The sequence below is a fragment of the Roseateles rivi genome, assembly GCF_043555845.1.
Lineage (GTDB): Bacteria > Pseudomonadota > Gammaproteobacteria > Burkholderiales > Burkholderiaceae_C > Roseateles > Roseateles rivi.
On record NZ_JBIGHZ010000003.1, the window covers coordinates 339,212 to 563,542 of the forward strand.

The following is a 224,331-nucleotide window of genomic DNA, read 5'->3' on the forward strand; positions in this document are numbered from 1 at the left end:
GCAACTCCACCAAACGGGCCAGAGCATCGGCCGGCATTTGGGCACGCGAGCGCAGCTTCAGCCACGCCAGCAACAAGCCCGCCACGACAGCGCCGCTGAGCATGGCGCCCAGCTGCTGTGCCGGGCTGAAGGCCTGCGGGTCCACAACCAGCAGCAACCAGCAACCCAGGGCGGTGCACAGTGCACCAAAGGCCATCAGCAAACTCCACTGCAACAGCTCAGTGCATGAAACAAGCCAACGCCCCAGCGCGCAGACCGAAACCAGCCACAAGAGCAAAGCTGTCTGTGTCACCGCCGTCCCGACCGACATCCCCACCAGCCAGGACCGCCAGCTCGGCACGGCCACCATCACGCCTAGCGTCAGCAAGGCCTGCACCAGTGCAACAGCACGCAACGCAAACCCAATGTGACAAACATCGAAGGCATGGCGCCCGCCCGGATCGCGCAGAACCGGGTGCTGCGACAGTACGGATGGCTCCAGCCCCAACAAAGTGCTGAGCCGAGAATCAGTCCAATCCGTGGGCTGGGAATTCATGCTTGACCGGACACAACAGGTCCTCTGGCAGGGCGCCACTTAGAATCGATCGAGGCCCCCGATTGTTCCGGGTCTCTCAAGCCGCAGGTGTAACGCTGCGTTACCCCCTGCACCAGCCTCACCGCACAACGCCGCAACGCCGCCCACCATGTCCACGCCCGACGCTCCGCACGACAACCCGCTGGCCAACAAAGCAGCCGCCTGGTCGGCTCTGTTCTCAGAACCCATGAGCGAGCTCGTGCAGCGCTACACCGCCAGTGTGGACTTTGACCGGCGGCTGTGGGACGCCGACATCCAAGGCAGCCTGGCGCACGCTGAAATGCTGGCCGCCCAGGGCATTCTGAGCGCCGCCGACCACGCCGACATCCAGCGCGGGTTGGCGCAGATTCGCGGTGAAATCGAGTCCGGCGAGTTCGTCTGGAAACTGGCGTTGGAGGATGTTCACCTCAACATCGAAGCCCGCCTCACCGAGCTGGTGGGCACGGCGGGCAAACGCCTGCACACCGGGCGCAGCCGCAACGACCAAGTCGCCACCGATGTGCGGCTGTGGCTGCGCGGCGAGATTGATCTGCTGGGTGATTTGCTGGTGCAACTGCAGCGCGTGCTGGTGGTGCAGGCCGAGGCCCACGCCAGCGTCGTCATGCCGGGCTTTACCCATTTGCAAGTGGCACAGCCGGTGAGCTTTGGCCACCACCTGCTGGCCTATGTGGAGATGTTTGCCCGCGACGCGCAGCGCCTGCAGCAGGTGCGCCAGCGCGTCAACCAGCTGCCGCTGGGCGCTGCGGCGCTGGCCGGCACCAGCTATGCGCTGGACCGCGAACGCGTGGCCCGCACGCTGAAGATGGAAGGCGTGTGCCAAAACAGCCTGGATGCAGTGAGCGACCGCGACTTCGCCATCGAGTTCAGCGCCGCCGCAGCGCTGGTGATGGTGCACATCTCGCGCCTGTCGGAAGAGCTGGTGCTGTGGATGAGCCAGAACTTCGGCTTCATCACCCTGCCCGACCGCTTCTGCACGGGCTCGTCCATCATGCCGCAGAAGAAAAACCCCGACGTGCCCGAACTGGCACGCGGCAAGTGCGGGCGCGTGGTGGGGCACCTCATGGGCCTCATCACCCTCATGAAGGGCCAGCCCCTGGCCTACAACAAGGACAACCAGGAAGACAAAGAGCCGCTGTTTGACACCGTGGACACGCTGCGCGACACGCTGCGCATCTTCTGCGACATGCTGGCGGGCCTGAGCGTCAATGAAGAAGCCATGGAGCGCGCCGCCCTGCGCGGCCACGCCACCGCCACCGACCTGGCGGACTACCTCGTGAAGAAGGGGCTGGCGTTTCGCGATGCCCATGAAATCGTGGCCCACACCGTGCGCGCAGCCTCCAGCCAAGGCGTGGAACTTGCCGCGCTGAGTTTGACGCAGCTGCAAGCCATTGAGCCGCGCATTGAGGCCGATGTGTTTGAAGTGCTGAGCTTGCAAGGCTCGCTGCAGGCGCGGCAAACTCTGGGCGGCACTGCGCCCACGCAGGTTCTGGCGCAAGTGGCCCGCCATCGCCAGCGTCTCTCCTGAGGCCCCGCCACAAGCACCGCCTGCCCACAAGAGCACCGATCCCGCCCCTCACACCTGCCGATATGACGACCCTGACCTGGAGCGACGCGCTCACCCTGCAACAGCCCCTGCTGGACCAAACCCACCAGGAATTTGTGGAGCTGCTCAATGCCTTCGGCGCGGCACTGGATGCCGAGCAGGACGCCCTGCCCGCCTTCCAAACCCTGCTGGCCCACACCGAAGCGCACTTTGAAATGGAAGAGCGCTGGATGGCGGCCAACGGCTTTGAGGCGCAGAACTGCCACAGCGGCCAGCACGCCATGGTGCTCAACGTCATGCGCGAAGTGGTGCGCCACGCCACGGAGCTCAACGACCGCGAGCCCATGCGCATCGTGCGCGGCGAGCTGGCCCAGTGGTTCCCGGCACACGCCGAAATGATGGACGCCGCGCTGGTCTACACCATGCAGCAGCGCGGCTTTGACCCGGCCACCGGCCAGTGCAGCAGCCCCACGGCTGAAACCAATATCTCCAGCTGCGGCGCCAAGAGCTGCGGGCACTGAGCGATGTGAAGCCGCGGCTCATCGCCCACCTCGACATGGACGCGTTTTATGCGTCCGTTGAGTTGCTGCGCTACCCCGAGCTTCAAGGCCTGCCCGTGGTGGTGGGCGGGCGCCGCGCTCACGCACCCACGCTGGGCGAGGATGGCCAGCGCCGCTTCGCCCTGCTGGGCGACTACAGCGGGCGCGGTGTGGCCACCACCGCCACCTATGCGGCTCGCGCCTTGGGTGTGCATTCGGGCATGGGCTTGATGAAAGCGGCCCTGCTGGCTCCCCAAGCCATCTTGCTGCCGGCGGACTTTGAGGCCTACCGGCACTACTCGCGCCTGTTCAAAGCAGCGGTGCGCGACATCGCGCCGCACATCGAAGACCGCGGCATCGACGAGATCTACATCGACCTCAGCGAGGTGCCCGGCGCGCACGACACGGTGGGCCACGACCCCCTGGGCGGTGTGCGGGCGCTGGCACGCGAGATCAAAAGCGCGGTGTTGCGTGCCACGGGATTGAGCTGCTCCATCGGCGTCACGCCCAACAAGCTGCTGTCAAAAATCGCGTCTGAACTGGACAAGCCCAATGGCCTGACGGTGCTGGCCGCCGAAGACTGGCGGGAGCGCATCTGGCCGCTGCCGCTGCGGCGCATCAACGGCATTGGGCCCAAGGCCGGCGCCAAGCTGCAGGCTCTGGGGCTGCACAGCATTGCCGACCTGGCCGCCGCACCGCCGCTGCTGTTGCGCCAGCACTTTGGCCCCAGCTACAGCGCCTGGCTGCACGAAGCCGCGCACGGCCGGGACGAGCGCCCGGTGGTGACGCACAGCGAGCCCGTGAGCCTGAGCCGCGAGACCACCTTCGAGCGCGACCTGCACGCCCAGCGCGACCGGCCCCAGCTCTCGGCCGTGTTCACCCAGCTGTGCCAACAGCTCGAGGGCGACCTGGCACGCAAGGGCTATGCCGGGCGCACCGTGGGCATCAAGCTGCGCTTTGAGGGCTTTCGCACCGTCACCCGCGACCTCACACTGCGCGAGCCCGTCAGCAGCGCCAGCCAAATTCGCCAGGCCGCCGGGCAGTGCCTCAAGCGTGTGGATTTGAGCGACCGCATCCGCCTCCTGGGCGTGCGCGTGAGCAAGCTCTGCCGCAATGCCGATGGAGCGGCCCAAAACGCCGCGGTGACCGCTGCGGCCGCCCCGAAGGACGCCGCCCAGCCGCAATCACTGCCGCTGTTTTGAGGGCCGCTGGCGGCTCACCGTGCCGTCGGGCCAGCGCGTGGGCAAGCGCCACATCCACAGCGCCACGGCCAGGCAGCACAAGGCCGGCAACCAGCGCAGCCGTGGCAGGCTCAAGGCGGCCGAGAGCGAGCCCACGGCCATCATGAACCAGGCCAGCTGCTTGGCGCGCCAGGGCACGGCGCGATGCTGGCGCCAGTCACCCACCATGGGTCCAAAACGCGGGTGGGTGAGCAGCCAACGCTCGCAGCGCTGGCTGCCGCGCGCAAAGCAAAACGCGGCTAGCAGCACAAACGGTGTGGTGGGCAGCAGGGGCACCACAATGCCCACCACGCCCAGGGCCAGCGCGGCAAAGCCCGCCAGCAGCCAGGGCAGGCGCTGCCACCAGGGGCGGTAGAGGGTCTGAGCGCCAGCGCTGGCGGGCACCTCGCTGGAGGGCCCGTGGGGAAAATCGGCATCAGGCATGCCCGGGATCATCGCATGGCGACTTGCCCCTGGCTGGCCTAAAGTGCGCTCATGACCCTCGACGCCCCTCTGCGCCTTCCCTCGCTGGATGCCTTGCGCGCCTTTGAAGCCGCTGCCCGGCTGGGCAGCCTGGAACACGCCGCCCAGACCCTGCACATCACTCCCAGCGCCGTTGGCAAGCGCATTGCCGCGCTGGAACAGCAGCTGGGCCTGACCCTGCTGGAGCGCCCCGCCAAGCCCCTGCGCCTGAGCGCCAGCGGGCGCGAGTACCTCGAGCAAGTGCGCTCAGCGCTGGCACTGCTGGCTGCGGTACCGCTGCACCGCCCGGCACGGCTGCGCCGCACGCGCGTGACCCTGAGCGCACCGCCCACTCTGGCGCGCCAGGTGCTGGTGGCGGGCCTGCCCGAGCTGGCGCGCCAAGCACCTGAGGTGGAGCTGGAGTTGGTGCTGTCCTCGCCCTACGCGCAGCACAGCGCCCTGCCCTGCGATCTGGAGGTCTGCCAGGCCCCGGACGATCTCAGCCAAGCCCCGGTGTGGCAGCAGCTCTTGCACGGCAGCGTCACCCCCATGGCCTCGCCCGCGCTGCTGCAACGCCACGGCCCGCTGCGTCATGCGGCTGACCTGGCCGGCCTGCCCCTGCTGTGCTCGCCGCTGCAGCCCTGGGCCCCGTGGTTGGCCGCCGCAGGCCTGGACTGGGCCGAGCCCGAGCAAGGCCCGCGCCTGGTGGACCTGGGCTTGGCGCTGGAAGCCGCAGCGCAAGGCCAGGGCGTGGTGCTGGGGCAAACCCTGCTGGCAGCACCGTTGCTGCGCCAGGGCCTGCTGCAGCCGCTGTTTGACTTGAGCGTGCCGGCGCTGCGCGCCTATGGCCTGCGCGCGCACCGCGACACCCCCGCCAGCCGCGCCGTGGTGCAGTGGCTGCAGCGCCACTGCCAGAGCGTGGCGGAAATTTCTTCCGGCTCAGCCAGCCCAAGATTCCCGCCAAGCTCCTGACATGCGCCCTAGCATGGCGCGTTGCTGAACCACACAAAATCTGGAGTGAGCCCATGAGCGTCGTGACCACCATCGGTGATTTGCAAGCCCTGGCCCGCAAGCGCGTGCCGCGCATGTTCTACGACTACGCGGACTCCGGCTCCTGGACCGAAAGCACCTACCGCGCCAACGAAACAGACTTTGCGCGCTGGAAGTTCCGCCAGCGCGTGGCCGTGAACATGGAAAACCGCAGCACCGCCACCACCATGGTGGGCCAGCCTGTGGCCATGCCCGTGGCGCTGGCCCCCACGGGGCTCACCGGCATGCAGCATGCCGACGGCGAAATCCTCGCCGCACAGGCCGCCGAAGCGTTTGGCGTGCCCTTCACGCTGTCGACCATGAGCATTTGCTCCATCGAGGACGTGGCCGCGCACACCAAGTCGCCGTTTTGGTTCCAGCTCTATGTGATGAAAGACCGCGGCTTTATTGCCGACTTGATCGATCGCGCGCGCGCCGCCAAGTGCAGCGCCCTGGTGCTGACGCTGGACCTGCAAATCCTCGGCCAGCGCCACAAGGATTTGAAAAACGGCCTCTCCGCCCCGCCCAAGCCCACGCTGGCCAACATGCTCAACCTCGCCACCAAGCCACGCTGGTGCCTGGGCATGTTGGGCACCAGACGGCACGGCTTTGGCAATATCGTGGGCCATGTCAAAGGCGTCAAAGACATGGGCTCGCTGTCGGAGTGGACGGCCAAGCAGTTCGACCCTGCGCTGTCCTGGGACGATGTGCAGTGGATTCGTGACCGCTGGGAGGGCAAGCTCATCCTCAAGGGCATCATGGATCCGCAAGACGCTGTGCTGGCCGCACGCAGCGGCGCGGACGCGCTGATTGTCAGCAACCACGGCGGGCGCCAGCTCGACGGCACGGAATCCAGCATCGCCGCCCTGCCTCGCATCGTGCAGGCCGTGGGCCAGGACATCGAGGTGCACATGGATGGCGGCATCCGCAGCGGCCAAGACGTGCTCAAGGCCTGGGCGCTGGGCGCGCGCGGCTGCTATATCGGGCGGGCCTTTTTGTACGGCCTGGGGGCCAATGGGCGCGAAGGCGTGAGCCAGGCCCTGCAAATCATTCACAAGGAATTAGATCTGAGCATGGCCTTTTGCGGCCACACCCAGATCCGCACCGTGGATCAGAACATTCTGCTGCCCTGAACCACGGCCGGGCGCTGCCTTTAGCGCACGCCCATTTCTTGCAGCAGGCGCTGGGCTTTGTCCACCACCTTCATCTGCCACAGCATGTAGCGCGCGTCCAGGCAGATGCTGCGGTTGCGCTTGTCGTCGAAGTCCCAGTCAGAGATCACGGTGTCGAGCGTGCCGTCAAACAGCAGGCCCACCAGCTGGCCCTGCGCATTGAGCACGGGGGAGCCGGAGTTGCCGCCGGTGGTGTCCAGCGTGGCCAGGAAGTTCACGGGCACAGTGCCGAGCTTGGCGTCGGCATAGCCATCCCAGTTGCGCGCCTTGATGGCCGCCAGCTGAGCGGCCGGGGCATCGAACTCGCCCTCGCCACGGTGCTTGGCCACAATGCCTTGCACGGTGGTGAAGGCATGCCAGTCGGAGCCATCCACCGCGGGCTTGCGGCCACTGACCTTGCCGAACGCCACGCGCAGGCTGCTGTTGGCGTCAGGGTAAATCTCCTCCCCGGCGGCGGCACGGTAGGCGCGCAAGGCCTCCATCACCCGCACATAACGCTTGCCCAGGCGGCCCTGCAAATCACGCTGCAGCGCTTGCTGCTGCAGCCGGTGCTGGCGCAGCGCCACGGCGGCGCGCACCATGCTGTCGCTGCTGCGCTCGAACTCCGCCACGGGGCGCTCCAGCCAGGCCAGGCGCTGTGCGTCGTCCTGCAGCTGGGTGCCGGCATACAGAGCCGTCAGGGCCTGCTGCAGCGCGGCCTCGTCCATTTGCGCGTTCACGCCCAAGGCACCGAGCAAGGCGGCGTTGGTCTTGTCGCGCTTGAGGTATTGCTGCAGGAAGTGCAGCACCAGGGCCCGGTCGGTGTCGGCGTCGTAGCGCTTGCCCAGGCTGGTCACGGCTTCGCGCCAATCCCCTTCGTCCCGCGCCTGGTAGCCGCTTTCGCGCTGGTCGGCCGGTTTGGTGCGCTCATGCGCCAGGTGCAGCAGCTCGGCGGCATGGCCCAGCAGCGTGGGTTCAATCTGGTCTTGCCAGCGCAAATCGGTTTGCAGGGCCTGGCGCTGGGCCAACAGCTCATCCACCTCTTGCAGCGCAGCCCCCCAACGGGCGCGGCGCGCGGGGTCGGCCTGCACCCAGGCCAGCAGCTTGGCGTGGCTCGCTTCGCGGCGCTGCAGCAGGTCACCACCTTCGTAGCTGGCGAGTTGGCCTTGGGTGTTTTTGTAGTAGTTGGCAACGCCCGCCACCGTGTTGGCCATGCGGATCTCGGCGTCACGGCGCCCTGCCGTGCTGGCCTTGATGATGGCCAATATGTCGCCCATCTGCGCCACATCGCGCGGCTTTTGCTCTTCAAAGGCGTAGGCCACTTCGCGCGGCAGGCGGTAGCGGTCGGTGCTGCCGGGGTAGCCCGCCACCATCACAAAGTCACCTTCACGCAGCGGCGTTGTGGCCATTTGCAGGTGGTGTTTGGGTTGGTAGGGCTGGTTGTTGGCGGCGTAGTCCGCTGGCTTGCCGTCCGGCCCCACATAGGCACGGTAGAAGCTGTAGTCGCCGGTGTGGCGGGGCCACATCCAGTTGTCGGTGTCGCCGCCGAACAGGCCCACGCCCTGTGCGGGCGCGTGCACCACGCGCACGTCGCGAATCTCCAGCTGCTTGATCAGGCGGTAGAGGCTGCCACCGTAGTAGGCCTTGACCGTGCAGCGGTGGCCGCTGTCTTGCTCGCACTCGCGCACCAGTTGCTGCGTGCGCTTTTCCAGCGCTTGCGTGCGGGCCTGGCCGTCGAGCTGCTGCAGCTGCGCGTCCAGCACACGTGCGGTGACATCGGTTTGCGCCACCGTCACCAGCACCCGTGTGCCGGGTGCGGCAGGCAGTTCGTCCTTGAGCTCAGCTGCCAGAAAGCCGTGCTTCAGCAAGTCGCGCTGGGGGCTGCTGTTGTACTGCAAGCTGCCATAGACGCAGTGGTGGTTGGTCACCACCAAGCCCTTGGGCGATACAAAGGAGGCCGAGCAGCCATCCAGGCTCACCACCGCACCCAGCGGGTGGGCCAGCAAATCAGACAGCGGCCCCACCGGCATTTGCAGCCCCGCAGCCTTCATGGGGGCGGCCAGCTTGGGAAGTTGGTCGGGCAGCCACATGCCCTCATGAGCCGCCGCACTGCCCAGCACCGCAGCCAGCGGCAGGCCCACCGAAAGTACACGCCATTTCATCGTCAAACCCTCAATCATTTTTTTACATGCGCCGCCCCGGGCGCGGGGGCGACATCGTCACATGAAAACACGCTGCCCCGACTAGCCATATGCCCCAGTACGGCACCCTGGTTTGCTGTAAACGCCAGGGCATCTGCCGATATCCAGACGACACACTCGCGCCGCGCCATGTGTCTCTGGGGGCTGTCCATGAAGTTGAATCAAGCAGAACAGGTATGCCGCTGGATGGCCCTGCACGGGCGGCGCCACCCAGTCGAGGCAGCGACCTGGAATGGGGTGATCATGCTGGCGCTTTTGGGTTACGCCGTGCTGCCCATGTTGGTGCTCACTCAGGATTGGCTGATGTTGCCTGTGAGCCTGGCGGCTGTGGTCATGCCCGAAGGCTATGCGGGCGCGCGGCGCAGGCTGCACCGGCGTCAGCGGCTGCGCTGCGATTGGCTAGGCGCTTTGCGCTGAGGTCTTGCCTGTCCTGACTCAGTGCAGGAGGCCTATCCACTCACCGCTGCATTGGTAGCGGTCAAACAGCTGGGTGGCCAGTGCGCGCAGGGCTTCATCGCCTTGGGCATGGGCTTGACCCAGACGTTCCAGCGCGTAGAGCCGGTCGTAGACCATGCGCGTGGGCTGCAGGCTGAGCCCGCAGCGCTGCATGGCTTCATGCAACTCCCACAGCTGACCCATGGGCACCGGGGCGGCCAGCACCATGCCCAAATCCATAGTCAGGCCAGAGCTCTGGGCTTGATGGGTGGCTTGGGTGTTCATGGGCGGCCTCCTGGCGGGGTGAGTGCGGTGCTGCAATGGAGTGAATGATGCGCCGCTGCGGCGCCAAACTTGAGCCGAATAAACACCCCAAGCACCGCCCAATTCAAGGCAAGACCAGCGGCCGCACCTGCCCTCGCCCCCAAGAGTGGCGCGCATACACTCAAGCCCTGTGTTTGACGCCTCTGCCCCTATGGACCCGCACGACAACAACCATTCGCTGCTGCCTTGGCACTCCATGTTCATGGGCGTGGCACTGCTGGCAGCCAGCCGCTCCAAAGATGCGCGCAAACGCAACGGTGCTTGCATTGCCAGCGCTGATTTCAAGATTCTGGGCGTGGGCTACAACGGGCTGCCCCGCGGCTGCAACGACACCGACCCCAGCTACTGGATGGACCAGGACGACGACCCCGTGCACTCGCGCCACAGCTATATCGTGCACGCCGAGGTCAACGCCATCCTCAACTGCGTGGTGCTGCCGCTGACGGGCTCCACCATCTACACCACCCAATTCCCCTGCCCGCGCTGCACGCAGTCCATCATCCAGGTGGGCATCCGCGAGGTGGTCTATCTGGACAAAAAAGAGCACCAGCTGGCGCTCAACACGGCATCGCAAAAAATGCTGGACGACGCTGGTGTGGCGGTGCGCGCTCTGCGCGACGCGCAGCCCATGTCAGCCCAGTGGTGCAAATCGCTCGAAGGCTTTATCCAAGCCACGGCCGACCAGCACCGGGCTTAGTGCCCCAGGGCTAGAGACGCCCCACGCACTGCGCTGCGCCGCAGCTACAGCGCAGCCGCCCAGCGTGGTGGCTCTGGCCGTAGTTGCAGGTGATTTCCTCGCCGCTGGCGATGTCGCGCAGCGCAAAAAATTCCGCCCGGCCCTGGCGGATGTGCAGCACCGCATTGGGCGCACAGCTGTGGTTGACGAAGCGCAGCAGCGAATCGCTGTCGCTGGCGTCGATGGCCGTGCGTGCGCTGATCTCCACGATGTGAATGCGCGCCAGCTGCCGCACACGGCGCCGCGCCTCAGACACAGAGATGGTTTGCCCCCGCATCTCGCCAATCTTCTGGCGCACGGCAATGGCCTCGTCGGCAAACACGCCCTGCCCGTCAATGGCACTGGGGCCCACGCGCAAAGCCACACGCTCGGCCGGTTGCGGGCCGCTGGGTTTCGCACTGGGCGCGGCATCAGGCGCAGCAGCGCCAGCAAGGGTGTGGAGTCGAGGCATGGGCGCGCAACAATCTCTAGGCCAGAACAACAGCGCCAAAGCGCAAGGCCCGATTGTCGCTTGACGCGCCCCCACATCGGCAGGCAGACTGAGCCGCATGTCTAGCGCCTTGCACCTACTCACCTGCCCTGCGCCCCTGCGCTTCATGCGTCAGGTAGCAGCGCTATGGATGAGGCTGGCGCGGTAGCCCCATCCCCCTTCTTCCCCTCAGCAGCCCGCGCCACACCAGCGCGGGCTGTTTTGTTTTTGGCCCCACCCACCCCGACGAAAAGGAGCTTGCCCATGGACTTCACACTGCGCCGCGCCACAGCCGACGACGCAAGCGCTATGGCCGACTTGATGGCCCACCCCGAGGTACAGCCGCAGCTGCTGCAACTGCCCCATGCCGCGCCAGCCCACTGGCGCCAGCGCCTGGGCGAGGTGCAGGACCCGCAAAACGGTGATCTGCAATTGCTCGCGGTGCGGGGCTCGGAACTGCTGGGCAGTGCCGGCGTGCACAAGGTGTCGGCCCGTCAGCGGCTGGCCCACGTGCGCACTTTCGGCATGGCAGTGCACCCCAACGCACGGCGCCAAGGTGTGGGCAATGCACTCCTGGGCACGCTGGTGGACTATGCCCAGCAGTGGCTGGGCTGTCGCCGCCTGGAGCTGACCGTGTTTTGCGACAACACGCCGGCCCTGACCCTGTACGAACGCCACGGGTTTGAGATCGAGGGGCGGCTGCGCGCCTACGCCCTGCGCCAAGGCAGGCTGCAAGACGTGTTTGTGATGTCACGCCTCTTCGACGCCCCAGCCCGGGCTTGAACGCGGCCTCAGGCCGAAGGCAACTCGGCCTCGCGGATTTCCCCGGGCACGCTGCGCCGCGCCATGAGCACATAGACCGTGGGCACCACAAAAATGGTCAGCAGCGTGCCCAGGCTCATGCCACCCACAATCACCCAGCCGATGTTCTGCCGGCTCTCAGCCCCCGCACCGCTGGCCAGGGCCAGGGGCAGCGCGCCCAGCACCATGGCGCCCGTGGTCATGAGGATGGGGCGCAGGCGCAGGGCCGAAGCCTCCACCACCGCTTGCACCGTGGCGCGGCCTTGCTGGCGCAGTTGGTTGGAGAACTCCACGATCAGGATGCCGTGCTTGGTGATCAAGCCCACCAGGGTGATGAGGCCGATTTGTGAGTACACATTGAGCGTGCCGCCCGAGAGCTGCAGCGCGGCCAGAGCCCCCACCATGGACAGCGGCACGGAGAGCATGATGACGAAGGGGTCCACAAAGCTCTCGAACTGCGCGGCCAGCACCAGGTAGATGAAGAGCAGCGCCAGCACAAACACCAGAGCCAAGGCGCCGCTGGAGGTTTTGAACTCGCGCGACATGCCGCCCAGCTCGGTGGCATAGCCCGGTGGCAGTTGCTCGCGGGCGATGCGGTCCATTTCCTTGAGCGCATCACCCAGCGCAAAGTTGGGCGTGAGGTTGGCGGTGATGGTCACCGCGCGGCGCTGGTTGAAGTGGTTGAGCTCGCGCGGGCTCACGGCCTCGCGCACGCGCACCAGGCTGGCCAGGGGCACCAGGGTGTCGCCGCGGCCGCGCACAAACAAGCGCTCGATTTGCTGCGGCGTGGTGCGGTTGGCTGCATCGGTTTGCACCATCACGTCGTACTGGTCGGCCTGGCGCTTGTAGCGCGTCACCACCCGGCTGCCCAGCATGGTCTCGACCGTGCGCGCCACCTGGTCCACCTGCACGCCCAGGGCGGCGGCGCGTTCGCGGTCCACCTCTACCAGCAGCTCGGGCTTGTTCAAGCGCAAATCGCTATCTACCTGGATGAAGCCGGGGTTGCGCGCCATGGCGGCCATGACGTCGGCCGCCACTTTGTTCATGTTTTGATAGCTGTCGCTGCTGACGATCACGTAGTAGACCGGCCGCGACGAGAAGCCCTGCCCCAGGCTGGGTGGCGTGGACGGGAAGGCCGTCACGCCGGGCAGCTGGCTGAGCTGCGGTGCCAGCTCGCGCGCCAGCTGCTGCGAGGTTTTGCTGCGGTCGTTCCAGTCAGTGGTGCGCAAAATCGCCAGCCCCGAAGACACCGAACCGCCGTTGAACAAAAAGCGCCGCTCAAACTCAGGCACCTGCCCGGCAATGCGCTCCACCGCGTCCATATAGCGGGCGGTAAAGGCCAGGGTCGCGCCATCGGGGGCTGACAGCGGCACCACCACCACGCCACGGTCTTCCAGGGGCGCCAGCTCGCTCTTGGCGGTTTTGAACAGCCACGCGCTGCCGCCCGCGCAGGCCAGCATCACCAGCACCACCAGCGCTTTGTGCTGCAGCGTCCAGCCCAGCGCCCGCGCGTAGCGTGCGCTCAGGCCCTGCAGCAGCTGCTCCATGCCCGCGTCAAAGCGCGAAGGCTTGGGGTTGTGGCGCAGCAGCTTGGAGCACATCATGGGCGTGAGCGTGAGCGCCACAAAGCCCGACACCAAGACCGCGCCGGCCAGCGTCAGCGCAAACTCGACAAACAAGCGCCCCGTGCGCCCCGGCGTGAACGCCAGCGGCGCAAACACCGCCGCCAACGTCAGCGTCATGGCCACCACGGCAAAGCCAATCTCACGCGCACCGCGAAATGCCGCCTGCAGCGGGCTCAAGCCCTCTTCGATGTGGCGAAAAATGTTCTCCAGCACCACGATGGCGTCGTCCACCACCAGGCCAATGGCCAGCACCAGAGCCAGCAGGGTCAGCGTGTTGACACTGAAACCCGCCGCGGCCATGAGCGCGAAAGAGCCAATCAGGCTCACGGGAATGGTGACCAGCGGGATGATGGAGGCCCGCAGCGTGCGCAGGAACAGGAACACCACCAAGGCCACCAGCACCACCGCCTCGACAATGGTTTTGTAGACCGATTGGATGGAGCGGTCGATGAACACGGCGTTGTCGGCCGCAGGCCGCGCCACGATGCCCTTGGGCAAATCTTCCTGCAACTGCGGCAGCAGCGCGCTCACGGCTTGAGACAGCTCCAGGGGGTTGGCCTGGGCCTGCTTGATGATGCCCACACCCACCGAGGGCACGCCGTTGTAGCGCACGCGCGAGCGCTCGCTGGCGGCGGCTTCTTCAATGCGCGCCACGTCCGCGAGGCGCACCACGCTGCGGCCGCTCTGGCGCAGCACCACCTGCGAGAACTCGGCCACCGTGTTCAAGTCGGTGCGCGCGGTCACGCTGAACTCGCGCTGCTCGCTCTCGATACGCCCTGCGGGCACCTCCAGGTTTTGGCGGCGCAGCGCGTCTTCCACGTCCTGCACGGTCAGGCGGTAAGCGGCCAGCCGCTCGGGGTCCAGCCAGATGCGCATGGCATAGCGCCGGTCGCCCCCCACCTCGACATCGGCCACGCCAGCAATGGTTTGCAGCCGGGGCTTGACGATGCGGTTGACCACATCGGTGATCTCCAGCGGGCTCAAGGTCTCGCTGGTGAAAGCAATACGGATGGTGGGCTGGGCATCGGCCTCGACCTTGGCCACCACGGGCTCGTCCACGGCAGCAGGCAGGCGGCCACGCACGCGCGTGACGCGGTCGCGCACATCGGCCGCGGCGTCGTCGGGATTTTTCTCGAGCTTGAAGCGCACCGAGATCTGGCTCGATTCCGAGCGCGAGATGGAGCTGACGATGTCTACCCCATCAATGCCGGAGATGGAGTCCTCCAGCGGCTTGGTGACCTGGCTTTCGATCACCTCGCTGGAGGCACCCACCAAGCGGGTGTTGACCGTGACCACGGGCTCGTCGATGCGCGGGTACTCGCGCAGCGAGAGCTTGGAATAGGACACCAGCCCCACCAGCACCAGCAGCAAGGACATCACGGTGGCCAGCACCGGACGGCGTATGGAGATTTCCGAGAGTTTCATGCCAGCTCGCTCCCGGGGCTCAGCGCGAAGCCGCGCTAGCGGCCGAAGCAGCCTGGCCCACGCGGTCCACATCGACCACACGGATGAGCGGGGGCTCGCCACGCATGAGCTTGGCCTGGCCTGCCGTCACCACCTCGTCACCGGGGCGCAGGCCTTCGAGCACCTCCACCATGCCCGAGGCACGCTGACCCAAGCGGGCCTCCAGGCGCTGCACGCTGCGGTCTTGCCCGCGAGCCACCACTTTGAAGAGGTATTGCTTGCCACCCTGGGGCACCAGGGCCTCTTCGGGCACCACCACGGCTTGGGCGCGCACGGCCAGCGCCAGGCGCACGCGCGCAAACTGGCCCGAACGCAGGCCACGGTCCGGCGCCTGCAAGCGGGCGCGCACCAGCAGCGCGCGGCCGGTGGCGTCGAGCTGCACATCGCTGGCCTCCACCTTGGCCGCAAAGTGCTGGCCCGGCAGTGCGTCGAGCTGCACCTCCAGCGCCTGCCCCTGGCGCAGCAGCGGCACAAAACGCTCGGGCAGGCTGAAGTCCACCCACATGGTGGAGTTGTCTTCAATGGCCACCAGCTCAGCGCTGTCCTTCACATAGTCACCCGGGTGCACGGCACGCAAGCCCATCACCCCATCAAACGGGGCCAAGACCTGCAGGCGCTGCAACTGTGCACGCGCCAACGCCACCTGGGCCTCGGCCACTTCCAGTGTGGACGCAGCTTGGTCCACCGCACTGGCCGAGACAAAGTTTTGCGCCAGCAAATCGCGGTTGCGCTGCAGCTGCGTGCGCGCCAGTTGGGCCTGCGCTTGAGCTTGGCGCAGCTGCGCCTGCTGCAGAGCGTCGTCCAGCTGCACCAGCAGCTGCCCGGCGCGCACACGCTGGCCGTCCACGAAATTGAGCTTCACCACGCGGCCGCTGGTCTCAGCGCGCAACACCACGGACTGCTTGGCCCGCAGCGTGCCCACGGCCTGTGCCTCCTCAGCCAGGGCCTGGGCTTGCACGGGCCGCACTTCCACCGTCACCGGGCCTGAGGGTGCTGCGGCCGCACCGGCTTGCGCACGCGGGCCTGCCTTGGCCGCCGGACGCTGCCACACATAGGCCAGCGCCAACACCACGATCAAGCCCACCAGTGCCCAAACGGTTTGAGGTTTTTTGAGGTTCATGAAGCAAAGCTCTCCTGCGAGCAACTGTAGTGGCAAGCACACCCGCTGCCGCCCTCGCAGCGCAGGGGCTTGCGCCAGGCGGCGGTCTTGGCGGTGTCAACGGCGGCGGCGCACCGCCGCTAGCGGCGGGAGAGCGACTCCACGCCCTTGTTGGCCAGCGCATCGGCACGCTCGTTGCCGGGGTCGCCCGCATGGCCTTTGACCCAGCGCCACTGCATTTCGTGCAGGGCTTGCAGCGCATGCAGGCGCTGCCAGAGCTCGGCGTTTTTCACTGGCTTGCCATCGGCGGTCTTCCAACCCCGGCGCTGCCAGTTGGTGATCCACTCCGTCATGCCTTTGCGCACGTATTCGCTGTCGGTGTAGATGGTGACCTTGCAGCTGCGCTTGAGCGAGGCCAGCGCCTCGATCACTGCGGTGAGCTCCATGCGGTTGTTGGTGGTGCCGGGTTCGCCACCGAACAGCTCTTTTTCATGGCCATTGCTGCTGAGCCAGGCGCCCCAGCCACCCGGACCAGGGTTGCCTTTGCAAGCACCGTCGGTGTAGACCACCACCTGGGGCTTGGCGATGGCGGGCTTTGGGGCGGCAGGGCTGGCGCCCGTGGGCTGTTCGTTTGACAAGGATGGACTCACTCAGGTTCAGAAGAGGAAAAAGGCTGCGGCCAGGGCGTGGGCGCATGACGCCCGACCGCCACGGCTGGCGCACTGCCACTGGCGGCACGGCGCCGCGCGGGTTTGATCAAACGCATGGCCGGAACGCGCTTGACGGCTTGCACCATGTACACCGCGCCCAGTACCGGCCACCAACGCGCGCCCAGCCGCTCCAGCACGGCCCCGCGCTCCAGCCAGGTTTGCGAGCGCCAGGGCATGCGGTAGGCACCAAACTCGGCTTCAAAAATCTCCAGCCCCAGCAGGCGCAACCAGTCTCTGAGCCGCCAGTAGCCGAGGTATTCGGCCTGGGCGGGCAGTTCTGGCAAAAACAGCTCACGGGGTCGACCGGGCCGCCGCGGGCGCAGCAGGCCCAGATTCTGCCGCAGCACCCATGCCCCTGCGGGGTTCATGCCCAAGACCACCAAGCGCCCTTCGGGGCGCAGCACGCGCTCGACTTCGCGCAGGCAGCGGTGGGGGTCTTGCGTGCGCTCCAGGGTGTGCGGCAGCACCACCAAGTCCAGGCTGGAGGAGGGAAAGGGCAAAGCATCGAACTCGCACAGCAGCGCGGCGCTGGCATGCTCGCTGCCCTCCTGCGCCAGCCAGCGCTGCGGCATGCGGTTGGCGCGCAGGCCCTGCAAGGCGGGCATGCCCAGCTGCAGCGCGTGAAAGCCAAAGCAGTCGGCCACCGCACTGTCAATCCGGGGCTGCGCCCAATCCAGCAAATAACGCCCCGGTGGCGTGTCCAGCCACGCCGCCCACGCGTCGTCCTCAGTCCAGCCTGAGGGCGAAACTACAATGGGGCTATCACCGTTCATCACCATACCTCGCGCTGCATGAACCTGGTCGCACTCCCCGCCTTCCACGACAACTACATCTGGCTGCTGCACGATGCTGAGCAAGCCTTGGTCGTGGACCCGGGTGAGGCCTCGGTGGTGCAGCAAGCCTTGGCGCAGCGCCAACTGCAACTCAGCGGGATTCTAGTGACGCATCACCACGCCGATCATGTCGGCGGTGTGGCGCAACTCGTCGCTGAGCACGGCGCCACGGTGTGGGGCCCGGCCAGCCTGCAATTACCCGGTGTCGACATCCAGCCCTGCCTGGGCGATGAAGTCTTGGACTGGGCGGGGCTCACCATCGAGGTGCTGGCCACGCCTGGCCACACCCTGGACCATCTGGCTTTTGTGCTGCGCGCGCAAGCCGCTCTGGAAGAGCCTCTGCTGTTTTGCGGCGACACCTTGTTTTCAGCGGGCTGCGGGCGCTTGTTTGAAGGCCAGCCGGCCCAGCTCCATGCCTCGCTGCAGCGCTTGGCCAGCCTGCCCCCCCACACACGCGTGTGCTGCGCTCACGAGTACACGCTGGCCAATCTGCGCTTTGCACGTATGCTGCAGCCCGAACTTGCGGCGCTGCAAGCGCATGAGGCCTGGGCCCAGGCGCAGCGGCGCCACAACCTGCCCACCCTGCCCAGCACCCTGGCCAAGGAACGCGAGATCAACCCCTATTTGCGCTGTGATTCGCCAGCCCTGGCGGCTGCCGCACAGCGCTTTGCCCCGCAACTCAACCCGCAGGACCCCATCGCAGTTCTGGCCGCCCTGCGCCAATGGAAAAACGAGTTTCAATGACCCGAGCAAGCCGCCCCAACCTCCCCCTTCGCGCCCTCAGCGCCCTGCTGCCCCTCGTGCTAGCAGCCTGCGCGCAGATGCCTGACAAAACCACAGCCGAGCACCACGACGGCCCCGCAACTACGGCCGAGAACTCCGCACCTGCAGCACCACAGCTCGCCGAGGCCCAGCGCCAAACCCCAACATTGGATGGCCTCAAACTCAGCACCCTGTTGGCTGACGAGCTGGACCCCGAGGCCCGCATCGACCTCAACAGCCCGGCGGCACAAAGCGACTTGTGGGAGCGCATCCGCGCGGGCATGAAGATGCCCGAGCACGACAACGACCTCGTGCGCAAGGCCGAGGCCTGGTATGCCGCGCGGCCCGACTACGTCGAGCGCATGACCGAACGCTCCAGCCGCTATCTCTTTCACATCGTCGAGGAAATCGAGCGCCGCGGCATGCCCATGGAGCTGGCGCTGCTGCCCTTCATCGAAAGCGCGTTTCGCACCGATGCCCAGTCCAGCGCCAAAGCCGTGGGCATGTGGCAGTTCATGCCCGCCACAGGGCGTGACTTCGACCTGGTGCAAAACATCTTCCGCGACGACCGCCGCGATGTGCTGGCCTCCACACGCGCTGCGCTGGACTACCTGCAGCGCCTGAACAAGATGTTCGATGGCGATTGGCAGCTCGCGCTGGCCGCCTACAACTGGGGCCAGGGCAATGTGGCACGCGCCGTGGCGCGCAATCAAAAGGCAGGCTTGCCCACCAATTACGACAGCCTGCGCATGCCCGATGAGACCCGCTACTACCTGCCCAAGCTGCAGGCGGTGAAGAACATCGTGCTCAACCCGCAAGCCTACAAACTGAGCTTGCCGCGCATTGAAAACCACCCCTATTTCCTGAGCGTCAACATCGACCGCGACATCGACGTGGCCCTGGCCGCACGCCTGGCGCAGATGGACGAAGACCAATTCAAGCTCTTCAACCCGCAGATGAACAAGCCGGTGATCCTGGCGGCGAGCTCGGGCCAAATCCTGCTGCCCTACAACAACGCCAGCGCCTTTGTTGAAAACCTGGCGCGCCACCGCGGCCCCACGGCCTCATGGACCGCATGGCAAGCCCCGCGCACGCTCAGCCCGGCTGACGCTGCCAAGCAAGTGGGCATGAGCGAACAGACGCTGCGCGACGTCAACCGCATCCCGCCGCGCATGCTCATCAAGCAAGGCTCCACCCTGCTGGTGGCGCGCCACGGCGCCAACGACCGCGATGTGTCCGAGCACATGGCCGACAACGCCAGCATGGCGCTGGCCCCCGTCACGCCGCCGCTGCGTCGCGTCACGGTCAAGGCACGCAGCGGCGACACGGTGGCACGCCTGGCTAAGCGCTACCGTCTGGATGACGACCAAGTCGCGCAGTGGAACAAGATGGGCAAACGCGCCAGCCTCAAATCCGGCCAGACCGTGGTGCTCTACCTGCCCGGCAAGACAGCACAGCGCACGCTGGCCAAGGCGGGCAAAGGCGGCAAGGCTGTGGCTTCAGCTCGCCAGGCCAAATCGAGCAAGAACGCGCCGCGCTCACGCAATGCACGCGTGGCCACGGCACCGAGCCGCACAGCCGTACGCTAAACAGGCTTGGCCCGGCGCGCTTGCCGCGCTGGGCCCTTCAGTATTCAGGTGGCGCGGCGGTCGACCAAAGCGTGGGCAATGGTGCCCAGGTCCACATACTCCAGCTCACTGCCCACGGGCACACCGCGCGCCAAGCGCGTGCTGCGCAGGCCGCGGTTTTTCAGCAGTTCCGCCAGCACATGGGCCGTGGCCTCGCCCTCGGCGGTGAAGCTGGTGGCCAGAATCACCTCATCCACCACACCGTCGCTCACGCGCTCGAGCAGCTCACGCACGCCGATGTCTTGCGGGCGCACGCCGTCCAGCGGGCTCAGGCGACCTTGCAGCACAAAGTAGTAGCCCGCATAGGAGCCGGTGCGCTCCATGGCGGCCTGGTCAGCGGGTGACTCCACCACGCACAGCAGCCGCGCATCACGCGCCGCGTTGCTGCAAATGGGGCACAGCGCGTGCTCGCTGAAGGTGTGGCAGCGCTGGCAATGGCCCACCACGGCGCTGGCGTGTTGCAGCGCCTGGGCCAGTTGCTGGGCCCCGGCGCGGTCGTGCTGCAGCAGGTGGTAGGCCATGCGCTGGGCCGATTTCTGGCCAATGCCAGGCAGGCGCCGCAGCGCCTCGATCAGCTGCTCCAGCGCACTCATGCCCACCCCCACGCGCCAAAGCGCTCTGAGCTGCAGCGCTGCGGCATCAGAAGGGGAACTTCATGCCGGGGGGCATGGGCATGCCCGCGGTGAGCTTGGACATCTTCTCTTGGCTGACTTCCTCGGCGCGGCGCACGGCGTCGTTGAAGGCCGCAGCCACCAAGTCTTCCAGCATGTCTTTGTCGTCTGCCAGCAGGCTGGGGTCGATGGTGACGCGCTTGACCGCGTGCTTGCACGTCATGACCACCTTGACCAGACCCGCGCCGCTTTGGCCTTCAACTTCAACCAGAGCAAGCTCGTCCTGCGCGCGCTTAAGGTTGTCCTGCATGGCCTGGGCCTGCTTCATCAGACCGGCGAGTTGACCTTTCAACATATTCAGCTCCATCCCGCCGTGTGTGGCGGGCAATATCAAAGGGGAAAGTAAGAGGGTTGGGGTGGTGGGCGCGGCTCAAACCGGCTTGATGGACCCAGGCACGATGCGCGCCGAGCGGTACTGGCTCAGCAGCAGTTGGACCTCGGGGTCTTCGAGAATGATGGCCTCAGCACGCTGCTGCCGTTCACGGTCGGCCATGGTATCGCGCAGCGCAGGCGAATCCTGCGCCACGCCCTGCTCGACCTCCAACTGCACGGGCCGCCCCAAATGTTGAGCCAGCGCGGCCTGCAGCTTGTCCTTGAGCCCGCTTTGGCGCAAAGACTCGCGCTCCACGCGCAGGCGGCATTGCAGCGGCTGCGCGCCTTCATCAAAGGCCACGCACTCGGCCTGCCAGGCCAGCTCCCGCGTCAAAGCGGCCAGTCCCAGCTGAGGCATCAGCTCGGCCCAGCGCTGCCCTAGCTCGGTGAGCTTGAGCGCCACGGCGGCCGCTGCCGTAGAAACATAAATACCGCCGTTGCCGCCATCGGTCTGCACAGACTCCGCCAGCTCCTCCACGCCCTGCACGGGGCCGGAGGGCGCTTCGTCCTCTGCGGGCGGCAGTTCGTCCAGCCAGGGTGGGGGGCCGTCGTCGCTCGGGGCTTCGTCGGCCTGCACAGCCGCCGCGCGGCTGTTCTCGGGCTGGCGCTCAGCCACCGGTGCAGGCTCGGGCGCGACAGCGGGAGCCTCGCTCAGGCGGGGCCGCAGCCGGTCAGAAAAGCGGCTGCCCGCAGCGGGCGCACGCGCGGCCGCGGCGGGCACGGTTGCTGCAGCCTGAGGCGCGGCAGCGGGCGGGGGAGGCTGCGTTGCCGCAGGCGTCACCACAGGTGCGGCCAGGGGCTGCGACTGCACAGCCGCTGCAGGCGCGAGCGCTGGGGCTGCCGCTTCTTGCACGGCCAGGGCCGATGCCGCAGCGACGCCGCCGCTGCCACCACTCTCACCTGAGGACATGCCCGGGTTGCCCGCCGAGGGCGCACCGCCACCGGCGCTACCACCGCCAGCAGGCGTTGGCGTCACTGGGCCTTGAGGGCGGAAGGCCAGCATGCGCAACAGCACCATGGTCAGGCCCGCGTATTCATCGGGCGCCAGCGCCAGTTCGGCGCGGCCGTGCAAGGCCATGGAATACATGAGCTGCACTTCGTCGGCCGGCAAGGCCTGGGCCAGAGGCAGCAGATCTGCCAGCTCAGCATCTTGCGCGTCCAGCGCGCCCGGCGCAGCCTGGGCGATGGCGATGTTTTGAAAAGCCACCGCCAAATCTTCCAAGGTACCCGAAGCCGACAGGCCCAGGTCCCGCAGCTGCTCAACACTGCCCACCACGGCCGGGCCATCGCCCTGCGCCAGCGCTTGCAGGATTCTCAGCACATGGCCACGGTCCACGCTGCCCAGCATCTGGCGCACGGTGGCTTCTTGCAGCTGCCCGCAGCCAAAAGCAATGGCTTGGTCGGTGAGCGACAGCGCGTCGCGCATGGAGCCGCGTGCCGCACGCGCCAGCAGGCGCAAAGCGCCCTGCTCTGCCGGGACGTTTTCCACCGACAGCACATGCGTGAGGTGTTTGAGCACGGTGCTGGGCGCCATGGGCCGCAGATTGAACTGCAGACAGCGCGAGAGCACGGTGACGGGCACTTTTTGCGGATCGGTGGTGGCCAGCACGAATTTGAGGTATTCGGGCGGCTCTTCCAGGGTCTTGAGCATGGCGTTGAACGCCGTGTTCGAGAGCATGTGCACTTCGTCGATCATGTAGACCTTGAAGCGCCCCACCACAGGCTTGTAAACCGCCTGGTCCAGCAGCTGGGAGATTTCCTCCACGCCGCGGTTGGAGGCAGCGTCCAGCTCCACGTAGTCGACAAAGCGGCCCGCGTCGATGTCGCGGCATGCCGGGCACACGCCACAGGGCTGGGCCGTGACGCCACCTTGCCCGTCGGCGCCGGTGCAATTGAGGCTTTTGGCGAGGATGCGCGAAACCGAGGTTTTGCCCACACCGCGCGTGCCTGTGAACAGGTAGGCGTGATGCAGACGCTGCTGCGTCAGGGCATTGGAGAGGGCCTGCACCACATGCTCCTGACCCATCAGCTCCTCAAAGGTTCGGGAGCGGTACTTGCGTGCGAGGACCTGATAACTCATGGGCTGGCATTCTAGGCGTCGGCGTAGATGCCAACTTCGGGCGTTTGTGCACCACGCACCCAGCCGCGATACATGCCCTCGGTATTGAAGGGCAGACACAGCTCGCCGCTGGCCGACACGGCAATCAAACCGCCGCGCCCATCCACGCTGGGCAGGTCTTCCATCACCACCTGCGCGCAAGCCTGGGCCAAGCTCTGCCCGGCATAGCGCAGGCGTGCTGAAACGTCATAGGCCACGCAGCGGCGCATAAAGGCCTCGCCCGTGCCGGTGCAGGACACGGCCACCGTGCCATCGGCATAGCAGCCCGCACCCAAGATGGGCGAATCCCCAACGCGGCCCACGCGTTTGAGCGTCACCCCGCCCGTGCTGGTGGCCGCGGCCAGCGCGCCCTGGGCGTCCAGCGCCACGGCGCCAACTGTGCCGAACTTGTTGCGCTCGTCCAGCGGTGCCACGCCGCCTGCCAGGGATTGGGCATCGTGGTCCAGCAGCACGCCTTGGGCGGCCGCACGCGCGGCCTCCCACTGAGCGCGGCGCTGTGCCGTACCAAACCAAGTGGGCTCCACCTGTTCCAGACCCTGGGCTGCGGCAAAGGCGTCAGCAGCCGGGCCAATCAGCATCACATGGCCGCTGTGCTCCATCACGGCGCGAGCCGCCAGCACCGGGTTGCGGCTGCGCTGCACGCCCGCCACGGCGCCTGCGCGCAGCGTGGGCCCGTCCATCACGCTGGCGTCCAGCTCATGCGTGCCCGCGTCGGTGAGCACGGCACCGCGCCCGGCGTTGAAGAGCTCGCACTCTTCCAGGCGCCGCACGGCCTCCACCACCACCTCCAGCGCGGGCGCCCCCGCCAGCAGCATGTGCTGACCGGCCTGCAAAATAGCATGCAGCGCCTCGCGGTATTGGCGCTCGGCCTGTTCACCGAGCTTGCTGCGCAAAATCGTGCCAGCGCCACCGTGAATGGCCAGCAGGGGCTGCGGGCGGGTGCGTGGAGCGGATGTGTCAGACATCGCAGAAGCCTTTGTTTTGCAAACCAGAGCCTTGATTATGGGCAGCCCCTGCAGCGAACAAGCCCGCACAGCACAGCCCCATGACCGATAATCGCCCCCTATGAGTTCTCAAGCCCCAACCCCCAGCGGCACGCTGAGCTACGAACAAGCCGGCGTCAACTACGACCTGATCGACCCGCTCAAGATCAGCGCCCAGCGCGCTGCCGCGGCCACCGCCGTGCACATGGCCACCCACGGCTTTAGCGAGGTGACGGCCTCGCGCGGCGAGTCGGCCTATGTGCTGGACGTGGGGCCCTTCTACCTGGCCTCCATCGTTGAGTGCCTGGGCACCAAAACCCTGGTGGCCGACGAGATGGCCCAGCTCACCCGCAAGAGCTACTACGACGGCATTGCGCAAGACACCATTGCCATGGCCATCAACGACCTCATCACCGTGGGCGCCACGCCCCTGGTGGTGCAAGCCTATTGGGCGGCGGGCGGCTCGCAGTGGTTTGAAGACCGCCAGCGCGCGCAAGCCCTGGTGGAAGGCTGGAAAAAAGCCTGCGACACCTGCCAAGTGGCTTGGGGCGGCGGCGAAACGCCGGCCCTGGCTGGCATTGTGGAGAGCGGCCGCATCGACCTGGCGGCCAACTGCACCGGGCTGATCAACCCCAAATCGCGCCTCTCCGTGGGCGACCGCCTGGGGCCGGGCGATGCCATCGTGCTGCTCGAATCCAGCGGCATTCACGCCAACGGCCTGTCGCTGGCGCGCAAGCTGGTCGAGCGTCTGCCCCAGGGCTACCTCACGGAAGTGGAGCCGGGCCTGAGCTACGGCGAAGCCCTGCTGGCGCCCACCATGCTGTATTCACCCGTGACCGAGGGGCTGTGGAAGGCGGGCATCACGCCGCACTACTGCGCCAACATCACCGGCCACGGCTGGCGCAAACTGCTGCGCCACCCCGGGCGCTTCACCTACCGCATCCACACCGTACCGCCGGTCACGCCGGTGCTGGCCTTCATCCAGCGCCATGCCCAGCAGGACGACCGCGAGGCCTACTCCACGCTGAACATGGGCGCAGGGTTTGCCATTTTTGTGCCCGCACAAGACGCGCAAAAGGTGGTCGAGGTGGCGCAGTCCTGTGGCATCCGCGCCTGGGTGGCTGGTCAAGTTGAAGAAGGCGACAAGCAGCTGCTGATCGAGCCGCTCAACATCCGCTTCGGCGACGACGACCTGCAGCTGCGCTGAGCGCATTCTTTTCATCGCCCCAGCAAAAAGCCGCCCTCGGGCGGCTTTTTGCATCGGTGCGGCACCGTCGTGAGTTTCAGCCGCGCTGCAAGCGCCAGCCCTTGGCCCACAGCTCAGCCACGGCTTGCTGCAACAGGGCTTTGCGCAGGCCCGCAGCGGGCTCACCAGCGGCACGGCGTAGCGGCAGGCTCAGCCATTGCGGCCCACAGCCCAGACGCGCTTGGCCATGGCGGTCAGCACGAATCAAAGCAAGGCGCCAGGCGCTACGCGCCGTGCGGGTGGCGCTGTCTTCGGCCAAGGCGCCAATCCAGTCGTCGGCTTCAAGCCCATACGCGCAGCGCAGCACAGCCTCATGGCTCAGGGCCTGCGCCGACTGCGCGAGCACCTCGCCCTCGGGGCTGATCAGTTGGTAGGGGGTGTGAGAACCGAGGCTGAGATCAGCGTCGTTCAACTGGCGTTGACGGCGCTGTAGCAGTGCGTCGAATCGAGCCAAAGCGGTCATGAAAAAACTCCGAGTGCCCACAACTTCACCGGCGTTTGCCGGTCCCGGGGCATCTCGGAGCCGCAACGCTTTAGCCGTATTTGCTAGACCGCCCGCAAGTAGTTGGTAAATCGGCGGTGCCAAGTCGTGGGCGCTTGCGCGCGGTTGACTTGGACTGGCTGCAATTCTAGCACCACGCCCAGTGGCAGAAGTCGTGGGCCATGCCAGCGCTCATGCAGCCACTGCGACTTTGCACACACTGCCTGCGTTTGCTTGGTACTTGGCTCGGACCCCTGCTGGGCTGGCATACAATGGCCGCTGACGGGCCTCCTCGCATGGAAGCGCGGCCAACCGGGTCAGGTGGGGAACCAAGCAGCCCTAACCGTTGTGACCAGTGCCGGGGGTAAGGCTCGTCAACCCCCACCCTCTTCATGCCTTGCGCACGTGCTCTGACGCACACCGCCTGCGCACTGCGCACATCTCTCCCCTCTGCATTTTCGACCTGGCTGCATTCGCAGCCAGCGCTTGGCCACGAGCCTATGACTCAGTGGCCGTCCAGAGACAAGGGCGCGGGTTGTGTGGGCGGGCCACCCAGATCACGCAGGCGTGAACGGCGCAGGGGCTGAGCCAGGGCGATGTTGGGCGGAGGCGCCACGGCCTCCTCCAGTGGCGCCCAGTTCGATTCAGGCTGGCTGACTTGCCGCGCAGAGGGTATGCCCTCCCGCACGGGTTCCTGGCAGGCCTGGTGAATGTCTTTGAGCGTCAAACCCAGCGCTCGGGCGTAACGCCGCGCCACTTGCTCGGCAGCAGCAAGGCGCCGGGCTTCGGGCAGGTGCTCCAAGCCAACCAGCTCATTGGCCAGACTGCAGGTGAGGCGCAGCAGCTCGGCATCGGTGTCGGCGTGCCGCACAGGCGCGTCTGGGGCTTGGCTGCGCATCATCTGCAGCACTTCTTCGTCCAGGCCCCAATAGCGCGCGACGGCTTGCGCCAGTGTTTCCAAGTCCACACCCAGCACGGCGTAAGCGGCGGACTGCTCGGTCAACCCCCGCAGCTGTGGTTGACCAGCGCTGGGCTCAGGACTGAGCATGAGTTGACGGATTTGCTGAGCGTCCTCGGCAAAGTGGTACTGCACCAGCAAGCGGCCAAGGTTTTGCAGGAGGTTGATGAGGTAGACGACTTCACCGTCATACCCGGCCGGGCGCAGACGCTGAGCCAAGTAGCCCGCACGCGCCACGCGCCGCATCAGCCCCTCCAGAAACGCGGCCTGAGTCTCACCCAGCACACCGGGCCAGCTGCGCAGATTGCGCGTGGCATCGCGCAAACCGTTCAAACCCAGCATGGCGATGGTGCGCTGCATGTTCAGCACCGAAGGCTCGTCCGCCCCCTGCGTCTGGCGCAGCCGGAAATTGACGCGCCGTATCAGCTCCAAGGTCAGCGCCATGTCTTGCAGAGCCAGCGATGAGAGCTCGGCCGTGTGCCGCGCATCCATGGCCCCCGACAGCAGCTCAGCGAGGTGCGTGCCCGGCTGCGCGGGCAAGTGGCCGTAGCGCTGCAGCTTGTCTTTGAGCAAACCAAAGGCGCCACCGTCGTCAGCCGACACGCTGCACAACCAGCCCTCGAGCGCCCGCAAAAATGTGCGCGCCGTGTGATAGCGCTGACGCGGCTGGCGGTCCACCGCGCGGTTGGCAATGGCACGCAACGGCTCGGGGATCGGGTAAGGCGTCTCCCAGCCCAGGCGAATGAGTTCGGAGCCCAAGGGCGCGAGGCGCCGCCGCACCTGCGTCAGGTCGGGGTCGTCCAGCAGAACGTGGCCGCACAACAGGCGGTGCAGCAGCAAACCCGCATTCACCACATCAGCCAGAGCAGATTCACGCTGCCGCTGCACCACCATGGCGGGGCTGGCGTCAGCGGCGGGCTGCTGGGGATCGAGCACCAACTCCAGGCCCATCAAACGCGCCTGCCCGGTGGCGTCGAGCACCACATAGGCGGGCTGAATGTCCAGGTGCGCCAAATTGGCCTCATGCGCAAAGGCCAGGCCTTCGAGCACTTGCGACAGCCACTGCGCGGACTCCAGCGGCGTGGGCGCGGGCCCGCGCTGCAGGCGTTCGGCCAAAGTCTCCCAACCCTTGCGCTCAAAGGCCACATAGGGCCAGGGGGGCACCACGCCAGACTCCATCACCGGATGCAAGCGTGGATGCTGCACACGCGCCACATGCGCCATGCGCTGCTGCCACTGGCGCAGATGCGCCTCGCCTTCAGGCTTGGCGCGCGGCATGCACAGCATCAGCTCCTGGCCGTAGCGGGGATCAAACGCCAGCCACAGCATGCTCTGCGCCCCTTTGTGCAGCAAAGCGCGCAGCTCAAAGCGGCCAAACATTTTGGCCACAGATGCGCTGGAAGCCGACGCTGTGGATGGTGCAGGCAAGGCGAATAGCCCCAAGGGAGTTGAGTGAGACAAACACCTTGATTGGACCCCAAGCCCCGCTGTTGCAAGGTGCAAACAGCCAGCGGAAAACACGCCAGATGAAAGGCTTTTTCGAGCCATGCAGCGAAAAAACCTCAGTGCTGCAGCTGCAGCCACACTTTTTCCAAGCGCTTGATGCTGACGGGCTGGGGCGTGCGCAGCTCCTGTGCAAACAGGCTCACGCGCAGCTCCTGCAGCTGCCAGCCAAACTCCTGCACCCGGGCGTCTGGCTGGCCTTTGAGCTCGGCCACGCGGCGCGCCCAGCGCTGCTCCAGCGGCTTGATCTCGGCCAGCAGCTTGGCGTCGCGCGCAGCGTCGGCGCGCCATTTGTCGAGCCGCATCACGATGGCCTTCAGGTAGCGCGGCAAGTGCTGCAGCTGCGCCCAAGGCGTTTGCTGCACAAAGCGCTTGCCCACCAGGGCCTGCAGCTGCGCGGCGATGTCATCGGCCACGTCCTTGGGGGCGCGGCTGTCTTTGAGCTTGCGCTGTGCGGCCTGATATTCCAGAAGCACGGTGGCGCTGCAGCGCGCCACTTCCTGGGCGATGAGATTCAGGCGCGCGCGCCCCTGTGTCACACAGGCCTCAAAAGCCTGGGCATGGGTGGGCAGCGGGTCGGCCAAAAAGGCGCGCTCCAGGGCCACGGCAATGATTTGATCCCGCAACTCCTCCGAAGTGCCCAGGCCCATATAGGCCACGGCCATCTTCTGCAGGTCCGGGATGTTTTTCTCCAAATACTTCAGCGGCTCTTTGATTTGCAAAGCCACCAAGCGGCACAGCCCCTGGCGGTGGCGCGCCACGGCCAGGTCGGGTTCGTCAAAGACTTCGATCTCGACATGCGTGGTCTTGTCGATCAGGGCCGGAAATCCAATCAGCACCTGACCGCCGCGCTGGATTTCCATGAGTTCGGGCAGCTCGCCAAAAGTCCAGGCCGTGAAGGCCTGCACTTGCGGCGCGGGCGGCGGAGCAGCCACCTGCGCGCGCAGGGCATGGCCGCCGCTGGGCGTGGTGATGCGCTGAGGAGGGGCCTCGGCGGGCGCTTGGGTCCGCACCTTGAGTGCGGCCAGCGCTTGAAATGCCGTGCGCGCCTGCCCGCCCAGCTCCGCCTTGAGCGTGGGCAAATGGCGCCCCTGCCCGAGCTGGCGACCGTGCTCGTCGACCACCCGCACATTCATGAACAGATGCGGCGGCACTTGCTCGAGCTTGAAGTCGGCTTTTTGCACAGCAATCTGGCTGCGCTCGCGCACGGCTTTGAGCAGCGCGTCCATCAGGCTGCCCTGGCCAAACTCATGCAGCTCGACAAACTCTTCGACAAACTCCGGCAGCGGCGTGAGCCGGGCGCGCGGCTTTTGGTAAAGGCTTTTGAGCAGGCCCAGCACTTTGGCCGAGAGCAGACCTGGCACCAGCCAGTCGCAGCGCTCTTCGCTGACTTGGTTGAGGGCGTAGATGGGCACGGTGACGGTCACGCCGTCGCGGGCATCGCCGGGCTCGTGCAGATAGTCCACCTTGCAGTCCACGCCGCCCAAGCGCAGGGTTTTGGGAAAGGCTTGCGAGGTCACGCCCGCGGCTTCGTGGCGCATCAACTCGTCGCGCGAGAGATGCAGCAGGCGCGGGTTGCCCTTGCTGGCCTCACGCCACCAGCGCTCCAGCGTGGCGCCCGAGCACACATCGGCGGGCAGGTGTTGGTCGTAATAGGCGTAGATCAGCTCGTCATCCACCAACACATCCTGGCGGCGCGACTTGTGCTCCAGCTCCTCCACCTTGGCCACTTGCTTGCGGTTGTGCGCCAAAAAGGGCAGGCGTGTCTCCCAGGCGTCGCCCACCAGGGCTTCGCGAATGAAGATCTCGCGCGCCGCCGCAGCATCAACACGCCCGAAGTTCACACGCCGGTTGTTGTAGATGACGATGCCGTAGAGCGTGGCGCGCTCCAGCGCAATGACTTCGGCCGCCTTCTTCTCCCAATGCGGCTCCAGCAGCTGGGTTTTGAGCAAATGCCCTGCCAGCGGCGCAATCCAGTTCACATCGATATTGGCAATGCCGCGTCCGAACAGGCGCGAGGTGTCCACCAGCTCCGACACCACCACCCAGCGGCCGGGCTTTTTGGAGAGGTGGGCCCCGGGATGACGCCAGAACTTGATGCCGCGCGCACCCAAGTACCAGTCGTCGTCATCGGCCTTGCAGCCGATATTGCCCAAAAACCCCGCCAGCATGGAGAGGTGAATTTGCTCGTAAGTGGCCACGCTGCCGTTGAGCCGCCAGCCCTGCTCGCTGGCCACGGTGTGCAGCTGGCTGTGGATGTCGCGCCACTCGCGCACGCGGCGCGGGTTCACAAAGCTCTCGCGCAGACGCTGCTCTTGCTGGCGGTTGGAGAGCTTGGGCTTGTCCACCTGGCTCGGTGCTTGCTGAGCGTGGCCGTGCACGCCGCGGCCCTCTTCAATCCACTGCCACAGCTTGACGTAGCCCATGAACTCGGAGCGTTCGTCGTCGAACTTTTTGTGCTTTTCGTCGGCGGCTTGCTGCTGCTCCAGCGGGCGGTCGCGCACGTCCTGCACCGACAGCGCGCTGGCGATGATCAGCACCTCATGCAGCGCGTCGCGGCTGCGGGCCTCGAGCATCATGCGACCCACGCGCGGGTCCACCGGCAGGCGGGCCAGCTGCTGGCCGGTGTCGGTGAGTTCGTTGCGCTCATCCACAGCGCCGAGCTCCGCCAGCAGCTGGTAGCCATCAGCAATGGCTTTGCGCGGCGGCGGCTCGATGAAGGGGAAGTCCTCCACGCGGCCCAGATGCAGCGCCTTCATGCGCAGAATCACCCCAGCCAGCGAAGAGCGCAGGATTTCCGGGTCGGTAAAGCGCGGCCGCCCGGCGTAGTCTTTTTCGTCGTAAAGCCGGATGCAAATGCCGTTGGCCACGCGCCCGCAACGGCCCGCGCGCTGGTTGGCGGCGGCCTGGCTCACGGGCTCGATCAAGAGCTGCTCGACCTTGTTGCGGTAGCTGTAGCGCTTGACGCGTGCCGTGCCGGCGTCGATGACGTAGCGAATGCCCGGCACCGTCAGTGAGGTCTCAGCCACATTCGTGGCCAGCACGATGCGCGGCGCAGCGCCGGTCTCAAACACCCGGTCTTGCTCTTGCTGCGAGAGCCGCGCAAACAGCGGCAACACCTGCACGCCAGGCGGGTGGTGCTTGCGCAGGGCCTCGGCGGCCTCGCGGATTTCGCGCTCGCCGGGCAGGAACACGAGGATGTCACCCCGCCCTTCGCGCCACAGCTCGTCGGCGGCGTCGCAAATGGCGTCGTTGAGGTCGTACTCGCGCGATTCCTCAAACGGCCGCCAGCGTTGCTCCACCGGGAAGGTGCGGCCGGACACCATCACCACCGGCGCCGGCCCCTTGGCCGAGGCGAAGTGCTGCGCAAAGCGCTCGGCGTCGATGGTGGCCGAGGTGATCACCACCTTCAGCTCGGGCCGCCGCGGCAGGATCTCGCGCAAATAGCCCAGCAGGAAATCGATGTTGAGGCTGCGCTCGTGGGCCTCGTCGATGATGAGCGTGTCGTAGGCCTTCAGCAGCGGGTCGCTCTGGGTCTCGGCCAGCAAGATGCCGTCGGTCATGAGCTTGACGCTGGCCCCGGGCTGCAGCCGGTCCTGAAAGCGCACCTTGTAGCCCACCACCTCACCCAGCGGGGTGTTGAGCTCCTCAGCAATGCGCTTGGCCACGCTGGAGGCCGCGATGCGCCGCGGCTGGGTGTGACCGATCAGCCCACCACCATTGGCGCGCCCGCGCCCCAGCGTGAGGGCAATCTTGGGCAGCTGGGTGGTCTTGCCCGAGCCGGTCTCACCGCAGACGATGAGCACCTGGTGCTCACGCATGAGGCGAGCAATTTCCTCGCGCCGCGCGCTGACTGGCAGCGCCGCCGGGAACTCAATCGGCGGCAACGGCTTGGGCTGCGGGCGCGGCGTGGGGGCACGGTGCCCTTCGGCACGGCGGCTGCGGGGGTGGGAGGACGGCTGGGTCGAAGCAGCACGCGCGGAGTCGGGAGGCAAGGTCTTGTCATTCACGGCGGCGGGATTATCAGCCCAGGCCTGTGGGTATAGAGGCTGCGGCACAATCGCGGCCCATGAGCATGGTCTTCCCGCACACATTCGTTCCGTGGTTTCGCGCCGTTGCGCCCTACATCCACGCCTACCGAGGTGAGACTTTTGTGATCGGCATGAGCGGTGAGCTCATCGCGGCAGGCCGGCTCAACGCCTTTGTGCAGGACCTGGCGCTGATGCACGCCATGGGCATACGCATCGTGCTCGTGCATGGGTTTCGCCCGCAGCTGGACGAGCAGTTGGCCGCCAAAGGCCACCAGGCGCGCTACAGCCACGGCAGGCGCATCACCGATGCCATCACGCTGGACTGCGCTCAGGAAGCGGCGGGCCAGCTGCGCTTTGAGATTGAGGCTGCCTTTTCGCAAGGCCTGCCCAACACCCCCATGGCCAATGCCACGCTGCGCGTGGTCTCGGGCAATTTCCTGACCGCGCGCCCGGTGGGCATCGTCGACGGCATCGACTTTTTGCACACCGGCGTGGTGCGCCGCGTGGATGCGGTCACCATTCAAAAGGCGCTGGACATCGGCGCGCTGGTGCTGATGTCGCCCTTTGGTTTTTCGCCCACGGGCGAGGCCTTCAATCTGCACATGGAAGACGTGGCCACGGCAGTGGCGGTGGCGCTCAAAGCCGACAAGCTGCTCTTCATGACCGATGTGCCGGGCGTGCGCGAGCAGCCCGACGACCCCAACAGCCCCATCGACACCGAGCTGGCCCTGGTGGACGCCCGCCGCATGCTAGCGGCACGCAAGGAGCCTGCCACCGACCCTGCTGACGTGGACTACTACCTGCAGTACTGCGTGCGCGCTTGTGAAGCGGGTGTGGAGCGCTCTCACATCCTGCCCTTCACCGTGGACGGTGCGCTGCTCCAAGAGGTCTACACCCACGACGGCATTGGCACCATGGTGGTGGACGAAAAACTCGAAAGCCTGCGTGAAGCCACGCCTGACGACATCGGCAGCCTGATCGCCCTGATCGAACCCTTCGAGCGCGACGGCACGCTGGTCAAGCGCGACCGCACCGAGATCGAGCGCGACATCGAAACCTATAGCGTGATCGAGCACGACGGCGTCATCTTCGGCTGCGCCGCGCTGCACCCTTATCTGGATGCACGCACCGGCGAAATGGCCGCCCTCACCGTCTCACCGGCCGTGCAAGGTCAGGGCGATGGCGAGCGCATTCTCAAACGCATTGAGCAGCGCGCCCGCGCCATGGGCTTGTCCAGCATCTTTGTGCTGACCACGCGCACCATGCACTGGTTTGTCAAACGCGGCTTCCAGCAAGTCGACCCCAGCTGGCTGCCCGAAGAACGCAAGCGCCACTACAACTGGGACCGCCGCTCGCAAGTCCTTGTCAAAAAAATCAACTGATCACCCGGCGTGCGCCCCGATGGCGCCCGCCCCTCCCCTCACGAAAGAAAGGACACCCCCATGGCCCGCACCGTTCAATGCGTCTACCTGAAGAAAGAAGCCGAAGGCTTGGACTTCCCCACCTACCCCGGCGATTTGGGCAAGCGCATCTTTGACAACGTCTCCAAAGAAGCCTGGCAGCTGTGGCTGCGCCACCAGACCATGCTGGTCAATGAAAACCGCCTGAATCTGGCGGATTTGCGCGCCCGCCAATACCTGGCCCGCCAAATGGAGCAGTACTTCTTCGGCGAAGGTGCTGACAAACCCGCTGGCTACGTCCCCCCCAGCCCCTGATTCCGTTCAAAGCCGCAACCGCGTTGGGCCATGGGCTGGTGCAAACCAGTCAACCTCACCAGAGAGAAGGCCAAAAAATATCGAACAAGAATGATTCGCATTAGGGATACACTGCCCAGCTGCTAATCACTCACTGTTTGGATTTGGAGGTTTCCCCATGCGTGCACTCGTTCAACGCATTGCCCAAGCGTCGGCAGTACTGTTGGCTGTTGGCAGCCTGATCGGCTCGCCGGCCCTGGCCCAGGAGAAGGTATTGAACCTGTACTCCGCGCGCCACTACCAGACGGATGAAGCGCTGTACGCCAACTTCACCAAGGCCACCGGCATCAAAATCAATCGCGTTGATACCGATGACGCAGGGCTCTTGGCGCGACTCAAGAGCGAAGGCGCGTCCTCGCCCGCTGATGTCGTGCTGCTGGTGGATGCGGCACGCCTGTGGCAAGCCGAAAGCGACGGCCTATTCCTGCCCGTCAAGTCCGCCGCGCTGCAGCAGCGCATCCCCGCGCACCTGCGCGCCAAGCCTCGCAGCGACGGGGCAGAAGCTTGGTTTGGCTTCAGCACCCGCGCCCGCGTCATCGTCTACAACAAGGCCGCAGTGAACAAGGCCGAGGTTCAGAACTATCAGGATCTGGCCTCGCCCTCGCTCAAGGGCAAAGTCTGCACGCGCTCCGGCTCGCACCCCTACAACCTCTCGCTGTTTGGCTCCATGCACGAGCACCTGGGTGCTGCCAAGACCGAGCAGTGGCTCAAAGCCGTGGCTGAAAACATGGCCCGCGCTCCCAAAGGCGGTGATACAGACCAAATCAAAGCTGTCGCAAGTGGGGAGTGTGGCGTGGCGCTGACCAACAGCTACTACCTGGCCCGCCTGATGCGCTCGACCAAACCAGAAGACCGTGAAGTTGTCGAAAAGGTAGGGCTCGTATTTCCCAACCAAAGCAGCACCGGCACCCACATGAACATTGCCGGTGGCGCAGTAGCTCGCCACACCAAGAACCAAGCCTTGGCAGTTCAATTCCTTGAATACTTGGCATCTGCCGAGGCGCAGATCTACTTTGCCAACGGCAATAACGAATGGCCAGCAGTTCCGGGCGTCAAGCTGAACAATCCAGCCTTGGACACCATGGGGGCCTTCAAGGCTGAAACCATTCCTGTCGCCGACGTCGGTGCCAATATCCCCAAGGTGCAGCAGATGCTGGACCGGGTCGGTTACAAATAAACTGGCCAAATTGCTCGGTAAACGCCCCGCTCTGCACGGGGCGTTTGTTTTTTGCCAATACTTGCGCTTGCATTCCCTGCATATCCGGCTTCTATAATCAGGCCATCCCCACTGGGGGGAAGTTGTTGGACTTAGCAAGGAATTCATAAATGGCATCGCTCAAAGACCTCCTGGCCCAACGGGCCGCACTGGACAAAGAAATCTCCGATACTCAAGAGCGCGAGCGCTCTGAAGCTATCGCCAAGGTCCGTTCGCTGATGGCCGATTACGGCCTGACTGCCTCTGACTTGGCTGGCGGCAAAGCCCCCAAGGCAGTTAAAACCTCCAAGGTTGCTGCCAAGTACCGTAACCAAGCCACCGGCGAAACCTGGAGCGGCCGCGGCCTGCAGCCCAAATGGCTGCGTGCAGCCGTGCAAGGCGGCGCCAAGCTGGAAGACTTCGCCGTCTGAGTCCCTGAGAGTTCTTCGAGCTCATGTCACGGCGCCTTCGGGCGCCGTTTTCCTTTCTTGCAAGGAAAACGCTCTGATAGCCCCCGTGCCAGACCCGATGCCCCTGAGCTTGGTTAGACTGTCGAAGTGATCCCCACTGGCTTCATCCAAGATCTGCTCGCGCGCACCGACATCGTCGACGTGATTTCGCGTCACGTCGAACTCAAGAAAGCTGGCATCAACCACAAAGGTCTGTGCCCCTTTCACGGCGAAAAGTCGCCCTCATTTATTGTCAGCCCCACGCGGCAAACCTATCACTGCTTTGGTTGCGGTGTGCATGGCAACGCCGTTGGTTTTTTGATGGAGCATTTAGGCATCGGGTTTATCGATGCCGTTAAGGACTTGGCTCAAAGCGCAGGCATGCAAGTCCCCGAAGAGGAGCGCTCCCCACAGCAACGCGCTCAGGAGCAGGCGCATAAACAGCAGCAGGTGCAGCTCACCGATGTGCTCGAGCAAGCTTGTGCGCATTACCGTAAGCAGCTGAAGTTACACCCCCAAGCCGTCGCCTATTTGAAAAGGCGCGGGCTTACCGGAAAGGTGGCCGCTCATTTTCAACTCGGGTATGCCCCAGAGGGCTGGCGCGCCCTGGCCAGTGCATTTGCCCAGTACGACCAACCCTCTTTGGTCGACGCAGGTTTGGTGATACTGCAAGAAGATGCCGGCAAGTCAGGCCAAGAGCAAAAGCGCTATGACCGGTTTCGCGACCGCATCATGTTCCCCATCCGAAATGTTCAAGGCCAAGTCATCGGCTTTGGCGGTCGGGTACTGGATAAAGGCGAGCCCAAATACCTCAACTCCCCGGAAACGCCGGTTTTCAGCAAAGGTCGTGAGCTTTACGGCCTTTTTGAAGCACGACAAGCCCTGCGCCGCAGCGGCTACGCCCTGGTGGTGGAGGGCTATATGGACGTGGTGGCGCTGGCTCAGCACGGCCTGGGGCATGCCGTGGCCACTCTGGGCACAGCATGCACACCTGAGCATGTGGCCAAGCTATTGCGCTTCACCGACACCGTGGTTTTCAGCTTTGACGGTGATGCCGCGGGTCGGCGCGCTGCGGCTCGAGCCTTGGATGCCGCGCTGGCTCACGCCACCGACACGCGCAGCTTCCGCTTCCTCTTTCTGCCGCCTGAGCATGACCCCGACTCCTATGTTCGTGAGCTAGGGCACGAAGCCTTCTCTGAACAGATGAAACAAGCACTGCCGCTGTCAGAGTACCTGCTAGAGCACGCCGCCGCGGGCTGTGATTTGCAAACCGCGGAGGGTCGCGCGCGCATGCTGGCCCAAGCCCGACCACTCTGGGAACGCTTGCCTGTTGGCGTGCTTCAGCAGCAAATATTGGCAGGCTTGGCGCGCCAGGGGCAGCTGTCTGAGACGGCACTGCGCACACTTTGGGCGCCTACATCGGCCCAACAATCGCCCCAACCCAACACTGCGGCAAAGCCGCGCCGCACCGCGGCAGCCGAAGAGCCCGCTTACGCTGAACCACCGCCGTGGCACGACATTCCCAGCCCCACGTCAACAGAACACAGTAGCGAGCCGCCCAACACCTCTGCCACAAGACCCACCTCCGCCAGTCCTGCACCGGGCACGGCCCGCAAGCCGTGGAGCAAAGACGGCAAGGGCAGCTGGCGTCGTCAACCCACCGACCCCACGCAGGGCTTGCCTAGACAAGCCCCTACGGCACCCGTGCAGCGGCTGGTGCGCATCTTGTTAAGCCAGAGCAGCCTGTGGGCTCAGCTCAGCGAAGAGGACTTGCATTTGCTGCATGCCCTGCCGGGCGATGCCGCGCAAGTGCTGGCTTGGCTGGAGCGCCACATCACAGAGCATGGCCCAGAGGATTGGGCAGCCTTGCGAGATGGACTGGCGCAGGACGACTTGCTCGAAACCGTGCAGCGCCTGGGGGGCTTGCCCATAGAGGTCGCCACGGCCGAGGCCCTGCAAGAAGACCTGGCGCATGTATTGAGGCAGCTACATATCGCCCGCCTGGAGCAGGAGTCCTCAGCCCTGGCCTCAGGCAACCCGGACGTTGACGCTCTGAGGCAAATTCAAGCCCTGAGGCTGCGCATCCAGCAGCTCAAAAGCGCCGGCTGATTCGCATAGCGCACATCTCGCACCGAGACGGTTTGGATCAGAAATATCGCCTTTTGTCCACACAATTTTTGACCAAGCGTGCGGCTTGAACGATAATTGGGGCTTGCGCGTCAAGTGTGACGGCAGTACCACCGGACCCGGCCGCCCACCGACAGTGGGTTGAATAATGCAAAGGCCACCCTTATCCGCATGGGCTGCACTCCCAAACGTTCACCCTGTACTTCACGCGCCATGCCTTGAGATTGCGGGAATCGCCCCGACAACACCTCTAGGCCCGAATCTGAGCCGCTTGGCCGCGCTCAGCCTGTTCCCATTGGACAAGCCCCATCGGCCAAGCGCTTCCCTGCATTGCACCCACCCACCCGAGGATCTGCATGACCGCCAAGAAGACCGCGTCCAAGGCAAGCGCTGCCAAGGCTGAAGAATTGGTCGACGACACCAAACCTGCCAAGGCGGCCAAGACCGCCAAGGCCGCGAAACCTGCCAAAACTGCTGCGGACTCGGGTGAGGACAAGCCCAAGCGTGGCCGCAAGCCCAAGGCCGACACCACCAGCAAGAAGACTGGCAAGGAAAAGGTCGAGGAGGAGGTTGAGGAGTTCGCCGATATCGAAGCCGAATTCGAAGTCGAGGCCGAACCCGAGGTCGAGAGCGAAGTCGCCGCAGGCGAGGACGAGGACAAGCCCAAGGCCAAGCCGCTGCGCATGAAGGTCAGCCGCGCCAAAGAGCGTGCGCTGATGCGTGAGTTCGGGCTGGACGAAACGGCACTGACGGAAGAAGAAGTTGCCAAGCGTCGCCAGGAGCTCAAGACGCTGATCAAGATGGGCAAGACGCGTGGTTTCCTGACGCACCAGGAAATCAACGATCACTTGCCCGAAAAGCTGATCAACGAAGAAATACTCGAAGCCATTGTGTCCATGTTGAACGACATGGGCATTGCGGTGTACGAGCAAGCACCCGACGCCGCGACCTTGCTGATCCAGGGCAGCGCCGCACCCACCGCCACTGAAGAAGAAGCCGAAGAAGCCGCCGAAGCCGCGCTCTCCACGGTGGACTCCGAATTCGGCCGCACCACCGACCCCGTGCGCATGTACATGCGCGAAATGGGCACGGTGGAGCTGCTCACGCGCGAAGGCGAAATCGAAATCGCCAAGCGCATCGAAGGCGGGCTGCAGGCCATGATGTTGGCCATCAGCGCCTCGCCCACGACCATTGCCGAAATCCTGCTCATGGCCGACAAGATTCGCGCAGGCGAATCTCAGATCTCGGAAGTGGTGGACGGCTTTGTGTCTGACGACGAAGCCGACGATTACGTGGCCGAAGAAGACTTCGACGAATTCGACGAAGAAGACGATGACGACGGCAACGGTGGCTCCAAAGCACTGACCAAGAAGCTCGAAGAGCTCAAGAATGCGGCGCTGGTGAAGTTCGACCAGCTGGCCAAGCATTTCGACAAGATGCGCCAGGCCTTTGAGAAGGACGGCTACAAGTCGGCCTCCTACAACAAAGCCCAGTCGGCCATCAGCGGCGACTTGATGACCATCCGCTTCACCGTCAAGACGATTGAGCGGCTGTGCGACATCCTGCGCTCGCAAGTCGATGACGTGCGCCGCTACGAGCGCGAGATCCGCAAGATCGTCGTGGACAAGTGCGGCATGTCGCAAGAGCACTTCATCAAGCAGTTCCCGCCCAATGTGCTCAATCTGGGCTGGGCCGTGAAGGAGTCGGAGTCCGGCAAGCCTTACAGCGCCGTGCTCAGCCGCAACCTGCCCGCCGTGCAGGAACTGCAGCAAAAGCTCATCGACATCCAAGCCAAGGCCGTGGTGCCGCTGGACGATCTCAAAGAGATCAACAAGCGCATGAACGCTGGCGAGCGCGCCAGCCGCGATGCCAAGAAAGAAATGATCGAGGCCAACCTGCGCCTGGTCATCTCCATCGCCAAGAAGTACACCAACCGCGGCCTGCAGTTCCTGGACCTGATCCAGGAAGGCAATATCGGTCTGATGAAGGCGGTGGATAAGTTCGAATACCGCCGCGGCTACAAGTTCTCGACCTACGCGACGTGGTGGATCCGTCAGGCCATTACACGCTCGATCGCCGACCAGGCCCGCACCATCCGTATTCCGGTTCACATGATCGAGACGATCAACAAGATGAACCGCATCTCGCGCCAGCACCTGCAGGAATTCGGATACGAGCCGGACGCGCCGACGCTGGCCGAGAAGATGGAGATGCCCGAGGACAAGATCCGCAAGATCATGAAGATCGCCAAAGAGCCGATCTCCATGGAAACGCCGATCGGTGACGACGATGACAGCCACTTGGGCGATTTCATCGAGGACACGAACAACGTTGCCCCGGTGGATGCCGCCATGCAGGCGGGCCTGCGCGACGTGGTCAAGGACATTCTGGACAGCCTCACGCCGCGTGAAGCCAAGGTGCTGCGCATGCGTTTCGGCATCGAGATGAGCACCGACCACACGCTGGAAGAAGTCGGCAAGCAATTCGACGTGACGCGTGAGCGCATCCGCCAGATTGAGGCCAAGGCCATCCGCAAGCTCAAGCACCCCAGCCGCTCGGACAAGCTTCGCACCTATCTGGACAATCTGTAATTGCCGGTCGTGGCTGCGACTCAGTGCAAACCCCAAAAGCCGGCCCAGCGCCGGCTTTTTTCGTTGTGCTGCGGCTGCACGCCTCCCCTCAATATCGGGGGATTAGCACGATCTGGCACTGGCAGAACCCGTAAATTCCCAGGGTCTGTGCGATTAGCGACACTACACTGAAGCTGTCTCAAACCGCAGCTGGCCATGTCACAAATCAGAGAACGCACTGTCCTGTTTGCTGACCTGCGCGGCAGCACAGGGCTGTTCGAGTCGCTGGGCAATGCCCACGCTTCCGATCTGGTGACAGGTGCGGTGTCCTTGGTGTCCCGAGCCATTCCGTCTTATGGCGGAACCCTGGTAAAAACCCTTGGCGATGGTTTGATGGCCGTCTTCCCTCAGCCCAACGACGGGGTGCGGGCGGCCATTCGCATGCAAGAACTCCTGCGTCAAAGCCAGGCCCTAAGCCCCAATGCCGGCCATGTGCTGCGGCTGCAGGTGGCCCTCTCGCGCGGGGAAGTGGTGGAGATCGGCAGCGACTGCTTTGGTGACGCAGTCAACGTCTCGGCGCGCTTGCTGGACCATGCCGGCGATGGCGAAACCTTGGTCACTGCCGAAGTGCTACAAGGGCTGCCGTCTTCAATGCAAGGGCATTTCCGCAGTCTCGATCGCATCTCGGTGCGAGGACGTATTGAGCCCGTGAGGCTCTACATGCTTGAGTCCAGCCAGCGCGATGCAGCTGTGACGCAATTCGGTGCCGACGCGCGATTGCACAACGAGCCCGATGCCATCCGGTTGAGCTGGCAGGACGTCAACCGCACCTACGACATTGGCCAGATCCCCATCATTCTGGGGCGCAGTTCGCAGGCCACGTATTGCGTGACAGATGTGCGCGTGTCACGTTCGCATGCACGCATTGACTGGCATGGCGGGAATTTCTCGATCACCGACCTCAGCTACAACGGCAGCTTTGTGCGCTTTGGCAGCGGGGAGGTCATCGGCCTGCGACGCAGCTCCTGCACCCTGCACGGTAGCGGCGTGATTGGGTTGGGGCGCCCTCCTAGCGACCCCCAAGCCCCTGTGGTTCACTTTGAAGTCATGCACTTTGCCGAAACAGTGCCTGCGAATTTGGCACACTCCAGGGCTCTGCGATCAGACTGACCCTGGCCCCATGCACCCTCACCCCAAGTCTGACCTTGCCCCGAGCGCGGCAGGCAAGACAGCGATTTTGCTTTGCAATCTCGGCACCCCCGAAGCGCCCACGGCCGCTGCACTGCGGCGCTACTTGTCTCAATTCCTGAGTGACCCGCGCGTGGTGGAACTGCCGCGCTTGCTGTGGTGGCCCATTCTGCACGGCGTGGTGCTGCGTGTACGACCTGCCAAATCCGCGGCCAAATACGCCACTGTCTGGACCTCCGAGGGTTCCCCGTTGGCGGTCTGGACGCAGCGCCAGGCCAAGCTGCTGCAGGGCTATCTGGGCGAGCGCGGCCATGCCGTGGTGGTGCGCCACGCCATGCGCTACGGCCAGCCCAGCATTGGCGCTCAGCTCGACGCCCTCAAAGCCGAGGGCGCACAGCGCATCCTGATTCTGCCGGCCTACCCCCAATATTGCGCCGCCACCACGGCCAGCGTGATGGACGATCTGGCGCACTGGACGCTGCGCACCCGCGCACTGCCCGAACTGCGCGCCGTGCGCGGCTACCACGACGACCCGGCCTACATCCAGGCCCTGGCGGCATCGGTTCGCAAGCATTGGGCGGACAACGGTCGCCCTGAGCTCTTGGTGATGAGTTTTCACGGCATGCCCGCACGCACCCGCGAGCGCGGCGACCCCTACCACGACGAATGCCAGCGCACAGGCGCCCTGCTGGCGCAGGCCCTGGGTCTGAGCGAGCAGGACTATGTGGTGACTTTTCAGAGCCGCTTTGGCAAAGCCCGCTGGCTCGAGCCCTACACCGAACCCACGCTCAAGGCACGCGCGGCGGCGGGGGTCAAAAAGGTCGACGTCATCTGCCCAGGCTTTTCCTCCGACTGTCTGGAAACCCTGGAAGAAATTGCCCAGGAAGCCCGCGAGGCCTTTCTGCATGCGGGCGGCCAGGCGTTTTCATACATCCCCTGCCTGAACGCCGACGATGCGCACATCAAAGCCCTGACCCAGCTGGCCCTGCGCCACCTGCAAGGCTGGCCGACCACGCCGGCGGCCTGACAAGGCAGTCCAGGCTGAAACAACAAGGCCCCTGCATGCAGGGGCCTTTTGCTAGGTGCGCGCGCTCAGCGCCGACGCGCAGCTTTGCGCCAGGCCAACAGCGGTGGCACCAGCAGAATCAGCGCGACCACGCCGAGCAAGGCCAGCGACATGGGCCGCTCCCAAAACACGCTGAAGCTACCGCCACCAATGGCCACGCCGTTGCGCAGATGGGCTTCAGCCAGCGGGCCCAGAATCATGCCCACCACCACGGGAGCGGTCGGGAAGTCAAAGCGGCGCATCACCACACCCAGCAGGCCGATGGCCAGCATGACGTAGAGGTCAAACGCACTTTGGCGCATGCCGTACACACCCACGGTGGCAAAAATCAAAATGCCAGCGTAGAGCTGGGGCTTGGGAATTTTGAGCAATTTGACCCACAAGCCCACCAGCGGCAGGTTGAGCACCAGCAGCATCACGTTGCCGATGTAGAGCGAGGCAATCAAAGCCCACACCAGCGTTGACGAAGTCTGGAACAGCTGCGGGCCCGCCTGGATGCCGTAGTTTTGCAGCGCAGACAGCAAGATGGCCGCCGTCACCGAGGTCGGAATACCCAGCGTGAGCAGCGGCACCAAAGTCGCTGTCACGGCGGAGTTGTTCGCGGCCTCAGGGCCTGCCACGCCTTCGATGGCGCCAGTGGTGCCGAACTCCTCCTTGTGCTTGGAGAGCTTGCGCTCCGTGGCATAGCTCAGAAAGGTGGGAATCTCAGAGCCACCGGCTGGAATAGTGCCGAAGGGAAAACCGATAAAGGTGCCACGCAGCCAAGCGGGCCAGGATCGGCGCCACTCTTGGCTCGTCATGTGAACGCTGCTGAGCTTGTTCATGCTGGAGGTCTCGCGGCCCTCGTAGAACGCGCAGTAAAGCGTCTCACCCACGGCGAACAAGCCCACCGCCACCAGCACCACTTCCAGGCCGTCCATGAATTCAGGAATGGAACCCGTGTAGCGCACTTGGCCGGTGATCTGGTCCAGGCCCACCAAGCCCATGGCCAAGCCGATGAACAGCGCAGTAATGCCGCGCAGGGCACTGCTGCCCAGCACCGCACTGACGGTCGTGAAGGCCAGCAGCATCAGGCAGAAATATTCAGGCGGGCCCAGCAACACCGCGTATTCCGCCACCAGCGGCGCACTGAGCGTAACCAGCACCGTGGCCAATGTACCCGCGACAAAAGAACCGATGGCGGCCGTGGCCAGGGCCGCTCCGGCACGCCCGCTCTTGGCCATCTTGAAGCCCTCCAGGGCCGTCACCATGGTGCCGGTCTCGCCAGGGGTGTTGAGCAGGATGGAGGTGGTTGAGCCCCCGTACATGGCGCCGTAATAGATGCCGGCAAAGAAGATCATCGACGCCGTGGGCTCCACCTGAGCGGTAATAGGCAAGAGCATGGCCACCGTCACCGCCGGGCCCAAGCCCGGCAGCACGCCAATGGCCGTTCCCAGCGCACAGCCCACAAAGGCCCACAGCAGGTTGACCGGCGTGCCCGCCGTGGCAAAGCCCTGCATCAGTTGTTGCCAGAGTTCCATATCCACGCTCCCTCAAATCCAGCCTGTGCCGGTCAAACCCGGCAGCTGGATGCCCAGCAGCTTGGTGAACATCCAAAACACCGGCAAAGCAATGGCCATGCCCACCAGCAGATCGCGCAGCGCCTGCGACCAGCGCCCACCGGGCTTGCCTTGAGCCAAACGCAAGCCACGCACAGCCAAGGCAAAGCACAGCGCACAAGCCAGCACGAAACCCACGCGCTCAATCAGCGTGGCATTGACAACCACGGCTGCCGCCACCCAAGCGCCTGCAGGCAAGTCAGCGCGGTCAGCACCGCCGGGCGTGCCGGTGTAGGTAAAGCCCCCGCGCAGCGCCTGCACCAGCAAGCCCACACCACAGCCCATCAAGACCACGGACACCAGCCACGGCAAGGCATTGGGACCGATGCCGCCGTAGCCCGCATTGGAAGGAATGTCTGCCGCGCCCCAAGCCATCAAGCAGCCCAGTGCAAATGCACCCAGGCCCACCAAGGCTTGCAGCAAGGGAGAACGGGAGGATGAGCTCATACCTGGCCTCTTGCTAAGGCACAAAACGTGCCCACCAATAAAAACGGCACGCCGCACAGGCGTGCCGCCAAACCCTTCTTACACCCTCAGCAGCTGAGCGTGCAAGAAGAGCTACCCGATCAAATCATGCCCGACTTGGCCATGATGGCACGCAGCAGCGCGAACTCACGGTCCACGAAATCAGCAAACTCCGCGCCGGTCAGCAATGCAGGCGTCCAGCTGTTTTTCTCCAGCGATTCCTGCCATGACTTGTGACGGGTGGCTGCCACCACCATGTCGGTCAGCGCCTTTTGCTGCTGCGGCGTGATGCCGGGCGCAGCGTACACACCGCGCCAGTTGCCGATCTCCACATTCAGGCCCAACTCCTTGAGCGTGGGCGCGTTGAGGCCCTTGATGCGGGTGGGCGAGGTCACCGCCACGGCGCGCATCTTGCCGCTCTCGATGTACTGCTGGAACTCGCTATAGCCACTGCCGCCCACCGACACGTTGTTGCCCAAAATGGCCGCGATGGCTTCACCGCCCCCACGGAAGGCAACGTAGTTGACCTTGGTGGCATCCACACCCGACTCACGCGCAATCATGGCCGCCGCGATGTGCTCGGTAGAGCCGCGCGAACCGCCGCCCCACTTCACGCTGCCAGGGTCTTTCTTCAGTGCCGCGATCACGTCTTGCATGGTCTTGAACGGCGAGGCTGCGGGCACCACAAAGACGTTGTACTCGCTGGTGAGGCGCGCAATTGGCGTAGCCTGGGTCACGCTCACCGGAGGCTTGCCGGTGATGATGCCGCCCAGCATGACCGCGCCCATCACCATCAGCGCATTGGGGTCGCCCTTGGAGGCGTTGACAAACTGCGCCAGGCCAATGGCACCGGCCGCACCACCTTTGTTTTCGTACTGCATCGATGCCGCCATGCCCGACTCTTGCAGCGACTTACCCAGCGCGCGGCCGGTCAAGTCCCAACCGCCGCCAGGGTTGGCCGGCAGCATCATTTTCAGATTGGCGCCACGGGCCTGTGCTGCAGGCAGTACAAAGCCCGCTGCAGCCAGGGCCGCCATGGACTTTAGAAAGGTGTCACGACGCATACCATCTCCTTGAATATCGTGTTGGATGTTTGTACGCGCATCCTCGCTGCAAAGGCTGTCAGTAGGCTGTCGAAACGATCCGGGAAAATGCTGACCCAACCATGAAGCTATTGTTGATCGAAGACGACCCCGCCATGCAACTGAGCCTCTCGCGCAGCTTGCGCCGCCAGGGCCTGCAGGTGCATTGCTGCGGCGATGGCGCAGCTGCACTGTCCATGTGGCAGCAACTGGCACCAGACATCGTGCTGCTGGACCTGAGCCTGCCCGGCATGGATGGCCTGGACGTGTTGTCGGCCGCTCGCCGCTCGGGGCTACGCACGCCGGTCATCATCCTCACCGCTCGCGGTGCGATTGGCGACCGCATCCTCGGCCTGAACTGCGGCGCTGACGACTATCTGCCCAAGCCCTTTGACCTGGACGAGCTCAAAGCGCGCATCCAAGCCCTGACGCGACGTTTGAACCAAAGCAGCAGCCAAGACCCTCAGCCCGAGCTGGGCAACAAGCTGGAGTTCTGCGGTCTGCGCGTGGACGCCATCAACGGTGCGGTGTATTTGCATGACCAAGTGCTGGACCTGCCGCCACGTGAGGCCGCCCTGCTGCGCGCCTTGCTGGCCCGGCCCGGCCACGCCATTGCCAAAGAGCGGCTCTTCGAAATGGTCTTCCCTGGCGAATTTGACGTGCAGCTCGAAGCCATCGAAGTGGTGGCCTATCGGCTGCGCAAGCGCCTGGGCACGGGCGGCGCGCAGCTGGTGACGCTGCGCGGCCTAGGCTATTTGCTCAAAGCGCCAACATGAAGCTGCTGCGCTCACTGCGGGCACAACTCATCGTCGGCATTCTGCTGCCGGTCGTGGTGTTGATCGGCTTCAACAGCGCCAGCCTCTACCACCAGGCCCTGCGCGCGGCAGATACAGCCTATGACCGCTCCTTGCTCGCCTCGGCCAAATCTCTGGGCGAACAGCTGGATATCCTCACCATCGGGGGGCGTACGCGCTTGCATGCGGTACTGCCCTACTCTGCGCTGGAGCCCTTTGAGGCCGACAACCGCGGGCGGCTCTTCTACCGCATCTCCGGCTTTGATGGCGAGATGGTCTCGGGCTACCAGGACTTGCCCCGCTGGCAGGGGCGCATACCGGACCACGGCCCCTACGCCGCGCTGGTGGACTTCTACGACGGGCAGTTCCGCGGCGAGCCTGTGCGCATGGCCGTGCTGCTGCAGCCCGTGGCCGACGAGTCTGGCTTTGGTATGGCCACCATCCAGGTGGCCGAAACGCTGGAGCTGCGCCGTGCCATGGCGCGGCAAATCCTGATCGAAACCCTTTGGCGCCAAGCCATGTTGCTGGGCGTCACCGCCCTGGTGGTGGTGCTGGTGGTGCAGCGCGCCATCAAGCCGCTGCAGCGGCTCTCAGAGCAACTGCGCCAGCGCGAGGCAGCTGACCTGAGCTCCATCGGAGCCCCCGACGCCCCGCAGGAGTGGCAGCCCCTGGTGGCGGCCACCAACCACATGGTGCAGCGTCTGCGCCAAGCGGTAGAGCACCAACGGCGCTTTGTGCGCGATGCCTCGCACCAACTCAAAACCCCGCTGGCGGTGCTGCGCGTGCAGCTGCAATCGGCCAGGCAGGGTGATGTGGATGCAGCACAAGCCCTCGAAGAAATTGCCAGCACGGTGGACCGCGCCAGCCAGGTGGTGCACCAAATGCTGGCGCTGGCCAAGGTCGAACAACTGCGCCAGACCGTCACCGCGCTGAACGAGTTGCCGCTGCAACGCTGGGACGAAGTCACGCGCAGCGTGGCCCTGGACTTGGCGCCGCTGATTGCTGAGAAGCAGGCTGACTTTGACATCAGCACCGAACCCTTGTGGGTGCGCAGCCACGTCTGGGCACTGCAAGAGCTGGTGCGCAACTGCCTGCACAACGCCCTGCGCCACACCCCTGCGCATGGGCGGCTGAGCATACGCATGTGGAGCGAAGCGGGCCGTGCCCGGCTGTGCATCAGCGACGCGGGCCCCGGCCTTACCGAGGCTCAGCGCGAGCACCTCTTCCAACCCTTTGCCGCCCCCCACCCCAGCGGCGGCACAGGCCTGGGCCTGACCATTTGCCAAGACATCGTGCTGTCGCTGCAAGGCAGCATCCAGCTGCACAATCGCACCCTCCCCAGCGGCCAAGTTGACGGGCTGGATGCCCACATCCAGCTGCCTTTAGCCGAAGCACCCACCCCCACACCGTTGCCACCGACCACGCCATGAGCAAGCCCGCCGCCGCCGATGCCCCGCCCAGCGTTCGCCTGGACAAATGGCTATGGGCCGCACGCTTTTACAAAACCCGCGCGCTGGCCGTGGAAGAAATTGGCAAAGGCCGCGTGCAAATCAATGGCCAGGCGGCCAAAGCCTCGCGCGAGGTCAAGCTGGGCGACTGCCTGAGCCTGCGCCAGGGCGAGGTGGCACGCGAGGTGTGGGTGCGTGGGCTCAGCAGCATTCGCGGCCCCGCGCCAGTGGCCCAGCTGCTCTACGAAGAAACGCCCGAGAGCCTGCTGCGCCGCGCCCAGCAGGCCCAGGCCCGACGGCTGGCCCCCGAGCCCGCGGCCAGCATCACCCAAGGCCGCCCCACCAAGCTCGACCGGCGCCGCTTGGCGCAGTGGGACCGCTGGAGCGCCGAGCTGCCCGACGCCTGATTACAAATATTTTTCGCCGCCCTCTTGAAATGGGCGGCCACACCCCCAGTTGCACCACGCAGCCCCGACAAAGGCCCTGCGCGCCGCCGCGCTCAGACTTGGCCAAAGCGGAGGCCCAAGATATCTAGGTAGGAGCACCATGAGCGATCAACAGCACCCCGACACGCCTACACCCGAGACCGACGCAGCCGCCCCGGCCGACACAAGCCCCCTGCTGGCCCAGACCGAAGCCCGCTTGGCCGAGATGTCCGACGCCTACCTGCGCGCCAAGGCCGAGGCCGAGAACATTCGCCGCCGTGCCGATGAAGAAGTGAGCAAGGCGCGCAAGTTCGCCGTCGAGAGCTTTGCCGAGGCCATGCTGCCCGTGATCGACAGCATGGACGCCGCCATCGCCCGCCCTGATGCCAGCGTGGAGCAGGTGCTCGAAGGCGTGCACGCCACACGCCGCCAGCTCGTCAGCGCGCTGGAGCGCAACAAGGTGCTGGAGATCAACCCGGCCGTGGGCACCAAGTTCGACCCCCACCAGCATCAGGCCATTTCCATGGTGCCGGCCGAGGGCGAGCCCAACACCGTCGTCACCGTGCTGCAAAAAGGCTATCTGATCTCCGAGCGCGTGCTGCGCCCGGCCCTGGTGACCGTGGCCGCCCCCAAGTAAACACCCAAGGGCAGGCAGCCCTTGAAAAGCCGCCCACCGCCCCCACATCCACCCTATCCCCAAGCATTCAAAGCGAATTCAGGAGTCTGACAACATGGGCAAGATCATCGGTATCGACCTGGGCACCACCAACTCGTGCGTGGCCGTGATGGAAGGCAACACCACGCGTGTGATCGAGAACGCCGAAGGCGCTCGCACCACGCCGTCCATCATTGCCTACCAGGAAGACGGCGAGATCCTGGTCGGCGCCTCGGCCAAGCGCCAGGCGGTGACCAACCCCCGGAACACCTTGTTCGCGGTGAAGCGCCTCATTGGTCGCAAGTTCACTGAAAAAGAAGTGCAAAAGGACATCGACCTGATGCCCTACGCCATCGCGGCGGCCGACAACGGCGACGCCTGGGTGGAAGTGCGCGGCAAGAAGCTGGCGCCACCCCAGGTCTCGGCCGAAATCCTGCGCAAGATGAAGAAAACCGCTGAGGACTACCTCGGCGAAGAAGTGACCGAAGCCGTCATCACCGTGCCGGCCTACTTCAACGACGCTCAGCGCCAAGCCACCAAGGACGCGGGCCGCATTGCCGGTCTGGACGTCAAGCGCATCATCAACGAGCCCACCGCTGCGGCCCTGGCCTTTGGCCTGGACAAGCACGGCAAGGGCGACCGCAAGATCGCCGTGTACGACTTGGGCGGCGGCACCTTCGACATCTCCATCATCGAGATCGCCGACGTGGACGGCGAAATGCAGTTCGAGGTGCTCTCCACCAACGGCGACACCTTCCTGGGTGGTGAAGACTTCGACCAGCGCATCATTGACTACATCGTCACCGAGTTCAAGAAAGAGCAAGGCGTCGATCTGACCAAGGACGTGCTGGCCCTGCAGCGCCTCAAGGAAGCGGCCGAGAAGGCCAAGATCGAGCTCTCCAACAGCTCGCAGACCGACGTCAACCTGCCCTACATCACGGCTGACGCCTCGGGCCCCAAGCACTTGAACATCAAGCTCACGCGCGCCAAGCTCGAAGCTCTGGTGGAAGAGCTGATCGAGCGCACCATCGCGCCTTGCCGCACCGCCATCAAGGACGCTGGCGTGTCGGCAGCCCAGATCGACGACGTGATCTTGGTCGGCGGCATGACCCGCATGCCCAAGGTGCAAGACAAGGTCAAAGAGTTCTTCGGCAAAGAGCCGCGCAAGGACGTCAACCCCGATGAAGCCGTGGCTGTGGGCGCGGCCATTCAAGGCCAGGTGCTGGGCGGCGAGCGCAAAGACGTGCTGCTGCTGGACGTCACCCCGCTGTCGCTGGGCATCGAGACCCTGGGCGGCGTGATGACCAAGATGATCGCCAAGAACACGACCATCCCCACCAAGTTCAGCCAGACCTTCTCCACCGCGGACGACAACCAGCCCGCCGTGACCATCAAGGTCTACCAGGGTGAGCGCGAAATGGCGCAGGCCAACAAGAGCCTGGGCGAGTTCAACCTCGAGGGCATCCCCTCCGCACCGCGCGGCGTGCCGCAAATCGAAGTGACCTTTGACATCGACGCCAACGGCATCCTGCACGTCAGCGCCAAGGACAAGGGCACGGGCAAGGAAAACAAGATCACCATCAAGGCCAACTCCGGCCTGTCTGAGGAAGAAATCCAAAAGATGGTGAAGGACGCCGAGCTCAACGCCGCCGAAGACAAGAAAAAGGTCGAACTGGTGCAGGCCAAGAACCAAGCTGACGGCCTGGTGCACAGCGTGCGCAAGTCCCTCAGCGAGCATGGCGACAAGATCGAGGCCGCCGAGAAGGACGCCATCGAGACCGCCATCAAGGACCTGGAAGAAGCACTCAAGGGCGAGGACAAAGCCGCCATCGAGACCAAGTCCGAGTCCCTGATGAGCGCCAGCCAAAAGCTCGGCGAGAAGGTCTACGCCGAAGCCCAGGCCGCCCAAGCCGCCGCCGGTGCAGCCAGCGGTGCGGAAGCCCAGGCCAACGCCGCCGCCGGTGGCGCCAGCAGCAAGCCTGCCGACGACAACGTGGTGGACGCCGAGTTCAAAGAAGTCAAAGACAACAAATAAAGGCCGCGTTGTACCGGGCCCAATGCCCGGTACACGCCACCGCCGCGCGGGTGCGAGTTGCCTGGCGCGGCGGTTTGGTTTGAAGCCCCTGCGCAAGGATGCCCATGGCAAAGCGTGACTATTACGAAGTTCTCGGCGTGGCCAAAAACGCCAGCGAAGAGGACATCAAGAAGGCCTACCGCAAGCTGGCCATGAAATTCCACCCTGACCGCAACCAGGGTGATGGCGCTGCGGCGGCCGAAGAGAAGTTCAAAGAGGCCAAAGAGGCCTATGAGATGCTCTCCGACGGCCAAAAGCGTGCCGCCTACGATCAATACGGCCACGCCGGCGTGGACCCGAATATGGGTGGGCGCGGCGGCCCTGGTGCTGAGGGCTTTGGCGGTTTTGCCGAAGCCTTTGGCGACATCTTTGGCGACATCTTCGGTGGCGCCGGAGGCGGCGGTCGACGCGGCGGTGGCTCGCAGGTGTACCGCGGCTCGGACCTGTCCTACGCCATGGAAATCACGCTGGAAGAAGCGGCCAACGGCAAAGAGACGCAAATCCGCATTCCCTCCTGGGAAGGCTGCGAAACCTGCAAGGGCACGGGCGCCAAGCCCGGCACCAGCGCCAAGTCCTGCGGCGCCTGCGGTGGCAGCGGCGCGGTGCACATGCGTCAGGGCTTTTTCAGCATCCAGCAAACCTGCCCGCATTGCCACGGCAGCGGCAAGATCATCCCCGACCCCTGCAACACCTGCGCAGGCCAGGGCAAGATCAAAAAGACCAAAACGCTGGAAGTCAAAATCCCTGCGGGCATCAACGAAGGCATGCGCATTCGCTCGGCCGGCAATGGTGAACCCGGCGTCAACGGCGGCCCTCCCGGCGACCTCTATATCGAGATCCGCCTCAAGCAGCACGAGATCTTCGAGCGTGACGGCGACGACCTGCACTGCACCATCCCGATTGCCTTCACCACGGCGGCCTTGGGCGGCAGCATTGAGGTGCCCACCCTGGGCGGCAAGGCTGAGATCGACCTGCCCGAGGGCACACAGCACGGCAAAACCTTCCGCCTGCGCGGCAAGGGCATCAAGGGCGTGCGCTCGAGCTACCCCGGCGATCTGTACTGCCACATCAGCATCGAAACGCCGGTCAAGCTCACCGAGCACCAGCGCAAGATGCTCAAAGACTTGGACAAGTCCTTGCGTGACGGCGGTGAAAAACACTCCCCCAACGCCAAAAGTTGGACCGATCGCGTGAAGGATTTATTCAAATAGTCGCTGAACACCGCGGACCAGCGTACAGATCCTGCTTCTTGCGGCGATATTGAAAAAATGCAATATTCGCCCTCGCCTACCAGCCCGTCACCAAGCGTCACCAGCGCTGGACGGGCTGTTTTCATGGAAGCCGACTATGGTCCTGCTGGATGAAGAGATCAGCACTGCGAGTGCGCTGATCATCGACGGCAATGCCACCTCGCGCAGCATGCTCAGTGCCCAGCTGCGCGACTTGGGCTTGAACCAAGTGCGCCAGTGCACCCGAATCAAGGACGCGCGGCTGCTGCTGGAAGCAGAGCACTTTGACATCGTGCTGTGTGATTACCACTTCGAGCACAGCGAAATCTCTGGCCAAGACCTGCTCGATGAGTTGCGGCGCGAGCAGCTGCTGCCACACAAAACCGTGTTCCTCATGATCACGGGCCAAGCCACCTACGCCACCGTCACCGAAGCCGCCGAATCGGCCCTGGACGGCTACATCGTCAAGCCCTACACCAGCGCGTCGCTGGCCGAAAAGCTCGCCAGCGCGCGCCAGCGCAAACGCGAGCTCGGTGCCATCTTCAACGCCATGGAGCGCAAGAACTACGACCTGGCGGCCAAGCTGTGCATGCTGCGCTTTCAGCAGCGCGAGCTCTATTGGCAATACAGCGCGCGCATCGGCGCGGAGCTGCTCATCCGCCAGGACAAACTCGACGACGCCCGGCGCCTCTACGGCGCCATGATTGAGGCCAAGCCCCTGCCCTGGGCCCGCATCGGGTTGGCGCGGGTGGACGTGGCCAAGGGCGACTATGCGGCGGCCAGGCGCACCATGGAGGCCTTGCTGCAAGATGACGCCGAGCAGGCTGATGCCCACGATGTCATGAGTCGCGTGCAGATGGAGCTCGGTGAGCTGACCCCCGCGCTGCAAGCCGCGCGCCAAGCCTGCAGCCTCACACCCGGTTGCTTGCTGCGCCAACAACACCTTGGCGCGTTGTCCTTCTATTGCCGACAGCACCCACAAGCGCGCGAACAACTCGAACGCGCGCTGGCCCAGGGACTGCGCTCCAAACTCTTCGATTGGTGGACCTTGGGTTTGGTGGCCTTGCTGCGCTATGACGCACGCGACAGCAAGCTGCTGCGTTACGCCCAAGAAGCCCTGACACGTTTGCGCCAAACCCATGGCGATGACGCACGCCTGCTCAGGCTGGACCTGCTCATGTGCGCCCTGCGCGCTTTGCTGGAGCAGCGCAAAGACGTCGCCGCTGATCAGGCCGCGCAGCTTTGCGCCATGACCCAGGGCGACGAGTTGGACCTGGAAGGTGCGTGCATGCTGCTGGCCTTGCAGGTACGCATGCAGCGCCAACAGCTGCCCCTGCAAGGCTTTGAGGCGCATTTGCCCAAGCTGGCCCTGCGCTGCTGCAGTGCCAAATCCTGCACCGAGGTGCTGGTGTGCATGGCCGAAGGCGATGCCACCATCGAACAAGCTCTGCGCGACGCCCATGGGCGAATCTTCAACATCGCCGAGACCGCCATGCGCAGCGTGCTGCAAGGCCAGGCCCGTGCCGGGGTGCAGCTGCTGATTCAGCAGGGAGGGGAAACCCGAAATCCCAAGCTCATTGACATGGCAGCCCTGGTTTTACGTCGCTACAACGATAAGATTGACGATCCTGACCCCCTGGCCCAACAAATTCAGCAGCTTCAGCAGCGGTATGTACGGTCCCAGGGCTTGCGCACGGCACGTGCCACTGGCGGGCTGGTTCTGAGGGCCTGATGCACTGAGGCCATGGTGCCAGCATGTCCGGATGAGCGCAGCGCCGTCGCTCTTTGGGTGGCCCCCCGGGCCACCCACTCCCGCGATCCCATGTCGATGCTGACCCTGCACTACTCTCGCGCGCCTACCCCTGAACGCTCCCCCTTGACCCTGGCCTGGCTGGCCGCACTGTGGATGGGAATCCCCGGCAACTGGCCGCTGTGGCGCCAGTTGATGGAGATGTCGCAGCAAGGGCAGATCTCTGGCGCTGGTTTCACCCTGGTCTTTGGCGCTGTGGTTTGTGCCGCGCTGGGGGCGCTGCTGAGCCTGCTGGCCTGGCGTCCGCTGATCAAGCCGCTGCTGAGCGTTCTGCTGCTGGCGACGGCTGTGCAAGCCCACTTCATGGGCAGCTACGGCATCGTCATCGACCCCAGCATGATCATCAACACGCTGCAGACCGATGCTCGCGAAACCCGCGACTTGATCAATCTGCAGTTCATCGGGCATGTGTTCTTCCTGGCCGTGCTGCCCATGGTGTGGCTGTGGCGTCAGTCACTGCCGCGCGGCCGCTGGTGGCCGCGACTGGGACGCAATCTACTGTCTGCCGCGCTGGGCCTGGCGCTGGCCGTGGGCTTTTTGATGCTGAGCTTTGCCGAAGCCTCCTCCACCATGCGCAACCACAAGTCGCTGCGCTACATGATCAACCCGCTCAACGGGCTGTGGTCCGCCGGGGCGGCCCTGGCCCAAACCCATCAGCAACCCAAAGGCCCACCTCAGGTCGTGGGGCAAGACGCACGCCTGCGGCCGCTGGCCCCGGGCAGCAAGCCGCCGCTGCTGGTCCTGGTGGTGGGCGAGACGGCACGTGCCGCCAACTTCTCGCTCAACGGCTACGCCCGCCCCACCAACCCGGAACTGGCGCGCCTGCCCGTCACCAGCTTCACCCAAGTCACCTCCTGCGGCACCAGCACGGCCGCCTCGCTGCCGTGCATGTTCTCCCACCTGGGCCGCGAAGCCTTCACCTCCGAAAAGCCGCACCAAGAAAACCTCCTGGACGTACTGCAGCGTGCGGGCTTGGCCGTGCTGTGGCTGGACAACCAGTCCGGCTGCAAAGGCGTGTGCGACCGCGTTCCCAGCGCCCAGGCCATCAACCCTGTGCGCAGCGACAAACCCCTGCCCCAGGGCCTGTGCGGCGCCGACGGCGAGTGTTTTGACGAAGCGCTGCTGCACGACTTGGACGGGCGCCTGGCGGCCCTGGACGCCCAGCGTCGCGCCCGCGGCGTGGTGTTGGTGCTGCACCAGATGGGCAGCCACGGGCCGGCCTATTTCAAGCGCACGCCCGAGCAGCTCAAGCCCTTTGTGCCGGAGTGCCGCAGCAGTGCTCTGCAGCGCTGCCCCACCCAGGAACTGCACAACGCCTACGACAACACCATTGCCTACACCGACCGCGTGCTGGCACGCACCGTGGCTTGGTTAGAGCAACAGCAACAGCACTACAACCCGGCGCTGGTGTATGTGTCCGACCACGGCGAGTCGCTGGGCGAAAACGGCCTCTACCTGCACGGCATGCCCTACGCCATGGCGCCAGACGAGCAAAAGCACATCCCTCTGGTGATGTGGCTGCCCCCCGCCACCGCGCAAGCCGCGGGCGTGGATGCACGCTGCCTGACCGACAAGCGCCACGAACCCCGCTCGCACGACGGTTTGTTCCACACCATGGTGCGCCTGGGCGGTGTGAGCACCACGCTCTACCGCGCCGAGTGGGATTGGCTCAACAGCTGCAACGCCCGCACACACTGAGGCGAGCCCGCCGCGCTAAAACAAGCTGCCCTGCCCCGACACGGGTGCAGGCGGCCTGAAGGCGCTGTAGTCCAGCTCGTGCGTCACGCGCTGCAGGCCCAAGCGCTGGCAGGCCTTGCGAAAACGCTGCGTCAGCAGCTCAGCCCACAGGCCCTGGCCGCGCATGCGACTGCCAAAGCTCGGGTCGTTGTCACGGCCACCGCGCATGTCCTGCACGCGAGCCATGATGCGCTCGGCCTTGAGCGGCTCGTGCTGCGCCAGCCATTGCCGAAACAGCGGTGCCACCTCCCACGGCAAACGCAGCGGAATGCTGAAAGCCCGCGTGGCGCCCGCCTCTGCAGCGGCCTGCAAGATGCGCTCCAACTCGGGCTCGTTCAAAAACGGAATCACCGGCGAGACACTCACCCCCACCGGCACGCCCGCCTGCGCCAGCGCGGCAATGGTCTGCAGGCGCCGGTGCGGGGCGGCCGCGCGGGGCTCCAGGCGGCGGGCCAAGCCCGCATCCAGCGTGGTCAAGGACACATACACCGCTGCCTGACGCTGCGCGGCCATGGAGCCCAGCACATCCAAATCGCGCATCACCAGGGCGGATTTGGTGATGAGCGACACGGGGTGCCTGGCCTCAGCCAGCACCTCCAGCAAGCCACGCGTGATGCGCAGCTCGCGCTCGATGGGTTGATAGGCATCGGTGGCCACGCCCAGGCACAGCGGGCGCGGGGCAAAGCCCGGGCGCGCCAGGGCCTCTCGCAACAGCTCGGCGGCATTGGTCTTGGCCACGATATGGGTTTCGAAATCCAGCCCTGGCGAGAGGTTCAGATAGCTGTGGGTGGGCCGCGCAAAACAGTAGCTGCAGCCATGCTCGCACCCGCGGTAGGGGTTGATGGAGCGCTCAAATCCGATGTCCGGCGACTGGTTGCTGCAAAGAATGCTGCGCGCAGGCTCGTGAATGACGATGGTGCGCGGCGCTGGCGCCTCTTCGTGCTGCAGCTGCTGCGCTTGCATGCCGCCCCAGCCGTCGTCAAAGGCGTCGCGCTGTGTGGCCTCAAAGCGGTGCGCCAAGCGGCGGTGGCTGCCGCGGCCCTTGATGAGGGGTGGCTGGGGTTGGGGGGCGGGGGCTTCGCTCGACATGCTGTATTTTTATACAGTATGTCGAGCTCCACAAGCCTTGTCTGAGGGCGCTGCCTCAGTACGCGTCGCCCGGGCCGACGTAGCCGGGTGCCAGGTTTTCGAACTTGGTGTTTTGGCGCTGGAAGGCCAGCTTGACCGTACCCACCGGGCCGTTACGCTGCTTGGCGATGATGATTTCAGCCACGCCGGGTTCTTTGCACTCGTCCTTGGTGTAGTACTCGTCGCGGTAAATGAACATGATGATGTCGGCATCCTGCTCAATGGCGCCGGATTCACGCAAGTCCGACATCATGGGCCGCTTGTCTGGCCGCGTCTCCACCGAGCGGTTGAGCTGCGACAGCGCAATCACCGGGCACTTGAGCTCCTTGGCCAAAGCCTTGAGGCCGCGCGAGATTTCACCCACCACGGTGGCGCGGTTTTCTTCGCTGCCACCGCCGTTGCCGCTCATGAGCTGCAAATAGTCGATGATGATCAGGCCCAGCTGGCCGCAGATGCGCGCTTGGCGGCGGGCCCGCGCACGCACTTCTGAGGGCGACAGGCCCGGGCTCTCGTCGATGAAGATGGGCGCATTGCCCAGCTTGTCCACGGCCTCGGCCAGGCGGCCCCATTCGTCGTCTTTGAGCCGCCCGGTGCGCAGATGGCTTTGGTCGATGCGCCCGATCGAACCCACCATACGCAGGGCCAGCTGCGCGGCGCCCATTTCCATGGAGTAAATCACCACCGGCAGGCCTTCGTTGATGGCCACGTTCTCGCCGATGTTGATGGCAAACGCCGTCTTGCCCATGGAAGGCCGCGCGGCCAGGATGATGAGGTCGCCTTTTTGCAGGCCTGCCGTCATGCGGTCCAGGTCGTAAAAGCCCGTGCGCACGCCGGTGACGTCTTCCGCCCCGTTCTCGGCCAGCTCGTTGACGCGGTCCATGAGCTCGACCATCAGCCGGTCCATGCTCTGAAAGCCCTGACCGCTGCGCGTGCCTTCTTCGCCGATGCGAAAAATCTTGCCTTCGGCCTCGTCCAGGATTTCGTTGACCGCCCGCCCCTGCGGGTTGAGCGCCGCCGTGGAGATCTCATCCGAGGTCTGCACCAGCTTGCGCAGGATGGCGCGCTCGCGAACGATCTCGGCGTAGCGGCGCAAATTGCCCGCGCTGGGCACGCTTTGCGCCAGCGCGTTGAGGTAGGCCAGGCCACCGCACTCCTGGGCTTTGCCCAGCGAGGTCAGCTCCTCAAACACCGTCACCACGTCAGCGGGCTTGCCGGCGTTGACCAACTTGCCAATGGCGGCGTAGATCTGTTTGTGCTCGTAGCGGTAGAAGTCGGAATCGGTGAGCAGATCCGCCGCTTTGTCCCAGGCGGTGTTGTCGATCAGCAAGCCGCCGAGCACGCTTTGCTCAGCCTCCACCGAATTGGGTGGCACACGCAGCCGGGCCACCTCATCGTCAGGTGGCGCTGCGGGGAAAGGAGACGACGTCGCGATGGTCATGGCTTAGCTCACGCTTCCAAACGCAGTGCGTGGTCAGCACCGCACCCGAGGCACAGCCCTGTGGACAAGGCTGTGCACAAGCTGGGGGTGTCCGCTGAACAACTGCGGTCCACAAAAAACCGAAAGCCGACGGCTTTGCAGTCGTCGGCTTTCGCGAGGGCATGTTGGCAGCACCGAAGTGCGCTGCCCATGCGTGCTTTCCATGGCGGAAAGCTCAGTTGGCTTTACTCAGCCTCGGGCACCACGTGCACGTGCACGTCCAGCACCACGTCGGTGTGAGCGGCCACGCTGACGGTGTACTCGCCCACAGCCTTCAGAGGGCCATGAGGCATGCGCACTTGAGCCTTCACCAGGTCGAAGCCAGCCTTCACCAGGCCTTCGGCCACGTCGGCGTTGGTCACCGAGCCGAACAGGCGGCCGTCCACGCCAGCCTTTTGGCTGATGGTGATGGTCTTGCCAGCCAGGCGTTCGCCCAGGGCTTGTGCAGCAGCCAGCTTCTCAGCAGCGGCCTTCTCCAGTTCGGCGCGCTTGGCTTCGAACTCTTTGATGGCGCTATCGGTGGCGCGGCGCGCTTGCTTGGTCGGGATCAGGAAGTTGCGGGCGTAGCCGTCCTTGACCTTGACCACATCACCCAGGTTACCCAGGTTGGCCACTTTTTCCAGCAGGATCACTTGCATGGTGTGGAACTCCTCAAACCTTGTGCTGGTCGCTGTAGGGCAGCAGAGCCAGGAAGCGGGCGCGCTTGATAGCGACCGACAGCTGACGCTGATAGATGGCGCGCGTGCCAGTCAGGCGTGCGGGCACGATCTTGCCGTTCTCGCCGATGAAGTCGCGCAGGGTGTCGACATCTTTGTAGTCGATCTGCTCGACGCCAGCCACGGTGAAGCGGCAGAAGCGCTTGCGGCGGAACAGCAGCGATTGTTGGTTGCGCTTGGGCTTGCGGTCCTTGGAGAACCGACCTTTACCACGTGCGGGGGGCATAGTTGACCTCTTTACGAATCAATCCGGATGTAACGATGCGTCTTGTGCGGAAGTGGGCTGAATCTGCTGCGTGCCGGTGATGTGGAAAACCACGCCTCGACCTTGGCGCTGAGCAGACAAAAAACCTTCGAACCGTGCCAACCGAGCCAGACCCAGGGCCTGTAGCGGTTTGACCTGATCGCCCAGTGCCACGGCTTTGAGATCCAGTGACACTTTGCGCCGCCCTCCTGCTTCCGCCTGTTCGGACTCGTGCCTGAGCGTCAAGTCCAGCGCCGGAATTCCGGCAGGCGTGTATCGCAGTGGGGCAATTTCCTGAACTTGAGCCAGCAACACCAAATGGTTCATGCCAGCACAGCGCTCCGGAGAAATTCAGTTCTTGGGAATCAGCTTCAGATCCGCGCAGCCAATCAGGCCGACGCTTCCTGGGGAGCCTTGCGTGCTTCTTCGCGCTCAACGGCCTTCATCATCACCGACGGCGAGGTCTCAGCCTTGTCCTTGGCGATGGTGAGGTGACGCAACACGGCGTCGTTGAAGCGGAAGCCGGTTTCGATCTCGGCCAGCACTTCTTTGCTGCACTCGATGTTCAGGCACAGGTAATGCGCCTTGGCCAGCTTCTGGATCATGTAGGCCAGTTGACGGCGGCCCCAGTCTTCCACGCGATGCACTGCACCACCACCGTTGGTGACCAGGCCCTTGTAACGCTCCAGCATGGCTGGAACTTGTTCGCTTTGATCCGGATGGATCAGCAGAACGATCTCGTAATGACGCATAAACACTCCTTGTGGATTTCGATGGTCCGCGCCTTGCGAGGCTCTCGCCAGCGCAACGCACCTACCCACCTGAAAGCCGAACCCGTGCGTCTGGCACGCCCCACCCACGGGGCACACCCAAGAGTCCGGCAAGGGAAAACCGCAGATTGTAGCCGACAATCCTCAACCGTGCCCACGCACCTGAGCCAAGAACTGTGTGGCGCGCTGGCGCTCCCCGCGCGCCGCAGGGAAAGCCAGGCTCACCAGCACCAACACCAGCACCCCACACACCACGCCGAACACCCCCGCCGACATGGGCGCCACGCCCCACCAGAGTTGCGGGTCGCCGCTCACACCCAGGGCCTGACGCAGCCCGCGATGCTGGCTAGCCAGGTAGTACAGCGTCAGCCCAAGGCCGCTGAGCATGGCGCACAAAGCACCCAACCAAGTGGCACGGGACCAGAAAATCCCCAGCACCAGCGCCGGCACAAAAGTGGCACCAGCAATCGAGAAGGCATAGCCCACCAGCTGCAAGATGTCCGCTGGCTTGTGCGCGGCCACCGTAGCAGCCAGCACAGCGGCCATGAGCAGCACGGACTTGGCCATCATCACGCGGCGCGTGGCGCGCGCCTTGGGGTTGATGACGCGGTGGTAGGTGTCGTGAGTGAAAGCGCTGGAGATGGTCAGCAGCAAGCCATCGGCCGTGGACAGCGCCGCGGCCAAGCCGCCCGCCGCCACCAAACCCGACACCACATAGGGCAGACCCGAAAGCTCGGGCAGCAAGAGCATGACGATGTCACCGCTGAGGTGCAGCTCACCGAACTGCAACACACCATCGCCATTGAGGTCCTGCACCGACAGCAGGCTTTGGTCTGTACGCATCCACTGGTGCATCCACTGCGGCAACTCGGCCATAGGCAAACCCACCACCGACCCAAACACCTCCAGCTTCAACATCACCGCCAGCGCTGGCGCCGTGACATACAAAAGGCAGATCAGCAGCATGCTCCAGGCCACCGAGCTGCGCGTTTGCGCCACCGAGGGTGTGGTGAGGTAGCGCGTGAGAATGTGCGGCATGCCCGCCGTGCCGACCATCAGGCACAGCACCAGCAGCACGAAGTTCAGCCGCGAACGCTCGAAGAGCTCACGCTGCTGCGCATTGCCCTTGGGGTCGCCCTCAAAGGCCTGGGTGTGCAGCGGCATGCCTGAGAGCGGCTCGGACAGCCGCTGCGCCTGCAGCTGTGCTTGGCGCCACTGCTCCTGAGCCTGAGCCTCGGTGCGCGGCAGGCTGGCGCGGTGTTTTTCCGCCACCTGCACTTCGGCCAGACTTGCCTGCATGGACTTGAGCTGACTCACCCGCTCCGAGGCCTGCAGGCGATCCACCGCCAGCGCCTGGGGCACATGCTCAAGCTTGCTTTGCTGCTCGCGCGCTTGCTGGGCATGCAGGGCCCGCACCGCCTGCTCTGCCGGGTTTTGGATCAGCTGCTGCTCGTGCTTTTGCACCGCTTGCAGCTGCTCGGCGTAAGACCACACAGACCAAGGCGTGCCCGTTTGTTTGACCGACAGCAGCAGCACTGGCAACAGGTAGGCCAGGATCATGATGGTGTACTGCGCCACCTGCGTCCACGTCACCGCCCGCATGCCGCCCAGAAAAGAGCACACCAAGACGCCACCCAGGCCGACGAAGAGGCCGATCTCAAAGCTCAGGCCTGTCAGCCGCATGGTGATCAAGCCCACGCCATAGAGCTGCGCCACCACATAGACGAAGGACACCAGCACCGCCGCGCCAGCGGCCACCAGACGCACAGCGTCGCTGCCAAACCTGGCCCCCAAAAAGTCCGGCACGGTGTATTGACCGTGGCGGCGAAGATAGGGTGCGATCAAGAGCGCCACGAGGCAAAAGCCACCCGTCCAGCCCAGCACAAACGCCAAGCCGCCGTAGCCCAGCAGGTAGAGCGTGCCACTCATGCCCAGGAAGGAGGCCGCACTCATCCAGTCTGCGCTGGTGGCCATGCCGTTGAAGAAGGCTGGCACGCGGCGCCCGGCCACGTAATAGTCGTCAGGGTCGGTGCTGCGGCAGGCCACGCCGATGCTGGCGTACACCAGCACGGTGGCGGCCAGAAAGCAAAAGCCTATCCAGCGCTTGGGCATGCCCCACTGCTCCAGCAGCGCCAGCACGCCCACAAGCGCCAGCAAGCCAATGCAGTAGCTCAGGTAGACCCAATGAATACGGCGGCGCGGCATGGACTCTGGGGCGCGATACATAGCCCCTCATCATGCCCGCCGCCGTCAAGCCGCGTCCATCCTGCGCAACCCGCGCCCCCGAGCTTCAAGCCGGGGCTTGCGGGCGCGCGTCTGAGCTCAGCGCGAAGCCAGGCGCTGCCAGGTCTCGATCACCGAGTCGGGGTTGAGCGAGATCGACACAATGCCCTCGCCCGCCAGCCAATCGGCAAAGTCAGGGTGGTCGCTGGGCCCTTGGCCGCAAATGCCCACGTACTTACCCGTGGCGCGGCAGGCGCTGATGGCGCGCGAAATCAGGGCGCGCACCGCTGGGTCGCGCTCGTCGAAATCGCCTGAGAGCTGCTCCAGTCCGGAGTCACGGTCCAGACCCAAGGTCAGCTGCGTCAAGTCGTTGGAACCGATGGACATGCCATCGAAATGCTCCAGGAACTGCTCGGCCAAGATGGCGTTGCTGGGCACCTCGCACATCATGATCACCCGCAGGCCATCCTGCCCGCGCTTGAGACCGCGCTCGGCCAGCATGGCCACCACGCGCTCGGCCTGGCGCACCGTGCGCACGAAAGGCACCATGAGTTCAACGTTGCTCAAGCCCATGTCCTGACGCACGCGGCGCAGCGCTTCGCACTCCATGGCAAAGGCGTCAGAGAACTCCCCGCTGATATAGCGCGAGGCGCCACGGAAGCCCAGCATGGGGTTTTCTTCATCGGGCTCGTAGCGCGTGCCGCCGATGAGCTTGCGGTACTCATTGCTCTTGAAGTCCGAAAGCCGCACGATCACGGGCTTGGGCCAGAAGGCGGCCGCAATGGTGGCCACCCCTTCGGTGAGCTTGTCCACGTAGAAAGCGCGCGGCGAGGCGTGGCCGCGGGCCACCGACTCCACAGCCTTCTTCAAGTCGATGTCCACATTGGGGTAGTCCAAGATGGCCTTGGGGTGGACGCCGATGTTGTTGTTGATGATGAATTCCAGCCGCGCCAAGCCCACGCCGCTGTTGGGCATCTGGGCGAAGTTGAAGGCCAGCTGCGGGTTGCCCACGTTCATCATGATCTTGACCGGGCAGTAGGGCAGCTCGCCGCGGTGGACTTCGGAGACCTCGGTCTCCAGCAGGCCGTCGTACACATAGCCCGTGTCGCCTTCAGAGCAGGCCACGGTCACAAGCTGGCCGTCTTTGAGGTGGTCGGTGGCATCACCACAGCCCACCACCGCCGGGATGCCCAGCTCGCGCGCAATGATGGCGGCGTGGCAGGTGCGGCCACCGCGGTTGGTCACGATGGCGCTGGCGCGCTTCATCACCGGCTCCCAGTTCGGGTCGGTCATGTCGGTCACCAGCACGTCGCCGGGCTGCACGCGCTCCATCTCGGCCACGCTTTGCACCAGGCGCACCGGGCCGGTGCCAATCTTCTGGCCGATGGCGCGGCCTTCAGTCAACACCGCGCCTTGGCCCTTGAGCTTGTAGCGCAACTCGACCTGGCCTTCGGCCTGGCTCTTCACCGTCTCGGGGCGGGCCTGCAGGATGTAGAGCTTGCCGTCCACGCCATCGCGGCCCCATTCGATGTCCATGGGGCGGCCGTAATGCTGCTCGATGATCAGCGCATAGCGCGAGAGCTCGATCACTTCCTCGTCATTGAGCGAGTAGCGGTTGCGGGCTTCGGGCTCGGTGTCCAGCGTCTGCACCAGCTTGCCACTGGCGGCTTTGTCCTCGGGCGAGGCAAAGCACATCTTGATCAGCTTGGAGCCCAGATTGCGGCGGATGATGGGGAACTTGCCGCGCGCCAGCGCGGGCTTGTGCACATAGAACTCGTCGGGGTTGACGGCGCCTTGCACCACGGTCTCACCCAGGCCATAGCTGGAGGTGATGAACACCACATCCTTGAAGCCGCTTTCGGTATCGATGGTGAACATCACACCGGCCGCGCCGAGGTCGGAGCGCACCATGCGCTGCACACCGGCGGACAGCGCCACATCGGCATGCGCAAAACCCTTGTGCACGCGGTAGCTGATGGCACGGTCGTTGTAGAGCGAGGCAAACACCTCTTTCATCTTGTCCAGCACCTGCTCGATGCCCACCACGTTCAGGAAGGTCTCCTGCTGGCCAGCAAAGGAAGCATCGGGCAAGTCTTCAGCCGTTGCGGAGGAGCGCACGGCAAACGATGCCTCAGGCGCACCAGCGGTCAGCGCCGCAAACGAGGTGCGAATCTGCGCCTCAAGCTCAGCCGGGAAAGGCTGGGCATGCACCCAGGAGCGAATCTCAGCACCCGCCTCGGCCAGGGCTTTGACGTCGTCTGTGTCCAGCGACGCCAGACGCGCCTGGATGCGCTGATCCAAGGCCTCGTGCTGCAGGAATTGGCGGAAGGCATGGGCCGTGGTGGCAAAGCCGCCAGGCACGCGCACACCGGATTGCGCCAGTTGGGAAATCATCTCGCCGAGGCTGGCATTCTTGCCACCAACCACCTCGACATCGCTCATGCGCAGGTTTTCGAACGCTACGACCAGGGCGGTCGCCGCAAAGCGGGAATCAGAAGACATGGGAAAACTCCGTGATGTTGTGAAACCGGGCTTCCCAGCCGAGCTGACACAGCGGGCGCGCGGCGCCCCCGGTCAAGCTCCATCCCCGCGCGCAGCACGACCGCTTTTCTTATCGATTCTGATGGGAGTCGACGCGCGAACATTGGGGTGGCTTGAAGACAATTGACGGCGATTCTATGCGCAGCCCCCCACTATGATGCTGTGCACATTGCCACAAAGCGGCAAAACCACAGCGGACCGACCCATGCCCCAACGCACTGTCTACTTCGTCTCCGACGGCACCGGCATCACCGCCGAGACCTTCGGCAACTCCATCCTGGCGCAGTTCTCCGCCAAGCCTCGGCATGTGCGTCGCCCCTTTATCGACAGCGCGGAAAAAGCGCTGCAGGTGGTGCAGGAGATCAACGAGACCGGCGTGCGCGAAGGCAAGCGCCCCATCGTCTTTGCCACGCTGGTCAACCGCGAGGTACTCGGCATCGTGCGCAGCCAGTGCCAGGCGCTGGTGATGGACATGTTCGGCACCTTTATCGAGCCGCTGGAAGAAGAGTTTCAGGTCAAGAGCAACCACCGCGTGGGACGCTTTTCCGACGTGGCGCGCAGCCAGGAATATCACGACCGCATCGAGGCCATCAACTTCTCGCTGGCGCATGACGACGGGCAGTCCGCCCGCAACCTCGACCAAGCCGATGTGATTCTGGTGGGCGTGAGCCGCTGCGGCAAAACACCCACCTCGCTGTATCTGGCCATGCAGCACGGCATCAAGGCCGCCAACTACCCGCTCATCCCCGAAGACTTCGAGCGCGCTGCCCTGCCCTCACTGCTGCAACCGCACAAGAAGAAGTGCTTTGGGCTGACCATTGACCCGGATCGCCTCAGCCAGATTCGCAACGAGCGCCGCCCCGGCAGCAAATACGCCGAGCTGGTGAACTGCCACTACGAGGTGCGCGAGGCCGAGACCATGATGAAGCGCGCGGGCATTGCCTGGCTGTCCTCCACGCACAAGTCGATTGAAGAAATCGCCACCACCATCCTGCGCGACATCCGGCCCGACCGACTGATCTATTGAAGCCGCCACGCGGCCCCGACTGGCCTTTAGCGCAGCAGCTTTTGCCGGGCGCTTTCGTAGAGGCAAATGGCTGCGGCGCTGCCAACGTTGAGCGACTCCTCACCTCCGGGCTGAGGGATGCCTACGGTGAGCTGGCAGCGCGCCATCAACTCGGCCTGCACGCCCTGCCCTTCATGGCCCATGACCCAAGCACAAGGGCTGGGAAGCACCGCACGGTGCAGCTCCGTCTGGGCATGCGAGCTGGTGGCCAACAGCGGCACCTGCAGGGCTGCGAGGTCTTGCGGCGTCAACCCCTCAATGAGGTTGAGCCCGAAGTGCGCGCCCATGCCAGCGCGCAGCACTTTTTGCGACCACAGCGCGGCCGTGCCCTTCATGGCCAGCACTTGCTTGAAACCCAGTGCTGCGGCGTTGCGCAAAATCGTGCCCACATTGCCAGCGTCTTGCAGCCGGTCCAGCACCACGGTGTCCACATCGGCTTGCAAGGTTGGCGAGTCTGGCAACGCCAACTCCAAGCCCATGTGCGCGGGACATTCCAGCGTGCTGACGCTATCGAAAAGCGCCTTGGGCACCACCACGATTTGTGCGGCCTGTTCGGCCAATACCACCAAGGCCGGGTCTTGCATGGCGGGCTCGCTCATCAAAGCCAGGCTGGGGCGCCAGCCGCGCTGCAGGGCCGCGCGCGCCAGATGGTCACCCTCCAGCCACAGCGCACCGAGCTTGCGATAGCCGCTGCCGTCCTGCGCCAGCTTGCGCAGGCGCGCGAGCTTGGGGTTGTCGCGCGAGCTGATGTGGTGAACGGTGGGCTTCATGCGATGAGGGCCTTCACGGGGCCAAAGGTGCGGCGGTGCCAGGGGCTCACGCCATGCTGGCGCAGGGCCTCGAGATGGTCAGCCGTGGGGTAGCCCTTGTGGGTGGCAAAGCCGTACTGCGGATGGCTCTCATGCCACTGCAAGCACAGGCGGTCGCGGTGTACCTTGGCTAGGATGGATGCGGCCGAAATGGCCGCCACCTTGGCATCGCCTTTGACAATGGCTTCGGCGGGCACTTTGAGCACGGGAATGCGGTTGCCGTCGACCAGCACCTTGGCTGGCGGCAGGCGCAAGCCCTCAACGGCGCGACGCATGGCCAGCATGGTGGCTTGCAGGATGTTGAGCTGGTCGATCTCCTCCACGCTGGCCTCGGCGATACAGCAGCACAGCGCCCGCGCGCGGATTTCGTCAAACAGCCGCTCGCGCCGCTTCTCGCTCAGTGCCTTGGAATCGCCCAAGCCGCTGATGGGGTTCAAGTCGTCGAGGATCACCGCTGCAGCCACCACAGGACCGGCCAAGGGGCCGCGCCCGGCTTCATCCACGCCGGCCACCAGACCTTCGCGGTCCCAGTCCAACCCGAGCTGCGCGGGCTTAGTGAGCGAGGATTTGGGCAATCGCATCCCCTGCACGCTGCGCCGTGTCACAGCGCAGCATTTCGTGTTGTTCCATAAAGCGCTGAGCCAAGCGCTCGCAAGCCGCTGGGTTGTCCAGCCACGCCAAGCCTTCGCGCGCCAGTGCCTCGGGCGTGCAAGCGTCTTGCAGCAACTCCGGCACCAGGAACTCCTGGGCCAGCACATTGGGCAGGCTCACCCAGGGCTGCAAGGCCTTGCCTTTCATGCGCCAGTGGTTGAGCCAGTGCATGCGGTAAGCCACCACCATGGGACGCTTGAATAAGGCTGCCTCCAGGGTGGCCGTGCCGCTGGCCACCAAGGTGACATCGCAGGCGGCCAGCGCGTCATGCGCGCCACCGTCGAGCAATTGCAGCTCAAGGCTCGGCGCGTACTGCTGCCAAGCTTGCTCCAGCAAGGGGCGCATGCCGGGCGCAGCGGGTAGCACAAAGCGCAGGTCCGGCCGCTGGCGGTGCATCAGGCTGGCGGCCTGCAACAAGGGCGGCGCAATGTAGCGAATCTCGCTGCGGCGGCTGCCCGGCAGCAACGCCACCACAGGCGCTTGCGCTGGCAGGGCCAGACGCTGTCTGGCGTCCAGCTGCGAGGGCTTGAGCGCAATGCGATCAGCCAGCGGGTGACCCACATAGGTGGCCGCCACGCCATGGCGCTGCAGCAGCTCAGGCTCGAAGGGAAAGAGGCACAGCACATGGTCGGCGCTGCGGCGTATGGTCTGCACACGCTCAGGCCGCCAGGCCCAGATGGAGGGGCACACAAAGTGCACCGTCTTGATGCCCGCTTGCCGCAGGCGCTGCTCCAGGCCGAAGTTGAAATCGGGCGCGTCCACGCCCACGAATACATCGGGGCGCTCGGCCAAAAGTCTGTCGCCCAATTGGCGGCGAATCGACAACAGCTCGCGCAGGTTCAACAGCGCATCCACATAGCCAAACACAGAGAGCTTGTGGCTGGGCCACCAGGCATCAAAGCCCTGGGCCAGCAGCTGCGGCCCGCCGATGCCTGCCGCCTGCAAACTGGGCCAGCGCGCACGCAGACCCTGCAGCAGCAGGCTGGCCAGCAAATCCCCGGAGGCCTCGCCGGCCACCAGGCCCAGACGCGGGGCTTGGGTCATGGCGGCTCAGCGCACCAGGCCGCGCTTGGAGGCGGCCACAAAATCCAGCATGACTTGGATGTCGGCGTCCGACTCCGCACCATGCTGCCCCAGCAAGGCCTGCATGCGCTCCACCGCTTGCTCAAGCGTCAGACCATCGCGGTAGAGGAGCTTGTGCAAGTCGCGAATAACGCCAATGCGCGCATTGCTGAAGTCGCGCCGGCGCAAGCCCGTCAGGTTCACCGCACGCACGGCCAGCGGGTTGCCATCCACCGTCATATAGGGCGGCACGTCCTGCGAGACATGGCTTTGAAAACCCAGCATGGCGTGCGCACCAATCTTGCAGAACTGGTGAATGCCGGTGAGCCCACCGATGGTGGCCCAGTCACCCACACGCACATGGCCCGCCAAGGTGGCGTTGTTGGCCAGCACGCAGTGGTTGCCCAGCTGCACATCGTGCGCCAGATGCACGTAGGCCATGATCCAGTTGTCATTGCCAACACGCGTCACACCCTCTTCCTTGAAGGTGCCGGTGTTGAAGGTGCAGAACTCGCGCACGGTGTTGCGATCACCGATCACCAGCTCAGTCACCTCACCGCCGTGGCTGATGTCCTGGGGCATGCCCCCGATGGACCCAAAGGGGTAAAAGTGGTTGTCGCGGCCAATGGTGGTGCGCCCATCGATGACGCAATGCGCATCGACGCGCGTGCCCGCACCAATACGCACCTCAGCACCGATGACGGCATAGGGGCCGATCACCACGTCGTCAGCCAGCTCGGCGCGATCGTGAACGAGGGCTGTGGGGTGGATGTGAGCCATGGCGAATTACTCCTGCAGCGCCTGCGTTCAGCCGATCTGGCGCATGGTGCACATCAGCTGGGCCTCTGCAGCCAGGTCCTCACCCACCCAGGCCTTGGCACCGAACTTGTAGATGCCGGCCTTGGCGCGTTCCAGCACCACTTCGAGCTTGAGCTGGTCGCCCGGCTCCACGGGGCGCTTGAAACGCGCACCGTCGATGCCGGCAAAGTACACCACGCTGTTTTCATCCAGGCGCGAGCCTGTGCTCTCCAGCGCCAGCAAAGTAGCAGCCTGCGCCAACGCTTCCAGAATCAACACCCCAGGCATCACGGGGCGGTGTGGGAAGTGTCCTTGAAAGAAAGGCTCGTTGATGCTGACGTTTTTCAGCGCCAGGATGCGCTGCTTGTCCAACTCCACCACGCGGTCCACCAGCAGGATGGGGTAACGGTGAGGCAGCATCTCAATGATGCGGTGGATGTCAATCACTGGGGCGTTCATGGGGTCTTCTTCTCCAGGGCACGCACGCGCTGGCGCATGTCGTGCAGCTTGCGCAAGGTGGCCGCGTTCTTTTCCCAGTTCGCGTAGGCGTCAAAGGGGAAATGGCCACCGTAGGTTCCGGCTTGATGGATGCTGCCGGTAATGACCGAAGTGGCGGTGATGTTCACACGGTCAGCGATTTGAATATGGCCTTTGATACGGGCCGCACCCGCGATGGTGCAATAGGCGCCAATGCGCGCACTGCCCGCAATGGCCACGGCACCTGCAATGGCAGTACCGGTGCCGATGTGCACGTTGTGGGCGATTTGCACGAGGTTGTCGATCTTCACGCCATCGGCAATGACGGTGTCGCCCAGAGCGCCACGATCGATGCTGCAGTTGGAGCCAATCTCCACATCGTCGCCAATGGCCACAGCGCCGAGTTGCTCGATCTTGACCCACTCCACGCCATGCTCACCGGGTGCGGGGGCAAAACCAAAACCATCGGAGCCAATGACGGTCGAAGCATGCACCAAACAGCGCGCACCGATGCGGCAGTCATAGCCCAGCACGACGTGCGGCGCCAGCACCGTGCCCGCGCCAATTTGCGCGTCATGCTGCACCACCGCGTGAGCGCCAATACGCACGCCGTCACCCACGCGCGCACCGGCTTCCACCACAGCGAAGGCGCCGATTTCAACCTCAGCCCCAATAAGGGCAGCCGGATCAACCAATGCGGTGGGATGAATGGCCACGGCTGCAGGTCTGGCGCGCATATGGCGCACCCACCATTGCGTCAGTCGCGCGAAATACAGATACGGGTCAGGGGTGACGATGCAGCAGCGGCCCCCACCCTGACGCTCATGCGCCTCTTGCGCCAGGGCTGGCGCCACGATCACGCAAGCCGCCTGAGTGCTGCCAAGCTGGGCGCGGTAGAGCGGGTTGGCCAAAAAGGCGATGGACTGCCCATCAGCCTCGTCCAGCGGTGCCACACGGCTCACGCAGGTATCAGGCGCACCAAGAAGATCGCCGCCCAAGGCGGCGATCAGCTCCGATACAGCGACCGACTGCTGCTTCACTTCTGCGCGTTCAAAGCGTCAATCACCTTCTTGGTGATGTCGACGCGGTTGCTGGCGTGGATGGCGTCCTGCACGATCAAGTCGTACTTCTCGGTCTCGAAGATATGCTTGACCACGCGGTTGGCGCGCTCCACCACCAGTGAGAGCTCTTCATTGCGCCGCTGGGTCAGGTCCTCTTGCCACTCGCGGCGCTTGCGCTGCAGGTCGCGGTCCTGCTCCACCAAATCGCGCTGACGCCGGTTGCGTTCCGCCTCAGACAAGGTGGGGCCGTCCTTGTCGAGCTTTTCTGCTGCGGCACGCAGGCGAGTTTCGTGCTCTTTCAGCTCGCGCTCGCGCTTGCTGAACTCGGCCTCCAGCTTGGCACCGGCGGCCTTGGCGAGATTGGCCTCACGCATCACGCGCTCGGTATTGACGTAGCCAATCTTCAGTTCCTGAGCCTGTGCGGCAAAGCTAGCAACAGACATCATTGCGGCCACAGCCGCCGATTTCAACAACAGGCTTTTCATCAGAAAGTATTCCCGATTTGGAATTGGAACTTCTCAATTCTATCCGTGGGCTTCTTGCGCAGCGGCTTGCCAAAGCTCAGCTGCAGCGGCCCCATTGGGGACAGCCAGCTGATGCCAAGACCCGCTGAGGCACGCACATCGGCGGAACTGAGCTTTTCGTAAGGCCCCCAGACATTGCCCATGTCCACGAAACCAAAGAAACGGAAAGACTTGTCGTTGCCCGCCCCAGGCACAGGGATGTAGAGCTCTGAGTTGATATTGAATTTACGGTTGCCACCCGCGTAAGTACCAGTCACGTCGACCGGCCCCAACGAGTTCGGGCTGAAGACCCGCACCGAGCCTTGACCACCCGCATAGAAGTTCTTGAACACGGGATATGCGTAACTACCCAGGCCAGACCCCATGGCCGCTTCACCGTTGATCATGAACGAGAACTTCTTGCCCAGAGCAAAATACTCTTGGTACTGCAGATTGGCCAAGCTGTAGCGCGAATCACCAGCGGGGCTCAATTCCAGATTCACGCGCTTCATGCTGCCCGCAGTCGGGGTCAGATAGCTGTCCCGGTTGTCTCGCTTCCAACCAATGGTCAGCGGCAAAGCAAACGCCGAGCGACCCACGCGTTGTACGTAGTTGAAATAGGCCTGAGACAAGCCGCGATCGGCCGAGATGCGCGTGCTCTCAGCACCGATACCGAAGTGCACGGTGTCATCGTCAGAGAACGGAACACCAAAACCCAGACGCCCACCTTGGGTGACATACGAATAGGTCTCGAACAAGGCGTTCCAGGATTTATTGACGCTATAGAACACATCCACCGAACGAGACACGCCATCGGCCGTCCAGTAGGGGTCCACCGCGGTCACCTTCAGCGAGCGGCCGTTCTTGGCCGTGTTGACTTGTAGAGCCAAGTAGTTGCCCGAACCAAAAACGTTGTCCTGCTGAATGGAGCCCGACAGCGAAAACTTGGTGGCTCCAGAGTAGCCCATACCCACCTGCACCGTGCCGGTGGGACGCTCGGTCACAGTCAGGGTCACGTCGACCTGATCGGGTGATCCTGGCACTTCGGTGGTGTCGACCGTCACGTCCTTGAAGAAGCCCGTGCGTTCCACCCGATCACGCGAAGTCTTGATGCGCTGGCCGTCGTACCAAGCGGACTCGAACTGGCGGAACTCGCGACGAATCACCTCATCACGGGTGCGTGTGTTGCCGGAAATATTCACCCGGCGAACATAGACCCGACGCGAGGGATCAGCCACCAGCGTGATGACCACTTGGCCCGTGGCTCGGTCGATCTCAGGACGGCTGTCTACGCGCGCAAAGGCATAGCCAAACGTGCCATAGAGATCCTGGAAATTGCGCGTGGTCTGTGCCACCAACTCGCCCTGATAGGGCTGGCCCGGCTGGAAGGTGATCAGGCGCTTGAACTCGTCCTCACGCCCGAGAAATTCGCCTTCGAGCTTGATGCCACTGACCGTATAGGGCTGCCCCTCATGCACGGTGACGGTGACGCCAATGCTTTGCTTGTCTGGCGAGATGGTGACTTGCGTGGACTCGACATTGAACTCCAGATACCCGCGATTGAGGTAGAAGGACTTCAAGGTTTCCAAGTCCGCCGTGAGCTTGGTGCGCGAGTAGCGGTCAGTCTTGGTGTACCACGTCAACCAGCCACTGGTGGTTTGATCCAACTGCCCCAGCAAGGTGCCCTCAGAGAAGGCCTTGTTGCCGAGAATGCGGATCTCGCTGATCTTGGCCGGGTCACCCTCAACGACCGAGAAGCTGACGTTGACGCGGTTGCGCTCGATGGGGGTGATGGTCGTCGTGACCTCTGCCCCGTAGTAGCTGCGCGTCAGGTATTGCCGCTTGAGTTCCTGCTCAGCCCGATCGGCCAGCGCCTTGTCAAAAGGCTTGCCCTCACCGATGCCCACGTCTTTGAGTGATTTGGTCAGAGCCTCGGTATCGAACTCCTTGAGGCCGACAAAGCTCACGGCAGAAATGATGGGGCGCTCTTCGATCACCACCACCACCGTGGTGCCGTCGATGTTGATACGCACGTCTTTGAACAGGCCCGTCGCGAACAAAGCACGCAGTGCTGCTGCGCCTTTGTCTTCGCTATAGGTGTCGCCGATGCGAAACGGCAAGCTGGCAAACACCGTACCAGGATCGGTACGCTGAAGCCCTTCGACGCGGATGTCCTTGAGCACGAAGGGATCAACCGCCCAGGCCGCCCCCACGTACAACGCAGCAGCTACCGCTGCCATGGACCTCGATAAGGGGTGCAATCGCGCAGGCAAGAATCGGGACATTGGAGAAGATTTATTGCAGACCCAGATAGCGGGTCAGATCATTGGAAAGAGCCAAGCTCATCACCAGCAGCAGCAGCGCCATGCCAGCGCGCTGCAACTGCCTTTGCCACCACAAGGAGACGGGGCGGCCGCTGAGGCCCTCGAAAAGATAATACATCAGGTGCCCACCATCGAGCATCGGCAGCGGCAGCAGATTGAACACCCCCAGGCTCACGCTGATGAGCGCGAGAAAGGTCAAAAATTCGATGCCACCACTGCGCGCGGCCTGACCCGCAAAGTCGGCCATCGTGACCGGACCGCTGAGCTGCTGCACGGACGCTTGGCCCACCACCATGCGGCCCAGTGTCGTCACCGTCATCACGCTCAAATCCCATGTCCGCGCAAAGCCATGCGCCAAGCCATCAAACGCGCCGCGCTGGACGGTGATGCGCTCAGGCGGCTCGCCCAACACTGCATCAATACGGCCCTGGCGCTGTTGATCGTCACCAGTGACCGTGCGTGGCTGCACACGCAATTCCAGCAGTCGCCCATCGCGGTCAACCTGCAAGTGCAGGGTCTGGCCTGCACTGCGGCGCACCCAGTCGCGGGCCTGCGCAGCGTCCTGCACAGCTGCCCCATCAATGCGCAGGAGCAGATCACCACGGCGCAGTCCGGCGAGCTGAGCGGGGCCACCTTGAGTCACCTCACCAATGCGGGGCCGTGAGAAGGGCAAACCCAAGCCCACCTGACGCAACACCTCGGGGCTGGGTTCACGCTTTGCCAGGATGTCCAAAGGAAGCGTCAACTCACGCACACCGCTTTGGGCGTGCCGCACTTGCAGCCGCAAATCGCGACCGTCAGAGAGGGCGTCAAGCAGCTGCCATTGAAGCTGTGAGTAGCTGTCGAGACCCTGCCAATCCTGACCACCATCCACCGCGCACGCCAGCACCTCGTCACCACTGCGCTGCCCAGCCTTCTCGGCCAAGCTGCCAGGCACCGGTGTACCCAAAAGCGCTCTGGGCTCAGACGTGCCCATCCACGCCACGGCTGCAAACAGGAACACTGCCAGCAGCAGGTTCGCCAGCGGTCCAGCCACCACGATGGCCACGCGCTGACGCAGGCTCTTGCGGTTGAAAGACTGGGGCAGCAGCGCTGCGTCAATGGCTGGGTCGTCACGCTCGTCGAGCATGCGCACATAGCCCCCCAGAGGGATCAGGCACAGCACAAATTCGGTGGTGTCCGCATGGGCCTGATAGCGCCACAACACAGGACCAAAGCCCACAGAGAAGCGCAACACCTTGACCCGGCAAGCCCGCGCCACACGGTAGTGGCCCCATTCGTGCACGACGATCAAGATCGCCAGCGCCAGGATGAAAGCCAGCAGACTCGTCACGCGGCGCCGACCCTGGCGATGACAGCCCGTGCATGGGCGCGCACGCGCTCGTCCAAGCCCATCAGCCCTTCAATGCTGTCGACCTCATCTGGCGAGGGTGCAATGTCAGTCAAAGCGCCGTGGTTCACGTTGTAGATCTGATCAAAGCGCAGCCGCCCTGCAAGGAAGGCGGCCACGGCCTCCTCGTTGGCCGCGTTGAGCACTGCGGTCGCCCCCTCGGGTGCGCGCAGTGCCTGCCAAGACAGATGCAGACCGGGGAAGCGATGAGCATCAGCCGGCTCAAAACTCAGCTGCGAGCACTGCAACAAATCGAGCGCGGAAGCACCCGATTCGATGCGCTCGGGATAAGACAAACCGTAGGCGATGGGCACCCGCATATCGGGCGTACCCAGCTGCGCCAGCACGGACTGATCGCGGCACACGACCATGGAGTGAATGACGCTTTGCGGGTGGATCAAGACCTTGATCTGCTCGGGCTTGAGATCAAACAGCCAGCGCGCCTCGATCACCTCCAGCGCCTTGTTCATCATGGTGGCGGAGTCGACCGAAATCTTGCGTCCCATCACCCAGTTGGGGTGCGCGCAAGCCTGCTCTGGCGTGACGTCCTTGAGCGTCTGCGGGTCACGCTGGCGAAACGGCCCGCCCGAGGCCGTCAGCACGATGTGATCGATGCGCTGCGCCCAGGTGCTCGGGTCTTGGGGCAGGCATTGGAAGATGGCCGAGTGCTCGGAATCGATGGGCAGCAGGGTTGCACCGCCCTCGCGCACAGCTTGCATGAAAAAGCGCCCGCCCAGCACCACCGCTTCTTTGTTGGCCAGCAAAAGCCGCTTGCCCGCACGAGCTGCAGCCACGGCAGGCGCCAGACCAGCAGCCCCCACGATGGCGGCCATGACCGTGTCGGCATCAGGGTGCTGAGCCAGCTCTACCAAGGCAGCCGGGCCTTCCAACACCTCGGTATTCAAACCGTCTGCACGCAGCAAGGCGCGCAGCTCAGTGGCCTTGGCCGCATCGGGCATGGCAGCAAAGCGTGGGCGCCATTGGCGGCACTGCTGCGCCAGCTCCTGCACGCGGCTCATGGCCGTCAAAGCCAGGCATTCATAGCGCTGCGGATGCCGCGCCAGCACGTCCAATGTATTGGCACCGATGGAGCCGGTGGAACCCAGCACAACAACACGCTGGCGTTTCTCAGAGGTGGTGTTCATGACAGACTGCTCAACGCCATGGCCAAGGGAAACACCGGCAAAAGCGCATCAATGCGATCAAGCACACCGCCATGGCCAGGCAGCAAACGGCTGCTGTCTTTGGCTCCCACGGCGCGCTTGACCAGCGACTCAAACAAATCGCCCACCACACTCATGGCCCCCAAGAGCATGAGCGATAGAAGAGCGAGCGGCCAAGCCTGGCCCTGCAGCAAGGTTTGGAACAAGCTGGCGGAATCCACCCCCAGGTGGCGGTCCAGCCACTGACTCCACAACACCGCCAACAGCAACACGCCGAGAAAGCCGCCGATAGCGCCTTCCCAACTCTTGCCGGGGCTGATGGTGGGGGCCAGCTTGCGACGCCCCAGAGCTTTGCCACAGGCGTAGGCGGCAATGTCGGCCATCCACACCAAGCAAAAAACCGATAGCAAGAAGTTCAGCCCACGGGCCCAGGCCTGCGTCAGGGCCAACCAAGCCGCCCAGAGCATCAGCGCACCGAGCACCAGACGCAGCTGCTGTGGCACACGCGGCCAGCCGCGCGGCCCCAGGCGCAACGCTGCGGCACCGCCCAAAATCCACATCACCGCAATTGCCCACCAAACAGGCGCGGGCACGGTGTCGATCTTCCAGATGGTCAGCGCACAGGACAGCGCCAACACCACTCCCAACACCAAGGCCCCGCGTTGGCCTTGGCCGTTGAGCCGCCCCCACTCCCAGCCCGCTGCGGCCATCAGCGCCAGGGTGAAGACCTCAAAGGGCAAGGGGCTCTGTGCGAACAAGGCCGGCAACAGCAGGCTCAGCAGGACCAAGGCCGTGATGATGCGGGCGCGTAGCACTTAGGCCTCTTGCGCCGGCGTTACCGCCGGATTGACGCCGCCAAAGCGGCGGTCACGTTGGTGGAAAGCCGCGATGGCTGCATCCAGCTCGGCTTCACCAAAGTCCGGCCAGAGACAGTCAGAGAACACAAACTCCGTGTACGCCGACTGCCACAGCAGGAAGTTGCTGATACGAACCTCACCGCCAGTGCGGATGAACAAATCAGGGTCGGGCGCATGCGCCAGTGCCATGAACTCGGCCAAGCGCTCTTCGGTGAGCGCCTCGGGCGCAAGACCTGCAGCCAAAGCACGCCGGCAGGCTTGGACGATGTCCCAACGCCCGCCGTAATTGAAAGCCACGTTGAGGGTGAGCTTGTCGTTGTGCGCCGTGCTGGATTCAGCGTCGCGCCAAGCGGCCACGAGTTTGTCGGGCACAGCCTCACGGTCGCCGATGATGCGAATCCGAACACCCATCTGACCCACCCGCGCCAGATAGCGCGACACCGCGGCCAGGACCAGGCCCATCAGGCCTGACACCTCCTCGGTGGGACGCTTCCAGTTCTCGCTAGAGAAGGCAAAAACGGTGAGGTGATCGACACCCCGATCAATACAGGCTTGGATGACGCGTATGAGCGCATCCACCCCCTGCTTGTGACCGAAAAAACGCGGCAAAAACCGCTTCTTGGCCCAGCGCCCATTGCCATCCATGACGATGGCAATGTGGCGCGGTGCCACCGCTTTGAAAGCCTCTGTCACGGTGCTGCCGCCGCTCAAACGGCCAGGATCTCGGCTTCCTTGCCAGAGACCAGCTTGTCGATGTCAGCGATGACTTTGTCGGTGAGCTTTTGCACTTCGTCCAGGCTGCGGCGCTCGTCGTCTTCAGTGATTTGCTTGTCCTTGAGCAGCTTCTTGGCTTGCTCGTTGGCGTCGCGGCGCAGATTGCGCACTGCCACCTTGGCGTCTTCGCCCGCGCCCTTGACCACCTTGGTCAGCTCCCTGCGGCGCTCTTCGGTCAGCGGGGGCAGCGGCACGCGAATCAAATCGCCTTGGGCTGACGGGTTCAGACCCAGATCAGACTCGCGAATGGCCTTTTCGATCTTGGCGCCCATGCCCTTTTCCCAGGGCTGCACGCTGATGGTGCGCGCGTCCAGCAGGCTGACGTTGGCCACTTGCGAGATGGGCACGGGCGAGCCGTAGTAATCCACCTGCACCTGGTCCAAGATGCCGGGGTGGGCGCGGCCCGTGCGGATCTTTTGCAATTCGTTCTTGAACGCCTCAACGGACTTGGCCATCTTGGCTTCAGTGTTCTTCTTGATGTCGGCGATGCTCATGTCATTGACCTCTATTGGGGGCTAGCCTGCACAACGTTTGCGCGGGGCCTGCCAGCCTGTGGCAGACCCAACGCGCCAGCGTACTCAAACGTGGACGAGCGTACCCTCGTCTTCGCCCATCACCACTCGCTTGAGTGCCCCGGGCTTGAAGATGGAAAACACCTTGATGGGCAACTTCTGATCGCGGCACAACGCAAACGCCGTGGCGTCCAGCACTTGCAGATTCTTGATGATCGCTTCATCGAAGCTGATGCGGGTGTAGCGCGTGGCGTTGGGATCCTTCTTGGGGTCCGCACTGTAGACGCCATCGACCTTGGTGGCCTTGAGCATGATCTCAGCACCAATTTCCGCACCGCGCAGCGCAGCGGCGGTATCGGTGGTGAAGAAGGGGTTGCCCGTGCCGGCCGCGAACACCACGACCTTGCCCTCTTCCAGGTACTGCAGCGCCTTGGGGCGCACATAGGGCTCCACCACTTGCTCGATGCTGATGGCAGACATCACGCGCGCCGTCATGCCTTCTTGGCGCATGGTGTCAGCCAGGGCCAGGGAATTCATGACCGTGGCCAGCATGCCCATGTAGTCGGCCGTGGCACGATCCATGCCCACCGAGCCGCCCGCCACGCCGCGAAAGATATTCCCGCCACCGATCACCACCGCCACTTCAACGCCCAGCTTGGTGACCTCTTGAATCTCTTTGACCATGCGCACGATCGTGGCGCGGTTGATGCCGTAAGCATCGTCACCCATCAGGGCTTCGCCTGACAACTTGAGAAGAATGCGTTTGTGGGCAGACATGGGAAACCTCGTCGATACAGCTCATGGCTTGGGCACACCGCATCTGGTGCACCCCGTATTCAGGAGCCCCCACCGCAGCGAGAGCCCCAGTTTAAAGGGCGCCCTTGGCGCCCTTGTGTCAGCTCAACGCTCAGGCGTTTTTGGCTGCTGCCGCAGCCTCAGCCGCAGCCTTCTGAGCGGCAACTTCAGCAGCGAAGTCGTCAACCTTCTTCTCAATGCCTTCGCCGACCACGTACAGGGTGAAGCTCTTCACCGAGGTGGCCTTTTCCTTGAGCATGGCTGCCACGGACTGCTTGCCGTCAGCGGCCTTCACAAAGACTTGGTCCAGCAGAGAGACTTCCTTGAGGTACTTCTGCACCGAGCCTTCAACCATCTTGCCCACGATGTCAGCGGGCTTGCCGGACTCAGCAGCCTTTTGCTCGGCAATGGAGCGCTCCTTGGCCACCAGATCAGCGGGCACATCAGCAGCAGACAGCGCGGCGGGCTTCATGGCCGCCACGTGCATGGCCACATCCTTGGCTGCCACAGCGTCGCCAGTGAACTCAACCATCACGCCGATACGGGTGCCGTGCAGGTAGGAGACCAGCTGAGCATCCGCATAGCGCTGGAAGCGACGGATGGTCATGTTCTCGCCGATCTTGCCGATCAGGCCCTTGCGCACATCTTCAACCGTCGGGCCAAAGCCTTCTTGTTGCAGGGGCAGTGCGGACAGTGCAGCCACATCAGCAGGCGCCTTCTCGGCCACCAGACCAGCCAGGGCGTTGACGAAGGCCAAGAAGGCTTCGTTCTTGGACACGAAGTCGGTTTCGCAGTTGACTTCGATCAGCGCACCGGAAGCGCCCACCACCGCTGCGGCGACCACGCCTTCAGCCGTCACGCGCGAGGCGGCCTTGCCTGCCTTGTTGCCCAGCTTGACGCGCAGGATTTCCTCTGCACGCACCAAATCGCCATCAGCCTCGGTCAGTGCCTTCTTGCACTCCATCATGGGTGCGTCAGTGCGAGCACGCAGCTCAGCGACCATGCTTGCGGTAATTGCAGCCATTTCAATCTCCGTTTGAGGCGCCCCTCGGGCTCAAGAGCCCGGCGCGCCGAACACGCTTGGAAAAAAGGGGCTGTAGCAGCCCCTTGGTCTGGGTTTGCGAGCGACTTAAGCGCCTTCGCTGACTTCCACGAACTCGTCGCCATCAGCGGCAACGGCTTGCACCAGCTCAGCGGTTGCGTTGGCGCGGCCATCCAGCACAGCGTCAGCAACAGCGCGGGCGTACAGAGCCACAGCCTTGGCCGAGTCATCGTTACCGGGGATCACGTAGTCGATGCCTTCGGGCGAGTGGTTGGTGTCAACCACGCCGATCACGGGAATGCCCAGCTTCTTGGCTTCGGCCACAGCAATCTTGTGGTAGCCGACGTCGATCACGAACAGCGCGTCAGGCAGGGCCACCATGTCTTGGATGCCGCCGATGTTCTTTTCCAGCTTGGCGATATCGCGCTGGAACATCAGGGCTTCTTTCTTGATGGCCGGTTGCGTGCCAGCTTCGATTTGCGCTTGCATGTCCTTCAGGGACTTCAGCGAAGTCTTGACCGTCTTGAAGTTGGTCAAGGTGCCGCCCAGCCAGCGCTGGTTCACGAAAGGCACGCCAGCGCGTGCGGCTTCGTCGGCCACGATGTCACGGGCTTGACGCTTGGTGCCCACCATCAGGATGGTGCCGCGCTTGGCGGACAGTTGGCGCACAAACTTCAGAGCAGCCTCGAAAGCCGGCAGGGTCTTTTCGAGGTTGATGATGTGGATCTTGTTGCGATGGCCATAGATGAAGGGGGCCATCTTGGGGTTCCAGAAGCGAGTCTGGTGGCCAAAGTGGACGCCAGCTTCCAGCATCTCACGCATCGTTACGGACATATTCATTCTCCGAAGGTTGGGTCTGAAATCCGGTGCGAATCGGGCTGCGCGCACCACTCACCCACAGGGAGCTTTGGCGCACAGCACCGACACCTATCGATCACCGGCTTTGCGATTGATTTGCCACTCGCTACCCACCGGACTCAGCTAGCATGCTGAGCGCTACAGGGGCCGAATGCGGCAAAACCCGCAGAGTATACATCATGCGACACAGCCCTCAAGCGCAGGCCGCTCGGGTCATTTGCGGGTCGCTGATTCGATGAAACACTTGCGCCTTTTTCAATACTGCAGGCGGCCACATTGCTGCGCTGCTGACGACCGGTCTCGTTGGGATTTATGCGAATTTTGGTGGTGGGAGCCGGCCTTGCCGGCATGACGTGCGCCTATGAACTGGCACGACAAGGGCACGATGTGTGTGTGCTGGAGCGCCTCGCCAGCGTGGCCAGCGGCGCCAGCTTTGCGCCTGAGGGGCTGATGTCCGCGGCCTGGGTTGCCGCCCGCCCCCACCCCGAACTGCAGGCATGGTCACACTGGCTTTCACACCCTCGCTGGATGTGGCTGCAGCGCCAGGCCCAGCGCAAATGGGCCGCAGACTCGGCGCTGCTGCAGCTCGCGCAACTGGGCAGCGCACGCGCCGCGGAATTGCAGGCCGCCATGAAGCTGGAGTTTGAGGAACGCCACGGCATGCTGCTCATTTGGCGCGATGAGCGCACATGGCTGCAAGACAAAGCTCTGGTTCAGAACTTGGAGCAACAAGGCTGGGCGGCACCTTTGCTGAGCCCAGAAGCCTGCAGAGCGCTGCAGCCCGGGCTGGGCGAGGCACTGCCCCTGCACGGCGGCGTGCTGCTACCCCAAGAACGCACGGGCAACACACGCCAATTTGTGCAAGGGCTGCGCCAGGCCGCATTGCAATTGGGCGTGCGGCTGATGCTGCGCACCGAAGTCACAGCCATCAAGCCGGGGCTGGAGCCTGCAGTGGAAGTCACCACCCCCGAGGGTGCGCAAACCCTGCGCACCGACGCCGTTGTGGTGTGCGCTGGCCAAGACAGCCCCACTCTGCTGCAGAGCCTAGGCCTTCACGCCCCTTGGCTGCCCCTGGCCAGCACCACACTGACGGTGCCGCTGCGTCAGCTTGAGGCCCACCCGGAGCTGGGTCCGCAAGGCACGGTGGTGGACATGCTCAGCCGCACGGTGGTGACGCGGCTGGGTCAGCGCATCCGCGTGGGCGGTGGCAACGCACCCACGCCCGAAGCCTCGGCGCGCACACTGCAAGCCACGCTGGACACCTTGTTCCCTGGCGCCCAACAGCCGGGCAGCTTGCAGGCCTGGTCCACACAGCGCCCCACACTGCCCGGCGGTCGACCCTGGATTGGCAACAGCGGTCTGCCCGGCGTTTGGCTCAACACCGGCCACACAGAGCACGGCTGGCTGCAAACCCTGGGCGCAGCTTCCGTGCTGGCAGACCTGCTGGCACAACGCCCCAGCACCATAGAGCTGCAATCATTCAGCCCCGCCGCCTGGAGCCAGCCACACTGACGGCCGCGCGCTAGAGTGGGCGCATGCACAAGCTGCTCAGCACCCACACCCTGCCCCACCACGCGCTGGCCCTACTCAGCGCCGAAGCCACCCGCTCGCGCCAGCAGTGGCTGGCGCGCCAACTTCCACCCAACACCCTCATTGAGCGCGCCGGCCTGTGCGTGGCACGCTGGCTGCTGGCCATGGCGCCGCACGCCCAAAGCGTGGACGTGCTGGCAGGCAGGGGCCACAACGGCGCCGACGCCTTGGTGGCTGCACGCTGGCTGCATCAACTCGGGCGCCGTGTGCGGGTCTACGCCCCCGCAGGAAACCCAGCCAGCACGGACACCTCCACGCCGGCACAGCTGATGCGCGCCACGCAATCCGCCGGGATTGCCGTGTTCATGGACGAAATCAGCTGGCTGAGACAACAAGCCAGCGGCGGCACTGCCGACGTTTTGCTCGACGGCTTGCTGGGCATTGGCATCAGCCGCGCACCAACTGGCGCTGTGCAGCAAGCCATCGAGTGGATCAATGCACAAAGCACTCCTTGCCTGGCCATCGACATTCCGAGCGGACTGCATCCAAACACCGGGCACAGCCCCGGTGCGGCCGTGCGCGCTGTGGCCACGCTGAGCCTGCTGGGCGTGCGCCCCGGCCTGCTGACCGGCCAAGGGCGCGCGCTGTGCGGGGAGATTTGGTGGAGTGACCTGCAGCCCCCCAGCGCCGCGATACACCCACAAGACGCGTATACCCCCGAAGCCTGCGCTGTGCTCAGCGGCGACGCCGATTGGCGCGCCTGGCAACACCTGCACGCACGCCGTGCCGATGAACACAAAGGCACGCGGGGCGCAGTGCTGGTGGTGGGTGGTGGCACAGGCATGCACGGCGCACTCTGGCTGGCCAGTGCCAGCGCGCTGGCCAGCGGTGCGGGCAAGGTTTGGGCGTGCAGCCTGGCCTCCGACACGCAAGCGCCGCTGCGGCCCGAAATCATGCGCTGGGCAACATCGATAAACCCCAACGACGCGGACTTCGCTGGCAAGGTGGTGGTGGCAGGATGCGGCGCGGGCACAGCGTGGCTGGATGCACCCAACCCCAGCACGCACGATTTGACACTGGAGCGTCTGCTGACGCAGACCGAGCGCCTGGTGCTGGATGCAGACGGCCTCAACACCGTCGCGGCGCGCCCAGCATGGGCCGAGCTGCTGCGTCAGCGGGCCGCACAGGGCAAAAGCACTGTCATCACACCACACCCCCTGGAAGCTGCGCGGCTTCTGGGCACAAGCAGCAGCGCCGTCCAAGCCGACCGCCTGGCCGCTGCCAAAGCGCTTTGCTCGCAACTCAATTGCACGGTGGTGCTCAAAGGCTCGGGCAGCATCATTGCCAGCCCGGCGCGGCTGCCCTACATCAACGCCAGCGGCAACGCCGCCTTGGCCACACCCGGCAGTGGCGATGTGCTGGCAGGCTGGCTGGGTGGGCTGTGGGCTCAAACACCGCATGAGAGCTGCGATGTGCACCGCCTGTGCATGGTGGCAGCGCACTGGCATGGCCGCGCAGCCCTGGGCCACGCAGGGCCACTGCGGGCGCAGGATTTGGTTGAGGCCATGGCCGCGCTGCATCAAGCGCCAGCGCGGCTCTAGCCCCCAGTCCAACAGCGCCGCTCAGCGCGGCCGCTTGCTCGTCTTGGCGCCGGCTTTGCGCGCTGCCTTGGTGGCAGCCTTACCACCCCCCGGTGCGCGTGGCGGCGCTTCAGCCGCACGCTTGCGCCCCGCCGCCGCTGCGGGCGACGCCTTGGCTTGACGGCGCTGCGCTTTCAAGGCGCGGTCTTCGCGCTGCAAAGCCTCCAGGCGCTCGGTCGGGCGCGCGGCACGGCGCTCCTCTTGCGGGTGCACCAAGCGGAAATCAATGCGGCGCCCGTCCAAATCCACACGGCTGACCTGTACCTGCACCTTGGTGCCCACTCCGTAACGAATGCCCGTGCGCTCGCCACGCAGCTCTTGGCGCACCTCGTCAAAGCGGAAGTACTCGCCACCCAGTTCGGTGATGTGCACCAGGCCCTCAACAAACATGGCATCGAGCTGCACGAAGAGGCCAAAACTGGTGGCGGCACTGACCGTGCCGGAGAACTCTTCGCCCAGGTGTTCACGCATATAGCGGCACTTGAGCCACGCCTCGACGTCGCGCGAAGCTTCGTCCGCGCGGCGCTCGTTGGCGCTGCAGTGCGCACCCACCACTTCCCAGCGCTCTTGCTCAGTCGCTGCGGCCAAGGGGTTGTGCGGCTTGCGTGGACCCGAGCGCTTGGACAACAGCGGCTTGGCCACTTCCAACTTGTGCTGATCCAGCTGATAGCGTTTGGCCGCCAAGATGGCCTTGATGACGCGATGCACCAGCAAATCGGGGTAGCGCCGAATGGGGCTGGTGAAGTGGGTGTAGGCCTGGTAGGCCAAACCAAAGTGCCCCGAATTGATGGGGGTGTAAATGGCTTGCTGCATGGAGCGCAGCAGCATGGTGTGGATTTGCTGGGCGTCGGGCCGGTCGCGTGTGGCCACAGCAATGGCCTGGAATTCGCTGGGCTTGGGGTCGTCGCTCAAATCCAAGCCCAAACCCAGGGCGCGCAAATAGGCCTGCAAGGTGGTGCGCTTTTCGGGCGTCGGGCCTTCGTGCACGCGGAACAAGGCCAGGTGCTTGTGCTGAGCAATAAAGTCCGCTGAGCAAACATTGGCCGCCAGCATCGCCTCCTCAATGAGCCGGTGAGCTTCGTTGCGCACGCGCGGCACGATTTTCTCGATGCGTCCGCCGTCGTCGCAAACAATCTGCGTCTCCACGGTGTCGAAGTCCACCGCCCCGCGCTGCTCGCGCCGCGCCAGCAAGGCACGGTAGACCTCATGCAGGTGCAAAAGATGTGGCACCAGGTGCGGGCGCTTGGCAGCCTCGGGTCCATGGGTGTTACCCAAAGTGGCCGCTACTTCGGTGTAGGTCAAGCGCGCATGGGAGCAGATGACCGCTGGGTAGAACTGGTAGGCGTGCAAGTCGCCGGTTTCGCTCACCAGCATGTCGCACACCATGGACAGGCGCTCCTGCTCCGGGTTGAGCGAGCACAGGCCGTTGGAGAGCTTCTCCGGCAGCATGGGAATGACGCGGCGCGGGAAATAGACCGAGGTGGCGCGCTCGTAGGCGTCTTCGTCCAGCGGCTCACCGGGTTTGACGTAGTGGCTCACGTCGGCAATGGCCACCAGCAAACGCCAGCCCTTGAAGGCACTCTTGCCGCGGCCCTGTTTGTGCGGCTGGCAGTACACCGCATCATCGAAGTCGCGGGCGTCTTCGCCGTCAATCGTCACCAAGGGCACATCGCGCAAATCAATGCGGTGTTTCAGGTCAACCGCCCGCACACGCTCGGGCAACTTGGCCGCTTGCGCCAAGGTGGCAGCGCTGAACTCATGCGGCACCTCGTATTTGCGCACCGCGATTTCGATCTCCATGCCCGGGTCGTCGATCTCCCCAAGCACCTCCACCACACGCCCCACGGGCTGGGTGTAGAGCGAGGGGGGCTCCGTCAATTCCACGGCCACCACCTGACCCGCCGTCGCATTGGCAAGCCCTGCCTTGGGCACCAGAATGTCTTGGCCGTAGCGTTTGTCCTCCGGCGCGACCAGCCAGACACCAGACTCCAGCAGCAAGCGACCGATGATGGGCCGCGACTGACGCTGCAGAATGTCCAGCACCTTCCCCTCAGGCCGCCCGCGCTTGTCGTAGCGCTGCACGCGCACCCTCAGCCGGTCCCCATGCATGACGGACTGCATTTCCTGAGCTGACAAGTAGACGTCTGGCCCCGTGGTTTCGCTGATGAGAAACCCGTGGCCGTCTCGATGCCCCTGCACCGTGCCCTCGATCTCGCTGAGCAGGCCCAGTGCGGAAGTACTTGCATGCTTTGTTGTTTTGATATTAGAATTCATGTCTTTCCTGAAACGACTAGGATTTCGGTGCTGCCAGAGATTGGCGGTATTTGCAGATCCGGTAGCCTTGCCCAGGTGGCGGAATTGGTAGACGCACTAGTTTCAGGTACTAGCGGGTAACTCCGTGGAGGTTCGAGTCCTCTCCTGGGCACCAAATTCCCAAACACATCAGGCCAGCTCATGCTGGCCTTTTGTTTTGGTGCTGCGAATTCATGGCCCGATTGTGAGCCCCCCAGCACCGTTGCTTCTGCAACAGTGGTGCTTGGGCCCAACGCTTTGGACCCAAGCAGGCCTCGCGGCACGCCAAGGCAACTCAGCGACCCCACATGCACAAGCCCACCCCGCCCTCCCGAGAGAGGGCGAAACGCAGGCGAAGGGGCAGCCAGTTCAGATGGCAAATTTTTTGGCCAGAGCCTGCGGGCGCAAGGTGTCGTAGTCCTCGAAGGGCTGGTGAATCCAGGGGCTGGTTTCCAGCATCTCTACGTAGTAGTCGGGCGTGTATGCCGACACCTTCTTGGTCCAAATCACCGCCGAGCGCAATTCGGAAATCGCAGGCACGCCGCGCAGGCGCTCGACCACGGCCTTGAGCGTGACACCGGAGTCCGAGAGGTCATCCACCAGCAGCACGCGCCCGGCGATTTCACCCTTGGGCATGGTGATGTACTTGGCCATGTCCAGCCGCCCCTGGATGGTGCCGCCTTCAGAGCGGTAGGAACTGGTGGACATGATGCCCAGCGGCTTGTCAAACACGCGCGAGAGCACGTCGCCAGGACGCATGCCGCCACGTGCCAAGCACAGGATTTGGTCAAATTCCCAGCCGGAGTGGTAGACCTTCAAGGCCAAGCGCTCAATCAGCAGGTGGTATTCATCCCAGGACACATACAGATGTTTGCCGTCGTCGGTCAACATGGGCTTGGACTCCTCAAATACAGCTTCAGGGGGGGGGGGGGGAGGAAATAGGGCCGCTTCAAGCGGCCCTGACAAACCCGGCGATCAGGTCACCGAGTAAGGATGGCGCAGCATGATCGTGTGCTCACGATCCGGCCCCGTGGACACCATGGCGATTGGGGCACCAATCACCTCCTCCACGCGCTTCAGATAAGCGCGCGCATTGGCGGGGAGCTGGTCCCAGGTGGTGGCACCAAAGGTGGTCTCACTCCAGCCAGGGAAGGTTTCGTAGATGGGCTTGCAAGCCGTGATCTCGTCACCGTCCAGCGGCAGGATGTCGACGGTTTTCCCGTTCAACTCATAGCCCACGCACATCTGCACTTCGCTCAAGCCATCCAGCACGTCGAGCTTGGTCAGACAAAGCCCGCTGATGCCATTGATGATGATGGAGCGCTTGAGGGCGGCAGCATCCAGCCAGCCGCAGCGGCGTGCGCGGCCCGTCACAGTGCCGCGCTCTTGACCCACGGTCGAGAGGTGGTAGCCGACGGTACCCTCAACTTCCCAATCCAACTCCGTCGGAAAGGGGCCTGAACCCACGCGCGTGGTGTAGGCCTTGGTGATGCCCAGCATGTAGTGCAGCATCTGCGGCCCCACCCCTGCGCCAGCGGCTGCATTGCCTGCCACACAGTTGCTGGAGGTCACGTAGGGATAGGTGCCGTGGTCGATATCCAGCAGCGTGCCCTGCGCGCCTTCGAACAAGATGTTCTGACCGGCTTGATGCGCCTTGTGCAACATATAGCCCACGTCGGCCATCATGGGCTTGATGGCCTCGGCCAACTTCATGGCCTCTTCGTAGATGGGCTCAAACTCCAACGCCGACGCGTTCAGATAGCCGGTCAGCGCGTGGTTATGCAGAGCCAGCAATTCGCGCAGCTTTTGGGCAAAACGCTCTGGGTGCTTCAGGTCTTGGATGCGCAAAGCGCGGCGAGCCACCTTGTCCTCGTAGGCCGGGCCAATGCCCTTGCCGGTGGTGCCGATCTTGCCGCTGCCGCTGCTCTCGCGCAGTGCTTCACGCGCCTTGTCCACTTCGACGTGGAAGGGCAGGATCATGGGGCAAGACTCGCTGATGAACAGACGCGAGCGCACTTCAACGCCAGCCTTTTCAAGGCGTTCGATTTCCGACAGCAAGTGGCGCGGATCGACCACCACACCGTTGCCGATATAGCAGGCCACGCCTTCACGCATGACGCCTGAGGGAATCAGCTGCAAGGCCGTTTTGACACCCTTGATCACCAAGGTGTGCCCGGCGTTGTGGCCGCCCTGAAAGCGCACCACGCCTTGTGCATGATCGGTCAGCCAGTCGACCACCTTGCCTTTGCCTTCGTCACCCCACTGGGTCCCGACCACCACCACATTGCGGCCGCGCGCGATTTCACTGCTTTGCATTTCGTTCATCCGAAGAAAACCACAGACTCTGCCGACCACGCCCTACAGCGCGCGCAGCACCCATTGACCGTCGACGCGCACCAACTCGCGGTCGCATTCAAATTCGTCGTTCTGCTGCTCATGACCTGGCAGCACACACACCACGGTCTGCCCTTGCGCACGCAGGCGTCGTACCGCCGAGCGCAGGGCTTGCTCTTCCCCCCAGGGCGCGCGCACCGCGGCCCGCAGAGGCTTTTCCGGGATCAGGGCCGCCAGCACCTTGACGTCCAAGCTGAAGCCCACGGCCGGGCGACTGCGCCCAAACACGGCTCCGACTTCGTCATAGCGCCCACCACGCAGCAGAGCATCGCTGTAGCCTTGGGCATAAACAGCAAACCGCACCCCACTGTAGTAGGGGTTCCCGGACATATCACCTAAATCGACACCCAAATGCACATCAGGGTGAGACTGTTGCAGATGGCTCAGCAGCCACTCCAAGTCGGCCAAGGCCCGCTGCAGCAAAGGCGACTGCGGCAAACACTGCCGCGCGCGCGCCAGCACCTCAACGCCACCGTAGAGATCCAGCAGCGTCTGCAAATGAGCGCGGCAAGCCTCTGGCAATGAGGCACTGTGCTGGGCCAGCGCAGCCGCATCCTTGGCCGATAGCGCCTCGACGAGCGCGGCCACATGGTCAGCGGAAAGCTTGAGGCCATCCAGCAGCGCCAGCAAGATTCGGGCATCGCCCAAATCCAGCGTCAAGGGCCCGAGGCGCGCGAGGTTGAGCGCATCCAGCGCCAACTCCTGCACTTCCAAGTCAGCCTCTAGCCCTGCATGACCGTAAATCTCCGCGCCGAACTGCAGCGGTTCCCGGCTGGCATGTGCACCCTGGGGCTTGGTGTGCACCACCGGCCCACAGTAGCACAGACGCGTCACGCCTTCGCGGTTGAGCAGGTGGGCATCGATGCGGGCCACTTGGGGCGTGGTGTCGGCGCGCAAGCCAAGGCTGCGCCCAGAGAGCTGGTCCACCAGCTTGAAAGTTTTGAGATCCAGCGCCTGAGCAGGCCCGGTAAGCAGGGAGTCGAGGTGCTCCACCAAGGGTGGCACCACCAGCTCGCAGCCGTAGGTGCGAGCCATATCCAGCAACTCGCGCCGCAGCTCTTCGATGCAGCGAGCCTGAGACGGCAGGACGTCGGCAAAGTGCTCAGGCAAGAGCCAAGCTGAGGACATGGACGAATCCAGGGGGATTAAAAACGGCATTGTACCGGGCAAGCCCGCGCCGTGGCTGCGCGAATTTCTGACAGCACAACGAAAACAAGTGCAGCCAAACTGCACGCGAGGCGGGGAGTTCAGTGCAACCAGACCAGCGCACCGAGCAGCAAACCCACCAGCACGCTGCACAAGCCCACAAAGCGCAACTGCCCATCGCTGAGCGTGAGCATGCGCTCAAACACCTCACGCCAGCCCTTGGGATGGAGCAAAGGCCCAAGCCCTTCGGCCACCAGCAGCAAGGCCAGTGCAGCCCAGATCCAGTCACTCACAGGCATTCAGCACCAAAGCCATCAGGGACAAGACGACTGCGGCCCATCAAAGGGCCGCAGCGAGAAGGCCTATTCAGCCGTATTTACTTGCGCGGCGCGGCAGCTGGCGCATTCGTGCCACGGAAGGACTTGAAGAAGTCGGTCGCTGAGGGGTCGACCACCATCACATCAGACTTGCTCTTCCAAGTGCTGCGGTAAGCATCCAAGGAGCGGTAGAACTGCGCAAATGCGGGGTCGCGACCAAAGGCTTCGGCAAAGATGGCACTGGCCTTGGCATCGCCCTCACCCATGATTTTTTGCGCATCCTTGTAGGCTTCGGCAATGATGACCTCGCGCTGACGGTCTGCATCGGCGCGGATTTTTTCGCCTTCAGCAGAGCCCGTGGAGCGCAGCTCGTTGGCAACGCGAGTGCGTTCCGACTTCATGCGGTTGTAAACGGCCTCAGTGATGTTGCTGGCAAAGTCCACGCGGCGCACGCGCACATCCAGCACCTCAATACCGAACTGCTTGGCTTCTTCTTGCAAGCGGCGGCGCACGTCCTGCATGACTTTTTCGCGCTCGGTGGCCAAGACAGCGCGCACGGTGCGACGGGTCACCTCTTCGTTAAGTGCAGCCTGAACGATGGGGCTCAGTCGCGACTCCAGATTGCGCATGTCTGCGCCACTGTTACGGATGAATTGGCGCGCATCAGTCACGCGCCACTTCACCAGCCAGTCGATGACAAGGCTCTTCTTCTCAGCTGTGAAGATGGGACGCGATTCGGGGCTGTCCAGCGTCTGCACGCGCCGGTCGAGGAAAACCACGTTTTGCAGCGGCGGCGGCAGCTTGAACTTGAGCCCAGGCTCCGTCACCACTTCCTTGATTTCACCCAGCGAGTAAATCACCGCGAACTGGCGCTGATCCACCACAAACAAAGTTGAGCTGGCCACCATCAAGGCGACCACAAGCCCCAGCGCGATCGAAACAATGCGATTCATGTGCGTAACTCCGAATATCAGCGGGCGTCGCGCTCGCGGCTGCGCAGGTTGTTGTCACGGCCAGCGCCGTTTGCCGTTTCTGGCAGGGTCGGCGCCACGGGCTGAGTGGCCGTGATGGTCGCGGTAGGCGTGCCGGCCTGCAGCAGCTTGTCCAGCGGCAGATAGAGCAGATTCGAGCCCTGGCGGCTGTCAACCATCACCTTGGTCACGTTGGAGTAGACCTGGCGCATGGTGTCGATGTAGAGGCGATCGCGGGTCACCGCAGGCGCCTTCTGGTATTCCGCCAGCACGCTCTTGAAGCGCTGAGCATCACCCTCGGCTTGCGAGACCACGCGCGAGGCATAGCCCTGCGCTTCTTCGCGCAGACGCGCGGCCTTGCCCTGCGCCTCAGGAATGACGTTGTTGGCGTAAGCCTCGCCCTCGTTCTTCAAGCGCTCGCGGTCGGCGCCGGCCTTCACGGCATCATCGAACGCAGCCTGCACTTGCTCAGGGGCTTGCACGCTTTGCACATTGACATTGGCCACAATGATGCCGGCCTTGAGTCGGTCCAACTGCGCCTGAATGGAGCGCACCAAGTCAGCAGCAATGGCGTCGCGCTGTTCGTACAGCACCGAGTCCATATTGGAGCGGCCCACGATTTCGCGCACCGCAGCCTCGGCCGCTTGGAACACGGCGTCGTCGGGCTTGAGGTTTTCGAACAGGTATTCGCGCGCATCCTTCAGCCGGTATTGCACGGTAAAACGGATGTCGACGATGTTTTCATCCTGCGTGAGCATGGACGAATCACGCAGCCCCGTGCTTTGAGCCACAGAGTTGCGCCCCACGTCCACAGAGCGCAGCTGCGTGACCTGAACCACTTCGCTGGCCTGGAAGGGGTAAGGCAAACGGTACTGAATGCCCGCCTCCACCGTGCGGCTGTATTTGCCGAACGAGGTGACCACACCTTGGTGGCCTTCTTGCACGATGAAGAGGCCGCTGGCCAGCCAGACCACAGCCACTACAGCCACCACCACACCCGCACCAATGCCTGCGCCGCGCATGTCGGGCGAAGGCATGGGGTCTTGGTCGCGCTGCGGTGGCGGCTCGGCGCCCTTGCCGCCAAACATGCCCGAGAGCTTGCGATTGAAGTCGCGCCAGAGCTCATCCAGATCGGGCGGGCCATCCTGACGGCCATTGCTGAGCGTGCGGATCCAACGCTTGAGCAGGCTGTCACCTGTTGAGGCAGTGGGCGCTGAAGCGCGGTCGAAATGGTTCATGGTCATGCCTGTTGTGATTTCAATGGTCACCCGACGCAGGAGGCGGCAGCTCAGGACACGCCGCGCCCGAAGTATCGAGCACGGCCAGGGCCTCCGGAGCCTGTGTTTGGCTCAACGGTGGCGACAAACCGTCACGCATCGCCCCCGCAATGCGATTGCGCAAGGCGCTAAGCCCGTCGCCGGTGTGTGCACTCACGAAGATCCGCGGCAACATCCGGCCGAGCTTATCCGCCCCCACCCAGTCCTCTCGCTGGCGCGGCTGTTGGTGTGACTCCAGTAAATCCTGCTTGTTGAACACCAACAACTGTGGAATTTGCGCAGCGCCAATCTCCTCGAGCACACGCTGCACCTCCTGCATCTGCTCATCCACCACCGGCGAAGCCGCGTCCACCACGTGCAAGAGCAAATCGGCGTCCGCAGCTTCCTGCAAGGTGGCCTTGAAAGCCTCCACCAAACGGTGGGGCAAATCGCGGATAAAGCCGACGGTGTCAGACAGCGAAACGGCCGCCCCTGCGTCCTCAAGATATAGCGAGCGCGTGGTGGTGTCCAAGGTCGCAAAGAGCTGATCCGCAGCGTAGGTGCGGGCCTTCACAAGCGCGTTGAACAAGGTGGACTTGCCCGCATTGGTGTAGCCCACCAGCGAGACGCGAAACACCCCGTTGCGTTCGCGCGAGCGCCGCTGAGTGCCGCGCTGGCGTTCGACCTTGCGCAAGCGCTCCTTGATGGACTTGATGCGCTCGTCAATCATGCGCCGGTCAAGCTCAATCTGCCGCTCACCCGGGCCGCCGCGCATGCCAATGCCGCCGCTTTGACGCTCCAAGTGACTCCAGCGTCGCACCAAGCGCGTGGCCAGGTATTGAAGCTGCGCCAGCTCAACCTGGAGCTTGCCCTCAAAGCTTTGCGCACGGGCAGCGAAGATTTCCAGAATCAGCGCGGTCCGGTCTGCCACCGGCACGCCCAGATGGCGCTCCAGATTGCGCTGCTGTGCAGGTGAAATGGCCTGATCGAAGAGCACCGTGTGTGCGTCGTGGGCCTGCACCAGCAGTTTGATTTCGTCGGCCTTGCCGCTGCCCACAAACAGGGCCGCGTCGGGGGCTTTGCGCCGGGCCACCACCCGCGCCACGGGCGTATCGCCCGCAGACTCGGCCAGCAATGCCAATTCATCCAAGGTCGGGTCGAAAGAGGCCCCCCGGCCAAAATCGACGCCCACCAAAATGGCGCGCGCCGCCTCAGGAGGCGGCGTGCGATGGGTCGGATCTGTAGAACTCAATGTACATCAGCAGACCCTCTCGGGCCCGCAGGTTCAGGTGGCGGCGTCGGTGTCGCCAGTGTGGAAGTTCACAGCACGCCCGGGGACCACCGTGGAAATGGCGTGCTTGTAAACCATCTGCGTCACCGTATTGCGCAGCAACACAACGTATTGATCAAAGGACTCGATATGGCCTTGCAGCTTGATGCCGTTGACCAGATAGATGGACACCGGCACGTGCTCCTTGCGCAGCAGATTCAAGAAGGGATCTTGCAAGAGTTGTCCTTTATTGCTCACGATATGCTCCGTGTTGGGGGAGTGTTACAGGGGGAGAGCGCACGTTAACACAGGCACGGCGCCAACCCCGCTGCGCAGTGGGATTAGTCTTCAGCGAAGGGGTTTTTTGAGGAACGCATCTCGATCTTCAAAGGCGTGCCGACAAGTTTGTAGTGGTCGCGGATACGGCCTTCGATGTAGCGCTTGTAGGAATCGCTGACGTGATCCAGCGAGTTGCCGTGAATGACCACAATGGGCGGGTTCATGCCACCTTGGTGGGCGTAGCGCAGCTTGGGACGGAACGTGCCCGCGCGCTTGGGCGTCTGATGCTGAACGGCTTCGTGAATCAGGCGCGTCAAAACCGGCGTGGTCATTTTTCGATAGGCCGACGCATAGGCATCAGCCAGCGCCTTCCACAGCGGCCCCAGGCCTTGGCGCTTGAGCGCCGAGATGTGCAAGACCGGCGCGAAGCGCAAGAACGCCAAGCGCGTCTGAATGGAACGCTCCAGCACCTCTCGCTGGTAGCTGTCGATGGCGTCCCATTTGTTGATCGCCACCACCACGGCGCGCCCGCTGTCGAGGATGTAGCCGGCGATGTGGGCGTCTTGATCGGACACGCCTTGGGTGGCGTCGATCAGCAACAGCACCACATTGGCGTCGGCAATGGCCTGCAAAGTCTTGACCACCGAGAACTTCTCAATGGCTTCAAACACCTTGCCTTTTTTGCGCAAACCCGCCGTGTCGATGAGCTTGAAGCGTTGACCCTGGCGCTCAAAGTCGACGCTGATGGCGTCGCGCGTGGTGCCGGGCATGTCAAAGGCAACCAGCCGCTCCTCACCCAACCAAGTGTTGATCAAGGTGCTCTTGCCCACATTGGGGCGGCCTGCCACGGCCAGGCGGATCACAGGCTCTTCGTCACCGTCGGGCAGCGCCTCTTCGTCCTCGGGCGTTTCAAAGTCAGCCAACACCGCCTCGATGAGGCTGCGAATGCCTTGACCATGCGCTGCAGAGATGGGGTGCGGGTCACCAATGCCCAGCTCGTAGAACTCAGCCAGCAAGGGCGAGTCGCTCATGCCCTCGGCCTTGTTGACGGCCAAAAACACGCGCTTGTTGCATTGGCGCAGATAGCGCGCAATGTCGTGGTCTTGGCCAGACACGCCGGTGCGCACGTCCACCACAAACACCACCGCATCGGCTTCGGCCACAGCTTGCTGGGTTTGCTTGGCCATTTCCTGAACAATGCCGCTGGAGCAGTCAGGCTCAAAGCCGCCGGTGTCGATGGCGATGTATTCGCGTTGCCCCATGCGCCCATCGCCGTAGTGGCGGTCTCGGGTCAATCCAGCAAAGTCGGCCACGATGGCGTCCCGACTTTTGGTCAGTCGGTTGAACAGCGTCGATTTGCCGACGTTGGGGCGGCCCACCAGGGCGATCACGGGTTTCATGTTTGTACGGTACTACGAAGAACGCCCCGCAAGCGGGGCGTTGGGGTGGCTTATTGCGGTCGTATGGCAAAGAGTGCGCCGCGGCGTGTCACCACCAACAAGGTGGTGCCTGAAACTACGGGAGGTGCAGCGATGGCAGAGCCATCGGTGGTGATGCGCTGCAGCGTTTTGCCTTTGTCCCGGCTGAGGAAGTGCACATAGCCTTCGGCATCGCCGACCACGATGGCGCGGTCCAGAACTGCTGGCACACCCAGCTTGCGATGCTGGAACTGCTGCGCCGTCCAAACCACATCACCGTTGCGAGTGGACCAAGCCGTCATGCGGTCCGAAGCATCAGCGCCAACCACCAGCTCAGCGTCGCCGCCTATGCCCTGGTTGCCACCGACATTACGGCTCCACACCGGCGTGCCACGTGCGGCGTTGACGCAGCCCACAGCAAACTGGAAGGAACGCGCGCACACCACATCGCCGGCGCGCACATGCGGCGCCACCAAGTCAGCCAAGCGCTCCACCTCGTTCGTACCACGCGGGTTGGCCACAGCGGCTTCCCATTGCACGCTGCCGCGGTTGGGGTCCACACCGGTCAGGCGGGCACCTTGCCCTACCAGCAAGGTGTTTTGGTAGGCCGCGATCACGCCAGCCTGCTTCAGCGTCAGGGGCTCGCCAGGACGACGCAGTTCCCACAGCTTGCGGCCGTCTTGCGCGTCAAACGCCAGCACGGCGCGGTCAACCGTCAGCACAAACACGCGCTCGCCCGCCACCAGCGGTGCAGCCACCACGGGCGTGACCAGCGTCTTGCTCCACTTGGTCTGGCCTTGCTCCAACACCGTCAGCTCGTTTTTACGCGTCACAACGGCGGCAAACCGGCCATCGCTGCCCACGCCCGCGCTGAGGCTTTGTTTGAGCTCGGCACGCCACAGCTCGGCGCCATCTTGCGCAGCCAAAGCACGCACCACGCCATCGCCAGAGGCCAGCACAAACTGACCCTTGGGTGTAGCCACCGACAGCGGGAAGCCCACGGTGTCGGTGCTCTTGTTCCAGACCGTCGCGACCTTGAGCTCGGGGGTGAAGGCCTCCAGCGGCGAAGGCTTGGGCGCATTGGAGTCGCCAAACACGCTGCAAGCAGTCAGCGCCGCGACGCTCACCAGCAAGGCCGCAGATTTCAGCAGGCTAGCGCGCGTCATTTCGCGGCCCCTTCGGTGCTTTTGAGGGTTTCAGCGTCGACACCCAGGCTGGCCAGCTTGACCTCCACCAGACGGCGGTACTGGTCTTCCGCCTTGAGTGTGGTGTAGGCCTTCTTGAATTGCTCGCGCGCTTGATCGGGCTGAGCTTTGAGCAGCGCAAGGTCGCCGCGGCGATCGGCTTGCAGCGCGGCAAAGTCAGCGGACTCGATGGCATCAAGCGCCTTGGCAGCCTCGTCGTACTGCTTGGCATCCATGTGCAAGCCCGCCAGGCGCAAACGCGCCACATCACGCAGCGGGTTAGGCTGGGCTTGCGCGGTGGCCCAGGTCAAGGTGGCGCGCGCCTCGTCGGCCTTGCCCTTGTCGGCTTGCAGCTTGGCTGCCACCAAAGCGGCTTGACCCGCGTAGGTGGTTTTGGCAAAGCGATCTTTGATGTCAGCAAACACCTGCTGCGTCTTTTCCAAGTCACCCGCACGGGCCACGCGCTCGAGCTCGGCATACATGGCCGAGGCCTTCACGCCCTGCTCGCGCTGCCACCAGTTCCAGCCGGTCCACGCCGCGAAAACAGCCACGACCAGGGTCACAACCCCGGTGATGAGATTGCCCCAGCGATTCCAAAACGCCTTGAGTTGCTCCAGCTGTTCTTGCTCTTCGAGATCGAGATGAGACGCCATGCTTGTTTTCAGATAAGAGGTGATTCGCGATTATGCGTTGCCCGCTTGGGCCAGACCGGGGGCCCAGGCATCCAATTCAGCCAGTGCCAAGCTGCGCTGCGGTGCATTGCCATCACCGCGCAGCGCTTTGAGTGCGACTTCGTTGCGTGCCAGTTCGTCGCCACCAAAAATCAGCGCGTATTGGGCGCCACTGGCATCGGCCTTCTTGAACTGTGACTTGAAAGAGCCCCCACCCGCGTGCATCTGCACCGCAACACCGGCAGCGCGCAAAGCTTCGAGCACGGGGAACACACGCGGCAGCACCGCTGGGTCAGGCACCACGGCGTAAACATCGGGGGCCGACTCCCCGTGCCCCAGGCCTAGCGCTTCGAGCAACAAGAGCAGGCGCTCCATGCCCAAACCAAAGCCCACCGCAGGCGCGGGCTTACCACCGAGTTGTTCAATCAAGCCGTCGTAGCGGCCACCGCCGCACACGGTGGCTTGGCTGCCCAAGTGCGGTGTTACCCACTCAAACACGGTGAGGTTGTAGTAGTCCAGACCCCGCACCAAGCGGGGGTTGATGCGGTAGGGCAGCCCCACGGCGTCCAGCGCATCGCACACGGCCTGGAGGTGAGCGCGCGAGGCTTCGCCCAGAAAGTCCAGCAGTTTTGGCGCGTCCTCTACCAAGCTCTGCAGCGCAGGGTTCTTGGTGTCCAGCACGCGCAATGGGTTGGTGTAGAGGCGGCGCTTGGCATCCTCGTCCAGAACCTCCTGATGGCGCTCCAGATAGGCAATCAGCGCCGCACGGTGCGCCGCACGCTCCTCGGCCTGGCCCAGGCTGTTGAGCTCCAAGGCGATGTCCTGGCCTTCCTTGAGACCCAGTCGGCGCCACAGCGCGCGCGTGAGCAAGATCAGCTCAGCATCCACGTCCGGACCGGCAAAGCCCATGGCCTCGACATCCAGCTGGTGGAACTGGCGGTAGCGCCCTTTTTGCGGACGCTCGTGACGAAACACCGGGCCGATGGACCACAGGCGACGCGGCCCGTCGTAGAGCGCGTTGTGCTCAACCACCGCACGCACCAGGCCAGCGGTCATTTCCGGGCGCAGGGCCAGCTCATCGCCATTGAGCTTGTCGGTGAAGGTGTACATCTCCTTCTCGACGATGTCGGTCACTTCGCCAATGCCGCGCACAAACAGTGCCGTGGGCTCCACGATGGGTGTGCGCGCATTGCGATAGCCGTAGCTGCGCAGCAAATCGCGCAGCTGGGCCTCCAACCACTCCCAGCGACCCGACTCGGGCGCGAAGTAGTCGTTCATGCCCTTAACGCCACGCAGGGGTTCAGGTTTTTTGTTGGAGCTCATGTCAGGCCGCCTCGCCTCCGAAGCGCTTCTCGATGTAAGACGCCACAAGGGCGTGGAATTCACCAGCGATGTTGTCGCCACGCAGGGTCATGGCCTTTTGCCCGTCGATGAACACAGGCGCGGCTGGCGCTTCGCCATTGCCGGGCAGGCTGATGCCAATATCTGCGTGCTTGCTCTCACCTGGGCCGTTGACGATGCAGCCCATCACGGCCACTTTGAGTTTCTCAACGCCCGGGTATTTGGACTGCCACACCGGCATTTGCGCGCGCAAAAAATCGTCGATCTGCTTGGCCAGTTCCTGGAAGGTGGTGCTGGTGGTACGTCCACAGCCTGGACAGGCGGTGACGCTGGGGTTAAAGGCTCGCAGCCCCAGGGACTGCAAGATCTCCCGCGCCACAGCCACCTCTTGGGTGCGGGCCTCGCCGGGCTGCGGCGTCAGGGACACCCGAATGGTGTCGCCAATGCCCTCCTGCAAGAGGATGGACAGCGCCGCCGCCGAAGCCACCGTGCCCTTGGTGCCCATACCGGCCTCGGTCAGGCCCAGGTGCAGCGCGTAGTCGCAGCGCTGGCTCAGCGCGCGGTAGACAGCAATCAAATCCTGCACGCCGCTGACCTTGCAGCTGATGATGATGTTGTCGGGGTTCAGCCCCAGCTCACGGGCATAGGAAGCAGAGCTCAGCGCCGATTGAATCAGCGCCTGATACATGACCTGCTGACCATCCCAAGGCTGGGCGCGGCGGGCGTTGTCGTCCATCATCTGCGCCAACAGGTCTTGGTCCAGACTGCCCCAGTTCACGCCGATGCGCACCACTTTTTCGTAGCGCATTGCAGCCTCAACCATCTGCGCGAACTGGCGGTCTTTCTTGTCGCCCTTGCCCACATTGCCAGGGTTGATGCGGTACTTCGACAAGGCCTGCGCCATGGCCGGGTAGTCGGTCAACAGCCGGTGACCGTTGTAGTGAAAGTCACCCACCAGTGGCACTGCAATGCCCATGCGGTCGAGCTGCTCGCGAATATGCGGCACGGCCTCGGCGGCCTCCGGCGTGTTCACGGTGATGCGCACCAACTCAGAGCCCGCTTGCGCCAGCTCCTTGACCTGGATGGCGGTGCCAATCACGTCCACCGTGTCGGTGTTGGTCATGGACTGCACGCGCACAGGCGCGTCGCCACCGATGGTCACCACATGGTCACCCCAGGCCACGCGGGCCTGGCGAGTTTGCCGCGCCCGCACCTGGGACGCCGCCACCAGCTCCTCAGCCCCGTCCACCTCAGACGCAGAGGCGGCCGCACTCAAACCTGAATTCGTGTTCATCCCAAGACTCAACTTTGGCTGCGCTCAGCCGCTTGCTCAGTTCAACTCCAGCCGCGCGACGTTGTTCAACGCCGAGCCACTGAGGTCCACCACCGCACCGCGGAAGCGGATTTCTGTTCCCGTCACATTGCCCACGCGCAGCCTCAAGGGCGGCTGCCCTTGAAGCTCCACTTGCTGTCCCGGGCGCAGGAGCTTGGACAACAGCACCTGCTGTCGCGCATCGACCACCTCAATCCAAGATTCGGCGGTGACTTTCACCAGCAAAGGCTGCGCCCCTGCGGGAACCGCAGCAGAAGCCTGTGGCGCTTGCTCAGGCGCAATAGCTGGTACCGCAGCCGCCTGTGATGCGGGCGCGACTTGTGGTGCCGAAGCGGCCGCAGGCTGAACCAGCGCGGGTGGCGGCGCATTCAGCACAGCGCTGGCAGCAGGCGCCTCAGCAAGGGCGCCCAGCATCACGGCCGAGGCCACATCCGAAGCAGCGCTTGGCGCCTGGGCGGCGCCATCGCGAGAGCCCCCCCACCCCGAAAACCAAGGCGATGGCGTGGCCAGCACCAACACAGCCGCCACCATCACGCCACCAGCGGCCCAGACCAAGGGGTGCCGAAACCAAGCAGAAGCACCGATTTCCTGGCGTCCAAAGCGCTCGCGAAAGGGCTGATTCAGGCCTGTAGACACACCATTGGCCAAGGGCTCAGCGCCACGCGGCAACAAAGCCAATACGGGCTCAGCTTCGAGCTTGAGCGCACGGCAAACGGCACGCGCCAACGCACGCGTGAAGGTGGCGTCCGGAAGCTGGTCGTAACGATCAGCCTCCAACGCCTCCAACTTGGCTTGCGGCACTTTCAACATCACGGCCAGGGCGGCCAGATGCAAGCCACGCGCTTCCCGAGCCTGGCGCAGTGCCGCACCAGCACTGGCAGCATCCACCGCTGCAGCATCGGCAGCCGGCATTGAAGTCATGCCATGTCCCTCACTCATCGAATCGCCCACTGTTCAAAGCCGCAGTTTCAGCCGACGCGGGAAAGCGCTGGCGCAGCTGCATGCTCAACTCCTCCACCGCCGACGCATTCCCACGTCGGCGTTCGATACGCAACTCCAGCCACAAGCTGGAGGCGTTGATTTGATCGTCACGCGCATTGACGCGGCGCACGTAATAACTGGCACGCTCGAGCGCCCCCCGGCGCAACAGCACTTCTGCGAGGTTCACGGCCACCGTAGGATTGCCCGCATCAAATTCGTAGGCCCGCATCAGGCTCTCTTCAGCTTGGGCCAACTGACCACCGCGCGCTTCGCACACTCCGCGAGCCAACCAGGTGCGGTTGGGTGTGCGGTTGGTTGGAAGCGCCAGCGCCTTTTGGAACTGCACAATCGCGTCACTGAAGCGCTGGCGCTGGCACAAATACCAGCCGTAGTTGTGCGTTGTGTCAGCGTCCGATGGGTTGGCTGCCAAGGCTTGGCGAAAGCCCTCTTCGGCCTTGGCGTGCTGGCCCTCTGCGGCATAAATCAGGCTGCGCAGATTGATGGCGTCGGGCAAGCCCGGGCGCAACAGCAAAGCCTGACGCAACTCTTCTTGCGCTGTATCGAACTGGCCTCGCTCGAAATAGCCGCCCGCCAACTCCATGCGAACTTGCAGTCGGCGCTCCACTTCGGCGGCATCCGGTGCCGCACCACGTCCGGCCGCTGCGCCCTGCGGCGTGGTGCTGGTGCAAGCGGCCATCAAGCTCAGCCCAACCAGCGCCAAAACGCGAAGACTGAACCCGACCCAAACTTCACTTGTGCGACGCGTAAAAGTCATGGTTTGCAGCAGTTTGCTCAGAGTCACGAAGAACCGGCTTGTACCACCACCACAGGGCGCAGCAGTCGCTGATGAACCCGTGTGCGGTCTTGCACCTCGCCGGCGAGCTGCCCACAGGCCGCGTCGATGTCGTCGCCACGGGTTTTTCTCACCGTGGTCACCAGCCCTGCGCGCAGGAGCACGTCAGCAAACGCCGACACACGCTCGCGCGAGCTGCGCACAAGACCTGACGCCGGAAAGGGATTGAAGGGGATCAGATTGAGCTTGCAAGGCACCTTGCCGCGCAGCAAGGCCACCAGCTCTTGCGCATGCTCCAAGGTGTCGTTCACACCGTCGAGCATGCAGTATTCAAAGGTAATGAAGTCCCGCGGCGCCTTGTCCAGGTAGTGCACGCAAGACGCCAGCAATTCCGCAATCGGGTACTTCCGATTCAGCGGTACGAGTTGGTCGCGCAAAGCGTCGTTGGGTGCGTGCAGCGAAACGGCCAAGGCCACGGGCACATCCTCGCGCAGGCGATCGATCATGGGCACCACGCCTGAGGTCGACACCGTCACGCGGCGACGAGACAAGCCATAGCCATGGTCGTCCAAGAAAATCCGCAACGCGGGCACCAGTGCGCCGTAGTTCTGCAGCGGCTCGCCCATGCCCATCATGACGATGTTGGAGATGATGCGCTGCGTAGCACCCAAGCGCTTGCGCAGGCTGTGCTCAGCCCACCAGAGCTGCGCCACGATTTCCCAAGTCTCCAGATTGCGACTGAAGCCCTGATGCCCGGTAGAGCAAAAGCGACACCCTACGGCGCACCCGGCTTGGCTGGAAATGCACAAGGTGGCGCGATCGTCTTCGGGGATGTAGACCGCCTCAACGGCGTTGCCCTGCCCGACGTCAAACAACCACTTGATGGTGCCGTCGGCCGAGACTTGCTCGGTAATCACTGGCAGCGCACTGATGTGAGCACGGCCAGCCAGTTTGTCCCGCAGGGACTTGGCAAGGTCAGACATCTGAGCAAAGTCAGACGCGCCTTTTTGATGAATCCAGCGAAACAACTGGGTCGCGCGAAAGCGCTTCTCCCCCAGCTGCTCGCAGTACGCGGCCAAGCTGTCGAGATCGAGTCCAAGCAGATTGACCGCGCTCATGATGCTGCCTCTTGTTACAACGGCCTTCTGGCCGGCACCAGAGGCTCAGCTGCCGACTTAGCGGCTGTAAACGTTCATGCCGGGGAAGAAGAACGACACTTCGACCGCAGCGGTCTCAGCAGCGTCCGAGCCGTGCACGGCGTTGGCGTCGATGCTGTCAGCAAAGTCAGCACGGATGGTGCCGGCTTCGGCCTTCTTGGGGTCAGTTGCGCCCATCAGGTCGCGGTTCTTCAGGATGGCGCCTTCGCCTTCCAGCACCTGGATCATCACAGGGCCGGAGATCATGAAGTTCACCAGATCGTTGAAGAACGGGCGTGCCTTGTGCACGGCGTAGAAAGCCTCAGCTTCGCTGCGCGACAGGTGGGCCATCTTGGCCGCCACAACCTTCAGACCAGCGCCTTCGAAGCGGGCGTAGATCTGACCGATCACGTTCTTGGCCACAGCATCAGGCTTGATGATGGAGAGGGTGCGTTCGATTGCCATGGTGTCTATCCTTCGAGTGAGCAAAGTGCTTAGCAAAGCCTTGGATTGTAGCGCGCCAACCACCAAACGGTGCTAGCGCAGCTCAGCGGCGACCGCGTCCACCGCCGCCATTGCCCCCACCACCACCACCGCCGCGACGCCCACCTCGCCCGCCACGGTTGTGGAAGGCATCTGCACCGATGTAGCCCACAGTGGTCTGCAGCGGGTCAGGCTGATGCTCAGCCCCGCCACCGCTTCGGCCACCTCGACCGCGCGCGCCTTGAGCCGCTTGGCCCGGGTCACTGCCCCCGCGGCCAAAACCAGCCGGAATGTTGCGCGACTTGCCGTTGCTGACAAAGCGACGGTCAAAGGTCTGCTCCAGCGGGTTGATGTGGCGCGGAATGAAGTCATCGCTGTCCTCATCCGAATCACGGCGCACACGCGGCTCTTGCTGAGGGCGCACCGGACGCATGTCCTGGCGCGGCGCCTCCTGACGCGGCTCAGGCCGGCTGGGACGCGGACCACCGCTGGCACCGCCACGGCGGCGCTTGTTTCTGTCCTGGCGATCGGCGCCACGCGCCTGGCGCGGCTCAGACTGTCCACCCCCGGCAAGCTGACGGATCACGCGCACATCAGCATCACCCAACTCCACGTACACCCCACGGCGCAACCCGCGCGGCAACACCACAGTGCCATAGCGGATGCGAATCAGGCGACTCACCGCCAAGCCCACCGTCTCGAAGAGCTTGCGCACTTCGCGATTGCGACCCTCGGTAATCACGACGCGGTACCAGCGGTTCACGCCCTCGCCACCGCCGTCAGTGATGCTCTTGAAGCTGGCCGCTTGGCCTTCAATTTCCACACCCGCCAGCAGCGAAGCCTTTTGCTCGTTGCTCAGCGTGCCCAGCACCCGCACGGCATATTCGCGCTCCACGCCAAAGCGTGGGTGCATGAGCTGGTTGGCCAACTCACCGGAATTGGTGAACAGCAACAAGCCTTCGGTATTCAGATCCAAACGCCCCACCGACTGCCACTTGCCCTGGGGCAAGCGCGGCAAGCTACGGAACACTGTGGGGCGGCCTTCCGGGTCGTTGAAGGTCACCACCTCGCCCACGGGCTTGTGGTAGGCCAGGATGCGCGGCGCTGGCGGCGCAATACGCACCCGAATCGGGCGCCCAGCCACCACCACTTTGTCGCCAAAGGAGATGCGCTGCCCCACATGGGCCACGTCACCATTGACGGTGATCTTGCCCTGAGCAATCAGCTCCTCGATATCGCGTCGCGAACCCACACCCGCTTGCGCCAGCACTTTTTGCAGCTTGGGGGCGTCAGGCTCAGGCGCCAGCACCCGCTTGGCAGGCTGGCCGGAAGCCGCTGCGTCGGCAGACGCCAGAGCAGCCTCACCGCCTTCAGGCGCAGCGTCTTCGACATCGAATTCGCCCGTCAGCACTTGCGCAAAACGCTCCTGCGCCAAGGCTTGCAATTGCTCAGGCGTGAGCTGGGGCTCTTGATCTGCCGCCTCAAAGGTTTGAGCATCAGCACCAGCCTCTGCAGCCTCCAACTCCCCCGCCTCAGCAGCTGGAGCGGGCTCGCTTGCAACAACAGCCTCGACCGCCTCAGGCGCACGGCGACGACGCGGCGCACGCACAGCAGGCTCAGCCACAACGGATTCACCATCCGCCAAAGGCAGCAATTCCTGCTGCTCAGGCTGAGGAGCGCGTGTCGAACGACGACGCGGCTTGGGCGACTCGCCTGCAGGCGCAGCCTCAGCCCCGCCGACCGACGCCGTTACGGCCACGTCAGCTTGCGCCTCTGCAGACTTGCGGGGGCGCCGACGCGGCGTCGCCGCGGGCGACACGCCCTCGTCGGATTTTTCGTCTGCGGCCATCAGCGGCTGCTTGTCGGTGTCGTTGGCATTCATGCTTGCGGTTTCACTTTCCGTCAATCAGAGCAGCGTCGCCTTCAGTCACTGGCAAACGCTCATCCCCATCTGTCACATCCGAGAGCGCGTCTGGCGCTGCCCCCAGCAAACTTTCTTGCATTGAGGCCGCCAGCATGGCCTCAGGATCCGCGCCCACCTCATGCATGGCGGGCAACTGATCCAGGCTGGACAAACCCAGGTCATCCAGGAACTGGTGGGTCGTGGCGTAGAGCGCCGGGCGCCCCGGGGCTTCACGGTGCCCGACCACCTCAATCCAATTTCGATCTTCGAGCTGTTTGACGATCTGGCTTGACACCACCACGCCGCGAACATCCTCGATATCACCACGAGTCACCGGCTGGCGATAGGCAACGATGGCCAGGGTCTCCAGCACCGCACGCGAGTAGCGCGGCGGCTTTTCAGGGTGCAACCGATCCAGGTACTGACGCATCTCAGGCCGGCTTTGGAAACGCCAACCCGAGGCCAAAGACACCAGCTCGACGCCGCGCCCCTGCCAATCAGCCACCAACTCATCCAACAACGCGCTAAGCGCATCCGCCCCCAGCTCGTCAGCAAACAAGCTGCGCAGATCACGCATGGTCAACGGCTGCTGAGCCACCAGCAAGGCCGCTTCTAGGACGCGTTTGGCATCCTGGGTATTCATGAGCTATGCAAAAGCCGCTCTGCGGCAATGAAGAGGATGGCCATCGTGGCGCAAAGTCTTCAATTCAAGGTAGGGCCCAAGGGCCGAACACCGGAACACCCGGCGTACTCGTAGGCGCCGCTGCACTTCAACAGCCGCTGGCGCGAGGGGTTGATTTTTGAACTCGCCCAACCCGCTAAACAGGCTCATCGTGGCGAGCTGCATTTGCGACCGACGAACCTCTTGGCACGCAAATCAACCCCAAACTATTTGACTTATCAGCCCGCCTGACGCGGGTTATGGAGGCAATTCTAACCGTATCAGCTGTTGCCACAAAGCCGCAATATCAAATCACCAACTCAGGCAAACCCGCATCTGTGCACGCAGCAGCCAAATCCACTGGCAGCGGCGACTCAAACGACAGCGCTCGGCCCTCAATGGGGTGAGCCAAAGTCAAGCGCATCGCGTGCAAAGCCTGGCGCTGCAAACCCAAGGCTGCAGCACCGCCATAAACGTGGTCCGCCAGCAGCGGGTACCCTCGACTGGCGAGGTGCACGCGTATTTGGTGTGTGCGCCCGGTGTGCAGCACACACCGAACCGCGCTGAGCGCACGCCCCTGCTCGCTCGCCCCCAGCCCCAGGGCATAGACATCCGTCTGCGCAGGCTTGCCACCACCCACGATGGCCATCTTGACTCTGCTTTGCGGGTCGCGCCCCAGCGGTGCGTCGATATGCAAAGCCTCAGGCACCTCACCCCAGGCCAGGGCGAAGTACTCGCGGTGAACCTGGCGTGCCGCGATCATGCGCACCAAGGCCGTCACCGCCACCAAGCTCTTGCCCACCAGCATCAGCCCGGATGTGTCTTTGTCCAGACGATGAACAATGCCAGCCCGCGGCAGCGTCGCCGCAGCCGCGTGGTAGGCCAGCAGCCCATTGAGCAGCGTGCCTGACCAATTGCCCGCAGCCGGATGCACCACCAACCCGGCGGGCTTGCACAGCACCAGCAGGTGTTCGTCTTCATACACCACATCCAGCGGCATGGCTTGGGGCACAAAGGCGCGGCTTTCCTCAGTGGGGTGCAGTTCGACTTCGACGCGTTGCGCAAAACGCAGCTTGCGTGACGCTTGGGTTTGCACCTGGCCATCAACGCGCACCACACCGCGATTCACCAGCGCTTGCAAATGGCTGCGAGAAAACTCTGGCGCCAAACCCACCAGAAATTTATCCAGGCGCAGGCCTTGCTCATCAATACCCACTTGCGCGCTGCGCGTCTCCAGATTGCCTGGCGTGCCTTCGTCCTCCGCACCGTCGTCCAACACCGGCATCAAGGCGAGATCAGCGTCTGGCACCATGCCAGCGACGCCAGTTTTGCCTGCGGGTTTGCCGCTGGCGCGAACTCTATAATCGTTCATCCAAATGACCATCTCTGGGCAGCTGCCTGCCACGGATCGGGACCATGACTGAACTGCGCGCCACGCCGCACCGCACTGCCAAGCCCCTTACTTCCAACGGTTTGCTTTTGGGCATCGCCTTGGCGACCGCGTTGACCTTGGCCGGTTGCTCTTCCACCCCGGAAGATCCAAATTCGCAAGCCGGACTGGACAAATTGTATTCAGAGGCCAAGGACGATTTGTCCGCTGGCAACTATGACCGCGCCATCAAAACCCTGGAGCGCGTCGAAGGCCGCGCCGCCGGCACGCTGCTGGCGCAACAAGCGCAGCTGGAACAAGCCTGGGCGCAATACAAGTCGGGCGAGCGTGCGCAGGCCATCACCACGCTGGATCGCTTCATCAAGCTCAACCCCTCGAGCCCCGCACTGGACTACGCGATCTACATGAAGGGTGTGGTGAACTTCAACGACGATCTGGGGCTGTTCGGCCGCGTGGCGCGCCAAGACATCACCGAGCGCGACCAGCAGGCCTCGCGCGATGCCGTGCAAGCCTTCAAGCAGCTGGTGGAGCAATTCCCTGACTCCCGTTACGCACCTGACGCGCGCCTGCGCATTGACTTCATCACCAACAGCCTGGCGGCTTACGAGGTGCATGTGGCGCGCTACTACTACCAGCGCGGCGCCTATTTGGCAGCAGTGAACCGGGCGCAAACAGCGGTGCAGGAATTTCAGTACGCGCCGGTGGTTGAGGATGCTTTGTTCATCATGGCTGAGAGCTACAACAAACTGCAGCTGCCAGCCCTGCGCGACGATGCCTTGCGGGTTTTGAAGACCAACTTCCCGAAGAGCCGGCACTTGGCCGAGAACGCCTCAGCGTCCGAAAAACGCTGGTGGAAGTTTTGGTAAATCACCCAGGCTGAAAGACCCTGGCTCGGCGGCACCGTGATCGGCACGCAGCTGACCGAGCCACTCCAGCGCCGCCTCCAGATTGGGCACAAGTGCCATGGGCGGCAAGGCCGCGCGCAGGCGCTTGCCGTAGTGCATGCCTGCCAGGCGCGGGTCGCAAACCACCAGCAAACCGCGGTCAGACTCGGTGCGTATCAAACGCCCGCCGCCCTGCTTGAGTGCGATGGCAGCCTCAGCCACAAAGTAGTCGGAAAAAGCGTTGCGCCCCTGCGCCTCCAGGCGCTGCACCCAGGCTTCAACCATGGGGTCACCCGGCGGCGGAAATGGCAGCTTGTCGATGATGACGCACTGCAAAGCATCGCCTGCGACGTCGATCCCCTCCCAAAAGCTGGCCGAACCCACCAGCACTGAATTCGGCTCTGACACAAAGCGCTGCAGCAACTGGCGCTTGGGCATGCGCCCTTGAACCAGCACCGTGAGCGTCTGGCCCATGGCCTGCAGCTTCTCCTCCAGAGCACTGCCAATATCTTGCAGGGCACGAAGGGTGGTGGTCAGCACAAAGGTGCGCCCACCCAGCTGCGCCGCGCAGCGTGCGGCCAACTCAGCCACAGCCAAGGGGTGCTCAGGCCCTCCAGGCTTGGGGCAGCCCCTGGGCACATAGAGCCGACCATGCGCGGCGTAATCAAAGGGGCTGCCGAGCTTGAGTGTGGCGGCATCTTCCAAGCCGGTCGGCTCTGTGAACCAGCGCAGTGCGTCGTCCTCACCCAAGGTGGCCGAGGTGAAGATCCAGGCCTTGCCTCCCCGTTCGCGCTGCTCATTGAGCGCTTCACGCACGTCCAGAGGCGACTCCACCAGGCGCACATGATGCGCCCCGCAATCCACCCAACGCACATGGCCGGGCTGAGTCTCAGCTGAGAACAACTGCGCCATGCCTTGCAGCTGGGTGCAGCGTTCGGTCAAGCGCGTCATGTCCGGGTGGCTTTTCTGAACCGTCTGCAAAGCGGCTTCGGCGTCTTCAAGTGCGCATTGCACGCTGGCCAGGGCGGCATGCAAATCAGGGCGCTTGCGGCATTGCTCCCAGCGCAGTTTGATCGTGATGCGCGGCGCCTCACCATCCACCACCGCCAAGCGCAGCTCGCGCGCTGCGGACTCAATGCCACCAGCCAGAGCCTGCCAATCATGCATGCCACGCGCATGGGTCAGCCCGCCGCCGATGATGTCGCGCGCCACATCAAACAGCTGCGCGCTGCCCAAGGTCTTGCCCAAAAAGGCCAGTCCCGCCTCGGTAAGCTGATGGGCCTCGTCAAAAATGGCCACATCGACGCTGGGCAGCAGCTCGGCCACACCGGTGTCGCGCAACACCAGGTCGGCGAAAAACAAGTGGTGGTTGACCACCACCACATCAGCCTCCATGGCTTCGCGCCGTGCGCGCACCACATGGCAGTCTCGGTAGCGTGGGCAGTCGTTGCCCAAGCAGTTGTCGCGCGTGGAGCTGACCAAGGGCAGCACGGGTGAGCGCTCGTCCAGCCCGTCGATTTCCGCGAAATCGCCCGTGCGCGTGCCCTGCGACCACAGCTCGATGCGCGCGAGCTGCGCCACGGCACGGCGGTCGGGCAGCGCTTCACTGTGCCGGGCTTGCTCAAGGCGGTACCAGCACAGGTAGCTGGACCGCCCTTTGAGCAGCGCAGTGCGCAGGGGCAGGCTCAGGGCTTGAATCAGGCGCGGGAGGTCCCGCATGTAGAGCTGATCTTGCAGGCTCTTTGTGGCCGTGCTGACCAGCACCCGGCACCCCGACAGCAGCGCAGGCACCAAGTAGGCAAAGGTTTTCCCCACGCCCGTGCCAGCCTCCACCACCAGCGGCTGTCGTTCGGCAATGGCGCGCGCCACGGCACGCGCCATTTGCAATTGGGCTTGGCGCGGCAAGTAACGATTGGCGCCCGCCTCCAAGGGACCACCTGGCTCAAATGCAGCACGCACCCAGGCGTCCAGCTCTGCAGCGGTAGGCTGTGCTGGTGCTTGAGGAACGTCTGTGGTGGTTTGTGAAGGGCTAGGGCTTGGCGTCGAAGTCGTCATGCGCGCCTATGGTGGTCTGGGGCATAGGAAACACAAAACTGCCCGTACTCATGCGTGGGGTTTCCCAAACGCCCACGAGCTCATGCGCGAAAACCGCGCATTTCTGCCCAAGCTGTAGGGGACACGGGATTATAGTTTTGGCATGACTCCTCCCCCATCGGGCTTTCGCATCAGCGGTGCTACCGGCATTCATCGTGGTGACCGGCCCTATCAGCAAGATCAAGTTCTGCTGATCAAGCATCGGCACGTTCCCAGCTGCGTTCTGGGCGTTGTTGCCGACGGTATGGGAGGCAAGAGTGGCGGACGCAAAGCAGCCGACCAAGTCCTGCTCACGGCACAGCAGTTGTTTGAGAGTTTCGCGCCTGCTATCGAGGATCCTGCGCAGCTGCTGCTACAGGTGATCTCGGAGTCGCATCTGATGATTCGCCTCACCGCCATCTCCACTGAAGAGGAGCCTCACAGCACGGTGGCAGCCTTCTTGATGCACGGACGACGCTGTGATTGGATCCACAGCGGGGATTCGCGCATCTATCACTTTCGCGGTGAGAAGCTGCTACAGCGCACCTCGGACCAAAGCTATGTGCAGCGCCTCATCGACATGGGGCAACTCACCGAGGCGGAAGCCCACACCCACCCTCAATCGAACTTGCTCACGGGCTGCTTGGGTACTGCGTCAGAACCCAAGCCCGTGCAGACGCGCATTGACGATTTGACATTGGGCGACTGCGTCATGGCCTGCTCAGACGGCCTGTGGCACTACTTCACCGAGACCGAGTTGAGCGGCGTGCTGCACAGCCTGGAGCCGCGCGAAGCGGCTGAGTTCCTCATCAGCAAAGCCCGACTCCGCGCCCGGGGCAGCGGCGACAACCTCTCGCTGGTCGTCATCAAGCTCGACGCGCTGGTCTGAAGCACCGCCGCGGCGCAGCCCTCAAGTCAGCGAGGTGTCGACCTCGCGCCGCTCCAGGTCCAGATACTCCTTGGACTGCATCTCGCGCAGCCGCGACACCGTGCGCGGGAACTCGTGCGCAAGCGGCCCTTCGGTGTAGAGCTGCTCGGGCGCCACTTCGGCCGAGATGATGAGCTTCACACGGCGGTCGTAAAGCACATCGACCAGCCAGGTGAAGCGCCTTGCTTCGCTGGCCAGGCGCAGCGGCATCTCGGGCACGTCGGACAGGATCAGCGTGTGAAAACGCGAAGCCAACTCGAGATAGTCGTTTTGCGAGCGCGGCCCGCCGCACAGGGTCTGGAAGTCAAACCACACCACACCACCGGCGCGCCTGCGCGCCTGCAGCACGCGATGCTCGATGTGGAGCTGCGTGTCTTCATCCTTGGTTTCGGCCAGGCTGTCAAAGGCCTGCGTCAGCGCGGCTTGGGCCTGCGCATCCAGCGGCATGTGGTAGAGCTCCACCTGCTCCAGAGAACGGCGGCGGTAGTCCGTGCCGTTGTCGACGTTGATGACCTCCAACTGCGCCTTGAGCAAGGCAATGGCGGGCAGGATGCGGTCGCGGTGCAAGCCGTTGGGGTAGAGCTCGTCGGGGTGGAAATTGGAGGTGGTGACGATGGAGACGCGGTTCTTGAACAGCGAGTCCAGAAGGCGGTGAAGAATCATGGCGTCGGTCACGTCCGCCACATGGAATTCGTCGAAGCAAATCAGCCGGAAACGCTTGGCAATGCGTCGCCCCAGCTCTTCGAGTGGGTCGGCAATGCCCTTGAGGTCTTGCAGCTCGCGGTGCACCTCGCGCATGAACTCGTGAAAGTGCAGCCGGGTCTTGCGCTTCAGGGGCACGGCCTGGAAAAAGCAGTCCATCAAAAAGCTCTTACCGCGCCCCACCCCGCCGTACATGTACACGCCGCGGGGAATAGGCGGGCGCACCAGGAGTTTGGCCACAGCGTTGCTGCGCCGCGATTTGTAGGCCACCCACTCGTCTTGGCAGCGCTGCAGCGCCGTGATGGCGCGCAGCTGTGCTGGGTCGGGCTGGTAGCCGCGCTCGGCCAGGGATTGGTCGTAAAGCTCTTGAACAGTCGTCATGGCAAAACCCGGGGTACTCAGGCAAAAGGGCGGCCCGTGGCCGCCCTTTTGTCACGTTGCTAGACCTGCAGTTGCGGTCAGAAGTTCAGCGTGCGCTTGTCCACGGCCAGGGCCGCTTCCTTGGTCGCTTCGCTCAGGCTCGGGTGCGCGTGGCAGATGCGGGCAATGTCCTCGGCGCTGGCCTTGAACTCCATGGCCATCACCGCCTCAGCAATCAACTCTGAGGCCATGGGGCCGATGATGTGCACGCCCAGCACTTCGTCAGTCTGGGCGTGGGCCAACATTTTCACGAAGCCCGTGGTGTCGCCCAGCGCACGTGCGCGGCCATTGGCCAGGAAGGGGAATTGACCGGCCTTGTAGGGCACGCCTTCGGCCTTGAGCTGCTGCTCAGTCTTGCCCACCCAGGCGATTTCGGGGCTGGTGTAGATGACCCAAGGAATGGTGGCGAAGTTGACATGCCCGTGCTGGCCCGCAATGCGCTCAGCCACGGCCACGCCTTCTTCTTCGGCCTTGTGTGCCAGCATGGGGCCACGCACCACATCACCCACCGCCCAGACGCCGGGCAGATTGGTCTTGCACTCGTCGTCCACCACGATGGCGCCGCGCTCGTCGAGCTTCAAGCCCACGGCTTCGGGGTTGAGGCCAATGGTGTTGGGCACACGGCCGATCGACACGATGAGCTTGTCCACCACCAGAGTCTGCTCAGCGCCCTTGGCATCAGCGTAGGCGATGGTGACGCTGTCTTTGCCCTTGGTCACGGACGCAATCTTCACGCCGAGCTGGATGTCCAGGCCCTGCTTCTTGAAGACCTTGGCCGCTTCCTTGGCCACGGACTCATCGGCCGCGGCCAGGAAGGCCGGCATGGCTTCGAGGATGGTGACTTCCGCACCCAGGCGGCGCCACACCGAACCCATTTCCAGGCCGATCACGCCCGAGCCAATCACGCCCAGCGTTTTGGGCGTGGCGCCAATGCGCAGCGCGCCGTCGTTGGAGAGGATCAGCTCTTCATCGAATTCAGCGCCGGGCAGCTGGCGGGCGTTGGAGCCCGTGGCGATGACGACGTGTTTGGCCGTCACCGTCTCTTCACCGGCCTTGAGTTCGTAGACGCCGTCTTTGGCGCCCACGAAAGAACCACGGCCGTGGAAGAAGCTGACCTTGTTCTTCTTGAACAGGTACAAGATGCCGTCGTTGTTTTGCTTCACGACGGTGGCCTTGCGGCCAATCATCTTGGCCACGTCGATCTGGACGTTGTCAGCCGTGATGCCGTGCTCGGCGAAGTGCTTGTTGGCGTGCTCGAAATGCTCGGACGACTGCAACAGGGCCTTGGAGGGGATGCAACCGACGTTGGTGCAAGTGCCACCGGGCGCGGGGCCGCCCTTGTCGTTCTTCCACTCATCGATACAGGCCGTGTTGAAGCCCAGCTGGGCCGCACGGATGGCGGCGATATAGCCGCCAGGGCCGCCGCCGATCACGACGACGTCAAAGTTTTTGGTACTCATGGTGTCAATCCTGGATTCGTTGCAGGGGCCGCTTAGATATCAAACAGCAGGCGTGCAGGATCTTCCAGGGCTTCCTTCATGGCCACCAAGCCCAGCACGGCTTCGCGGCCGTCGATGATGCGGTGGTCATAGGACATGGCCAGGTAGTTGATGGGGCGCACCACCACTTGACCGTTCTCGACCACGGCACGGTCCTTGGTGGCGTGAACGCCCAGGATGGCCGATTGCGGCGGGTTGATGATGGGGGTCGACAGCATGGAGCCGAAGGTGCCGCCGTTGGAGATGGAGAAGGTGCCGCCGGTCAGCTCGTCGATGGAGAGCTTGCCTTCCTTGGCCTTGGCGCCGAATTCGGCAATCTTCTTCTCGATGTCGGCAAAGCTGAGCTGGTCGGCGTTGCGGATGATGGGCACCACCAGACCACGGGGCGAACCCACGGCGATACCGATGTCGAAGAAGCCGTGGTAGACGATGTCGTTGCCGTCAACCGAGGCGTTGAGCACAGGGTACTTCTTGAGGGCGTGCACAGCCGCCTTCACGAAGAAGGACATGAAGCCCAGCTTCACGCCGTGTTCCTTCTCGAACTTCTCCTGGAACTTCTTGCGCATCTCCATCACGGGCGCCATGTTCACCTCGTTGAAGGTGGTCAGGATGGCGTTGGTGGATTGCGACTGCACCAGGCGCTCGGCCACGCGAGCACGCAGACGTGTCATGGGCACGCGCTGCTCGGGGCGGTCACCCAGGTTCTGCGCCACAGGGGCGGCCACGGCCGGCAGGGGCTTGGCCACAGCAGCAGGCACGGGCACGGCCACAGGGGCAGCTGCGGGCTTGGCCGAGGCGCCTTGGGCGTCGGCCTTGGTCACGCGACCGTCTTTGCCGGTGCCGGCCACATCGGTGGCTTGCAGACCCTTCTCGGCCAGGATCTTGGCGGCGGCGGGCATGGCCACATCACCCTTGTTGGCGGCAGCAGCCGGAGCGGCAGCCACGGCAGGGGCGGCTGCAGGTGCAGCGGCGGCCACAGCACCAGCCTTGCCTTCGGTGTCGATGCGGGCAATGACTTCCTCGCTCACGACGGAAGCACCGCCGTCCTTGAGCGTCTCGGCCAGCACGCCAGCGCTGGGCGCGGGCACTTCGAGTACGACCTTGTCGGTCTCGATTTCAATCAGGATTTCGTCCACAGCCACGGCTTCACCGGGCTTCTTCTTCCAGTTCAGCAGCGTGCCTTCGGCAACGGATTCGGAGAGTTGGGGGACTTTGACTTCAACGATAGCCATGATGTGTGTTCTTTCGGTGTGAGTTCAAACCGGACGCTGGCACCGGGGGCGACCGCAGCACGGCTGGCTGCGGTCGGCGGCACGGCGGTGCACGCACGTCCTCGTCTGCTTACTTGGTCAGCACAAAACCTTTGAGCTTGGCGAAGGCCTGCTCCAGCAGCGCTTTTTGCTGCTCTTGGTGCAGGTGGGCATAGCCCACGGCCGGAGATGCCGACGCGGGACGGCCGGCATAACCCAGCTTCTGCCCTGCGGACATGTTCTCGTGGATGTAGTGCTGCACAAAGAACCAAGCACCTTGGTTTTGCGGCTCGTCCTGGCACCACACGATTTCCGTGGCGTTGGGGTACTTCTTGAGCTCAGCGGCGAAAGCCTTGTGCGGGAAGGGGTAGAGCTGCTCGACGCGCACGATGGCCACGTCGTGGGCCTTGCTCTCTTCGCGCTTGCGCAGCAGGTCGTAGACCACCTTGCCCGAGCACACCACCACGCGCTTGACCTTGTCGGCCTGCACCTGAGCGTCTGCCTCACCGATGACGGTTTGGAAGTTGCCCTTGGTGAACTCAGACAGCGGCGAGGTTGCGTCCTTGGCACGCAGCAGACTCTTGGGCGTCATGATGACCAAGGGCTTGCGGAACATGCGCAGCATCTGGCGACGCAACACGTGGAAGATCTGCGACGCCGTGGTGGGCTGCACGATCTGCATGTTGTTGTCCGCGGCCAGCTGCATGAAGCGTTCCAGGCGAGCCGAGCTGTGCTCAGGGCCTTGGCCTTCGTAGCCGTGCGGCAGCATCATGGTCAGGCCATTGGCGCGGCCCCACTTCACTTCGCCGGAGGCGATGAACTGGTCGATCACGACCTGAGCACCGTTGACGAAGTCGCCGAACTGGGCTTCCCAGATGGTCAGGGTGTTGGGCTCTGCGGCTGCATAGCCGTACTCGAAACCCAGCACCGCCTCTTCGGACAGGATGGAGTCGATGACGGTGAACGGCGCCTGGTTTTCCGCCACGTTTTGCAGCGGGATGTAGGTGCCTTCGTCCCAGGTGGTGCGGTTCTGGTCGTGAATGACGGCGTGACGGTGTGTGAAGGTGCCACGGCCGCAGTCTTCGCCCGAGAGGCGCACAGCGTAGCCCGAAGCCACCAGCGAGGCGAAGGCCATGTGCTCGCCCATGCCCCAGTCCACATTGATCTCGCCTCGGCCCATGGTGGCACGGTCGTTGAGCAGCTTTTGCACCAGGTTGTGGGCCGCGAAGTCCTGCGGCAGCGTGGTGATGCGCTCAGCCAGGCGCTTCCACTCGCCCAGGGGCACAGCGGTGTCGCAGGCGTCCGTCCACTTTTTGCCCAGGAAGGGCGACCAGTCGGTGGAGTACTTGCTCTTGTAGTTGGTCAGCACCGGGTCAACGGTGTGGCGACCTTCGTCCATGGCGGCGCGGTAGGCCTTGACCATGCTGTCGGGCTCGTCGGCGGCCAGGGTTTGCTGGGCCACCAGCTTGTCGCCGTAGACCTTGCGCGTGCCGGGGTGAGCCGCGATTTTTTTGTACATCAGCGGCTGCGTCAGCGCTGGGGTGTCTTGCTCGTTGTGACCCAGCTTGCGGAAGCAGATGATGTCGATCACCACGTCCTTCTTGAAGGCCGTGCGGTAGTCCATGGCCAGCTGAGTGGCCCAGACCACGGCTTCGGGATCGTCGCCGTTGACGTGCAGCACCGGCGCTTCAATCATCTTCACCACGTCCGAGCAGTAGTGCGTGGAGCGCAGGTCCCGCGGATCGCTGGTGGTGAAACCGATCTGGTTGTTGATGACGATGTGCACGGTACCGCCGGTGCGGTAGCCGCGCGTTTGCGCCATGCACAGGGTTTCCTGCACCACGCCCTGGCCGCCAAAGGCCGCGTCGCCGTGCACCAGCACGGGCAGCACTTGAGCGCCTTCTTTGTCACCACGGCGGTCTTGACGCGCGCGCACGCTGCCTTCCACCACGGGGTTGACGATTTCCAGGTGCGAGGGGTTGAAGGCCAGGCTCAGGTGGACGGGGCCGCCAGGGGTGGTCACGTCGCTGGAGAAACCTTGGTGGTACTTCACATCACCTGCAGGCAGGTCTTCGGAAGCCTTGTGCTCGAACTCAGCGAACAGGTCCTTGGGCATCTTGCCCAGGGTGTTGACCAGCACGTTCAGGCGGCCGCGGTGGGCCATGCCGATGACGATTTCTTGCACGCCGTTGGCGCCAGCACGCTGGATGACTTCATCCATGGCCGCGATAAAGCTCTCGCCACCTTCCAGCGAGAAGCGCTTTTGGCCCACGTACTTGGTGTGCAGGTAGCGCTCCAGGCCCTCAGCGGCGGTGAGACGGTCCAGGATGCGGCGCTTTTCCTGCGCCGTGAAGCTGGGCTTGCCGCGCTGCTTTTCCAGGCGTTCTTGCCACCAGCGCTTTTCGGCCGGATCGGAGCCGTGCATGAACTCAGCGCCGATGGAGGAGCAATACGTTTCACGCAGCGCCTGCAGAATCTGGCGCAGCGTCATGGTCTCGCCGCCAAAGTAGGAGTTGGCGGCCGAGAAGGTGATGTCCATGTCGGACTCGGACAGGTCGTAGAACGCCGGATCGAGTTCGGGAATCTTGGGGCGCTCACCGCGCTTGAGGGGATCGAGTTCCGCCCAACGGTTGCCCAGCGTGCGGTAGGCCGCAATCAGGCTTTGCACGTGGACTTGCTTGCGGGCCACGGCCAGATCGGCGCTGGAGGCTTTGTTGCCCAGGGCGTTGGCCTTGGCGCGCTGCGCGAAGGATTCAATCACTGGCGCGTGGGCCACGTCGCGCGCGTCCGAGCCATCGGTGGCTGGCACATGCTGAAGGGCATCGAAGTAGGCGCGCCAGTTGTCGGGTACCGAGCCTGGGTTGTCGAGGTAGGCTTCGTACATTTCCTCGACGTAAGGGGCATTGCCCCCGAACAGGTACGAGTTCGACCTGTATTGCTGCATCATTTCGCTCACCTATTGCCCCGGTACCCAGGGCTGTTGGCTGGTTGGAAAACCTTCCGCGACACGGCTTGACCGGTTGGCGGATTGCGACCCGCCTTTTCGCTGCTGCCAAAAAAGGGGACGGGAAGGACCTGGACAATCACAAGTGGCGGACTGTAGCACCGATGCCTGCTCGCACCAACCCGCCAGCCCCCCGCTTCAACCCACCAAAACCTGGGTTTTGTTCAAGGATTTCCTGCTTTAGGCCGGTCTATTTGGCGCTAAGCGCCGTCAGGGTGCGCGCTACAGTGCCAGCCCATGCGCCCACCAGCCCGGATCGTCCACATCCACAGCGAAGCTCCGCCCAAGCCACCCGCCGGGGCCGCTTGCAATGGCTGCGGCCTTTGCTGTTTGTCAGAACCCTGCCCCTTGGGCGGGCTGGCCAGTCGCCGCTGGCACGGGCCCTGCACAGCACTGCGCTGGAGCGAGCCCGAGCGGCTTTACCGCTGCGGCATGCTCAGCCAGCCTTGGCAGGCCCTGGGCTGGCCTGCGCACTGGCCCATGCCTGAGTTTTTGAACCAAGTCCTGGTCGCCGTGGCAAGGCGTTGGATTGCCGCGGGCATAGGTTGCGACGCAGACTTACAGAGCGAACAGGCTACGGACAAGTCATAGGCATGGACCGCGCAGCAGGTGGCTAGCATGCAGACTCCCAAGACCAAGAGGAGTTTTTGCATGCCCCCCTCACGCAAGTTTCACGCTCTGCTGTTGAGCTTGAGCCTCATCGCAGCCGCCGCCAGTACGCATGCAACGTCGCTGCGCTGGGCCGCACAGAACGACATCCTGACGCTAGACCCGCATTCTCAAAACCACAACGCCACCAACGCCATCTCCCAGCACGCCTACGAGGGGCTGACGCGCTACAACAAGTCCTACCAAGTCGAGCCCGCGCTGGCCACGAAGTGGACTTACATCAGCCCCACCCAGGTGCGCTTTGAGCTGCGCAAGGGCGTGAAATTCCACGACGGCTCGCCCTTCACCGCCGACGATGTGGTGTTCTCCTTTGGTCGCATCAAGCAGCCCAACGGCACCATGCACCCCTTTGTGGCGGGCATCACCGAGGTCAAGAAAGTCGACAGCCACACGGTGGACTTTCTGCTGGCAGCACCCAACCCCATCCTGCTGCGCGTCATCGTGGACTTCCGCATGATGAGCAAAACCTGGGCTGAGAAAAACAAGGCGTTGAACCTGCCCGACGTCAAAGCCAAAGAAGAAACCGTGGCCACGCGCAGCGCCAATGGCACGGGGCCCTACCGCATCACCGGCTGGCAGCCTGACCAGCGCGTCACCATGGTGAAAAACAAGGACTGGTGGGACGCCAAAAACGCCAGCAATGTGGACGAACTGATTTACACCCCGATCAAGTCAGACCCCACCCGCGTGGCGGCGCTGCTGTCGGGCGACATTGACCTGCTGACCGACATCCCGACGCAGGACGTGGCGCGGCTCAAGTCTGACCCCAAGCTGCAGGTGGTCGAAGGCAACGAGATTCGCACCATCTTCATCGGCATGGACCAGGGCAGCGATCAGCTCAAGAACTCCAGCGTGCAGGGCAAAAACCCCTTCAAGGACAAGCGCGTGCGCGAAGCCTTGTCGCTGGCCATTGATCGCGAGGCCATCCGTCGTGCCACCATGCGTGGCCTGTCCATGCCCGCGGGCATCATGGTGGCGCCGGGGGTGAACGGAAACAGCCCGGACATCGACATCCCCACCAAGGCCGACCCTGAGCGCGCCAAGAAGCTGCTGGCCGAAGCCGGCTACCCCAGCGGCTTTGAAGTGCCTTTCAACTGCCCGAACAACCGCTACGTCAACGACGAAGAAATTTGCCTGGCAGTGACCTCGATGTGGAGCAAGGTGGGCATCAAAGCCAAGCTGCAGGCCGAGCAGTTCTCGATCTACAGCCCCAAGCTTCAGGCCTTTGAATACCAGCTCTTCTTGTACGGCTGGGGCGTGCCCACCTACGACGCGCTCTACACGCTTCAGGCCTTGGCTCGCACCCGCAGCGGCGGCGCCGACGGCAGCGGCAACTACTTCCGCATCAGCGACGCCAAGCTGGACAAGATCATCGACTCAGCCAAGGTGGAGGGCGATGTCGCCAAGCGCAACGCACTGCTGCGCGAGGGCCTGAGCCATGTGCGGGATGAGGTGCTGTTCGTCCCCATTCACCACCAGGTCCGCCCCTGGGTGATGAAGAAGAACGTGCAAACCCCGCACCGCTCAGACGACCGCCCCGAAGGGCGCTTCACCAGCGTTCAATAAGGCGAGGCCAGTGCCAGGCGCTGCCGAGCCGCCTGGTACTGGCTGAGCAGCTGGCTCACCAACTCGGCCGTGGGCTGCACACGCGTGATGCTGCCTATGCCCTGCCCGCAACCCCAGATGTCTTTCCAGGCCTTGGCCGCCGCAGCGCTGCCAAAGTTCATTTGGCTGGGGTCGCTCTGCGGCAGTTGGTCGGGGTCCATTCCTGCATTCACGATGGAGCCACGCAGGTAGTTGCCATGCACGCCCGTGAAGAGGTTGGTGTAGACGATGTCGTCGCTGTCGCTGTCCACCACCATCTGTTTGTAGGCCTGCGCCGCGCGGGCCTCTTCGGTGGCGATAAAGGCCGAGCCGATATAGGCCAAATCCGCCCCCATGGCCTGCGCTGCCAAAATGGCATCGCCACTGGCAATCGCGCCGGAGAGCGCCAGCGGGCCTTGGAACCACTGGCGGATTTCCTGAATCAGCGCAAACGGGCTTTTCACGCCCGCATGCCCACCGGCCCCAGCCGCCACGGCGATCAGCCCATCAGCGCCCTTCTCTACGGCCTTGTGCGCAAAGCGGTTGTTGATCACGTCGTGCAGCACCAAGCCGCCCCAGCTGTGCACGGCTTGGTTCACGTCCTCGCGCGCACCCAGCGAGGTGATGACCAGCGGCACCTTGAAGCGCGCGCACACGGCCATGTCCTGCTCCAACCGATCGTTGCTCTTGTGCACGATCTGGTTGATGGCAAAAGGCGCTGCGGGTCGATCGGGGTGAGCGCGGTCGTGCGCGGCCAAGCTCTCAGTGATCTCCGCCAGCCAGTCCTCCAGCTGCGAAGCCGGCCTGGCGTTGAGCGCAGGCATGGAGCCCACGATGCCCGCTTTGCACTGCGCCACCACCAGCTGCGGTGTGCTGATGATGAACATGGGGGCCGCAACGACCGGCAGCTGCAGGCGTTTGAACAAAGCAGGAAGGGCCATGGTGATGACTCCGTGAGTGGTCAGAATTGGTCCAGGGCCAAAGCCATCAGGCTGTCGCCGCCCTGCACGGCGCTGTCGCGCTGCACCAGTGCTCGCGGCAGGATGTGCTCGGCATAGAAGTGCGCTGTGGCAATCTTGGCTTGCAAAAAGGCTGTGTCCGCCGTGGGGTCGGCTTGCAGCATGTCGTGCGCCGCCAGCAGCGAGCGCGCCAATTGCCACCCCGCCATGAGATTGCCAGCCAGCAGCAGATAGGGCACGGAAGCCCCGTAGGCGGCATTGGGGTTTTGACGCCCGTTCTCCACCAAGAAGGCGACCACATCCAGGAAGGCCTGACGCGCGTGCGCCAGCGCTTGCGCAATGGATTGAGCCGCAGCGCTGGGGTGCGCGCGCAGCGCGGCTTCGGTTTCTTCAATCTGCACGGCAATGCCACGCGCCACGGCGCCGCCATCGCGCAGGGTTTTGCGCCCCACCAAATCGTTGGCCTGGATGGCCGTCGTGCCCTCGTAAATGGGCAAGATGCGCGCGTCGCGGTAGTACTGGGCCGCCCCGGTTTCCTCGACAAAGCCCACGCCACCGTGCACCTGCACGCCCAGCGAGGTCACTTCCAAACTCATCTCGGTGCTGTAGCCCTTGACCAGCGGCACCATGAATTCGTAGAAGGCCTGTGCCTGGCGACGGGTGTCAGCGTCTTCATGGTGCTTGGCCATGTCGTAGGCCGCAGCGGCGTCGATGGCCATGGCACGGCAGCCCTCGACCAGCGCGCGCTGCACCATCAACATGCGCCGCACATCGGGGTGGTGAATGATGGGAGCCGCAGCCGGCAAAGAGCCATCAACGGGCCGCGACTGTACACGCTCACGCGCAAAGTTCACTGCCTTTTGATAGGCGCGATCAGCCACCGCAATACCTTGAATGCCCACGGCAAAGCGCGCGGCGTTCATCATGATGAACATGTACTCCAGGCCGCGGTTTTCCTCGCCGATGAGCGTACCGATAGCGCCGCCCTTGTCACCGAACTGCAGCACGGCCGTGGGGCTGGCCTTGATGCCCAGCTTGTGCTCGATGGAGATGCAATGCACATCGTTGCGCTCGCCCAGGCTGCCGTCGTCATTCACCAGGAATTTGGGCACCAAGAACAGGCTGATGCCTTTCACCCCTTCGGGCGCACCCGGCACGCGGGCCAGCACGAGGTGAGCGATATTGCTCGCCATATCGTGCTCGCCGTAGGTGATGAAGATTTTGGTGCCAAAGACTTTGTAGCGCCCATCGCCCAAGGGTTCGGCGCGCGTGCGCACCTGCGCCAAGTCCGAGCCGGCTTGTGGCTCGGTGAGGTTCATGGTGCCCGTCCACTCACCGCTGATGAGCTTGGGCAGGAAGCGTGCCTTTTGCGCATCGCTGCCAGCCACCAGCAGCGCCTCGATAGCGCCATCCGTCAGCAAAGGGCACAGAGCAAAACTGAGGTTGGCTGCGTTGACCATCTCTGCACAAGCCGTGCCAATGGTTTTTGGCAAGCCCTGCCCCCCAAATTCCACCGGATGCTGCAGACCTTGCCAGCCGCCTTGTGAGAACTGAGCAAACGCCTCCTTGAAGCCTGGCGTGGTCTTCACCTGACCCGGCTGCACCATGCTGGATGGCTGCTGATCGCCCGTCCAGTTCAGCGGGGCAATCACGTCTTCGTTCAGGCGCGCGGCTTCTTCCAGCACGGCCTGCGCGGTGTCCAAGCCATGGTCAGCAAAGTCCGGGATTTGCTCGGACAACATTTGCAAACCTGCCAAGGCTCGCATGTTGAAGAGCATGTCTTTGACGGGGGCGCGATAGCTCATTCTTTGACTCCCTCAGATGGAAAAAAGGCGCCGACTCAAGCAGCGGCGCCTTTGGGTGTTACCGATTCACTGCGGTGTGCTCGGCGGTGGGCCCGCTCATGCGGGCATGGCACTCAAAGGCTGTTCACCAGCTCCGGAACAGCGGCGAACAGGTCCGCCTCAAGGCCATAGTCGGCCACAGAGAAGATGGGGGCTTCGGGGTCTTTGTTGATGGCCACGATGACCTTGGAGTCCTTCATGCCCGCCAAGTGCTGAATGGCACCGCTGATGCCGCACGCCACGTAGAGCTGCGGCGCCACGATCTTGCCGGTTTGACCCACCTGCCAGTCGTTGGGCGCGTAGCCCGCGTCCACAGCCGCGCGGGATGCACCCAGCGCCGCACCGAGCTTGTCGGCCAGCGGTGTGAGCACGGCGTCGAACTGCTCCGAAGAACCCAGGGCGCGCCCACCCGAGACGATGATCTTGGCCGAGGTCAGCTCAGGCCGGTCGCTCTTGGTGACTTCGCGGCCCACAAACTGGCTCTTGCCACTGTCAGCCACGGCGGCAACGCTCTCCACTGGGGCGCTGCCGCCGGCAGCTGGTGCCGCATCAAAACCCGTGGTGCGCACGGTGATGACCTTCACCGCATCGCCCGACTGCACGGTAGCAATGGCGTTGCCCGCGTAGATGGGGCGCTCAAAGGTGTCAGCCGAGAGCACCTTGGTGACATCGCTGAGCTGCGCCACATCCAGCAAGGCCGCGACGCGAGGCGCCACGTTTTTGCCCGAAGCCGTTGCCGGAAAGAGGATGTGGGTGTGGCCAGCGGCCAGGGCCACCACCTGGGCGGCGAGGTTCTCGGCCAAGCCGTCAGACAGATGGGCTGCATCAGCGTGCAGCACCTTGGCCACACCAGCAATTTGGGCCGCCGCGGCCGCAGCAGCCGCTGCGTTATGGCCAGCCACCAGCACGTGGACAGGCGCACCACAGGCCGCAGCAGCCGTGATGGTGTTCAAGGTGGAGGCTTTGATCGACTGGTTGTCGTGTTCCGCAATAACAAGTGCGCTCATGAAACGATCTCCGAATACTGAATGGACGAAACAAGGGCCTCAGATGACCTTGGCTTCTGTCTTGAGCTTGTTCACCAGGGTGGCCACATCCGGCACCTTCACACCCGCACCGCGCTTGGCGGGCTCTTCCACCTTCAGCGTTTTGATGCGCGGCGCCACGTCCACACCCAGGTCAGCGGGCGTCACGGTGTCGAGCTGCTTTTTCTTGGCCTTCATGATGTTGGGCAGCGTCACGTAACGCGGCTCGTTCAGGCGCAAGTCGGTCGTCACCACCGCGGGCAAGCTCAGCGACACGGTCTCCAAGCCGCCGTCGACTTCGCGTGTCACGGCCACCTTGCCGTCGGCCACTTCGACCTTGGAGGCAAAAGTACCCTGGGGCAGGCCAGTCAGCGCCGCCAGCATTTGGCCGGTCTGGTTGCAGTCGTCGTCAATCGCCTGCTTGCCCAAAACCACCAGCTGCGGTTGCTCTTTGTCCACCAGGGCCTTGAGGATCTTGGCCACAGCCAGGGGCTGCAGCTCCACATCGGTCAGCACATGGATGGCGCGGTCTGCACCGATGGCCATGGCCGTGCGCAGGGTTTCCTGGCACTGCGTCACGCCGCAGGAAACAGCCACGACTTCGGTGACGACGCCCTTTTCCTTGAGACGAACAGCCTCTTCCACGGCGATTTCGTCAAACGGATTCATCGACATCTTGACGTTGGCGACATCCACGCCAGTACCGTCACTCTTGACGCGAACCTTGACGTTGTAGTCGACAACACGTTTGACAGGAACCAATACCTTCATCGAAGCACTCCAAAGCGGATTGACGTAAACGTTAATCGGATTCTACGGGCCTGCATTCGCGTCCCCGCCCGGTGCATCTCGGGATTGCGCCGGAAATTCCCGAAACAAAAACGAACGATCGTTCTATTTATAGAGTGCCACGAAGCGATGCCAGCGTCTAGACTGCCGCCCCATGACGTGGCAACAAACTTCACCAAACCCCGTGCTTGAGGGGGGGATTGAGCGCCCCGCGGCCAGCATTGGTGTCTTCGATTCGGGCTTGGGTGGACTATCCGTGCTGCGCGCCCTGCGCCTGCAACTGCCCAGTGTGGGCGTGCACTACATCGCCGATAGCGCCCACGCGCCCTATGGCGACAAGCCTGCTGACCAAATCCTCGCGCGCAGCATGCTTCTGTGTGAAACGCTGTTGGAGCAGGGAGCTCAACTCATCGTGGTGGCCTGCAACACCGCCACGGTTCATGCCATTGAAGGGCTTCGCCAGCGCTGGCCGGCAGTGCCCTTTGTCGGTACGGAGCCCGGGATCAAACCCGCGGTGCAGGCCAGTAAAAATGGACGCATCGGCGTACTGGCAACTGCCGCCACGCTGGCCAGCCCAAGGTACCTGGCTTTGCGAAAGACGCACGGCGCGCAGACGCAAATCGTCGAGCAGGCCTGCGTGGGACTGGCGGATCTCATCGAAGCCAAGGGCGTCGACAGTCCCGAACTGGACGCGCTGATTCAGCGCTACTGCCAGCCCCTCGCCCAAGCCCAAGTGGACACCGTGCTGCTAGGCTGCACCCATTACCCGCTCGTGCAGACGCTGATCCAGGCGCAACTGGGGCCTCACGTGCAGCTTCTGAACGTTGAAGACGCCGTCGCTCGGCAAGCCCACAAGCTCTGGCTTCAATGGCAGACCCAACATCCCGATTGGCCAGTGAATAGCCGCATCCAACTCTGGAGCACCGGCAACACCGCTGTGCTGGACACCATGGCTCACCGCGTGCTGCCACATCTGGCAGGAGGAGCTACCCCCATCAAAACACAGGCTTTGGACGGTGGCGGCTCGCTCTATGCCCGATAACACCTGACTAGACACGAACGCTTTGCGACATGACACAGCCAGAACACTTCTGGAGATTCAGTTTTGGTGCCTGGAACGGGACTCGAACCCGTACACCCTTTTACGGGCGGCGGATTTTAAGTCCGCTGTGTCTACCGATTTCACCACCCAGGCGTCGCATTGAGATGGCCTTGCGCCAAATGTCGGCCGCATTATTGCGCAACCTGCGATCAGCGCAGGACCACTGCGCCTGAGACCGCAATACCAACCAGAAAAGAAAAAAGGAAGCTAGCAGCTTCCTTTTTGAATTTGGAGCGGGAAACGAGGCTCGAACTCGCGACCTCAACCTTGGCAAGGTTGCGCTCTACCAACTGAGCTATTCCCGCGTCGCCGGTACAGATCACCGCTGAGTATTCAGCAGAGAGCCATACCTGATGGTATGAATTTGGAGCGGGAAACGAGGCTCGAACTCGCGACCTCAACCTTGGCAAGGTTGCGCTCTACCAACTGAGCTATTCCCGCATTGTCCGTATTTTTGGAGGCGCGATCCGGAGTCGAACCGGACTAACCGGATTTGCAATCCGGGGCATAACCGCTTTGCTATCGCGCCCCAGAATCCTGGACGGGATTCTGTACGAAACAGAAAATCAAATTTTCCGCTTCGATAAAAAAGGGAAGCCGGGGCCTCCCTTTCAAGAACCTGGAGCGGGAAACGAGGCTCGAACTCGCGACCTCAACCTTGGCAAGGTTGCGCTCTACCAACTGAGCTATTCCCGCATACATTCTCTCGAACGTCAGCACAATCTAGCAGCATATTGCGTTTCCGCTTTCTGCAGCTCGTCTGCGCTGAAGCCGAGAGTATAGAACGTTTTTTGGCGTCCGCGCAAGAGTTTTTGGCTCAATGCTTCAAAGAATCTGCCTTGTCCGTGGAGACAGGCTCAGCCGCGACCTTCTCAGCGGTCGCAACCACGGCCACTTCCTCATCAGGCAGGGGCTGAGGTGCGGACTCCAGCGCCACTTCCAGAACGCGATCGATCCAGCGCACCGGCACGATCTCCATCTGGTTTTTGACGTTCTCTGGAATGTCCTGCAGGTCCTTGACGTTTTCTTCAGGGATCAGCACGGTTTTGACACCCCCACGATGGGCTGCCAGCAGCTTTTCCTTGAGGCCGCCAATGGCGGTGACCTCGCCTCGCAGCGTGATCTCCCCCGTCATGGCCACATCGGCGCGCACCGGAATGCCCGTCAACGCCGAGACAAAAGCCGTGGTCATGGCAATGCCTGCGCTAGGGCCATCTTTGGGCGTAGCACCATCGGGCACGTGAACGTGCACGTCACGCTTTTCAAAGAGCTCGTCTTTGATGCCCAGGCGCCGTGCGCGCGAGCGCACCACGGTGCGTGCAGCCTCGACCGACTCCTTCATGACGTCGCCCAAGGAGCCGGTGCGGATGATGTTGCCCTTGCCGGTCAAAGCCGTGGCCTCGATGGTGAGCAAGTCGCCACCAACTTCCGTCCACGCCAGACCCACCACTTGGCCGATCTGGTTCTGCTTCTCGGCGCGACCAAAGTCGAACTTGCGCACACCCAGGAAGTCGTTGAGGTTGTCCTCAGTCACAACGACCTTCTCGACATAAGTCTTGAGCTGCAAGCCTTTGACGACCTTGCGGCAGATCTTGGAGATCTCACGCTCGAGCGAGCGCACGCCAGCTTCGCGGGTGTAGTAACGAATCACGCCGCGAATGGCACCTTCGGTGACTTCCAGCTCCTCGTCCTTCACGCCGTTGTTGCCGCGCTGTTTGGGCAGCAGGTAGCGCTGCGCAATCGAAACCTTTTCGTCTTCCGTGTAGCCGGACAGACGAATGACTTCCATGCGATCCAGCAGTGCCGGCGGAATATTGAGCGAGTTGGACGTGGCCACAAACATCACATCGGAGAGGTCGAAATCGACTTCGATGTAGTGGTCAGCAAAAGTGTGGTTCTGCTCCGGATCGAGCACCTCCAGCAGCGCCGATGACGGGTCGCCGCGGAAGTCCATGCCCAGCTTGTCGATTTCATCGAGCAAGAAGAGCGGATTTCGCGTGCCCACCTTGGTCAGAGACTGCAGCACCTTGCCCGGCATGGAGCCGATATAGGTGCGGCGGTGACCGCGGATCTCGGCCTCGTCACGCACACCACCCAGCGCCATACGGACGAACTTGCGCCCGGTCGCACGCGCCACCGACTGACCCAGCGAGGTCTTGCCCACGCCAGGGGGGCCGACCAGGCAAAGAATCGGCGCCTTGACCTTGTCGACGCGCTGCTGCACCGCGAGATATTCCAAGATGCGTTCTTTGACCTTCTCCAGACCAAAGTGGTCTTCGTTCAAGACGGCTTCGGCGTTGGTCAGGTCATGTTTGATCTTGGTCTTCTTGCTCCAGGGCAGATTGACCAAGGTGTCGATGTAGTTGCGCACCACGGTGGCCTCAGCCGACATGGGCGACATCAGCTTGAGCTTTTTGAGCTCACCTTCGGCCTTTTTGCGCGCCTCTTTGGTCATGCGGGCGGCCTGGATTTTCTTCTCCAGCTCTTCGAGGTCTGCACCCTCTTCGCCGTCACCCAATTCCTTTTGGATGGCCTTGACCTGCTCATTGAGGTAGTACTCGCGCTGGCTCTTTTCCATCTGCCGCTTGACGCGGCCACGGATGCGCTTTTCCACCTGCAGGATGTCGACCTCGTGCTCCAGCAGATCCAGCAGCTTTTCCAAGCGCTTGGCCACATCGGACAAGTCCAGCACGGCCTGCTTGGCATCAAGCTTGAGGGGCAGGTGCGCCGCAATCGTGTCCACCAGCCGGCCCGCATCGTCGATACCGGCAATGGAGGTCAGGATTTCGGGCGGGATCTTTTTGTTCAGCTTGACGTACTGGTCAAACTGTTGCGTCACAGCGCGGCGCAGCGCCTCGACCTCGGGCAGCTCATCGCTCACGGGCAAGATGGGCAGCACTTCGGCTGAGAAATGCTCTTCGGCGTCAGTGATCTTGCGCGTGCTCGCACGCTGCAGGCCCTCCACCAACACTTTGACCGTGCCATCGGGCAGCTTGAGCATTTGCAAGATGCTCGAGATGCAACCCATCTCGAACATATCGTCGGGCTTGGGCTCGTCCTTGCCTGCGGCCTTTTGGGCCACGAGCATGATTTGCCGCCCAGCCTCCATCGCTGCTTCCAGTGCGCGAATGGATTTGGGGCGCCCGACAAAGAGCGGGATCACCATATGCGGAAACACCACCACATCGCGCAGCGGTAAAAGCGGCAGCGTGACAGGTTCCGCGGGCAGCAGGGGATGACCAGACATGAAAACCTCTCTTTCTCAGTCCCATGTGAGGACTGAGCTCAAAAATTTCAAGGTGCGCAGCGCGCAAATGCAGGCTGACTCAGAACCACGCCCTGCCCTTCAAGCTGCGACAGATGGCCATTAGGCGCTCGCCTTGGCCTTGCTATCGCGGTACACCAACAAGGGTTTGCTGTCTTCTTCGATGTTGTGTTCGTCCAGCACCACTTTCGAGACGCCCTCCATCGACGGGAGTTCAAACATCGTATCGATCAGCGAGTGCTCCATGATGGAGCGCAGACCACGGGCGCCGGTCTTGCGCTCCAGCGCTTTGCGGGCGATAGAAGCCAACGCAGTCGGGCGCACTTCCAGCTCCACGCCGTCCATGGCAAAGAGCTGCTGGTACTGCTTGACGAGCGCGTTCTTGGGCTCGGTCAGGATTTGCACGAGCGCGTCTTCGGTCAGCTCGTTGAGCGCCGCCACCACGGGCAGGCGTCCGACAAGCTCGGGGATCAGGCCGAACTTGATGATGTCGCCAGGCTGAACCTCGCGGAACAGGTCGGAGACACGCTTGTCACTCTTGCTCTTGACCGAAGCACCAAAGCCGATGCCCGACTTTTCGGATCGGTTCTGGATGACCTTCTCCAAACCGTCAAACGCGCCGCCGCAGATGAACAGAATGTTGGTCGTGTCGATCTGCAAAAAGTCTTGGTTGGGGTGCTTGCGACCACCTTGGGGTGGGACAGACGCCAAAGTACCTTCCACCAACTTGAGCAGTGCCTGCTGAACGCCCTCGCCCGACACGTCGCGGGTGATGGAGGGGTTGTCCGCCTTGCGGGAAATTTTGTCGATTTCGTCGATGTACACAATGCCACGCTGGGCACGCTCGACGTCGTAATTGCAGTTCTGCAGCAGCTTCTGGATGATGTTCTCGACATCCTCACCCACATAGCCGGCTTCGGTCAGCGTGGTGGCGTCGGCAATCACGAAGGGGACGTTGAGCACCCGTGCCAGCGTTTGCGCCAGCAGGGTCTTGCCCGAACCCGTGGGGCCGATGAGCAAGATATTGCTCTTGGACAGCTCGACGCCATCCTTGACTTCCGCCCCATGACGCAAGCGCTTGTAGTGGTTGTAGACCGCCACGGAGAGCGTCCGCTTGGCAACATCCTGGCCAATCACGTACTGATCTAGCGTTGCCTTGATCTCAGAGGGCACGGGCAGGTCTGACTTGCTGGCCCGGCTGGCTGGCGTGTCCGCAGGCACTTCATCGCGGATGATGTCGTTGCACAGTTCGATGCACTCATCGCAGATGAATACAGAGGGCCCAGCGATCAGTTTTTTGACCTCATGCTGACTCTTTCCGCAGAACGAGCAGTAGAGGACCTTTTCGCTGGAGTTGCCTTTTTTGTCGGCCATGGGTGTGCTGCGTAGTTCTCAGGCAAGGTGCCTGCAATGATGATAGTTCATGTACCGAGACTCCTCCCCTTGGAAAAAGAAGGCCCTTAGCCGCCCTGTTGGGAGACTCAAAAAGAGGAGTTCGGTGCTGCCGATACGTCAGCCGCGCTTATCGACCACCTGGTCAATCAGCCCATAGGTCTGGGCCTCTTGCGCAGACATGAAGTAGTCGCGCTCGGTGTCGGCTTGGATTTTTTCCAGCGGCTGCCCGCTGTTTTGAGCCAGGATGCGGTTGAGCTGGTCGCGCGTCTTCAAGATCTCGCGGGCGTGGATCTCGATGTCCGTGGCCTGCCCTTGGGCGCCGCCCAAAGGCTGGTGAATCATGATCTTGGAGTTCGGTAGCGCAAAACGCTTGCCCTTGGCTCCAGCCGACAGCAAGAACGCACCCATGCTTGCCGCCATGCCCATACACAGGGTGCTGACGTCAGGCTTGATGAAATTCATGGTGTCGAAAATCGACATCCCCGCCGAAACACTGCCGCCGGGCGAGTTGATGTAGAGCGAGATGTCCTTGTCCGGGTTCTCGCTCTCCAGGAACAAGAGCTGGGCCACCACCAAATTGGCTGTGGCGTCGTTGACGGGACCGACCAGAAACACAATGCGCTCGCGCAGCAGTCGGCTGTAGATGTCATAGGCGCGCTCACCGCGGCCCGATTGCTCGATGACGATAGGGACCATGCCCAAATTGCTTGTATCCAGCGCGCTCATATATTCCTCTGATCAACACATGCAAGCATTATGTGGCCGGACCCGGCCACCTACGATCCGGCAATAAAACGTCAAAAGGGCGCCCGCCTCTCGGCTCGGCGCCCTCTGGGCGTTAACCCAGGCGCAACAAACTGCTGCGCACCGGGTCAGCTGGCGCCATCAAGCGGCAGCCATCAGCTCGTCAAAGCCCAGGGCCTTGTCGGTGAGCTTGACCTTGGCCAGCACGAACTCGGTGACGTTGTTCTCAATCACCACGGCTTCGACTTCAGCCATGCGCTGGCGGTCGGACAGGTACCAGCGCACCACTTCAGCAGGCTTCTCGTAGCTTTGCGAGATTTCCTCGATGTGAGCTTGCAGCTGCTCGGGCTTGGCTTGCAGATTGTTGGCCTTGACCAACTCAGCCACCACCAGACCCAGACGCACGCGACGCTCAGCTTGGGCCGAGAACATCTCGGTGGGGATAGGCGCCTTGTCGGCGTCCTTCATGCCACGCTTCTTGAGGTCTTCACGAGCCGCAGCCACCATGCGCTCGGCTTCGCCTTCGACCAGCGCCTTGGGCACGTCGAGTTCAGCCGTGGCCACCAGGGCGTCCATGGCCGCGGCCTTGTTGCGGGCCAGCACGCGGAACTTCACTTCACGCTCGAGGTTCTTGCGGATGTCAGCGCGCAGTGCTTCGATGGTGGCGTCCTTGACACCCAGGCCCTTGGCAAATGCGTCGTTAACTTCAGGCAGGTGCTGGGCTTCGATCTTCTTGACGGTCACCAGGAAGTCGGCTTCTTTGCCGGCCACATCCTTGCCGTGGTAGTCCTCAGGGAAAGCCAGCGGGAAGGTCTTGGACTCGCCAGCCTTCATGCCACGCACGGCCTTTTCAAAGGCTTCCAGCATTTGGCCTTCGCCCAGCAGGAATTGGAAAGCTTCAGCCTTGCCGCCAGGGAAGGTTTCGCCGTCGATCTTGCCTTCGAAGTCGATGGTGACGCGGTCGCCATCTTGAGCGGCGTCTGCAGCGCCACGTTGGGCAAAGCTGCGGCGCTGCTTGCGCAGGATTTCGACGGTCTTGTCGATAGCTTCTTCGGTCACATCGCTGCTGACGCGCTCGACTTCAGCGGCAGACAGGTCACCGATCTTGACTTCGGGGTAGACCTCGAAGGTGGCTTCGAACGACAGCTGACCTTCAGCGGACTCGTCCTTCTGAGCAATGCGGGGCATGCCAGCCACACGCAGCTTGGCCTCGTTGGCCGCAGCGGAGAAGGCTTCGCCGAGTTGGTCGTTCACCACTTCGTATTGCACGGAAGCGCCGTAGCGCTGGGCCACGAAGGACATCGGCACCTTGCCGGGACGGAAACCGTCAGCCTTGACGGTGCGAGCCAGCTTCTTCAGCCGGGTCTCGACTTCGCTGTTGATGTCAGCGGCCGCCAGCGTGAGGATGATGCGGCGTTCGAGCTTTTCGAGAGTTTCGACGGTGACAGCCATAGTGGACTCTGAGCAGTTGAGATGGTGCGCGGGGCCGGACTCGAACCGGCACGCCCGTGAAGGCGTCAGGACCTAAACCTGGTGCGTCTACCAATTTCGCCACCCGCGCTTTGGGTTGGGCAGACTGCGGCTGACGCTCCCCAAAGCCACGGCAACATCGCTCATGGCCCCTCAAGCATCGCTGCAGTGCTGCTGCGATTCGGCAAACCGGAGATTGTAGCGGCTTACACAGGACATTCCGAGGCCACAATCGCGGGCGTGAATTCCAAGCACTACGAAAACTTTCCGGTCGCCTCATGGCTGTGCCCGCCTGCCCAAAGGGCGGACGTGATGGCGCTGTACCGATTCGCCCGCACGGCCGACGATTTGGCCGATGAAGGCGAGGCTTCAACGCAAACACGGCAAGAGGCCTTGCGCCGCTACCGTCAAGACTTGCGCCTGTGTTTGAGCGGCGGCCAGCCCGAAGGCCCGTGGACTCAAGATGTGTTCGCCCCGCTGACAGCCAGCCATGCCCGTAGACACTGGCCGATTGCGCTGCTTGAGGACTTGCTCGACGCTTTCGAGCAAGACCTCCTCGTCCATCGCTACGCCAGCCGCACGGAGGTGCTCGACTACTGCCGCCGTTCAGCCAACCCGGTGGGCCGCCTGCTGCTGCACCTCTGGGGGGTGAAGGACCCCGCCTCACTGCGCCAATCGGACGCCATTTGCAGCGCGCTGCAACTCATCAACTTCTGGCAGGACTTGAGTGTCGATGGGCCGCGTCAGCGCCTCTATGCCCCGCTGGAAGACCTGCAACGCCACGGCGTCACGGCACCGGAGCTCATCGGCTTGCGCGACAGCCCGGCCGCGCGAGCACTGATCAAAGACCTGTGCGACTGGGCCCGAGCACTGATGCACGAGGGCGCATCCCTGCCATTGCAGCTGGGCGGGCGTGTCGGTTGGGAACTGCGCTTGGTGGTACAAGGCGGCCTGCGAATTTTGGACAAACTCGAGAACATGCAATTCGCCGCTTTGCTCCAACGCCCAACCCTCTCGACGTGGGATTGGCCCTTGCTGCTGTGGCGCGCTGGGCGCATGCCTGCAACCACCGCCCTCACCGCCCAGGAGCCCGCATGACGCCTGAACAATACGTGCAGACCAAAGCAGCGCGCAGCGGTTCAAGCTTTTATTACGCCTTTCTTTTCCTGCCGCCGCCGCGCCGCGCTGCCATCACCGCTTTCTATGCCTTTTGCAGAGAAGTGGACGATGTGGTGGACGAGACCAGCGACCCCAGCGTCGCGGCATCCAAGCTGGCTTGGTGGCGCGCCCAGGTGCTGCAGTCTTTTGAGGGCCGCCCAGAGCACCCCGTGATGCGCGCGCTGATGCCGCACTGCCCGCTCTACCAGATTCAGGCCGAGCACCTGCTTCAAGTCATCGAAGGCTGCCAGATGGATCTGGAGCAGACGCGCTACTTAGACTTTGCCAACCTGCAGCGCTATTGCCACCTGGTGGCAGGCGTGGTGGGGGAAGTGGCCTGCAATATTTTTGGCCGCCAAAGCGAGCAAACCCTCGCCTACGCGCACAAGCTGGGCCAAGCCCTACAGCTGACCAACATCATTCGCGACGTCGGCGAAGACGCCAGGCGCGGACGCATCTACCTGCCCGTCAATGAACTGCAACGCTTTGGCGTGAAGGCCAATGAGCTGCTGATGCGCGAGTCCCCTTGGGGTTACAGCGATCGATTTGAGCAGCTGATGCAGTTTCAAGCACAGCGCGCCCACGCGCTCTACGACGAAGCGCTCGCCCTGCTGCCGCAATGCGACCGTCGCACCCAAAAGCCCGGCCTCATGATGGCGCACATCTACCGAACCTTGCTCGAAGAAATCGAAGCCGAGCAGTTTCGCGTGCTGCACCAGCGCATTGGCCTGACACCGCTGCGCAAACTCTGGATTGCCATGCGCACCAACTGGCGCGGGCGCTGATGCCCAAGCGCTCGGTGATTGTGGTGGGCGGCGGCTGGGCTGGCTTGGCCGCTGCCGTGCAATGCTGTGAACTGGGCTTGGCGGTCACCCTGCTGGAAACTGCCCCACAGCTTGGCGGCAGAGCCCGCAGCCTCGCCGACGGCGGACTGGACAACGGCCAGCACATTCTCATCGGCGCCTATCAGGAAACCCTGCGCCTCATGCAGCGCGTGGGCGTCTCGGAGGCGCAAGCATTTCTCCGCCAACCCCTTGTGCTGCATTACTCCGACGGCCCACGCCTGCAACTCCCTGCAGGATGGTCGCCCTCGCTGGCATTGTTGGCAGGCCTCCTCTGGGCCCAACATTGGCCCTGGCGCACCCGCATCAGCCTCTTGCGCACCGCCTTGTCTTGGCGTTTGCGCGGTTTTCAATGCCCCAGTGATTGGACGGTGCAGCAGCTATGCCAAGGCATGGATTCGCTGGCTTGGTCTGAATTTGTGGCGCCGCTATGTGTGGCAGCGCTGAACACGCCGGCTGATCGCGCCAGCGCACAAGTCTTTTTGCGCGTGCTGCGCGACGCACTCTTGACGGTACGTGGTGGCTCGGATTTGCTGCTACCCAAAGTTTCTTTGGCCGACTTGCTACCCAACCCTGCAACACGCTGGCTGCAAGTACAAGGCGCACAGCTGCACACCCGCACACGCGTCTTGGCCCTAAGTCGGCATGCCGCCGACAAAGCCTGGGTCGCAGAGACCAGCCAGGGGCCGTTTGAGGCCGACGGCCTCATCCTGGCCTGCAGCAGCAGCGAGGCAGCAGCGCTGCTTCACACCCTCTGCCCGCAATGGGGCGAGGAGTGTGCGGCGCTAAGTTTTGAGCCCATCGTCACGGTGTACCTGGAGCGGCCTGGGGCACAGCTGCCGGCACCCATGCTGGCCCTCCATGAGGGGCCTGACGCACCGGCACAATTCCTCTTTGACTTGGGGCAGATCGGCCACAAGCCAGGGCTTTTCAGCGCGGTGGTTAGCGGCGCATCCGGCTGGATGGAGGACGGCCTGAACCACTGCGCTCAGGCCGTAGTCCTGCAGTTGCATCGACAACTCGGATGGCCGCTGGACGTCAGGGTGGTTCAGTCCATTTGCGAAAAGCGAGCCACCTTTGCCTGCACACCGCAGTTACAGCGGCCTAGCGGGCAGCCAGGACCCAAGGGGCTGGCTGTGGCTGGCGACTACATCCAAGGACCCTACCCAGCCACACTGGAGGGCGCAGTCAGGAGCGGCCTGAGTGCCGCTCGTCACCTTCACGCAGAACTGAGCACTTAGCCAAGCGCCAAAGCGCATGCGCGCCTGTGCACTCAGAACGGCGCGGGGGTGGGCGCGAACGGCGCCGCCAGTGGGTCGCCAACAAACACGCTCTGCGCGGGCCAAGCCACACTGCGCCAATAGGTTTCCAGCGCCGTAGCCCCTTGCACATAGCTCACCATCAGCACCTGGGGATGCGGGAATTTCTGCAAGTGATTGCAGGGCTCAGACACCGTGCCATGGCTGGCCGTCGCCCCTGCCTCAATCCATGCCAAAGCGCTCATCTGCTCACCCGCAGCGGTGTTGGCATCCAGAACACCGCCGGCCGAAGTCAGGTGATCAGCGAGTGCACCCGGCAGCCAATCGATTTTGTTCAGGCCTGCCACATGCGTAGCACCCGTGAGGTAAATCAGGGTGCGCGGCATCTGCTCCAGGCCCGGCGGGTTTTGGGCGATCACACGCTGCACCGTCATGCGCCGCAAGCGGGCGCCGTGCTCCGGGAACAGAGAGCTGCGTACGCTGCGCGCGGCATCCGATGTTGTCTCCAAGTAGACATTGACGTTGCCCGCGAATTGCCCGGCCAGGCTTGAGTCGGACGCCAAGCCACGGTCAATCAGCGCCTTAGCCCCTTCCACCGTTGGCGCCGCCAACAGCATGGAAGGACGCAGCCCCAAGTCTTGCGCAGGCCTATGCCCCCAGTAGTTGAAATAGGGCGAAGGCTTGCTGGGGCTGCAACTGGCCTCGCACAGCTCGCGCTGAAACCCCAGAGCGAGTGCTGAAGTGATGGAGTTGCACTCCACAGCATAGGGCTTGCTCCAGGCCAGCGCCAAGCCCTGAATCTCAAGCCCGAGCTTGGCCCGCAAATCAGCCTGCAGCTTCTCAAATTCTGCGGCACTCAGAACAGGCTTGGCAGGAAAGCTCACCCGCAACACCTGCCGCTCGGAAAGTTTGCGTTGCTTTTGGTAGTACTCGCCGACCTGCACTGAGTAGGGGTCTGATGTATTGATGACCAGTCCGATTTGCGCTGGCAACAACCGCCCCCTCACGCGCGGCAATTGCTGCTGCGCCCTGGCCGCATCCGGCGCTGACGCCGCCACGCCCGATGGAACTCCAGCAACTGGGGCAGATGCTGCAGATGGGGTCACTACTCCGGGGGATTGAGCCAGCGCCAGAATGTTACAAAAGAGCAACACAACCCCGAGAAAGACCAGGGCGCTTGCCTTGCGGCGAACGCCACGAGGAGCTGACATCAAGTTGGCATTCATTTCTCGTTGTGAAATCGTTTCCACGGTGCAGCCTTCAAGCAACGCGCAACAATGCAGAGCAAATTTCGCGATGCAAAATAGTTCCCATACTTACACGCTGTAACTCTATGAAAAAAACAGAATTACAGACCCCCGCCATTCAGGTACTCGAGCGAATGTTCACACTACTTGACGTGTTGGCAAGGCATCAGGATCCAGTGTCGCTCAAGCAGATCAGCGAAGCCACCGGTCTGCACCCCTCAACTGCGCACCGAATACTGAACGATTTGACTTTGGGGCGCTTTGTTGACCGCCCCGAAGCCGGGAGCTACCGACTCGGCATGCGTTTGCTGGAGCTTGGCAATCTGGTCAAGGCGCGCCTTGACGTGCGTGAGGCCGCTATTGGCCCCATGCGCGAGTTGCACAAACTCACCATGCAGCCGGTCAATCTCTCAGTGCGCCAAGGCGACGAAATCGTCTACATCGAACGCACCTACAGCGAGCGCTCGGGCATGCAGGTGGTTCGCGCCGTCGGTGGCAGAGCCCCATTGCATCTCACCTCTGTAGGCAAGTTGTTCTTGGCCAGCGACGATCCTCAGCGCGTACGCGCGTATGCCACACGCACCGGACTGGCGGGCCACACTCGCAACAGCTTGACGGACTTGACCAGGTTGGAACGTGAGATGGCTAGCGTTCGCCAACGCGGCATCGCGCGGGACGACGAGGAGCTGGAGCTGGGAGTGCGCTGCATGGCAGCAGGCATATTTGACGATCAAGGCAAACTGATCGCGGGTTTGTCAATCTCGGCCCCTGCGGATCGTCTCGAAGAGGCATGGCTTCCCAAGCTCAAGGAGACAGCTGCCAGAATTTCTGCGTCCCTAGGCTACGCAGGGCACTGAGCGCAGCACTGCCGGGCAGATTGGGGGGGGGCTCGCGTCGAGCAGCTCGCGACGGGAACCGCACCCGGGAAACAGCAAGAGATCAGGGACGCGTGCTCGATGGCGCAACCAGCCATTTGCGCACCCGCTCAGCATCACCAATACGAGAATATTTGCCGGCCGAATCCAAAAACACCATGATGAGTTTGCGCCCGGCCAACTGTGCCTGCATCACAAGGCACTGACCAGCCTCATTGATAAAGCCGGTTTTTTGCAGGCCAATATCCCAGTCGGACTTGCGCACCAAACCATTGGTTGTGCGGAACTGCATCTGGTGACGGCCGACGTCCACAACATGCTCTTTGGACGTGGAGTACTCGCGCAACAGCGGGAACTGATGGGCCACCTTGACCAACTGCGCCAAGTCCTTGGCGCTGGACTGGTTGTTGCTGGACAACCCCGTGGGCTCCACGAAATGCGTGTCTGCCATACCCAACGCACGCGCCTTGGTGTTCATGGCGTGCACGAATGCACCCAAGCCCCCGGGGAAATGCCGACCCAACGCATTGGCGGCACGATTTTCAGACGACATCAAGGCCAAGTGCAGCAGCTCACCACGCGTGAGCTGGGTGCCTATGCTCAGCCGTGAGTGGGTGCCCTTCTCTGTGTCACGGTCTTCTTCCGTGATGGTGAGCACTTCGTCGAGCGATTGCCCGGCCTCAACCACCAGCAGCGCCGTCATCAGCTTGGTAATTGAAGCGATGGGGAGCACGGCTCGAGGATTCTTGGCAAACAGAACCTCGTTGGTGTCTTGGTCCAACACCAAGGCCACGCTGGATTTCAAATCCAACGGGTCATCAACCGTATGCAGTCCGTAAATCTTGCCAAACGACATCGGTGCAGCCACCGCGACTGTAGCGACAGCCGCCTTGCGAGTTTTCCGTTGAGCAGGTTTGGCAGGGCGATAAGACTTGGATTTGGCGCGAGTTTCCGATTTGGCCGAACGGCTTTGGGCCGAGGCTTCCTGCGCAGGGGCCACACTTGCGAGGCCCACGAGGGTCAGGCTCAGTGCAGCACTGCATGTCCAAGTTTTGAATAACTTCAAATGCTTCCCCTCAAATGCAGGTCCAGTGTATAGCACGCAAGAATTTGGCTCAATATCAATAACTTAAGAGCATGTCTTGAAGTCAAAACACGGTCACATGCCGCACACCGACCGCCCTGCTGGTCTGATTGACCGGTCAAGGCAGGCCGGACTCAACCTTGAGCAGCCACACGCTCAATATTGCTTTGCAGCTTGTTGAGCGCACCCAAATAGGCTTTGGCGGATGCAATCACGATATCCGGGTCAGCGCCAACGCCGTTGACCACACGGCCGCCATGTTGCAAGCGAACCGTCACCTCGCCCTGCGATTCTGTGCTCCCGCTGGTAATGGCATTGACGGAATAGAGCACCAGTTCAGCGCCACTTTGGACGGCGGACTCGATGGCCTTCATCACAGCGTCCACGGGACCGTTGCCACTGCTGGCGGTGCGCAGTTCCCTATCACCCGCACTGAACACCACCTCCGCATGCGGCAACTCACCCGTTTGCGAGCGCTGCTGCATGGACAGCAAGCGGTAGTGCTCATGCGCTTGATCGGCAGACTCCTCCATCACCAGGGCAATGATGTCCTCGTCGAAGATTTCCGCCTTGCGGTCGGCCAAGTCTTTGAAACGCTGGAAGGCCGCATTGATTTCAGCCTCGGACTCCAACACCACACCGAGCTCCTGCAAGCGCTGCCTGAACGCATTGCGCCCCGAAAGCTTGCCAAGCACGATTTTGTTGGCGCTCCAACCCACGTCTTCGGCGCGCATGATTTCGTAGGTGTCACGGGCCTTGAGCACGCCATCTTGGTGAATGCCCGAGGCATGGGCAAAGGCGTTGGCACCCACCACAGCCTTGTTGGGCTGAACCACAAAGCCTGTGGTCTGACTGACCAAGCGTGAGGCCGGCACGATTTGCGAGGTGTCGATGCCCAACTCCAGCCCGAAGTAGTCGCGGCGTGTACGCACGGCCATGACGACTTCCTCGAGCGAACAGTTGCCCGCGCGCTCACCCAAGCCGTTGATGGTGCATTCAATCTGGCGCGCGCCGCCCAGCTTGACGCCAGCGAGCGAGTTGGCCACCGCCATGCCCAAGTCGTTGTGGCAATGCACGGACCACACAGCCTGATCGGAATTGGGCACACGCTCACGCAGCTTGCGAATGAATTCGCCGAACAACTCCGGCACGGCATAGCCCACCGTGTCAGGGATGTTGATGGTGCGAGCGCCCTGCGCGATCACGGTCTCGATGACACGAGCAAGAAAGTCCGGGTCGGAGCGGTAGCCATCTTCCGGCGAGAACTCGATGTCCCCGCACAAATTGCGGGCGAAACGCACCGAAAGACGCGCCTGCTCCAGCACCTGTTCGCGGCTCATGCGCAGCTTCTTCTCCATGTGCAATTCGCTGGTGGCAATGAAGGTGTGAATGCGCGAACTCGCGGCCCCCTGCAAGGCCTCGGCGGCCCTGGAAATATCGCGATCGTTGGCGCGCGCCAGCGAGCACACCGTGCTGTCTTTGATGGCCTGAGCAATAGCCCGGACGGCCTCGAAGTCACCGTTGCTAGACGCTGCAAACCCCGCCTCGATCACGTCGACCCTCAAGCGCTCCAGCTGTCTGGCAATGCGTAGCTTCTCGTCCTTCGTCATCGACGCGCCGGGAGACTGTTCTCCATCGCGCAAGGTGGTATCGAAGATGATCAGCTTGTCAGCCATAAGGATCTCCAAGAAGGCTGGGTTGAAAGATAGGAAAGGCAGGAGACGAAAACAAAAAGGCCCGCGAAGCAATTGCTTGGCGGGCCGGTGATGTTGAATTTGTCTAGACGTGAACCATCAACGCGCCCTGGGCACGCTGGATAGTAGGAACAGGCAAAAGTTCAGCATCGTGCGAATTTAGCACACCGCGCAGCGGGTGCTTATTGGTGCAGACCCTTTTCATCGGGCTCATCGGTGGACACCGCAATCACGCTCACAGGTTTGCCTTTGGCACGCTTCACTGCGTACACCACATAGCCTGAAAGCCCATAGAGGCAAAACAAGCCGAACAGCACGATGGGCGGGTGGATGTTGACCACCGCGATGCCCAGTGCAATGGCCACGATCACCACAAAGGGCACGGTGCGTTTGAGGCCCACATCTTTGAAGCTGTAAAACGGCGCGTTGGTCACCATGGTCAGGCCCGCAAATAGCGTGACGGCAAAGGCCAACCACGCGAGCTCCGGAATAGCGTCGACTTGCCTGAAGCCCGCATCGTCTGCCACCCAAATCAAGCCCACTACCAGCGCGGCAGCAGCGGGACTTGGCAACCCCTGGAAGAAGCGCTTATCAACCACGCTGATATTGGTGTTGAAGCGCGCCAGACGCAGCGCCGCACCGGCGCAATAGACAAAGGCCGCAATCCAACCGAGTTTGCCCAGGCCTTTGAGGGCCCACTCGTACATGATGAGCGCCGGCGCAGCGCCAAAAGACACCATGTCCGAGAGGCTGTCCATCTGCTCGCCAAAAGTGCTTTGCGTGCCCGTCATGCGCGCCACGCGCCCGTCCAGACTGTCGAGCACCATGGCGCAAAACACGCCGTAGGCCGACAGCTCGAAACGGCCATTCATGGCCATGACCACGGCATAGAAGCCACCAAACAAGGCCGCCAAGGTGAAGAGATTGGGCAGCACGTAGATGCCCTTGCGGCGCGGTCTCGGAGGCGCGCAGGATTCATCGTCATCAGACCCGGGAGGGGAAGAGCTCAAGTCATTCATGGGCGGGAAGGATACCCCAGCGTTCAAGTGAACATGCCGCACTTCACAGTGCGGCATGCGGGGTTCACCCCCGTGTTGCCAGGGGTGTGCTTGCGGGATGCGCAGCTCAGTTCTTGCTCTTGTCCACGAGCTTGTTGGCCTTGATCCAAGGCATCATGGCGCGCAGCTGCTCGCCCACCTGCTCAATGGGATGCTCAGCGGTCAAGCGACGACGGCTGATGAGGGTGGGCGCACCAGCCTTGTTCTCAAGAATGAAGCTCTTGGCGTATTCGCCCGTCTGAATGTCCTTGAGGCACTGGCGCATGGCGTCCTTGGTGGCCGCCGTCACCACACGGGGGCCCGTCACGTACTCACCATACTCGGCGTTGTTCGAGATGGAGTAGTTCATGTTGGCAATGCCGCCCTCGTAGATGAGGTCCACGATGAGCTTGAGTTCATGCAGGCACTCGAAGTAAGCCATTTCGGGCGCATAGCCAGCCTCAACCAGGGTCTCAAAGCCTGCCTTGATCAACTCCACGGCGCCGCCGCAAAGCACGGCTTGTTCGCCGAAGAGATCCGTTTCCGTTTCCTCGCGGAAGCTGGTTTGGATGATGCCGGCCTTGCCGCCGCCATTGGCCGCAGCGTAGGACAGTGCCAGATCGCGCGCGCGGCCGGTCTGATCTTGGTAGACCGCGATCAGGTGGGGCACGCCGCCGCCTTGGCGGTAGGTGTTGCGCACGGTGTGGCCGGGCGCTTTGGGAGCCACCATCCAGACGTCCAAATCGGCACGGGGCTGAACTTGGCCGTAGTGCACATTGAAGCCATGGGCAAATGCCAGCGAAGCGCCCGGCTTGATGTGGGGCTCGACATCCTTGCGGTAGACCTCGGCGATTTGCTCATCAGGCAACAGAATCATCACCACATCGGCCGCTTTCACGGCTTCAGCGATTTCAGCCACTCGCAGCCCAGCGGCTTCAGCCTTACCCCAGGAGGCACCGCCGCGACGCAGACCCACAGTGACCTTGCAGCCGCTGTCGTGCAGGTTCAGCGCGTGGGCATGGCCTTGTGAGCCGTAGCCGATGATGGTCACGTTCTTGCCCTTGATCAGGCTGAGGTCGGCGTCCTTGTCGTAATACACGTTCATAGCAATCTCCTGAAGTACTCGGGTCAAAAAGTCTCTTGGGCCCCTGTTGGAGACGAACCTCATGCCGGGGCCACACCGAGCCAGGTTCGTAACCGGTCAGCCGCGGGGCCAACCGACGGCGGCAACACCCGCACACACGGGCATGCAAACCGCCGAGGGGAACTCAGATGCGCAAGATACGCTCGCCGCGACCGATGCCGCTGGCACCGGTGCGCACGGTTTCCAAGATGGCGGCGCGGTCGATGGACTCCAAAAAGGCGTCCAACTTGCCCGCATCGCCAGTGAGCTCAATGGTGTAGCTCTTGTCGGTCACGTCAACCACGCGGCCGCGGAAGATGTCTGAGGTGCGCTTGATCTCGTCGCGCTCTTTACCTACAGCCCTGACCTTCACGAGCATCAACTCGCGCTCGATGTAGCGACCTTCGGTCAGATCCACCACCTTCACCACTTCAATGAGACGGTTCAGGTGCTTGGTGATTTGCTCAATCACCTCGTCACTGCCGCTGGTGACGATGGTCATGCGCGACAGGGAAGCGTCTTCTGTCGGCGCCACGGTCAGGCTCTCAATGTTGTAGCCCCGGGCTGAAAACAGGGCCACCACGCGCGACAAAGCGCCGGGCTCGTTTTCGATGAGCAATGCAATGATGTGCTTCATGGTCCTCGTCCTTCGCGCTCTTCAGGACAGTGGCGGTAACCACGGCCCCTTGGCCACGCTCTTCGATTGTTGATATATGCGTCTAGGCTGCGGCCACAGCCGCACCTCAAGGCAGAGGGCACGGGCTGCGAGCGGCAGCGCGGTAACGCCACCACCCCAGCACGCACCGCGCGCCTCAGAGGTCTTCCGAGCCCAGCAGCATTTCCGAAATGCCCTTGCCAGCCTTCACCATGGGCCAGACGTTTTCCGTCGGGTCGGTGCGGACATCCAGGAAGACGGTGCGATCTTTCAATCGCCGCGCTTCCCGCAGCGCGGGCTCCACATCAGCTGGCTTGTCCACCAACAAGCCCACATGACCATAGGCCTCTGCCAACTTCACAAAGTTGGGCAAAGCATCCATATAGCTGTGGGAGTAGCGGCCTTCGTAATCCAGCTCCTGCCACTGCCGCACCATGCCGAGATAGCGGTTGTTCAGCGACACGATCTTCACTGGCGTCTGGTATTGCAAACAGGTGGAGAGCTCCTGAATGCACATCTGGATGGAGCCCTCGCCGGTGATGCAAAACACATCCGCTTCGGGCTTGGCCAGTTTGATGCCCATGGCATAGGGCAGACCCACGCCCATGGTCCCAAGACCGCCGGAGTTGATCCAACGCCGAGGCTCATCGAACTTGTAAAACTGCGCCGCCCACATCTGGTGCTGCCCCACATCGGAGGTGATGTAGGTGTCTGTGCCGTGCGTCATCTGCCACAGCGTCTCCACCACCATCTGCGGCTTGATGACCGCACTGTCACGGCTGTAGGCCAGGCAATCGCGCTTGCGCCAATCGTTGATCTGGGACCACCAAGCGTTGAGCGCATCGGCATCGGGCTTGAGCTGCGCTTCCCGAATCTGGGCAATCAACTCCTGCAGCACATCGCGCACATCACCCACGATAGGCACATCCACCTTCACACGCTTGGAGATGGACGAGGGATCAATATCGACGTGGATGATCTTGCGTTCAACTTGCGCGAAGTGGTGCGGGTTGCCAATCACACGATCGTCAAAACGCGCGCCAACAGCCAGCAGCACATCGCAATGCTGCATGGTCATATTGGCCTCGTAAGTCCCGTGCATGCCCAGCATGCCCAGGAAGCGCGGGTCGGTACCGGGCATAGAGCCCAAGCCCATGAGGGTGTTGGTACAGGGATAACCCAGCAGATTCACCAATTCCCGCAGCTCAGCCGTGGCACTCCCCAGCACCACACCACCCCCGGTGTAGATATAGGGCCTCTTGGCTTGCATCAGCAGCTGGACTGCCTTGCGAATTTGCCCGCCGTGGCCTTTTTTGACGGGGTTGTAAGAGCGCATTTCCACCCGCTCTGGGTAATGGAAATTGGCACGGCTCACGGACACGTCTTTGGGAATGTCCACCACCACCGGGCCCGGGCGGCCGGTGCGGGCAATATGGAAAGCTTTTTTGATGGTGAGCGCCAAATCGCGCACATCCTTCACCAAAAAATTGTGCTTAACGATGGGGCGCGTGATCCCCACGGTGTCGCATTCTTGAAACGCATCCAGACCGATGGCCGGCGTCGGCACTTGGCCGGTGATCACCACCATGGGAATGGAGTCCATATAGGCCGTGGCAATGCCTGTGATGGCATTCGTCACACCGGGCCCTGAAGTCACCAGCGCCACACCCACCTCGCCGGTGGCACGCGCATAGCCATCAGCGGCATGTACCGCAGCCTGCTCATGGCGCACCAGAACGTGCTGGATGGATTGCTGCTTGTACAGTGCGTCGTAGATGTACAAGACGGCGCCGCCAGGGTAGCCCCAGAGGTACTTGACGCCCTCTTCGTGCAGGCAGCGCACAAGAATTTCTGAACCATTGAGTTCAGAAGCATTGAAAGGAGTTTGCGGAGACGTGCGACCAGGCGCAGCACGCTCAAATTCCGCGGCAGACATATTCATGTGTCGAACCTCTGAGATTTTCTCTAACGAAAAACCATCGGTGCCTCTCCTCTCACCCTTGTGGGGCGGACTTGACGCCTGCGCGATCTCACCACAAGGCGCCCCGGTCGGGCGCCCGTAAAGACCAATACTGCGTTGTGCGAACACTCATTATGCACGCGGCTTATGATGCGCTGCACAAAAGCGCACCCCTAGTTCGGGTGCCATAATCCGCCCCATTTTGCCAGCGTGAGGCCCGCAGACCTTGGCCACGGACAAAGAGCTCAACGACTTTCTCAAAAGCGCCGATCGCCGCGCCTTCAAGCGCACGCTCTACATGGTGCGGGACGAGGACGCGGCGCTTGATATCGTGCAAGACGCGATGATCAAGCTTGCCGAAAAGTACTTCGACCGCCCCGCTGCCGAGTTGCCGCTGTTGTTTCAGCGCATCCTCTCCAACGCGACGATGGATTGGTTTCGGCGTCGCAAAGTACGCACCGCCGTGGTGCGAAACCTCTCTGACTTTGAGGGGACAGACCCAGACGACGACTTCGACCTGCTGGAGAATCTGGAATCCCAAGACGGATTCATGGGCGCCCTGTCGGCGGCCGATGAAGTCTCCAGAGGGCAAACACTGAGATTGATTGAAGCAGAAGTCGAACAGCTTCCCGCGCGTCAACGCGAAGCCTTCCTGCTGCGTTACTGGGAAGAATTGGACGTTGCCGAAACCGCTGAGGTGATGGGCTGCTCGGAGGGGAGTGTGAAAACACACTGCTCTCGTGCCGTGCATGCTCTGGCCAAAGCGCTCAAGGCCAAAGGGGTAATGCCATGAATCACACGCAGACCAATCCAGCCACATCCGCCCAAGACACGCTGCAAAACCGCGTGGGGCAGCGCTTGGCTTCGTGCTTGAACGAACAGGCTGCCCACTTGCCCGCCGATATCGAAGAACGGCTGCGTTTTGCGCGTGAGCAAGCCATGAGCAAAGCCGCCGCTGCGCGGGCTGCCCAGCCCCTGGCCGCCGCTGATTTGCCCGTGCTGCAAGCGTCGCAGTCCACCCTGGTGCTGGGTCAGTCCTCAGGATCGGGGCCGCGCTGGCTCAAGCTCGCCGCGTTGGTCCCTGCCCTGCTGCTGGCGCTTGGTTTGGTGGTGATTCATCACAGCCAGTGGTATGAGCAGATCCGCGCTGCGGCAGAATTGGACACAGGGCTGCTTTCTAAGCCACTGCCGCCCGCCGCTTACAACGATCCAGGCTTCCGCGAGTACCTCAACGAAGACCCGAACGCCACCGAAGAAGACGAACAGTGACACGGGCAAGACTGCTTCTACCGCTTTTTCTGATCACACTGCAGGCATCGCTGGGCGCCGCAGCACAGTCCTTGACGCCTGCGGCAGCGGCTTCCAGCCCAGCCGCAGTGGCACCACAGCCAGCCACCTCGGCATCGCAACCTGCTGCGCCTGTTGCCGCACAAGCGAACACCGCGCCTGCGACTTCGCCTGACACCTCAGCGAAGCCTGCTCCCAAAGCCCCCTTGGTGCCACAAGCTGCCAACACCTTGCTGGTGGGCTCACCCAACTGGGCACAACTCAGCCCGGCTCAGCAGCAAATTTTGGCTCCATTGCAATCCGACTGGCCCCAAATGGACCACAGCAGGCGCAGCAAGTGGCTTGAGGTTGCTGCACGCTACCCCGGCCTGCCGCCTGATCAACAGGTGAGACTGCGCGAGCGCATGCAGCAGTGGTCGAACATGACACCCAGCCAAAGACAGGCCGTGCGAGCCAACTACCTGGACTTGACGCACCCCCCAGGAAAAGCCCCCCCACACACAGAGGCCGCTCAATCCAAGCTGCAAACCCAGTGGGAAGCCTACCAAGCGCTACCGCCGGAAAAGCGCCAACGTCTGGTTGAGCGCGCCGCCGAACGTGCAGCAAGCCAGCAGGCCGAATCCTCACCCTCACCCATCAAGCGGCGCACAAACGCAACGGTTCAACCGTCGCAAATGACGGTCCCCAAGGCCTTGCCGGACGCGCCCACTGTGGTGCAAATCCGGCCGGGTGCCAGCACGGTGATACGAAAAGCAGCACCCGCTGAGGCCGCCCGCCCGCCCGCAGGTGTGGCGTCAGCAGCCAGGCTCAGCCCGTGGCGCGCGTCGGCAGTCGACCCTGTGACGCTGCTCCCACGCACCCCACAGCCCTGATCGGCAAGCACCATGTCTGACACAACCCCTGCTGTGCCAGGGCTGATGCGGCGTTTGGCCTGCATGGTTTATGAAGGCCTGCTGCTGTTTGGCGTGCTGTTCACCGCTGCCTACCTGTATGCGGGCGTGACCCAGCAGCGAGATGCCCGTGTCGGGCAGCTAGGTCTGCAGCTGTTCTTGCTGGCCGTTTTAGCGCTCTATTTCAGCTGGTTTTGGTCGCGGGGTGGGCAAACCGTGGCCATGAAGGCCTGGCATTTGCGCGTGGTTGATCGCCAAGGTGCGCAACTGCGTTTTGGCCACGCGCTGCTGCGTTTCGTGGCGGCTTGGCTGTGGTGGGCGCCCGCCCTGTTCAGCTGCTACTTATCTGGCGTGCACCACAAACCCAGCGCCGTGGGCTTGAGTTTGGCGGTGGGCGCTCTCGCTTACTCCCTGTTGGCCCGGATACACCCTCGGCGCCAATATCTTCATGATGTCTTGTGCCGCACACAGGTCATTCACCAACCTCCGCAACCTCGCAATGAACAACCCCCACAAGGGCCGGACCGGCCTTGATCGCGTGATTAAAGCCGCAGGCTATTCCTACGAGGGCCTGCGTGCTGCTTACCAGGGGGAATGCGCATTCAGGCAGGAAGTGTGGATTTGCGTCTTCGCCACGCCTCTGGCTTTTGTGCTGGGACGGGACTGGGTGCAAGTCAGCCTGCTGCTGGGCACCCTGGTGTTGGTGTTGATTGTTGAGCTGCTGAACTCGGCCATTGAGGCGGCGGTGGACCGCGTCTCGTTTGAGCTGCACGAGCTGGCCAAACGCGCCAAAGACATTGCCAGCGCTGCCGTGCTGCTGGCCATGCTGCTGTGCGGTGGCGTGTGGCTCAGTGCCGTATGGCAGTGGTGCAAGGCAAGCTGAGCTGAGTCAGCGCCCGCCTCAGACCGCTGCTTCGTCCGTTTCGCCCGTGCGAATGCGGATGACCTGCTCGACGGCTGTCACAAAGATCTTGCCGTCGCCAATCTTGCCAGTCTTGGCCGCCTTCAAGATGGCGTCGATGCAGCGCTCCACCTCGTCGTCACGCACCACGACTTCCACCTTCACCTTGGGCAAGAAGTCGACCACATACTCGGCACCGCGGTAGAGCTCGGTGTGGCCTTTTTGACGGCCAAAGCCCTTGACCTCGGTCACAGTCAAACCAGAGGCACCGACTTCGGCCAAGGCCTCACGAACTTCGTCAAGCTTGAAGGGTTTGATGATGGCGGTGATTTGCTTCATCGAGGCACTCCGGATGGTTGATTTTGGGCGTTGACTGATTTAAGCACAGGCCCACAAAGCCTCAGGGCAAGTGGTCAGGAATCTGCGCCCAATCGTCCAACCACGTGCGCGCCGACGCGTCGCTGGGCGCACGCCAGTCGCCACGAGGAGACAAAGAACCACCGCTGCCCACTTTGGGCGCATTGGGCACACAGCTGCGCTTGAACTGGCTGCCTTGATAGAAGCGCCGAACAAAGATGCCCAGCACCGACTTCAGCTGGGCGTGCGAGTAGGTACCCTCTTGAACCGCCGATCCAGGCCCCCAGGCATGCCAGGCCAAGAAGGCGATGCGGCGCGGCGCATAGCCCCAACGCAACGCTTGGTAGAGGTTGAAGTCCTGCAGTTCATAGGGCCCGACAGCCGCCTCAGTGCTTTGCAGCGCGGCCTGCGGATCGGCGGCGCTGGCGGGCACAAGTTCCGGGCTGATTTCGGTGTTCAAGATGTCCTCAAGCACGGCTCGGGCCGCCGCACCTGCGCGACCGGTCTCGGCGACCCAGCGCACCAAGTAGCGAATCAAAGTCTTGGGCACGCTGGCATTGACGTTGTAGTGGGACATGTGGTCCCCCACCCCGTAGGTGCACCAACCCAGAGCCAGCTCGCTGAGGTCGCCCGTCCCCAGCACCATGGCGCCGTGATGGTTGGCCAGGCGAAACAGATGGCTGGTGCGTTGGCCGGCTTGGACGTTTTCAAAGGTCACGTCGTACTGCGCCTGGCCCTGTGCAAAGGGGTGGCGCAAGTCCTGCAGCATTTGCGTGCAGCTGGGCTTGATATCGATTTCTTCGGCACTGCAGCCCAGGCATTGCATGAGGCGCCAGGCTTGGTCACGCGTGCGCTCACTCGTGGCAAAACCAGGCATGGTGTAGGCCAAGATGTGGCTGCGCGGCAGCTTGAGCTTGTCCATGGCTTGCGCCGCCACCAAGAGCGCATGGGTCGAATCCAGCCCGCCTGACACGCCCACCACGAGCTTTTGCAGCCCGCTGCTGCGCAGGCGCTGCACCAGGGCTTGAACCTGGATGTGGAAGACCTCCTCGCAACGCTCGTCGCGCGATGCATCGTCAGCCGGGACATAAGGGTGGCGATCCAGCGCCCGATGTAGCGGCAACGCCTGATCCAGCCCCTGCGGCAAGGCCTGGAAGCTCACGCGGCGGAACTGCCTCAGCTGTGCAGCATGGATGCGCACGGCCTCGCCGTAGCTGCTGAGTCGGGCCCGCTCGTGAGCCAGGCGCTGCAAATCAATGTCAGCGCTGATCCATGCAGGCTCATCTGCAAAGCGCTCGCTTTGCGCGAGCAAGGCGCCGTTCTCGCCAATCAAGGCGTGGCCGTCCCACGCGGCATCGGTGCTGGACTCCCCCGCTCCAGCGGCCGAGTACACATAGGCCGCCAGGCAGCGTGCTGACTGCTGCGCCACCAGTTGACGCCGGTAGGCCGCTTTGCCCACCAAGGCGTTGGAAGCAGACAGATTGAGCAGCACCGTGGCACCGGCCAGGGCCGCGAAGGACGACGGCGGAATGGGCGCCCAGACGTCCTCGCACAGCTCCACATGCAGGCTCAGCAGCGGCTGATCTTGCGCCTCGAAAACCAGCTGGCTGCCAAAAAGCACGCGCTGGCCGAGCAGCTCAACTTCGTCCACCAAAGCATGGTCAGCGGCAGCGAACTGGCGGGGCTCATAGAACTCGCCGTAATTGGGCAGATAGCTCTTGGGCACCACACCCAGCACACGCCCCCGCTGCAAGACCACGGCCACATTGAAGAGGCGTTGCTGAACCCGCAGCGGCAGGCCGACCACGGCCAGCGTGGAGAGCTCGCGGCTGGCTTGCAGCACCTGCGCCAGCGCGTCCAGACTGGCTTGCTGCAAGGCCTGCTGCTGAAACAGGTCTTCGCAGCTGTAGCCCGACAAACCCAGCTCGGGAAACACCGCCACGGCCACCGATTGGGCGGCGAGCTCACGCAGCAATGCCGCGGTTTGTTCGGCGTTGTGCTGCGGGTCTGCCACGCGGCACAGCGGCACTGCCGCCGCGACACGGACAAAGTCGTGGTTGTAGAGGTTGAGGAAGTGCATGGCCAGACTATTGTGCAAGCAAAAACGCCCCGCACGGGGCGGGGCGTTGGACGGCGGAGTTGCGCTTATGCCGGCAAACTCAAGCCTCTTTGGCCTTGGCGAAGTTGGCGATGCCCGCCACCACTTCTTCCTTGGCTGCCTCAGGGCCTTCCCAGCCCTTGACCTTCACCCACTTGCCGGGTTCCAGATCTTTGTAGTGCTCAAAGAAGTGCTGGATGGCATTGAGGCGCATGTCGCTGATGTCCTCTGGCTTGTTCCAGTGCTTGTACATCGGCAGGATTTTGGTCGTAGGCACGGCCAGCAGCTTGGCGTCGCCACCGGCTTCGTCGTCCATCTTCAAGACACCCAGAGGGCGGCAGGTGACCACCACGCCCGGCGTCAGCGGGTAGGGGGTGATGACCAAAACGTCCACCGGGTCACCGTCGTCCGACAGTGTCTGGGGGATGTAGCCGTAGTTGCACGGGTAGTGCATGGCCGTGGTCATGAAGCGATCGACGAACAGCGCGCCGCTTTCTTTGTCCACTTCGTACTTGATCGGGTCGGCGTTCATCGGAATCTCGATGATCACGTTGAACTGTTCGGGCGCGTTGGGCCCTGGGGTGACGTTATGAAGGCTCATGATCAAAGGCTGCAAGGAGAAACCCGGATTCTAGGCTGTGATCAAGACAGATCACGACGCTATGTGAGCGCTTGACGCGCCTTGGCGTGACCGCTGGTAAACGCCCATGTGAGCCCCCCTACCCTCACTTAGTATGGGTTTGGCTACCTATGCCCCGCCCCTGCTTGTCAGGGCCTTTTTGCGAATCGCTAGAGAGGAGACGCTATATGTCGACGAGTTTGGCGTTGTATTTCGCGCTGGCCTGCGGCCTCGCCGCCGTGTTTTATGGGTTTGTCCAACGCAGTTGGATTCTTAGACAAGACGCTGGCAATGCGCGCATGCAAGAAATTGCTGCCGCCATTCAGCAGGGGGCGGCCGCCTACTTGGCGCGGCAGTACAAAACCATTGCCGTGGTCGGAGCGGTGCTGGCGGTGCTGATTGCCGTGTTTTTAGATTTGCAAACAGCCATTGGCTTTGTGGTGGGCGCGGCGCTGTCGGGAGCCTGCGGCTTTATTGGCATGAATGTGTCGGTGCGCGCCAATGTGCGCACCGCTCAGGCCGCCACCCAAGGCATGGTGCCGGCCTTGAACGTGGCATTCAAGGGCGGCGCCATCACCGGCATGTTGGTGGTGGGCTTGGGCCTGTTGGGTGTGGGCTTGTTTTTCCTGTGGATCAGCGGGGGCGAAAAAGCCGACAGCCAAACGCTCAAACCGCTGCTGGGCCTGGCCTTTGGGTCCTCGTTGATTTCCATCTTTGCCCGGCTCGGCGGCGGCATCTTCACCAAGGGCGCCGACGTGGGTGCTGACTTGGTGGGCAAGGTTGAAGCCGGCATTCCTGAGGACGACCCGCGCAACCCTGCGGTGATTGCCGACAACGTGGGCGACAACGTGGGCGACTGCGCAGGCATGGCCGCCGACTTGTTTGAAACCTATGCCGTGACGCTGATTGCCACCATGGCGCTGGGCGCGCTGACTTTCGGTGGTGCCTCAATGGCCACGCTGGTCTACCCCCTGGTGCTGGGCGGCGTGTCCATCATTGCCTCCATCGTGGGCTGCAGCTTTGTCAAAGCCACGCCTGAGATGAAAAACGTCATGCCCGCGCTCTACAAGGGGCTGATCGTGGCAGGTGTGCTGTCCTTGGTGGCGTTTTACTTTGTCACCACGGCCATGTTTCCGCAGCCGCTGGCGCTGGCGGGTGGAGTGAGCATCACGGCGCAAAACCTCTTTCTGGCCTGCGTGGTCGGCCTGCTGCTGACCGCCGCCATGGTGTGGATCACCGAGTACTACACCGGCACCCAATACAAGCCGGTGCAGCACGTCGCACAGGCTTCCACCACGGGGCATGGCACCAACATCATTGCGGGCCTGGGCGTGTCCATGCGCTCCACGGCCTGGCCGGTGCTCTTTGTGTGTGTGGCCATCGTGGCGGCGTTCCAGCTGGCGGGTCTCTACGGCATCGCCATTGCGGCCACTTCCATGCTGAGCATGGCCGGCATCGTCGTCGCGCTCGATGCCTATGGGCCCATCACCGACAACGCTGGCGGCATTGCCGAAATGGCGGAGTTGCCCGAGAGCGTTCGCAACATCACCGATCCCCTCGACGCCGTGGGCAACACCACCAAGGCCGTCACCAAGGGCTATGCCATCGGTTCAGCAGGACTGGCAGCGCTGGTGCTTTTTGCCGACTACACGCACGCGTTGGAATCGCGCGGCATGGCCGTGAGCTTTGATCTGTCCAACCACATGGTCATCGTCGGCCTGTTCATCGGCGGGCTCATTCCCTACCTGTTTGGCGCCATGGCCATGGAGGCCGTGGGGCGCGCCGCCGGGGCTGTGGTGGAGGAAGTGCGGCGCCAGTTCCGCGACATCAAAGGCATCATGGATGGCAGCGGCAAACCCGAGTACGGCAAGGCCGTGGACATGCTCACCGGCGCGGCCATCAAGGAAATGATTGTTCCCTCGCTGCTGCCGGTGGTGGTGCCCATCTTGGTGGGCATGCTGCTGGGCCCGGCGGCACTGGGCGGGCTGTTGATGGGCACCATCGTGACGGGCTTGTTTGTGGCCATCTCCATGTGTACCGGCGGTGGCGCTTGGGACAACGCCAAGAAGTACATCGAAGACGGTCACCACGGCGGCAAGGGCAGCGATGCCCACAAAGCGGCCGTGACGGGCGACACAGTGGGCGACCCCTACAAAGACACGGCAGGCCCGGCGGTGAACCCCCTGATCAAAATCATCAACATCGTCGCGCTTTTGATCGTGCCCCTGCTACCCATGGCCAGCGCGGCACCACCAGCGGTGGCGGCGCACTCGGCCACCATCATGCAAGAGGCGCCTGCCTCTGCCAGCACAGCGCAGGAGGCGCCAGCCAGCAGCGCCTCGCAGTAAGCGCCCCTGACGCAAGCCCCGGCGCCCTGGCTGGGGCTTGGCGGTGGCAACAGAAGACAAGCGTCTTGAAGAGCCCGATAGCGGGCTCTTTTCGCTTCTGAGCACGCCTGCGGCCAAGGGACAATCGGCTCAGTCCCTGCTCCATACTCCAAAGCCAGACCGTGTCCTTTGACGCTCTTGCCCCTGTTGTCGACACCCGGCGCCGCGAGGCGCTGATGCTGCTGTGGTCCAGCGTTCAGGCTCAGGAACTGGCCTGCGCCACCCTGCACCGTCGCCTGCAAGACTTGGCACAGCGCGCACGCACACTGCTGGAGCCGCTGCACCTTGAACTGCATATGCTGGAGCAGCAGCTGCACTGCGCGCTGCAGTATTTGCATACAGCGTCGCAAGGCCCGGCCAGCGCGGCCCCCACCGCGCCACCGCCGCATGAGCAACCCTGGCTGCTGCCCGCCTATCCCGCTGGCGCGCTGGACGCTCGGCTGATCTTGCAAGAACCCGAGGTGGCGCCGCCCGCTTCACTCAAAACCTTGTACCGACGCGCCGCGCGCCGCTATCACCCCGACCTGAGCCCGGATGAGGCCAGCCGCCCAGGTCTGGAGCAGCAAATGGCACAGATCAACCTGGCCTATGCCCGGGGCGACCGCCGCTACCTTGAAGCCTTGCTGATGGCCGCAACAGACCCCGCGGCTCGCCCCACCTCGGGCAGCGCGTCGGCTCACACCCAATGGCTGCAGCGCTGCGAGCAAGCCGCACGCCTGCGCCACCAAGAGTTGCATGCGTTTCAGGCAGAGCTGTGCAGCCACCCCTTGCACGCCCTGCTGTGCCCGGCCAACACGGCACCCGACGCCGACCCGCTCAAAGCCCATGCCGAGCAATTGCGGCGACACATGGCACAGCGCCGCCGCGAGCTCTACATCGGTCAGCGCGTCAAGCCACAATCGGAGCTGGCCGCCGCCTTTCTCACTCAACTGCCCCGCGCACCTTCGGCCCCTGCCCTGTCAAGCTGAACCCCGGCCGCACAGGGCCTGGCGGTGGTGCAGGGCATGCCAAGGAGCCCCATGTCTGACCCCAAGCCCGAGTCGCGCAGCGACGCCCAATGGCGCGAGCTGCTGGACGAGACCTCCTATTTGGTCACGCGCCGCGGCGCCACCGAACCCGCCTTCACGGGCCGCTACTGGAACCATTGGGAAGGCGGTGACTACCTCTGTGTGTGCTGCGGCAAACGCCTCTTCGCATCGGACAGCAAGTTCGACGCAGGCTGCGGATGGCCCAGCTTTTCGCAAGAGGATGCGCAAGCACAGATTCTGCGCATCGAAGACTTGAGCCACGGCATGCGCCGCGTGGAAGTGCGCTGCAGCAGCTGCGATGCTCACCTCGGCCATGTATTCCCCGACGGCCCCGCCCCCACGGGTGAGCGCTATTGCATCAACTCCGCCGCGATAGACTTCAGCCCCCGCTCCGATGCACCCCCGCGCGACTGACTCCCCATGAAGCTCTTGCTGGACTTTCTGCCGCTGCTGCTGTTTTTCGGCACCTTCAAGCTGGCCCAGGGGCGCCCCGAAGCGGCGGCGGCATTTGCCACCCAGTACTTTGGCGCGCTGGTTTCAGGCGGTGCCATTCAAGCCAGCGAAGCCCCTGTGCTCTTGGCCACCGTCGTGGTCATGGTCAGCACCTTGCTGCAAGCGCTCATCACCAAGCTGCGCGGTCAAAAGATCGACACCATGCTGTGGATCAGCCTCACGCTGGTGGTGGTGCTTGGAGGCGCCACGCTGTGGTTCCACAACGCCACCTTTATCAAGTGGAAGCCCACGCTGCTGTACTGGGGCGGCGCCTTGGCGTTTTTGATCTCTCAAACGTTTTTCGGCAAAAACCTCATTCAGGCCATGTTGGGCAAGGAACTCAAACTGCCCGACGCCATCTGGCGCCATCTGAACTGGGCCTGGGTGGTGTTTTGCAGCGGGCTGGGCTGCCTCAACCTCTGGGTGGCCTATCACTACAGCGACGAGACCTGGGCCAGCTTCAAGGTCTTTGGCGTGACGGGCTTGATCTTGCTCTTCACCCTGGCTCAAGGCCTCTACCTGATGCGCCACCTCCCGCCCGCTGCGGACGACGACACCTCTGCCAAGGAATCTGTATGAGCACCCCACCCCGCGCGCAAGCGTCAGACATTGAAGCCCGACTGCGCGCCGCCCTGAACCTGCTGGAGTTCGAATTGCAGGACGACAGCGCCGCGCACGCAGGTCATGCGGGCGCCCGCGAAGGCGGTCATTTCCGGGTGCGTTTGGTCAGCACTGCCTTCGAGGGTAAGTCCCGCGTGGCCCGCCATAGGCTCGTATATGATGCCCTCGCGGAGCTGATGCAGCGCGGTATCCATGCTTTGGTCATCGATGCCAAAACACCGACCGAGGCCCAGTCTCTTCGCAGTGGCGCCCACTAGTGGCGCTTTGTTTTGTCCGCAAGCCCGCCCTGAAAGGCTTTTGCTTCATGAAGAAAACTCTGCTGGCCGCCTGCGCAGCGGCAATCGTTGCAGTGGCGCTGCCCGTGAGCGCCCAAAACATCACCATCGTCAACGGTAAGGCCGTGCCCAAGGCGCGCGCAGACTTGCTGTTGGACCAGATTGCCAAGAGCGGCCAACCCAAGTCCCCAGAGCTCGAATCCCGCGTCAAGGACGAAGTGGTTCTGCGTGAAATCTTCATGCAAGAAGCAGAGCGTCGTGGCATCCCCGCCTCCGCCGACTACAAGGCTCAGATGGAACTGGCACGCCAGAGCATCCTGATCCGCGAGCTGTTCACGGGCTATGCCAAGACCAACCCGGTGACCGACGCTGAAGCCAAGGCCGAGTACGAGAAGTTCAAGGCTGAAGCACAAACTCAGGGCAAGAGCACCGAATACCGTGCCCGCCACATCCTGGTGGACAAGGAAGACGAAGCCAAGGCGCTGATTGCCCAAATCAAGGGCGGCGCCAAGTTCGACGAACTGGCCAGCAAGAACTCCAAGGACACCGGCTCGGCCGCCAACGGCGGTGATCTGGGCTGGTCTGCGCCTGACGCCTACGTCAAGGAATTCAGCGAAGCCATGCTGGCGCTCAAGCCTGGCCAGACCACCGATGCACCGGTGAAGTCGCAGTTCGGCTTCCACATCATCCGTCTGGAAGAAACGCGTGCTGCACAGTTCCCGGCCTTTGACGACGTCAAGGACCAGATCAAGCAGCGCCTGTCTCAGGAAAAATTGGCCAAGTACCAAGAAGACCTGAAGAAAAAAGCCAAGACTGACTACAAGTTCAGCAACTGATTGTTTGTGAGCCTCGCGCTCCGCAAACGCCAAACGCCCGCCGTGCAGCAACCCTGCCCGAGCGGGCGTTGTACTTGATTCGCCATGCCCGCCTCGCGCCTCGCCCGACGACTGCTGCCCTCTCCTGAAACACTGGAGCGCACCCGAGGCTTGGGCTGGCTGGGCCGCTATCTGCGCCAACGCCCCTGGCTGTGGGTGGCCCACAGACGCCGCGTGGCGCTGGGTGCTGCACTGGGGCTGGCCGTAGGCGTGATTCCGCTGCCCACCCAAATGTTTTTTGCAGCGCTGCTGGCCATCCCGTTTCGCGCCAATGTGGCTGCGGCTGTGGCCGCCACATGGCTGACCAACCCCTTCACGCTGGTGCCCATTTGGGGGCTGGCCATCTTTCTAGGCCGTGCCGTGCTGGGCCACGACGGTGCCGTGGCAGCACCCGCCAGCTTGAGCTTGCAGTGGAGTGAGCCTCTGAGCTGGTGGTCCACCCTCACGCAATGGCTTGCAGACCTCGGCCCGCCGCTGCTGGTGGGCCTGCCGCTGGCCGGCGTGGTGCTGGGCACCCTGACCTATGTCGCGGTGTACATCGGCTGGTGGGCCGTGATCCGGCTGGAACGCCGTCGCCGCCTAAGGCTGCGCGCGCAGCGCAGCGCCTGAGCGGTGCTCAGGCCGCCTCGCTGCTGACCAGCCGTCCCGCAGCCAGCCGCAGCTGGCGCCCGCAACGTGCGGCCACACCGTCGTCGTGCGTGACCAGCACCAGGGTGGTGCCGTGTTCGCGGTTGAGCTCAAACATCAAGTCCATCACCTGCGCGCCGGTGGCCGCATCCAGGCTGCCTGTAGGCTCATCGGCCAAGAGCAGCGTGGGGCGCATGACAAAGGCCCGCGCCAGGGCCACGCGCTGCTGCTCCCCGCCCGACAGCAGTCGGGGGCGGTGGTTGAGCCGCTGGCCCAGGCCCACGCGTTGCAACATGTGCCGCGCAGCCTCTTGCGCCTGCGGCTGACCACTGAGCTCCAGCGGCAGCAGCACGTTCTCCAGCGCCGTTAAATGCGCCAGGAGCTGAAAGCTCTGAAACACAAAGCCCACATGGGCACCGCGCAGGGCGGCACGGCCGTCTTCATCCAGGGCATAGAGGTTTTGCCCCAGCAAGCGCACCTGGCCGCTGCTGGGCACGTCCAGGCCCGCCAGCAGCGACAGCAAAGTGCTTTTGCCCGAGCCCGAGGCACCCACAATGGCCACCGATTCACCCGCGCACAGCGTGAAGCTGAGCTCATGCAGAATCGTCAGCTCCCCGGCTGCGTCCTGTACTGCCTTGTGCAGGCGATCGACTTCAAGAATGGTGTCAGACATGCAAACCAAGCCCACGGGCAGACGTCAATGGATGCGCGACTGTAGCGCCTGGCTGGTGGCCTTGTCGGCCAGCGGTCTTTGGCTGCCTGCGGCCCAGGCCAAAGAGCGCAACGCCGCCAAGTCCAGTGCGCCCAGCATTGTGGTGCTGGGCGACAGCCTCTCGGCCGAATACGGCCTGCCCAGGGGCAGCGGCTGGGTGCAGCTCTTGCAGCAGCGGCTGCAGGGCCGCTTGCCAAACGCACGCGTGATCAATGCCAGCATCAGTGGCGACACCACCTCGGGCGGCCGCTCGCGCCTGCCTGAGGTGATGCGCCAGCACCGCCCCACGCACTTGGTGATCGAGCTCGGCGGCAACGACGCGCTGCGCGGCCTGCCAATGACCATGACCACCGACAACCTTCGCGCCATGGTGCGCGAGGGCAAGGCCGCTGGCGCGCGGGTGCTGCTGGTGGGCATGCAAATGCCGCCCAACTACGGGGCGCGCTACGCCCGCGAGTTTGCCGAGGCTTTCAGCACCGTGGCGCGTGAGGAGCAGGTGGCCCTGCTGCCCTTCTTGCTGGCAGGCGTGGCGGACCGGCCCGACGCGCTGCAGTGGTTCCAGCCCGACCGCATCCACCCCGCAGCCAAGGCCCAACCCGTCATGATGGACAACGTCTGGCGCGCGCTGCAGCCCCTGCTCTAGCGTATGGGCACGCCCTGATTGCGCTCGCGCGCGTCACCACGGCGCTCGTCGCGCTCCGGCGGTGCTTCACGGCGCGGCACATTCATGCCGGGGGAGCTTTCGGCGGCACGGCTCGGTTCGCGCCGAGGCTGCTGCACCTCCGGGCGAGACTCCGGACGGACCTCACGCCGCGGCACGCCGTCCATGCCCGACTCGCGGCGCAGCTGCGTGTCGCCCCGGGGTGATTCGCCGCGGTAGATGCGCGGCTCGATCTCGCTCTCCACGCGCTGTTCGCGGCGCGGCTCCATGCGGGGCTCCGGGCGCGGCTCCACGCGCGCAGGCAGCCCAGGCTCCGGCGAGGTCTCCATGCGCGTCTGGCGTTCACGCAAGGGCTCGTTGCGCCAGCCCCGCTCGCGAGGGGCTTCCGCGGCGGGCCCATCACGCATGGACGCGTCGCGCACCGGCTCTACGCGCCATGGCAAGCCCGGGCTGGGCACCGCAGCGGCATCGCTCGGAACACCGCCTGAGGCCATGCCACCCCCTTGGGCCGGCAGCCCGCCGCCCATGCGCACCGGAACGTCCGAGCCCCCGCGCGGCGGCACGGGCACTGGCGCGTTTGGCTGACCGATGGGGCCACCAACAGGACGCTGCACGGTGACAGGATCAAAGACAAAACGGCGACCGTACTCGGGGCTGTGACGGTAGTGAGGACGAAACTCGTCACGCGGCGTCAGCGGTGCCCAACCCCTCACGGGCGGAGGGCGATGACGCCCCAGATTCAAGTTGACTTGCACCCCCACCCCACCCCAAGTCACCAGGGCGGGAGCGTAGGCGGGGCGCGCCACCCAGCTGCCCGGCACCCAGCACCAGCGCACACCCCAACGCACCCAGCGTCCGTAGTGAAACGGCGCAAAGCCCCAGGGCGCCTCGTCCACCCATGTCCAACCCCAATGGCGGCTCCACACCCAGCGGCCATGGCTGTAGGGTGCCCAATCGACCGCCACATGGCGCGGCATCCACACCATGCCCCACTCGCTGTGACGCGACCAGTCGCCCCAACGATCGAGCTCGTCAGCGCCCGTCATCTCGGGTGAGACATAGGCGGTTGCGACCGCCTCGCCCATGCGCTGGCTTTCAGCCAGCAGCCAGCGCGCAAATTCATCGCGCTGCAGCGATTCACGCTGGGCACGTGGGCCATTGGCTTCGCGCCAAAACTCGCCTTGCTCGTTGTTGCGCAGCAGCACGGCGGTGGCTTCACCGGGCGCGAGATCGCGTGCCTCAAAGCGCATGCGCCCGCTCCAGACCTGAGCGGTGGTGGCACGCGCTTGCTGCTGCAAGCGAAACAACCCCTCGCGCTCGAAGCGGCTGCTGCCTTCTTCGGTGAGCACCTGCCATTCGTCCAGCGCGTCGCGCTGCCGCAGGCGCAGCCCCAGGCCACCGCGCTGCAGCTGCAGCTGAGCTTGCCGGTCGTCGAGCTGGCGGAATTCCAGTTCGGTATCGCCATCCAGCCACAGCGTGGTCGAGCCGACTTGTAGCCGCAGCCGTGACGAGGACTCGGTGCGCAGCCGGTCGCCTTCGGCCACGGTTTGGTTGCGCAGCAGTTGCACCCATTCGCGGGTTTCGTGGTCCAGCCACCAAGCCGTGCCTTGGATTTGTGCCACGCGCCCGGCGCGCGTGGGCGGGTCGGCCCAGGCCCAGCCCACCAGCATCAGGCTGGCCAAAAGTGCCAGCAGCAGCGCGCGCAGCAAGGTTTGGCGGCGACGCACCCGTGGCTGGTCCTTTGGCTCGAACAAAGCGCCGGGGTTTGTGGTGCAAAGAGTGCAGGCCATGGCAGTGCTACGGAAGGTGCGGACTGTGCCTGAACGCCGCAGCCCCCACTTTGGTGCACACGCCGAGCGCCAGCCGCTGTGTAAAGCTGCTGGCGCAGTGCCCTCAGGACTCCAGGCCCAGCTCTTGGATTTTGCGCGTGATGGTGTTGCGCCCAATGCCCAGCTTCTGCGCGGCCTCGATGCGCCGGCCACGGGTGTGTGCCAGCGCCGTGCGGATGAGCTCGGCCTCGCAGCGGCGAATCAGCTCGTCCCACACATGGGGATCTTGCGCCTGCAGCCTTTGCTGCGCGTCCTGCGCGAACAGTGCCAGCCATTCGGGAGCAGCCGCAGCGGGCGAACTGGCTGCTGCAGGGTCTGAGCCCGGGTTGGCTGCGGCAAGGCCGGGCGCGGGGGCTTGCAGCTCGGGCGGCAAATCCTGCGCACGCACCCATTGGCTGGGCGCCATGACGCTGAGCCAGCGGCAGATGTTTTCCAGCTGGCGCACATTGCCGGGGAATGGGAAGTCCTGCAGGCGCTGCAAGGCGTCCTCACCCAGGCGCTTGGGCTCCACGCCCAGCTCCTTGGCACTGGCAGCCAAGAAATGGCGCGCCAGCACGGCAATGTCGTCCCGGCGCTCGCGCAGCGGCGGCAGGCGCAGGCGTATGACATTGAGGCGGTGCAGCAAGTCCTCGCGAAAGCGCCCCTCCAGCACCAGGGCTTCGAGGTTTTGGTGGGTGGCGGCAATCACCCGCACCTGGGCCTTGATGGGGTGCTGGCCGCCCACGCGGTAGAACTGCCCGTCAGAGAGCACACGCAGCAGCCGGGTTTGCAGCTCCAGCGGCATGTCGCCGATTTCGTCCAGAAACAGCGTGCCCCCCTGCGCCTGCTCAAAGCGCCCGTGGCGGCTGGCCTGGGCGCCGGTGAAGGCGCCGCGCTCATGCCCGAACAGCTCGCTCTCGAGCAGATCACGCGGAATGGCCGCCGTGTTGATGGCCACAAAAGGCCCTTGGGCCACGGGGCTGTGCTTGTGCAGCGCGCGGGCCACCAGCTCCTTGCCCGTGCCGGACTCGCCGGTGATGAGCACCGTGACATGGCTTTGCGAGAGCCGCCCGATGGCGCGAAACACCTCTTGCATGGCGCTGGAGTGACCCAGCATCTCGGGCGGCTGTGCGGCAGCCGGGGCTTGCGCCTGCTCGCGCTCGCGCTCCTGCCAGGCACGGCGGATGAGGGCCACGGCGTGCGGCAAATCAAAGGGCTTGGGCAGGTATTCAAAGGCGCCGCCCTGGAAGGCCGCCACGGCGCTATCCAGGTCGGTGTAGGCGGTCATGATGATGACGGGCAGCTGCGGCAGGCGCTCGCGCAGCTGAGCCAGCAGCGTGAGGCCGGAGCTGCCGGGCATGCGGATGTCTGAGACCAGCACCTGCGGGCTGTCGTCCTGCAGCGCCGACAACACCTCGCTGGGGCTGGCAAAGCAGCGCACCGGCAGGCCGTCGCGGGCCAGCGCTTTTTCAAGCACGAAACGAATGGATTGATCGTCATCGACGACCCAGATCGATTTCATCGCTCCCTCTCCCCTGCGCTGTCTTCTTCCAGCGGCAATGTGATGCGAAACACCGTGCGCCCGGGCTGGCTCTCGAAGTCGAGCAAGCCGTTGTGCTGTTGGACAAAGGTCTGGGCCAAGGTCAGCCCCAGACCGGTGCCCCCGTCGCGCCCCGAGACCAGCGGCAGGAACACGCGCTCTTGCAGCTCTTGCGGCACGCCCGGTCCGTTGTCCTGCACCTGCAGCTCCAGCGCCAGGCGCCAGCGCCGCTTGCCCAGCGTGACCTGGCGCGCCACGCGCGTGCGCAGCGTGATGCAGGCGGACTGGTCCGCCATCTGCCCCACCAGGGCCTGCGCGGCGTTTTGCACCAGGTTGAGCAAGGCCTGAATCAGCTGTTCGCGGTCGCCGCGCAGCTCGGGCAAGGAGGTGTCGTAGTCGCGCTGGATGCTGAGGCCTCGCGGGTACTGCGCCAGCACCACGGCGCGCACGCGCTCGCACACCTCGTGAATGTTCACCGGCCCCAGCACCGGGGCATGGCGATGCGGCGCCAGCAGTCGGTCCACCAGCAATTGCAGGCGGTCAACCTCGTGCAGGATGACGCCGATGTAGTCGCGCAGCTCCGGGTTGAGCGCGGCGCTGCTGTGGCCGTCCAGATGCGGCGCCAGCTCCATCTCCATGAGCTGGGCCGCGCCGCGAATACCGCCCAGCGGGTTTTTGATTTCGTGCGCGAGGTTGCGCACCAGCTCTTTGTTGGAGCGCATTTGATCGAGGCTGCGCTCCTCGCGCTCCTGGCGCTGCTGCTGGGAGCTCAGCGCCATCTCCAGCAGCAGATCGGCGCTGCCATCGAGCTGGCTGAGCACCGCGTGCACGGGCTGGGGCTCCTGCCCGGCAGGCGCCAGCACGGCGTCAAAGCGGCGGCTGGCGTAGCTGTTGTCGAGCACCCCGCGCATGGCCTCGCGCAGGCGCTGGGGTTCTTGCAACCACTGCGCCACCTCGGCGTGGGCCAGGCTGCGTCGGGGGTGGCGCAGCAGCGCCTCCACAGCCGCATTCACCCACAGGCAGCGGCCTTGCGCATCGAGCACGATCAGCAAGGTGCTCAGCGCATCCAATGCGGGCGCGGGCGTCACAGGGCGCCCTCCACGACCGAGCCTCGGCCAGCTGCGCTTAAGACGGCAGCTTCGAGAGCTCGCGCTTGAGCGCCTGGATATCGCTTTCCTGGCGCTGGATGCTGGACTTGAGCTCTGCAGCGCGGTCCAGGTACTTCTGGTAGTTGCGCTCGTCGCCACGGCGCTCGGGCTGCCCGCCGTTGTATTCCTTGTTCAGCTGCGACAAGCGTTCCTCGGCGTCGCGCAGTTCCTGCTCCAGCACACGGCGGCGCTCGCCGTCGCGGCTGCGCTGCTTGTCCGGGTCGACCTTGTTGTCGGGCGAGGATGCTGCAGGGCTGGTCGTCGAAGACGTGGCAGCGCGCGGCTTGACCGGAGGCAGCACCGTGATGGGCGTGCCTTCGATCGTGGTGCAACCCTTGTCCTTGGCCTCTTTGGCACTGAGTGCGTCGGTGTAGAGCACGGGCGAGCCCGGGCAGCGGTACACCACGCCTTGAGCGTGAGCCGCCATCTGGCCCAGGGCCAAACCGGTCAGGAGCAATACAGCAGTGCGAGGGGACAAAAGCTTGTGCATGGATAGGCGCGCGCGCAATGCAAAGATCAACCCCCATTGTGGCGCAAGTGCTCGGTAAGGCCAGACGCCCAAAAAAAGGGGATGGCCGCAGCCATCCCCTCTCTTGCACGAACAGGGGGCGATGTGCGGCGAAAGAGCTTGCCAGCCGCACCCGCGCCCCCAGGCCCATCACAGCGCGTAGTACATGTCGAACTCGACCGGATGGGTGGCCATGCGAAAGCGCGTGACCTCTTGCATCTTGAGCTCGATGTAGGCGTCCAGATAGGCGTCGGTGAACACACCCCCCTTGGTCAGGAAGGCGCGGTCCTTGTCCAGATACTCCAGCGCCTGGTCCAGGCTGTGGCAGACGGTCGGGATCTTTGCGTCTTCCTCGGGCGGCAGGTGGTAGAGGTCCTTCGTGGCAGCTTCGCCCGGATGGATCTTGTTCTCCACGCCGTCCAGACCCGCCATCAGCAGCGCTGCGAAGCACAGATAGGGGTTGGCCGAAGGATCGGGGAAGCGTGCTTCCACGCGGCGGCCCTTGGGGTTGGCCACGTAGGGAATGCGGATCGAGGCCGAGCGGTTCTTGGCCGAATACGCCAGCTTCACCGGGGCTTCAAAGCCTGGCACCAGGCGCTTGTAGCTGTTGGTGCCGGGGTTGGTGATGGCATTCAGGGCACGGGCGTGCTTGATGATGCCGCCGATGTAGTACAGGGCGAAGTCAGACAGACCGGCATAGCCGTCACCGGCGAACAGGTTCTTGCCGTCCTTCCAGACCGACTGGTGCACGTGCATGCCGCTGCCGTTGTCGCCCACCAGGGGCTTGGGCATGAAGGTGGCCGTCTTGCCATAGGCGTGGGCGACGTTTTGGATGACGTACTTTTGCAGCTGCGTCCAGTCCGCACGCTGCACCAGCGAGCTGAACTTGGTGCCGATTTCCATCTGACCGGCGTTGGCCACTTCGTGGTGGTGCACTTCGACGGGGATGCCCAGCTGTTCCAGGATCAGGCACATCTCCGAGCGCAGGTCTTGACCGCTGTCCACGGGAGGCACGGGGAAGTAGCCGCCCTTGACGGTGGGGCGGTAGCCGCTGTTGCCGTGCTCGTATTCCTTCCCGGTGTTCCAGGCGGCTTCTTCAGACTCGATCTTGAAGAAAGAGCCGGACATGTCATTGCCCCAGCGCACCGAGTCAAAGATGAAGAACTCGGGCTCAGGACCGAAGTAGGCGGTGTCGCCTAGGCCGGAGGCCTTCAGATAGGCCTCGGCACGGCGTGCCAGGGAGCGGGGATCGCGCTCATAGGCCTTGCCGTCAGCGGGGTCGATGACGTCGCAGGTCAGGAACAGGGTCGACTCTTCAAAGAAGGGGTCGATGTTGGCGGTGTTGGGGTCGGGCATGAGCAGCATGTCCGAGGCCTCAATGCCCTTCCAGCCCGCGATGGACGAGCCATCAAACGCGTGGCCGGAGCTGAATTTATCTTCGTCAAAGGCCGAAACCGGCACGGTGACGTGCTGTTCCTTGCCGCGGGTATCGGTAAAGCGGAAGTCCACGAACTTGACTTCGTGCTCCTGCACCATGTTCATCACGTCAGCGACGGTCTTGGCCATCAATCACTCCTCAGAAAAACAGGTTTTGGGTTGTTGGTCCGCGCCACCACGGCCGGCGCACAAACCATCCATAGCAGTTTACGTGCCAGCGCCATGGCCCCTTGCATGGGCGCTCGCCCTCCTGGCAGATGCACCCGGAAGCGCCTGGGCGGCGATCAGCGCGCACCATCTCGGAGCACAGTCTTGCGAGTATGCACCCATTTGGTGCCGAGGCCACCCGCTCAGGGCTGGATCAGCGGTGGCAGTTCTGGGTTGGGTAGGACCTTGTCTGCACCTTCTGGTGCGGGCACGGGCGCGCGTCGACGCAGCTCATCCAATGCCGCCAAGGCATAGTGGGCAAACCACAGGGCGCTGAAAGCAAACACCAAGGTGTAGAGCCACATGGACACCAGCACCAACAGCGGCGCCATGGCGATGACCAGCGCGCCAAACGCCCAGATGGCTGCCGGCGCCGCACCCAGGTAGCCGCTGGCCACGCCCAGCATCATCAGCGGCAGGCGGTGCTCTTGCAGCAGTTGCTGGCGCTCTTGCGCCGTGGCGTACTCGGCCAGCACATCAAAGGTGAAGACCCGATAGCTCAACCAGCCCCAAATCAGCGGCGGCAAGAGCAGCACCAGCGGGGGCAGCAACCAAAAAGGCATGCTCAGCAACAGTGCCAGCGCGGCCAAGAGGGTATGGCCCAGCGACCAGAACAAGCCCTTGATAAACCCCGCCCCGTGCTTGCGCTCCAGCTGCGGGAAACGGCGCCGCGCCACCAAGTCGGCCAGCGCGGGCGTCATCATCATGGCCACCAGCAGCAGGCTCAAAAGCACCAGCGCGGGCACAGCCATCGCCAGCACCAGCAAGGGTGCCAGCACGCTGCGAAAGCCGCTCGCGCCCATGCTCTCGAGCCAGGCCAAGGCGCTGCCCACCAGCAGCCAAGATTCCAAACCCCCGCGCACAGCCGCTACAGCGGGCTCCCAAAAAAAGTACGCCGTGCCGCCCGCCAGCACCACCCCCAGCAACAGGGGCAGCAGGGACAGGGCAATCACACGTGGATGCAGGCAATACGCCGCTGCGCGCCAAAAGGCGTCGACCACCGAGCCCATGGTGTTGATCATGTTGAACCTCCCTCAATCGGACGAGCATATATCCCCAGCATGCGCGGGAGCTCCCCCCTTACCCAGCTGCGCCTAATGGCCCAGCAGGCGCTTGACACCCAGCCACTGTTGCGCCCAGAAGCCGCGCCCGTAGTCCCGCCCACCTTCTTCAGGGAGCTGATCGCGGATGCCGGTGGGGTCGTAGCGAACCGAGAAGTCGGCGGTGCGAAACAGCAGGTCCCAGATTGGGAAGAGCACGGCAAAGTTGTGCCCGCCCAGCGTGCCCTTGCCATGGCTTTCATGCCCCACGCCGATGCTGTGGTGCAGGCGGTGAAAACAGGGGCTCACCAGCAGGCGGCTCAGGTAGGGACCAAAGCTCATGCGCAGGTTGGCGTGCTGCAAGTTCTCCATCAGCTGAGACAGCGCCGTGAGCAGCACGAACTGGCCCGGCCCCACACCCACGGTCAGGGCCACCACGGCCAGCACGGCGTCCACCAACACAGAGTCCAGCAGGTGGTTGCGGCTGTCGCTCCACATGGTCATCTGGCGCTGGCTGTGGTGCAGCGCGTGCAGCGCCCACCACCAGTTGAACTGGTGCTGCGCGCGGTGCAGCAGGTACAGCACCAAGTCAAACAACACCAGGTAGAGCACAAAGCTGACCCAGGGCAAGTCACTCACACCGGGCCACAGCGCGTCGAGCTGCACGCCCGACCAGCCCCATAGACTGAGCCGGGCACCGAGCGCATCCACCAGTGGCGCCAAGGTAAAGAACATGGCCAGGCGAAACAGGCCCAGGCGGTGGATCAAGGTGTAGATCACATCCACCGCGATGGCGCCGCGGTCGCGCACAGCCTCCACAGGCCGCCAACGCTGCAACTGCCCGATCACCAGCAGCAGCACCAGCAGCTCCAACAGCCCCACCATCAGCCAACCGGTGGCGGCATAGGCGTCTTCCAGCAAGTTGCCAAAGCCCAGCCCAAACACCACGGGTTGCACTACAGCCTCGAACAAGGCTTGCTGCCATTCATCCAGCTGCTCCAGCCAGGCACTCCACATGCGCGCTTACTCCTTGGATACCGTTGTGGCAGTTCGCAGCGGCTGTTGCATCCAGGCCGCGTAATCAGGGTGCTCGCGCAGCGGCGCGAAACAAAAACCCTGGGCCTTGAGCCCCACGATCAGTGGCTCCAAGACCTCGGGCGCCCAGGCGGGTTGGCGTGACCAGATGCCCAGGTGCGCCATGAGGATGTCGCCGCTGCGAATGCGCTTGAGGCTGCGCTGCAGCAGCTGGGCGTTGCTGGCGCGTGCGGTGGGCAGCTCGTCGCCCAAAAAGCCAGCGTCGCTCCAGCCCACGTGCTTGAAGCCGCAGGCCTGGGCCGCGGCCAACAATGCAGGCGAGGTGCGCCCGGCCGGTGCGCGAAAGATGGGCGCCATGGGCCGCCCCGTCATTTGCTCAAAACGCTTGGCCGGTGCGCGCAGGGCCTCGCAATAGGCTTGTGCACTCAGAGTGACGGTTTGCGGCGTTTGCTGACCCGCCGCGCGGCGCAGGCGAAAGCTGCCATCGGGCAAATCGGCCTGCCAGGCGTCGTGGTGCCAGGTGTGGCTGCCAAAGTCATGTCCTTCGGCAGCGCGGGCGCGCCACCAGGCGGCCCAGTGCTCATCCAAGCTGCTGCCACCGTCTTGCGTGGGCTCGCTGGCGAGGAAAAACGTCGCCCGCACTTGCTGGCGTTTGAGCACATCCGCCACCAGCGGCGCCACGCCCATATGGCCGGTGTCCAAGGTCAGGTACAGGGGCTTGGCGCAGGCCAGAGGTTTTGCGGCCTGCGCGGGCAGCAAGGCACACACCGCGGCCAGTGCCAGCAGAGGAAGCCTCAGGCGCTCAAAGGCGAGGCACATGGTCCAGTGTCCAAACGCCGTGGGGCGATTTGCCGACCTTGACCTGGCGCACCACCTTCTTGGTGCTCAGGTCAATCTGCGTGAGCTTGCGAGCCCAGCGCGAGGTGTAGACCAGGGTGCGGCCATCAGGCAGCAGCTCCATATCGTCAGGCCCGCCGGGCGCCACGATGGTGTCCACGACCTTGAGCGCGCGGTGGTCAATCTTCGAGATGGTGTTGGCCGCACGGTTGCTCACCAACACATGCTGCTTGTCGCCCATGGAGCGAAAGGAGTGCGCGCTGTTGCCCGTGGGAATGCGCTTGGCGCGGTTGGGCGTGGCGCCACTCACGTCCAGCACCTCCACAGCGTCACTGCCCGTCAGCGCCACCAGCAGGGTTTTGTCGTCGGGGGTGAGGTAGATATCCGCCGGCAGACTGCCGACCGAGACCTTCCAACGCACGCTCAAAGTCGCCAAATCGATGGCCATGACCTCATCGCTCTCTTGCAGGCTCACGTACACCACCGAAGAGCGGGTGTCGATGGCAATGTGGCTGGGAGTTTTGGGCGCACTGAAGCGCTTGACCAACTTCAGGGGCTGGGCTTCGTTCTCAGGCTGCCAGCGGTAGATGTCCACATGATCGAGCCGGTTGGCAGCCGTCACAAACCACTTCATGTCTGGCGAAAAGCGCAGGTGGTAGGGATCGATGATGCCGTTGAGGGTGCGCTGCACTTGCGCGCTCACCGGGTCAATAAAGGTCAGCGAGTCTCCCATGGCGTTGGCCACGATCATGGACTTGCGATCCGGCGTGAGGTAGATGTGGTGTGGCTCTTTGCCCGTGGCGATGCGCTTGGTCTCGGTGAGGCTGACTGGGTCGATCACGCTGACATCCGCGCTGAGCGAATTGAGCACAAATATCGGGTGCCCAGTGGCCTGTGCCGCATTGGCAACAAAGCCCAAAAACAAACCGCACAACAAGCGTGCCAGCACGTGCCACGCATTCTTCCGTGTCATATAACTCTTTCCACTCCATGAGCTGCAAGCTGCGTGCCTGCCTCGGTCCAGTGTAGTTTCCGGGGCCCAGGCCCTAAGCGCCTCAGCTCGCCAGACAACATCCGCACCCCTGTAAGCAGGGGGACGCCCACCACGAACCCAGCACCTTAGCGGGCCAGGCGGAGTCAGCGTTTGCGCTGGACCAAAGCAGAGACATCGGCGTAGATGCGCCCCACCAAATCTGACCAACGGAAGTAGTCGGCACGCGCCGTACAGGCTTTACGCGAGGCGGCCTCGTCTGCAGCCACTTCCTGCAGCACATCACCCATGGCTTGGGCCAAGCGTTGTGCCACCTCAGGCACAGAACCCTCGGCGCTCACCGCGCGGCCTACCGTGTCGTTGACGATGACACCAGGCCCCCCCAAATCCAGGCAGACCACAGGCAACCCGCACTGCAGGGCCTCCAAGACCACAAAGCCGCCCGAATCACGGTAGGCCGGGCACAGCAACAGCCTGTGCTGGGCGTAGACGGCATCCAGGTCCTCGCGTGCCATCCAGTTCAGCCACTGAACGGCATCCGCCACGCCCAAGGCTGCAGCCTGTTGCTTCCAGCGCTGCAACTCAGGCCCCTCGCTGACGACGGTCAGCGTCAAATCAGGCAGGCGCGAACGCGCCAGCGCAAAGGCTTGCAAGCCCAGATCCATGCCTTTGATGCCGACCGCCCGCCCCACAAACAAGGCATCGCGCTGCTTGGGTATCTGCGCCACAGGCCGCGCCTCACAAGCCCCGATGGCCAGCGAGACCTTGGTCTTGCTGCGGTGCGCAGGCGGCACCAGCGGCAAGTGCGCCGGAGAGGTCACGTAAATCGACTCGGCCCGCGCAAAAGTCAGGCGCAGCAGCGGGTCAAAGCGCACCAGCTGGTTGACCACATCACGAACGCGCTCCCCCAACCTCTGCAAGGGCGACAGCGTTTGCTTGAGCCCCGCCGGTGTGCAATCGGCGCCAGCGACAGGCCCAAACACAAAGGGAATCCCCAGGCGCCACATCAAACTCGGCTGCCGAAAGCTCACCCAAGTCACATGGTGAACCACATCAAACTGCTCCGCGCCATGGACTGCACGCGCCGCCGACAGCGCGGCCATTTGCCAAAAGTAGTAGTAAATATGGTTGCGTCGATTGAATTTCGACAAAATACGATGCAACCAATCAATATCCACGTAGCAAAATTTAACCTCACGCTCAAGAGTATTCTTGGCCAAGTATTTTTCAATCGACTCTTGATGGGATCGGCGCGTCAAAATCGTCACTTCATGCCCGAGAGCAGAAAGCTCCACACCCCAGCGCCAGCCCACCTCCTCATCGGAACCAAAACTCGGATCGCAAGCAAATGCCGAAATCAAAACTTTCATGAGCACTATCGAGCCGTGTATTGCAAAGAAATGATTGAGTGCGGCGGAACGCAAACATGACCCGCACGCTTCACCGGCGCACCTGAAAACCTCTTGACGCGGAATCTATTTTTGTCACCATCCACATGATCCGTGCCTTTTTCATCCGCCTCAAAATACCGCACCGTCTGGGCCTCATCCTGAAACTTATCGGAAGAAATTTTGTATTTCACCCAATATCCTGAAGATGAACGATTGACGGACACCACCGACATGCGCCGCGCGCCCTCTTCCAGCATGGCCACAGTCTTTATTGAATAGCCGCCACCATAGTCGCCGCCACGCAATTCTGCCGGCTGAACCTGCACCAAATGGTCGAAATATGACTCTCTTAGCAAGCGCAAACCCCAATAGGTGGGGCTAGGGTAAAGCTCGTCGCGGCGTTCATCCCATTTGATCAACTGCCAAGGCCCTTTCGCGCCCAAGGCGTGCCAAACCGCAACATCAACATTCTTGTTGCGCATCATGCTCATGGTGAAGTCCACAGCAGACAAAGCGCCTTGAGAGCCAGAAGCCTGATGCCAGTTATCTTCCCAGCGTCCAATTTTTGGAATTGACGGCCAGCGCCCGTGCTCAGTTACATAAACCTTATGGTCAGCATTGTGCCTTCTATAAACCTGAGAGAGCCTATTGATGAAAGGCTCCAACTCATTGATAGGCAGCCCATCATAATAGGGGTGAATTGATACACCGTCAGACTGCGCCCCTAAGGATTTGGCCACAGCCTGATCAAAACTATCACCCAGAGCATCTGTCGCCTTCTCAGGAGAATCCCAAGGCGATGTTTTACCCATCACAACCATTTTTCCCCTTGGATCAACCTCCTTCATGCGGCGCAACAAAGTAGACGCAGCTGTCGCATATTTACTCGCAGACCACTTCAAGTCACCCCAATCCAACTCATTCCCAAGCTCGTAAGTATTTATTCGGCAATAACTGTTTGTTTTGCAAATTTCAGGACCTTTTCCTAAAATCCACTTTGCATAGTCCACATTCTCCGCAACAAAGTCACTCTTACTCTCCTTTCTTGCGCTGCCAGCTTGAGCATCCAGCATTCTCAGCATCCACAGCGGCTGCCCACCCACCAATTCCATCAGCTTGAGAAATTCCTCTGGCCCCAACTGAGGCATAACCGATCCGTCCGGCACATACAAGTCAAAAACTTCCCGCCGCTTAGATTGTGGGCCAACCGCCTTCCTCCACTCGAAGGTATTCGTTCCAGCAGGGTATCTATAAATAGCACCCTTAAAGGGCATCATCCAGGCAATAAACTCCTTCCTGAACTCGCCATCTCTCATGTATGCCACCTGCGCGTCATACCAAGGCAAATCAAAACCGAACAGCGTTTTTGGCACATTCTTTCGGAGCAAATTCTCGGGAGCAACAGCAAGCTCAACCTTCGAATCGGTCCCGTAACAAGACTGCGCCCTCGCATTCCAAGCAAGCAACAGCAAAACCACAATAAAAGAAATTGATCTCACTTCGCCACACCTCGCTCACTGCACTTCAACGCCAAGCCAATACAAATCGCCGGAAAGAAAAATAGTCGCGGGTCCTGAAACGCTGGTGAGGTGAGCGAATTCAACAAATTGAAAACCACGCCTGAAAATGCCAACGCCCAAAGGGCGGAAGCTCTAACATCACTCTCCGCCCTGAACTTTCCGGCCGCATAAAACCCAAGGAGCAAATAATGAATAAGCAAGGCACAAAACCCAAACCAACCAGCCTCAGCGATTGAGTTGTGCCAATAAATATCCATGATGTAATTCTCACCCGCCGCAAACCACCAAAATGAGTTGAAGCCCAACTCATAATACATAGACATATCGAAATTAAAAGAGCCAGCCCCCCCATATGTCCCAAGACCACTACCAAGCGGCCAGTATTTATTCGCAATGTATATAGCACCGTCATACAACTGAGCGCGCGGGTGCTCAATTTGACCTGACGCCGACGCCCCCCACATCAACGCCTCCTCTGCAAATGATTCCTTATACACGAAATATGCAACCGACGACACGATCCCAACCACCAACACGATCATGAACATCTGCCCGAGTGAACGCCCCTTACTCCCGACCAGCGCAATACAAAACGCAGCAAACAGGTAGGAAATCAATTCACCACGCCCACCCCCGCCAAGCATAATTATGAAATACAAAACCGCAAACACCACCGCCTGGCTTTTCCGGTCTGGATCACTCCTGGCCACCGCAAAACAGTACAGAGACATCAATGCACCAAACGTAGAAGCAAAGCTCGGGTGCTCAAAAATCCCCATCCCCCGCGATGGAAAGATACCAAAATACTCTACCGGAGGCACGCCAGGGAATTTAAAAACTTTCGAGTACAAATTTGGCGCACCCCACTGAAACACCATCAACAACAGCATGGGCAGCCAAAGTGTTTTCACAACCCTCCAAACCAATCCCTCAGATCCCTTCATTTCAGCAACTGCAAATCCAACCAAAATAATCAACACTGGCTTCACATTTGACAAGAATTGATACAAGCCAGCATCGTATTTTGAGCGCCCAGCGAACAGCGTGGAAATCAGCGTCAGCATCAAAAATACCGCAAGCGCCCCCATGGACCAGCGGAATGTTTGGGATTGCTGCAGCAGCCGCATCCCTGACCCCAAGCCGCCCACCGCAAATATCATCACATAAAACTGCCACTTATTGACAAGATTAACCCCTGTCACCTTAAATACAAGCGGCGCCAAAAAATACATCACCAACATCAAGCCAAGTCCGACTGAAAATACAGTATACCCAGCGAACCTTGCATACAAATACGACACCACCACACCCGCCAAGCCAACCCAAAAAACTGCAGCCAGGGTTCCCATCAAGGCGGTTGATGAGCCTATCAACAACAAAGAGAACAGTAAAAATACCACCAGCAGCGACTTACCAATCAAGCTGCGCCATGATATTTCACGCCAGGAAATACTCCGCAGAGAAAAACCTCTCGGCAAGCTGATTGAACCCACCCCAGTCGCCAATTTTCTGAATATTTTCACAAGTCTTCTCTCGTTATTTCCCTGGAACATTTCTTGAAATGCCTTTCCAGAAGACAAAAGGCGCAACGTCGTCTTGAGACAAGGCTCCTACAACAAGCCAGCATTCACAAGTCGGGCTGCAGCCGCATTGCCAGCGCTGGATCAGGCCACTTCAAAGGGTCGGCGCCCGACTTTAACCATGCCACAGTTGCACGTATGAGATAGCCTGAAATGCTGAGTGCCGGTGAGTACTGCGGCAAGGCATCGAGATCAAACCATGCGGCATGCTCAATTTCACCTTCTTGTGCCTGAATGTCACCGCCGTCCCACTCGCAAGCAAACGCCAGCATCAGACTGTGCGGAAAGGGCCAACTCTGACTGCCAAAGTAGCGCAAACGGGCCACTCGGACACCGACCTCTTCCGCCACCTCGCGCCGCACACAGTCCTCCAGCGACTCGCCGGCCTCGACAAAGCCCGCCAACGCACTGTAATAGCCTGGTTGGAAATGCGGTGATCGGGCCAGCAGCAACTGCGGGCGGCCCTCGTGAATGCGCCAGACCAAGGCCATCATGGCTGGGCTGATTCTTGGGTAATTCACATGTCCGCAGCCGGCGCAGCGCAGTGCTCGCTCAGTTGGCGCGGACTGAGTAGCTTGACCGCACACACCACAAAAGCGATGGCTGCGTGCCCACTCCAGAAGCTGAGCTGCACGCGATGCAAGCGCGGCCCGTGCACCGTCCATGGCCAACATTGCCGCACGTAAGCTCATCAAACGCGCACCCTCGGGTGCCTCACTGAGCACCTCTGCCCAGCAATCCAGGCCCCGCCAGCGCCCCACATACAGTGACACCTCTACGTCAGGGCGATCGTCACGCAAAACGCCAGCCTGCTCAGGCCCGAGTTCGAACCAAACGAATTGACCCCGGACGAACTGAAACCGCCAGCAGCTGGCGCTGGGTACGTCAGGCGCGCAGGCTGCCGCCTCAAATTGGTCAATCTGCATCGCTGCACTCTAGTCCAAGTCAATTTGCACTTAGAGGCCTCACCCTAACCCTAAGTTCCCTTGATGGCTGCTTTCCCCCTATAGTGGTGGCCTCCGTGTCGCATGTTGAGCAAATCGCCTCTGCTTTTTCTTGCCTGCACGGGCGCACTCCTCCCTCTTTTTGTTTTGCACGAGTTCAACATGGCTAAAAAGTCCCAGCGGTCGCCTGTCAGCAGCGCTAGTGCCTCAGCCACTGCGACAGAGGTGCCGAACGACAAGGCTTTGGCGCAGGCCGTGCGTGCCTCGGCCCAGCAAATTTGGGCTGCAGGACTCGGTGCTTTTGCCAAAGCACAGGGCGAGGGCTGCAAAACCTTTGAGCATTTAGTGCAAGAAGGCCTGAAACTGCAGAAAAAAACGCAAACTGTGGCCGAACTCAAACTCAGCGAAGTGAGTCAGCGCGTAGGCAAGACGGTCAGCACCACAGTCAGTCAAAAGGCGCAGCAGGCCACCCAGCAATGGGACAAATTGGAAGCCATTTTCGAAGACCGTGTTGCACGCGCGCTTGGGCGCCTGGGTGTGCCAAGCTCTCACGATTTGTGCACCTTGATAGCTAGGCTTGACGCATTGTCTGAGGCACTCAACCTCACCAAAAAAGCTGCGGTCCCACGCAAGACCTCCGCCCGCAAAACAACGCGCAAGGGCAATGGCTCAGACTCAGTCCCTGTGCTGCCCTGAGCCCTCGGCGCTTTGGCGATAGAGCCAACTCACCCTGTCAGACCGCTCGATTCTCATCAATATCGATGAGGAACCACCCCTTAAGGGGTCTTGCCAGCCGACGGGGTGCGAGTACTGAACATCGTCTCCTCGTTCGATAACGACAATTGCTGCCATTCACACTCCTGAGGTAGGACGTGGGCAGATGTGTCGCTCTACTGCTGTTGGCTATACCGCTGGTGGCGCGTGCCAGCGGCAACTTGGTGGTCAACGGCAGCTTCGAGGCCCCTGCGCTCGGCCCGGGCCTGCGCGGCATCTACGGGACCATTCCGGGTTGGATGGCCAAGGTGGGTGCCATCGAAGTTCGCAGCACGGGCAAGGCCTCGAGACAGCACCACTTCGTCGAATTTGACGCAACAGCAGACGCCACCCTCCACCAAATTGTCAGAGGACTCAAGCCGGGCACACGCTATCAGCTCAGCTTTGACTTTGCCAACCAGCCCGGCGCACCGTTTTCGACCAACGGTCTGAGCTGGTCACTGGACAAAGGCGCGACCTGGAATCCCATTGCACCGCCTTCTGACTATGCCTGGCACAGCTTTAGCACCACCTTCAAGGCCGCCGACCACCATGTGGACCTGATGTTCATGGGGACAGGTGTCAGCCACGCGCGTGGCACCTCTCTGGACAATGTGTACATCTGCGCCGTCCCGGAACCCCATTCCCTGGCCTTGACGCTGGCGGGCGTGGGTGCACTCGGTCTGATGTCGCACCGCCGCAGATTCAAGTAGGACTGAGCGCATTCCCTGCAACCAAGCCCTCACTGCGCCGCGCCTTGGGGTGGGCTCCACAAGCAAGGGGCAAGGCCTATGCCTGCAAATAACGCCGCTCGATGTGGGCACGGAAGTGCGCAGGATTGAGCGGCTCGCCGCTGGCACGCTGCGCCAACTCCGCGGTTTCCCAGCGGCTGGCTTGGGTCCAAATGCGGGTGCGCAGCCAGTCAAAGATGGGGGTCAACTCGCCGCAGGCAATCAGCCCGTCGACATTGGGCACATCACGACGCACCCCAGCCATCCATTGCGCGGCATACAAGGCACCCAGCGTGTAGCAAGGGAAGTAGCCAAACCCGCCGGAGGGCCAATGCACGTCCTGCATGGGGCCGTCTTTGAAGTTGCCGCGCGTGTCCAGCCCCAGCAGCTCTTGCATCTTGGCGTCCCACAGCGCGGGAATGTCTTCCACCTCGGCGTCGCCTTCGATGAGCGCGCGCTCAATTTCGAAGCGCAGGATGATGTGGGCCGGGTAGGTGACTTCGTCAGCATCCACACGAATCAAGCCTGGCTGGACCTTGCGCATCAAGCGGCTCAAGTTCTCCGGCTCAAAAGCCTCTTGCTCGCCCAAATGCTGGCGGACCAGGGGCGAGAGCAGCTGCGCAAATGCCGGATGAGCGGCCAGCTGCATTTCAAAGAACAGGCTTTGGCTCTCATGCAGGCCCATGGAGCGCGCGCGTCCGATGGGCAGCCCTGCCCAGGCAGTGGGCAGGTTTTGCTCGTAGCGGCCATGCCCCGTTTCATGCACGATGCCCAGCACGCCTGTGAGAAATTCGCTGGGGTTGTAGCGGGTGGTCATGCGCACGTCTTCGGGCACGCCGCCGCAAAAGGGGTGTGTGCTTTCGTCCAGCCGCCCGCCCTCGAAGTCAAAGCCGATCAGGCGCATCACCGCCGCGCCCAGCGCGCGTTGGGCCTCAACCGGGAAAGGCCCTTGCGGCTGAATGGGAGCGGGCTCGGTGGCTTGGCGGGCCATGACGGCACGGATGGTGTCCGGCAACCAGCCCCGCAACGCGTCAAAGAGTTGTTGCACGGTGGCACTGCGCATGCCGGGCTCGTATTGGTCGAGCATGGCGTCGTAGCGCGACAGCCCGGTGGCATCAGCCAAATAGCGAGCCTCTTCACGAGCCAGACGCAAAACTTCGCGCAGGTTGGGCACCAGGCCTGCCCAATCGTTGGCTGGACGCTGCTGGCGCCAAGCATGTTCACAGCGTGAGGCAGCCAAAGAGCGCTGCTCCACCAAGGTTTGCGGCAGCGCGTTGGTGCGCAGCCAGTGGCGGCGCATTTCGCGCAGCGACGCCTGCTCCAGCTCGCCCAGGGGCTCTTGAGCTGCAGCTTCAAACAGCGCCTTGAGCTCTGGGGCTGTCATCAGCTCATGCAAAAACCCACCCATTTCTGCCATGGCCAAGGCCCGTGCTTCTGCGCCCTTGGGGGGCATGAAAGCGGCTTGGTCCCAGGCGGCGATTTCCTGCAAATGGTTGAAGCGGTAGTGACGCGTGAAGCGCTGGCATAGCGTCTGGTAGGCGTTGAGGGTCATGCAATTCACCGGCAGAGAGGGAATGGCGCGCATTGTCGCCGCATCACCCAGGAAACACCCACAGCAGCAGCCAAGTCATGGTGAGGTAGCGCGCAAACTTGCCCACAGCCATATACGCCACACAGGGCCAAAACGGCAGACGCAGCCAACCTGCGACCGCGCACAAGGGGTCACCCACGCCGGGCAGCCAAGACAGCAAACAGCATTTGGCCCCGCCACGCTGCAACCAGCGCAGCGCTCGGGCCTCTTGCGTGTGCAGGCCACGCCCTGCGGCGGCCATCTCCGCGCCACGCCCCATCCACCAGCTGATCGCCCCCCCAAGCGTATTGCCCGCGGTGGCCACCAGCACAGCGGGCCAGAACAAATCAGGCCTGAGTTTAATGAGGCCAAACAGTGCGGGCTCCGAGCCCAGGGGCAACAAGGTGGCCGAAAGCGTGGCCACCAAAAATAGCGCCGTCAACCCGGCCTGAGGCAAGGACAACAAACCCAGAATCGACGCCAAGGCGCCCTGCAGCCATGCCTCCATATATGTGCATTATGGACAGCGTCTGCCGCATCCCAGGCGATATAATCTTGCCTCATTTTTAAGCACCCCATGTCCTTTTTGCCCACCAGCCCGCTGCGACTGGGTTCCCATTCCTTACCCAATCGGCTGTTCGTGGCGCCCATGGCTGGTGTGACGGACCGGCCGTTTCGCATGCTGTGCAAAAAGCTGGGGGCGGGCTATGCCGTCAGCGAGATGGTGACCTCGCGCAAGGACCTCTGGAACAGCCTCAAGACCTCGCGCCGCGCCAATCACGAGGGCGAGAGTGCCCCTATCGCGGTGCAGATTGCAGGCACCGATGCAGCCATGATGGCGGAGGCAGCGCACTACAACATCCAACGCGGCGCCCAGATCATCGACATCAACATGGGCTGCCCAGCCAAAAAGGTGTGCAGCAAATGGGCCGGCTCAGCCCTGATGCAAGACGAAGCACTGGCACTGCAGATTGTTGAAGCCGTGGTGCAGGCGTGCGCTCCCCAGCAGGTGCCAGTGACGCTGAAGATGCGCACGGGCTGGTGCGCCCAGCACAAAAATGCCCTGCGTATCGCCCAAGGCGCCGAGGCTGCAGGCGTGGCCATGGTGACGGTGCACGGCCGCACCCGTGAACAGGGCTATAGCGGGCAAGCCGAATACGATACCGTGCGCGCAGTCAAACAAGCGCTGTGCATTCCGGTGGTGGTCAATGGCGATATTGATTCACCCCAAAAGGCCGCTGCAGTCTTGCAAGCCACTGAGGCAGACGCCCTGATGGTGGGGCGCGCCGCGCAAGGCAGGCCCTGGATTTTTCGTGAGATCGCGCATTTCCTGCAGACCGGCACCCTCTTGCCGCCGCCTCTGGTGAGCGAAGCCTGCGACTGGCTGATTGACCATTTGCACGACCACTACCAGCTCTATGGAGAGGACTGCGGCATGCGCAGCGCGCGCAAGCACATCGGTTGGGCGGTACAGCCCTTGCCCCAAGGCGAGGATTTTCGACGCTATATGAACACGCTGCAAAGCAGCGCCGAGCAAGTGCGCGCCCTGCGCCACTGGCTCACCGAACTGGGCCAAAGCCACGAAAGGCTGCCCTACCCCGGCACCGCGGCCAACGACCTCACCGCGCCGGCACAAAACAATTCTGCAAGGTATCGCGCATGACCCCAAAACCGCTGGACGTTTGCGTCCGTGAAAACCTCGAGGCCTATTTGAGTGATCTGGGCGGCGAGCAGCCCCACTCCATGCACGATATGGTGATCCGCATGGTTGAAAAGCCCCTGCTGGAAGTGGTGATGAAGCACACCGAAGGCAACCAAAGCAAAGCTGCCGAGTGGCTGGGCATCAACCGCAACACCCTGCGTCGCAAACTGCTGGAGCACCAGCTGCTCTGATCGCGCACACGCCCTCGTTCTGCCCCCATTTATGTTTGTTTGAGTTCTACAAAGCCCCTGCCCATGAGTACTTTGACCGCCCTGATCTCCGTGTCCGACAAGACCGGCATTCTTGAATTTGCCCAAGCCCTGCACGGCCTGGGCGTGCGCCTGCTATCGACCGGCGGCACCGCAAAGCTGCTCGCAGATGCCGGGCTGCCTGTGACCGAAGTGGCCGACCACACGGGCTTTCCGGAGATGCTCGACGGCCGCGTCAAGACCCTGCACCCCAAAGTCCACGGCGGCTTGCTGGCCCGCCGCGACGTGCCCGAGCACATGAAGGCGCTGGCCGCTCACGGCATTGCCACCATCGACATCCTGGCCGTCAACCTCTACCCCTTTGAGGCCACCGTGGCCAAAGAAGGCTGCACGCTGGAAGACGCCATCGAGAACATCGACATCGGCGGCCCGGCCATGGTGCGCTCCGCCGCCAAGAACTGGAAGGACGTGACGGTGCTGACCGACGCCAGCCAGTACGCCACCGTGCTGGCCGAACTCAAGGCCGATGGCAAGACCAGCGACAAAACCCGCTTTGCCTGCAGCGTGGCGGCTTTCAATCGCATTGCCCAATACGACGCGGCCATCAGCAACTACTTGAGCGCGCGCCAAGACGACGGCAGCCAGGGTGCTTACCCCGCGCAGATGAACGCCACCTTTGTGAAGGTGCAAGACCTGCGCTACGGCGAAAACAGCCACCAGACGGCGGCGCTCTATCGCGACCTCTTCCCCGCCCCAGGCTCGCTGGTCACCGGTAAGCAGCTGCAGGGCAAGGAGCTGTCCTACAACAACATCGCCGACGCTGACGCCGCCTGGGAATGCGTCAAGAGCTTTGACGCCCCCGCCTGCGTCATCGTCAAGCACGCCAACCCCTGCGGTGTGGCCGTGGCTACCAGCCCGGCCGAGGCCTATGCCAAGGCTTTCCAAACCGACCCCACCAGCGCCTTTGGCGGCATCATCGCCTTCAACCGCGAAGTCGATGGCGCCACCGCCGAAGCCGTGTCCAAGCAGTTTGTGGAAGTGCTGATGGCACCGAGCTTCAGCAGCCAGGCCCGTGAAATCTTCAAGAGCAAGGTCAATGTGCGTTTGCTGGAAATCGCCCTGCCCCCAGGTGGCAATACGCCCTGGCTGCAAGGCCGCAACGCTGGCGACAGCAAGCGCGTAGGTTCGGGCCTGCTACTGCAAAGCGCTGACAACCACTTCCTGCAGCGCGCAGACTTGAAGATCGTCACCCAGCTGCAACCCAGCAGCCAGCAGCTCGACGACCTAATGTTTGCCTGGACTGTGGCGCAGTACGTCAAGAGCAACGCCATCGTGTTCTGCGGCGGCGGCATGACGCTGGGCGTGGGTGCGGGCCAGATGAGCCGTGTTGACTCCACCAAGATTGCCGCTATCAAGGCCGCCAACGCGGGCCTGTCGCTCAAAGGCTCGGTGGTGGCCAGCGACGCCTTCTTCCCCTTCCGCGATGGCCTGGACGTTCTGGCAGATGCAGGCGCGAGCTGCGTCATCCAGCCTGGCGGCTCCATGCGCGACGAAGAGGTGATCGCTGCCGCCAACGAGCGCGGCATTGCCATGGTCTTCACCGGCGTGCGCCACTTCCGGCACTGAAGCAACTGGCCCCACGCAAACAAAAGGGCGCCCCGTGGGGCGCCCTTTTTTGTGTCGGCAAATGGATCTCAGCGCTGGCTGACATCTGCTGGTGCCATGCGGCGGCGGGCCCAGCCCACCACGGCCAAACCACCGAGCAGCAAGGCGTAGGTCGACGGCTCAGGCACAGGACCGGCCAGCACCTGGTTGCCCGCAATCGAGGCCACCCACTGTGCATGCGAGGACACGCGGGTATCGGCCTCGTATTCACCAAAGCTCTTGTTGCGACCGGCCAGGTAGTCCCCTTGGCTCAAATAGGTGCCATGGGAGACAACGCCCGCGATCACGCCATTGAGAAAGGACGGGCCACCGGAATCGCCACCACCGGCCAGCACTTCGTCTTTCCCCAGCCCCAAATCGGTCAGGCCATAGACCAGCCCGAAGGAGTCGTTGGCAGCCAGCCCGTTGTCAAAGTCGTAGTACAGCAGATCTGACGCCCCGCCAGCGCGGAACTGCTCGCCAGTCATCTCCCAGCGGTTCTTGCCCTTGATCAAATCGGTGCCCGACTTGGAGTTGGCATCCCCCACCGCGCCGCTGCCAAAAGCACCCCAGCCCACTTTGTCCGACACCTGCCCCACCTCATCCGTACCGGTATAGATGGTGTAGCGGTTGATTTCGGCACGCGCCTCAGAATCCAGTTTGATCAAGGCAATGTCGTTGCCATTGCTGGTGCTGCCATCAAACCCGGGCTTCACAAAAATCTGTGCCGACGAGCTGAAGCGGATGGACTCGTTGGACGTGATGGACTTGCTGGGGTCCATGCCAAAGTAGGCCAAACCGTTACCACGGTCCACTTTGCCCGTTCCGTCAGTAACGCAATGCGCTGCGGTCAAAACGTACTGCCCACCGGCGAGCAAAGAGCCCGTGCACACCGTAGGCGAAGCGCCTGCCAGGTTATAGAGGCGCAGCCGCACGACGCCCGAGTATTCGGCAGCGTAGGGCGGACGATGCAAAGTATTGAACTCGGTGTCTTGGCCCGCAGGCGTCGGCAACTCGGTCGTGAAATAGGCGGCAGCGGGGCTGCTCCACACACTCAGGGCCGCGCCAACCGCGCCGGCCAGGGTCATCCAACGTTGTTTCAAGTTCGTCTCCATCTGGTTCGAGTGCCCGGGGTCTGACTCCCCGTTGGACGTATGGTTGCGCACCACGAATCGTGAAATATTCACACTTGGTTTCATTTGATTAACCGCCGGTTGCATATGCTGTGGCGTTTGTCACGAAATACGACCTTTGCCCAGGAGCCATGGGGTTTTTGAGCCCGACCTTCACCAACCCCTTGCTTGCGTGGTCGCAATTTCCCTCGGGTGTTGTGCGGTGAAAGCGTTGCTCGGGCATACCCTGTGAACCGAACGCGCAGCAATCCCGCTTCATCCCCTTCATGAGTGCCTTCACGACCATGCCGCACCACCGCAGTACTCACATCGCCCGCCACTGGCCGACAAAGTGGCTGCTATGCACCAGCCTCCTGGCAGGCTGCCAGGGCGGCAGCGGCAATGACGCAGCAAGCGCCCCCGCCCCGACGCCCCCACCGCAATACAACACACAGCTGCGACTGAGCTTGCCCGATCAGGGCCTGCGCGCCTCTCAGCTGGGCTTGGTGGTGGCGCAGGGTGATGCGTTGTCGGAAGCCGTCGCCGCGGAGTACGCCCGCGTGCGTGGCGTACCGCCGGGCAATATCGTGAAGGTCATCTTGCCCAGCACTGAGCAGAGCATGTCCGCCGCCGACTTCGCGGCCATCAAAGCCGCTGTCGATGCGCAACTGGGCGCTGATGTACAGGCGACCTTGATCACCTGGGCTGTTCCCACCCGCGTGCAAGGAGAGTTTTGCTCTGTCAGCATCACCAGTGCCATGGCTTGGGGTTATGACGCCAAAGCCTGTGTGTCCAGCAAAGCGCCTAGCCCCTGCCTGAGCACGCGCAATTCACCCTACTTTGGCAGTGAGGTGCAGCGTCCTTTTCAGGAGATGGGATGGCGCCCGTCGATGCTGCTGGGTGCGACCAGCTTGGAGGGTGCGCGCACGCTGATTCAGCGGGGCCTGCAAGCTGATGGATCACAGCCTAGCGGCACGGTCTACTTGGTCTCCACCGACGATGCCATGCGCAACATTCGGGCTGCAGACTTCCACCAAGTCACGCGCCAATGGCTGGACAGCGGCCTGCGCACCGTGTTGATTGACAACGCACAAGGCCAAGCCAACAACAGCTTATCGCCGCGCACCGACGTGCTGGCCTACTTCACAGGCTTGCCTCAAGTCAGCGACCTGAATGCCCACCAGTACCGCCCCGGCGCCGTGGGAGACAGCTTGACCTCATTTGCAGGGCTGCTGCCGGACGCACGCGGTCAAACACCAGCAACCGCTTGGCTGGACGCAGGACTCACAGGCACCTATGGCACGGTTGAAGAGCCTTGCAATTTCGGCGGCAAATTTCCCAAAGTTTCGGTTCTGTTAGACCAGTACTTTCGGGGCGCCAGCTTGATTGAAGCCTACTGGAAGTCAGTAGATATGCCCGGCCAAGGCCTGTTCATAGGAGACCCGTTGGCGCGCCCCTGGCCTGACAACCCCTCGCTGGAAGTGGTAGGCAACAATTACCAACTCAACACTCGTCGGCTGCGCCCCAATGCGCGCTATGCCTTGGAATTTCGCAGTGCCAGCGGCGATTGGAAAGAGCTCGCCACCATTCAACCTACCAGCGCCGCGCCCAAAACCTGGACGCTGCCACTCCCCCCAGTGGACGCGGTGCAAATCCGCTGGCGCGGCCCCTGTCCGCTGGATTTGACCCAGACGTGCACGCTCGCAAGCTCACCATCTTGATCCTCGGGCGTGTTTGACCCGTCACCCAGTGAGCGCCGCAAACAGACGCAAAAAAGCCCGCCGAGGCGGGCTGATTTGTGTTTCACAGCAAGATATGGTGCCGGCTATCGGATTCGAACTGATGACCTACCGCTTACAAGGCGGTTGCTCTACCAACTGAGCTAAGCCGGCTCATGCTGAGCGCAAAAGTATATCAGGCGATTTCCCGCAGATTTGGGATGCTGCAGGAAATTTCTCTTTACTTCACGCGTTTGAGGGCCGGACGACCACCCGTGGGAGGCGGGATGTCATCACCCGGCCCGTCGGCTGGCTCAGCCGCCATGTCTGGCGCAGGCAGAGTCGGGTTGGGTGCCAGGCGCAGCCCAGTCGGCGCGGTGGACGCATCCTCAGCTCGCGCCGACGAATCAACAGCCGGCTCCACGCCATCTGCGATTCCCAGCTCCAGCGGCTTGGGAAATGCCATGCCCTGCCCGTTTTCACGCGCATAGATGGCCACAACATGCTCGACGGGAACGGCGATGTCCCGCGGCACGCCGCCAAAGCGTGCCTTGAAGCGGATGTACTCGTTGCCCAAGTCCAGGTGGCTGGTAGCGTCAAAGCTGACGTTGAGCACGATTTCGCCGTTGTTCACGTACTCCCTGGGCACCTGAACGCGCGCATCAACATGAACAGCCAAATAGGGCGTGAACCCGTTGTCTGTACACCATTCATGCAGCGCGCGGATCAGGTAGGGCCGCGTTGAACTGCCGCCCCCAGCTTCACTGAAATTGCCCGAGTTCATTACTTGCGCATCACCTTTTCAGAAGGCGTCAGCGCCTCGATGTAGGCGGGGCGGGAGAAGATGCGCTCGGCGTATTTCAGCAGTGGCACGGCGTTCTTGGACATGTCGATGCCGTAGTAGTCCAAGCGCCACAGCAGCGGCGCAATGGCCACGTCCAGCATGGAGAAGTCGTCGCCCAGCATGTACTTGTTCTTCAAGAAGATGGGGGCGAGCTGGGTGAGTCGGTCGCGAATCTGCGAGCGTGCCTTCTCCAGCTGCTTTTCCGTCGGCTTGACGGGTTGGCTGCGGTTTTCCAGCACGTTGACGTGGGCGAAGAGTTCCTTCTCGAAGTTGAAGAGGAACAGTCGCACGCGGGCACGCGCCACGGGGTCACCGGGCATGAGTTGAGGGTGCGGGAAGCGCTCGTCGATGTACTCGTTGATGATGTGGGACTCGTACAGGATCAGATCCCGCTCAACCAGGATGGGCACCTCGTTGTAGGGGTTCATCAGCGCGATGTCTTCCGGCTTGGCGAACAAGTCCACATCGCGGATTTCGAAGTCCATACCCTTTTCGAACAGCACAAAGCGGCAACGGTGCGAATAGGGGCAAGTGGTTCCAGAGTAAAGCACCATCATGGCAAAGGACTCCCGAGCCTCGCGGCTCCAATGATTTCACGCCAGAAATTCCGGCAACACAAAACGCAAACGCAGTGGCGGCTCAAACAAGCCCCCCACTGCGCATCTCAAGCCGGGTATCTCCCCCGAGCCGCTAGCTTACTTGATGTCTTTCCAATAGGAAGCGTTCAAGCGCCAAGCAAACAAGGTGAACACACCCAGAAACAGCAGCACGGCCACACCAAGGTTGAAGCGCAGGCCCTGAGTCGGCTCGCCCATCCACTTCAGGAAGGCCACCAAATCAGCCACGGCGTTGTCGTACTGCTCAGCCGTCATGGAGCCGGGGCTTTGCTGCTCGAAGCCTTTGAAGACGTGGTGCGTCTTGCTAGCGTCGTGCGGGTCCGGTTCATCGACAAACTTGGCAGTGCGTACGCCCTGCAGCTCCCACAGCACGTGCGGCATGCCTACGCTGGGGAAAGCGAGATTATTCCATCCCGTGGCCTTGGTCTCGTCACGATAGTAGGTTCGGAGATAGGTGTAGAGGTAATCAGCGCCCGAACCCTTGGTCGCCTCAGAGCGCGAACGTGCGATCAGGGTGAGGTCCGGCGGCGTGGCACCGAACCACTCTTTGGCTTGGCGCGGGTCCATGGCCACTTTCATGGTCTCGCCCACCTTGTCGGCGGCGAACATGAGGTTGGCCTTGATCTGCGCCTCGCTCAGCCCCAGCTCCTGAAGCCGGTTGTAGCGCATGAAAGAGGCCGAGTGGCAGTTCAAGCAGTAGTTGACGAAGATTTGGGCACCGCGCTGCAGCGAGGTGATATCCGTCATCTTCTGCTCGGGGAACTTGTCCCAAGCAATGCCGCCACCGGCGGCATGGGCGGCACTGCCCAATCCCAGGCTCAGGGCTGTCAGCAGCGTGGCGATCAGCTTATTCATTGTTCGTTGCTCCTAGGCTGCGGGTGGGTGTTCAGTGGGGCGTGAAAGTCACGCGCTCAGGCACTGGCTTGGGCGTACCCAGCCGACTCCACCAAGGCATCAGCAAAAAGAAGCCGAAGTAGTACAGCGTGCCGACCTGCGAGATGAGCGTGCCGATGTCTGAGGGCGGCTTGATGCCCAGATACGCCAGCACCAGGAAGAACACCACAAACACGCCATAGACGTACTTGTGCCAGTCAGGACGGTAGCGGATCGACTTCACTGGGCTGTAGTCCAGCCAAGGCAGGAAGAACAGGATGATCACAGCGCCGCCCATGACCACCACACCCCAGAACTTGGCGTCGAAGACCTTGAGCAGGCCGATGGCCACCAGCGCACCGACAAACACCAAGACCTTGGTCTTGCCCGCGAAGCGGCACTTGAGCACCGCCAGCACAGCCGCCGCCGCGATGATGAGGCACAGCACGTTGACCATCACATCCGTGGTGGCGCGCAGCATCGAATAGAAGGGCGTGAAGTACCACACCGGCGCAATGTGTGCGGGGGTCTTGAGCGGGTCGGCCGGGATGAAGTTGTTGAACTCCAGGAAGTAGCCACCGAACTCAGGCGCGAAGAACACCACCGCTGTGAAAGCCATCAGGAAGAGGCCCACACCGAAGATGTCGTGCACCGAGTAGTAGGGGTGGAAGGGAATGCCGTCGAGCGGGCGACCCTGTTCGTCCTTCTTGGCTTTGATCTCGATGCCATCGGGGTTGTTGGAACCCACTTCGTGCAGCGCAATGATGTGCGCCACCACCAGGCCCAGCAGCACCAGAGGCACTGCAATCACGTGGAAGCTGAAGAAGCGGTTCAGCGTAGCGTCGCCCACGACGAAGTCGCCGCGGATCATCAGCGCCAGCTCGTTGCCGACAAATGGCACGGCCGCGAAGAGGTTCACGATCACCTGCGCGCCCCAGTAGGACATCTGACCCCAAGGCAGCAGATAGCCCATGAAGGCCTCGGCCATCAGGCACAGGAAGATGGCGCAGCCAAAAATCCAGACCAGCTCACGCGGCTTGCGGTAGGAGCCGTAGATCAGGCCACGGAACATGTGCAGATACACCACCACAAAGAACGCCGAGGCCCCCGTGGAGTGCATGTAGCGGATCAGCCAGCCCCAGGGCACATCACGCATGATGTATTCGACCGAGGCAAAGGCCACCGGCACGCCTGCCGCGTTGAGCGAGGCATCCGGCTTGTAGTGCATCACCAGGAAGATGCCCGTGACGATCTGGATCACCAGCACCAGCAGGGCCAGCGAACCGAAGATGTACCACCAGTTGAAATTCTTCGGAGCGTAGTACTCCGACATGTGTTCCTTGTACATCTTGCTGGCGGGGAAGCGGTTGTCCACCCACGTCAGCAAACGCACGCCCATCGACGCCCCAGCAGGCGCTTCTTTGAATTCAGCCATGTCGACCTCTGCGCTCGTTAAGCCGTCTTGTCGTCGCCAATCAGGAGCTTGGCGTCGGACAGATACATATGCGGCGGCACTTCCAAGTTATCGGGTGCCGGCTTGTTCTTGAAGACACGCCCAGCCATGTCAAAGGTCGAACCATGGCAGGGGCAGAGGAAGCCACCATTCCAGTCGTCGGGCAGGGAGGGTTGCGCACCGGGCTGGAATTTGTCGCTCGGTGAGCAGCCCAAATGCGAGCAAATACCGACGACCACCAGATATTCCGGTTTGATCGAGCGGTGGGCATTCTTTGCATACTCCGGCGTCGGGTAAGCCTTGCGGTCGGAGTTGGGGTCCGCCAATTGCGGGTCCAATTTCGCCAGAGCATCGAGCTGCTCCGGCGTGCGGCGAACAATCCACACGGGCTTGCCGCGCCATTCGACGGTCAGTTTTTCGCCAGGCTTCATCGCACTGACATCCACCTCTACGGCGGCACCGGCTGCCTTGGCTCGCTCCGAGGGGGCGAAGGTGCTCACGAAAGGTATGGCGGTGGCAACACCGCCAACGGCACCAGCGCATCCGGTGGCGATCAGCCACGTGCGCTTGCCTTGGTCCACTTGCTGGTCACTCATGAGGTTCCTCAAACGAAACTTCTGATCGGGGGGCAATCCAACATTTTAGCGAGGGGGTCCGTTTGGCAATCTCCGGAGCTGCACCAATACGACGCCCAAATCGACAACAGTTTGATCCACCTCCATAAGGGATCGAAAAATCTTGGTGAATACCATTACGATGCCGCACCCCGAAAACAACAGGAGTGAGAGATGAGTTTCATGCGAGAGTTTCGCGAGTTCGCCGTCAAGGGCAATGTGGTGGACTTGGCCGTTGGTGTGATCATCGGCGGCGCGTTTGGCAAGATCGTTGACTCCATCGTCAAGGACTTGATCATGCCGCTGGTGAGTAAGATTTTTGGCGGCCTGGACTTCAGCAACTACTTTGTCGTGTTGGGCAATCTGCCCGCCGACTACAAGGGCGCCATGACCTACGAAGCGCTCACCAAGGCTGGTGTGGCCCTGTTTGCCTACGGCAACTTCCTGACCGTGGCGCTGAACTTCCTGATCCTGGCCTTCATCATCTTCATGATGGTCAAGCAGATCAACCGCCTCAAGCGCGACGAGCCCGCAGCCGCACCGGCCGAAGCCCCGCCCACGCCCGAAGACATCCAGCTGCTGCGCGAAATTCGCGACTCACTGCAGCGCAAGCAAAGCTGAAGCACGCCCGGCACGCCGGATGCGTGCCGCGCCTTTGGCTGAGTCAGACTGAGGCCGCCAGGGCGCGCGCCATGCGCAGCGCGGCACACATGCTGGCAGGGTCGGCAAGGCCCTGCCCTGCAATATCAAAAGCGGTGCCGTGATCCGGGCTGGTGCGCACCAGCGGCAGCCCCAGCGTCACGTTCACACCCTGATCGACCCCCAGATACTTCACGGGGATCAGGCCTTGGTCATGCGTCATGGCCACCACGGCATCGAACTCACCCACCTTGTGGGGCGGCGCATGGCGAGCCCGCATGAACACGGTATCCGGGGCCAACGGCCCGCATACATCCAGGCCCAAGGCCTTGGCTTGTGCCACCGCCGGCGCGATGTGCAGCAGCTCTTCATCGCCAAACAAACCGCCCTCCCCGGCATGGGGATTGAGGCCCGCCACTGCAATGCGCGGCCGGGTCAATCCGAAGCGACGCAAGGCCTCATCGGTGATAAGCAAGGTCTGAAGCACACGCTCGGCGTCGATCAAGGTCACGGCTTGGCGCAGCGCCACATGGATGGTGACCAAGACCACCCGAAGCTCATCGTTGGCCAGCATCATGCGCACTGGCGGCAGCGTGCCACTGGCGTTCACACACAAAGCCTGCAGCATCTCGGTATGCCCAGGGTAGGCCACACCCGCAGCATGCAAAGCTTCTTTGTGGATGGGCGCTGTGACCAGGGCGCGCCCGCGACCACCTTGAATTTCACGCACCGCAGCTTCTATGCACTGCGCTGCCGCGCGACCCGCCTCGGCCCTCACCTGCCCCAGGGGCAAATCCATCAAGTTCGAAGGCAGCCCCGGCGGCTGCCAAACCGGCAGGGCATGGGCCGGTGCGGGTTCGTCCACGCTGTCGAGCACCACCAGTGGCAGCGCCACACCCATGATGCGAGCGGCACGGCGCAGCACGGCCACATCGCCCACCAGGCAGGCATCGCCTCGCCCCTGCGGTGAGGCGGCAATGGCGCGAGCCACCGCTGCCACGGCGACTTCCGGGCCTATGCCGCAGGCATCACCCATGCTGACAAGAATGGGCAAGTTGTTCATGCGGGATTGGGAATGTCGATGAATTGATGGCGCAGCCCCCAGGCGCTGGCCATGGCCTCGCCCAGCGCCTGCACCCCGTAGCGTTCGGTGGCGTGGTGCCCGGCGGCCACGTAAGCCACGCCGGTTTCAGCCGCATAGTGGGCCTGAGGCTCAGAGATTTCGCCGGTGATGTAGACATCAGCCCCAGCGGCGATGGCAGCCTCGAAATAGCCCTGTGCCCCGCCCGTGCACCAGGCCACGCGCCGCAGCACGCGCCCATCGCCAGGCACCCAGGTGGGCTGGCGCTGCAACACCTGGCCTAAATGCGCCTGCAGTGCAGCCTCGTTGTTGAGCGCCTCTGGCAGCGCGCCGATGCAGCCCAAATCGCCTTCGCCGAAATTGGCATCTGAAGCCCAACCGCAGCGCTGTGCCAGCTGCGCGTTGTTGCCCCACTGCGGGTGAGCATCCAGCGGCAAGTGATACGCCAGCAGATTGATTTCATGCTGCAACAGCAGCGCCAGGCGTTTGCGCATCCAACCCGTGACGCGCCCGTCCTGGCCGCGCCAAAAAAGCCCGTGGTGCACCAAGATCGTGTCCGCCCCTGCGGCCACCGCGGCTTCAATCAGGGCCAAACTTGCCGTCACCCCTGACACCACATGGCGCACTTCTGAACGCCCCTCGACTTGGAGACCATTCGGCCCATAATCCTTGAAGCGACGGGGCTCCAATTGAGCTTCCAGCCACGATTCGAGTTCCAAACGATTTGCCATATGAGGTTTGCTTGAGCGCACTACGCCGCTATTGGTTGATTTTCGCGCAAGCCACCACGGTCGGACTGGCAGGCCTCTTCGTCGTTTCCACACTCAAGCCACAGTGGCTGCCTGTTTCACCCAAGGCCAGCAGCAGCGCTGCAGCAGTGTCAGGCGCCGCAGCCGTAGTCGCTACGCGCGCGTCAGGCCAAATCAGCTATGCCGCAGCAGCCCGCGCCGCCACGCCTGCCGTGGTGTCGGTCACGGCCAGCAAATCGCCCCGCGCGGGCCAGCGCAGCGAGGGCTGGCAGGCCCTCACCCCCGAGGACCGCCTGCCTACACGCACCGGACTTGGCTCGGGGGTGATTGTTTCTGAGCAAGGCTATTTGCTCACCAACAACCATGTGGTTGAGGGCGCGTCGGACATTCGCGTGCAGCTGGCCGATGGTCGCCAAGCGCAGGCCGATTTGGTGGGCACCGACCCCGAGACCGATTTGGCCGTGCTGCGCATTGCGCTACCCAACTTGCCAGTGCTCAGGCTGGGGCGCTCAGCCCAGCTGGAGGTCGGAGACATCGTGCTGGCCATTGGCAACCCCTTCAATGTCGGGCAGACCGTCACCTCAGGCATTGTTTCGGCGCTGGGACGCAATCAGCTGGGCATCAACACCTTCGAGAACTTCATCCAGACCGATGCCGCCATCAACCCCGGCAACTCCGGCGGGGCCCTGGTGGACATCCAGGGGCAGTTGGTGGGCATCAACACTGCCATCTATTCCCGCCGCGGCGGCGGCAGCGTGGGCATTGGGTTTGCCATCCCCGTGGACACGGCCAATCAGGTGATGCAATCCCTGGTGCGCGACGGGCAAGTGACGCGCGGCTGGATTGGCATACAGCCACGCGAACTCAGCCCGGAATTGATTCAAGCCCTGCAGCTGCGCCTGCCTGCCGACACACTGGGCGTGCTGGTGGGCGGCGTGCTGCGCGGTGCCCCGGCCGCGCGCAGCGGCATTCAGCCTGGCGATGTGGTGCTGCGCATTGGCGGGCAGGCCGTCCACAACCCCGCTGAGTTGCTGCAAACCGTCAGCGGCCTCAAGCCCAGCAGCACCGTGGTGGTGGACTTGCTGCGTGGCGCTGACGCGCTCACGGTCACGCTGCAGGTGGCACAGCGTCCGCGCCAAGCGCGCCTAGACACCAAGGAGTGAGCGGCCTCTGAGAGGCTGTTCGCCTTGACGCCCAAGCGCTACTGAGCCGCGCCTTGCTCGGGCTCTTCGTCCGGTGCCTTGCTGTAGCGGGAGAACAGGCCCGCAGCCCAGATCCCAACCTCGTAGAGCAAGCACATGGGAATGGCCAGAGCCAGCTGCGACACCACATCGGGCGGCGTGATCACCGCCGCGATCACAAAGGCCACGACGATGAAATAGGCGCGGAACTCGCGCAGCTTTTGCAGCGTCACCAAGCCCATGCGCACCAGCACCATGACCACCACGGGCACTTCAAACGCGGCACCGAAGGCGATGAACATATTCATCACAAAGCCCAGGTAGGCCTCCACGTCAGGCGTGGCCGCAATGCTTTTGGGCGCCCAGCTCTGGATGAACTTGAACACCTGCCCAAACACAAAGAAATAGCAAAACGCCACGCCCGCAAAAAACAGCAAGGTGCTGGACAAGACCAGGGGCATGACCAAGCGCTTTTCGTGGGCGTACAAGCCCGGCGCAATAAAGGCCCAAGCTTGGTAAAGCACCACCGGCAAGGCCAGCAAAAAGGCCGCCAGCAGCGTCACCTTCAGAGGCACCACAAAGGGCGAAATAACGCTGGTGGCAATCAGGGTCTGGCCCGCTGGCAGGTGCGACACCAAGGGTGCGGCCAGCAAGTCATACAGACCCGAAGGCGTGGGGTAGATGCACAGCGCGCCGAACACCAGCAGCACAGAAACCGCTGCACGAATCAGGCGGTCTCGCAATTCCATCAGGTGGGCGACAAAGGGCTGCTCGGTACCGGCCAGTTCGTCGTGCTTGTCGTGCGAAGGTGAGCTCACCGCCGCTCCTTGTGCTTGGGAATCAATTTCTAGGTTGCCCGGTGCTGGGCGCTGCGCGCAAGCCCGGACCCAACAACACCATCAGCGGCGCGGCGGCCTGTGCCGTGCCACACGCGCAGCACCGGATTGCGCGTGGCGCCGCACCCCTTGCTGCTGCTTGTACCAAAGCGGCATGGCGCCGCGCTTCAAGCGCCAGTTTTTGCGCGGGTGCCGGTAGGTAGGCGGCGGCAGTTCATAGCCCTGCCCCGCGCCATCGCCATAGGCGCTGGAGGACGCATTGCCCCACTCGTTCTGCCAGGCCTGCTGGGCCGTGTCGAGCTCTTTTTGCAGGTCAGCACCCGTCTCGCGCGCCGCGGTTTCGAACTGGCTCTTCATTTTCTGAAGCTCTTCCAGCTCGATGGAGCGATTGACCTCAGCCTTGACGTCAGAGACGTAGCGCTGCGCCTTGCCCAGCAAATGGCCCACGGTGCGTGCCACGCGAGGCAGTCGCTCGGGGCCCAAAACCACGAGTGCGACAGCACCAATCAAAGCGAGTTTGTCAAAACCAAAGTCAATCACGGCGTGGTCTCGTCAGCCCTTGGTCTTGGCGTCCACGTCCACGGTGTTGGCATCGCGAACCGTGTTGGTGTGGGTGACTTGCTGGGGCGGCGTGGCGTCAGTGCTGCCGTCCTTCATGCCGTCTTTGAAACCTTTGACTGCGGCGCCCAAATCGCTACCGACGTTGCGCAACTTCTTGGTACCGAAGACGGCGATGACGACCACCAACACCACCAACCAGTGCCAAATGCTCAGGGAACCCATGGCTATCTCCTCAAATCGAACTGTTGATTCTAGAGCCGCGACTGTGACAGTCAGCCCTTGCTCCAGGGGCGAGGGCCGCCCAAGGCGTGCATGTGCAGGTGCATCACCTCCTGCCCACCATCAGCGCCGGTGTTGATGACGGTGCGAAAGCCGTTGCTGACACCCAGCTCTTGCATCAGGCGTGGCACCAAAACGCTCATGCGCCCCATCAGCGCCTCATGCTCGGGCTGCAGCTGCGCCATGCTGACGATGTGCAGCTTGGGCACGAGCAGGATGTGCACCGGCGCCCAGGGCGCGATGTCGTGAAAGGCCAGGATGTATTCGTCTTCGTAGACTTTGCGCGCAGGAATCTGGCCGGCAACGATCTTGCAAAAAATGCAGTTCGGGTCTGCAGACATGGGAAGCACTCCTTCAGCTCAAACAGTTCGACACGTCAGCACTGACTGACTCAAGTCTTGGCAGGCCGCTGGCGCTGGGCGAACTCCACCAGGCCAGACAGGCCTTCGCGGCGCGCCAGCTCAGCCAACACGGCCTCGGGCTTTTGCTGCAGCGCGGCCAGCGCGACGATGCTGTGAAACCAGAGATCGGCCACTTCGTAGACCAGTTGCTCGGCCTCGCCGCCCTTGGCCGCGATGACAACCTCGGTGGCTTCCTCACCCACTTTTTTCAGAATGTGGTCCAGCCCTTTGTCAAACAGCTTGGCCACATAACTCTGGCTAGGGTCGCCCGCGTCGCGGCGCTCCTGCACCAAGCGCCCCAGCGCGCTGAGGATGTCGTGCGCGGCCGCAGAGCCCTGCACCGCTGGGCTGGCGCTCACCGTGCCCGACGCCTCTGAGCGGCCATAGATTTGCTGCGGCGACTTGAGCACGGGGGCTGCGTCTTCCCAGCCCTGATCACCCAAGCGCTTGTAGAAGCAGCTGTGGCGCCCTGTGTGGCAGGCCACGCCGGGGTTGTGACCCAGCTGCGTGACACGCAGCAGCAGCACGTCGGCATCGCAGTCGAGGTGGATGTCATGCACGCGCTGCACATGGCCTGATTCTTCGCCCTTGTGCCAAAGCTTTTGGCGCGAGCGGCTCCAGTACACGGCCTCGCCGCGTTGCACGGTTTGCGCCAGGGACTCGCGGTTCATCCACGCCACCATGAGCACATCGCCACTGCCCTCTTCCTGAGCAATGGCCGGTATCAAGCCCTGGGCATCCCAGCGCACCTCGTCCAACCACGAGGGTGCTTTTTCATTCGACATGGGTGTTTCCTTCAAAGCCCTGCTCTTGCGCCAACCAGCGCAGCACCGGGATGGTGCCCGGCAGCACCGGCTGCACCTGCACGGGCAGCGATTGCCAGGCGAATTGCTGGCCTTCGAGCATTTGCAAATCGCCCTGCCAGTCGTAGACCTTGCAAAAGTGCAGGCGCACGCGAGCGTGGGGGTAGTCCATCACATCCACCTTCCACGGATGGACCTGTTCGATGGTGATGCCCAGCTCCTCCTGCAGCTCGCGCCGCAGCGCCTGCTCCAGGGTTTCGCCCGCTTCGATCTTGCCGCCAGGGAATTCCCAGTGACCGGCATAGACCTTGCCGGGCGGGCGCGTGGTGAGCAAAAAAGACTGCTCGCGGCCTTGCGCGTCACGGCGCAAAAGCACCCCAACGGCCACATCAACAGGTATGCGTTCGGTGGCGGAATCAGGCATCGTCCAACTCTTGAGGTACTTCGGTTTCCTTGTTTGCAGCTTGTGGCTGCAGCGCTGCGGCCCCCAGCGCCAAACGCCCGGCCAAATCGCGCGCGAACTGGCTGGCCACACGGCCTGAGCGCGAACCGCGCTCCAGCGCCCACACCAGGGCATCGCTTTGAGCCGCTTGAATGGCAGCTTCGTCCACACCATGGTGGCGCAACCATTGGCTCACGATGGCGAGGTATTCGTCCTGGCTGAAGGGGTAGAAGCTGATCCACATGCCAAAGCGTTCAGACAGGGAGATCTTCTCCTCCACCGCTTCCCCGGGATGGATTTCGCCGTAGCTGCCGCGCGTGCTGCCCAGGTTGTCTTGCATGCGTTCGGGCAAAAGATGGCGCCGATTGCTGGTGGCGTAAATCAGCACATTGCCCTCGGTCGCGGCAATGCTGCCGTCCAGCATGGACTTGAGCGCTTTGTAGCCCGACTCGCCTTCTTCGAAGCTCAGGTCGTCGCAAAACACCACAAAGCGCTCGGGCCGTCCGGCGGTGAGTGCGGCGATGTCTGGCAGATCGACGAGGTCGGACTTGTCCACCTCAATCAAGCGCAGGCCCTGCGAAGCAAAAGCCCCCAGGCAGGCCCGCACCAGCGAGCTTTTACCCGTGCCGCGCGCGCCTGTGAGCAACACGTTGTTGGCGGGCTGACCCTGCACAAACTGCTGGGTGTTGCGCAGCAAGCGTTCTTTCTGCGCATCCACTTCGCGCAGCGCCTCCAGCGCCATGGCGGCCACACGCGTCACGGGTTCGAGGCGCGCCACCGCGCCACGCCGGCGCCAACGAAACGCCACCGCAGCATTCCAGTCCGGTGGCTGAGGCGGTGCAGGCAAGAGGCCTTCCAGACGGCAAAGCACACCCTCGGCGCGCTCCAACAGCGCCATCAAAGTCGATTCCTTCATGGGTTCATCCCAATATCTGCCAGGCGGCGTCGAATTGCTCCGTGGGCAGGCGCCGAAAGGCCGAGCGCACATAGCGCTGCAGTCGGCCCATGGCAAAACACACCAGCACCGAGGCCTGAACCTGGGCCGTCACCGTGGGCGTGGTGCTACCGGCGGCATCCGCAGCCTGCCGCAGGGCTTGGCGCAGGGAGGACTCCACCTTGTCAAAAAACTGGTTGATGCGCACCGTCAGGCGCTCATCTTCGTAGGCCAGCGCGTCACCCACCATCACGCGGCACATGCCTGGGTTGCGCTCGCCAAACTGCAGCAGCACAGCCACGATGCGCTGCGCCTGCACAGCACCGTCGGCCTCACGCGACAAAATCTGCTGAATGAGGCCTAAAACGCTAGATTCGATGAAATCTATGAGGCCCTCGAACATCTGCGCCTTGCTGACGAAGTGTCGATACAACGCGGCTTCGCTCAAGGCCATGCGTGCGGCCAGGGATGCGGTGGTGATGCGCTCCGCCCCGGGCTGCTCCAGCATGCTGGCCAGCGTCTGCAGGATTTGCAGGCGGCGCTCGCCCGGCTTGGGGCGCTTGCGCGGCAAGTCCACAGAAGTGGGGTCGGCAGTGGGAGCGTCTTCAGATGGGGCTTGCATGGGCGGCAGAGCAAGGCGGTGCGCCGATTCTGGCACAGGCCCCGGTCTGCCCCTGCTCCCGCCGGGCGACGGATCTCAGTCGCGCAACCAACCGAGGCGGCGCGCTTCGTAAATCGCCTCAACCTTGGAGCGCACCTGCAGCTTGCGGTAGGTGCGCTTCACATAAGTCATGATGGTGTGCGGTGACACATGCATGAACTGAGCGATTTCGTCGAAGGTAAAGCCCTTGGCCGCCAAGTGCAACACCCGCGACTCTTGTTCCGACAGCGCAGGCACTTGCTCGTCCACCAAAGGCATGGGCGCCGAGTCATGCGAGCGGTGCGCATGGTGCCCCGACCCGGGGGCCAAACGCGTGAGCAAACGCCGTGCAATCACCGGGCTGATGGGACTGCCCCCGGCACGCAGCGAGCGCAGCTTCTCCGGCAAGTCCAGTGCCAAGCTGTCTTTGAGCAAATAGCCCGTGGCACCCGCCTCAATGGAGGACAGCACGTGTTGCTCGTCCCCAAACACCGAAATCACCATGACCTCGCACTCGGGCGCGACATGGGCGGCGTGGCGGATCAATTCAATACCGCTGCCGCCAGGGAGATCCAGATCCACCAGCAGCACGTCAGGGCGCAACTGGTCAAACATACGGCGCCCCTGTTGCAGGTCCGCCGCCATACCCACCAGCCGGATATCCGGCGCGCGCTCTAGCGCATGAGCAAAGGCTTCTCTAAAGCGCAATTGGTCTTCAACAATCAAGACGCTAAACAATGACATCAGGCCCCCCTATTTGTGTATTTGGCCGCAGCCCCTGAAATCCGCGGCCTATTCTGCTCACGCCTGCCGTTTAGGGCAATCCCCATTTTTAGATTTGCATATTCGAGTTACTAAAGCATTTCTATCGACATTTTCAAATCACAAAACCATTTCCAGCAACTATGCAAAATGAAATGGGTACTGATACTGCGTCAGCTGGTCGCAGAAAGATTTGTCCCTCAGGCAGCATCGGCGTTGGGCCATGTTTTGCCTAGCCAGATGACTGTGCTGTCATTGTGAGCAGATCATGGTGCCGTAGGCCTGATCCGAGAGGATTTCCAGCAGCATGGCGTGCGGTACGCGACCATCGATGATGTGCACAGCATTGACACCACTCTTGGCCGCATCGATAGCGCCAGCGATTTTGGGAATCATGCCGCCACTGATGGTGCCGTCAGCCACCAACTCGTCAATGCGAGCCGGGGTCAGTTCTGTCAACAACTCACCGGCTTTGTCCAGCACACCGCGAATATTGGTGAGCATCAGCAGCTTTTCGGCCTTCAGCACCGTGGCGAGCTTGGCTGCGACGACATCTGCGTTGATGTTGTAGCTCTCGTTACGTTCACCAAAACCGATGGGGCTGATGACGGGGATGAACTGGTCGTCCTGCAGCGCTTTGACCACACTAGGGTCGATGGAAACGATGTCGCCAACCTGGCCGATGTCGTGCTCTTTGCTGGGGTCGTCCTTGTCTTGGATCATGAGCTTTTTGGCGCGGATCAGCCCACCGTCGCGCCCGGTCAGCCCCACCGCCTTGCCACCTGCGGCATTGATCAGGCCCACCACGTCTTGCTGCACCTCGCCCGCCAGCACCCATTCGACCACGCTCATGGTTTCTTCGTCGGTGACGCGCATACCTTGAATGAAGTGCCCCTTTTTTCCAAGTTTGGTGAGCAGCTCTTCAATTTGCGGACCACCGCCGTGCACCACCACCGGGTTCATGCCCACCAGTTTGAGCAGCACCACGTCCTCGGCAAAGTCTTGCTGCAGCGCCGGATCGGTCATGGCATTTCCGCCGTATTTGATGACGATGGTTTTGCCGTGGTACTTGCGGATATAGGGTAAGGCCTGAGAGAGGATTTCGGCCTTTTCGCGCGGGGCAATGTGACTGATGTCTGCTGTATGGGGTTCGGTTTGCATGGCGAGGTTGGATTTGTGTGAGATGGCGGCAGAAATTGTAGGGGTGCCCCTGGCTGCAGAAAGTGGCGCGCATGGACAATGCGCCCATGCAAATCAGCGCCTATCTCAAGCTCTCAGTTGCCGTGGCGGTGGCCACCATTGCGCTAAAGACTGCCGCTTGGTGGTGGACCGATTCCGTGTCCTTGCTGTCCGATGCGCTGGAGTCGGTGGTCAACCTCGCAGGTGCGGTGTTTGGCTTGGCCATGGTGAGCATTGCCAGCGCGCCGGCCGACGACGAGCACCCCTGGGGCCACCACAAGGCAGAGTACTTCTCCAGCGGCTTTGAGGGCGTGCTGATCTTTGTGGCGGCCCTGGGCATCATCTGGGCGGGGGTGCACCGCTGGCTCACCCCCGCACCCATGGAGGCGCTGGGGCTGGGCATCGGGCTTTCCGTCTTCAGTTCGGCGCTCAACGGCGGGCTGGCGTTTTACATGCTGCGTGCAGCGCACCAACACCGCTCCATTGCGCTGGAAGCCGATGCACGGCACCTGTTCACCGATGTCTGGACCTCGGCTGGTGTGGTGCTCGGCTTGATCGGCGTGATGCTCACGGGCTGGACCTGGCTGGACCCGCTGATGGCGATTTTGGTGGCGCTCAACATCCTGCGCGAAGGCTGGCATTTGATCGCCCGCTCAGCCCATGGCCTGATGGACAAAGCCCTGGAAGCACAAGACCAGCAAAGCGTCCAGACCGTGTTGCAGCGCCACGCGGCGGATGAGGTGCGCTTTGACCACCTGCGCACGCGCACCGCCGGGCAGCGCCATTACGTGGACTTGCACATGCACATGCCTGAAGACTGGTCGCTGGGCCGCGCCGCAGCGCTGCGCAACCAGGTGGAGAAAGAGTTGATGGCGGCCTTGCCCGGCTTGCGCGCCAGCATCCAGATGCTGCCCATGGGCGTGGAGGCGCACTTTGACGACAGCCTTGACCCCGATCTGCCACGTTTGGAGAAGCCCTGATGTTGGCGGTGTTGCAGCGCGTGGCTTCAGCGCGGGTTGAGGTGGGTGGGCGCGTCATCGGCGAGATTGGCGCGGGTGCCCTTTTGCTGGTGTGCGCACAGGCCCATGACGGCACGGCGCAGGCGCAAAAGCTGCTCAGCAAGGTGCTGAAGCTGCGCATCTTCAGTGACGAGGCCGGCAAGATGAACCGCAGCTTGCAAGACGTGGGCGGCGGGCTGCTCATCGTCTCGCAGTTCACGCTGGCGGCTGACACCAGCAGCGGCAACCGCCCCAGCTTCAGCGCGGCAGCGCCCGCTGCTCAAGGGCGCGCGCTGTACGAACAATTCGTGGCCTTGGCGCGCGCGCAGCACCCCTGTGTGGCCACCGGCGAATTCGGCGCGGACATGCAGGTGCACTTGGTCAACGACGGCCCCGTGACTATTCCGCTGCACATCGACTGACGGGGCGGAGCGCTCCCCAAAAGAGCGCTCAAGGCAAGGGCCGTGTGTCGTCCACCAGGCGCCCGTCGTTGGGCAGGCTGCCAGGCGGCAGCAGTTCCACCTCAGCGCGCAAGCGCGTGACCTCGCGCACCACCTCGGCGGCACGCGCTGCCAGTCCTTCTGGCGCGGGCTGTTGGAGCAGTTCGGCGCGCAGCACCAGTTCGTCCACCGACATCTGCCCGCGCACCACCAGGCGCAGCCGCCCGAGTTCGGGCAGGCGCCGCGCGATGTCGGCCACTTGCCCGGCGTGAACAAACATGCCCCTCACTTTGGCGCTTTGGTCGGCGCGACCCAACCAGCCTTTGAGGCGCGTGTTGGTGCGGCCGCACAGGCTGGTGCCCGGCAGCACGGCAGAAAGGTCCCCCGTGCCAAAGCGCACCAGCGGGTAGTCGGGGTTGAGGTTGGTGATGACGACTTCGCCCACCTCGCCCTCGGGCAGAGGCTCGGTGCCGCCGGGACGCACGATTTCGAGAATCAGGTCTTCATCCAGCACCAAGCCTTGGCGGGCGCGGGTCTCGTAGGCAATGAGGCCCAGGTCTGCCGTGGCATAGCACTGGTAGGCGGCAACACCCTGGCGGCGCAGCCACTCGTGCAACTCCCAAGGCAGGGCCTCGCCGCTGAGCAAGGCCTTGCTGAGGCTGAGCGTGTGCCCGTGCTCGATGGCGCGCTCCAGCAGGATTTTCAAAAAGCTCGGCGTGCCGGTGTAGGCCTGGGGGCGCAGGTGCAGCATGGCTTGGAGCTGCTGCTCGGTATTGCCCACGCCGCCGGGAAAAACGGTGCAGCCCAGGGCTTGGGCGCTGCCATCCATCATGGCGCCCGCTGGTGTGAGGTGGTAGCTGAAGCTGTTGTGCACCAGGTCACCGCTGCGAAAGCCCGCGGCATGCAGCGCGCGCGCCATGCGCCAGTAGTTGGCTGCGCGACCTTCGGGCTCGTACAGCGGCCCTGGCGACTGAAACACGCGGCGCGCACCGTGCGGGCGCAGCAGGCCTTGCCAGCCAATGGCGGAGAAGCCGCCGAAAGGATCGCCACCGCTGGCGTGCGCGGCGTGCTGGCGCTGCATGAGGTCGTGCTTGCGCGTCACGGGCAGGCCTGCCAGCGCGGCGCGGGAGTTGATGCGCTGAGCCTCCACGCGGCCCAGCATCTCGGCCTGCGCCAAACCTTGGTCCTGCAGCTGCGCGATGAGCTGGGGCAGGCGCTGCATGAGGCGCTGCTCGCGCGCTTCGGGGCGCTGGCATTCGAACTCGTCGAAATAGCTGGGCGGCGCGATGGATTCGCCGCCGCCCGCAGGCGCAGCCGAGGTGGTGGGGTTTGACATCAGTCGTCCTCGCTCCAGCGCCGCAGTCGGCGCGTGATTTCGTCTTTGACGCGGCGCACATCCGCCGCCTGGGTGCAGCGCTGCAGCTCCCACTCGGGGCTTTGCGCCGGGCGCTTGGCCAGCTGGACTTCCAAGACCGCGCCCTGCACGCCCAAGCGCAGCACTTCAGATCCAGCCAGGGTGAAGCTCGCTCCGCGCTCGCTCAGCGCGCGCTGTTCACGCAACCAGCGCCGCAGCTGCTGCAGCGCCTGTTCGGGCGCAAAGGCGGGCAGTGCAAAGAAGTCTTCGGAGGAGTCGCTCATGGCTGCTGGGTCTTCAGGCCTTGGGTTGGGGGTGGCCAGTGTGCCGCGTGCGGCAAGCGCTGGCCGTTGTGCTCAAGCCAACCAGCGCTTGCGGCGGCGGTAGCTTTTGACGTCTTTGAAACTCTTGCGCTCGCCGCTGCCCATGCCCAGGTAGAACTCGCGCACGTCTTCGTTGTCGCGCAGCGCCGCAGCACTGCCCTCCATCACCACGCGGCCGTTTTCCAGGATGTAGCCGTGGTCGGCGTAACGCAGGGCCATGTGGGTGTTTTGCTCGGCCAGCAAGAAGGTGGTGCCTTCCTTGGTGTTGAGGTCTTTGACGATTTCAAACACCTCCTCCACGATTTGCGGCGCCAGGCCCATGCTGGGCTCGTCCAGCAAGACCATGCGCGGGTTGGCCATGAGGGCGCGGCCAATGGCGCACATCTGCTGCTCGCCCCCGCTGGTGTAGGCCGCCTGGCTGCTGCGCCGGGTTTTGAGGCGCGGGAAATAGTGGTAGACCTTCTCCAGCGTGGCGGCCACAGCGGCCTTGCCGTCGCGCCGCGTGTAGGCCCCGGTGAGCAGGTTTTCTTCAATGCTGAGGTGGGCAAAACAATGCCGACCCTCCATGACCTGCACCACCCCGCGCTGCACCATGGCGGCGGTGTCCAGGCGCTCGGTGCGCTCGCCCGCGAGCTCGATGCCGCCCTTGGTGACGGCGCCGCGCTCGCCTTCGAGCAGGTTGGAGATGGCACGCAGCGTGGTGGTTTTGCCCGCGCCATTGCCCCCCAGCAGCGCCACCACCGCGCCCTGCGGCACCTGCAAGGACACGCCTTTGAGCACCAGAATCACGTGGTTGTAGATGACCTCAATGCCGTTGACGTTGAGCATGACAGGGTTCATGGCGGCCTCGCGGGTGTGCAATGGGTGGGGTTCCGGACTGAGGGTCAGGACTGGCAGTCCGCAGCGCTGCGGCGGGTGATCTTCTTCTCGGCGGCGTAGCGGTCGGCGGCGGCCTTGACCATGGGCTTCAAGATTTGCTCGTCAGCCTGCATCCAGTCGGAGCTGAACTTCCACTGCGCACCGTCCCAGGTGTGCACGCGCGCCCAGGCCGAGCCCATATGGTCTTGGCAAGAGGTGGAGACCGGGCGCATCACCCCGGCCAGGCCCAGGCCGTCCAAACGCTTTTGGTCCAGCGCCAGGTTCTCCAGGCCCCAGCGCATTTGCTCGCCCGTGACCACTCGGCCCTTGCCGAAGCGCTCCTGCGCGCGGCGCACGCCCTCGACCGAGAGCATGGCCGAGATGAGCCCGCGCATATAGAGCACCTGGCCCACCTCCTCCTTGGGGCCCGTGCCCTGGCCCTTGGCGTGCACCAACGCCAGGATGTCTTTGGCGACTTTGGCGTCGGGGTGAACGCCGTGCTGAATGGTCAGTGCGCTATAGCCCTTGGCGCCCTCGGCCACGTCTTTGACGTCCTGCTCCGCACCCGCCCACCACACGCCGAACATCTTGTCGCGCGGGTAGCCGGTGGCTTGGGCTTCTTTGAGCGCGGTGGTGTTCATCACCCCCCAGCCCCACAGCAGCACGTAGTCCGGACGCTGCTGGCGCACCTGCAGCCAGGCGGACTTTTGCTCCACGCCGGGGTGAGCCACAGGAATGGTGTTGAGCTCAAAGCCATGCATCTTGGCGCGCTCTTGCAGCAGCGGGATGGGCTCTTTGCCGTAGGGGCTGTCGTGGTAGACCAGGGTGATCTTCTTGCCCTTGAGCTTGTCCAGCCCGCCTTCTTTTTTGCCCAGGTGCTGAATCAGCACATCGGCCGCCAGCCAATAGTGGCCGATGAGCGGGAAGTTCCACTTGAACACGCCACCGTCCTGGCTTTCGCTGCGCCCGTAGCCCACGGTGATGAGCGGGATTTTGTCGATGGGCGCCTTCTCGCTGAGCGCAAAGGTCACCCCCGTGGACAGCGGCTGGAAGGCCGTGGCGCCGCCGTTTTTGTTCTTCAGCCGCTCATAGCACTCCACGCCGCGGTCGGTGGCGTAGCCGAATTCGCACTCCTCGTAGCTGATCTTTACGCCGTTGATGCCGCCTTGGGCGTTGACGAGCTTGAGGTAGTCCACAAAGCCATTGGCCCAGGGCGCGCCGTTGGGGCCGTAGGCACCGGTGCGGTAGACCAGCACGGGGAAGAACTGCTCCTTGGCCTGAGCTTGCGCCTCAGTGGGAGCGAGCAAGGTGGCGGCCAGGGCCAGCGCGGCACAGCAGACAGCGGGCTTGAGGGTCATGCGAGTCTCCTGAATGGGCACGTCGGAAGCGGCGTGCGTGAGGTTGAGGGCAAGCGCTAAAACTTCGGTGAGTTCAATGCGGGAAGGGCCACAGCCGCAATTTCTCGCGTCCGGTGGCCCACAGCTTGGCCAAGCCATGGGGCTCGACGATGAGGAAAAACACAATCAACGCGCCAAACACCATGGCCTCCACATGCGCCACCAATGCGGTGTCCACGGCAAAACCCAGCATCTGCCCCAGCACAGGCAAGAGCTGGTTGAGCACGATGGGCAGCACCACAAAGAACGCCGCCCCCAAAAACGCCCCGGCCACCGAACCCAGCCCGCCGATGATGATCATGAACAGCAGCTGGAAGCTGCGCTCGATGGAGAAGGCCGCGGGCTCCCACGAGCCCAGGTGCACAAAGCCCCACAGTGCTCCGGCCACGCCGATGATGAAGCTGCTCACCGCAAACGCGCTGAGCTTGGCCGTAAGTGGCCGGATGCCGATGACGCTGGCGGCCACGTCCATATCGCGCATGGCCATCCAGGAGCGGCCGATATGCCCGCGCACCAAGTTCTTGGTCATCCAGGCAAACAGTGCCACCAGAGCCAGGCAAAACAGGTAGCGCGATGACGCGCTCTCAATCGGCAGACCAAACACCTGCAGCGCGTTCACGCTGACTGAGCCCGACTCGGAGTGGTTCGTCACAAAGCGCAGGCGCAGCGCCGCCCAGTCCACAAAAAACTGCGCCGCCAGCGTGGCCACAGCCAGGTACAGCCCGCGAATGCGCAAGCTGGGCAAACCAAACAGCACCCCCACCAGCAAGGCCGCCACACCGCCCAGCAGCAGGGTCAGCAGCAGCGGCATGCCGGGCAGGCGCACATAGACGTTGTAAGCCGCATAAGCCCCCACGGCCATGAAGGCCCCGCTGCCCAGCGAAATTTGCCCGCAGTAGCCCACCAGCACATTGAGCCCGATGGCCGCGAGCGAAAGAATCAGAAACGGCACCAGGATGGCGCGCAACAGGTACTCGTCCGCCCACAGCGGCACGGCCACCAGCGCCAGGGCCAGCAGCGCGCCCATGGCCCAGCGGTCCTGCGCGATGGGGAACACCTGCTGGTCCGCGCGGTAGGTGGTTTTGAACTGGCCGTTTTCTCGGTAGAGCATTCAGGACTCCGATACGGTGGGCTTGGGCCGACTCAGACGCGGTCGATGATTTTTTCGCCGAACAAACCTTGGGGCCGCACCAAGAGGCACAGCAGGGCCAGGGCATAGGCAAACCAGATTTCAATGCCGCCGCCCAGCAGCGGGCCGATATAGGCCTCGGAGAGCTTTTCGCCCATGCCGATGAGCAAGCCGCCGATGATGGCGCCGGGCACGCTGGTGAGCCCACCGAGGATGACCACCGGCAGCGCCTTGAGCGCCACCAGCGAGAGCGAGAACTGCACGCCCAGCTTGGAGCCCCAAATAATGCCCGCCACCAGGGCCACAAAGCCCGCCACGCTCCAGACAATGATCCAGATGCGCCCCAGCGGAATGCCGATGGACTGCGCGGCCTGGTGGTCGTCGGCCACCGCGCGCAGCGCCCGCCCCGTGGCGGTGTACTGGAAGAACAGCGCCAGCACGCCCACCAAGGCGGCGGCCACCAGCGCGGCAATCAAGTCTTCCTGGCTCACCAGCACGCCGCCGGGAATGCTTTGCTCCAGCAAAAACAGCGGGTCTTTGGGCATGCCCACATCGATCTTGTAAATGGCCGAACCAAACAGCGTCTGCCCAAAGCCGTCCAAAAAGTGCGTGATGCCCAGCGTGGCCATGAGCAGCGTGATGCCCTCTTGGTTCACCAGGCGCGACAACACCAGGCGCTGCACCGCCCAGGCCAGCACCACCATCAAGACCATGGCCGCGGCAAAGGCCAGCACGTTGATCAGTAGCTTGTCCTGCAGCCCGGCGTAGCGCCCTATCCATTCGCTGAAGCGCGCCATGGCCAGGGCGGCAAACAGCACCATGGCGCCCTGCGCGAAGTTGAAAACGCCCGAGGCCTTGAAGATCAGCACAAAGCCCAGCGCGATGAGCGCATACAGCATGCCCGCCATCAGGCCGCCGATGAGGATTTCCAGAAACGGTCCCATGTCCTGCCCTCTTTCGCTGTTGGCGCTGCGTCAGTGGGCCGTGCCGAGGTAGGCGCGGATCACGTCTTCGTTGTTGCGCACCTCGTCGGGCACGCCGTCGCCGATTTTTTTGCCGTAGTCCAGCACCACCACGCGGTCGGAGATGTCCATGACCACGCCCATATCGTGTTCGATGAGCACGATGGTGGTGCCGAACTCGTCGTTAACGTCCAGGATGAAGCGGCACATGTCCTGCTTCTCCTCCACATTCATGCCCGCCATGGGCTCATCGAGCAGCAGCAGCTGCGGCTCCATGGCCAGCGCGCGGCCCAGGTCCACACGCTTTTGCAAGCCGTAGGGCAAGCGCCCCACCGGTGTTTTGCGGTAGGCCTGGATGTCAAGGAAGTCGATGATGCGTTCGACCTTCTCGCGGTGCTCGATCTCCTCGCGCTCAGCCGCCCCCCAGCGCCAGAGGTGCTGCAGCAAGTGGGTGCGCATCTTGAGGTTGCGCCCGCTCATGAGGTTGTCCAGCACGCTCATGCCCTTGAACAGGGCCAGGTTCTGAAAGGTGCGCGCCACGCCCATCTGCGCCACCTGGCGCGGGTTCATGTGCGCAAAGGTCTGGCCGCGCAGCGTGATGCTGCCTTGCTGGGGCTGGTAGACGCCGTTGATGCAGTTGAGCATGGAGCTCTTGCCCGCACCGTTGGGGCCAATGATGGCGCGGATCTCGTGCTCGCGCACATCGAAGCTGATGTCCGACAACGCCTTCACGCCACCAAAAGACAGCGCGATGTGGCGCACATCCAGCACCACCTCGCCTATGGTTTTGTCGCGCATCAGGCAGCCCTCCGTGTGGGGGTGAAGGTGGGCACATCGGCCAGGCGCAGCTCGGCGCTGACGCTGCCGCTGCGGCCATCCTCGAACTTCACTGCGGTCTCGATGTACTGCGAGGTCTTGCCCGCGTAGAGCGCCTCCACCAGCACGGCGTACTTCTCAGCAATGGCGCCGCGGCGCACCTTGCGCGTGCGGGTGAGTTCGCCATCGTCGGCGTCCAGCTCTTTGTGCAGCACCAAAAAGCGCTGGATCTGGCAGCCCGCGAGCCGCTCGTCCTGGGCCAGGTCGGCGTTGACCTGCTCGATGCAGCCGCGAATGAGCGCCAGCACCTCGGGCTTGCCGGCCAAGTCGGTGTAGCCCGCGTAAGGCAGATTGCGCCGCTCGGCCCAGTTGCCCACGGCCTCGAAGTCGATGTTGATGAAGGCACACACCCGGTCGCGCCCATCACCAAAGGCCACGGCCTCTTTGATGTGGGAGAAGAACTTGAGCTTGTTCTCCACGTACTTGGGCGCGAACAGCGCGCCGTCGTGCGCGCCGCCCCGCAAGCGGCCCACGTCTTTGGCGCGGTCGATGATCTTGAGGTGGCCCAGCGCGTCGATAAAGCCCGCATCCCCCGTGTGGTACCAGCCGTCGGGCGTGAGCACCTCGGCCGTGGCGGCCTCGTTCTTGTAATAGCCCTTGAGCAGCCCGGGCGAGCGCACCAGGATTTCGCCGCTGTCGGCCAGGCGAATTTCCACGCCCTCGATGGGCACGCCCACGGTGTCGGCGCGGGCCTCGTGGTCGGGCTGCAGGCAGACGAAGACCGCGGTTTCGGTGGAGCCGTAGAGCTGCTTGAGGTTGATGCCAATGGCGCGGTAAAAACTGAAGAGGTCGGGGCCTATGGCCTCCCCCGCCGTGTAGGCCACACGCACGCGCGACAGGCCCAGCGCATTGCGCAGCGGCGCATACACCAGCACCTGCCCCAGCGCATAGGCCAGGCGCTGGAGCGGGCTCACCGGACGGCCGTCCATGAGCGCGGGGCCCACGCGCCGGGCCAGTTCCATGCAGCGCGCAAAGAGCCAGCGCTTGGGCGCGCTGGCGTCTTCCATGCGGATCATGACGCTGGTGAGCAGGCCCTCGAACACGCGCGGCGGCGCGAAGTAGTAGCTGGGGCCGATCTCCTTCATGTCGATGGACACGGTGGAAGCCGCCTCGGGGCAGTTCACCACATAGCCGCACACCAGCCACTGTGCGTAGCTGAAGATGTTTTGCCCAATCCAGGCCAGCGGCAGGTAGGCCAGCACCTCTTCGTGCTCGGTGAGCTGGTCAAAGCGCTGGCCGGCGCGGGCGCGGTCGATGAGCGTGCGGTGCGTGTGCACCACGCCCTTGGGGTGGCCCGTGGTGCCCGAGGTGAAGAACATGGCGGCCACATCGTCGGCGGCAATGTCTTGCAGCCACTGCGCGTAGGCCTGCGGGTGCACGGCTGCCTCCGCGCGGCCTGCGGCGACCAGGCCATCGAGCGCATCGAGGCCGGGCTCGTCGTAATGGCGCATGCCGCGCGGGTCGTCAAACCAGAGGTGCTGCAGCTGCGGCACTTGCGCGCGGATCTCCAGCAGCTTGTCCACCTGCTCCTGGTCCTCCACCACGGCAAAGCGCACCTCCGCGTTGTTGAGCGGGAACACCAGCTCGGCCGCCACCGCGTCTTGGTAGAGCGGCACGGCCACGCCGCCTAGGCTTTGCGCGGCGAGCATGGCGGCGTAGAGCCGCGGCCGGTTCTCGCCCACCACCACCAGGTGGTCGCCGCGGCGCATGCCGGCCTGGTGCAGTCCGTGGGCCAGCGCCTGCACCATGAGCGCCAGGTCCTGCCAGCTCAAACACTGCCACAGCCCCAGCGATTTTTCGCGCAACGCCGTGGCTTGGGGGCGCTGCTGCGCGTGCTGCATCAAGAGGGCCGGGAAGTGCGCGGCCGCATTGCTGGGCTCGCTTGCCGTGTGCGTTGGAACGTCACTCACCATGCGCCTCCTGACTGTGTCTGTGCCCGGCTTCTTGCCCCTGCCTAAAGCCTGATGCGGGCTTCTGGTGGGGCGGGGTCGGTGTGGGGCGATCCTAGGCTTTTGATTTGACGCTTGGTTGTCGCGCTGGCGACAAAGTAGCGTAAACCTGATGCGAACCTTCCCTAGTGTGTCAGGACTCTCTCGCACAAGCCCCCAACAAGCGGCCCCCCTGAATCAAGGCTGCACTTTCACGCCCAACTGCATGAAGCTCAGGGTCAGAGCGACAAACCAGGGTTGATCCCGAGTCCCGTGTTGTTCGTTATCACTTTGTTACAAGCCGCCCTTGGGGGACGATGCAAAGGTGCAGTGCAGCCTTCACCTTGAGCCCCGGCTCCGCCCCATCGGAACTGCAGATGATCAACATTCCCAACGAACCGAATCCATTCGGGTCCAGTGACCCTAGCACTGCACCCAGCACTGCCACACTGCCCCTGCGCCAACGGGCCCGTGCCGCCCGCAATGACGAGCTCGGCGCCATTCCCTGGCTGCGTGTGCTCACCCCCGACCAACGCGAACACGCCATTGCGCAGCTGCAAGTGGCCGAAGTGCAGGTGGGCGAGCGCATCTGCCGCGTGGGCAAGGGTGCCAACTTCTGGTTTGGCGTCATCGACGGCCTGCTCAAGATGAGCAACGACGACAGTGCCGCACGCCCCATCACCTTCACCGGCGTGCCGCCGGGGGGCTGGTTTGGCGAGGGCACCCTGCTCAAGCGCGAGGCCTACCGCTACAACATCCAGGCACTGCGCAAAAGCGTGGTGGCAGGTCTGCCGCTAGAGAGCTTTGAGGCCCTGCTGGAGGTGAGCATTCCCTTCAACCGCTATGTGCTCAACCAGCTCAACGAGCGGCTGGGGCAGTTCATCGCCGCGCGCGAAATCGACCGCCAAAACGACCCCGACTTGCGCGTGGCGCGCAACCTCGCGGCGCTCTTTCACCCCCAGCTCTACCCCGGTGTGGGCGGCATGTTGCGCATCACCCAGCAGGAGCTGGGGCTGCTGGTGGGGCTGTCGCGCCAGCGCGTCAACGAAGCGCTCAAACACCTGCAGGCCCGCAGCTTCATTGCCGTGGAATACGGTGGGCTGCGCGTGCTCAACCTCGCGGGCTTGCGCCACTTCCCACAGCAACCGCCGGGGAACTGAGGCCGGTCGGCGGCACGCCGTCGCCGCGCGCTGGCGCGGGTATAACCCTGGCCCTGCGCTGCACCCCAGCGCAGGCACGGCCACACCGGCCACCACACCAGGGAGAACCCATGAGCCAGCTCAAATACAACCAAGGCCAGCCCGCGCACATCCCGCTGGCCCCACCCCCGCACTACGGCGAGGCCGAACGCCTAGCGCGCGCCCAAGCCTTCTACGAACATCTGCGTCAACGCCGAACCGTGCGCGACTTCTCCAGCCAGCCCGTGCCGCGTGAAGTCATCGAGGCCTGCCTGCTCGCCGCCGGCACGGCCCCCAGCGGCGCCAACCACCAGCCCTGGCACTTCGTGGTGGTCAGCGACCCGGCCAAAAAACGCCAAATCCGCGAAGGCGCCGAAGCCGAAGAGCGCGAGTTCTACACCCAGCGCGCGCCCCAGGAATGGAAAGACGCCCTGGCCCCGCTGGGCACCGACGCCAACAAGCCCTTCCTGGAAACGGCGCCCTACCTCATCGCCATCTTTGGCCAGAAGAAAACCGTGCTGCCCGACGGCCAGGAGCTCAAGAACTACTACGTGCCCGAGTCCGTCTCCATCGCCACCGGGTTTTTGATCGCCGCACTGCACCACGCCGGGCTGGCCACCCTGACCCACACCCCCAGCCCCATGAATTTCCTCAACGAACTGCTGGACCGCCCCGCCCACGAAAAGCCCTACATCCTGCTCGTCGTCGGCCACCCCGCCCCCGGCTGCCAGGTGCCCAACATCAGCAAGAAGACGCTGGAGGAGCTGGCGAGTTTTGTTTGAGGGGGGTGGAGCCAAGGCCCCCTCACGAGTGATCGTCAACAAGCGCTTGCAGTCCATCTCCAAGCAGAGTGGCACTCCTTGCATATACTGCGAATTGTTCGCATTTACAAAGTGTATGCAGGGAGTTAAATTGAAAGCATTGACGGTTTTGGCTGGGCTGCTCGCCGCGCCCGCAGTGTGGGCGCATAGTCTGTGGATAGAACCCCACCCCACAGGCGCATTGCATGTCTTGTACGGTGAACCGGAGGTGCGCGTGCAAGAGCGCAGCCCCGGCAAGCTCGATACCCTTGAGTTCGTGACCGGCCCCACAGCATGGCGCAAAGCCTCAGCAGGGTTTGCGTTGCACGATGTCACCGGTGATTCCAACCAGTGGGTGCACGCCCGCGCGGCCCATGTCCGCGTGAATGCCTCTAACCCTGGTGGGGCACAGGCGATGTATTACGCTCGACGGGCCGTCTGGCCCCTCAAGGCAACCTCAGCAACGCTCACACTGGACATCGTTCCAAGCGCAGAGCCCAACACCGTCGCTGTGTATTTCAAAGGCACACCGATGAAAGGCGGCACCTTGAAAGTCATCGCACCCAGCCTGTGGCTGCAAGTGCACGACATTGACGAGCGAGGCTTGGTCCGCATCCACGCGCCTTGGGCGGGCTTGTATGTGCTGGAGGTCGACACCCACGAGCGGCGCTCGGGTGAACTGGCAGGCCGCCGATTTGAGGTGGTCACCCATCGCGCCACGCTGAGCTTCACGAAGGCAGATGGCTCAGTGTTTGAAGCCCCCCTCACCCCGCAATTCAAGGCCCACTGAGCCATGGCAAAGCAATTCACAGCCATTCAGATGAACCGCAAACACCGCCAACACACCATGGCCCAAGCGACCACTCTTGTGGCACTCAGCCTCGCCACCTTGGCCAACGCGCAGACTGAAAATTCCCAAACCTCGCTGGACAGAGTCGTGGTCAGCGCAAAGAGAGAAGCGCTGTATGTGAACCGTGACGTCAATGCCGGCGCGCTGGGTGTGCAGCCTTTGCATGAGTTGCCCTTCTCCATCGGCTCTTATGGCCGCGAGTTGATGGACAACCAGAGGGCACGAACCGCGCAAGACGTGCTGAAAAACGACCCTAGCGTGCAACCGGCATCATTTGGTGGCGCCTACGACGGCATCGCGGTGCGCGGCTTCTCAGCCAATGCCATCAACAGTGTTCGCCGTGATGGGTTGTTGACCAGTGTGTATGCCGACATACCGCTGGAGAACATGGAGCGCGTGGACATTCTCAAAGGGTTGTCCGGATTTTTGTATGGCGTTGGTGAACCAAGCGGCCTGGTCAACTATGTGCTGAAGCGACCGACGCGTGTGATCTTTGCCAATGTGGATGTCGAGCTCCGCAGTCACGGCGGGCGCTACGCCCACGTGGACGCCGGCGGCAGCTTGGGCTCGGGCAGTCCCATGGGCTACCGCTTGAACATGGCGGGCGAAGAGCAAGGCGATTTCACCCATGCGGGCGACATGTCGCGGGCCATGGCCTCAGCGGCCTTTGACTTCAAACTCGCTCACGGAACTTTGTTGCGCATTGACGCCGACCATCAACACAAAAAAATCGCCGCACAACCGGTGATAGGCCCGCGCAGCGATGGAACCCTGGTGCCAGCCAACAGCCTTGACCCCAGGGCTTTGCTTGGGCAACCTTGGGGGCAGTACCGCACCGACGCATCCAATATCGGCGCAAGGCTTGAGCACACGCTGAACGACGCTTGGCACCTGATCGGGCAAATCGGCTACAGCACGACTCGCCGTGACGCGGCCTTCCCTGGCCTCTACGAGGTGAGTCCTAACGGCCAGGTTCTCAGTGGAGACTACTACTTCTCGCCGGCCCAGAAATTCACAGCCCTGTCGGCGCAAGCCTTTGCCAATGGTCGATTGGAGATTGGCGGTATGCGTCACGATGTGGTGCTGGGCATTTCCGATAGCACGCTAAAGACCAAGGATGGTGGCTGGTTCCCCAATGATGGGCTGACCGTCGGCAACATCTACGCCCCTGTCTACAGCGCGAGGCCCGATTTTTCCGACCCGCCCACCAAGAATCAGAGCGCCACCCAGCAGCCCAGCATCTTTGTCAGCGACACCATCTCCTTCAATTCCCAATGGCGCTTGCTGCTTGGTGCGCGCTATATCGCCTACCAAAACGAATCACAACGCGCTGGCGCAGCACCCCGTGACTACCGCGTCAAGGTCACGGTGCCTTCTGCGGGCTTGGTGTGGCTACCTAGCCCAAGTTTGACCCTCTACACGAGCATCACCGAGGGCCTGGAACAAGGTGCATATGCGCCCAATGCGGCAGCGAACCGGGGAGAGCGTCTCGACCCCATTCGCAGCAATCAACTGGAAACAGGACTGAAGTGGCAACCCGCACGGGGACTGGCTGCGACCGCAGCCTGGTTCACGATCGACAAGCCGCTACAAGCCACCGACCCCAAGGACAAACTGTTCAAGACCCTGGGCCGCCAACGTCACCGAGGGATAGAACTTGCGCTCAATGGCGAGATCAGCCCCAGCCTATCGGCCGTGGCCGGTCTGAGCTGGCTGGACGCCACGATGCAAGACACTGGCGACACACGCCAAGGCAAGCGCCCCTCCAATGTCGCCAAGCTGCAAGCCAATGTCTGGCTGGACTGGCGGTTGCCCAGCCTGCCCGGATTGAGCATCAATTCGGGATTGATCCACATCGGCGATCGGCCCTTGGATCAGGCCAACGCAGTGAAGGTGCCGGCCTACACCCGCTGGGATGCTGGCGCACGCTATACCGCTGAAGTGCTTGGTGTGGCCACCACATGGCGCCTGCAAATCCAAAACCTCAGCGACCGCCGCTACTGGGAAAACGTCAACTACGGTGGCGTACTCGCTGGTGCCTCTCGAACAGTGCGGCTATCGGTCGAATTGCAATTCTGAGCTGCCTCACCGCCGCCCACCCCACACAATGATGGCCATGCCCAGCAAAGCCAGGGCCGCACCCAGCAAATCCCAGCGGCTCAAAGCCACGCCGTCGACCACGCGCAGCCATAGCAGCGCCACGGTGACGTAGACCCCGCCGTAGGCCGCATAGACACGACCACTGGCGCTGGGGTGCAGGGTGAGCAGCCACACAAAAAGCGCCAGCGCGGCGGCGGCAGGCAGCAACAGCCCCCAGGGAACTGAACCTCAGGCGCTGGGCAGCTCGAGGCAAAACTCCGCACCGCCGCCCAGGGCATGGCGCGCACTCAAGTGGCCGCCGTGCTGCTCCACGATGCCGTAGCTGATGGACAGCCCCAGGCCCGTGCCCTTGCCCACGGGCTTGGTGGTGAAGAAGGGGTCGAAGATGCGCAGCAGGTGCTCGGGCGCAATGCCGGGGCCGTTGTCGCGCACGCTCACGCACACCAGCGGCCGCTCGGCGCTGCCTTGCTGCGACACCTCCACCCAGACTTGCGGCGCCGCGGTGTGCGCCAGCGCGTCAAAAGCGTTTTGCAGCAGGTTCATCATCACCTGCTGCAGCTGCCCGGCGCTGCCCAGCACCACGCAATTGGGCGGCGCCACGGCGCTCACCTGCACCGGCGTGGGCTGGCCTTTTTGCACCCAGTGGATGGCGCGCTCCACCACCTCGGCCAGCACCACGGGCTTGCGCTCCTCGGGGTCCATGGCCGAGAAGCGCTTGAGCCCATGCACGATGTCGGCGGTGCGCTGCGCGCCTTCGAGCGTGCCTTCGATGAGCGAGGGCAGGTCTGCCAGCAGGTGGTCGATGCGCAGGCGCTGGCGCAGCTGCTGCAGCTCGGCGTCCTCGCCGCGCGCCTGCAGTGCCGCCACATAGCTGCGCAGGCGCTGGCTGTATTTGCTCAGCGCATGAACATTGCCCAGCACAAAGCTGATGGGGTTGTTGAGCTCATGCGCCACGCCCGCCACCAGCTGGCCCAGCGAGGCCATTTTTTCCGAGTGCAGCAGCTGCTGCTGGGTGCGCTTGAGCGCGTCGTGCGCGGCCTGCAGTTCTTGGTAGGCGCGCTTGAGCTCGGCGGTGGGCCGCCCCACCCACACCGTGCCCATGTGGCGCCCGCTGGCGCTCAGGCGCGGCGTGCAGTTGGCGTCCACGGGCACGCCCTGCCCGTCCTGGCCCAGAAAGTTCAGCGCAATGCCCTGGCCTTTGCGCGGCACGTCGCTGCGCTGCATGGCCTGGTGTGCGGCCTGCACGCTGGCGGGGTCGGCCAGCAGCGTGGCCAGCTCGCAGCCGCGCAGCTGCGCTTCGCTGCGCCCCACCAGCTCGCACAGCGCGGCGTTGGACTGCTCGATGCGGCCGCGCTGGTCGCACACGATGAGCACATCGGACATGGCGCTGAGCACGCTGTAGATGAACTGCTGGGACTGCTCCAGCTCCGCGTTCTTTTGCTCCAGCGCCACCTCGTCGTCGATGAGGCGGGTGTAGACCTCGTCCATTTTGTGAATCACATCGAGCCAGGTGGACTCGTCCACACCCTCCATGCTCAGCGCGGCGGGGTTGATGGGGCTGTGCGCACGGCTCATGTCAGTGAACGGTGCAGACCATGCAGGGGTCGAAGGAGCGCACGATGTGCTCCACCGCCACGGGCGAGCGCTCGCCCGCCAGCACGGGCGCGCCCACCAGCGCCTGCTCCAGCGCGCCGCACTGGCCCTGTGCGTCGCGCGGCGAGAAATTCCAGCTCGTGGGCGCCACGATTTGGTAGCTGGCAATGCGCCCGCCGCGCACCACCAGCCAGTGGCCCAGCGCACCGCGTGCGGCCTCGGACAGGCCCACGCCGCAGCCCTCCTCGGGCAGCGTGGTGGGCACGCAAAAAGGCTGGTTGGGGCGTATGGCCTGCAGCCACTGCTCCATGAGCGGCAGCACACGCGCCAGCTCCAGCACGCGCGCCAGCACGCGGGTGTAGACCGAGCCGCCGTGGCGCGCCACCACGTCGCGCATGAGCGCATGGCCGCTGACGAGCTGGCGCGCAATGGCGCCCGTCTCCACCACCTCGCCGCCCAGGCGCGGGGCTTTGTTCCAGGTGTAGGCGCCGGGCTTGTCGGGCTCGGGCTGGGTGTGGCCTTGCAGCGGGTGCAGCGCCGCACCGCCCTGCGCCAGCCAGGCGCGGCTGGCGTCTTCGCTGATGGCGCCCAGGTCCAGCGGCTCGCACTGCTGGGTGCTGGCGCGCCACAGGCCGCGCATCAGCGCCGCGCCCCCGCCGCTTTGGGCGTAGGCGCCGTAGCTCAAATAACGCCCCGGGCCTGGGCCCAGGCGCTGCAGCGAGAGCGACTGCACGAGGCTGAGGAAGAAGTGCAGATCGCTGCCCGGTGCGGTGTTGGCGTGCCAGCGCCACAGCGCGGCCTCGCTGTCGAGCGCGGCAAAGGCCTCCAGCTCGGCGCCAATCATCTGGCGCTGCAAAAAGGCGCGGAACTCACGCAGCTTGGCCGCCAGGCGCACGCGCTGCGCGGCGTCGATGGGGCGCGTGCAGCCGCCGGGCTCCACGGCCAGGGTGTGCGGCCATTTGCCACCCAGCGCGCCCATGAGGGTGAGCCAGCGCTGGCGCACCGCCGTGGCCTGGCGCACCTGCTCGCCGTTCATGGGGCAGTAGCGCTGCAGGGCCTGCGCATGCCAGGGCTGCGCGGCATAGACGGGGCGCGCAAAGTCCGGCATGAAGAAGAGGTAGAAGTGCGTGAGGTGGTCGGCCAGGTTCTCGGTGGCCAGAATCAGGTTGGTGGCGTGTTGGCCGTTGTCGGGCATGTGCAGGCCGCCGAGGTCGGCCAGCGCGCGCGCCGCCGCCACCGACTGCGACACCGAGCAAATGCCGCAGATGCGCGGCACCAGCACCAGCGCGTCCTGCGGCACTTTGCCTTGCAGGATTTGCTCAAAACCGCGGTACATGGTGGCGGTGACTTCGGCGCTGGCCACGCGCTGGCCCTCGATGTGCAGGCGCACTTCCAGATCGCCCTCCACGCGGTTGAAGGGCCCGACGATGAGGCGCGTGCCCGCGCTGGGCGCATCCGCAGCGCTACTCATTTGGGCCTCGTCTTGCGCAGGGCCGGGGGTTCGACCAGGTGGTCGGCCACGGCGTTGTGTTTGACGCGCTTGGGCGTGGCGCTTTTGGACAGCGAGGCCAGGGCCACAAACCAGGCCTTGGGCATGTCGGTGGGCAGGCCCACGGGAATGCCGGCGATTTTGGGCGTGCGCTGAAAGGGGTGGCCAGGCTCTTGAAAACCCGGCTCGGTGCAGGCAATGCAGGCGTAGCCGCCTTGGGTGCAGCTGCCCTCGCCGTTCCAGGCTCGCAGATTGCAGTCGGCGTGCACCTGTGTGCCCTTGCAGCCCAGGTGTTCCATCATGCAGCCCTGGTCGGAGGGCTTTTCGGCGCTGGCTTTGAACTCGTAGTACTCGTTGCGCGCGCAGCCGTGGTGCACGAGTTGGTCGGCATAAAAGCGCGGGCGGCCCAGGGCGTCGAGATCCGCCGCGCCAAAGCTGCCCGAGGCCAGGGCCATGAGGGTGTCGATCACCCAGCTGGGGTGTGTGGGGCAACCGGCGATGTTGATGACGGGCAGCCCGCCGCGCGCGCGGAACTCAGCGCCCAGGAGGCCGCCCACGCGCTCGTCTTCGTACTGCAGCCCGCAGGCGTCTGTGGGGTTGGCGCCCGCCGCCGTGACCCCGCCCCAGGCCGCACAGCTGCCCACGGCCAGCACGTGGCGCGCCTGCGCCGCCAGGGCCTGCACCCAGGTCATCATGGGCTGGCCGCTGCCGGCCAGCATGTGAAAGCGCCCACTGCCATGCGGCCCGCGCAGCAGCGCGCCTTCCACGCACAGCAGGTCCAGGGTCTGGCGCCCCTGCACGATGTCTTGCAGCAGCGCCAGCACCGAGGGCCCGCCCAGCGACAGCGAGGGGTGCCACAGCAGCTCCAGGCCTGCGTCGCGCAAGTGGCCTTGGAAGTCGGTGGTGTCCGCGCACAGCAGCGACATGCTGCAGCCCCCGCAGCCCCCAGATTGCAACCACAGCAGGTTCATGGCTTGTCCAACCCAAAGCGCTGCATCTTGGCGCGCAGGCCCACGCGCGAGAGCCCCAGCTCCGTGGCCGCGCGGGTTTTGTTCCAGCGGTGGCGCAGCAAGGTCTCGCGCAGCACCATGGCCTCGATCACGTCCAGCCGCTCGGCCAGCGTGCCGCTGGCGGGCAGCGCGGCGGCGCGTGCGCTGTCGGCCGCGGCGGGCAGGCCCTGGCGCACGCGGGCCGAAAATGCCGCGGGCGTGAGCTCGCGCCCATCGTGCAGGGCCAGCGCGCGCAGCACTTCGTTGCGCAGCTCGCGCACATTGCCCGGCCAGGGGTAGGCCAGCAGGCAGGCCAGGGTTTCGTCGCTGAGCTCGGCGCCGGGGTGGCCCAGCTCGGTGGCCACATCGCGCAGGATGTGGCGCGCAATGGGTGCGATGTCCGCCGCACGTTCGCGCAGCGGCGGCACGGTGAGGGTGACGCCGCACAGGCGGTAGTACAAGTCCTCGCGAAACAGCCCTTCTTGCACGCGCTGCTCGAGCTTGCGGTGGGTGGCCGCCACCACGCGCACATCCACCGGCACGGGCCGCGCCGCGCCCACCGGGCGCACCTCGCCTTCTTGCAGCACGCGCAGCAGCTTGACCTGGAAGGCCGCCGTGGTCTCGCCGATTTCGTCCAGAAACACCGTGCCGCCGTGGGCGCGCTGGAACAGCCCGATGTGGTCTTCAAACGCGCCGGTGAAGGCGCCGCGCTTGTGACCAAAGAGCTCAGACTCCAGCAGGCTGTCGGCCAGGGCTGCGCAGTTCTCCAGCACAAAAGGCCCATTCAGGCGCGGCGAGGCGTAGTGAATGGCGCGCGCCAGCAGCTCCTTGCCCGTGCCCGATTCGCCCAGCAGCATGACCGGGATGTCGTAGCGCGCGGCGCGGGCGGCCATGGCGCACAAGGACTCCAGCGGGCTGCCCGGGGCGCGCACGATGCGTTCAAAGCCAAAGTGCGCGCGCGCCTGCGCCATCTGGCTGGCGGTGCGCTGGCGCAGCACCGGCGTGCTGGTGCGCAGCTCCAGGTCCAGGCGCGCGGTTTGCTGCTGCAGCACCTGCGCCTCCACGGCGTTGCGCACCGACTCCAGCAGCCCATCGGGCGACCAGGGCTTGAGGATGTATTGGTAGATGCCCGCTTCGTTGATGCCGGCAATGATGTCCTCGCTGTCGGTGTAGCCGGAGATGACGATGCGCACCACATCGGGCCAGTGCTCGCGCACTTCCTTGAGGAACTTCACGCCGCTGAGGCCCGGCATGCGCTGGTCGCAAAGAATCACGCGCACGGCCTGGCGCTGCAGCAGCTCGCGCGCTTGCTCGGCGCTGCTGGCGGTCAGCACGGTGTAGTCCTCATCCAGGGTGCGGCGCATGGCGTCTTGCGAGCGCACCTCGTCGTCCACCACCAGCACCACGGGCGGGTCGTCAAACAGCGAAGGGGAAGTCACGTCGATGGCAGGGCCAGGTTGAGACGAAAAAGAGGCCGCCCGAGGGCAGCGCCACAGCGCATCAGCAGATCCTAGGCAATTGCTCGCCGCTGAGCCAGTCGACGACGCGCCGCCCCCCGAAACGGGTGTCCATCTGCACAAAGCCGTGGGGGTCGTGACACACCTGACCAATGCAGCAGGCCTCGCGCCCCAGCGGGTGGGCGCGCAGTGCGGCCAGCGCGGCATCGGCGGCCTGGGGCGCCACGATGGCCACGAGCTTGCCTTCGTTGGCCACATACAGCGGGTCCAGGCCCAGCAGCTCGCAGGCCGCGTCCACCTGGGGCTGGACCGGAATGGCTGCCTCCTGCAGCCGCATGCCCACGCCGGACTGGCGGGCGATTTCGTTGAGCGTGGTGGCCAGGCCGCCGCGTGTGGGGTCGCGCAGCACGCGCACGGCATCGGGGGCGGCGGCCAGCAGCGCCGCCACCAGGGTGTGCAGCGCGGCGCTGTCGCTCGTGACGGTGGTTTCAAACGCCAGCGATTCGCGCTGCGACAGCACGGCCACGCCGTGCTCGCCAATGCTGCCCGACAGCAGCACCACATCGCCCGGGCGCGCCTGGTCGCCGCTGATGCGCACACCCGGGGCCAGCGCCCCCACGCCGGTGGTGCTGATGAAGAGCCCATCGCCCTTGCCCTGCTCCACCACCTTGGTGTCGCCCGTGACCACTGGCACCCCGGCCGCACGCGCGGCCTGCCCCATGGACTGCACCAGGCGCTGCAGCTCCGCCAGCGCAAAGCCTTCTTCGATGATGAAGCTGGCGCTGAGGTAGAGCGGCTGCGCGCCCATCATGGCCACGTCGTTGATGGTGCCGTGCACGGCCAGGCTGCCCAGGTCGCCACCGGGGAAGAAGCGCGGCGCGACGACATGGCCGTCGGTGGCCATCACCAGCTGCGCGCCGCCCCCGGGCCAGGGCAGCGCGGCGCCATCGTCGCCCTGGCGCAAAAAGGGGTTGTCCAGCGCGGGCAGGAACAGCTCTTCGATGAGCTGCGCGGCGGCCTTGCCCCCGGCGCCGTGGCCCATGTCGATGCGGCCGTGTCGGATGTCCAGCGGGCGGATGTAGGGCGGTTTCATGCGGCAGTCTGCGGGGTTGCGGGCGCGGCCACGACGGGGATGTCGCGAAAGCGGCCATAGGTGTAGTGCGCGGCGCAGGCGCCTTCGCTGGAGACCATGCAAGAGCCCACGGGGTTTTCGGGCGTGCACACGGTGCCGAAGATCTTGCAGTCGCGCGGCTCTTTGACGCCGCGCAGAATGGCGCCGCACTCGCAGGCCTTGTTGTCAGGCACGCTGCGGTAGGCAAGGCCAAAGCGGTGTTCGGCGTCGTACGGGCGGTAGCGCTCGCGGATGCGCAGCGCCGAGTGCGCCATGCTGCCCAGGCCGCGCCACTCAAAGGTCTCGCGCAGCTCAAAGACCTCGTCCATAAGCTGCTGGGCGTGGCGGTTGCCCGCCGGGGTGACGGCACGGATGAATTCGTTCTCCACCTCGGCGCGGCCCTGGTTGACCTGGCGGATCAGCATCAGGATGGCTTGCAGCACATCCAGCGGCTCAAACCCCGCAATCACCACGGGCTTGGCGTGGTCCTGCGCAAACCGGGCATAGGGCTCGGAGCCAATCACCACGCTGACATGGGCCGGGCCCACAAAGCCGTCGATGGGTGCCGTGGCTGCGGCGCCGCTCGCGCTCCCCGCCAAGATGGCGCGTATGGCTGGCGGCGTGAGCACATGGCTGCACATGACGCTGAAGTTCTCAATCCCTTCGGCGGCAGCGGCACGGATCACCAGGGCGCTGGGCGGGGTGGTGGTTTCAAAACCGATGGCGAAAAACACCACCTGGCGATGGGCTTGTTCGCGCGCCAGCTGCAAGGCGTCGGCGGCGGAGTACACCACGCGGATGTCCGCCCCGCGCGCCTTGGCCTTGGTCAGCGACAGGCCCTGCGAGGCGGGCACGCGCAGCGTGTCGCCATAGGTGCACAGCACCACGTCGTGCTCCAGCGCCAGGGCGATGGCCATGTCCACGCGGCCTATGGGCAGCACGCACACGGGGCAGCCCGGGCCGTGGATCATGCGCACCTGCGGCGGCAGCAGCTCCAGCACGCCGTAGCGGCTGATGGCATGCGTGTGGCCGCCGCAAAACTCCATGAAGCGGTAGTGCCGACCGGGCTGCACCTCGGCCGCAATGCGCTGGGCGATGTGGCGCGCCAGCGCGCCGTCGCGGAATTCGTCGATGTACTTCATGGCTGGGGCGTCTCGTCGGTGGGGGCCATCTGCGCAAACAGCGCCAGGGTGCGCTGGGCTTCTTCGGCGTCCACCAAGCCAATGGCGTGGCCCACGTGCACGATGACGTAGTCGCCCACCTGGGCTTCAGGCACCAGGGCGATGGAGATGGGCTTGCGGATGCCGCCCAGCGCCACCAGGGCTTGGTCTTGCGCGCGCTTTTCGACCAAGAGCGCAGGAATGGCTAGGCACATGGGAGAGCGTCCTCGGCGCAGCGGGTGAGGGGGTGAGCGGCCAGCTGCTGCGCGGCCACCCAGGCTTGGCCCAGGGCCAGGCCGGCGTCGCCACAGCTTTGCTGCTGGGGCCAGTACACGGCAAGGCCGGCTTGTTCCAGGCGCTGGCACAGGCCCTGGTGCAGGATGCGGTTGAAAAAACACCCGCCGCCCAGCGCCACCTGGCGCAAGCCATGGGCCTGGGCCGCCGCCACGGCTGCCACCGCCAGGGCCTCGATCAGGGCGAGGTGAAAGTGCGCGGCGGCCAGCTCCGCGTCGGGCGCATCAAACAGTGCGCCAAGCACGGGCAGGAGGTCGATGCGACCATCGCTGTGGTGCTGGGCCGTCAGGTGTGGCTGCAGCTGCGGCTGGCGCACCAACGCACGCGCGGCGGCCTGTTCCAAGGCCATGGCGGCCTGCGCTTCGTCTTGCTGCTCCAGGCACAGGCCCAGTGCGGCAGCGGCAGCGTCGAACTGCCGCCCCGCGCTGCTGCTCATGGGGCAGTTGAGCTGGCGCTGCAGCATCTGCTGCACGCCCTGCACCCGCGCTGCGCCCAGTGCGGGTGCAAAGCGGGGCAGGATTTCCTCGCCCCGCCCCAGCGCATGCAAGACGCTGGCGGCCATGCGCCAAGGCTGGCGCGCGGCGCGGTCGCCCCCGGGCAGGGCCAGGGGCTGGAGGTGGCCCAGGCGGCGCCATTGCGCGCCCGACAGCCACAGCAGCTCGCCGCCCCAGGGCCGGCCATCGCTGCCCAGGCCCACACCGTCCAGCGCCAGGCCCAGCACCGGGCCGCGCAGGCCATGTTCAGCCACCACAGCCGCCACATGGGCATGGTGGTGCTGCACGCCCACGGCGGGCACGCCCAGGGCAGCGGCGGTTTCCAGGGCCAGGCGCGTGCTGTAGAAGTCAGGGTGCAAATCATGGGCCACGGCCTGCACCGGCGCACCTGCGGCCTGGGCATGCGCCAGCAGGCGCTGCACCGAGCCCGCCAGGGCGTCGCAGGCGGCAGGGTCGCCCAAATCGCCATGCGGGGCCGACCAGACGGCCTGCCCCTGCAGCAGCAGGCAGGCGCTGTTTTTGAGCCAGGCGCCCAGCGCCAGCACGGTGGTGTTCATGGTGCGCCCTCAGCGCGCGCCTTGCGCTTGCAGGGCGGCCTGGGCC

Annotated in this window: 203 protein-coding genes, 8 tRNA genes, 1 other RNA gene and 3 pseudogenes (2 of these 215 only partly in view); 68 read left to right on the forward strand and 147 right to left on the reverse strand. The window is 63.5% G+C overall.

All coding sequences use genetic code 11. From position 1 onward, the window contains the following. Positions 1-394: the 5' portion of a sensor histidine kinase gene (locus ACG0Z6_RS08860; RefSeq protein ID WP_394460504.1), read on the reverse strand. Its footprint begins 560 nt before the window's first position; the window shows 394 of its 954 coding nt (coding positions 1-394); its start codon is at positions 392-394; its stop codon lies off the left edge, out of view. 289 nt (positions 395-683) lie between these two features. Here ACG0Z6_RS08860 and argH point away from each other — a divergent pair, with 289 nt between their 5' ends. From argH to dinB, 3 genes are all read left to right on the forward strand, one after another. Beyond that, complete coding sequence (argH, locus tag ACG0Z6_RS08865) at positions 684-2,099, forward strand: argininosuccinate lyase (RefSeq protein WP_394460507.1); 1,416 nt, start codon at positions 684-686, stop codon at positions 2,097-2,099. Between the two features lie 62 nt (positions 2,100-2,161). After that, positions 2,162-2,638, forward strand: coding sequence for a hemerythrin domain-containing protein (locus ACG0Z6_RS08870; RefSeq protein WP_394460509.1), 477 nt, complete (start codon positions 2,162-2,164; stop codon positions 2,636-2,638). 5 nt (positions 2,639-2,643) lie between these two features. Continuing rightward, on the forward strand, positions 2,644-3,858 hold the full coding sequence (gene dinB / locus ACG0Z6_RS08875; protein WP_474104012.1) for a DNA polymerase IV: 1,215 nt from the start codon (positions 2,644-2,646) through the stop codon (positions 3,856-3,858). Here the strand turns inward: dinB and ACG0Z6_RS08880 are convergent. After that, positions 3,841-4,320, reverse strand: a complete 480-nt coding sequence (locus ACG0Z6_RS08880; protein WP_394460512.1) for a YbaN family protein — start codon at positions 4,318-4,320, stop codon at positions 3,841-3,843. The two genes, dinB and ACG0Z6_RS08880, sit on opposite strands and share 18 nt — an antisense overlap. Before the next feature lie 51 nt (positions 4,321-4,371). Here ACG0Z6_RS08880 and ACG0Z6_RS08885 point away from each other — a divergent pair, with 51 nt between their 5' ends. Further along, positions 4,372-5,310 (forward strand): LysR family transcriptional regulator, encoded by a 939-nt coding sequence (locus ACG0Z6_RS08885; protein WP_394460514.1) that lies wholly within the window; start codon positions 4,372-4,374, stop codon positions 5,308-5,310. 53 nt (positions 5,311-5,363) lie between these two features. Beyond that, positions 5,364-6,500: an alpha-hydroxy acid oxidase gene (locus tag ACG0Z6_RS08890; RefSeq protein ID WP_394460515.1), complete on the forward strand. Its 1,137-nt coding sequence runs from the start codon at positions 5,364-5,366 to the stop codon at positions 6,498-6,500. A gap of 20 nt (positions 6,501-6,520) precedes the next feature. On the opposite strand, the gene ACG0Z6_RS08895 is transcribed toward ACG0Z6_RS08890, so the two are convergent. Further along, a complete protein-coding gene (locus ACG0Z6_RS08895) occupies positions 6,521-8,680 on the reverse strand; it encodes a S46 family peptidase (protein WP_394460517.1) in 2,160 nt (719 codons plus the stop codon). A 189-nt stretch (positions 8,681-8,869) separates the two neighbouring features. Here ACG0Z6_RS08895 and ACG0Z6_RS08900 point away from each other — a divergent pair, with 189 nt between their 5' ends. Then, a complete protein-coding gene (locus ACG0Z6_RS08900; protein WP_394460518.1) occupies positions 8,870-9,136 on the forward strand; it encodes a hypothetical protein in 267 nt (88 codons plus the stop codon). An 18-nt stretch (positions 9,137-9,154) separates the two neighbouring features. Here ACG0Z6_RS08900 and ACG0Z6_RS08905 read toward each other — a convergent pair whose 3' ends face one another. Further along, the gene (locus ACG0Z6_RS08905) at positions 9,155-9,439 is read right to left on the reverse strand and encodes a hypothetical protein (protein ID WP_394460520.1); all 285 of its coding nucleotides are present in this window, start codon (positions 9,437-9,439) and stop codon (positions 9,155-9,157) included. 190 nt (positions 9,440-9,629) lie between these two features. Here ACG0Z6_RS08905 and ACG0Z6_RS08910 point away from each other — a divergent pair, with 190 nt between their 5' ends. Beyond that, positions 9,630-10,175 (forward strand): deoxycytidylate deaminase, encoded by a 546-nt coding sequence (locus tag ACG0Z6_RS08910; protein WP_394460522.1) that lies wholly within the window; start codon positions 9,630-9,632, stop codon positions 10,173-10,175. A gap of 10 nt (positions 10,176-10,185) precedes the next feature. Here the strand turns inward: ACG0Z6_RS08910 and ACG0Z6_RS08915 are convergent, their stop codons facing one another. Then, positions 10,186-10,665: an SET domain-containing protein gene (locus tag ACG0Z6_RS08915; RefSeq protein WP_394460523.1), complete on the reverse strand. Its 480-nt coding sequence runs from the start codon at positions 10,663-10,665 to the stop codon at positions 10,186-10,188. A gap of 282 nt (positions 10,666-10,947) precedes the next feature. Here ACG0Z6_RS08915 and ACG0Z6_RS08920 point away from each other — a divergent pair, with 282 nt between their 5' ends. After that, entirely contained in the window at positions 10,948-11,466 is a 519-nt protein-coding gene (locus ACG0Z6_RS08920; protein ID WP_394460525.1) for a GNAT family N-acetyltransferase, read from the forward strand. An 8-nt stretch (positions 11,467-11,474) separates the two neighbouring features. Here the strand turns inward: ACG0Z6_RS08920 and ACG0Z6_RS08925 are convergent, their stop codons facing one another. The 4 genes from ACG0Z6_RS08925 to ACG0Z6_RS08940 all read right to left on the reverse strand — a co-directional run bounded on the left by ACG0Z6_RS08925 (position 11,475) and on the right by ACG0Z6_RS08940 (position 17,155). Continuing rightward, the gene (locus ACG0Z6_RS08925) at positions 11,475-14,534 is read right to left on the reverse strand and encodes an efflux RND transporter permease subunit (RefSeq protein WP_394460526.1); all 3,060 of its coding nucleotides are present in this window, start codon (positions 14,532-14,534) and stop codon (positions 11,475-11,477) included. A gap of 19 nt (positions 14,535-14,553) precedes the next feature. Further along, complete coding sequence (locus tag ACG0Z6_RS08930; RefSeq protein WP_394460528.1) at positions 14,554-15,693, reverse strand: efflux RND transporter periplasmic adaptor subunit; 1,140 nt, start codon at positions 15,691-15,693, stop codon at positions 14,554-14,556. Positions 15,694-15,812: 119 nt separating this feature from the next. Continuing rightward, positions 15,813-16,244, reverse strand: a complete 432-nt coding sequence (gene rnhA, locus ACG0Z6_RS08935) for a ribonuclease HI (protein WP_394461000.1) — start codon at positions 16,242-16,244, stop codon at positions 15,813-15,815. Positions 16,245-16,318: 74 nt separating this feature from the next. Then, positions 16,319-17,155: a class I SAM-dependent methyltransferase gene (locus tag ACG0Z6_RS08940; protein ID WP_394460530.1), complete on the reverse strand. Its 837-nt coding sequence runs from the start codon at positions 17,153-17,155 to the stop codon at positions 16,319-16,321. Between the two features lie 18 nt (positions 17,156-17,173). Here ACG0Z6_RS08940 and gloB point away from each other — a divergent pair, with 18 nt between their 5' ends. Next, positions 17,174-17,959, forward strand: a complete 786-nt coding sequence (gloB, locus tag ACG0Z6_RS08945) for a hydroxyacylglutathione hydrolase (protein WP_394460532.1) — start codon at positions 17,174-17,176, stop codon at positions 17,957-17,959. A 77-nt stretch (positions 17,960-18,036) separates the two neighbouring features. Continuing rightward, positions 18,037-19,566 (forward strand): transglycosylase SLT domain-containing protein, encoded by a 1,530-nt coding sequence (locus tag ACG0Z6_RS08950; protein WP_394460533.1) that lies wholly within the window; start codon positions 18,037-18,039, stop codon positions 19,564-19,566. A 44-nt stretch (positions 19,567-19,610) separates the two neighbouring features. On the opposite strand, the gene recR is transcribed toward ACG0Z6_RS08950, so the two are convergent. The 4 genes from recR to ACG0Z6_RS08970 form a co-directional block, all read right to left on the reverse strand. After that, positions 19,611-20,198, reverse strand: coding sequence for a recombination mediator RecR (gene recR / locus ACG0Z6_RS08955; protein ID WP_394460535.1), 588 nt, complete (start codon positions 20,196-20,198; stop codon positions 19,611-19,613). A gap of 46 nt (positions 20,199-20,244) precedes the next feature. After that, positions 20,245-20,571: a YbaB/EbfC family nucleoid-associated protein gene (locus ACG0Z6_RS08960; protein WP_394460537.1), complete on the reverse strand. Its 327-nt coding sequence runs from the start codon at positions 20,569-20,571 to the stop codon at positions 20,245-20,247. Between the two features lie 75 nt (positions 20,572-20,646). Then, positions 20,647-22,728, reverse strand: a complete 2,082-nt coding sequence (gene dnaX, locus ACG0Z6_RS08965) for a DNA polymerase III subunit gamma/tau (RefSeq protein WP_394460539.1) — start codon at positions 22,726-22,728, stop codon at positions 20,647-20,649. Between the two features lie 11 nt (positions 22,729-22,739). After that, on the reverse strand, positions 22,740-23,732 hold the full coding sequence (locus ACG0Z6_RS08970) for an isoaspartyl peptidase/L-asparaginase family protein (RefSeq protein WP_394460541.1): 993 nt from the start codon (positions 23,730-23,732) through the stop codon (positions 22,740-22,742). 100 nt (positions 23,733-23,832) lie between these two features. Here ACG0Z6_RS08970 and ACG0Z6_RS08975 point away from each other — a divergent pair, with 100 nt between their 5' ends. After that, positions 23,833-24,957 (forward strand): AIR synthase-related protein, encoded by a 1,125-nt coding sequence (locus ACG0Z6_RS08975; protein WP_394460543.1) that lies wholly within the window; start codon positions 23,833-23,835, stop codon positions 24,955-24,957. 76 nt (positions 24,958-25,033) lie between these two features. On the opposite strand, the gene ACG0Z6_RS08980 is transcribed toward ACG0Z6_RS08975, so the two are convergent. After that, the gene (locus ACG0Z6_RS08980) at positions 25,034-25,459 is read right to left on the reverse strand and encodes a hypothetical protein (RefSeq protein ID WP_394460545.1); all 426 of its coding nucleotides are present in this window, start codon (positions 25,457-25,459) and stop codon (positions 25,034-25,036) included. Between the two features lie 299 nt (positions 25,460-25,758). Here ACG0Z6_RS08980 and ffs point away from each other — a divergent pair. Next, positions 25,759-25,856, forward strand: an RNA gene (ffs, locus tag ACG0Z6_RS08985) — signal recognition particle sRNA small type. 126 nt (positions 25,857-25,982) lie between these two features. On the opposite strand, the gene ACG0Z6_RS08990 is transcribed toward ffs, so the two are convergent. Both ACG0Z6_RS08990 and hrpA read right to left on the reverse strand, forming a co-directional pair. Then, on the reverse strand, positions 25,983-27,815 hold the full coding sequence (locus ACG0Z6_RS08990) for an HDOD domain-containing protein (protein WP_394461002.1): 1,833 nt from the start codon (positions 27,813-27,815) through the stop codon (positions 25,983-25,985). A gap of 182 nt (positions 27,816-27,997) precedes the next feature. Further along, complete coding sequence (gene hrpA / locus ACG0Z6_RS08995; protein WP_394460547.1) at positions 27,998-32,032, reverse strand: ATP-dependent RNA helicase HrpA; 4,035 nt, start codon at positions 32,030-32,032, stop codon at positions 27,998-28,000. Between hrpA and argA the strand changes: the two genes are divergently transcribed. The 8 genes from argA (at position 32,008) to hemH (ending at position 42,279) form a co-directional block, all read left to right on the forward strand. Beyond that, positions 32,008-33,351, forward strand: coding sequence for an amino-acid N-acetyltransferase (gene argA, locus ACG0Z6_RS09000; protein ID WP_394460549.1), 1,344 nt, complete (start codon positions 32,008-32,010; stop codon positions 33,349-33,351). The two genes, hrpA and argA, sit on opposite strands and share 25 nt — an antisense overlap. A gap of 60 nt (positions 33,352-33,411) precedes the next feature. Continuing rightward, a complete protein-coding gene (locus ACG0Z6_RS09005) occupies positions 33,412-33,684 on the forward strand; it encodes an oxidative damage protection protein (protein WP_394460550.1) in 273 nt (90 codons plus the stop codon). 157 nt (positions 33,685-33,841) lie between these two features. Then, positions 33,842-34,900, forward strand: coding sequence for an extracellular solute-binding protein (locus ACG0Z6_RS09010; protein WP_394460552.1), 1,059 nt, complete (start codon positions 33,842-33,844; stop codon positions 34,898-34,900). Between the two features lie 149 nt (positions 34,901-35,049). Then, positions 35,050-35,349 (forward strand): H-NS histone family protein, encoded by a 300-nt coding sequence (locus ACG0Z6_RS09015; protein ID WP_394460554.1) that lies wholly within the window; start codon positions 35,050-35,052, stop codon positions 35,347-35,349. A 126-nt stretch (positions 35,350-35,475) separates the two neighbouring features. Continuing rightward, positions 35,476-37,476 carry a DNA primase gene (dnaG, locus tag ACG0Z6_RS09020; protein ID WP_394460556.1) on the forward strand — a complete coding sequence of 667 codons (2,001 nt, stop codon included), beginning with the start codon at positions 35,476-35,478 and terminating at the stop codon, positions 37,474-37,476. 374 nt (positions 37,477-37,850) lie between these two features. After that, positions 37,851-40,085 carry an RNA polymerase sigma factor RpoD gene (gene rpoD, locus ACG0Z6_RS09025; protein ID WP_394460558.1) on the forward strand — a complete coding sequence of 745 codons (2,235 nt, stop codon included), beginning with the start codon at positions 37,851-37,853 and terminating at the stop codon, positions 40,083-40,085. A gap of 195 nt (positions 40,086-40,280) precedes the next feature. Beyond that, positions 40,281-41,234 (forward strand): adenylate/guanylate cyclase domain-containing protein, encoded by a 954-nt coding sequence (locus tag ACG0Z6_RS09030; protein ID WP_394460560.1) that lies wholly within the window; start codon positions 40,281-40,283, stop codon positions 41,232-41,234. A gap of 10 nt (positions 41,235-41,244) precedes the next feature. Next, positions 41,245-42,279 (forward strand): ferrochelatase, encoded by a 1,035-nt coding sequence (gene hemH / locus ACG0Z6_RS09035; RefSeq protein ID WP_394460562.1) that lies wholly within the window; start codon positions 41,245-41,247, stop codon positions 42,277-42,279. A 65-nt stretch (positions 42,280-42,344) separates the two neighbouring features. On the opposite strand, the gene ACG0Z6_RS09040 is transcribed toward hemH, so the two are convergent. The 3 genes from ACG0Z6_RS09040 to ACG0Z6_RS09050 all read right to left on the reverse strand — a co-directional run bounded on the left by ACG0Z6_RS09040 (position 42,345) and on the right by ACG0Z6_RS09050 (position 45,445). Then, complete coding sequence (locus tag ACG0Z6_RS09040; RefSeq protein ID WP_394460564.1) at positions 42,345-43,838, reverse strand: tripartite tricarboxylate transporter permease; 1,494 nt, start codon at positions 43,836-43,838, stop codon at positions 42,345-42,347. 12 nt (positions 43,839-43,850) lie between these two features. After that, positions 43,851-44,363, reverse strand: coding sequence for a tripartite tricarboxylate transporter TctB family protein (locus ACG0Z6_RS09045; protein ID WP_394460566.1), 513 nt, complete (start codon positions 44,361-44,363; stop codon positions 43,851-43,853). Positions 44,364-44,482: 119 nt separating this feature from the next. Further along, positions 44,483-45,445: a Bug family tripartite tricarboxylate transporter substrate binding protein gene (locus ACG0Z6_RS09050; protein WP_394460568.1), complete on the reverse strand. Its 963-nt coding sequence runs from the start codon at positions 45,443-45,445 to the stop codon at positions 44,483-44,485. 101 nt (positions 45,446-45,546) lie between these two features. Between ACG0Z6_RS09050 and ACG0Z6_RS09055 the strand changes: the two genes are divergently transcribed. From ACG0Z6_RS09055 to ACG0Z6_RS09090, 8 genes are all read left to right on the forward strand, one after another. Continuing rightward, positions 45,547-46,239: a response regulator transcription factor gene (locus ACG0Z6_RS09055; RefSeq protein WP_394460570.1), complete on the forward strand. Its 693-nt coding sequence runs from the start codon at positions 45,547-45,549 to the stop codon at positions 46,237-46,239. Further along, the gene (locus ACG0Z6_RS09060) at positions 46,236-47,687 is read left to right on the forward strand and encodes a sensor histidine kinase (protein WP_394460573.1); all 1,452 of its coding nucleotides are present in this window, start codon (positions 46,236-46,238) and stop codon (positions 47,685-47,687) included. The genes ACG0Z6_RS09055 and ACG0Z6_RS09060 overlap by 4 nt, the downstream gene beginning before the upstream one ends. After that, positions 47,684-48,112: an RNA-binding S4 domain-containing protein gene (locus ACG0Z6_RS09065; protein WP_394460575.1), complete on the forward strand. Its 429-nt coding sequence runs from the start codon at positions 47,684-47,686 to the stop codon at positions 48,110-48,112. Before ACG0Z6_RS09060 ends, ACG0Z6_RS09065 begins: the two co-directional genes overlap by 4 nt. 139 nt (positions 48,113-48,251) lie before the next feature. After that, complete coding sequence (grpE, locus tag ACG0Z6_RS09070; protein WP_394460577.1) at positions 48,252-48,767, forward strand: nucleotide exchange factor GrpE; 516 nt, start codon at positions 48,252-48,254, stop codon at positions 48,765-48,767. A 94-nt stretch (positions 48,768-48,861) separates the two neighbouring features. Then, on the forward strand, positions 48,862-50,820 hold the full coding sequence (gene dnaK / locus ACG0Z6_RS09075) for a molecular chaperone DnaK (protein WP_394460579.1): 1,959 nt from the start codon (positions 48,862-48,864) through the stop codon (positions 50,818-50,820). 104 nt (positions 50,821-50,924) lie between these two features. Then, a complete protein-coding gene (dnaJ, locus tag ACG0Z6_RS09080; RefSeq protein WP_394460581.1) occupies positions 50,925-52,070 on the forward strand; it encodes a molecular chaperone DnaJ in 1,146 nt (381 codons plus the stop codon). A gap of 136 nt (positions 52,071-52,206) precedes the next feature. Next, a complete protein-coding gene (locus ACG0Z6_RS09085; protein WP_394460583.1) occupies positions 52,207-53,820 on the forward strand; it encodes a response regulator in 1,614 nt (537 codons plus the stop codon). Between the two features lie 90 nt (positions 53,821-53,910). Then, the gene (locus ACG0Z6_RS09090) at positions 53,911-55,596 is read left to right on the forward strand and encodes a phosphoethanolamine transferase (protein ID WP_394460585.1); all 1,686 of its coding nucleotides are present in this window, start codon (positions 53,911-53,913) and stop codon (positions 55,594-55,596) included. A gap of 15 nt (positions 55,597-55,611) precedes the next feature. On the opposite strand, the gene ACG0Z6_RS09095 is transcribed toward ACG0Z6_RS09090, so the two are convergent. The 8 genes from ACG0Z6_RS09095 to ppsA all read right to left on the reverse strand — a co-directional run bounded on the left by ACG0Z6_RS09095 (position 55,612) and on the right by ppsA (position 64,695). Next, positions 55,612-56,724: a PA0069 family radical SAM protein gene (locus ACG0Z6_RS09095; RefSeq protein WP_394460587.1), complete on the reverse strand. Its 1,113-nt coding sequence runs from the start codon at positions 56,722-56,724 to the stop codon at positions 55,612-55,614. A 55-nt stretch (positions 56,725-56,779) separates the two neighbouring features. Next, a complete protein-coding gene (gene dnaB, locus ACG0Z6_RS09100; RefSeq protein WP_394460589.1) occupies positions 56,780-58,201 on the reverse strand; it encodes a replicative DNA helicase in 1,422 nt (473 codons plus the stop codon). 224 nt (positions 58,202-58,425) lie between these two features. After that, complete coding sequence (gene rplI, locus ACG0Z6_RS09105) at positions 58,426-58,878, reverse strand: 50S ribosomal protein L9 (RefSeq protein WP_394460591.1); 453 nt, start codon at positions 58,876-58,878, stop codon at positions 58,426-58,428. 13 nt (positions 58,879-58,891) lie between these two features. Next, positions 58,892-59,182, reverse strand: a complete 291-nt coding sequence (gene rpsR / locus ACG0Z6_RS09110) for a 30S ribosomal protein S18 (RefSeq protein WP_394460593.1) — start codon at positions 59,180-59,182, stop codon at positions 58,892-58,894. A gap of 18 nt (positions 59,183-59,200) precedes the next feature. Then, positions 59,201-59,527 carry a primosomal replication protein N gene (gene priB / locus ACG0Z6_RS09115; RefSeq protein ID WP_394460595.1) on the reverse strand — a complete coding sequence of 109 codons (327 nt, stop codon included), beginning with the start codon at positions 59,525-59,527 and terminating at the stop codon, positions 59,201-59,203. Between the two features lie 62 nt (positions 59,528-59,589). Continuing rightward, positions 59,590-59,952, reverse strand: a complete 363-nt coding sequence (gene rpsF, locus ACG0Z6_RS09120; protein ID WP_394460597.1) for a 30S ribosomal protein S6 — start codon at positions 59,950-59,952, stop codon at positions 59,590-59,592. A 162-nt stretch (positions 59,953-60,114) separates the two neighbouring features. Further along, complete coding sequence (locus ACG0Z6_RS09125; protein WP_394460599.1) at positions 60,115-62,196, reverse strand: VC_2705 family sodium/solute symporter; 2,082 nt, start codon at positions 62,194-62,196, stop codon at positions 60,115-60,117. Between the two features lie 96 nt (positions 62,197-62,292). After that, positions 62,293-64,695, reverse strand: a complete 2,403-nt coding sequence (gene ppsA / locus ACG0Z6_RS09130; protein ID WP_394460601.1) for a phosphoenolpyruvate synthase — start codon at positions 64,693-64,695, stop codon at positions 62,293-62,295. Between the two features lie 244 nt (positions 64,696-64,939). Between ppsA and ppsR the strand changes: the two genes are divergently transcribed. After that, complete coding sequence (gene ppsR / locus ACG0Z6_RS09135) at positions 64,940-65,761, forward strand: posphoenolpyruvate synthetase regulatory kinase/phosphorylase PpsR (RefSeq protein ID WP_394460603.1); 822 nt, start codon at positions 64,940-64,942, stop codon at positions 65,759-65,761. Positions 65,762-65,787: 26 nt separating this feature from the next. Here ppsR and ACG0Z6_RS09140 read toward each other — a convergent pair whose 3' ends face one another. The 16 genes from ACG0Z6_RS09140 to rpsB form a co-directional block, all read right to left on the reverse strand. Further along, positions 65,788-66,570 (reverse strand): TrmH family RNA methyltransferase, encoded by a 783-nt coding sequence (locus ACG0Z6_RS09140; protein ID WP_394460605.1) that lies wholly within the window; start codon positions 66,568-66,570, stop codon positions 65,788-65,790. Further along, entirely contained in the window at positions 66,567-67,190 is a 624-nt protein-coding gene (gene rnhB / locus ACG0Z6_RS09145; RefSeq protein ID WP_394460607.1) for a ribonuclease HII, read from the reverse strand. Before rnhB ends, ACG0Z6_RS09140 begins: the two co-directional genes overlap by 4 nt. Next, positions 67,162-68,304 carry a lipid-A-disaccharide synthase gene (gene lpxB, locus ACG0Z6_RS09150; RefSeq protein ID WP_394460610.1) on the reverse strand — a complete coding sequence of 381 codons (1,143 nt, stop codon included), beginning with the start codon at positions 68,302-68,304 and terminating at the stop codon, positions 67,162-67,164. Before lpxB ends, rnhB begins: the two co-directional genes overlap by 29 nt. 6 nt (positions 68,305-68,310) lie before the next feature. Continuing rightward, positions 68,311-69,102 carry an acyl-ACP--UDP-N-acetylglucosamine O-acyltransferase gene (lpxA, locus tag ACG0Z6_RS09155; RefSeq protein ID WP_394460612.1) on the reverse strand — a complete coding sequence of 264 codons (792 nt, stop codon included), beginning with the start codon at positions 69,100-69,102 and terminating at the stop codon, positions 68,311-68,313. 27 nt (positions 69,103-69,129) lie between these two features. After that, complete coding sequence (gene fabZ / locus ACG0Z6_RS09160; RefSeq protein WP_394460614.1) at positions 69,130-69,579, reverse strand: 3-hydroxyacyl-ACP dehydratase FabZ; 450 nt, start codon at positions 69,577-69,579, stop codon at positions 69,130-69,132. After that, a complete protein-coding gene (lpxD, locus tag ACG0Z6_RS09165; RefSeq protein ID WP_394460616.1) occupies positions 69,576-70,637 on the reverse strand; it encodes a UDP-3-O-(3-hydroxymyristoyl)glucosamine N-acyltransferase in 1,062 nt (353 codons plus the stop codon). Before lpxD ends, fabZ begins: the two co-directional genes overlap by 4 nt. Beyond that, the gene (locus ACG0Z6_RS09170; protein WP_394460618.1) at positions 70,634-71,101 is read right to left on the reverse strand and encodes an OmpH/Skp family outer membrane protein; all 468 of its coding nucleotides are present in this window, start codon (positions 71,099-71,101) and stop codon (positions 70,634-70,636) included. Before ACG0Z6_RS09170 ends, lpxD begins: the two co-directional genes overlap by 4 nt. A gap of 41 nt (positions 71,102-71,142) precedes the next feature. Next, positions 71,143-73,401, reverse strand: coding sequence for an outer membrane protein assembly factor BamA (gene bamA / locus ACG0Z6_RS09175; protein WP_394460620.1), 2,259 nt, complete (start codon positions 73,399-73,401; stop codon positions 71,143-71,145). Positions 73,402-73,456: 55 nt separating this feature from the next. Then, positions 73,457-74,818, reverse strand: coding sequence for an RIP metalloprotease RseP (gene rseP / locus ACG0Z6_RS09180; RefSeq protein ID WP_394460622.1), 1,362 nt, complete (start codon positions 74,816-74,818; stop codon positions 73,457-73,459). Next, entirely contained in the window at positions 74,815-76,020 is a 1,206-nt protein-coding gene (ispC, locus tag ACG0Z6_RS09185) for a 1-deoxy-D-xylulose-5-phosphate reductoisomerase (RefSeq protein ID WP_394460624.1), read from the reverse strand. Before ispC ends, rseP begins: the two co-directional genes overlap by 4 nt. Continuing rightward, positions 76,017-76,853 carry a phosphatidate cytidylyltransferase gene (locus ACG0Z6_RS09190; RefSeq protein WP_394460626.1) on the reverse strand — a complete coding sequence of 279 codons (837 nt, stop codon included), beginning with the start codon at positions 76,851-76,853 and terminating at the stop codon, positions 76,017-76,019. The genes ispC and ACG0Z6_RS09190 overlap by 4 nt, the downstream gene beginning before the upstream one ends. Beyond that, entirely contained in the window at positions 76,854-77,588 is a 735-nt protein-coding gene (uppS, locus tag ACG0Z6_RS09195) for a polyprenyl diphosphate synthase (RefSeq protein ID WP_394460628.1), read from the reverse strand. A 14-nt stretch (positions 77,589-77,602) separates the two neighbouring features. Beyond that, positions 77,603-78,163 carry a ribosome recycling factor gene (frr, locus tag ACG0Z6_RS09200; protein WP_394460630.1) on the reverse strand — a complete coding sequence of 187 codons (561 nt, stop codon included), beginning with the start codon at positions 78,161-78,163 and terminating at the stop codon, positions 77,603-77,605. An 84-nt stretch (positions 78,164-78,247) separates the two neighbouring features. After that, positions 78,248-78,958 carry a UMP kinase gene (gene pyrH / locus ACG0Z6_RS09205; RefSeq protein WP_394460632.1) on the reverse strand — a complete coding sequence of 237 codons (711 nt, stop codon included), beginning with the start codon at positions 78,956-78,958 and terminating at the stop codon, positions 78,248-78,250. Between the two features lie 130 nt (positions 78,959-79,088). Continuing rightward, on the reverse strand, positions 79,089-80,000 hold the full coding sequence (gene tsf / locus ACG0Z6_RS09210) for a translation elongation factor Ts (protein ID WP_394460634.1): 912 nt from the start codon (positions 79,998-80,000) through the stop codon (positions 79,089-79,091). A 105-nt stretch (positions 80,001-80,105) separates the two neighbouring features. Beyond that, positions 80,106-80,852 carry a 30S ribosomal protein S2 gene (rpsB, locus tag ACG0Z6_RS09215; RefSeq protein ID WP_394460636.1) on the reverse strand — a complete coding sequence of 249 codons (747 nt, stop codon included), beginning with the start codon at positions 80,850-80,852 and terminating at the stop codon, positions 80,106-80,108. Positions 80,853-81,188: 336 nt separating this feature from the next. Here rpsB and ACG0Z6_RS09220 point away from each other — a divergent pair, with 336 nt between their 5' ends. Next, positions 81,189-82,388 carry an NAD(P)/FAD-dependent oxidoreductase gene (locus ACG0Z6_RS09220; protein ID WP_394460638.1) on the forward strand — a complete coding sequence of 400 codons (1,200 nt, stop codon included), beginning with the start codon at positions 81,189-81,191 and terminating at the stop codon, positions 82,386-82,388. Positions 82,389-82,411: 23 nt separating this feature from the next. After that, complete coding sequence (locus tag ACG0Z6_RS09225) at positions 82,412-84,007, forward strand: NAD(P)H-hydrate dehydratase (protein WP_394460640.1); 1,596 nt, start codon at positions 82,412-82,414, stop codon at positions 84,005-84,007. 21 nt (positions 84,008-84,028) lie between these two features. Here the strand turns inward: ACG0Z6_RS09225 and rnr are convergent, their stop codons facing one another. Beyond that, positions 84,029-86,320 (reverse strand): ribonuclease R, encoded by a 2,292-nt coding sequence (gene rnr, locus ACG0Z6_RS09230; protein ID WP_394460642.1) that lies wholly within the window; start codon positions 86,318-86,320, stop codon positions 84,029-84,031. A gap of 69 nt (positions 86,321-86,389) precedes the next feature. Between rnr and ACG0Z6_RS09235 the strand changes: the two genes are divergently transcribed. Next, a tRNA-Leu gene (locus tag ACG0Z6_RS09235) sits at positions 86,390-86,474 on the forward strand. A 233-nt stretch (positions 86,475-86,707) separates the two neighbouring features. Here ACG0Z6_RS09235 and ACG0Z6_RS09240 read toward each other — a convergent pair. The 20 genes from ACG0Z6_RS09240 to ACG0Z6_RS09335 form a co-directional block, all read right to left on the reverse strand. Further along, complete coding sequence (locus ACG0Z6_RS09240; protein ID WP_394460644.1) at positions 86,708-87,229, reverse strand: phosphoribosyltransferase; 522 nt, start codon at positions 87,227-87,229, stop codon at positions 86,708-86,710. An 84-nt stretch (positions 87,230-87,313) separates the two neighbouring features. Next, positions 87,314-88,654 (reverse strand): adenylosuccinate synthase, encoded by a 1,341-nt coding sequence (locus tag ACG0Z6_RS09245; protein WP_394460646.1) that lies wholly within the window; start codon positions 88,652-88,654, stop codon positions 87,314-87,316. Positions 88,655-88,696: 42 nt separating this feature from the next. After that, positions 88,697-89,860 (reverse strand): ATP phosphoribosyltransferase regulatory subunit, encoded by a 1,164-nt coding sequence (locus tag ACG0Z6_RS09250; RefSeq protein ID WP_394460648.1) that lies wholly within the window; start codon positions 89,858-89,860, stop codon positions 88,697-88,699. Positions 89,861-89,979: 119 nt separating this feature from the next. After that, positions 89,980-90,171, reverse strand: coding sequence for a DUF2065 domain-containing protein (locus ACG0Z6_RS09255; protein WP_394460650.1), 192 nt, complete (start codon positions 90,169-90,171; stop codon positions 89,980-89,982). A gap of 83 nt (positions 90,172-90,254) precedes the next feature. Then, positions 90,255-91,148: a protease modulator HflC gene (hflC, locus tag ACG0Z6_RS09260; RefSeq protein ID WP_394460653.1), complete on the reverse strand. Its 894-nt coding sequence runs from the start codon at positions 91,146-91,148 to the stop codon at positions 90,255-90,257. Positions 91,149-91,165: 17 nt separating this feature from the next. Further along, on the reverse strand, positions 91,166-92,404 hold the full coding sequence (gene hflK, locus ACG0Z6_RS09265; RefSeq protein WP_394460655.1) for an FtsH protease activity modulator HflK: 1,239 nt from the start codon (positions 92,402-92,404) through the stop codon (positions 91,166-91,168). A 19-nt stretch (positions 92,405-92,423) separates the two neighbouring features. Further along, positions 92,424-93,674, reverse strand: a complete 1,251-nt coding sequence (gene hflX, locus ACG0Z6_RS09270; protein WP_394460657.1) for a GTPase HflX — start codon at positions 93,672-93,674, stop codon at positions 92,424-92,426. Positions 93,675-93,707: 33 nt separating this feature from the next. Next, positions 93,708-93,950 carry an RNA chaperone Hfq gene (hfq, locus tag ACG0Z6_RS09275; RefSeq protein WP_394460659.1) on the reverse strand — a complete coding sequence of 81 codons (243 nt, stop codon included), beginning with the start codon at positions 93,948-93,950 and terminating at the stop codon, positions 93,708-93,710. Positions 93,951-94,033: 83 nt separating this feature from the next. Then, positions 94,034-95,371 (reverse strand): ribosome biogenesis GTPase Der, encoded by a 1,338-nt coding sequence (der, locus tag ACG0Z6_RS09280; protein ID WP_394460661.1) that lies wholly within the window; start codon positions 95,369-95,371, stop codon positions 94,034-94,036. 50 nt (positions 95,372-95,421) lie between these two features. Continuing rightward, positions 95,422-96,555, reverse strand: a complete 1,134-nt coding sequence (gene bamB, locus ACG0Z6_RS09285; RefSeq protein ID WP_394460663.1) for an outer membrane protein assembly factor BamB — start codon at positions 96,553-96,555, stop codon at positions 95,422-95,424. Continuing rightward, on the reverse strand, positions 96,552-97,226 hold the full coding sequence (locus ACG0Z6_RS09290; RefSeq protein WP_394460665.1) for a YfgM family protein: 675 nt from the start codon (positions 97,224-97,226) through the stop codon (positions 96,552-96,554). Before ACG0Z6_RS09290 ends, bamB begins: the two co-directional genes overlap by 4 nt. Positions 97,227-97,256: 30 nt before the next feature. Beyond that, a complete protein-coding gene (gene hisS, locus ACG0Z6_RS09295; protein WP_394460667.1) occupies positions 97,257-98,567 on the reverse strand; it encodes a histidine--tRNA ligase in 1,311 nt (436 codons plus the stop codon). A 1-nt stretch (position 98,568) separates the two neighbouring features. Then, entirely contained in the window at positions 98,569-99,879 is a 1,311-nt protein-coding gene (ispG, locus tag ACG0Z6_RS09300; protein WP_394460669.1) for a flavodoxin-dependent (E)-4-hydroxy-3-methylbut-2-enyl-diphosphate synthase, read from the reverse strand. 36 nt (positions 99,880-99,915) lie between these two features. After that, on the reverse strand, positions 99,916-100,839 hold the full coding sequence (locus tag ACG0Z6_RS09305) for a RodZ domain-containing protein (RefSeq protein WP_394460670.1): 924 nt from the start codon (positions 100,837-100,839) through the stop codon (positions 99,916-99,918). Positions 100,840-100,849: 10 nt separating this feature from the next. Further along, positions 100,850-101,674 (reverse strand): type IV pilus biogenesis/stability protein PilW, encoded by an 825-nt coding sequence (gene pilW, locus ACG0Z6_RS09310; RefSeq protein ID WP_394460671.1) that lies wholly within the window; start codon positions 101,672-101,674, stop codon positions 100,850-100,852. A 23-nt stretch (positions 101,675-101,697) separates the two neighbouring features. After that, a complete protein-coding gene (gene rlmN / locus ACG0Z6_RS09315; protein WP_394460673.1) occupies positions 101,698-102,810 on the reverse strand; it encodes a dual-specificity RNA methyltransferase RlmN in 1,113 nt (370 codons plus the stop codon). Positions 102,811-102,867: 57 nt separating this feature from the next. Beyond that, positions 102,868-103,293 carry a nucleoside-diphosphate kinase gene (ndk, locus tag ACG0Z6_RS09320; RefSeq protein ID WP_394460675.1) on the reverse strand — a complete coding sequence of 142 codons (426 nt, stop codon included), beginning with the start codon at positions 103,291-103,293 and terminating at the stop codon, positions 102,868-102,870. An 82-nt stretch (positions 103,294-103,375) separates the two neighbouring features. Further along, the gene (locus tag ACG0Z6_RS09325; protein WP_394460677.1) at positions 103,376-105,193 is read right to left on the reverse strand and encodes a pseudouridine synthase; all 1,818 of its coding nucleotides are present in this window, start codon (positions 105,191-105,193) and stop codon (positions 103,376-103,378) included. A 10-nt stretch (positions 105,194-105,203) separates the two neighbouring features. Then, positions 105,204-105,857 carry an SMC-Scp complex subunit ScpB gene (scpB, locus tag ACG0Z6_RS09330; protein WP_394460679.1) on the reverse strand — a complete coding sequence of 218 codons (654 nt, stop codon included), beginning with the start codon at positions 105,855-105,857 and terminating at the stop codon, positions 105,204-105,206. 325 nt (positions 105,858-106,182) lie between these two features. Continuing rightward, the gene (locus ACG0Z6_RS09335; protein ID WP_394460681.1) at positions 106,183-107,247 is read right to left on the reverse strand and encodes an RluA family pseudouridine synthase; all 1,065 of its coding nucleotides are present in this window, start codon (positions 107,245-107,247) and stop codon (positions 106,183-106,185) included. A gap of 44 nt (positions 107,248-107,291) precedes the next feature. Between ACG0Z6_RS09335 and ACG0Z6_RS09340 the strand changes: the two genes are divergently transcribed. Further along, positions 107,292-108,131 carry an outer membrane protein assembly factor BamD gene (locus ACG0Z6_RS09340; protein ID WP_394460683.1) on the forward strand — a complete coding sequence of 280 codons (840 nt, stop codon included), beginning with the start codon at positions 107,292-107,294 and terminating at the stop codon, positions 108,129-108,131. Here ACG0Z6_RS09340 and ACG0Z6_RS09345 read toward each other — a convergent pair. Further along, the gene (locus ACG0Z6_RS09345; RefSeq protein WP_394460685.1) at positions 108,096-110,204 is read right to left on the reverse strand and encodes a DNA repair helicase YoaA; all 2,109 of its coding nucleotides are present in this window, start codon (positions 110,202-110,204) and stop codon (positions 108,096-108,098) included. The two genes, ACG0Z6_RS09340 and ACG0Z6_RS09345, sit on opposite strands and share 36 nt — an antisense overlap. Positions 110,205-110,346: 142 nt before the next feature. Here ACG0Z6_RS09345 and ACG0Z6_RS09350 point away from each other — a divergent pair, with 142 nt between their 5' ends. Beyond that, positions 110,347-111,111 (forward strand): PP2C family protein-serine/threonine phosphatase, encoded by a 765-nt coding sequence (locus ACG0Z6_RS09350; RefSeq protein ID WP_394460687.1) that lies wholly within the window; start codon positions 110,347-110,349, stop codon positions 111,109-111,111. A 21-nt stretch (positions 111,112-111,132) separates the two neighbouring features. Here ACG0Z6_RS09350 and zapE read toward each other — a convergent pair whose 3' ends face one another. From zapE to ACG0Z6_RS09370, 4 genes are all read right to left on the reverse strand, one after another. Beyond that, entirely contained in the window at positions 111,133-112,233 is a 1,101-nt protein-coding gene (gene zapE / locus ACG0Z6_RS09355; RefSeq protein WP_394460690.1) for a cell division protein ZapE, read from the reverse strand. 77 nt (positions 112,234-112,310) lie between these two features. After that, positions 112,311-113,732 carry a dihydrolipoyl dehydrogenase gene (lpdA, locus tag ACG0Z6_RS09360; RefSeq protein WP_394460691.1) on the reverse strand — a complete coding sequence of 474 codons (1,422 nt, stop codon included), beginning with the start codon at positions 113,730-113,732 and terminating at the stop codon, positions 112,311-112,313. A gap of 32 nt (positions 113,733-113,764) precedes the next feature. Next, the gene (gene odhB, locus ACG0Z6_RS09365) at positions 113,765-115,003 is read right to left on the reverse strand and encodes a 2-oxoglutarate dehydrogenase complex dihydrolipoyllysine-residue succinyltransferase (RefSeq protein ID WP_394460693.1); all 1,239 of its coding nucleotides are present in this window, start codon (positions 115,001-115,003) and stop codon (positions 113,765-113,767) included. 109 nt (positions 115,004-115,112) lie between these two features. After that, positions 115,113-117,968 carry a 2-oxoglutarate dehydrogenase E1 component gene (locus tag ACG0Z6_RS09370; RefSeq protein WP_394460695.1) on the reverse strand — a complete coding sequence of 952 codons (2,856 nt, stop codon included), beginning with the start codon at positions 117,966-117,968 and terminating at the stop codon, positions 115,113-115,115. A 294-nt stretch (positions 117,969-118,262) separates the two neighbouring features. On the opposite strand from ACG0Z6_RS09370, the gene ACG0Z6_RS09375 reads away from it, so the two are divergent. Beyond that, positions 118,263-118,616, forward strand: coding sequence for a hypothetical protein (locus ACG0Z6_RS09375; RefSeq protein WP_394460697.1), 354 nt, complete (start codon positions 118,263-118,265; stop codon positions 118,614-118,616). Between the two features lie 60 nt (positions 118,617-118,676). Then, positions 118,677-120,260, forward strand: a complete 1,584-nt coding sequence (locus ACG0Z6_RS09380; protein ID WP_394460699.1) for an ABC transporter substrate-binding protein — start codon at positions 118,677-118,679, stop codon at positions 120,258-120,260. Here the strand turns inward: ACG0Z6_RS09380 and ACG0Z6_RS09385 are convergent. The 4 genes from ACG0Z6_RS09385 to ACG0Z6_RS09400 form a co-directional block, all read right to left on the reverse strand. Continuing rightward, positions 120,254-121,219 carry an NAD(P)H-dependent flavin oxidoreductase gene (locus ACG0Z6_RS09385; RefSeq protein ID WP_394460701.1) on the reverse strand — a complete coding sequence of 322 codons (966 nt, stop codon included), beginning with the start codon at positions 121,217-121,219 and terminating at the stop codon, positions 120,254-120,256. The genes ACG0Z6_RS09380 and ACG0Z6_RS09385 overlap by 7 nt on opposite strands. A gap of 20 nt (positions 121,220-121,239) precedes the next feature. Continuing rightward, the gene (locus ACG0Z6_RS09390; protein ID WP_394460703.1) at positions 121,240-123,042 is read right to left on the reverse strand and encodes an acyl-CoA dehydrogenase; all 1,803 of its coding nucleotides are present in this window, start codon (positions 123,040-123,042) and stop codon (positions 121,240-121,242) included. A gap of 113 nt (positions 123,043-123,155) precedes the next feature. Next, the gene (locus ACG0Z6_RS09395) at positions 123,156-124,088 is read right to left on the reverse strand and encodes an electron transfer flavoprotein subunit alpha/FixB family protein (protein WP_394460705.1); all 933 of its coding nucleotides are present in this window, start codon (positions 124,086-124,088) and stop codon (positions 123,156-123,158) included. Positions 124,089-124,127: 39 nt separating this feature from the next. Further along, complete coding sequence (locus ACG0Z6_RS09400; RefSeq protein ID WP_394460707.1) at positions 124,128-124,877, reverse strand: electron transfer flavoprotein subunit beta/FixA family protein; 750 nt, start codon at positions 124,875-124,877, stop codon at positions 124,128-124,130. Between the two features lie 172 nt (positions 124,878-125,049). Here ACG0Z6_RS09400 and murI point away from each other — a divergent pair, with 172 nt between their 5' ends. Beyond that, positions 125,050-125,937 carry a glutamate racemase gene (gene murI, locus ACG0Z6_RS09405; RefSeq protein ID WP_394460709.1) on the forward strand — a complete coding sequence of 296 codons (888 nt, stop codon included), beginning with the start codon at positions 125,050-125,052 and terminating at the stop codon, positions 125,935-125,937. Between the two features lie 64 nt (positions 125,938-126,001). Here the strand turns inward: murI and ACG0Z6_RS09410 are convergent. From ACG0Z6_RS09410 to ACG0Z6_RS09455, 10 genes are all read right to left on the reverse strand, one after another. Next, positions 126,002-126,090 (reverse strand) — tRNA-Leu (locus ACG0Z6_RS09410). Positions 126,091-126,226: 136 nt separating this feature from the next. Further along, positions 126,227-126,302 (reverse strand) — tRNA-Gly (locus tag ACG0Z6_RS09415). A 60-nt stretch (positions 126,303-126,362) separates the two neighbouring features. Next, a tRNA-Gly gene (locus tag ACG0Z6_RS09420) sits at positions 126,363-126,438 on the reverse strand. Between the two features lie 14 nt (positions 126,439-126,452). Beyond that, positions 126,453-126,526, reverse strand: a tRNA-Cys gene (locus ACG0Z6_RS09425). Between the two features lie 91 nt (positions 126,527-126,617). Further along, positions 126,618-126,693: transfer RNA gene (locus tag ACG0Z6_RS09430), tRNA-Gly, on the reverse strand. A gap of 121 nt (positions 126,694-126,814) precedes the next feature. After that, positions 126,815-129,244 carry an endopeptidase La gene (lon, locus tag ACG0Z6_RS09435; RefSeq protein WP_394460711.1) on the reverse strand — a complete coding sequence of 810 codons (2,430 nt, stop codon included), beginning with the start codon at positions 129,242-129,244 and terminating at the stop codon, positions 126,815-126,817. Between the two features lie 120 nt (positions 129,245-129,364). Then, the gene (clpX, locus tag ACG0Z6_RS09440; RefSeq protein ID WP_394460713.1) at positions 129,365-130,636 is read right to left on the reverse strand and encodes an ATP-dependent Clp protease ATP-binding subunit ClpX; all 1,272 of its coding nucleotides are present in this window, start codon (positions 130,634-130,636) and stop codon (positions 129,365-129,367) included. Positions 130,637-130,774: 138 nt separating this feature from the next. Continuing rightward, positions 130,775-131,383 carry an ATP-dependent Clp endopeptidase proteolytic subunit ClpP gene (gene clpP, locus ACG0Z6_RS09445; protein WP_394460715.1) on the reverse strand — a complete coding sequence of 203 codons (609 nt, stop codon included), beginning with the start codon at positions 131,381-131,383 and terminating at the stop codon, positions 130,775-130,777. A 159-nt stretch (positions 131,384-131,542) separates the two neighbouring features. Beyond that, entirely contained in the window at positions 131,543-132,853 is a 1,311-nt protein-coding gene (gene tig / locus ACG0Z6_RS09450) for a trigger factor (RefSeq protein WP_394460717.1), read from the reverse strand. A 22-nt stretch (positions 132,854-132,875) separates the two neighbouring features. Continuing rightward, a tRNA-Leu gene (locus ACG0Z6_RS09455) sits at positions 132,876-132,962 on the reverse strand. A gap of 149 nt (positions 132,963-133,111) precedes the next feature. On the opposite strand from ACG0Z6_RS09455, the gene hpnC reads away from it, so the two are divergent. Genes hpnC through hpnE form a run of 3 tightly spaced genes read left to right on the forward strand, consistent with a single transcriptional unit; the run spans position 133,112 to position 136,112 of the window. Further along, positions 133,112-133,969, forward strand: a complete 858-nt coding sequence (hpnC, locus tag ACG0Z6_RS09460; protein WP_394460720.1) for a squalene synthase HpnC — start codon at positions 133,112-133,114, stop codon at positions 133,967-133,969. Beyond that, positions 133,966-134,814 carry a presqualene diphosphate synthase HpnD gene (gene hpnD / locus ACG0Z6_RS09465; RefSeq protein WP_394460722.1) on the forward strand — a complete coding sequence of 283 codons (849 nt, stop codon included), beginning with the start codon at positions 133,966-133,968 and terminating at the stop codon, positions 134,812-134,814. The genes hpnC and hpnD overlap by 4 nt, the downstream gene beginning before the upstream one ends. Then, on the forward strand, positions 134,814-136,112 hold the full coding sequence (hpnE, locus tag ACG0Z6_RS09470; protein WP_394460724.1) for a hydroxysqualene dehydroxylase HpnE: 1,299 nt from the start codon (positions 134,814-134,816) through the stop codon (positions 136,110-136,112). Before hpnD ends, hpnE begins: the two co-directional genes overlap by 1 nt. Positions 136,113-136,144: 32 nt before the next feature. On the opposite strand, the gene ACG0Z6_RS09475 is transcribed toward hpnE, so the two are convergent. After that, positions 136,145-137,125 carry a TIGR03790 family protein gene (locus ACG0Z6_RS09475; protein WP_394460726.1) on the reverse strand — a complete coding sequence of 327 codons (981 nt, stop codon included), beginning with the start codon at positions 137,123-137,125 and terminating at the stop codon, positions 136,145-136,147. Between the two features lie 338 nt (positions 137,126-137,463). On the opposite strand from ACG0Z6_RS09475, the gene ACG0Z6_RS09480 reads away from it, so the two are divergent. Next, positions 137,464-138,234, forward strand: coding sequence for an IclR family transcriptional regulator (locus tag ACG0Z6_RS09480; protein ID WP_394460728.1), 771 nt, complete (start codon positions 137,464-137,466; stop codon positions 138,232-138,234). An 82-nt stretch (positions 138,235-138,316) separates the two neighbouring features. Here the strand turns inward: ACG0Z6_RS09480 and pbpG are convergent, their stop codons facing one another. The 6 genes from pbpG to ACG0Z6_RS09510 form a co-directional block, all read right to left on the reverse strand. Next, positions 138,317-139,318: a D-alanyl-D-alanine endopeptidase gene (gene pbpG, locus ACG0Z6_RS09485; protein ID WP_394460730.1), complete on the reverse strand. Its 1,002-nt coding sequence runs from the start codon at positions 139,316-139,318 to the stop codon at positions 138,317-138,319. Positions 139,319-139,470: 152 nt separating this feature from the next. Then, positions 139,471-141,012 carry a 2-isopropylmalate synthase gene (locus ACG0Z6_RS09490; protein WP_394460732.1) on the reverse strand — a complete coding sequence of 514 codons (1,542 nt, stop codon included), beginning with the start codon at positions 141,010-141,012 and terminating at the stop codon, positions 139,471-139,473. Between the two features lie 200 nt (positions 141,013-141,212). Further along, positions 141,213-142,049 carry a CDP-diacylglycerol--serine O-phosphatidyltransferase gene (gene pssA / locus ACG0Z6_RS09495; RefSeq protein ID WP_394460734.1) on the reverse strand — a complete coding sequence of 279 codons (837 nt, stop codon included), beginning with the start codon at positions 142,047-142,049 and terminating at the stop codon, positions 141,213-141,215. Between the two features lie 106 nt (positions 142,050-142,155). Next, complete coding sequence (ilvC, locus tag ACG0Z6_RS09500) at positions 142,156-143,172, reverse strand: ketol-acid reductoisomerase (protein ID WP_394460736.1); 1,017 nt, start codon at positions 143,170-143,172, stop codon at positions 142,156-142,158. A 163-nt stretch (positions 143,173-143,335) separates the two neighbouring features. Continuing rightward, entirely contained in the window at positions 143,336-143,827 is a 492-nt protein-coding gene (gene ilvN / locus ACG0Z6_RS09505; RefSeq protein ID WP_394460738.1) for an acetolactate synthase small subunit, read from the reverse strand. Between the two features lie 175 nt (positions 143,828-144,002). Beyond that, positions 144,003-145,787 carry an acetolactate synthase 3 catalytic subunit gene (locus ACG0Z6_RS09510; protein WP_394460740.1) on the reverse strand — a complete coding sequence of 595 codons (1,785 nt, stop codon included), beginning with the start codon at positions 145,785-145,787 and terminating at the stop codon, positions 144,003-144,005. Positions 145,788-146,031: 244 nt separating this feature from the next. Between ACG0Z6_RS09510 and ACG0Z6_RS09515 the strand changes: the two genes are divergently transcribed. The 5 genes from ACG0Z6_RS09515 to ACG0Z6_RS09535 all read left to right on the forward strand — a co-directional run bounded on the left by ACG0Z6_RS09515 (position 146,032) and on the right by ACG0Z6_RS09535 (position 148,865). Continuing rightward, positions 146,032-146,598 carry an RNA polymerase sigma factor gene (locus tag ACG0Z6_RS09515; RefSeq protein ID WP_394460742.1) on the forward strand — a complete coding sequence of 189 codons (567 nt, stop codon included), beginning with the start codon at positions 146,032-146,034 and terminating at the stop codon, positions 146,596-146,598. Beyond that, on the forward strand, positions 146,595-147,074 hold the full coding sequence (locus ACG0Z6_RS09520; RefSeq protein WP_394460744.1) for a DUF3619 family protein: 480 nt from the start codon (positions 146,595-146,597) through the stop codon (positions 147,072-147,074). The genes ACG0Z6_RS09515 and ACG0Z6_RS09520 overlap by 4 nt, the downstream gene beginning before the upstream one ends. Before the next feature lie 254 nt (positions 147,075-147,328). Continuing rightward, positions 147,329-147,964 carry a DUF3106 domain-containing protein gene (locus tag ACG0Z6_RS09525; RefSeq protein ID WP_394461004.1) on the forward strand — a complete coding sequence of 212 codons (636 nt, stop codon included), beginning with the start codon at positions 147,329-147,331 and terminating at the stop codon, positions 147,962-147,964. A 12-nt stretch (positions 147,965-147,976) separates the two neighbouring features. Further along, on the forward strand, positions 147,977-148,516 hold the full coding sequence (locus ACG0Z6_RS09530) for an RDD family protein (protein ID WP_394460746.1): 540 nt from the start codon (positions 147,977-147,979) through the stop codon (positions 148,514-148,516). Continuing rightward, positions 148,482-148,865 carry a diacylglycerol kinase gene (locus ACG0Z6_RS09535; RefSeq protein WP_394460748.1) on the forward strand — a complete coding sequence of 128 codons (384 nt, stop codon included), beginning with the start codon at positions 148,482-148,484 and terminating at the stop codon, positions 148,863-148,865. Before ACG0Z6_RS09530 ends, ACG0Z6_RS09535 begins: the two co-directional genes overlap by 35 nt. Positions 148,866-148,883: 18 nt before the next feature. On the opposite strand, the gene ACG0Z6_RS09540 is transcribed toward ACG0Z6_RS09535, so the two are convergent. The 3 genes from ACG0Z6_RS09540 to ppa form a co-directional block, all read right to left on the reverse strand. Continuing rightward, positions 148,884-149,222 (reverse strand): P-II family nitrogen regulator, encoded by a 339-nt coding sequence (locus ACG0Z6_RS09540; RefSeq protein ID WP_394460750.1) that lies wholly within the window; start codon positions 149,220-149,222, stop codon positions 148,884-148,886. A 61-nt stretch (positions 149,223-149,283) separates the two neighbouring features. Beyond that, a complete protein-coding gene (locus ACG0Z6_RS09545; protein ID WP_394461006.1) occupies positions 149,284-151,326 on the reverse strand; it encodes an NAD(+) synthase in 2,043 nt (680 codons plus the stop codon). Positions 151,327-151,399: 73 nt separating this feature from the next. Next, a complete protein-coding gene (ppa, locus tag ACG0Z6_RS09550) occupies positions 151,400-151,939 on the reverse strand; it encodes an inorganic diphosphatase (RefSeq protein WP_394460752.1) in 540 nt (179 codons plus the stop codon). 206 nt (positions 151,940-152,145) lie between these two features. Here ppa and ACG0Z6_RS09555 point away from each other — a divergent pair, with 206 nt between their 5' ends. From ACG0Z6_RS09555 to ACG0Z6_RS09585, 7 genes are all read left to right on the forward strand, one after another. After that, positions 152,146-154,305 (forward strand): sodium-translocating pyrophosphatase, encoded by a 2,160-nt coding sequence (locus ACG0Z6_RS09555; RefSeq protein ID WP_394460754.1) that lies wholly within the window; start codon positions 152,146-152,148, stop codon positions 154,303-154,305. A 161-nt stretch (positions 154,306-154,466) separates the two neighbouring features. Further along, positions 154,467-155,312, forward strand: a complete 846-nt coding sequence (locus ACG0Z6_RS09560) for a J domain-containing protein (protein WP_394460756.1) — start codon at positions 154,467-154,469, stop codon at positions 155,310-155,312. 51 nt (positions 155,313-155,363) lie between these two features. Continuing rightward, positions 155,364-155,786 (forward strand): peptide-methionine (R)-S-oxide reductase MsrB, encoded by a 423-nt coding sequence (gene msrB / locus ACG0Z6_RS09565; protein ID WP_394460758.1) that lies wholly within the window; start codon positions 155,364-155,366, stop codon positions 155,784-155,786. 6 nt (positions 155,787-155,792) lie between these two features. After that, the gene (locus ACG0Z6_RS09570; RefSeq protein WP_394460760.1) at positions 155,793-156,443 is read left to right on the forward strand and encodes a septation protein A; all 651 of its coding nucleotides are present in this window, start codon (positions 155,793-155,795) and stop codon (positions 156,441-156,443) included. After that, entirely contained in the window at positions 156,440-156,742 is a 303-nt protein-coding gene (locus ACG0Z6_RS09575) for a BolA family protein (protein WP_394460761.1), read from the forward strand. The genes ACG0Z6_RS09570 and ACG0Z6_RS09575 overlap by 4 nt, the downstream gene beginning before the upstream one ends. Positions 156,743-156,789: 47 nt before the next feature. Further along, a complete protein-coding gene (locus tag ACG0Z6_RS09580; protein ID WP_394460763.1) occupies positions 156,790-157,596 on the forward strand; it encodes a peptidylprolyl isomerase in 807 nt (268 codons plus the stop codon). 84 nt (positions 157,597-157,680) lie between these two features. Further along, positions 157,681-158,244: a DUF2062 domain-containing protein gene (locus ACG0Z6_RS09585; RefSeq protein WP_394460767.1), complete on the forward strand. Its 564-nt coding sequence runs from the start codon at positions 157,681-157,683 to the stop codon at positions 158,242-158,244. Between the two features lie 7 nt (positions 158,245-158,251). On the opposite strand, the gene ACG0Z6_RS09590 is transcribed toward ACG0Z6_RS09585, so the two are convergent. Beyond that, positions 158,252-158,935 (reverse strand): ABC transporter ATP-binding protein, encoded by a 684-nt coding sequence (locus tag ACG0Z6_RS09590; protein ID WP_394460768.1) that lies wholly within the window; start codon positions 158,933-158,935, stop codon positions 158,252-158,254. Between ACG0Z6_RS09590 and ACG0Z6_RS09595 the strand changes: the two genes are divergently transcribed. Beyond that, the gene (locus tag ACG0Z6_RS09595) at positions 158,934-159,617 is read left to right on the forward strand and encodes an arylesterase (protein WP_394460770.1); all 684 of its coding nucleotides are present in this window, start codon (positions 158,934-158,936) and stop codon (positions 159,615-159,617) included. The genes ACG0Z6_RS09590 and ACG0Z6_RS09595 overlap by 2 nt on opposite strands. Here the strand turns inward: ACG0Z6_RS09595 and ACG0Z6_RS09600 are convergent. From ACG0Z6_RS09600 to nudC, 13 genes are all read right to left on the reverse strand, one after another. Beyond that, positions 159,614-161,362 carry a DUF6600 domain-containing protein gene (locus tag ACG0Z6_RS09600; RefSeq protein ID WP_394460771.1) on the reverse strand — a complete coding sequence of 583 codons (1,749 nt, stop codon included), beginning with the start codon at positions 161,360-161,362 and terminating at the stop codon, positions 159,614-159,616. The two genes, ACG0Z6_RS09595 and ACG0Z6_RS09600, sit on opposite strands and share 4 nt — an antisense overlap. Before the next feature lie 166 nt (positions 161,363-161,528). Continuing rightward, the gene (ntrC, locus tag ACG0Z6_RS09605) at positions 161,529-162,965 is read right to left on the reverse strand and encodes a nitrogen regulation protein NR(I) (protein ID WP_394460772.1); all 1,437 of its coding nucleotides are present in this window, start codon (positions 162,963-162,965) and stop codon (positions 161,529-161,531) included. Further along, positions 162,962-164,071, reverse strand: a complete 1,110-nt coding sequence (gene glnL, locus ACG0Z6_RS09610) for a nitrogen regulation protein NR(II) (protein WP_394460774.1) — start codon at positions 164,069-164,071, stop codon at positions 162,962-162,964. Before glnL ends, ntrC begins: the two co-directional genes overlap by 4 nt. 37 nt (positions 164,072-164,108) lie before the next feature. Further along, positions 164,109-164,609, reverse strand: coding sequence for a hypothetical protein (locus ACG0Z6_RS09615; protein ID WP_394460776.1), 501 nt, complete (start codon positions 164,607-164,609; stop codon positions 164,109-164,111). A gap of 180 nt (positions 164,610-164,789) precedes the next feature. Beyond that, positions 164,790-166,205: a type I glutamate--ammonia ligase gene (glnA, locus tag ACG0Z6_RS09620; RefSeq protein ID WP_394460778.1), complete on the reverse strand. Its 1,416-nt coding sequence runs from the start codon at positions 166,203-166,205 to the stop codon at positions 164,790-164,792. A gap of 221 nt (positions 166,206-166,426) precedes the next feature. After that, complete coding sequence (locus ACG0Z6_RS09625; RefSeq protein WP_394460779.1) at positions 166,427-167,305, reverse strand: EI24 domain-containing protein; 879 nt, start codon at positions 167,303-167,305, stop codon at positions 166,427-166,429. Between the two features lie 72 nt (positions 167,306-167,377). After that, positions 167,378-168,340 (reverse strand): sterol desaturase family protein, encoded by a 963-nt coding sequence (locus ACG0Z6_RS09630; protein WP_394460781.1) that lies wholly within the window; start codon positions 168,338-168,340, stop codon positions 167,378-167,380. A gap of 6 nt (positions 168,341-168,346) precedes the next feature. Then, a complete protein-coding gene (locus tag ACG0Z6_RS09635; RefSeq protein WP_394460782.1) occupies positions 168,347-169,177 on the reverse strand; it encodes a polysaccharide deacetylase family protein in 831 nt (276 codons plus the stop codon). Continuing rightward, entirely contained in the window at positions 169,161-170,168 is a 1,008-nt protein-coding gene (locus ACG0Z6_RS09640; protein ID WP_394460784.1) for a YncE family protein, read from the reverse strand. Before ACG0Z6_RS09640 ends, ACG0Z6_RS09635 begins: the two co-directional genes overlap by 17 nt. 164 nt (positions 170,169-170,332) lie before the next feature. Next, positions 170,333-171,556 carry a glycosyltransferase family 4 protein gene (locus tag ACG0Z6_RS09645; protein WP_394460786.1) on the reverse strand — a complete coding sequence of 408 codons (1,224 nt, stop codon included), beginning with the start codon at positions 171,554-171,556 and terminating at the stop codon, positions 170,333-170,335. Between the two features lie 5 nt (positions 171,557-171,561). Next, complete coding sequence (locus tag ACG0Z6_RS09650) at positions 171,562-173,076, reverse strand: hypothetical protein (RefSeq protein ID WP_394460789.1); 1,515 nt, start codon at positions 173,074-173,076, stop codon at positions 171,562-171,564. Beyond that, positions 173,073-174,677, reverse strand: a complete 1,605-nt coding sequence (locus ACG0Z6_RS09655; protein WP_394460791.1) for a hypothetical protein — start codon at positions 174,675-174,677, stop codon at positions 173,073-173,075. Before ACG0Z6_RS09655 ends, ACG0Z6_RS09650 begins: the two co-directional genes overlap by 4 nt. Before the next feature lie 47 nt (positions 174,678-174,724). Next, positions 174,725-175,603, reverse strand: a complete 879-nt coding sequence (gene nudC / locus ACG0Z6_RS09660) for an NAD(+) diphosphatase (RefSeq protein WP_394460793.1) — start codon at positions 175,601-175,603, stop codon at positions 174,725-174,727. A gap of 102 nt (positions 175,604-175,705) precedes the next feature. Between nudC and ACG0Z6_RS09665 the strand changes: the two genes are divergently transcribed. Together ACG0Z6_RS09665 and ACG0Z6_RS09670 are read left to right on the forward strand one after the other, a co-directional pair. Next, on the forward strand, positions 175,706-176,317 hold the full coding sequence (locus ACG0Z6_RS09665) for a phasin family protein (RefSeq protein ID WP_394460794.1): 612 nt from the start codon (positions 175,706-175,708) through the stop codon (positions 176,315-176,317). Positions 176,318-176,493: 176 nt separating this feature from the next. Further along, positions 176,494-177,087, forward strand: coding sequence for a DUF642 domain-containing protein (locus ACG0Z6_RS09670; RefSeq protein ID WP_394460796.1), 594 nt, complete (start codon positions 176,494-176,496; stop codon positions 177,085-177,087). 76 nt (positions 177,088-177,163) lie between these two features. Here ACG0Z6_RS09670 and ACG0Z6_RS09675 read toward each other — a convergent pair whose 3' ends face one another. Together ACG0Z6_RS09675 and ACG0Z6_RS09680 are read right to left on the reverse strand one after the other, a co-directional pair. Beyond that, on the reverse strand, positions 177,164-178,657 hold the full coding sequence (locus ACG0Z6_RS09675; protein ID WP_394460798.1) for a carboxypeptidase M32: 1,494 nt from the start codon (positions 178,655-178,657) through the stop codon (positions 177,164-177,166). Positions 178,658-178,700: 43 nt separating this feature from the next. Further along, positions 178,701-179,183, reverse strand: a complete 483-nt coding sequence (locus ACG0Z6_RS09680; RefSeq protein ID WP_394460800.1) for a YqaA family protein — start codon at positions 179,181-179,183, stop codon at positions 178,701-178,703. Positions 179,184-179,252: 69 nt separating this feature from the next. Between ACG0Z6_RS09680 and dusB the strand changes: the two genes are divergently transcribed. The 3 genes from dusB (at position 179,253) to purH (ending at position 182,212) form a co-directional block, all read left to right on the forward strand. Continuing rightward, complete coding sequence (gene dusB, locus ACG0Z6_RS09685; protein WP_394460802.1) at positions 179,253-180,338, forward strand: tRNA dihydrouridine synthase DusB; 1,086 nt, start codon at positions 179,253-179,255, stop codon at positions 180,336-180,338. Beyond that, the gene (locus ACG0Z6_RS09690) at positions 180,335-180,568 is read left to right on the forward strand and encodes a helix-turn-helix domain-containing protein (RefSeq protein ID WP_394460804.1); all 234 of its coding nucleotides are present in this window, start codon (positions 180,335-180,337) and stop codon (positions 180,566-180,568) included. Before dusB ends, ACG0Z6_RS09690 begins: the two co-directional genes overlap by 4 nt. 63 nt (positions 180,569-180,631) lie before the next feature. Continuing rightward, positions 180,632-182,212: a bifunctional phosphoribosylaminoimidazolecarboxamide formyltransferase/IMP cyclohydrolase gene (gene purH, locus ACG0Z6_RS09695; RefSeq protein WP_394460806.1), complete on the forward strand. Its 1,581-nt coding sequence runs from the start codon at positions 180,632-180,634 to the stop codon at positions 182,210-182,212. Positions 182,213-182,280: 68 nt separating this feature from the next. On the opposite strand, the gene ACG0Z6_RS09700 is transcribed toward purH, so the two are convergent. Then, a complete protein-coding gene (locus tag ACG0Z6_RS09700) occupies positions 182,281-183,333 on the reverse strand; it encodes a trypsin-like serine protease (protein WP_394460808.1) in 1,053 nt (350 codons plus the stop codon). A 296-nt stretch (positions 183,334-183,629) separates the two neighbouring features. Between ACG0Z6_RS09700 and ACG0Z6_RS09705 the strand changes: the two genes are divergently transcribed. Further along, the gene (locus ACG0Z6_RS09705) at positions 183,630-185,063 is read left to right on the forward strand and encodes a TIGR03790 family protein (protein WP_394460810.1); all 1,434 of its coding nucleotides are present in this window, start codon (positions 183,630-183,632) and stop codon (positions 185,061-185,063) included. A 95-nt stretch (positions 185,064-185,158) separates the two neighbouring features. On the opposite strand, the gene ACG0Z6_RS09710 is transcribed toward ACG0Z6_RS09705, so the two are convergent. From ACG0Z6_RS09710 to petA, 6 genes are all read right to left on the reverse strand, one after another. Next, a tRNA-Thr gene (locus ACG0Z6_RS09710) sits at positions 185,159-185,234 on the reverse strand. Between the two features lie 67 nt (positions 185,235-185,301). Beyond that, a complete protein-coding gene (locus ACG0Z6_RS09715; RefSeq protein WP_394460812.1) occupies positions 185,302-185,844 on the reverse strand; it encodes a ClpXP protease specificity-enhancing factor in 543 nt (180 codons plus the stop codon). Further along, the gene (locus ACG0Z6_RS09720; RefSeq protein WP_394460814.1) at positions 185,844-186,461 is read right to left on the reverse strand and encodes a glutathione S-transferase N-terminal domain-containing protein; all 618 of its coding nucleotides are present in this window, start codon (positions 186,459-186,461) and stop codon (positions 185,844-185,846) included. The genes ACG0Z6_RS09715 and ACG0Z6_RS09720 overlap by 1 nt, the downstream gene beginning before the upstream one ends. A 138-nt stretch (positions 186,462-186,599) precedes the next feature. Continuing rightward, positions 186,600-187,376 carry a cytochrome c1 gene (locus ACG0Z6_RS09725; RefSeq protein WP_394460815.1) on the reverse strand — a complete coding sequence of 259 codons (777 nt, stop codon included), beginning with the start codon at positions 187,374-187,376 and terminating at the stop codon, positions 186,600-186,602. A gap of 31 nt (positions 187,377-187,407) precedes the next feature. Further along, the gene (locus ACG0Z6_RS09730) at positions 187,408-188,829 is read right to left on the reverse strand and encodes a cytochrome b (protein ID WP_394460817.1); all 1,422 of its coding nucleotides are present in this window, start codon (positions 188,827-188,829) and stop codon (positions 187,408-187,410) included. Positions 188,830-188,846: 17 nt separating this feature from the next. Continuing rightward, positions 188,847-189,443 carry a ubiquinol-cytochrome c reductase iron-sulfur subunit gene (gene petA / locus ACG0Z6_RS09735; RefSeq protein ID WP_394460819.1) on the reverse strand — a complete coding sequence of 199 codons (597 nt, stop codon included), beginning with the start codon at positions 189,441-189,443 and terminating at the stop codon, positions 188,847-188,849. Positions 189,444-189,635: 192 nt separating this feature from the next. Here petA and mscL point away from each other — a divergent pair, with 192 nt between their 5' ends. Next, a complete protein-coding gene (gene mscL / locus ACG0Z6_RS09740; protein ID WP_394460821.1) occupies positions 189,636-190,082 on the forward strand; it encodes a large conductance mechanosensitive channel protein MscL in 447 nt (148 codons plus the stop codon). 43 nt (positions 190,083-190,125) lie between these two features. Here the strand turns inward: mscL and pdxA are convergent, their stop codons facing one another. Both pdxA and ACG0Z6_RS09750 read right to left on the reverse strand, forming a co-directional pair. After that, a complete protein-coding gene (pdxA, locus tag ACG0Z6_RS09745) occupies positions 190,126-191,163 on the reverse strand; it encodes a 4-hydroxythreonine-4-phosphate dehydrogenase PdxA (RefSeq protein ID WP_394460823.1) in 1,038 nt (345 codons plus the stop codon). After that, positions 191,160-191,912 (reverse strand): Nif3-like dinuclear metal center hexameric protein, encoded by a 753-nt coding sequence (locus ACG0Z6_RS09750; protein WP_394460825.1) that lies wholly within the window; start codon positions 191,910-191,912, stop codon positions 191,160-191,162. The genes pdxA and ACG0Z6_RS09750 overlap by 4 nt, the downstream gene beginning before the upstream one ends. An 11-nt stretch (positions 191,913-191,923) precedes the next feature. On the opposite strand from ACG0Z6_RS09750, the gene ACG0Z6_RS09755 reads away from it, so the two are divergent. Beyond that, the gene (locus ACG0Z6_RS09755) at positions 191,924-193,093 is read left to right on the forward strand and encodes a S1C family serine protease (protein ID WP_394460827.1); all 1,170 of its coding nucleotides are present in this window, start codon (positions 191,924-191,926) and stop codon (positions 193,091-193,093) included. 38 nt (positions 193,094-193,131) lie between these two features. Here the strand turns inward: ACG0Z6_RS09755 and tatC are convergent, their stop codons facing one another. From tatC to argB, 11 genes and pseudogenes are all read right to left on the reverse strand, one after another. Next, a complete protein-coding gene (tatC, locus tag ACG0Z6_RS09760) occupies positions 193,132-193,929 on the reverse strand; it encodes a twin-arginine translocase subunit TatC (RefSeq protein WP_394460829.1) in 798 nt (265 codons plus the stop codon). An 81-nt stretch (positions 193,930-194,010) separates the two neighbouring features. Continuing rightward, positions 194,011-194,151, reverse strand: a pseudogene (gene tatB, locus ACG0Z6_RS09765) (Sec-independent protein translocase protein TatB); the annotation flags it as partial. A gap of 119 nt (positions 194,152-194,270) precedes the next feature. Next, positions 194,271-194,487, reverse strand: a pseudogene (gene tatB / locus ACG0Z6_RS09770) (Sec-independent protein translocase protein TatB); the annotation flags it as partial. Positions 194,488-194,499: 12 nt separating this feature from the next. Further along, positions 194,500-194,730: a Sec-independent protein translocase subunit TatA gene (tatA, locus tag ACG0Z6_RS09775; protein ID WP_394460832.1), complete on the reverse strand. Its 231-nt coding sequence runs from the start codon at positions 194,728-194,730 to the stop codon at positions 194,500-194,502. A 50-nt stretch (positions 194,731-194,780) separates the two neighbouring features. Next, positions 194,781-195,128 carry a histidine triad nucleotide-binding protein gene (locus ACG0Z6_RS09780; RefSeq protein ID WP_394460834.1) on the reverse strand — a complete coding sequence of 116 codons (348 nt, stop codon included), beginning with the start codon at positions 195,126-195,128 and terminating at the stop codon, positions 194,781-194,783. Positions 195,129-195,178: 50 nt separating this feature from the next. Continuing rightward, complete coding sequence (gene hisIE / locus ACG0Z6_RS09785; protein WP_394460836.1) at positions 195,179-195,973, reverse strand: bifunctional phosphoribosyl-AMP cyclohydrolase/phosphoribosyl-ATP diphosphatase HisIE; 795 nt, start codon at positions 195,971-195,973, stop codon at positions 195,179-195,181. After that, positions 195,963-196,415, reverse strand: a complete 453-nt coding sequence (locus ACG0Z6_RS09790) for an NUDIX domain-containing protein (protein WP_394460838.1) — start codon at positions 196,413-196,415, stop codon at positions 195,963-195,965. Before ACG0Z6_RS09790 ends, hisIE begins: the two co-directional genes overlap by 11 nt. Beyond that, a complete protein-coding gene (locus ACG0Z6_RS09795; RefSeq protein WP_394460840.1) occupies positions 196,408-197,349 on the reverse strand; it encodes an ATP-binding protein in 942 nt (313 codons plus the stop codon). Before ACG0Z6_RS09795 ends, ACG0Z6_RS09790 begins: the two co-directional genes overlap by 8 nt. Positions 197,350-197,353: 4 nt before the next feature. Further along, complete coding sequence (gene slmA / locus ACG0Z6_RS09800) at positions 197,354-197,989, reverse strand: nucleoid occlusion factor SlmA (protein WP_394460842.1); 636 nt, start codon at positions 197,987-197,989, stop codon at positions 197,354-197,356. Positions 197,990-198,064: 75 nt separating this feature from the next. Next, the gene (locus tag ACG0Z6_RS09805; RefSeq protein WP_394460844.1) at positions 198,065-198,751 is read right to left on the reverse strand and encodes a response regulator; all 687 of its coding nucleotides are present in this window, start codon (positions 198,749-198,751) and stop codon (positions 198,065-198,067) included. A 270-nt stretch (positions 198,752-199,021) separates the two neighbouring features. After that, positions 199,022-199,930, reverse strand: a complete 909-nt coding sequence (gene argB, locus ACG0Z6_RS09810; protein WP_394460846.1) for an acetylglutamate kinase — start codon at positions 199,928-199,930, stop codon at positions 199,022-199,024. A gap of 86 nt (positions 199,931-200,016) precedes the next feature. Here argB and ACG0Z6_RS09815 point away from each other — a divergent pair, with 86 nt between their 5' ends. Continuing rightward, positions 200,017-200,928, forward strand: coding sequence for a cation diffusion facilitator family transporter (locus tag ACG0Z6_RS09815; protein ID WP_394460848.1), 912 nt, complete (start codon positions 200,017-200,019; stop codon positions 200,926-200,928). Further along, a complete protein-coding gene (gene dtd, locus ACG0Z6_RS09820; protein WP_394460850.1) occupies positions 200,928-201,368 on the forward strand; it encodes a D-aminoacyl-tRNA deacylase in 441 nt (146 codons plus the stop codon). Before ACG0Z6_RS09815 ends, dtd begins: the two co-directional genes overlap by 1 nt. Before the next feature lie 28 nt (positions 201,369-201,396). Here dtd and ACG0Z6_RS09825 read toward each other — a convergent pair whose 3' ends face one another. The 8 genes from ACG0Z6_RS09825 to ACG0Z6_RS09860 form a co-directional block, all read right to left on the reverse strand. Next, complete coding sequence (locus ACG0Z6_RS09825; RefSeq protein WP_394460852.1) at positions 201,397-202,722, reverse strand: phenylacetate--CoA ligase family protein; 1,326 nt, start codon at positions 202,720-202,722, stop codon at positions 201,397-201,399. Beyond that, a complete protein-coding gene (locus ACG0Z6_RS09830) occupies positions 202,722-203,024 on the reverse strand; it encodes a hypothetical protein (protein WP_394460854.1) in 303 nt (100 codons plus the stop codon). Before ACG0Z6_RS09830 ends, ACG0Z6_RS09825 begins: the two co-directional genes overlap by 1 nt. 72 nt (positions 203,025-203,096) lie before the next feature. Continuing rightward, positions 203,097-203,903: an ABC transporter ATP-binding protein gene (locus ACG0Z6_RS09835; protein ID WP_394460856.1), complete on the reverse strand. Its 807-nt coding sequence runs from the start codon at positions 203,901-203,903 to the stop codon at positions 203,097-203,099. Between the two features lie 44 nt (positions 203,904-203,947). Beyond that, positions 203,948-205,279, reverse strand: a complete 1,332-nt coding sequence (locus tag ACG0Z6_RS09840; protein WP_394460858.1) for an ABC transporter substrate-binding protein — start codon at positions 205,277-205,279, stop codon at positions 203,948-203,950. Positions 205,280-205,352: 73 nt separating this feature from the next. Beyond that, a complete protein-coding gene (locus tag ACG0Z6_RS09845; protein ID WP_394460860.1) occupies positions 205,353-206,429 on the reverse strand; it encodes a branched-chain amino acid ABC transporter permease in 1,077 nt (358 codons plus the stop codon). A gap of 32 nt (positions 206,430-206,461) precedes the next feature. After that, positions 206,462-207,391, reverse strand: a complete 930-nt coding sequence (locus ACG0Z6_RS09850; protein WP_394460862.1) for a branched-chain amino acid ABC transporter permease — start codon at positions 207,389-207,391, stop codon at positions 206,462-206,464. 30 nt (positions 207,392-207,421) lie between these two features. Next, the gene (locus ACG0Z6_RS09855) at positions 207,422-208,207 is read right to left on the reverse strand and encodes an ABC transporter ATP-binding protein (RefSeq protein WP_394460864.1); all 786 of its coding nucleotides are present in this window, start codon (positions 208,205-208,207) and stop codon (positions 207,422-207,424) included. After that, positions 208,207-210,198, reverse strand: a complete 1,992-nt coding sequence (locus ACG0Z6_RS09860; protein WP_394460866.1) for an AMP-dependent synthetase/ligase — start codon at positions 210,196-210,198, stop codon at positions 208,207-208,209. Before ACG0Z6_RS09860 ends, ACG0Z6_RS09855 begins: the two co-directional genes overlap by 1 nt. Before the next feature lie 392 nt (positions 210,199-210,590). Here ACG0Z6_RS09860 and ACG0Z6_RS09865 point away from each other — a divergent pair, with 392 nt between their 5' ends. The 4 genes from ACG0Z6_RS09865 to ACG0Z6_RS09880 all read left to right on the forward strand — a co-directional run bounded on the left by ACG0Z6_RS09865 (position 210,591) and on the right by ACG0Z6_RS09880 (position 215,120). After that, positions 210,591-211,373 carry a Crp/Fnr family transcriptional regulator gene (locus tag ACG0Z6_RS09865; RefSeq protein WP_394460868.1) on the forward strand — a complete coding sequence of 261 codons (783 nt, stop codon included), beginning with the start codon at positions 210,591-210,593 and terminating at the stop codon, positions 211,371-211,373. 110 nt (positions 211,374-211,483) lie between these two features. Continuing rightward, a complete protein-coding gene (locus tag ACG0Z6_RS09870) occupies positions 211,484-212,173 on the forward strand; it encodes a nitroreductase family protein (protein ID WP_394460870.1) in 690 nt (229 codons plus the stop codon). A gap of 28 nt (positions 212,174-212,201) precedes the next feature. Further along, a complete protein-coding gene (locus ACG0Z6_RS09875) occupies positions 212,202-212,981 on the forward strand; it encodes a hypothetical protein (RefSeq protein ID WP_394460872.1) in 780 nt (259 codons plus the stop codon). Positions 212,982-212,984: 3 nt separating this feature from the next. Then, the gene (locus ACG0Z6_RS09880; protein WP_394460874.1) at positions 212,985-215,120 is read left to right on the forward strand and encodes a TonB-dependent siderophore receptor; all 2,136 of its coding nucleotides are present in this window, start codon (positions 212,985-212,987) and stop codon (positions 215,118-215,120) included. A gap of 6 nt (positions 215,121-215,126) precedes the next feature. Here ACG0Z6_RS09880 and ACG0Z6_RS09885 read toward each other — a convergent pair. The 10 genes and pseudogenes from ACG0Z6_RS09885 to hypB form a co-directional block, all read right to left on the reverse strand. Next, positions 215,127-215,369, reverse strand: a pseudogene (locus tag ACG0Z6_RS09885) (YnfA family protein); the annotation flags it as partial. Beyond that, the gene (locus ACG0Z6_RS09890) at positions 215,370-216,716 is read right to left on the reverse strand and encodes a PAS domain-containing sensor histidine kinase (RefSeq protein WP_394460876.1); all 1,347 of its coding nucleotides are present in this window, start codon (positions 216,714-216,716) and stop codon (positions 215,370-215,372) included. It lies immediately after the preceding pseudogene. A gap of 1 nt (position 216,717) precedes the next feature. Then, positions 216,718-218,205, reverse strand: coding sequence for a nickel-dependent hydrogenase large subunit (locus ACG0Z6_RS09895; protein ID WP_394460878.1), 1,488 nt, complete (start codon positions 218,203-218,205; stop codon positions 216,718-216,720). Beyond that, complete coding sequence (locus ACG0Z6_RS09900) at positions 218,202-219,194, reverse strand: NADH-quinone oxidoreductase subunit B family protein (RefSeq protein ID WP_394460879.1); 993 nt, start codon at positions 219,192-219,194, stop codon at positions 218,202-218,204. Before ACG0Z6_RS09900 ends, ACG0Z6_RS09895 begins: the two co-directional genes overlap by 4 nt. Beyond that, entirely contained in the window at positions 219,191-220,651 is a 1,461-nt protein-coding gene (locus ACG0Z6_RS09905) for a sigma-54-dependent transcriptional regulator (protein ID WP_394460881.1), read from the reverse strand. The genes ACG0Z6_RS09900 and ACG0Z6_RS09905 overlap by 4 nt, the downstream gene beginning before the upstream one ends. Positions 220,652-220,712: 61 nt before the next feature. Beyond that, complete coding sequence (gene hypE / locus ACG0Z6_RS09910) at positions 220,713-221,762, reverse strand: hydrogenase expression/formation protein HypE (protein ID WP_394460883.1); 1,050 nt, start codon at positions 221,760-221,762, stop codon at positions 220,713-220,715. After that, positions 221,759-222,922 (reverse strand): hydrogenase formation protein HypD, encoded by a 1,164-nt coding sequence (gene hypD / locus ACG0Z6_RS09915; RefSeq protein ID WP_394460886.1) that lies wholly within the window; start codon positions 222,920-222,922, stop codon positions 221,759-221,761. Before hypD ends, hypE begins: the two co-directional genes overlap by 4 nt. Beyond that, complete coding sequence (locus ACG0Z6_RS09920) at positions 222,919-223,155, reverse strand: HypC/HybG/HupF family hydrogenase formation chaperone (RefSeq protein ID WP_394460888.1); 237 nt, start codon at positions 223,153-223,155, stop codon at positions 222,919-222,921. The genes hypD and ACG0Z6_RS09920 overlap by 4 nt, the downstream gene beginning before the upstream one ends. Continuing rightward, positions 223,146-224,285 (reverse strand): Kae1-like domain-containing protein, encoded by a 1,140-nt coding sequence (locus ACG0Z6_RS09925; RefSeq protein ID WP_394460890.1) that lies wholly within the window; start codon positions 224,283-224,285, stop codon positions 223,146-223,148. Before ACG0Z6_RS09925 ends, ACG0Z6_RS09920 begins: the two co-directional genes overlap by 10 nt. A 9-nt stretch (positions 224,286-224,294) precedes the next feature. Continuing rightward, positions 224,295-224,331 carry the end of a hydrogenase nickel incorporation protein HypB gene (hypB, locus tag ACG0Z6_RS09930; RefSeq protein WP_394460892.1) on the reverse strand. It continues 905 nt past the right edge of the window, so the window shows 37 of its 942 coding nt (coding positions 906-942); its start codon lies beyond the right edge, outside the window; its stop codon occupies positions 224,295-224,297.

What these genes read in the sequence shown, in the direction of transcription:
- argH (WP_394460507.1), top strand. Translation starts at nt 684, where the DNA reads ATGTCCACGCCCGACGCTCCGCACGACAACCCGCTGGCCAACAAAGCA.
- ACG0Z6_RS08870 (WP_394460509.1), top strand. Translation starts at nt 2,162, where the DNA reads ATGACGACCCTGACCTGGAGCGACGCGCTCACCCTGCAACAGCCCCTG.
- ACG0Z6_RS08880 (WP_394460512.1), bottom strand. Translation starts at nt 4,320, where the DNA reads ATGCCTGATGCCGATTTTCCCCACGGGCCCTCCAGCGAGGTGCCCGCC.
- ACG0Z6_RS08885 (WP_394460514.1), top strand. Translation starts at nt 4,372, where the DNA reads ATGACCCTCGACGCCCCTCTGCGCCTTCCCTCGCTGGATGCCTTGCGC.
- ACG0Z6_RS08890 (WP_394460515.1), top strand. Translation starts at nt 5,364, where the DNA reads ATGAGCGTCGTGACCACCATCGGTGATTTGCAAGCCCTGGCCCGCAAG.
- ACG0Z6_RS08895 (WP_394460517.1), bottom strand. Translation starts at nt 8,680, where the DNA reads ATGAAATGGCGTGTACTTTCGGTGGGCCTGCCGCTGGCTGCGGTGCTG.
- ACG0Z6_RS08900 (WP_394460518.1), top strand. Translation starts at nt 8,870, where the DNA reads ATGAAGTTGAATCAAGCAGAACAGGTATGCCGCTGGATGGCCCTGCAC.
- ACG0Z6_RS08905 (WP_394460520.1), bottom strand. Translation starts at nt 9,439, where the DNA reads ATGAACACCCAAGCCACCCATCAAGCCCAGAGCTCTGGCCTGACTATG.
- ACG0Z6_RS08910 (WP_394460522.1), top strand. Translation starts at nt 9,630, where the DNA reads ATGGACCCGCACGACAACAACCATTCGCTGCTGCCTTGGCACTCCATG.
- ACG0Z6_RS08915 (WP_394460523.1), bottom strand. Translation starts at nt 10,665, where the DNA reads ATGCCTCGACTCCACACCCTTGCTGGCGCTGCTGCGCCTGATGCCGCG.
- ACG0Z6_RS08920 (WP_394460525.1), top strand. Translation starts at nt 10,948, where the DNA reads ATGGACTTCACACTGCGCCGCGCCACAGCCGACGACGCAAGCGCTATG.
- ACG0Z6_RS08925 (WP_394460526.1), bottom strand. Translation starts at nt 14,534, where the DNA reads ATGAAACTCTCGGAAATCTCCATACGCCGTCCGGTGCTGGCCACCGTG.
- ACG0Z6_RS08930 (WP_394460528.1), bottom strand. Translation starts at nt 15,693, where the DNA reads ATGAACCTCAAAAAACCTCAAACCGTTTGGGCACTGGTGGGCTTGATC.
- ACG0Z6_RS08940 (WP_394460530.1), bottom strand. Translation starts at nt 17,155, where the DNA reads ATGAACGGTGATAGCCCCATTGTAGTTTCGCCCTCAGGCTGGACTGAG.
- gloB (WP_394460532.1), top strand. Translation starts at nt 17,174, where the DNA reads ATGAACCTGGTCGCACTCCCCGCCTTCCACGACAACTACATCTGGCTG.
- ACG0Z6_RS08950 (WP_394460533.1), top strand. Translation starts at nt 18,037, where the DNA reads ATGCCTGACAAAACCACAGCCGAGCACCACGACGGCCCCGCAACTACG.
- recR (WP_394460535.1), bottom strand. Translation starts at nt 20,198, where the DNA reads ATGAGTGCGCTGGAGCAGCTGATCGAGGCGCTGCGGCGCCTGCCTGGC.
- ACG0Z6_RS08960 (WP_394460537.1), bottom strand. Translation starts at nt 20,571, where the DNA reads ATGTTGAAAGGTCAACTCGCCGGTCTGATGAAGCAGGCCCAGGCCATG.
- dnaX (WP_394460539.1), bottom strand. Translation starts at nt 22,728, where the DNA reads ATGAGTTATCAGGTCCTCGCACGCAAGTACCGCTCCCGAACCTTTGAG.
- ACG0Z6_RS08970 (WP_394460541.1), bottom strand. Translation starts at nt 23,732, where the DNA reads ATGTCTGACACATCCGCTCCACGCACCCGCCCGCAGCCCCTGCTGGCC.
- ACG0Z6_RS08975 (WP_394460543.1), top strand. Translation starts at nt 23,833, where the DNA reads ATGAGTTCTCAAGCCCCAACCCCCAGCGGCACGCTGAGCTACGAACAA.
- ACG0Z6_RS08980 (WP_394460545.1), bottom strand. Translation starts at nt 25,459, where the DNA reads ATGACCGCTTTGGCTCGATTCGACGCACTGCTACAGCGCCGTCAACGC.
- ACG0Z6_RS08990 (WP_394461002.1), bottom strand. Translation starts at nt 27,815, where the DNA reads ATGTTTGGCCGCTTTGAGCTGCGCGCTTTGCTGCACAAAGGGGCGCAG.
- argA (WP_394460549.1), top strand. Translation starts at nt 32,008, where the DNA reads ATGAGCATGGTCTTCCCGCACACATTCGTTCCGTGGTTTCGCGCCGTT.
- hrpA (WP_394460547.1), bottom strand. Translation starts at nt 32,032, where the DNA reads ATGTGTGCGGGAAGACCATGCTCATGGGCCGCGATTGTGCCGCAGCCT.
- ACG0Z6_RS09005 (WP_394460550.1), top strand. Translation starts at nt 33,412, where the DNA reads ATGGCCCGCACCGTTCAATGCGTCTACCTGAAGAAAGAAGCCGAAGGC.
- ACG0Z6_RS09010 (WP_394460552.1), top strand. Translation starts at nt 33,842, where the DNA reads ATGCGTGCACTCGTTCAACGCATTGCCCAAGCGTCGGCAGTACTGTTG.
- ACG0Z6_RS09015 (WP_394460554.1), top strand. Translation starts at nt 35,050, where the DNA reads ATGGCATCGCTCAAAGACCTCCTGGCCCAACGGGCCGCACTGGACAAA.
- rpoD (WP_394460558.1), top strand. Translation starts at nt 37,851, where the DNA reads ATGACCGCCAAGAAGACCGCGTCCAAGGCAAGCGCTGCCAAGGCTGAA.
- ACG0Z6_RS09030 (WP_394460560.1), top strand. Translation starts at nt 40,281, where the DNA reads ATGTCACAAATCAGAGAACGCACTGTCCTGTTTGCTGACCTGCGCGGC.
- hemH (WP_394460562.1), top strand. Translation starts at nt 41,245, where the DNA reads ATGCACCCTCACCCCAAGTCTGACCTTGCCCCGAGCGCGGCAGGCAAG.
- ACG0Z6_RS09040 (WP_394460564.1), bottom strand. Translation starts at nt 43,838, where the DNA reads ATGGAACTCTGGCAACAACTGATGCAGGGCTTTGCCACGGCGGGCACG.
- ACG0Z6_RS09045 (WP_394460566.1), bottom strand. Translation starts at nt 44,363, where the DNA reads ATGAGCTCATCCTCCCGTTCTCCCTTGCTGCAAGCCTTGGTGGGCCTG.
- ACG0Z6_RS09050 (WP_394460568.1), bottom strand. Translation starts at nt 45,445, where the DNA reads ATGCGTCGTGACACCTTTCTAAAGTCCATGGCGGCCCTGGCTGCAGCG.
- ACG0Z6_RS09055 (WP_394460570.1), top strand. Translation starts at nt 45,547, where the DNA reads ATGAAGCTATTGTTGATCGAAGACGACCCCGCCATGCAACTGAGCCTC.
- ACG0Z6_RS09060 (WP_394460573.1), top strand. Translation starts at nt 46,236, where the DNA reads ATGAAGCTGCTGCGCTCACTGCGGGCACAACTCATCGTCGGCATTCTG.
- ACG0Z6_RS09065 (WP_394460575.1), top strand. Translation starts at nt 47,684, where the DNA reads ATGAGCAAGCCCGCCGCCGCCGATGCCCCGCCCAGCGTTCGCCTGGAC.
- grpE (WP_394460577.1), top strand. Translation starts at nt 48,252, where the DNA reads ATGAGCGATCAACAGCACCCCGACACGCCTACACCCGAGACCGACGCA.
- dnaK (WP_394460579.1), top strand. Translation starts at nt 48,862, where the DNA reads ATGGGCAAGATCATCGGTATCGACCTGGGCACCACCAACTCGTGCGTG.
- dnaJ (WP_394460581.1), top strand. Translation starts at nt 50,925, where the DNA reads ATGGCAAAGCGTGACTATTACGAAGTTCTCGGCGTGGCCAAAAACGCC.
- ACG0Z6_RS09085 (WP_394460583.1), top strand. Translation starts at nt 52,207, where the DNA reads ATGGTCCTGCTGGATGAAGAGATCAGCACTGCGAGTGCGCTGATCATC.
- ACG0Z6_RS09090 (WP_394460585.1), top strand. Translation starts at nt 53,911, where the DNA reads ATGTCGATGCTGACCCTGCACTACTCTCGCGCGCCTACCCCTGAACGC.
- ACG0Z6_RS09095 (WP_394460587.1), bottom strand. Translation starts at nt 56,724, where the DNA reads ATGTCGAGCGAAGCCCCCGCCCCCCAACCCCAGCCACCCCTCATCAAG.
- dnaB (WP_394460589.1), bottom strand. Translation starts at nt 58,201, where the DNA reads ATGACCATCGCGACGTCGTCTCCTTTCCCCGCAGCGCCACCTGACGAT.
- rplI (WP_394460591.1), bottom strand. Translation starts at nt 58,878, where the DNA reads ATGCAAGTGATCCTGCTGGAAAAAGTGGCCAACCTGGGTAACCTGGGT.
- rpsR (WP_394460593.1), bottom strand. Translation starts at nt 59,182, where the DNA reads ATGCCCCCCGCACGTGGTAAAGGTCGGTTCTCCAAGGACCGCAAGCCC.
- priB (WP_394460595.1), bottom strand. Translation starts at nt 59,527, where the DNA reads ATGAACCATTTGGTGTTGCTGGCTCAAGTTCAGGAAATTGCCCCACTG.
- rpsF (WP_394460597.1), bottom strand. Translation starts at nt 59,952, where the DNA reads ATGCGTCATTACGAGATCGTTCTGCTGATCCATCCGGATCAAAGCGAA.
- ACG0Z6_RS09125 (WP_394460599.1), bottom strand. Translation starts at nt 62,196, where the DNA reads ATGTATCGCGCCCCAGAGTCCATGCCGCGCCGCCGTATTCATTGGGTC.
- ppsA (WP_394460601.1), bottom strand. Translation starts at nt 64,695, where the DNA reads ATGTCTTCTGATTCCCGCTTTGCGGCGACCGCCCTGGTCGTAGCGTTC.
- ppsR (WP_394460603.1), top strand. Translation starts at nt 64,940, where the DNA reads ATGCCCCAACGCACTGTCTACTTCGTCTCCGACGGCACCGGCATCACC.
- ACG0Z6_RS09140 (WP_394460605.1), bottom strand. Translation starts at nt 66,570, where the DNA reads ATGAAGCCCACCGTTCACCACATCAGCTCGCGCGACAACCCCAAGCTC.
- rnhB (WP_394460607.1), bottom strand. Translation starts at nt 67,190, where the DNA reads ATGCGATTGCCCAAATCCTCGCTCACTAAGCCCGCGCAGCTCGGGTTG.
- lpxB (WP_394460610.1), bottom strand. Translation starts at nt 68,304, where the DNA reads ATGACCCAAGCCCCGCGTCTGGGCCTGGTGGCCGGCGAGGCCTCCGGG.
- lpxA (WP_394460612.1), bottom strand. Translation starts at nt 69,102, where the DNA reads ATGGCTCACATCCACCCCACAGCCCTCGTTCACGATCGCGCCGAGCTG.
- fabZ (WP_394460614.1), bottom strand. Translation starts at nt 69,579, where the DNA reads ATGAACGCCCCAGTGATTGACATCCACCGCATCATTGAGATGCTGCCT.
- ACG0Z6_RS09170 (WP_394460618.1), bottom strand. Translation starts at nt 71,101, where the DNA reads ATGTCTGTTGCTAGCTTTGCCGCACAGGCTCAGGAACTGAAGATTGGC.
- bamA (WP_394460620.1), bottom strand. Translation starts at nt 73,401, where the DNA reads ATGGCAGCGGTAGCTGCTGCGTTGTACGTGGGGGCGGCCTGGGCGGTT.
- ispC (WP_394460624.1), bottom strand. Translation starts at nt 76,020, where the DNA reads ATGAACACCACCTCTGAGAAACGCCAGCGTGTTGTTGTGCTGGGTTCC.
- frr (WP_394460630.1), bottom strand. Translation starts at nt 78,163, where the DNA reads ATGAGCATCGCCGACATCAAGAAGAACACTGAAGCCAAGATGGCCAAG.
- pyrH (WP_394460632.1), bottom strand. Translation starts at nt 78,958, where the DNA reads ATGTCTGCCCACAAACGCATTCTTCTCAAGTTGTCAGGCGAAGCCCTG.
- tsf (WP_394460634.1), bottom strand. Translation starts at nt 80,000, where the DNA reads ATGGCTGCAATTACCGCAAGCATGGTCGCTGAGCTGCGTGCTCGCACT.
- rpsB (WP_394460636.1), bottom strand. Translation starts at nt 80,852, where the DNA reads ATGTCCGTAACGATGCGTGAGATGCTGGAAGCTGGCGTCCACTTTGGC.
- ACG0Z6_RS09220 (WP_394460638.1), top strand. Translation starts at nt 81,189, where the DNA reads ATGCGAATTTTGGTGGTGGGAGCCGGCCTTGCCGGCATGACGTGCGCC.
- ACG0Z6_RS09225 (WP_394460640.1), top strand. Translation starts at nt 82,412, where the DNA reads ATGCACAAGCTGCTCAGCACCCACACCCTGCCCCACCACGCGCTGGCC.
- rnr (WP_394460642.1), bottom strand. Translation starts at nt 86,320, where the DNA reads ATGAATTCTAATATCAAAACAACAAAGCATGCAAGTACTTCCGCACTG.
- ACG0Z6_RS09240 (WP_394460644.1), bottom strand. Translation starts at nt 87,229, where the DNA reads ATGTTGACCGACGACGGCAAACATCTGTATGTGTCCTGGGATGAATAC.
- ACG0Z6_RS09245 (WP_394460646.1), bottom strand. Translation starts at nt 88,654, where the DNA reads ATGCAAAGCAGTGAAATCGCGCGCGGCCGCAATGTGGTGGTGGTCGGG.
- ACG0Z6_RS09250 (WP_394460648.1), bottom strand. Translation starts at nt 89,860, where the DNA reads ATGTCCTCAGCTTGGCTCTTGCCTGAGCACTTTGCCGACGTCCTGCCG.
- hflC (WP_394460653.1), bottom strand. Translation starts at nt 91,148, where the DNA reads ATGAATCGCATTGTTTCGATCGCGCTGGGGCTTGTGGTCGCCTTGATG.
- hflK (WP_394460655.1), bottom strand. Translation starts at nt 92,404, where the DNA reads ATGAACCATTTCGACCGCGCTTCAGCGCCCACTGCCTCAACAGGTGAC.
- der (WP_394460661.1), bottom strand. Translation starts at nt 95,371, where the DNA reads ATGAAACCCGTGATCGCCCTGGTGGGCCGCCCCAACGTCGGCAAATCG.
- bamB (WP_394460663.1), bottom strand. Translation starts at nt 96,555, where the DNA reads ATGACGCGCGCTAGCCTGCTGAAATCTGCGGCCTTGCTGGTGAGCGTC.
- ACG0Z6_RS09290 (WP_394460665.1), bottom strand. Translation starts at nt 97,226, where the DNA reads ATGGCGTCTCATCTCGATCTCGAAGAGCAAGAACAGCTGGAGCAACTC.
- hisS (WP_394460667.1), bottom strand. Translation starts at nt 98,567, where the DNA reads ATGAGCTCCAACAAAAAACCTGAACCCCTGCGTGGCGTTAAGGGCATG.
- ispG (WP_394460669.1), bottom strand. Translation starts at nt 99,879, where the DNA reads ATGAACACGAATTCAGGTTTGAGTGCGGCCGCCTCTGCGTCTGAGGTG.
- ACG0Z6_RS09305 (WP_394460670.1), bottom strand. Translation starts at nt 100,839, where the DNA reads ATGACTTCAATGCCGGCTGCCGATGCTGCAGCGGTGGATGCTGCCAGT.
- pilW (WP_394460671.1), bottom strand. Translation starts at nt 101,674, where the DNA reads ATGACTTTTACGCGTCGCACAAGTGAAGTTTGGGTCGGGTTCAGTCTT.
- rlmN (WP_394460673.1), bottom strand. Translation starts at nt 102,810, where the DNA reads ATGAGCGCGGTCAATCTGCTTGGACTCGATCTCGACAGCTTGGCCGCG.
- ndk (WP_394460675.1), bottom strand. Translation starts at nt 103,293, where the DNA reads ATGGCAATCGAACGCACCCTCTCCATCATCAAGCCTGATGCTGTGGCC.
- ACG0Z6_RS09325 (WP_394460677.1), bottom strand. Translation starts at nt 105,193, where the DNA reads ATGAATGCCAACGACACCGACAAGCAGCCGCTGATGGCCGCAGACGAA.
- scpB (WP_394460679.1), bottom strand. Translation starts at nt 105,857, where the DNA reads ATGAATACCCAGGATGCCAAACGCGTCCTAGAAGCGGCCTTGCTGGTG.
- ACG0Z6_RS09335 (WP_394460681.1), bottom strand. Translation starts at nt 107,247, where the DNA reads ATGAACGATTATAGAGTTCGCGCCAGCGGCAAACCCGCAGGCAAAACT.
- ACG0Z6_RS09340 (WP_394460683.1), top strand. Translation starts at nt 107,292, where the DNA reads ATGACTGAACTGCGCGCCACGCCGCACCGCACTGCCAAGCCCCTTACT.
- ACG0Z6_RS09345 (WP_394460685.1), bottom strand. Translation starts at nt 110,204, where the DNA reads ATGACGACTTCGACGCCAAGCCCTAGCCCTTCACAAACCACCACAGAC.
- ACG0Z6_RS09350 (WP_394460687.1), top strand. Translation starts at nt 110,347, where the DNA reads ATGACTCCTCCCCCATCGGGCTTTCGCATCAGCGGTGCTACCGGCATT.
- zapE (WP_394460690.1), bottom strand. Translation starts at nt 112,233, where the DNA reads ATGACGACTGTTCAAGAGCTTTACGACCAATCCCTGGCCGAGCGCGGC.
- lpdA (WP_394460691.1), bottom strand. Translation starts at nt 113,732, where the DNA reads ATGAGTACCAAAAACTTTGACGTCGTCGTGATCGGCGGCGGCCCTGGC.
- odhB (WP_394460693.1), bottom strand. Translation starts at nt 115,003, where the DNA reads ATGGCTATCGTTGAAGTCAAAGTCCCCCAACTCTCCGAATCCGTTGCC.
- ACG0Z6_RS09370 (WP_394460695.1), bottom strand. Translation starts at nt 117,968, where the DNA reads ATGATGCAGCAATACAGGTCGAACTCGTACCTGTTCGGGGGCAATGCC.
- ACG0Z6_RS09375 (WP_394460697.1), top strand. Translation starts at nt 118,263, where the DNA reads ATGCGCCCACCAGCCCGGATCGTCCACATCCACAGCGAAGCTCCGCCC.
- ACG0Z6_RS09380 (WP_394460699.1), top strand. Translation starts at nt 118,677, where the DNA reads ATGCCCCCCTCACGCAAGTTTCACGCTCTGCTGTTGAGCTTGAGCCTC.
- ACG0Z6_RS09385 (WP_394460701.1), bottom strand. Translation starts at nt 121,219, where the DNA reads ATGGCCCTTCCTGCTTTGTTCAAACGCCTGCAGCTGCCGGTCGTTGCG.
- ACG0Z6_RS09390 (WP_394460703.1), bottom strand. Translation starts at nt 123,042, where the DNA reads ATGAGCTATCGCGCCCCCGTCAAAGACATGCTCTTCAACATGCGAGCC.
- ACG0Z6_RS09395 (WP_394460705.1), bottom strand. Translation starts at nt 124,088, where the DNA reads ATGAGCGCACTTGTTATTGCGGAACACGACAACCAGTCGATCAAAGCC.
- ACG0Z6_RS09400 (WP_394460707.1), bottom strand. Translation starts at nt 124,877, where the DNA reads ATGAAGGTATTGGTTCCTGTCAAACGTGTTGTCGACTACAACGTCAAG.
- murI (WP_394460709.1), top strand. Translation starts at nt 125,050, where the DNA reads ATGACGTGGCAACAAACTTCACCAAACCCCGTGCTTGAGGGGGGGATT.
- lon (WP_394460711.1), bottom strand. Translation starts at nt 129,244, where the DNA reads ATGTCTGGTCATCCCCTGCTGCCCGCGGAACCTGTCACGCTGCCGCTT.
- clpX (WP_394460713.1), bottom strand. Translation starts at nt 130,636, where the DNA reads ATGGCCGACAAAAAAGGCAACTCCAGCGAAAAGGTCCTCTACTGCTCG.
- clpP (WP_394460715.1), bottom strand. Translation starts at nt 131,383, where the DNA reads ATGAGCGCGCTGGATACAAGCAATTTGGGCATGGTCCCTATCGTCATC.
- tig (WP_394460717.1), bottom strand. Translation starts at nt 132,853, where the DNA reads ATGGCTGTCACCGTCGAAACTCTCGAAAAGCTCGAACGCCGCATCATC.
- hpnD (WP_394460722.1), top strand. Translation starts at nt 133,966, where the DNA reads ATGACGCCTGAACAATACGTGCAGACCAAAGCAGCGCGCAGCGGTTCA.
- hpnE (WP_394460724.1), top strand. Translation starts at nt 134,814, where the DNA reads ATGCCCAAGCGCTCGGTGATTGTGGTGGGCGGCGGCTGGGCTGGCTTG.
- ACG0Z6_RS09480 (WP_394460728.1), top strand. Translation starts at nt 137,464, where the DNA reads ATGAAAAAAACAGAATTACAGACCCCCGCCATTCAGGTACTCGAGCGA.
- ACG0Z6_RS09490 (WP_394460732.1), bottom strand. Translation starts at nt 141,012, where the DNA reads ATGGCTGACAAGCTGATCATCTTCGATACCACCTTGCGCGATGGAGAA.
- pssA (WP_394460734.1), bottom strand. Translation starts at nt 142,049, where the DNA reads ATGAATGACTTGAGCTCTTCCCCTCCCGGGTCTGATGACGATGAATCC.
- ilvC (WP_394460736.1), bottom strand. Translation starts at nt 143,172, where the DNA reads ATGAACGTGTATTACGACAAGGACGCCGACCTCAGCCTGATCAAGGGC.
- ilvN (WP_394460738.1), bottom strand. Translation starts at nt 143,827, where the DNA reads ATGAAGCACATCATTGCATTGCTCATCGAAAACGAGCCCGGCGCTTTG.
- ACG0Z6_RS09510 (WP_394460740.1), bottom strand. Translation starts at nt 145,787, where the DNA reads ATGAATATGTCTGCCGCGGAATTTGAGCGTGCTGCGCCTGGTCGCACG.
- ACG0Z6_RS09520 (WP_394460744.1), top strand. Translation starts at nt 146,595, where the DNA reads ATGAATCACACGCAGACCAATCCAGCCACATCCGCCCAAGACACGCTG.
- ACG0Z6_RS09530 (WP_394460746.1), top strand. Translation starts at nt 147,977, where the DNA reads ATGTCTGACACAACCCCTGCTGTGCCAGGGCTGATGCGGCGTTTGGCC.
- ACG0Z6_RS09535 (WP_394460748.1), top strand. Translation starts at nt 148,482, where the DNA reads ATGAACAACCCCCACAAGGGCCGGACCGGCCTTGATCGCGTGATTAAA.
- ACG0Z6_RS09540 (WP_394460750.1), bottom strand. Translation starts at nt 149,222, where the DNA reads ATGAAGCAAATCACCGCCATCATCAAACCCTTCAAGCTTGACGAAGTT.
- ppa (WP_394460752.1), bottom strand. Translation starts at nt 151,939, where the DNA reads ATGAGCCTTCATAACGTCACCCCAGGGCCCAACGCGCCCGAACAGTTC.
- ACG0Z6_RS09555 (WP_394460754.1), top strand. Translation starts at nt 152,146, where the DNA reads ATGTCGACGAGTTTGGCGTTGTATTTCGCGCTGGCCTGCGGCCTCGCC.
- msrB (WP_394460758.1), top strand. Translation starts at nt 155,364, where the DNA reads ATGTCTGACCCCAAGCCCGAGTCGCGCAGCGACGCCCAATGGCGCGAG.
- ACG0Z6_RS09570 (WP_394460760.1), top strand. Translation starts at nt 155,793, where the DNA reads ATGAAGCTCTTGCTGGACTTTCTGCCGCTGCTGCTGTTTTTCGGCACC.
- ACG0Z6_RS09575 (WP_394460761.1), top strand. Translation starts at nt 156,440, where the DNA reads ATGAGCACCCCACCCCGCGCGCAAGCGTCAGACATTGAAGCCCGACTG.
- ACG0Z6_RS09580 (WP_394460763.1), top strand. Translation starts at nt 156,790, where the DNA reads ATGAAGAAAACTCTGCTGGCCGCCTGCGCAGCGGCAATCGTTGCAGTG.
- ACG0Z6_RS09585 (WP_394460767.1), top strand. Translation starts at nt 157,681, where the DNA reads ATGCCCGCCTCGCGCCTCGCCCGACGACTGCTGCCCTCTCCTGAAACA.
- ACG0Z6_RS09595 (WP_394460770.1), top strand. Translation starts at nt 158,934, where the DNA reads ATGCAAACCAAGCCCACGGGCAGACGTCAATGGATGCGCGACTGTAGC.
- ACG0Z6_RS09590 (WP_394460768.1), bottom strand. Translation starts at nt 158,935, where the DNA reads ATGTCTGACACCATTCTTGAAGTCGATCGCCTGCACAAGGCAGTACAG.
- ntrC (WP_394460772.1), bottom strand. Translation starts at nt 162,965, where the DNA reads ATGAAATCGATCTGGGTCGTCGATGACGATCAATCCATTCGTTTCGTG.
- glnA (WP_394460778.1), bottom strand. Translation starts at nt 166,205, where the DNA reads ATGGCCAAGACCGTCGCTGACGTGATGAACATGGTGCAGGAGCACGAA.
- ACG0Z6_RS09625 (WP_394460779.1), bottom strand. Translation starts at nt 167,305, where the DNA reads ATGATCAACACCATGGGCTCGGTGGTCGACGCCTTTTGGCGCGCAGCG.
- ACG0Z6_RS09630 (WP_394460781.1), bottom strand. Translation starts at nt 168,340, where the DNA reads ATGTGGAGTGCCTGGCTGGAGCAGCTGGATGAATGGCAGCAAGCCTTG.
- ACG0Z6_RS09635 (WP_394460782.1), bottom strand. Translation starts at nt 169,177, where the DNA reads ATGTGCCTCGCCTTTGAGCGCCTGAGGCTTCCTCTGCTGGCACTGGCC.
- ACG0Z6_RS09640 (WP_394460784.1), bottom strand. Translation starts at nt 170,168, where the DNA reads ATGACACGGAAGAATGCGTGGCACGTGCTGGCACGCTTGTTGTGCGGT.
- ACG0Z6_RS09645 (WP_394460786.1), bottom strand. Translation starts at nt 171,556, where the DNA reads ATGAAAGTTTTGATTTCGGCATTTGCTTGCGATCCGAGTTTTGGTTCC.
- nudC (WP_394460793.1), bottom strand. Translation starts at nt 175,603, where the DNA reads ATGCAGATTGACCAATTTGAGGCGGCAGCCTGCGCGCCTGACGTACCC.
- ACG0Z6_RS09665 (WP_394460794.1), top strand. Translation starts at nt 175,706, where the DNA reads ATGTTGAGCAAATCGCCTCTGCTTTTTCTTGCCTGCACGGGCGCACTC.
- ACG0Z6_RS09675 (WP_394460798.1), bottom strand. Translation starts at nt 178,657, where the DNA reads ATGACCCTCAACGCCTACCAGACGCTATGCCAGCGCTTCACGCGTCAC.
- ACG0Z6_RS09680 (WP_394460800.1), bottom strand. Translation starts at nt 179,183, where the DNA reads ATGGAGGCATGGCTGCAGGGCGCCTTGGCGTCGATTCTGGGTTTGTTG.
- dusB (WP_394460802.1), top strand. Translation starts at nt 179,253, where the DNA reads ATGTCCTTTTTGCCCACCAGCCCGCTGCGACTGGGTTCCCATTCCTTA.
- ACG0Z6_RS09690 (WP_394460804.1), top strand. Translation starts at nt 180,335, where the DNA reads ATGACCCCAAAACCGCTGGACGTTTGCGTCCGTGAAAACCTCGAGGCC.
- purH (WP_394460806.1), top strand. Translation starts at nt 180,632, where the DNA reads ATGAGTACTTTGACCGCCCTGATCTCCGTGTCCGACAAGACCGGCATT.
- ACG0Z6_RS09705 (WP_394460810.1), top strand. Translation starts at nt 183,630, where the DNA reads ATGAGTGCCTTCACGACCATGCCGCACCACCGCAGTACTCACATCGCC.
- ACG0Z6_RS09715 (WP_394460812.1), bottom strand. Translation starts at nt 185,844, where the DNA reads ATGAACTCGGGCAATTTCAGTGAAGCTGGGGGCGGCAGTTCAACGCGG.
- ACG0Z6_RS09720 (WP_394460814.1), bottom strand. Translation starts at nt 186,461, where the DNA reads ATGATGGTGCTTTACTCTGGAACCACTTGCCCCTATTCGCACCGTTGC.
- ACG0Z6_RS09725 (WP_394460815.1), bottom strand. Translation starts at nt 187,376, where the DNA reads ATGAATAAGCTGATCGCCACGCTGCTGACAGCCCTGAGCCTGGGATTG.
- ACG0Z6_RS09730 (WP_394460817.1), bottom strand. Translation starts at nt 188,829, where the DNA reads ATGGCTGAATTCAAAGAAGCGCCTGCTGGGGCGTCGATGGGCGTGCGT.
- petA (WP_394460819.1), bottom strand. Translation starts at nt 189,443, where the DNA reads ATGAGTGACCAGCAAGTGGACCAAGGCAAGCGCACGTGGCTGATCGCC.
- mscL (WP_394460821.1), top strand. Translation starts at nt 189,636, where the DNA reads ATGAGTTTCATGCGAGAGTTTCGCGAGTTCGCCGTCAAGGGCAATGTG.
- pdxA (WP_394460823.1), bottom strand. Translation starts at nt 191,163, where the DNA reads ATGAACAACTTGCCCATTCTTGTCAGCATGGGTGATGCCTGCGGCATA.
- ACG0Z6_RS09750 (WP_394460825.1), bottom strand. Translation starts at nt 191,912, where the DNA reads ATGGCAAATCGTTTGGAACTCGAATCGTGGCTGGAAGCTCAATTGGAG.
- tatA (WP_394460832.1), bottom strand. Translation starts at nt 194,730, where the DNA reads ATGGGTTCCCTGAGCATTTGGCACTGGTTGGTGGTGTTGGTGGTCGTC.
- ACG0Z6_RS09780 (WP_394460834.1), bottom strand. Translation starts at nt 195,128, where the DNA reads ATGTCTGCAGACCCGAACTGCATTTTTTGCAAGATCGTTGCCGGCCAG.
- hisIE (WP_394460836.1), bottom strand. Translation starts at nt 195,973, where the DNA reads ATGTCGAATGAAAAAGCACCCTCGTGGTTGGACGAGGTGCGCTGGGAT.
- ACG0Z6_RS09790 (WP_394460838.1), bottom strand. Translation starts at nt 196,415, where the DNA reads ATGCCTGATTCCGCCACCGAACGCATACCTGTTGATGTGGCCGTTGGG.
- ACG0Z6_RS09795 (WP_394460840.1), bottom strand. Translation starts at nt 197,349, where the DNA reads ATGAAGGAATCGACTTTGATGGCGCTGTTGGAGCGCGCCGAGGGTGTG.
- slmA (WP_394460842.1), bottom strand. Translation starts at nt 197,989, where the DNA reads ATGCAAGCCCCATCTGAAGACGCTCCCACTGCCGACCCCACTTCTGTG.
- ACG0Z6_RS09805 (WP_394460844.1), bottom strand. Translation starts at nt 198,751, where the DNA reads ATGTCATTGTTTAGCGTCTTGATTGTTGAAGACCAATTGCGCTTTAGA.
- argB (WP_394460846.1), bottom strand. Translation starts at nt 199,930, where the DNA reads ATGCAAACCGAACCCCATACAGCAGACATCAGTCACATTGCCCCGCGC.
- ACG0Z6_RS09815 (WP_394460848.1), top strand. Translation starts at nt 200,017, where the DNA reads ATGCAAATCAGCGCCTATCTCAAGCTCTCAGTTGCCGTGGCGGTGGCC.
- dtd (WP_394460850.1), top strand. Translation starts at nt 200,928, where the DNA reads ATGTTGGCGGTGTTGCAGCGCGTGGCTTCAGCGCGGGTTGAGGTGGGT.
- ACG0Z6_RS09825 (WP_394460852.1), bottom strand. Translation starts at nt 202,722, where the DNA reads ATGTCAAACCCCACCACCTCGGCTGCGCCTGCGGGCGGCGGCGAATCC.
- ACG0Z6_RS09830 (WP_394460854.1), bottom strand. Translation starts at nt 203,024, where the DNA reads ATGAGCGACTCCTCCGAAGACTTCTTTGCACTGCCCGCCTTTGCGCCC.
- ACG0Z6_RS09835 (WP_394460856.1), bottom strand. Translation starts at nt 203,903, where the DNA reads ATGAACCCTGTCATGCTCAACGTCAACGGCATTGAGGTCATCTACAAC.
- ACG0Z6_RS09840 (WP_394460858.1), bottom strand. Translation starts at nt 205,279, where the DNA reads ATGACCCTCAAGCCCGCTGTCTGCTGTGCCGCGCTGGCCCTGGCCGCC.
- ACG0Z6_RS09845 (WP_394460860.1), bottom strand. Translation starts at nt 206,429, where the DNA reads ATGCTCTACCGAGAAAACGGCCAGTTCAAAACCACCTACCGCGCGGAC.
- ACG0Z6_RS09850 (WP_394460862.1), bottom strand. Translation starts at nt 207,391, where the DNA reads ATGGGACCGTTTCTGGAAATCCTCATCGGCGGCCTGATGGCGGGCATG.
- ACG0Z6_RS09855 (WP_394460864.1), bottom strand. Translation starts at nt 208,207, where the DNA reads ATGCGCGACAAAACCATAGGCGAGGTGGTGCTGGATGTGCGCCACATC.
- ACG0Z6_RS09860 (WP_394460866.1), bottom strand. Translation starts at nt 210,198, where the DNA reads ATGGTGAGTGACGTTCCAACGCACACGGCAAGCGAGCCCAGCAATGCG.
- ACG0Z6_RS09865 (WP_394460868.1), top strand. Translation starts at nt 210,591, where the DNA reads ATGATCAACATTCCCAACGAACCGAATCCATTCGGGTCCAGTGACCCT.
- ACG0Z6_RS09870 (WP_394460870.1), top strand. Translation starts at nt 211,484, where the DNA reads ATGAGCCAGCTCAAATACAACCAAGGCCAGCCCGCGCACATCCCGCTG.
- ACG0Z6_RS09880 (WP_394460874.1), top strand. Translation starts at nt 212,985, where the DNA reads ATGGCAAAGCAATTCACAGCCATTCAGATGAACCGCAAACACCGCCAA.
- ACG0Z6_RS09890 (WP_394460876.1), bottom strand. Translation starts at nt 216,716, where the DNA reads ATGAGCCGTGCGCACAGCCCCATCAACCCCGCCGCGCTGAGCATGGAG.
- ACG0Z6_RS09895 (WP_394460878.1), bottom strand. Translation starts at nt 218,205, where the DNA reads ATGAGTAGCGCTGCGGATGCGCCCAGCGCGGGCACGCGCCTCATCGTC.
- ACG0Z6_RS09900 (WP_394460879.1), bottom strand. Translation starts at nt 219,194, where the DNA reads ATGAACCTGCTGTGGTTGCAATCTGGGGGCTGCGGGGGCTGCAGCATG.
- hypE (WP_394460883.1), bottom strand. Translation starts at nt 221,762, where the DNA reads ATGAAACCGCCCTACATCCGCCCGCTGGACATCCGACACGGCCGCATC.
- hypD (WP_394460886.1), bottom strand. Translation starts at nt 222,922, where the DNA reads ATGAAGTACATCGACGAATTCCGCGACGGCGCGCTGGCGCGCCACATC.
- ACG0Z6_RS09920 (WP_394460888.1), bottom strand. Translation starts at nt 223,155, where the DNA reads ATGTGCCTAGCCATTCCTGCGCTCTTGGTCGAAAAGCGCGCGCAAGAC.
- ACG0Z6_RS09925 (WP_394460890.1), bottom strand. Translation starts at nt 224,285, where the DNA reads ATGAACACCACCGTGCTGGCGCTGGGCGCCTGGCTCAAAAACAGCGCC.